We start from the raw sequence: 230,686 nt of genomic DNA, 5'->3' as shown, positions 1-230,686 counted from the left end.
GTGCACCGTCCGGGTCGACCTGCTTGATCAGCCGGGCATTCTCGTCATGCACATAGACTTGCTCGCTGCCATCGGCGTTGAGCACCGTGACGCCGCCCTTGTCGCCCCAGACATAGCGCGCTTCCATCTGCTGGAAATTGGCCCAGTGCCTCACGCAGCGAGCCTGTTTGCCTGCGCCTTGCCATTCCCAGTAGAAGGCCGCGCCGCCGGCCAACTGCCGCTCAAGGATGACGTTGTCTTCGTCGTAGCGATAGCACTCGGTCTCGCCGAGGGCATTGCTGGCTTCGAGTAATTGCCCTTGCGCGTTGTAGCGGTAGCGCACCAGGGTTTGTTCGGTCTGCCAGCTGTGCTCTTCGCTGTCCGCGGCGCGCTGAACCTGATAGTCCACCGCAACGATATGCTTGCCCTCGTAGCGCAACAGCAGGGAGCGGCCCGCCGTGTTGCTCAGGCGCTGAATGCGCCCCACCAGATCGCGGCCGAGGTTGATGCGGTTGCCGTAGGCATCGCTGATGGCAATCAGGTAACCGCCCTGGGCGTCGCGGCGGAAATGATAGAAGCGCGGCGTCTTGCCGGCCTGAGCGAGGATCAGCTCGGCGGGGTCATCGCCCAGATAGATGGCGGCGCGCGACAAGCGGTTGGTGATCGCCGGGCGCTGTTGGCTGGGTATTGGGAAGCGCGTGCGACGGTTCTCATGATCAGTCCAGACCAGCTCCTCGCCGTCAAGGTCCAGGCGGTGCGCCAGGCTGTGGCTCCAGCCATAGCCCAACCCGCAGTCGATCTCTGCGGCACTGGTGCGGTACAGGCGGCTCCAGGGAAAGCTCAGCAGGCCGTCCAGTTCGCCATCGGTAAGGGTCAGCAACTCCTCACCGGTCACCATCGACACCGGGCATTTGTCGGTGCAGGTCTTGTCGGCGCTGTCCGCCGCTTTATCGTTGGGGGTTGTCGCCGGTGTCGAGGCATCGTCCACCGCTTCCGCTTTCGTCACCCGGGTGTTTTGCGTCTTGCCGCGTTTCACGCTCAGGGTATCCGGCTCGGTCAGGTCGATACCCTGGGCCGGGCTCTTGACCTGCAGCGTGGTCTTTTGCGAACTATTGACCAGCACTTCGCCGCGCGCGGCCAGCGGCTTGACCGCCTCGGCATGGGGTTTGAGCGCATGGCTGGTGCTCACGTCGATCAGGGTCTGCACGGCTTTTTTCAGCTGCCCGGCGGCTCCGTTGCTGAGCCCCTTGGTCGCCTTGACCGAATAGCGCACAGCCAGCCCGGCACCGCCGGTCAGGACGATGCCCAGCAGAATATCCAGCAGCAGGCCGGTAAGGACTTGCCCAGTGAGCTCCGCCACGGTGGTAGGCGGCAGCAGTTGCACCCAGCACACCACTGCGGAGGCGTAGAGGAACATCAGCGGCTCGTCGCTGACGATCATCAGCAGGGTGTGCATCAAGTCCTTGGCCTGGGCCTTGAGCTTCTGGAAATCAGCTTCGGAGATAAACGTCAGCAGCTTGTCGTAGTACTTATCCAGATTGGTAAGGATCTCGAACAACATCTTGACGTCGTCCCAGAGCGCCATCAGGGCCTTACCCATGCCATCGACAAACGCCTTGCTGATCTGCGCCAGGCGTTTGGGGTCACCAACCGGTGCCAGCAGCTTCCACTGCGCGGCGATGCTGCCGCTCCATTCCGCCTGCAGCCAGTCGTGCAGCTTGCTGATAACGCCGTCATAGGAGGCGTAGAGGGTATCGACCTCGCGCTGGCTGACGTTGGGGTAGAAGCGGATGCGGTACTGGCTGTTGGGGATACAGCCGTTGATGCTGCCCATGCCGTTGGCATCGAGAGTACCGGTAATTTTCTGCGGGCTCTGGCCGCTGAAGATCGAGAGCTGCTGCACTGCCTCGAAGGGCGTATTGCCGATGGGCACGAAGTTGGCGGAATCGAACGCATGCAGCAGCTTGAGTTGCCCGTTGGCGGGGCAGGATGCATAGGCGCTGATCGCCCCGGTTTTATCTTTGTCGGCCTTGATCGGCTTGATCTCGTCGCCGATGCTGAACTTCTGCTGGGCATCGAGCGCCCAGCCGGTCAGCAGGCTGTCGGCCAGGTCCTTGTAGCGCTCCATGCTGTTGCGCTTGAAGTCGCCAATGATCTTGGCTGCGTCGGGTTCCTGCACCGTCAGGCCGTGGAGCATGAACGAGCCATAAAGGACGTTGCTGATCATCGAGTCAGTTCCTGTTCCAAATGGGCCTTGAAGCGCCCAGCTAAAGTGTCTTCCGTGTGCTGGCCGTGCCGAACGAAGTGCTCGGTCTTCAGCCGCAGGTTGGGCTCGGGAAAGGCGAAATACAGCTCGGCGTGATCCTCACGCAGCCACTGCATCAGGTTGTCGACTAGCGGGGTGCGGTCTTGCTCGTTCAGTTTGTCGAGCAAGTCCGCCGGTACTTGCCACCAGGGATAGGGCTTGGCCGGTGTCAGCGCTGGTAGAGTGACTTCCAGTGCCTGGCCGTTGATCAGGTAACGGTCGAATACCGGCAGCAGCTCGCCGGCCTTGGTGCCCAGCTGACTGAGGATCGGCAGCAGATGACGGCCATCCCAGAAGCGGAAGAACACCTCGCTGGCATCCGGCATGCGCACCTGGGTCAGGCCCTTGAGGTGGTCGAGCACGGTTTGTGCCGGGTAAGGCGAGCTGGCCAGCCAGCCCCAGTCTTCTTCGCCCGCCTGCTCGATCCAGTCGAGGAAAGGGCTGTCAGCTTGCAGCTCGCCAAGAAACGGCATCACCGCCTGCCAGTCCGCATAGGGCGTGCCGTCCCAGATGGGCAGCGGCGCAACGGCCAGTTCTTGCTGGTAATAGGCGTGCAGCGGGTTGACGTCACTGGCGCTGCTCATCACCACGTAGAGGTGGCTGTCGCCGTGGCGGGGTTGGCTATTCAGCCAGTCACGGGCACTCAGGCGCTTAGATGGCACAGGCACCGTCCTTGCACTTCTCGCACTCTTCACAGAACGGCGCGTTGCGCTTGAGCGTTTGAATCTGTGCAGGCGTTAACAGAGCACCTGCCTTGTCCGTATCCGCCGCTTTGACCTTGCCCGGCCGAATCGGCGCTGCGCCCGAGCCTTTGCCCGGTGCGCCGCCAGAGTTGAACTTAATGATCGGCCCGACCAGGGTGATGCCGCCGGCATCGAGTTTGATAAAGCTGCCGGCGGCTTTGAAGGTCAGTTCGCTGCCGGCTTCGAGCACGACTTTCTGGCCGCTGGAGAGGTGGATCTCGCTGCCGGCGTTGATAAATTGGCCGGTGCCGATCTTGATGTGCTGGTTGTTGCCGACGCTGAGGTGGTCGTTGGCTTTGACCTCGCTTTTGCGGTCGGCGTGGGTGGTGCGGTGTTCTTCGGCTTTGAATTCGCTGTAGCTGTTGGCCTCGACCGTGTCGTGGCGCTGGTTGCCGATGCGGATCTTCTGGTCGTGCTCGATGTTTTCGTCCCAGTCGCGCTCGGCGTGGATGTAGATCTGCTCCTCGCCCTTTTTGTCCTCGATGCGGATTTCGTTGTAGCCGCCACCGCCTGGGCTGCTCAGGGTCTTGAATACGCTGCGGGTCTTGTTCGCCGGCAGGTCGTAGGGGACGACGTGTTCCTTGTGGTACAGGCAGCCGGTGACCAGCGGCTGGTCGGGGTCGCCTTCGAGGAAGGTGACCAGCACTTCCATGCCAATACGTGGGATGGCGATGGCGCCGTAGCGGTCGCCGGCCCAGCTCGACGATACCCGTAGCCAGCAGCTGGTCTTGTCGTCGGCCTGGCCCTCGCGGTCCCAGAAGAACTGCACTTTGACCCGGCCGTATTCGTCGCAGTGGATTTCTTCGCCGGCAGGTCCCGTGACCACGGCGCTCTGGCTGCCGAGGATGCGCGGCTTGGGGTGGTCCAGGTTGGGGCGGTACGGCACCGTCCAGGGCGTGGCGGTGAAATGGTTGCGGTAGCCTTGGATGAAATCGTTGGTGCCTGTTTGCCCCTCACCCCAGCCCTCTCCCCCGAGGGGAGAGGGAGCGCTCGTGATGGACTCTTCCAGCACCTGCGGCTGTTTACCCTCGTGGTGGATTTCGCTGAGCAGCCAGAGGTCGTTCCAGCTGGGGCGTGGGTGGTCGGTGAAGGCGAGAAAATGCCCCGACACCAACAGCGTCTGATCGCTCTCGCCCTGGGCCTGTTCGAAGTCGTGGCGGTGGCGTTCGAGCGCGCGTTGGCTGAGGTGCTTGCCGCGCTCGCGTTCGACGAAGCGGCCGGGGTAGTCGTAGTCCTCGAGGTCCGGGGCGAACTCGCTCTTGGCCTCGGCCTCCATCAGCAACTTGGGCTTTTCGAAGTCGTAGTCGCGGCGGGTCACCCGGCTGGTACGGGTTTCCACGCGCACGCCGAAACGCTTGATCACCGGGTCGTCGGCGACCAGGCCGCTGTCCTGCTGGTAGGCGGTGGGTGCCAGTTTGGGAAAGACGGTTTGGTCGTCGCCAAAGGTCAGCACGTGGCCTTGGTCGCTGTGCTGAAAGTGGTAATGAATACCTTCTTCCTCGCACAAACGCTGAACGAAGTGCAGATCGCTTTCGTCGTACTGCACGCAGTACTCGCGCTCGGGGTAGATCGAGCCGAGTTGGAATTGGTAGGCGTTGGCCTGGATGCCGTGCTCTTCGAGCACTTGGCTGATGATCTTCTCCACCGTCAGGTGTTGGAAGATGCGTTGATTGCAGCGGTGCGCCAGGTAGGCCAGCTGCGGGCGCAGGGTCACGTGGTAGCGGGTCAGACGTTTGCCGGATTCGCCCTGGGCGACGCGGTAGATCTGCCCGTGGATGCCGTTGCCGGCTTGCGATAACGCCAGAAAAGCCGATTGGTGCAGCAGGCTTTCCAGGTCGAGGTCGGGACGTTCGCTGACCAGTTCCAGCTCGAACTCAAAGGGCTGGCTGATCGCCTCGCGGCCGCTGAATTCGAGCACCTGCAGATCGTGCGCGAGGCCTTCGATGCTCAGGCTGAAATGGGTCTGGTTGGCAGGGGCGAACATTCGTTGTTCCTCCGTTCCATGAGCCTGGGCTCTGGGAGTTATCGATCCATGAATAGGCCAGCCATTTTACGAGCGCATCGAACTGGCGGCTGGGCGCATTCGACGTTTCTGCATGGCCATCGCGCTGAAACGCAACGGCCAGGACGATGCCTGGCCGAAGCGGTTTTGACGCGAACTCAACCGAGAACCGGTCTACGATCTGCTGCGCGTCGGCTAAACGGCGTTGAAAACGGCCTCGGAATGCTCATTTACAGCTCGTAAACTCCGCTTCCTCGGCCGATTTCGCCACCGTTCGTCTCTAGCTCGCGAGATCGTAAACAGGTTCTTAGGCGGAGATCGGGGTACGCCAGTCGTCGGAGCCGGAAGTACCGGAGACTTCGTGGGTCCAGACGATTTTGCGGTAGGTGAAGTACACGTCTTCCAGGTGGGTGAAGTGCGACATGCCTGGGTCCTGGCAGTTCGGCATACGCGACTGCACGTCGACGATCACGGCATCTTCCAGCTCGATGGTGAAGTAGTGCTCTTGAGTACCGGTGGAGGACGTGCGGTACCACTCCAGACGGCACTTGTTCAGACGCTCACCGGAGGTCAGGGAGTTGAAGATCAGCGGCGAGGACTTGTCGAAGACCTTGGTGATCATCAGCGGCTTATGTACACGCTGACCAGTCGGCTGACCGGACTGCGGATCGCGCGGGATGATCACCTGGTGGTTGAAGGCTTGAACCAGGATCTGGTCTTCATGACCTTCCTGGAAGATGTTGCCGACCGAATCTTCGGTGAAGGTGCCAGCGGTGATCAGGCCTTGCTTGGTGCCTTCGAGGGACAGATACGCGGGAGTTGGCATGAGTGCTTTCCTTGCCTTGGGTCATGGATCTGTAGCGATCCGGGAGCCATACAGATAGCGATAACTGTGCCAAAATTAAAAACTCTATGTATTTCAAAGACATAGCATGACAAAAAATAAATATATGGTCATGAGGTGCGGTAAATCACTGAAAGCTGAGCAGCTTCTTGCGCAGCGCTGCGCAAGAAGCTGCCAACCTCGCCCCAGCCCAGTAACAGCGCCAGGTAGAGCAGGCTATACACAGACTTATCCACAGAGAGCTGTGCAACAAGTGGCGCAACGGCCTTGCGTACCGATCCCGGTGGCACAGGCCCACGCTTAGCGCGGCATCAGATGAATCGTCTCGCCGCGCAGGCGCACCTCAATCGCCTGCCCGGCCTCCAGGCCGTACCGCTGCGCCACATGGCGCGGCACGTTCATGCTCAGGCGCTCCGCGCCGGCCAGTAGGGTCACCCGGTATTGCTCGCCCAACGACAGCAGGCGTTCGATGCGTACCGCCACGCGGTTATCCAGAGGCGTGCCCGGCCGCTGGTTGAGCGGCATCAGCAGCACCCCCGAGGTCGGCATGACCCACGCCACCTGCTGCCCCACCGACAGATGCGGCTGGGCACGGACCTTGAGGCGGTACTCGCCCCAGGCCAGCAGGCTGTGATCGGCAGCATGCCCCAGCAGCCGGCCACTGGACAGGTTGCGCATGCCGAGCAAGCGCGCCACCTCGGCCGTGGCCGGTGCCTGCATCAGTCGGTCCGGGGTGTCTGCCTGCAGGGTCTGGCCGGCAGCCAGAATACACATGCGGTCGGCCAGCAGCGTGGCCTCGTCCAGGTCATGGGTAACCAGCACCACCGGCATGCGCAGCTCCTCGCGCAACTCCGCCAGCTCGCCGTACAGGGCCTCGCGGGTACTGCGGTCCACTGCGGAGAAGGGCTCGTCGAGCAGCAACACCTTGGGCTCGCGAGCCAGAGCCCGAGCCACCGCCACCCGCTGCTGCTGCCCACCGGACAACTGGTGGGGCAGGCGTTCGCCCAGGTCATGCAGGTGCACCCGTTCCAGCCAGGCCTGAGCCCTTGCCAGGCGCTCGGCCGGCGGATAATCCAGCAGCGCCTCGGCGACGTTGTGCCGGGCACTGAGATGGGGAAACAGGGCGAAATGCTGAAACACCATGCCGACCCGCCGGCGCATGGTCGGCACGGCGATGCCGCGCTCGCTGTCGAGCCAGGTTTCGCCGCCGCAACGGATGCAGCCGTTAGCCGGGCGATACAAGCCGGCAATGCTGCGCAGCAGGGTCGACTTGCCGCTACCCGAGGGGCCGACCAGGGCCAGCACTTCGCCGGGAGCACAGCTGATCTGGGCCGACAGCGGAATCGGGCTGCCCTGCTGCAGGTCGAGATGCAGGCCATCAGTCATGGCGCTGCCTCGCTGCCAGGCGCGAGGTGGCAAAGTAGGACAGGCCTATGGCGCACAGGGAAATCAGCAACAGCACCGCCGACATCAGCCCGGCACCCTGATCGTCGAAGGCTTGCACCCGGTCATAGATGGCGATGGCGATGGTGCGGGTCTCCCCCGGGATACTGCCACCGACCATCAGCACCACGCCGAACTCGCCCAGGGTGTGCGCGAAGGTCAGCACCAGGGCCGAGAGAATCCCCGGCCAGGCCAGCGGCAGCTCGATGCGCCGCAGCACCCGCCAGGGCGACAGGCCGCAGCAGCGCGCCGCCTCGCGTACATCGCGCGGGATGGCCTCGAAAGCACGCTGCATCGGCTGGATGGCGAAGGGCAGATTGAACAGTAGCGAGGCCACCAGCAGCCCGGCGAAGGAAAAGGTCAACTGGCTGCCGAACAGCGCCTGATAGGCCTGGCCGATGGGCGAACTGGCCCCCATGGCCACCAGCAGGTAAAAGCCCAGCACGGTCGGCGGCAACACCAGCGGCAACGCCAGCAGCGCCTCCACCAGGCTCTTGCCGCGAAACTGGCTCCAGGCCAGCTTGCGCCCGATCCAGATGCCCATGGGCAAGAGAATCAGCACGGTGCACAGGGCCAACTCCAGGGACAGCAGTAGCGCGGGCCAATCCATTGCGTCTTCCCCTACTCGGCCTCGGGCATGTCGAAGCCGTATTTAGCCATGATCGCCCGGGCGGCAGGTTGCTGCAGGTATTGGTAGAACGCCTGAGCGCTGGCGCTGGCCCCCTCGAGCAGAACCATGCGCTGACGCAGGGGCTGATGCCAGGCCGAAGGGATCAGGGCGAACTCGCCACGCTCGGCCACGCCCGGCGCAAGCGCCAGGGAATAGGCAACTATGCCGCCCTGGGCATTGCCCGAGGTGGCGAACTGCGCCGCCTGGGCGATGTTCTCGCCAAGCACCAGCTTTCCCTGCAGCGCCTGCCACAAATCGACATGGCGCAAGGCCTGTTCGGCCGCACGCCCATAGGGCGCATGCTCCGGGTTGGCGATGGCGAATTTCTTGATCTGCCCCGCCGCCAACGCGGCCTGCAAGCCCTGCAGCTCGCCACCGGCGGTTAACGACGAGCCCTTGGGAGCCATCAAAGCGATGCGTCCAAGACCGTAGAGCACACCCTCGTCGAGGGTTTTACCCGCGGCGACCAGTTGCTGCACATAGCTCTCATCGGCACTGAGGAATAACTGGAAAGGCGCGCCCTGACTGATCTGCCGGTAGAGATTGCCACTCGAGCCAAATACCAGGCGCAGCGAGTGGCCGCTGTCCTTCTGGTAACCCGCGGCGATCTCCTGCAAAGCGAACTGCATATTCGACGCTGCGGCGACGTTTACCGCTTCCGCCATCGACATGCTCGGGGCGAGGCTGCACAGCAACAGCAAAGCACGTAGCGGTTTACGTAGATCGAACATCATCAGGCGAGCTCCTTAGCAAGCGCTATATCCTTCCATATATAACGAAATGCCGTCCAGCAAAAACTGCCTATGCGCTGGAGGCCTTAAGGCGTCGGAGGGACGGGGTCGGCGAGCCAATCGCCGAGGTCGTCAAAGCCGTCTTGCACTGCGGCCAGCGCTTGCGCGCAGAGTTGCCGGTAACGCTGCAGCACCTGCTCGCCCAGGGCGGTCAGCTGGGTGCCGCCGCCGTGCTTGCCGCCGGCCAGGGTGGTAACCAGCGGCTCTCTGAAACTGCGGTTCATGGTCTCCACCAGCAGCCAGGCGCGCCGGTAGGACATGCCCAGGGCCCGGGCCGCGGCGCTGATCGAGCCGTGCTGGGCAATGGCCTCGAGCAGATCGGCCTTGCCCGGGCCCATGGCGATATCGCTGCCGTTATGCAGGCGAATTTTTACCTCGAGACGCCGCATCGTCTTGCCCCCTCCCCCGCCAGTCAAATCCGGGCTTACTCCAGCGCCGCATCGACCAGCTGCTGCGCTTCGCCGAAGATCCGTTGCAGGTGCGCCTCGTCACGGTAGCTCTCGGCGTAAATCTTGTAGATATCCTCGGTACCGGACGGCCGTGCGGCGAACCAGCCACCCTCGCTGACCACCTTGATGCCGCCGATGGCCGCGCCGTTGCCCGGGGCCTTGTCCAGCACCTGGGTAATGACATCGCCGGCCAGTTCACGGCTGTCGATCTGCGCGGGCGAGAGTTTGCCCAGGGCTTTCTTCTGCGCAGGTGTAGCCGGCGCGTCGACCCGGTCGGCATGGATCGCGCCGAATTCGTCGCTCAGGCCCTGGTACAACTCGCCAGGGTCGCGCCCACTGACCGCGGTCATTTCCGCGGCCAACAACGCCAGGGCGATGCCGTCCTTGTCGGTGGTCCAGACCCGGCCATCACGGCGCAGGAAGGTCGCCCCGGCGCTTTCCTCGCCGCCAAAGCCCAGGGAGCCGTCGAACAGGCCGTTGGCAAACCACTTGAAGCCCACCGGCACTTCCAGCAGCGGCCGGCCCAGGCGCGCACTGACCCGGTCGATCATGGCACTGCTGACCAGGGTCTTGCCCACCGCCGCCGTGGCGCTCCACTGCGGGCGATGCTGGAACAGGTAATCGATGGCCACGCTGAGGAAGTGGTTGGCCGGCAGCAGGCCGACACTGGGCGCGACGATACCGTGGCGGTCGTAATCGGTGTCGCAGGCGAAGGCGATGTCGTAGCCATTTTTCAGGCCGATCAGGCGCTGCATGGCGTGGCTGGAGGATGGGTCCATGCGGATCTGCCCATCCCAGTCCAGGCTCATAAAGGCAAACTGCGGGTCGATAATCTCGCTCACCACACTCAGATTGAGGCCGTACTGCTCGGCGATGCGTGCCCAGTAGTGCACCCCGGCGCCGCCCAGCGGATCGACGCCCAGACGCAGACCGGCGGCGCGGATCGGGGCGAAGTCGATGACGTTGCCCAGGTCATTCACATAGGCCGCCAGGTAATCGTATTGATGCACATTGGCCGCCTGCCGCGCCTGTTCCAGGGGCATGCGCTTGACCTCGCGCAGGCCGCCTTCGAGCAAGGCATTGGCGCGATTCTGCACCCAGCTGGTGATATCGCTGTCGGCCGGACCGCCGTTGCTTGGGTTGTACTTGAAGCCGCCGCTGTCCGGCGGGTTGTGCGAGGGGGTAATGACGATGCCATCGGCCAGGCCGCTGCTGCGGCCCTGGTTGTACACCAGGATGGCCTGGCTGATCGCGGGGGTCGGGGTGAATTCGCCGCCGGCCGAGATCATGGTCTGCACGCCATTGGCGGCCAGCACTTCCAAAGCACTGTCCAGCGCCGGCTGCGACAGCGCATGGGTATCGGCCCCGATAAACAGCGGACCGCTGATGCCCTGACTGCTGCGGTAATCACAGATCGCCTGGCTGATCGCCAGCACATGCCAGCGATTGAAGCTGCCGTGCAGTGAACAACCGCGATGCCCGGACGTGCCGAAGGCCACGCGCTGGGTGGCCTGGGCCGGATCGGGTTGCAGCTCGTCATAGGCTGCCAGCAGCCCGGCAATATCGGTCAACATCGAAGCGGGTGCCGGCTGACCGGCCAGAGGATGAATACGCGCGCTCACAAATAACTCCCTAAGTGATGGCAGCCGGTCGTCTTCAACAGCCTGCCGAGTCCGCAAAGTACGCAAGCTTAACAGGCCCTCGCGGCCAAGACGCACCCAGGCTATCCTTTGCAGCCCCTAACCCCAGCCAGGAATCACCGATGAAAGCCCAGCTCGAAGAACTGATCGGCAAAATAAGCTCGGGCTGCATGCTGGCGGAAGAGGTCGCGCGGATCGCCGATGAAGCGGCCCAGGCCTACGCCGACCCGCAGGCCTTCCTCGCCGCCAACCCGGATATCAACTACGACGACAGCTTCCCCATCCCCCTCGGCGAATGGGTGGTGGTTGGCAGCCTGCCGGAAACCGTGCTGTTCCAGGCCGACAGCTATGACGCGCTGTTTCAGCAGATCGTCGACTCCTTCGGCCCCGACGTCAGCTTCGTGCTCAAGCCCAAACAACTGGCCAAGACCGAGCCGCTCAAGGCGCTGAACCGCATCCAGGTGCAACTCGCCAGCCTGTCGCCGGAGACCAAAGGCTATGTGCTACTGGATTTCAGCGAACCGCTGGACGACGCATTGCAGGCCGTGCTGGTGTACAGCAGCGACCTGCCGCGGGTGATGGAACTGGCCGTGGCAGTCGGCATCTACGCCGCACCGGCCTATGAGAGCCTCAAGGCCGCTCAAGCCGAAGAGTAGGCGCAGGGCGGCTGAAACCCGCCATGACAACGACCGCCTTCAAGCCCGGCGGGTGCGCCCGCCCTACTCCGTCCCACCGATCGTTCCCGGCGGCAATTTAAGGGCAAATCGCCACCACCAAAGGAACTCATACCCGCTGGCCTGATCAAAGCTAGCGACCATGCGCGAGCAGTCGCCCACTTTGCGCAGCCAGGCGGGAGTGATCGGGTTGATAACCACTCACTAGCCATGCCGAATGGAGCTGGGCGCTGCAGGCAGTTTTCCTCAACTGCCCATACCGGTAGCCGCCACTGAAGTTTCTGGTCGTCGAATCTGAAGAACACCCCATACGTCAGTGTGCCGAGCCTGCTCGAACACGCTGCAACCTGCCCTGCTGGTTCGTTCGAGGATCGCATCTTGAAAACCACAAGCCTCACCTGCGCCGTTACCCTGGCCCTGTATAGCGCCACCAGCTCCTTCGCCTTCGCGACCGCCACGCCCCCTGCGGCCAGCGCCGCCGTGCTGCCACTCACGGCCGAGGTTGCCAATGACGCCAGCCTGCGCGGCGACGTCGGCCCCAAGCAACGCAATGCCGCGGTACTGCGCGTGCAGATCCTGCTCGATCGCGCGCGGTTCTTTCCCGGCGAGGTCGACGCCAGTTTCGGCTCCAATACCCGGGTCGCCATCAGCGGCTTCCAGAAACACAACGGCCTGACCGCCAGCGGTGCCATGGACGAGCCCACCTGGGCAGCGCTGAACAGCGATCCAGGACCAGTGCTGGTGACCTATACCGTCACCGAAGCCGATGCCGCCGGCCCCTTTGTCCAGATTCCCGCCGACATGATGGCCAAGGCCAAGCTTCCAGCCCTGGGCTACCGCGACCCGGTGGAAGCGCTCGGCGAGAAATTCCACGCCAGCCCCGCGCTGCTGGCCGAACTCAACCCGGGCAAGGATCTGGGCCGCGCAGGCGAAACGCTAGTGGTGCCCAACCTGGCATCGGCAGTCCCTCTGGCCAAGGCCGCGCGGGTGGTGGTGGACAAGTCCGACTCGACCGTCACCCTGTTCGATGCCACGGATGCCGTTATCGCGCAATTTCCCGCCTCCACCGGCAGCGGACGCGATCCGCTGCCGCTTGGCGAGTGGAAGATTCTCGGCGTGGCAAGAAACCCCGAGTTCAAATACAACCCCAAGCTGTTCTGGGACGCCAACCCCGCCCATGCCAAGGCCACCATCGCGCCTGGGCCGAATAACCCCGTAGGCATTGCCTGGGTCGCCCTGTCCAAGCCCCATTACGGCATCCACGGCACCCCCGAACCGTCGAAGATCGGTAAGACTCAATCCCATGGTTGTATCCGCCTGACCAACTGGAATGTCGAGGCCATGGGCCACTCGATCTCGCCTGGGCTACCCGCCCTTTTGCAAGAGTAGGCAGCGCATGAAAGGCATTCTGATATTCATGATCGGTGCTTTGGTTGGCGCTGCGGGCCTGTTCTATGCCCTGCACAGCGACCCGCTGACTACTCCTGTGGCGCTCGCCCCTGCCGCCCTCGAAATCTTGCCCTATGAGGCCGTGACTGTCGCAGTCACGACGCCGGAGCCGAGCGCGCAGACGGTAGAACGGCTTGTCAGTGCAGACGCGCCTCCAGGGGAAATTCGGGTCGAACACTCGACCACCCCTGAACCGCCCACTGCGCCCGGTGCGCTGGAGCAGAGCAACGCCCCCGACCCGTTCGCCGAAACCCTGCCGACGCATCCCGGCGGGCTGCTGATTCCCGTGGCCGGTATTACCCCGGCGCAACTGCAGGACACCTTCCACGACATGCGCGGCACCGAGCGCAGCCATGAGGCCATCGACATCATGGCCGCACTGAAGACGCCGGTGTTTGCGGTCGATGACGGCACCCTGGTGAAACTCTTCGACAGCAAACCCGGCGGCCTCACCCTCTATCAATATGATCCGAGCGCCACCTTCGCCTACTACTACGCACACCTGGACGGCTACGCCGCCGGTCTGGTGGAAGGCCAGACGATCAAGCGTGGCGACCTGCTCGGCTATGTCGGCGTCACCGGCAACGCCGACCCGCTGGCCCCGCACCTGCATTTTGCGGTGTTCGTCCTCGGCCCCGAAAAGCACTGGTGGAAAGGCACCGCGATAAACCCCTACCCCCTGTTCAAGCGCTGAGTAGGCGATGACGGCGGCAGAGTAGGTGCCGCCCTACAGCGTTCCGCGCAGCGCCTTCTCGAACAACTGGCTGTACTGCGCCGCGTTGAAGGCAATCGGATTGGTCCCCGCCGAAGGGTCGACCTCGGCCATCTGCCCGACCTGCTCGATACGTTTGTCGTCGATGCCTATCTCGCTGAGGCTATGGGGAATGCCGACCTCGTTGCGCAGGTGCAGGACCCAGTCCAGCACCCCGACAAAACCGGGTTTGGCCAGGTTCAGGTAGCGTGCGAGGCGCTCCATCTGCGGTTCTATTCCGGCCTGATTGGCCACCAGCACATAGGGCATCAGCACCGCATTGAGCAGGCCGTGGTGGGCGTCGTACAACGCGCCCAGCGGGTGGGCCAGGGCATGCATCGCCCCCAGGCCACGCTGAAAGGCGGTCGCGCCCATACTCGAGGCCACCAGCATCTGCAGGCGTGCCTCGACGTCGCTGCCTTTCGCCACCGCCCGCGGCAGGTAGCGCTGCACCAGGCGCATGCCTTCCAGGGCAATGCCTTCGGCCATGGGGTGGAACAGCGGCGAGCAGTAGGCCTCCAGGCTGTGCGACAAGGCATCCATGCCGGTGGCGGCGGTCACCTTGGGCGGCAGACCGAGGCACAGTTCGGGGTCGAGGATAACCAGGGCCGGGAGCATCCCGGGGTGGAAGATGATGCGTTTGATATGCGCCACATCGTCGGTGATCACCGAGGCGCGGCCGACTTCCGAGCCGGTGCCGGCGGTGGTCGGTACCGCCACCACCGGGGCCATCCCGGCGACGTTGACCCGGGCCGCGTTGTCGCCGATATCCTCGAAATCCCACAGCGGGCGCTTTTGCCCGACCATCAGGGCGATGGCTTTGCCGGCGTCCAGGGCCGAGCCGCCGCCGAAGGCGATCACCCCGTCATGCCCGCCCGCCTTGTACGCCGCCACCCCGTCCATCACGTTGGGCCCGGTGGGGTTACCCTTGATCGCGTGGAACAGGTCGGCATTGAGGCCGTCGTCGCGGCACTGCAGCAGCGCGCGGTCGATCATCGGCAAGGTAGCCAGGCCGGGGTCGGTAACCAGCAGCGGCGCGCGCATGCCCAGTTGCCGGCAGGCCTCGGGCAGCTCGCGGATGCGGCCGACGCCGACGCGCAGCGCAGTCGGGTAGTTCCAGTTCATGCGGTACTGATTGATATCCATGGCGGGCCTCATAACTGGGTCTTGAAGTGAAAGGATTTCGGCCGGGTCAACTGCTCGTAACCGACGTTGGACAGGGTGCAACCGCGCCCGGAGTGTTTAACCCCGGTCCAGGCCAGGGCCGGGTCCAGATAGTCGCAGCGGTTGAGAAACACCGTGCCGGCCTCGACCCGCTCGGCCAGGGCCATGGACGCCTCGGCATCGCCACTGAAGATCGCCGCGGTCAGGCCGAACTCGCTGTCGTTCATCAGCGCCAGCGCCTCTTCGTCGTCGCGCACCTTCTGGATGCCGACCACCGGGCCGAAGGATTCCTCGGTCATCACCCGCATGCCGTGATGCACGTCGGTCAGCACCTGGGGGGCCAGGTAAGGGCTGCCGGGCTTGTCCAGGGCGAAGTCGGCCGGCACCAGATGGGCCGTGGCCCCCTGTGCGATCGCCTCGTGGATCTGGCCGCGGACGAAATCCGCTGCCTCGGCGCGCACCAACGGCCCCAGGGTGGTCTCGGGATCGTCCGAGCGGCCCAGCCGGTACTGCTTGACCAGGGCCACCGCCTGTTCGACAAAGGCGGCGTACAGGGCTTCGTGCACATAGATGCGCTCGATACCGCAGCAGGACTGTCCGGAATTGAAGAAGGCACCGTCGATCGTGGTTTCCACCGCGTGGCCCAGATCGGCATCGGCCCGCACATAGGCCGGGTCCTTGCCGCCCAGTTCCAGACCGGTGCTGATAAAGCGCCCCGCCGCGGCCCGCTCGACCATGGCCCCACCGGCCACCGAACCGGTAAAGGCCACGTGGGCGATGGTCGGGGCACGAATCAATACCGCGGTCTCGGCATGGCTCAGGTGCAGGTACTGGAACACCCCTTCCGGCAAACCGGCCTTGGCAAACGCCTCGACCATGCGCTCGGCGCACAGCGGGGTTTGTGCCGAATGCTTGAGCAACACCGCATTGCCGGCCAGCAGCGCCGGCATCACCGCGTTGATGGCGGTCAGATAGGGGTAATTCCAGGGCGCGATAACCAAGACCACGCCGAGCGGCTCACGGCGGATAAAGCGGGTGAACCCGGCTTTATCCGGCAGCTGGATATCGGCCAGAGCGCTTTCGGCAATATCTGCCATATAGCCGGCGCGCTCGGCAAAGCCGCGAATCTCGCCGGCGGCATAGCGAATCGGCCGGCCCATCATCCAGCACAGCTCTTCGGCCAGTTGGCTCTCCTTGGCGCTGAAGGCGGCGATGGCCCTGCGCCCGATGGCCACGCGCTCGGCCAGCGGGGTATGTTTCCAGGCCTTCTGCGCCAGCTCGGCCTTGGCCAGGGCGGCCTGAATCTCGGGGTTGGAGGCCAGATGACGTTCGACATAGACCGAGCCATCGATGGGGGAAATACATTGCAGTTTGCTCATAACAGGCTCCGTAGGTGGAGTCGCAGCCACGCGGTAGATCGCGTGGCGCGCTCGGCACCCTCGCCCCTCGGGGGAGAGGGCTGGGGTGAGGGGCTTGATCAGATGATTTCGAAGTAACGATCCAGTTCCCAATCGCTGACATGCCGGCGGTACTCGCGTTCCTCCCATTCGCGGCTGGCGGCAAAATGCTCGACGAAGGCATCGCCGAACAGTTCCCGCGCCGCCGTGGAGCCCTTCAGGCGCTGCGCCGCGTCCCACAGGGTGCGCGGCAGGGCCAGGTGCTCCGGGTGTTTCTGCGCATAGGCATTGCCCACCACCGGATCGGTCGGTTCCCACTGCTGCATCACCCCGTACAGACCGCTACCCAGGGCCACCGAAAGGGCCAGATAAGGGTTGCCGTCGGCCGCGCCGAGGCGATACTCCTGGCGTTGCGACTTGTCCGTGCCGGGAATCACCCGCAGCGCCGCGGTGCGGTTCTCCACGCCCCAGGTGGCGTCGGTGGGAGCCCAGAAGCCCGGAATCATACGCCGGTAGCTGTTCAGGGTCGGCGCGACCATGCACAGAAACTCCGGCATCAGGCGCTGCTGGCCGGCGAGGAAATGGCGCTGCAGCTTGCTCATGTTGTGCGCCTGGCTCGGGTCGTAAAAAGCCGATTTGCCGCTGGCCAGGTCGCGCAGCGACACGTGGATATGCCCGCTCTGCCCCGGATACTTGCCCGACCACTTGGCCATAAAAGTGGCCATCAGGCCGTTGCGCTGGGCCAGTACCTTCATAAAGGTCTTGAACAGCGCACCCTTGTCCGCCGCCGCTTCGGCGCGGTCATAGGCGATGGCCGCCTCCAGCACGCCGGGGCCGGTTTCGGTGTGCAGCCCCTCGATGGGAAAGTCCATGGCTTCGGCCATGGCCAGGATCTCGTGGTACAGCTCGGCATGCACCGAGTTACGGATCATCGAGTAGCCGAACCAGTCCGGGGTAAACGGCTTGAGGTTGCGAAAGCCCTTCTCGCGGGCCGACTCCGGGGTCTCGTCGAACATAAAGAATTCATATTCGAGGGCGGCGAAGGCGTCGAAGCCCATGGCCTTGCAACGCTCCACCACACGCCGCAGGGTAGCGCGCGGGCAGACCTGCTCGGCGGCCTCGGCAAACTCGCAGATAAACAGCAGCATGCCGTTCTCGAACGGCAACTCTCGGCAGGTATGCGGCAACACCCGCACTGGGGCGTCCGGGTAGCCGGTGTGCCAGCCGGTGTACTGCGCGTTGTCGTAGAGCTGATCCTTGACATCCCAGCCCAGCACCACGTCGCAGAAGGCGAAACCGCTGTCCAGGGCGGAGAAGAACTTGCTGCGGCTCAGGTACTTGCCGCGCATCACCCCATCGTTATCAAACACTCCGACCTTGATATGGCTGAGCCCACGCTCCTCGACGATGCGCCTGGCATCCTCGCTGGTCTTTACATCCCGCGGATTGAGCATAAACACCCCTGTCTCTTGTTGTTATTTCGACTTCCGGTGTCGTTGCTCCAGGCGACCACTAAACTGCGCACCCCTGCCTGGCTAAACGCCCGGTGAAAACCCATTGAGTGTGGTACAGGATTGCCAACTTGGCGGATCGGGCAGGAAAAAAAACTGCCCCTGCAGGCCCAAGCGAGGACGCCCGCACCTTGCGGCGCGGGCGTCCTGTTCTGCCTGTTGGGTACCCCGCCAGATGACAACCCGGCGCACTTATCAACGGCCTGCTAGCCGCGATAGGGCGCGCCCGCCTTGGCCATCAGCGCGTTGTACTTCTTGAAGATGTCCACCACCTTGGCGCAGCGTGGGCTGGTCTTGGCGATTTCGTCCCAGAACTTCAGCGCCTCGGCTTCCACCGTGGCCCACTCCTCGGCCGGGATGGAGGTCAACTCCAGCTTGCCGCCCTCCACCCGCAGCTGCGCCTCGCCGCCCCAGTACCAGTGCTGACGGTAGTAGTTGGAGCTGTCCATGCACAGTTTGAACAGGGTTTGCAGGTGCTCGGGGACCTCCGCCCATTTATCCGAGTTGGCGAAGTAGGAGCCGCACCAGGCACCGGAAATATTGTTGGTGAGAAAGTATTTGGTGACGTTGGCCCAGCCCACGGTGTAGTCCTCGGTGATGCCGGACCAGGCGATGCCGTCCAGTTCGCCGGTCTGGATCGCCACCTCGATATCTTCCCAGGGCAGGGTCACCGGGATCACGCCGAAACGCGAGAGGAACTTGCCGGCGGTGGGAAAGGTGAAGATGCGCTTGCCCTTGAGGTGTTCGAGCTTGGTAATGGGTTCCACCGTGGCGAAGTGGCAGGGGTCCCAGGCCCCGGCACCGAGCCAGGTCACGCCCTTGACCTCGCCATAGGCTTCTGCCCAGATCTCGTTGAGGCCGTATTTCTCGAACAGCACCGGTACGTCGAGGCTGTAGCGGGTGGCAAAGGGGAAATAACCACCGAATACCGAAATATCCACCGGCGCGGCAATGGAGTCGTCGTCGCTCTGCACCGCATCGATGGTGCCGCGCTGCATGGCGCGGAACAGCTCGCCGGTGGGCACCAGCTGGTCGGCGTAATACAGCTGGATTTCCATCTGACCGTTGGCGGCCTTGTTGAAGGCGTCGATGGAAGGCTTGATCACATGCTCGCCCAGCGCCGGGCCGGCATAGGTCTGCAGGCGCCAGGTGATCTTCTTCGGTTCCTCGGCGTAGATATGCGCCGAGCCCAGCGCCGCGGTACCGGCGGCACCGGTGGCCACTGCGGCGGTTTTCAGAAAACTGCGTCTCGTACTCATGCTGTTATCTCCAGAAGTGTCGATTCAGATGGCATACAACCGCACTGCGCCGGCCAGACGGACCGTGCAGGTTTTCAGGTGGGCAACCGGTAAAACCGCCCGGGGATCCGCCGCGCTTGCGCCGAGGCGATCCCCACAGGCTGCTGTCGGTACGTCTGCGCTTACCTACTGCTCCTTAACGTTATAGCTCACCGCCCGTAGTGCCACTGCGGCAGCCACAGGGCGATCTGCGGGAAGAGCATGACCAGCACCAGGGCCAGGGCCATGATCAAGACGAATGGGGTGACCGAAACGTAGATGTCGCGCAGCGTTACCTCCGGCGGAGCCATGGCGCGCATCAGAAACAGGTTGTAGCCGAAGGGCGGGGTCATATAGGCGATCTGGCAGGTGATGGTGTAGAGCACGCCGTACCAGACCAGATCGAAGCCCAGGGCACCGACCAGGGGGATATACAGCGGCGCGACGATCACCAGCATGGCGGTGTCGTCGAGGAACATGCCCATCAGGATGAACGACAGCTGCATCATGATCAGCACCTGCCAGGGCCCCAGGCCGAGCTGTTCGAGAAAGAAATTCTCGATCGCCTTGACCGCACCCAGGCCGTCGAACACCGCACCGAAGCACAGGGCGGCGAGGATGATCCACATAAACATGCAGCTGATGCCCAGGGTCTTGCGCAGGGTTTCTTCCATCACATGGCGGGTCAGGCGGCGCTTGGCCAGGGCCGCCAGGGTCGCGGCCGTGGCCCCCACCGCCGAGCTTTCCACCAGGCTGGTGTAACCCATGAGGAACAGCCCGGTCATGCTGAAGAAGATAAACAGCGGTACCAGCCCGGCGCTGAGCAGGCGCAGTTTCTCGCCCCAGCTGATCTGCTCGCGCTCCTCGAGGCTGAGGGTCGGCCCCAGGTGCGGCTGCAGGCGGCAGCGGATGGCGATATAGAGGATAAACAGGCCGGCCATCATCAGCCCCGGGATGGCCCCGGCCAGCCACAGCTGGCCCACCGGCTGGCGGGCGATCATGCCGTAGAGCACCAGCACCACGCTGGGCGGGATCAGAATCCCCAGGGAGCTACCGGCCTGGATCACCCCGGTGATCATGATCTTGTCGTAGCCGCGGCGCAGCAGCTCCGGCAGGGCGATGCTCGCGCCGATGGCCATGCCGGCCACGCTCAGGCCGTTCATCGCCGAGATCGCCACCATCAGGGCGATGGTGCCGATCGCCAGGCCGCCGTGCAGCGGCCCCATCCACACATGGAACATGCGGTAGAGGTCTTCGGCGATCCCCGACTCGGAGAGCATATAGCCCATATAGACGAACAGCGGCAGGGTCAGAAGCGGGTACCACTTCATCAGTTTCATGGCCGCGCTGAAGGCCATTTCCGAGCCGCCATCGCCCCACAGCAACAGGGCCGAGACCACGGCGACGAAACCGATGGCCCCGAATACCCGCTTGCCGGTAAGCAGCAGCAACATCATCGAGGAGAACATCAGCAAGGCTATCAGCTCGTATTCCATTACAGCGTTTCCCCCCGAGCGGCGGCGATATCCTTGAACAGGGTGACGATGGCCTGCAGCAGCATCAGGACGATGCCGATGCACATGACGATCTTGATCGGGGCCATCGGCGGCGACCAGGCCGAGTAGCTGGTTTCCTTGTATTCCAGGGCGTACTGGGTCGAGGAGAGGCCGCCGTAGAGCAGAAACACCAGGTAGAAGATCAGGAAACCGATGGTAATGGCATCCATGATCGCCCGGGTACGGGGGGCCCAGCGGCTATAGAACAGGTCCATGCGCACATGGGCGTCGAGCTGCATGGAATAGGCTCCGCCCAGGAGGAAGTAGGCGACCATCAGAAACTGCGCCGACTCGAGGGTCCAGGCGGCCGGCTGGGCAAATGTCTTGGTGATGGAGGAGTACAGCAGCACCCCGAGGATGACGAAAATCAGGTACATGGCGAACCTGCCCACCCCCCGATTTATGCGTTCTACAGCCCATACGAATCGCTTGATGGCCCGAGGCATACCGCTACCTGCCGAATAATGGCTATTGCGTGAGCCTAGACCAAGATCGGATAAAACCAACTGCCGCCCTGTGCCGCGCGCGGCGCTCCTGCTCGCGCCCCAGCACCTGTTCAAGAGCTCGCAGGAGAACGGCCGAGAAACGTCGTGCAGTACTCAGCCAACGCCAATCCAGCTCTCCGGAGCCACTTCGAGGAAGTCCAGCTCGCGCGCCGAGCGGGCCACGGCGCAGGGCCAATAGGGCGAGTGCCGGCACAGACGTTACAGCGCCAGAGGAGAAAATCACGAAAAAATCGGCACCGACCAATACATATGCCGCAGTTTGGCCTAAGGCGAATTGGACTTAACCAGGCATTAGCGCAGCGACAGCAGCCCAAAGAACAATGAGGGGTCGGCCGCAGGCTGATCGGCTTCAGAGAGTGGCTCGGGGCACAGGTGCCAGTGGGCGTTCTACTGTTGTTGACGGCGCAGCTCGGCCAGGCGGGCAGCCAGGGCGTCCAGCTCCGCGTTCTGCCCGTGCGGCAGCTGACGCAGTACGCCCTGGCCAAGGCGCATCTGACGGATAAAACGCCGGCAGCGATAACACATGGCCAGGTGCAGGCGCACGCTCACTCGCTGGCGCAGGCTCAAACGGACATCAAGCAGATCGCTGGAAAGGGCTACCAGCTCCTTGCAACTCAGCATTGACCGGTCTCCTCGAAATGCTCAAGCGTGGCATACACCTTGAGGCGGGCACGGTGCAGCAGCACCCGTACATTGGAGGCAGAAACCTGCAGAAGGTTACAAATCTCCTCCAGTTCCAGACCTGCACGCTCACGCAGGTGCAGCACACTGCCTTGCTGTTCGGGCAGGCTGGCCAGGGTTTTCTCCAGGCACTGGCGCAGCTCATCCTCGGTCAGCAAAGCCTCCGGGCTGTCATGATGCCAGGCATGGGGGGCCAGCAACCAGTGGCCGCTCTCGCTGAAACGCTCGTCGCCAATGCTGCCATGGGGGGACGGCAGATCGTCGAGCAGCACTTCGCGGCGGTTGTGCTTGAGGCGGGTCTTGGCAGTGTTGGCGGTGATGGTCAGCAGCCAGGTTTTCAGGCTCGCTCGGCCCTGAAAACCGTCCAGGCTGCGCACCACGGCCAACCAGGCATCCTGCACCACCTCATCGGCATTGCGGCTGCCGACTATGGCATAGGCCACCGCGCGCATCGCCCCCTGATAGGTGGCGACCAGCTCGCGGAAAGCCTTCTGCTCACCGGCCAGAAGACGCTTTAGCAGATCGGCATCCGTCATGAAGCTCCCGTAGGGTGCGCCGTGCGCACCAGCGCCGCGTCAACAGGTGCGCACGCGCCGCCCCAGATCAATGTTTGCGCAGAATCACGCTACCAATCGAATACCCCGCGCCAAATGAGCTGAGCACCCCGAGGCTGCCGCTGGCCAGGTCGTCCTGGTGCTTGTGCAGGGCGATCACCGAGCCGGCCGAACTGGTGTTGGCGTAGGTGTCGAGGATCACCGGTGCCTCGCCCGGCTCGGCATCGCGGCCCAGCAGCTTGCGCGCGATCAGCAGGTTCATATTGAGGTTGGCCTGGTGCAGCCAGAAGCGCTTGACGTCGCCGACGTTCAGCTGGTTTTCCGCCAGGTGGGTGGCGATCAGCTCGGCCACCATCGGGCAGACGTCCTTGAACACCTTGCGGCCTTCCTGGACGAACAGCTTGTCGCGGCTACCGATGCCTTCTTCCGCACAGCGGTTGAGGAAGCCGAAGTTGTTGCGAATATTGTTGCTGAACTGGGTGATCAGCTTGGTGCCGACGATATCGAACTGATAGGCCGAGGTGGCCTGGTCGGCGCGCTCGATAATCACCGCGGTGGCGGCGTCGCCGAAGATAAAGTGGCTGTCGCGGTCACGGAAATTCAGGTGGCCGGTGCAGATTTCCGGGTTGACCATCAGGATCGCCCGCGCCTGGCCGAGCTGTACGCTGTTGGCCGCGGCCTGGATACCGAAGGTGGCCGAGGAGCAGGCCACGTTCATGTCATAGCCGAAGCCCCGAATGCCCAGCGCCGCCTGCACTTCGATGGCCACGGCCGGGTAGGCGCGCTGCAGGTTGGAGCAGGCGACTATCACCCCGTCGATATCGGCGGCGGTCTTGCCGGCGCGTTCCAGGGCGTCCTTGGCAGCGCCTACGGCCATCTCGCAGAGGATGCCCCACTCCTCGTTGCTGCGCTCGGGGATGCGTGGAGCCATGCGCTGGGGGTCGAGGATGCCGGCCTTGTCCATGACAAAGCGGCTCTTGATGCCCGAGGCCTTCTCGATAAAGCCGCTGCTCGACTCGCTCAGCGCTTCCACTTCGCCACGGGCGATGGCCGCTGCATTGTCGGCATTGAACAGCTGAACGTAGGCGTTGAATGACTCAACCAGCTCATCGTTGGAAATACTGTTCGCCGGGGTGTAGAGGCCGGTCCCACTGATCACGACGTTATGCACGGTCATTCCTCTTGGTTCTTTGCCGCCCAGGGCGGCCAGTTAGGCAGTCAGCCCAAGGCGCACTGGCCTTGGGCAAATATCCGGGCTTACAGGCACACTGAGTTCGCTCCATGAAACGTCCTGTTACTAGCCGCAGAGTTTGCCACAGCCCGAGGGGCTTCGTCCGCCCTGCCCACAGGCGCAAATGCAACAAAATGACGGCTATTGGGGCAAAACTGCGCATAACCCACAGCCCGGCGGGGTCGGCAGCGGCGCGGCCCGGTGCCTCACCCATCCGGGCGATTGCCGACTGTAGGACAATCTATAAGCTGCGCTCCACCTCCAACAACAAAAAAGGTTTCCCCCATGCGCAGGCTGCTCTTGTTGCTGCTGCTCGGTGTTTCGTCGCTGTCCCAGGCCGCCGTGGGCGTGTTCCCCGACAGTACCTTCCAGAGCCTCGATCACGGTCTGTACTGGTTCGGTTACGGCGACAGCTGGCAGAAGGCCGTGCCCGGTCAGAGCAATGCCTATTTCGGCACCGCTAAGCCGACCATCATCTATGTACACGGCTGGCAGAACGGCTCGACCCAGAAGAAGAACCGCGAGACCTTCAACCGCCAGGATGCCGGCGGCCCCAACCTGGACCTGGCCCACGCCTGGCTCGCGGCCGGTTATAACGTCGGCGTGCTGTACTGGAACCAGTTCGCCGACGAAGGCGAGGTAAAGGACGCCGAAGCCAAGATCTGGACCGCCAGTGGCCCGCGTGCCATGCGCTGGCGCAATAGCAGCGGGGCTTACAGCAACGGCCCCAGCCAGTCGGTCGGCGACCTGCTGTTCAACAGCTACAAGGCCAATATGGCCAGCTACAGCGGCAGCAATATCCGCATTCTCGGCCACTCCCTGGGCAACCAGATGGCTATCGTTCTGACCAAGAAGATCAGCGATGCGGTAAGCGCCGGCAGCCTCAACAACCGCCTGCTGCCCAAGCGCGTGGCCCTGCTCGACCCCTTCTACTCCAATTACGCCAAGAGCTACCTGGGCAACAAATGGGTCGGCGAAGTCTGCCGCACTTATGTCAGCGAGCTAAAGACCAAGGGCGTGATTTTCGAGACCTACCGCAGCTCCGGGGCCAGCAGTACCGGTTTTATCGGCGACAGCAACAGCGGTCTGATGAACATGACCGCCTTTACCGAACTCAAGCCCTGGTACTTCGGCTCCACTCAATTGACCGAGAAGCACAACGCGGCGGTCTGGCACTACCTCTGGTCGTTCAGCAGCAACCCGCCGCTGATCAGCGGCACCAGCAATCAGGCCGCGTCGGCCAGGACCAGCGACAGCCGCATCGCCGCCATCATGAATGGCAGCAAGAAGCTGGTGCACGACCAGGGGGCCTATACCAAGGAGCCCGCCGACGACAACTTCAAGGAAGCCAACCGCTAACGCACCTACGCCCGTCCCCGGACGGGCTTTTCTCCTCGCCGCGGCCCGCTCGGGCATGCGCACTTGACTATTCGGTCACCGCATGAAAAAAAGGCCCGCACGCGCCTCTAGTTTCTGCGGCGCATGCGCTCTATTCCGCAACCTGGATCCCTTCTCATGGCCCTGCATACCTGGCTGCTCTATCTCACAGCGGTGATCGGCCTGGCGCTGACCCCGGGGCCCAACGGCCTGCTCGCCCTCAGCCATGGTGTGCTCTATGGCCATCGCAAAACCCTGTTTACCGTCAGTGGTGGCGTGCTCGGCTTTACCCTGCTGATGGCCTTGTCGATGCTCGGTATCGGTACCCTGCTACAAGCCTCGGCGCAGGCCCTGATCCTGCTCAAATGGCTCGGCGGTGCCTATCTGATCTGGCTTGGCATTCAACTCTGGCGCGCCCCGCCCCTGCACCTCGCCATGGCCGAGAAAGCCACCGAGAGCAGCGGCGTCAGGTTGTTTCGCCAGGGTCTGCTGTCGGCGCTGTCCAACCCCAAGGTGATCCTGTTTTTCGGCGCGTTTCTACCGCAGTTTCTCAACCCGGAAGCGGATCTCTGGCTGCAATTCGCGATCATGGCCGCCACCTTCGCCCTGGTCGAAGGCGGCGTCGAATACCTGCTGGCACGCATGGCCCATCGCGTTCGCCCCTGGTTGCAGCGCAGCGGCAAGGGCTTCAACCGTTGCTGCGGCAGCCTGTTCGCCCTGATGGGGGCCGCCCTGCCGATGACCCGCTAGCCGGCACTCCCGTCCAGCTACACCCGCCCCATAACCCCGGTGCCTGACCCGCGCCCGCAAGGCCTGTCCATGACCCCAGCCACCGCAACTGCGGCCCCACGTCTGTCCGCCCGCGCCATCATCCTGATCGAGCTGGCCCTGGCCCTCGGCGGCTTTGCCATCGGTACCGGCGAATTCGCCATCATGGGGCTGATGCCCAATGTCGCCCAGGACCTGGGCATCAGCGAGCCCCAGGTCGGCCACGTGATCAGCAGCTATGCCCTGGGCGTGGTGGTCGGAGCCCCCCTGCTGGCGATCCTCGGCTCGCGCCTGTATCGCCGGCATCTGCTGCTTCTGCTGATGAGCTGCTTTGCCATCGGCAACTTCGCCAGCGCCCTGGCCCCCGACTACCAGGCGCTGATGCTCTACCGCTTTCTCGCCGGCTTGCCCCATGGGGCCTACTTTGGCGTGGCCATGCTGGTGGCCGCCGCCATGGCCGCCCCGCATAAACGCGCCAAGGCGGTCAGCCGGGTGCTGATGGGGCTGACCATCGCCATCCTGATCGGTAACCCGGTGGCCACCTGGCTCGGCCAGTGGTTGAGCTGGCGCTATGCCTTTGTCATGGTCGGGGCCATCGCCCTGCTCACCGTGGCGATGCTGGCGATCTTCCTGCCGCTGGACAAACAGCAGGCGCGCAGCAACCCCCTGGGCGAGCTGCGCGCTTTCAACCGCGCCCAGGTCTGGCTGGCCCTGGCGATCAGCTCGGTCGGCTTCGCCGGGATGTTCTGCGTGTTCAGCTATCTGGCCCCGACCCTGCTCGAGGTGACCCGCCTCGACGCCCGCTGGATCCCCCTCGCCCTGGCGGCGTTCGGTCTGGGCGGCATCCTCGGCAATATGTTCGGCGGCTGGCTGTTCGACCGGCTGCGCTTCCAGGCCGTGGCCTGGCTGCTGCTGTGGAGCGCCCTGGTACTGGTACTGTTTCCCCTGTCCGCGCAGTCGCCCTGGAGCCTGTTTCCCGCGGTATTCGCCGTGGGCACCATGGTCGCCCTGTCGCCGGCCCTGCAGACCCACCTGATGGATGTGGCCCACGGCGCGCAGACCCTGGCCGCCGCCTCCAACCATGCCGCCTTCAATATCGCCAACGCCCTCGGCCCCTGGCTCGGCGGCCTGGCGATCAGCGCCGGTTTTGCCTGGACCGTCACCGGCTATATCGGAGCCGCCACGGCCGTGGCCGGCCTGCTGGTGTTTTACTGGGCCTGGAAAATCCAGCCAGCCGCCAGCCCCGCGCCGGGCGAACAGCCGGGGATGGCTACAGCGCGGGCCGCCCCGTCCCCGCACCCAGCCCCCGGTCCCTGATGAAAGGTCTGCTGCTCCTGCTCGCCCTGGGGGCCTGCCCGTTGCTGGCAGCGGAACGCCCATTGCGCTTCTCGATCAACGACAGTTGGGCCATGCCCATGGTGCAGATCGAACGGGGCCAGGCCATCGGCGGCATTCTGGTCGACCTGCAGCGTCGCCTGGCGGCCAAGGTCGGGCGCAAGGCGCGCCTGCTGGTGATGCCGCGCCTGCGGGTGCAGCAGGCCCTGGAAAGCGGCGATATCGACGTGCGCTGCTATGTCAGCCCGAACTGGCTGCACAGCGGCCATCACCGCTATATCTGGAGCCTGCCCTTTATGACCCAGCGCGACGTGCTGGTGGGACGCATCCCGGGCCTGATGCAACCCGAAGATATCCAACGGCAACGCCTCGGTACCGTACTCGGCTTCACCTACCCACGCCTGCAGCCGTTGTTCGACAGCCGCCAGCTGCTGCGCGAAGACGCCCGCACCCAGCACCAGGTGCTGCTCAAACTGGAAGCCGCACGCTACAGCTACGCGATCAGCAACGAACTCAGCCTGCACTGGTTCAACCGCGCCCGACCGGCGCACCAACGCCTGCATATACTCGGCGAAATCGCCGCCGTCCCGATCGCCTGCATCGTCCGCGATGCCCCGGACATCCCGACCATGGCCCTGCTGCGCGCCATGGTGCAGATGAAGCAGGACGGTGAATTCGAGGCGATCCTGGCGCGTTATCGCTAGGTTTTCCCCCTCGGCAGGCTGGAGCGAATAACCGTACTGGATGGCCAAACGATTCTGCATAGGGCTGGTGCGCACGCCCCCCTAGAGCGGAGGGCCCTGTTCAGCGGTCTTTCAGCGGGTTTGCGCCTCGATATCGAAGCCCTTGCGGTTATCGCTGACGATGCGGAAGTTCTGCGTGCTACCGGGTTCGACCTTGACCGCCAGCTCGCGGCGCAAGCGCCCCTTGCCGCACAGGGTGTCGTCCATCTCGTCGATGCCGATGCCCAGCACCCGCGTGCCGGTCGGCACCTGGAAACGCGCCACCTCGCCCATGCCGATACGCGCCGCCACTGTGCGGTCCACCAGAATGGCCACATAACAGCCCGCGCCCATACCGCCGAAATCGCGGTTGACCACCAGCTGCCCGCCCCCGTCCAGCGACTCCTGATAGCCCAGCAGACGGTCCTCGGGTACCGCTTTGACGTTCTCCGGGTCGCCCCTGAAGGATGAGCAACCAGCCAACAGCAACAGGGGTAATACGGCACAAATCATTCGCATGGGAGCCCTCCATGGGCGCAAGGATGTAACAAGGAAAATAACGCAAAACGCCTCGAGTATCGGTCCAGGCGCGGCTGGCCTCAAGTGCAGGCGCGTCCGCCCACGCGACCAGGGCTCAGCGGCCCATGCGCCGCAGCAGACGCGCCTGCAACTGTTCCAGCTCGGCCGCCTCGGCCTTGACGCTGGCATGAATGCCCAGCTGCTCCCCGGCAAAGCGCGGCACGATATGCATATGCAGATGGAACACCGTCTGCCCGGCCGGAGCACCGTTGAACTGCGCCACCTGCACCCCGGCAGGTTCCAGCTCATCCACCAGCACCCGGGTCAGGCGCTGCACCACGGCCATCACCTTGGCCAGGCTGTCCAGGTCGACCTCCAGGATATTGCGCGCCGCCGACCGCTTGGGGATCACCAGGGTATGGCCGTAGGACTGCGGAAACACATCGAGGAAGGCCAGCACATCCTCGTCCTCGTACAGCTTGTAGCAAGGGGCTTCGCCGCGAATGATCTGGGCAAAGATATTCTGTGCATCGTAATCGCCGTGCAGGCTCATCTGGGTTCTCCGTTAACCAGGGCTTGAGGTGGGCTAAACCATACCCGCTTGCGAGCAAAACCGCATGCCAACAAGACACAGGATGCACCCGTCGTCGCCTACCGGTATCGTGCGCTGCTCCGCCGTTACCCAGGACCCGCCCCATGCGCCCACGTCTGCCGTTCACCGCCATGCTCTGCCTCGCGGCACTGTATGCGGCCACCGTATCGGCCAGGGTCGAGGTGGAGGCCGCGCAGCACCCAAGCCTGGGCCGGGTGCTGGCAGTCAAGGTCAGCGAAGAGATCGCCCCCGGCGACTACGAGACCCTGCTCAAGGGCATCCAGAGCAACCCCGGCCAGTTCAACCGCAAGATCGTGCTGCTGGACACTATCGGCGGCAGCGCCCCGGAAGCCATGCGCATGGGCCGCCTGTTGCGCGAAACCGGCTTCGACGCCCTGGTACCGGGCACCGGCATCTGCCAGGGCAGCTGCATTTACCTGCTGGCCGCCGGCCACAAGAAGACCGTCAGCGGCCATGTCGGCCTGCACCGTCCGCCCTTCAGCAGCGGCGACTCCGCCCAGGCCCAGGCCGCCCACCGCCACGAACGCTATAGCCCGGCGGCCTACTTCCGCGAAATGGAGGTGTCCGGCCGCCTGGCCGAGGACATGCAGCGCATCGTCCCGCAGCGGATGAAGCTGCTGTCGGCGCAGGAACTGGCAAGTTATGGACTCAATGAACTTAAGTGAGGGGGAAGGTCTACGCCATCCCCAAACAACCTGGATATCGCTACGCTCTATTTACCCTAAGCGGAGGCGCTTGTGCTTTTACGTGGCGAGCCGTCATCGTACAAACGGCAGCGATTTCCAGACCAGGTATAAACCGGCCGGCGTAACCGAAAGACCGCCACTCGCCGATAATCCCGCGCAGACGCCGGGCCAACTCGCCCCAGGAGCCGCCGACTTTGATCCAAGCCAGATCATTTCCCCATCTGCCCCTGGCGGTAAAAATACTCCTGCTGGCCCTGGCCTATATCCTCGCCGGCCGCCTGGCGCTGCTGCTGGCCATCCCCCCCGGCTTCGCCAGCGCCATCTTCCCGCCCGTGGGGATTGCCCTGGCGGCCGTATTGATCTGGGGTTACCCCATGCTCGTCGGGGTGTTCCTCGGCTCCACCCTGCTCAACCTCAGCATCGGCTTCAGCGGCTTCGAGGCGCTTGACCTCAGGGCGCTGCTGATCGCCACCGGGATTGCCCTGGGCACCACCTTGCAGAGCCTGTTCGGCAGCTGGCTGATTCGCCGCTATGTGGGTTTCCCCACCGCCCTCACCGATGAGCGCAGCATTTTCCTCCTGCTGTTGCTGGGCGGGCCGCTGGCCTGCCTGCTCAGCGCCAGCGGCGGTACCAGCGTGCTGTACTTCAGCCAGGTGATCGGAGCCGCCGAGTGGTCCTTCAGTTGGTGGACCTGGTGGGTGGGTGACAGTATCGGCGTACTGGTCGCCACCCCGCTGATGTTTATCGCCTTCGCCCAGCCGCGGGCCATCTGGCGCAGCCGTATGGGCAATGTGGGGCTGCCCTTGCTGATCAGTTGCGCGATCATGGTGCTGGTCTTTATCCGCTCCAGCGAAGCCGAACAGCACAACCTCAAGTTGCGCTTCCATGAGCAGGCCAAGCTGATGAGCGTCACGCTGCAATCGCGCTTCGAGCTGTACGCCAAGGCGACGCAGTCGATCGAACGCTTTTTCAGCGCCTCGCAGCAAGTGACGCGGGAAGAGTTCGCCCGTTTCGTCGCCGACCTGCCGAACACCTATCCGGGCGTTTCGGCGCTGGCCTGGGACCTCCAGGTGGGTGCAAGCGAACGGGAGGCCTACGAGGCCGCCCTGGTCGCCGAAGGCTTCCCGGATGGGCGTATCAGCCAGTACAACGACGCCGAAGCCCTGATACCGGCAGAGCGGCGCAATAGCTATGTGCCGATCACCTATGTCGAACCCCAGGACAGCAATGCCAAGGTGATCGGCTTCGATGTCGCCAGCAACCCGCTACGCCGCCAGGCGATGCTTCGCGCCCGCGACAGTGGCCAGGCGACCATGACGGCACCGATCAGCCTGGTCCAGGACGCCCAGGCGCAACCCAGCGTGCTGATCTTCCATCCGGTGTACCAGGGCGTCGCACCGCTCGACCTCGAACAGCGCAGAAGTGCCCTGTACGGCTACGCGGTGGCGGCCATTCGCATCAATGACCTGATCGACAACGCCCTCGGTGTCTATCCGGCAGACAGCTTCCAGTTGCAGTTGCTGGATGTCAGCGATGACGTAGCTCACCCGCTCTATGGTCAGGCCAGCAGCGACCTGCCCGCCTATGCCACAGCCCTGGTCTGGCAGGAGCGCTTCGAGGTGGCCGGGCGCAGCCTGCAGTTGACGATCGCCCCGAGCGCGGCCCTGTTGCAGCGTAACCACGGCCTGCAGTCTTGGGCGGTACTGACCGGTGGTTTGCTGCTGTGTAGCCTGCTCGGCGGTTTTCTACTGGCCATGACCGGACGAGCCGAGCAGATCAGTCAGCAAGTCGAACAGCGCACCCTGGAACTCAGCGCCATCCTCGAGAACGCCGCCGAAGGCATCCTCATCTTCGATGCCCAGGGCCGCATCGAGCGGGTCAACCCGGCCAGTACCCGCCTGCTCGGTTATAGCGCCGAGGCCCTGGGCCAACGCCGGATCGAGCAGCTGATTCCGGCCCTGACCCTGCAGAACGGCGAGGACCTGACGGGCAAACTGGGCAAACCGCTGGAGGTCGGTGGCATGCATGCCAACGCCCAGCAACTGGAGCTGGAAATCACCCTGAGCACCTATGAACTGCCCGGCCGCCGGCTGTATATCGGCATGCTTCGCGACATCAGCGCACGCAAGCAGGTCGAGCGCCTGAAAAGCGAATTTATCTCCACTGTCAGCCATGAACTGCGCACGCCCCTGACCTCGATCCAGGGCTCGCTCGGCCTGCTGGCAAGTAGCACATTCGGCGAGCTGCCAGCCGTGGTGCAGGAGCTGGTGCAGATCGCGAAGAGCAACTCGGAGCGCCTGATCAACCTGGTCAACGACATCCTCGATATCGAAAAGCTGGAATTCGGCCAGGTCGGCATCCACCTCAGCCGCATCGAGCTGCGCCCGCTGCTACACGAAGCGCTGGCGCACAATCGGGGCTATGCCGATAGCTTCGCCGTGGGCTTGCAGCTGGACGACAGCGGGCTGCCGGAGCAGACCCTGATCGCGGGCGACAGCCTGCGCCTGCAACAGGTGCTGAGCAACCTGATCTCCAATGCGGTGAAATTCTCCACCGCCCAGGACCGGGTCGAGATCAGCGCGGCGCTGGTCGACGGCCATGTGCGGGTACAGGTGCGCGACCACGGCCCGGGCATAAGCGAGGAATTCCGCACGCGCATCTTCCAGAAATTCGCCCAGGCCGACGGTTCCGACGGCCGTCGCCACGGCGGTACCGGGCTGGGCCTGAGCATCTGCAAGACCCTGATCGAGCGCATGCACGGGCAGATCGGCTACAGCAGCGTGGTCGGCCAAGGCAGCACCTTCTACTTCACCCTGCCAGTGCAGGAGGCATAGGGCTCGCCCGCGGCTATCCACGCCCCTCCCGTCGCTTTATTCGCCCAGCTGCCCGCCCTGCACCGGCACCTCGGCCTTGCGCCATAGCGACCAGCCCAGCGTCATGCCGGCCGCGGCGAGCAGGATGGCGGCGATGCCGACCAGTTGGCTCGGCTGCAGCTGGTGGTCGAAGGCCAGGTAGTCGACCAGGATCGCCACCACCGGGTAGATAAAGGAGAGTGCCCCGGTCAGGTGGGTCGGCAGTTTCTGGATCGCGCCGTACAGCAGGATGTACATCAGCCCGGTATGCACCACGCCGAGGGTTACCAGCGCCCCCCAGCTGGCCGCATCGGCGGGCAACTGGCTCAGGTTGGCGAAGGGCGCGAGCATCAGGATGCCGACGCAGACCTGGATCAGCGCGATCAGGTGTGGCGGCGTGCCCTTGAGCTTCTTCGCCACCAGCGCCGCCAGGGCATAGAAGAAGGCCGCGCCCAGGGCCAGGAGGATGCCGCCGAGGTAGTCGCTGCCAACATAGCCGGCATTGGGCTTGGCCTGCACGATCAGCAGCATGCCGGCGAAGGCCAGGCCGAGCCAGCTGAGCTTGGTCGCGGTCAGCCGCTCGCCGAGGAACAGCGCACCGAGTCCCACCAGGATAAACGGCTGGGTGTTGTACACCGCCGTGGCGATGGATATGGAGGCACGCGGGTAGGCGGCGAACAGCAGCAGCCAGTTGAGCACGATGGCCACCCCGCCCAGTGCGGCGAAGGCCAGCAGGCGCGGGGTCAGGCTGCCGCGCAGCAGGCCGAGGGCGGCACATACCGCCAGCAGCACCGGCGCGCCGATGACGCAACGCCAGAACACCACATCCAGTACCGGTTGCCCGGCGTACACGACGAACCAGCCGATGGTTCCGGAAATCATCATGGCTGCGGTCATCTCGAACGTGCCACGCGTCTTGCTGTTCATGGCTCACCTCCGTCATGGGTCTGGGACATAAAATATTATGTGGCGGCGGTTCTTTACATGGCCTAAAAAAGGCTAATGGCCAAATAAACCTAATTATCTAAGCCATACAGCCTGATTTCTGGAGAAACGAAAAATGATCGACGAAATCGACCAGAACATCCTCGAAATGCTCCTGCAGGACTCGCGGGTTTCCCTCAAGGAACTGGCGCGCCGGGTCGGCCTGTCCTCGCCCAGCGTCGCGGAGCGGGTGCGCCGCCTCGAGGAGCGCGGGGTGATCCGCGGCTTTACCATCGAAATCGACCCCGTGGCGCTCGGCTACCAGTTGCAGGCCATCGTCCGGGTCAAACCCCTGCCGGGCATGCTGCATCTGGTGCAGAAGCTGATCGAGGACACCGCCGAGTTCTGCGAATGCGACAAGGTCACCGGCGACGACTGCTTCGTGGTGCGCCTGCACGTGCGCTCGATCGACCAACTCGACCATATCCTCGACCGCATCGCCGACAAGGCGCAGACCAGTACGGCGATCGTCAAATCGCAACCGATCAAGCGCCGCCCGCCGGGTATTGGCCAGCGCAAAGCCACGCCGGGGCGCGTGTAGTGAATGGCTCGTCGGGGAGTGCTGCGCTCAACCACATCCCGCAGGCCGGGCGCGCTCAGGGGGCGAGGTAACGCTGCACGATGCGCGCGTAGCTGCCATCGTCCACCAGCGCTTCAAGGGTCGCGGCATAGGCGCTGACAAAGGCCGGAGTGAGCGCCCGCTTGCTGAAGGCCACCTCGGCCGCCTCGGTTGAAACCACCACGTCGCTGGGTTTGATCCGCTCGTCGAGGCCCAGGGCCCGGAGTTCGTACACCCCGCTGTGCTCGTCGGCGATGATGCCGTCGATCCGCCCCCTGTCGATCATCTGCCACAGACTTTCCCGGCTGGCCACCAGTGCGACCCGGGCGGCGAAGGCCTCGTGGTCCATCAACCGCTGGTAATCCGGGCCGTAGGACACATTGATCTGTGCACCCAGGCGAAATGGCGTGTCCTGCAAGTCGAGCAAGCGGTTGACCGGCCAGCGCTCCAGCGCGTCGACATGCATAAAGAGGATATTGCGTGAGGGCTGCGGCAACGCCCCGGAAAAATAGGCATAGGCCTCGCGCTCGGGCTTGCGAAAGGCTCCGGGGAGGATCTCCAGCCGCCCCAGCTCCAGCTCCTTGAGCGCCCGCCCCCAGGGCAGCTTGACCAGGCGGGCCTGACAGCCCAGACGCGCCAGAGCCTCGCGATTGAGGTCGACATCGATACCGCCGACACTGCCATCCGCCCGGCGCATGCTGAACGGCGGATCGTCGTCCCAGCGCAGGGATTTCTCGCAGGCCCAGGCGCTGCCCGGCAACAGGGCCGCCAGCGCCAGCAGGGCTAGCGGCGGGTTAAGGCCCAGGGTAGTGAGGAAACAGGCGGCGACTCTGCTCAAGGTCATTGCTCACTGCGTGCTCAAGGAGGTGCCCCGAGTCTAGCAGCGCGGTCGAGCTCGCGGCAGACCGCGCCGCTCGCACCGCGCCCAAGCGGCGATGCCGGGTTCAGGCCTCGACAGCGTGCCACTGCTTGCTCAGGCGCTTGTCCGAGACCGGCAGCTTGGTACCCAGCTGCTGGGCAAACAGCGATACCCGGTACTCCTCCAGCAGCCAGCGATACAGGCTGAGCTGGGCATCGCGTTTGCCTTCCTGGCCGTGTTTGCCCAGGCGCGCCTGGTACTGCTCCCAGTAGCCCGCCAGCTCGCCGCTCCACACCCGGTCGCGCTGCACCTGGCCGGCGATCTTGTCCAGACGCTGCTCGATGGCTTTCAGATAACGCGGCACTTCCTTCAGCCACTGCGCCGGGGTTTCGCGGACAAAACCGGGATACACCAGATTGCTCAGCTGCAGCTTGATGTCATTCAGCGCCATGGCCTGAGCCAGGTCGATCTTGCCCTTGAAGCGCTTCTGCAGGCCGTGCCACAGTTTGAGGATTTCCAGGCTGAGCCTGGCCAGGCGCTCGGCATCGCCGGTCCAGTCGCCACGTTTGCGCTCGGCCAGAGCGGCCAGGGCGGCACCGTCGCGCGGCAATGGCTCGCTGCCTTCGAGGATGCAGCCGTCGAGACTGGCCAGGAGAATGTCCTCGACCAGCGCATCGACCCGGCCCAATTCGCGGTACAGCAGCCCCAGCTCGGTCAACCCCGGCAACTTGCCGCGCAAGAACTTGGCCTGCTCAGCCAACTGCTGCAAGAGCAAACGCTGCAAGGCACGGCGGTGCTGGAACTCGGCTTCGGCCAGGGTCGGGAAGCGTCCTTCCTTGACCACGCCGGCCTCCTCCACCAGCGCCGGGTAAACGGTCATCGACAGGCCGGCGACCTGCTGCTGGGTCTTGGCGGCCACCTCACTAAAGGCCTTGGCCTCCACCGGCTGTTTGCTCTTGGCAGTTTTCGGCAGGGCCAGGCCGGCCTGGGTCGCCTCGCTAAAGCGCGCGGTCAGCTCACTCAGGTCGCGGCCTTCGCCCAGGGGTTTGCCCTGGTTGTCGACCACCTCGATATTCATCCGCAGATGGCCTTCCAGTTGCGCCGCGGACTCGACCCAGGCGTCCTCGCTGACCCGCGTGCCGGTCATGCGCGTCAGCTCGCGGCCGAGGGCCTCGGGCAGGCTGCCGTCGGCAAAGCTGATCTTGCCCAGGGCTGCGCCAACAAAATCCGGCACCGGTACAAAGTTCTTCCGCAGCGCCTTGGGCAGGCCGCGCACCAGGGCCATGCACTTGGCCTCCAGCAGGCCCGGCACCAGCCATTCCAGACGCCCGGGCGGCAGTTGCGGCAACAGCGGCGCAGGCACACGCAGGGTCACGCCGTCGCGCGGGTGATTGGGTTCGAAGTGATAACTCAGCGGCAGGGTCAGTTCGCCCAGGCGCAGGCTGTCTGGGTACTGGGCGGCGGTGATTTCCTTGGCGTCACGGGCCAGTACGTCCTCTTCGCGCATGATCAGCAACTGCGGGTTCTTCGCGCTCTCGCTCTTGTACCAACTGTCGAAGGTGGCGCTCTGGTAGATATCCGCCGGCAGGCGCGCCTCGTAATAAGCGAACAGGGTTTCATCGTCGGCGAGGATGTCGCGGCGGCGCGCCTTGGCTTCCAGTTCGTCGAGCTTTTCCAGCAGCTGGCGGTTGGCGGCCAGGCACTTGGCGCGCGAGTTGATCTCGCCAGCGACCAGGCCCTCGCGGATAAACAGTTCGCGGCAGACCACCGGCTCGACGGGGCCGAAATGCACCGGCCGGCGACCGACCACGATCAGGCCGTAGAGGCTGATCTGCTCGAAGGCCACCACCTGGCCGCGCTTCTTCTCCCAGTGCGGTTCCAGATGGTTTTTCTTGATCAGGTGGCCGGCCAGCGGCTCGATCCAGTCCGGCTCGATCTTGGCCACCATGCGCGCGAACAGCTTGGTGGTTTCCACCAGCTCACTGGCCATCAGCCAGCTGGGTTTCTTGCGACCGATCACCGAGGACGGGTGCACCCAGAAGCGCCGCTGGCGAGCGCCGAGGTAGTCGCCGTCTTCGGTCTTCTGGCCGATCTGACTGAGCAGGCCAGCGAGAATCGCCTTGTGCACGGCGGCATAGCCTTTGGCGCGTTGAGCGGCTTGGTCTTTCTCGGCCAGTTCCTTTTCCTTCTGGGCCGCCGCTAGCTGGCGATCCTGGGTAGTGGGTGCCTGAGCCTTAGCCCGTTGCTCGCTCCTACCCGGCTCGCTCGCGGGTTTGCCTAGCTGCAAATCACGGGTAATCAGCACCAGCTGGCGATGCGCGTCGCGCCATTCACGAAGACGTAAATAGTTGAGGAAATTCTTTCGGCACCAGCTGCGCAGTGCGCTGGAGCCCAGCGCCTGGCGCTGCTCCTCGAAGCCGCGCCAGAGGTTGATCAGCGCGGCGAAGTCGGAATCGACGTCCTTCCACTGCGCATGGGCCTGGTCGGCAGCCTGCTGGCGATCGGACGGGCGCTCGCGGACATCCTGCACCGACAGCGCACTGGCGATAATCAGGATTTCTTCCAGACTGCCCTGCTTGGCCCCTTCCAGCACCATACGGCCCAGGCGCGGGTCCACCGGCAGGCGCGCCAACTGGCGGCCCAACGGCGTCAGCTGGCCCTCGCGGCTGACCGCCGAGAGCTCCTGCAGCAGGTTGAAGCCGTCACTGATGGCCTTGCCATCCGGCGGTTCGATAAAGGGGAAGGCGTCGATCTCGCCGAGGCGCAGATGGAGCATCTGCAGGATCACCGCGGCCAGGTTGGTGCGCAGGATTTCCGGGTCGGTAAAGGCCGGGCGGCCGTTGAAGTCTTCCTCGCTGTACAGGCGGATACAGATGCCTGGTTCGACCCGCCCGCAACGGCCCTTGCGCTGGTTGGCGCTGGCCTGGGATACGGCCTCGATGGGCAGGCGCTGGACCTTGGCGCGGTAGCTGTAGCGGCTGATCCGCGCGGTGCCGCTGTCGATCACATAGCGAATACCCGGCACGGTCAGCGAGGTCTCGGCGACGTTGGTGGCCAGGACGATCTTGCGCGCGCCCATGGGCGCGAAAATCTTCTGCTGCTCGGCCGGGGTCAGCCGCGCATACAGCGGCAGCACTTCGGTCAGGCGCAGGTTGGCCTTGCGCAGCACCTCGGCGGCGTCGCGAATCTCGCGCTCGCCGGGCAGGAATACCAGCACATCGCCGGGGCGCTTGCCTTCGGCTTTCTCGAAGGCACTGATCTCATCCAGGCTGGCGAGCAGTGCCTGATCGACGGACAGGTCTTCCTCGACCCGGTTGCCGTCTTCGTCCTGCTCGGCCGTCAGCGGTCGGTACCAGGTGTCCACCGGGTAGGTACGGCCGGACACCTCGACAATCGGCGCGCCATCGAAATGCGCGGAGAAGCGCTGCAGGTCGATGGTCGCCGAGGTAATGATCAGCTTGAGATCGGGCCGGCGCACCAGCAGGGTCTTTAGAAACCCCAGCAGGAAGTCGATATTCAGGCTGCGTTCGTGGGCTTCGTCGACAATGATGGTGTCGTACTTTTCCAGGTAGCGATCATGCTGGGTTTCCGCCAGCAGGATGCCATCGGTCATCAGCTTGATCAGGGTGCTGTCTTTGCTCTGGTCCTCGAAGCGCACCTGATAGCCGACCAGCTCGCCCAGCGGCGTGCCAATCTCCTCAGCAACCCTAGTAGCCACGCTGCGCGCCGCCAGACGCCGCGGCTGGGTGTGGCCAATCAGGCCATGCACGCCACGGCCCAGCTCCAGGCAGATCTTCGGCAACTGGGTGGTCTTGCCGGAACCGGTCTCCCCGGCGATCACCACCACCTGGTGCGCAGCGATGGCCGCCTTGATCTCGTCGCGCTTGGCGGCAATCGGCAGCGCATCGTCGTAGCGCATGGCCGGCACGCTACGCCTGCGCGCCTCGACGCGGGCCGTGGATGCCTCGAAGCGCTGCAGCCACTGCGCCAGTTTGGCCTCGTCCACCGGCGTCTGCTTGCGCAGATCAAACAACTGGCGGCGCAGGCGATGACGGTCGCCCAGCAGGGCCTGGTCGAGGTTTTTCAGCAGTTGATCAAAGGCGGGGGCAGCGTCGGTCATCGGGCAATCGCGGGGTGGGGTCAAGGGGAAGGGCAAGAGGGAGGCGATTGTCGCAGATTTACCGGCAGGAAAACGACCGAGGGGACAGAAAGCAAAAAGCCCATCGGCGATGGGCTTTTGCATTAGGGCATGGGCTTAAACCGCAGACACATCGTCGGCCTGCAGCCCCTTCTGCCCCTGGGTTACCGCGAACTCGACCTTCTGCCCTTCGAGCAGGGTGCGATGGCCTTCGCCACGGATGGCGCGGAAATGTACGAATACGTCCGCGCCGCTCTCGCGCTGAATAAAGCCATAGCCCTTGGAATCATTGAACCACTTGACGGTGCCTGTCTCGCGCTCAGCCATTATCGGTGCCTCCAGCATGCAGTTTTTATTGTTTGGCGTAGCCTGCAGGCGCGTGCCCGGCCATCGCCGAAGGTCGAGTATAAAACAGCGTTTATGGCTGCAAAGCACTTTTTACATATAAGGCTGCAGGCCATATAGGACAGGCTATGCAGCGATATTCATGAGGCGCAAAGCTGACGTAGGATGGGTTAGCCGCGTAGCGGCGTAACCCATCACAAGGGCCCGAATGGCCTATTTAGTCGCGCTCGGACCAGAGCACGCCGCCGGTGGCCCAATCGCTTTTCTTCACCTCCTCGAAGATCACATCCACCGCGCCGGCATCGCAGCCAAGCACTCTAGTGGAGGCCTCGGTAAGGGCTTTGGCGTATTCGCGTTTGATCTCGGCGGAGCGACCTTCGAATATTTTGACCAGGATGGTGGGCATCTAATAATCCTCAAAACAGGGGAAACAGGACTGCTAGATCGGTCACGGCGATCGGCTTGGCGCAAATGCGCGGGGCATTATGACGTGGGTTATGGTTTTTGGCTGCAATGCTATGAAGCGCTGAAATACCTGTAGGAGCGGCCTTGGCCGCGATGCTTTATGACCTTGATCGCGGGCAAGCCCGCTCCTACAAGAGCATCACGCCCCCTGTGTCGATAAAAACAAAGGGCCGCTCTAAGCGGCCCTTTGAGGTGGTGGCAGATCAGCCGTGCTTGCGCCGACGCCATAACCACAGGGCCAGCACCCCGAGGGTCAAGAGTACCGGCACCAGGACGATATTGAGCAGTTTGAGGCTACGTCCCAGGGCTTCGATATCGGCATTGAGCTGGTAACGCACCTCGCGCAGCTCCTTGCGGATCGCCAGTTTCTGCTGCACGAAGCGCTGCACCGCCGCCTGCTGTTCGGGGGTCAGTTCGAGCATCTTGCTCGGGTCGTCGCTGCGCTGCAGGGCCGCCAGTTGCTGCTCGGTTTCCGCCAGGCGCGCCTGCAGGGTCTGCTCCTTCTCGCGGAACTGCACTTCGGCCTCGCGCTGAATCCGCTCCACCACCTCGAACGGACGGCTGAAGCGCCCCCGGGAACGCACGCTGATCAGCGCATCGCTGCCGGCCAGGTTGTCCAGGGTGTTGATGGCGAACGCGGCGTTGTCGGCCCAGGGCTGAGGGATGCGCTGGCCGAAGAACTCCTGCACCTGCACCCACATGCGGTCGGTAAGCATATCGGTGTCGGCCACAACTATGACGTTGATGGTGTCGGCTTGTTTGAGGCCATCCTTCTGCCCCTCGATGCCTTCCGGGTAGGCCGATTGCGCCGGACCGCTGATGCGCGCGGCCAGGGTGTAGCGCTCGCCGGTGGGTTCAAGCTCGCGGATCAGCTCCTCGGGGTTCTGCAGCATGCCGAAGCGCTTCACATCGAAGGGCATGGCGTACTGCGAGCTGCGGATCAGCGGGGTGAACTGGGTCTTGGCCCCTTCCAGCGGCTCCAGTATGCCGGCGCTGGCCACGGTGATGGTTTCCAGCGCGGCGCTGCTGATGTCGTCCTGATCCAGAGCATTTTTCGGCAGACTCAGCCAGGCGGCGTGACGCACCGGGCGCTGACCCTGGCCCATGCTCACTGACATGGCGTAGGAGCCGTCGCCGAGCACCTGCTCGGGCACCATGCGCAGCCCCCAGGCCTGGAACAGCCCGGGCAGGTCGGAGGCCTTGTCGAGGACCATTTCGCCGGGCATCTCGGCCTGGGTGTCGGCCTCGCTGAACGGGTCGACAAAGGCCAGCAACTTGCCGCCGCGCAGGACGAACTGATCAATCGCATACAGCGTCTGCTCGGGCAGCTGCTTGGGATGGATCAGCAGCAGTACCGACACCTGTTCGGGAATCAGATCGATATCGGCTTTCAGGCTCTCGATCTGGAACAGCTGGCGCACTTCCTCGATCAGCATCCAGGGCGGCGTCGGCTGGCGTGCGGCCATATCGAAGCCACCGTTAACCGGCAGCCCGGACAGCACCCCGACCACCGGCCGCTCGGGTTTGGCCAGGCTCTGCACCAGGCGGCTGAGCTCGTATTCGAGGAACTCTTCCTGATCCAGGGCGAAGAAGGGGATGACCTGGGTCAGGCCTTCGGCGTTCTTGCCGGCCAGGCCGAAATAGATCGAGTCGCCGCCCTGTTGCAGGGGAATGCCCTGCAGGCCGAGTTCGGCGGCCTTGTCTTCGTCCTCGGAAAACGGCGCGGGGTCGATGACCTTCAGCTTGAGCTTGCCGTTCGCCTCGCGCTGGTAGGCCTCGAGCATCTCCTCGACGCGCTTGGCGTAGGTGCGCAGCACCGGCAGTTCCTTGGTCGCGGCGTCGGAGTAGAAGAAGTTCAGCTCCAGCGGCTGGTCCAGCTCCCGCAGGATCTGCCGGCTGCCGTCGGTCAGGGTGTAGAGTTTCTGTTCGGTCAGGTCCAGGCGGGCATTGCTCAGGCCCAGGCCGGCGAACAGGTTGAAGGCGAGAAACGCCAGGGCAATGAGTACGAGCCCGGCGCTGGAAAGCATCAGCTTTTTCATGGGCGGCCTCAGTCAGCTTTCTTCAGGTCGATAACCACCGCGGTCGCGGCCAACCAGGCGGCGATCAGGGTGAGGAAAAACAGCAGGTCGCGCAGATCGATCACGCCCTTGCTGATCGCATCGAAGCGGGTCAGGAAGCTCAGCGAAGCCACCGCGTCCACCAGCCAGGGCGCGGCCCAGCCGCTGAAGCCGTCGAGCACCATGGGAAAGCCGCTGACGATAAACAAAAAGCACACGCTGACCGCCAGGATAAAGGCGATCACCTGGTTCTTCGCCAGCGCCGACATGCACGAACCGATGGCCAGGTAGGCCCCGCCCAGCAGCCAGCTGCCGATATAACCGGTAAGGATCGCGCCGTTGTCCGGCTCACCCAGGTAGTTGACGGTGATCACCATCGGGAAGGTCAGCAGCAGCGCCAGGCCGGCAAAGGCCCAGGCCGCGAGGAACTTGCCGGTGACCGCCTCGAAACGGGTGATCGGCAGGGTCATCAGCAGTTCGATGGTGCCGCTCTTGCGCTCCTCGGCCCACAGGCGCATGGCAATCGCCGGCACCAGAAACAGGTAGAGCCAGGGGTGGAAATTGAAGAACGCCGACAGGTTGGCCTGACCATTCTCGAAGAAGCCGCCGAGGTAGAAGGTGAACACCCCGGACAGCACCAGAAAGATCAGGATAAATACGTACGCTAACGGCGTCGCGAAATAGCTCGCCAGCTCGCGCTTGAAGATCACCGGTAGCTTGGTCATACGCTCTCCCCCCGGGTAAGGCTGCGGAACACTTCGTCCAGCCGCCCGCGTTCGACATTCAATTCACGCACCCGCCAGCCGCGCTCGGCGATCAGCCCATTGACCTGCGGGAAGATCACCTCGCCCGGCTTGGCCAGCACGCTCAGGCTGTGTTCCAGGGCGTTTTCCTCGACCCCGAGCACACCCGGCAGCGCCGCCAGCGCCGCTTGGTCCAGCGGTTCTTCGGCCACCAGGGTGACCGCCTGGTGGTAGCGCGAGCGACTTTCCAGCTCCAGCGGGGTGCCATCGGCCAGCAGCTTGCCGTGGGCGATGACCACGGCGCGGGTGCACAGCGCCGAGACTTCTTCGAGGATATGAGTGGAGATGATCACGATCTTGTCGTAGGCCAGGCCCTGGATCAGCTTGCGCACCTGATGCTTCTGATTCGGATCGAGGCCATCGGTTGGCTCATCGAGGATCAGCACCCTGGGGTCATGCAGAATCGCCTGGGCCAGGCCGACGCGGCGCTTAAAGCCCTTGGACAGGGTCTCGATGCTCTGCTCCAGCACCGCCTCCAGCTCCACCTGGGCGACCGCCTTGGCCACCCGTTCGCGCTTCTCGGCAGCCTTGAAGCCGCGCACCTCGGCGATAAATTCGAGGAAGCCGCGCACCGTCATGTCGCCGTAGCAGGGCGCGCCTTCTGGCAGGTAACCGATCAGGCGCTGGGCCTTGAGGCAGTCCTTCTGGATATCGAAACCAAGGATGCTGGCTGAGCCTGCGGTCGGCGCAAGAAAGCCGGTGAGCATCTTCATGGTGGTGGATTTGCCGGCACCGTTGGGGCCGAGAAAGCCCAGCACTTCGCCGGGTTGGACGCTAAAGGACAGATTGTCCACGACGGTATGCTGGGCAAAACGCTTGGTCAGGTTTCTTATTTCGATCATGGCCTCTCACCATTGCGGTAACAGGCCCTGCTCGCGACCCGTGCAGGTGCAAGCCGGGCGTTTAAATGCCGGCGGACTATAAGGAGTCGGCCAGGGCCAGTGCAAGCCGGGAACCCTGGGGTCATGCCGGGCTAGCGGCTAGCGCAGCCCCGTAGGATGGGTTAGCCGCCCAGGCGCTAGGTGGCAAGCGCGCATTCTAGGCGCTGCGTAACCCATCATTCGGCGTGCCTGCTGATGCCGCGTAAGCCAAGCTAGATTCAACGAATCAAGCAGTTACAAGATTTTGCCGCTAGGCCAGCGATCCGGCACACTACGCCCCCCCGAGCAAATGCTCGTTTTGCCAAGCCAGCAGACTCCGTATGACCCGATCCCCGTTCCGCCGCCTCGTTTTTGGCACCCTGCGCCGCGTGCTGTACCTCTGGGTGCGCTCGGAAACCATCAACCAGTCGGCCTTTACCCTCAAGCTCGACCGCAGCAAGCCGGTGTTCTACGTGCTGCAGCTGCCGTCGCTGAGCGACCTGGCGGTGGTCGACACGGAGTGCCGCAAGGCCGGTCTGCCGCGCCCGGTGCTGCCGGTGTCGGTGGGGGCGCTGGAGGAGCCGGCGGCGTTCTTCTACCTGACCCCGGAGCCGGACTGGCTCGGCCGCCAGGACAAGCGCGGCACCTCGCCGACCCTGCAACGCCTGGTCAGCGCGCTGAGTCAGCATGCCGTGGACGATGCGCAGATCGTTCCGGTCAGCGTGTTCTGGGGCCAGTCGCCGGACCGCGAAACCAGCCCCTGGAAGCTGCTGTTCGCCGACAGCTGGGCGGTGACCGGGCGTCTGCGCCGACTGGTGAGCATCCTGATCCTGGGGCGCAAGACCCGCGTGCAGTTCTCCACGCCGATCCATATGCGCGAGCTGGTGGAACAGGACAAGGGCCACGAGCGCACCCTGCGCATGGTCCAGCGCATCCTGCGGGTGCACTTCCGCAACCAGAAGGCTGCGGTCATCGGCCCGGACGTGTCGCACCGGCGCAACCTGGTCAAGGGCCTGGTGCACGGCCCGCAGGTGCGCCAGGCGATCCTCGACGAAGCCGAGCGCGAACACATCACCCTGGAAAAAGCCGAAAGCCAGGCCCTGCGCTACGGCAACGAGATCGCCTCGGACTACACCTACACCGCCATCCGCTTCCTCGAACTGGTGCTGAGCTGGTTCTGGAACAAAATCTACGACGGCATCAAGGTCAACCATATCGAAGGCGTGCAGGACGTCGCTCAGGGCCACGAGGTGATCTACGTGCCCTGCCACCGCAGCCATATCGACTACCTGCTGCTGTCCTACCTGCTGTTCCGCAACGGCCTGACGCCGCCGCATATCGCCGCCGGCATCAACCTCAACATGCCGGTGATCGGCGGCCTGCTACGCCGTGGTGGTGCCTTCTTTATGCGCCGCACCTTCAAGGGCAACCCGCTGTACACCGCGGTATTCAACGAGTACCTGCATACCCTGTTCAGCAAGGGCTTCCCGGTGGAGTACTTCGTCGAGGGCGGCCGTTCGCGCACCGGGCGTATGCTGCAGCCGAAAACCGGCATGCTGGCCATCACCATGCGCAGCTTTTTACGCAGCAACCGCCTGCCGGTGGTGTTCGTGCCGGTGTATATCGGCTATGAGCGGGTGCTGGAAGGCCGTACCTACCTGGGCGAGTTGCGTGGCGCGAGCAAGAAGAAGGAGTCGATCTTCGACATCTTCAAGGTCATCGGCGCGCTCAAGCAGCGCTTCGGCCAGGTCTGGGTCAACTTCGGCGAGCCGATCAAACTGGCCGAATTCCTCGACACCGAGCAGCCGGACTGGCGCAGCCAGGACTATGGCAGCCAGTTCCGCCCCGAGTGGCTGAACAGCGCCACCAATCGCCTCGGCGACAAGGTGGCCCAGCACCTCAACGAGGCGGCGGCGATCAACCCGGTCAACCTGGTGGCCCTGGCGCTGCTCTCCACCAGCAAGCTGGCCCTGGACGACCGCGCCCTGGCGCGGGTGCTCGACCTCTACCTGGCGCTGCTGCGCACGGTGCCCTATTCGCCGCACACCACCTTGCCGGAGGGCAACGGCCAGGCGCTGATCGAGTACGTGCAGAAGATGGATCTGCTCGCAGAACAGAGCGACGCCCTGGGCAAGATCCTCTACCTGAACGAGCACAACGCCGTTCTGATGACCTATTACCGCAACAACGTGCTGCATATCTTCGCCCTGCCGGCGCTGCTGGCGAGCTTCTTCCAGAGCAGCGCGCGGATGAGCCGCGAGCAGATCCTGCGCTTTACCCGCGCACTCTACCCCTACCTGCAATCGGAGCTGTTTATCCGCTGGGAGCTGGACGAGCTGGACGCAGTGGTCGATCAGTGGCTGGCCGCCTTCGTCGAACAGGGCCTGCTCAAGTTCGAAGGCGAAGTCTACGTACGCCCGGCCCCCAGCTCGCGCGAATTCGTCCTGCTGACCCTGCTGGCCCGCGCCATCGTGCAGACCCTGCAGCGCTTCTATATGGCCACCGCCCTGCTGCTCAACGCCGGGCAGAACGCCATCAGCGCCGAAGAACTGGAAGACCTCTGCACCGTGATGGCCCAGCGCCTGTCGATCCTGCATGGCCTGAATGCCCCGGAGTTCTTCGACAAGAGCCTGTTCCGCCACTTTATCCAGAGCCTGCTCGACGAAGGCGTGCTGCGCCAGGACGAAGCCGGCAAGCTCAGCCACCACCCGCTGCTGGCCGAACTGGCCGAAGGCGCGGCCAAGCGCGTACTGCCGGCGGAGATTCGCCTGTCGATCCGCCAGGTGGCCATGGACAGAAACGAGGACGTGGCCGAGCCGGTGTAAGTCGATGCTGGGCTTCATATGGCAGATAAGCGGAGGGTCTACAACAGCCCACGCATCCTGTAGGAGCCAGCTTGCTGGCGATGTTTTCACCTACAGCCGCAGGGTGGATGACGCTTTATCCATCCACCAAATCGCGGTGGTGGATGAGAAAGGCGTCATCCACCCTACGGGGCCACAGGCCTTGTAGACAACCCTAGGAACGACCACAACCGTCCGGCAGATCACCATGGCCCCAGGCAACGACAAACCCGCCAAACCTTCCCGCGCCGAATTCCACCAGGCCAACCAGGCCCGCGCCGAGGCCGAAGCCCAGCGCCTGCTGGCGACGCAAGCCGAACTCGGCCCACGCTGGCTAAGCTGGGTAGCCGCAGAGCTTTACGCCCTCAAACCCGCCGCCTATGCGCAGATGGTGCGCCGCGAACTGCAACGCCTGCGCGAGCGGCCATAGCCGCAGGCCCTCGCTAGTGGCCTGTACGGCGAGTTGGTTAACTCAAGTTCGGATGACTGAGGTTCTGAGACAAGGCGCAGCGACGAGTCATAGCGGCTATGGCGAGGAGCAGCAACGCAGTATCGGGACCTCAGGAGCCGAAATTGACTAATTGAACTCGCCACACAGGCCACTAGGCCGCGTTTGCCTATACCCGCGACTGGGTTAAGCTCGACTGACATTCACCCCCACAAGGATGCCCCCATGATCCGTCTGATTGCCCTCGGCACCGGCCTACTGCTGTCCGCCAACGCCTTCGCCCTGTCCATCGCCGACCTGAGCCAGACCGACGCCAGCGGCGGCCTCAAGGACGCCCTGATCCAGGGCGCGCAGGTGGCGGTCGAGCAACTGGGCGCGCCCGGCGGTTTCAGCAACAACCCGGACGTGCGCATCGAACTGCCGGGCAACCTCGGCAAGGCGGCGAAAACCATGAAGATGATGGGCATGGGTGCCCAGGTGACGCAGCTGGAAACCAGCATGAACCAGGCCGCCGAAGCCGCGGTGCCCCAGGCCCAGGCCCTGCTGGTCGACTCGGTCAAGAAAATGACCGTACAGGACGCCAAGAGCATTCTCGCCGGCCCGCAGGACTCGGCCACCCAGTACCTGAACAAGACCAGCCGCGAACAGATCCGCGCCAAGTTCCTGCCCATCGTCCAGCAAGCCACCAATCAGGTCGGCCTGGCCCAGCAGTACAACGCCTTTGCCGGCCAGGCGGCGAGCTTCGGGGTGATCGATGCGAAAAGCGCGAATATCGAAAGCTATGTCACCGAACAGGCGCTGGACGGCCTGTTCGAAATGATCGCCAAACAGGAAGCCAGCATCCGCCAGAACCCGGCTGGGGCGGCGACCAGTTTGGCGAAGAAGGTGTTTGGGGCGTTGTAGGAAGGGTTAGCCGTAATACTCATGAGTTCATCGCATACGAAGAAACAATTCGAGCGCTTCCTGCTGGAGCAATTCTTGGCGGCCGCACAGATTGAAGCCGAAATCGTTGATGCCAGCAATGAGGCACCCGACGCGATCATCCGCGTTGGTGAAGAGCTTGCTGGCGTCGAGATAACCGAGCTATTCAAGGACCAACCAGGAACTAGTGGTTCTCTTCAAGGCCAAGAGTCACTGGCGCAACGAATCGTCGCTAACGCGAGTCAGCTCTACCGCGAGTCTGGGGCTCAACATGCGCACGTATCTGTTCACTTCGCCCCTGGCAGAGACCTCCGAAAAGTAAACCGAGATGAAACAGCGTCAAGACTGGCAACGTTCGTTCAAACCCAGGCGCTTGTACCCGGACAACTAATTAAGTGGAGGCCGGACTACGTCACAGACACACTTCCAGATGTCATCAGCATGGTCAACATGCTGGGCGTCCCGGAAACCAGCATGGCGCACTGGTCTTCACCAAGCGCTGGGTGGGTCGCGCCGATGACCAATGAGATTCTTCAAACAAGAGTAGATGAGAAGGCTGCTCTTCTTCACAAGTACGTCCTGCGAGTCAAGAAGAACTGGTTGCTTCTAGTTTCTGACGGAACGAAACCATCGCAGTTATTCGAGTTGCCAACTAAAGAAGACGCCTTGGCAGTCGTGAGCTCATTTGATCGAACGTTCTACCTCAGTCGATTCAAAGGTGTAGTCCTTGAGCTCGGAACGCCCGGGAATGCCGCCGCCCCCTCAATCAAGAAGACGTCACCCAGCAAGCCGGACGCAGCATCTCATCTCAAACGTTAGGTAACTCGTAGGATGGGTTGAGCGCAGCGATACCCATCAAGTACCTAACGTCCGCCACATATGCATTGACTGTGAATCACCTTTTCGCCCTTACGCCGAGTTACTTTCTCTTTGCTTGTGCAAAGAGAAAGTAACCAAAGAGAAAGCACACCCGACATACGGGTCTGGCTGCGCCAGACTTCCCTCGCTCCGGTGCTATTCCGAGGGTCGTCACGGTGGGCCATCCCTGGCCCATCGTTCCTCGTTTGGCATCCATGCCAACCCCCCCTCTCCACAGCGCCTACGCTCGGCCTCCTGACGGGATTCGGGGACCGAGTTGTCTGGGCTATTTGTGGAAGGCAGAACGAAGGGCAAAAGCGGAGCAAAAGCAGAAGCATCGCGGCCAAGGCCGCTCCTACGGATTCGTAGGATGGGTTGAGCGCAGCGATACCCATCAAGCAGCAATCACCGCAACATGTTTTTTCTTTTCGACCCGCGATCAAACAGACGACGCCAAACGCCCCATCAGGAGGCCGAGTGGAATCGTTGTGGAAGGGAGCGAGCCGCATGGATGCGGCGAGAGGCGTAAAGGGCCAGGGACGGCCCTTGTACGCCGGCCCCTGGAGCAATGATGGAGCGAGGAAACGGAGCGAAGCGCAGTAACAGCCGAAGGCTGGCCCGCAGGGTGAGCGCAGCGAATCAAGTCGACGAAGTCGGGCCGGATGCAAGGGGCAAGACTTTTTGGTTACTTTTGGCGGGGCCGGCCACCCGGGCGTCTGTCCAGAAGTGACCCGCCGTAAGGACGAAGCGCAGTAACAGCCGAAGGCTGGCCCGCAGGGCGAGCGCAGCGAGTCAACCGATAGCCGGAACGCTGCACAAGCGGCGTAAGCAAACCGAATTCAGCGCTGGCGGCACCATCGCATCGCGGGCATGGCCCGCTCCTACAACTTGCTTATAAACGCCACAGCAGCCGGCTTAGCACCTATAGCTCGTCTCCTCGCCGCTGTCCGGGTCGGTGCAGGTAATCGTGGCGGTGCGGAAAATCAGGTCGACGAACAGGTGGCAACAATGCTCGCCGGCGCGCCAGCCCATGGAGACGCTGGACAGGTTCGACTGGTGCAACTCGAACTCGCCGGCGAAGGCCGGGTGGGTCGAGCGCAGTTCCATCAGGCTCAGCAGGCGCTGCACCACTGGGGCTTGCAAGGCCTGTTCGGCCTCGTCCAGTGAATAATGGTGACGGTTGATTTCCCGCGCCTCGCCGGTTTCCTCCATCAGCTCGGTGTCGTTATGGCCGGCCAGCAGGCCGACGTAGTAGACCTGTGGAATGCCGGGGGTGAAGAACTGGATCGCCCGCGCGGCGATATAGGCGTCCTCGTTGCCCTGCAGGGCATCGAAGAAGGTGCAGGTGAGCTGGTAGATCGCGCCGACGCTGTGCACGTTGGCGGCCGAGCGGCGCAGAATAGGGTCGGCGCTGCGCTCCGAGACGTTCTGGATCAGCGCCTCGATATGCTCACGCGGCAGGATCTCCTCCACATCCGGAATGCAGATGCCGTCGTGGGTGTCGAGCACGGTGATCTGGTTGTGCGGGCACATGCGCAGCCAGGACTTGAGGTACTGGCTGTTGGCGTCGAGCAGCGTGTACAGCAGCAGCGGCGGCAGGGCGAAGGCATAGGACCACATGCCGCGCGCCGAGATGGCGTACTGCCAACTCGGGTGGTCGTGCACCTCGGGCAGCAGTTCTATGCCGCTGGCCGCCGCCGTGGTCTTGAACCAGTCGAGGATCTGCCACACCTGCGGCTCGACCAGAAAGCAGCTGGTGCCGACCTTCTTGGTGGTATAGCCGAAGGCATCCAGGCGCAGCAGCTTGACCCCGCGCGCGGCGAGATAGGCGATGCTGTCGGCCATCATCCGGTAGGTCAGCGGCGAGTCGAAGTTGAGGTCGATCTGCCGTTCGCTGAAGGTGCACCAGACCCGTCCGCGGCTGCCGTCGGCGAAGGTGATGTCGCGGAACGGTTCCTTTTCCTTGCGGATGTGGATCTTGGCCAGATCGTCCGGGCTGATCTCGCCCAGGCTGTCGACGTCGATAAACAGCTCGGCCCACTGCGAGGCCTTGCCCTTCTCCAGGTAGTCCTGGAACTCCGGCGATTCGTCGGCCAGGTGATTGAGCACCAGGTCCAGACAGACATCGTAGTGCGCGCTCAGGCGCTCGATGTCTGCCCAGGTGCCGAAGCCCGGGTCGATACGCTTGTGCGTCAGCGGCGAGAAACCGCCGTCGGCATTGGAGACAAAAGGCGGCAGCACATGCACCCCGCCCACCGCGCGCCCGAGCTGGTGTTCGACGAAATTGGCCAGGTCGGCCAGGCCCGTACCGATACGGTTGGGGTAGGCGATCAAGTGGACGGTATTTTTCAGCGGCATGTGAAGTCTCCCCGAATTCATGGAATTTCAGCTGCCTGCTACAGCGAACGGCCCGGGCCAGCCCGCGCAGAAATCAGGCCTGCAGACAACGGCTAACGCGCAAAAGAGCCTGTCCGCCGGCCGTTGTCCGCCACAACCCTAACAGCTCGAGGCCGACAGATGGGCCGACAGCATCCAGCAACATCGGTTCGATGGCACCCAGAAGGGATCGAACAAGGGGCCATATCGCGGTTATCTGGCGTGCGCCGCAGCGTTTGAGTGGAAGCGGCCTCCCCCGTAGGGTGCGCCGTGCGCACCGAGAAACCATGGCTTAGGCGGGTGAGCATGGGGGTATGGCGAGACGCCAAACGCTTCGCGGGCATGGAACTAGGCGTCCCCACCGTTCCTACGATGTCCGGTGGTGGCCGTGGGTTTGGCGGTCCGATTGAAAACAAACCTGCATAAAAAAGCCAGACCCTGGGATCTGGCTTTTATTGGCTTCAACCGTCTGCTTACCCCGGCTGACGCTCCGTTTCCCTGACCCGGAACCAGGCGGCATAGAGCGCCGGCAGGAACAGCAGGGTCAGCGCCGTGGCGACGATCAGGCCGCCCATGATGGCCACTGCCATCGGCCCGAAGAACACGCTGCGCGACAGCGGGATCATCGCCAGCACGGCGGCCAGGGCGGTCAGCACGATGGGGCGGAAGCGCCGCACCGTGGCTTCGATAATGGCGTGCCAGCGGTCCATGCCGGCGGCGATATCCTGCTCGATCTGGTCGACCAGGATCACCGAGTTGCGCATGATCATCCCCGACAGGGCGATGGTGCCGAGCATGGCGACGAAGCCGAACGGCTGGCGGAAGATCAGCAGGAACAGGGTCACGCCGATCAGCCCCAGGGGCGCGGTGAGGAACACCATGGCCGAACGCGAGAAGCTTTTCAGCTGCAGCATCAGCAGGGTCAGCACCACCACGACAAACAGCGGAATACCGGCGTTGACCGACTTCTGCCCACGACTGGAGTCCTCCACACTGCCGCCGACTTCCAGCTGATAGCCGTCCGGGAGCACGGCGCGGATCGGCTCCAGGGTCGGCAGTATCTGCTTGACCAGGCTGGCCGGCTGTTCCTTGCCGTACACGTCGGCGCGCACGGTGACGGTGGGCAGACGGTTACGGTGCCAGATCACGCCTTCCTCGAAGCCGTACTCCAGGGTGGCGATCTGCGCCAGGGGCACACTGCGGCCGTTGTCGGTGGGCACCGCCAGGCTCGGCAGCAGGCCCAGTTCCTTACGTTCGCTGAGGGTGCCGCGCAGGAGTATCTCGATCAGCTCGTTGCCTTCGCGGTACTGACTGACCGGCGAGCCGGTCAGCGAACTCTGCAGGAAGCGCGACAGGTCGGCGGTGCTGACGCCCAGGGCACGGGCACGTTCCTGGTCGATATTCAGGCGCACCACCTTGCTCGGCTCCTCCCAATCCAGGTGCACATTGGCCACATGGGGGTTGTCGCGCACCTTGTCGGCGACCTGACGGCCCAAGGCGCGCACCTCGTCGATATGCTCGCCGGAGACGCGGAACTGCACCGGGTAACCCACAGGGGGGCCGTTTTCCAGGCGCGAGATACGGGTGCGCAGGGTGGGGAATTCGTCATGCAGCAGGTCGATCAGCCACAGGCGGATCTTCTCGCGCTCCTCGATGCTTTTCGCCAGCACCACGAACTGCGCCACGCTGGCGGCCGGCAGCTGCTGGTCCAGCGGCAGATAGAAGCGCGGCGAGCCGGTGCCGACATAGGCGACAAAGTTGTCGATGCCCTCATGGCCGCTGAGCAGTTGCTCCAGGCGCTTGGCCTGCTCTTCGGTGGCGGCCAGCGAGGCCCCCTCCTCCAGCTTCAGGTCGACCATCAGTTCCAGGCGGCCGGAAGCCGGGAAGAACTGCTGCGGAACAAAGCGGAACAGCAGGATCGAGCCGACGAACAGGCCAATGGTCAGCAGGATCACCGTCTTGCGCCGACGCACACACCACTCCACGGCCCCGCGCACGCGCTGATAGAACGGCGTCGAGTAGGGGTCATGGCCCGCGGCGCTGCCGCCATGCTTGGCCGCGTGCAGCTTGGCCAGATCCGGCAGCAGCTTGGCCCCCAGGTAGGGCACGAAGACCACGGCGGCGATCCACGACACCAGCAGGGCGATGGTCACCACCTGGAAGATCGAACGGGTGTATTCGCCGGTACCGGACATCGCGGTGGCGATCGGCAGAAAGCCGGCGGCGGTGATCAGGGTACCGGTGAGCATGGGGAAGGCGGTGCTGGTCCAGGCGTAACTGGCCGCTTTGACACGATCAAAGCCCTGCTCCATCTTGATCGCCATCATCTCCACGGCAATGATCGCGTCGTCGACCATCAGGCCCAGGGCCAGTACCAGCGCTCCGAGGGAGATCTTGTGCAGGCCGATGCCGAGGTAGTACATGGCGGCGAAGGTCATCGCCAGCACCAGGGGAATCGACAGCGCCACCACCAGGCCGGTACGCAGGCCGAGGGAGAAGAAGCTCACCAGCAGGACGATGATCACCGCCTCGGTCAACACGCGGACGAACTCGCCCACCCCGGTCTTTACCGCCGCCGGCTGGTCCGAGACCTTGCGCAGCTGCATGCCGGCCGGCAGGGTTTCCTGCAGGCGGGCGAATTCGCCCTCCAGCGCCTCGCCCAGCACCAGGATGTCGCCGCCGGCTTTCATCGATACCGCCAGGCCGATGGCATCCTCGCCCATAAAGCGCATGCGCGGTGCGGGTGGATCGTTGAAACCGCGCTTGACCTCGGCCACATCGGCGATGCGGAAGGTGCGCTCGGCCACGCGAATGGGGAAGTTGCGGATCTCCTCGACCGTCTCGAAACGCCCGGTGACGCGCAGCTGCACGCGGTCGCTGGTGGTTTCGAAGAAGCCGGCGGCGGCCACCGCGTTCTGTTCTTCCAGCGCCTGCTGCACCGCAGCCAGCGGCAGGCCGAGGGTGGCCAGCTTGGTGTTGGACAGCTCGATCCAGACCTTTTCGTCCTGCAGGCCGAGCAACTCGACCTTGCCCACGTCCTTGACCCGCTGCAACTGCAGCTGGATACGGTCGGCGTAGTCCTTGAGCACGGCGTAGTCGAAACCATCACCGGTCAGGGCGTAGATATTGCCGAAGGTGGTGCCGAATTCATCATTGAAGAACGGCCCCTGAACGCCCTGGGGCAAGGTGTGGCGAATGTCGCTGACCTTCTTGCGCACCTGGTAGAACAGCTCGGGAATATCCTTGGAGCGCATCGAGTCGCGGGCGATAAAGGTCACCTGGGACACGCCAGGGCGGGAGAAGGAGACGATCTTGTCGTAGTCGCCGGTCTCCATCAGCTTCTTTTCGATGCGTTCGGTGACCTGCCGCGCCACTTCCTCGGCGCTCGCCCCCGGCCAGTTGGTCTGCACCACCATGGCCTTGAAGGTAAAGGGCGGGTCTTCGCTCTGGCCCAGCTTGGTGTAGGAAATACCGCCGACCACGGCCAGCAACAGCATGATATAGAGCACGATCTGGCGGTTGCGCAGGGCCCAGGCGGAGAGGTTGAAATCCATCGGGATTACTCCTCGGCCAGCAGCTGAACGGTGCGATTATCCCGATTGACCGGGCGCACCTGCTGGCCCTCGCGCAGCACCTGCACGCCGGCGGCCACCACCCAGTCGCTGGCCTGCAGGCCTTCGAGCACCGGCACGGTTTTCTCGCCATAGGGGCCGATCTGCACGTTGGTGCGCTTGAGGGTGGAGGTCTTGGGGTCGACCACCCAGACATAGGGCTGGCCCTTCTCGGCGGTCAGCGCCGACAGCGGCACCGCCAGCGGCACTTCGCCGTTATGGGCGATAAACACCCGGGCGCTCTGGCCCAGTTCGGCCGGCACCTTGCCTTCGGTGAAGGCCACCCGGGCAGCAAAGGTACGCGACTGCGGGTCGGCCGACGGCGACATCTCGCGAATGCGCCCGGAGAAACGCTGATCCGGCTGCGACCACAGCTCGACGGCCACGTCCTGGCCGACCTTGAAGCGCTCGAAGGCCTGCTCCGGCAGACTGATCAGCACTTCGCGCTCGCCGTCGGCGGCCAGGGTAAAGACCGTCTGTCCGGCCGCCACCACCTGCCCCACTTCGACCATGCGCCGCGCCACCACGCCATCCTCGGAGGCGCGCAGCACCGCGTAACCGGCCTGGTTGTTGGCCACGTTGAATTCGGCCTTGACCTGCTTCAGCCGCGCGCTGCCTGCGCGATAGGTGTTCTCGGCATTGTCGTACTGCGAACGGCTGACCAGGTTGCGCCCCAGCAGGGTCTTGTAACGGTCACGCTCGGCGCGCACCAGCTGCAGATTGGCTTCGGCGGCGGCGACCTGGGCGCGCATGGCCTCAAGCTGCAGGCGCACGTCCTGGGGGTCGAGCTCGGCCAGGGGCTGGTCCTTCTTCACCCGCGCGCCCACCTCGACCAGGCGCTTGCTCACCTTGCCGCCGATGCGAAAGGCCAGCTCCGGCTCCAGGCGCGCGCGCACCTCACCGGGGTAGGCGTCCATCAGATCGCCCGATAGCTGCGGCTGCACCACCATGGCCGGGCGCACGGCGACCTCAACCGGCTCGCCATTGCCGCAGGCGGCGAGCAATGCAATTAAACTGGCAGGCAAGGCGACAGACAGGGCTTGGCGGAACATGATGGCTAACCTTTCAGGAGGCTATGGAATATTTAAACTGACGGGTATAGTAAAAATAGCAAACTCACTAGTCCAGTATTAAAAACGACCAATGCCAAACAAAGTGTTACCACCCAGCGGCCCCGGCCGCCCCAAAGACCTGGCCAAGCGCCAAGCCATTCTCGAAGCGGCGAAAGCCCTGTTCCTGAACAAGGGCTACGACGGCAGCAGCATGGACGCGATTGCCGCCGAAGCCGGGGTATCCAAGCTCACCGTGTACAGCCACTTCACCGACAAGGAGACCCTGTTCGCCGCCGCGGTGCAGTCCAAGTGCGAGGAGCAGCTGCCGGAACTGCTGTTCGAGCTGAGCGAAGACGCGCCGATCGAGCAGGTGCTGCTAAATATCGGCCGCGGCTTCCATGTCCTGATCAACAGCTGCGAATCGGTGGCGCTGCACCGCCTGATGGTCAGCCTGGCCGCGCAGGACTCGAAGCTGTCAAAGATGTTCTACGACGCCGGACCGCAACGAGTGCTGCATGGTTTGGAAGAGCTGCTGCGCCAGGCCGATCAGGCCGGCAAGCTGCGCATACCCGACCCGCTGAGCGCGGCGGATCAGTTCTTCTGCCTGATCAAGGGCGGAGCCAACTTCCGCCTGCTGATCGGCTGCGGCGAAGCCCAGCAGGGCGAGGCCGCCGAACAGCATGTGCGCGATGCGGTGGGGGTGTTTCTGCGCGCCTATCGGGCTTGAGCAAGACAAACTGCCGGCGGGCCATGCCGGCTGCGGCTTACGACAGTTTCTTCTTCGGATAGATGTCGTAACGGCTGGACTTGCCCTCCAGGGCATAGCCCGGCTTGGCTCCGTCGATCAGCGGGGCCTTGCGCGGACGCTTGACCACCACCCGATGGCTGGCCAGGTTCAGCGCCGCTTCGAGCAGGGCCGGCGCGTCCAGGTCATCGCCGACAAAGGGCCGGAACAGGCGCATCTCCTTCTTCACCAGGGCGCTCTTGTCGCGATGGGGGAACATCGGGTCGAGGTAGATCACCTGGGGCGGCTCGCCCTGCCAGGCGCGCATCAGCTCGATGGCATTGCCCGTCAGCAGGCGCATCTGCGCGGCAATCGGCGCGACATCGCGGTCCAGCGCGGCGCGGGCCAGGCCATCCTCGAGCAAGGCGGCGATCAGCGGCTGACGCTCGATCAGGGTCATGCTGCAACCCAGGCTGGCCAGCACGAAGGCATCGCGACCCAGGCCGGCGGTGGCATCCAGCACCCGCGGACGCACCCCGGCCTGCACCCCGACCGCCTTGGCGATCATCTGCCCGCTGCCGCCGCCAAACAGCCGGCGATGGGCCACCGCCCCCTCGACAAAGTCCACCCTGACCGGCCCGGGTGCCTGGGGGCCCAGCTCGACCAGCTGCAGACCGCCCTCGCCCAGTTGCAGGGCAAACTCGCTGTCGCCGTCCAGCGGCAGATCCAGGCGCGCGGCCCAGGTTTCGGCCGCGACCTGCAGATGAGGGGTCAGGGCCTGCATACGAATTCGGGCTGTTAGCCGCTTATCACTCATCAGAAAATCTGCTCAAAAATCACTCAATGGGCCGCCAGGGCAAGCGCTAACCCGCGTGGGCGGCATTTTGCCAGACCCGCCAGCATCCCGCCGCAGCGCGTTCGCCGACGGCCTGCCACGCAAGCGGTTAACGGCACATCCGCCACAGGCCCATATCCACATGGAAGTGATCGCGGTGAGCGGCGTTGTACTCCGGCCCCAGGGTGGTGTTGAAGCTGTTGCACGCCGCCTGCTGGACCTGGCGCAGGAACTGCGCATTCTCGCCCTGCTTGGGCCAGTCGTGCAGCACGCTGATGCGCCGGCCATCTGCCAGGCGAAAACCGACGATATCCAGCGCATTGGCCGAGGCATGCTGGCTGCGCCGCTGGCCACCGGCGATGCTGCGACAGGCAAAGCTGCCGACATGCTCGACCTGCACCACCGGCTGGCCGAACGCGGCCTGAGCCGCGGGCTGCAAGCCGTGCCGCTCGAACAGGGCAAAGGCCGCCGCCAGCGGACAACTGGCCAGAAAACTGCTGCTGAACTGCACGCCGGAGGCCTGCACCCGCAGGGCATTTTCCAGCGGACAGTCGGCCTCGGGATTGCCATCGCGCTGCAGGGTGTAGCGCATGGGCGAGGTGCTCAGGGCTTGCCGGCACAGCGCGGGGTTGTCCTGCAGCCGCCAGAGCTTGAAGCCGGTAAGCAGATTGGGCGTCTCGCGGATATCCAGCAGCGCCCAGGGGTTCCAGCGCGGCGGCACATCCAGCAGGCCACGCCAAACCGCCAGCAACAGGCCGGCGAGCACGACACAAAGGATAAGCAAGGCGCGAAACAAGGTCATGCCGCGCAGCCTATCAGAGCAGGCCCAGCTGCTCGACCTCGGCCTCGCTGTGCAACTCGGGCAGCGCCACCAACCCCGGCAGCCTGAGCATCAACTGCCGATGAAAACGCTCGGCCAGCTGCGGAGCCAGGCGGTTATCCGAGGTATGCAGGAAGACGTAAGGCGTGCGGCCCTCTTCGACCCAGCCCGCCACCTTGTCCAGCCAGGGCTGCATAAAGGAATCATTGGCCGTCAGCTCGGGATGACCGATAAAGCGCAGTTGCGGTGACTGGCTAAAGGCCGTCGGCCGCAGCGGCAGGCGTGGTTTCTTGGCCTGTGCGTGGAGCACCGCCGGCGCGCTGGACAGGCAACTGAACAAGGCCCGCGAATCCAGACAGATACGTTCGATGCCCCGCTCATGCAGCAGACGGTTGAGCGCCCGCTCTTCATCGCCCCTGGCGAAGAACGCCGGATGGCGCACCTCGACGGCCAGCTCGCCAGCCGCCCAGGGTTCGATAAACCCAGCCAGCTCAGGCAGACGCGCCGGGCCGAAACTGGCCGGCAACTGCAGCCAGTACGGCGCAACCCGCTGCCCCAGCGGGGCCAGCAGCCGACGAAAGTCCTCGGCCGCGCCCAGCCGCTCGCGCAGGTCGCCGCCATGGCTGACTTCCCGCGGCAGTTTCGCGCAGAAGCGCAGATGCGCCGGCATGCGCTCGGCCCAGCGCGCCACGGTCTCGACAGAAGGCGGTGCATAGAAGGTGGTATTGCCTTCCACGGCATTGAACACCCGGCCGTAGCGCGCCAGGAAATCTGCCGGATGGCAGCGCTGGGGATACAGCGAACCGCGCCAGGCCGGCTCGCTCCATGACGGGCAGCCAAGGTAATAGGGAAGCATCGGATTCAGTTCTGTCTGATCAGGCCCCTCACCCTTTCGGGGAGAGGGACACAGGCCAACGAAAGAGTCAGGCGTAGAGGTCGAGACCCATGACCTGCTGGGCATCCGCATCGACGGCGAAGCTGGCGGTGGCGTTGTAGCTGGCCAGGGCCTGGGCCGCACGGTTGTTCAAGGCAGGTTGATAGCGCTGATCCTGCAGGCGCGCCGGCAGGCTGTCGCTGCTGGCATTGCCGCCATCGACCTTGCGCACCTGGGGCGTCTGCTCCAGGCCCTGGCTGCTGGCGGGCGAAGCCGGCTGCTCGCGACGCGCCTCGATCTCGCGCTGGGCTTCGCGATACGGGGTAACCGCAGCGCCCGCGCGGGCACTGCGATCTGGCAAGTATGAGGGGGTAAAACCGTCGATTCGCATCAGTTACTGCTCGGCTGTTCAGCCAACGATGGATACAGGTTACGGCAATTTAGCCTTGCTGGCAGCGCTTGGCAATCAACCACTGCCGGCAGGCTCCTAGGTGCGACGGAAGGTGCCGAGGCCGGGCGGGCAAACGGGCTCAGGCCGGTGCCTTGGGCGTGGCGACCTTGTCGCGCAGGTATACCGGCTGGGCCTGGTCGGCGTCCACCGCTTCGCCGCGCTGCCAGGCGAAATGCGCCAGGCTCAGCAGGTCTTCGGCATGGGGCAGCATGGCCGCGTCCTGGCCCGTCACCGCCAGCGGAATCCGCGCGCCGAAGGTGCCCCAGCCGGTGCCCGCACCGAACCACTCGCCACTGGCGTCGCGGGGCAGGCTGGCCTGCTCCGGCGGCAACACCGCTTCGAGCCCCTGCAGGCGCATCTCGCCCTGCTCGGCGCGGTAGCAACCCCAGTAGATTTCGTCCATGCGGGCATCGATGGCCGCCGCCACCTGCTGCGCGCCGTGCTCGCGCAGGCTGCGCTGGGCCAGCACCGCCAGGTTGGACACCGGCAGCACCGGGCGCTCGAGGGCAAAAGCCAGGCCCTGGACCACGCCGATGGCGATGCGTACGCCGGTAAAGGCCCCGGGGCCGCGACCAAAGGCAATGGCGTCGAGCGCCGACAGCGGCACCCCGGCATCGGCCAGCAGCTGCTTGATCATCGGCAGCAGGCGCTGGGCATGCAGACGCGGGATCACTTCATAATGGCTGAGCACCTGGCCGTTATGCAGCAAGGCAACGGAGCAGGCTTCGGTGGCAGTATCCAGGGCCAGGAGAGTGGTCATTGCATTCGGACAGGTGACGAAATGGACCGGCATTAGAACGGCTTGAGGCTTTTTTTTCCAGCGCAATCACTGGCACGCTCACGGGCCCGCCGGGCAGCTGGCGGGCACCGGGCCCGAACAGACCCGGTGCGCACTCAGCCAACAGCGGCTTACCAGGCCTCGATCACGGTCTCGGCTTCCCAGGCTTTCAGGGGTGCCTTGGACCAGGTGCCATAGCCCGCATTGGGAAAGACGATCCACTCGGCCCCCCATTTGTCCGCTTCGGCGGCCACGGTGGCGCGCTGATCGACCAGCGGCGTCTTGCGGAAACGCCCATCGAAGTCGTGCAGCGTATCGCCCAGCAACAGCACGATCTGATGATCGTCGCTGACGATGGCGCGCCGCTCGACCTTGGGTGGGCCCAGCAGCAACACACTGTCTTCGGAGATCTGCGGCAGCCCCAGCTTGCTCAGGGTGGCCAGGGTGTGGGGCTTCTGCTCGTCGGCACGGTCCGAGATATAGCGAATGGTCACACCCAGGCTGTCGGCGTGCTCAAGGAATTTCTTCGCACCGGGAATCAGTGCCGGGGTGCCGTCGCGTTCCCAGGGCAGCCAGGTGTCCCAGGCGTCATAGGTGTGACAGTTGGCCAGATCCCGCGCCAACAGGGCGCTGTTATCGATGACGGTTTCATCCAGATCGGTCACGATGGCCAGCTTGGACGGATCTTTCGCGGCGGCCACTGCCGCATCCAGCTTCAGCGTCGCGATGTTATAGGCCTGCAGCTGCAGGGCCTGAACTTCCGCCGACTGTTGCTGGAAACGCAGGCCCATGGTGAACTCGGCAACAGTGCAGTCCGTCTTGGGCTTCGCCTGGGTATCGGCGAAGGCCGCAGGACTCCCCACCAGCACTAACGCAAGGCCCAACCAGATGGCACTCTTTGCTCTTTTCTCGGTCATTGAATGCGCTCTCTTCCTTAGTATGGGTTAAGGCATAAAGTCTACGACCCTCTCACCGTGGTATAGACCAGAACCGATGCTAGTCTAGGCGAGCAAGGTTACTGTTCTGTGAACGACGCTCAGCGAGTCCAGCGCGCCAACCGCAGAAACGCCAACGGCCCGCAAAAGCGAGCCGTTGGCTGACTGCCGGCAGCTGCTTAGCTGAGCGCGGCGAGTACCTTGGCGGTGATTTCGTCCACCGAACCGACGCCGGCGATGGCGCTGTACTTCGGCGTGCCGTCGGCGGCGGCGAGCTTCTGGTAGAAGTCCACCAGCGGCTTGGTCTGCGAGTGGTAGACCGACAGGCGGTGACGCACGGTTTCTTCCTTGTCGTCTTCGCGCTGGATCAGCTCTTCACCGGTTTCGTCGTCAATGCCGGCGACTTGCGGTGGATTGTGCTCGGTGTGGTAGACCCGACCCGAAGCCGGATGCACACGGCGACCGGCGATACGACCGACGATTTCCTCGTCGTCGACGGCGATTTCCACCACGTGATCGATCTTCACGCCAGCCTGCTTGAGGGCTTCGGCCTGGGGAATGGTGCGCGGGAAGCCATCGAAGAGGAAGCCATTGGCGCAATCGGCCTGGCTGATGCGCTCCTTGACCAGGTTGATGATCAGGTCATCGGAGACCAGACCGCCGCTGTCCATCACGCTCTTGGCGAGCAAACCGAGCTCGGTGCCAGCCTTGACGGCAGCACGCAGCATGTCGCCGGTGGAGATTTGCGGAATACCAAATTTCTTGGTGATGAAACCAGCTTGGGTACCCTTACCGGCACCTGGCGCCCCCAGCAAAATCACGCGCATTGATGTGCTCCTCAAGATTCAAATAAAAATCGTCGGACTCGCCTCGTGGGGCCAATCTCAGAATGGTTCAGGCAAGTGGTCCCGCAGGGGGCGGCCAGATTGCCAAAGGCCGATCAAGATACACAGCGCACCCCCAGCGCACAAGCCACCGAAAGTCGGATAGAACTACGACCAAGGCAGCGTCGGATCACGCCTTGACCCAAGGCCTGCGCGCATTCGGCAGCAGGCCAGGGGGCCACGTCCTCGACCCTCAACCGGTGTTGCGCAAACCCGCGGCAATGCCCGCCACACTGACCAGCAGGGCCTGTTCCAGAGGGCTGTCGGCCTGGTTCTCGCGCTGCCTGGCGCGGGCCAGCAGCTCGGCCTGAAGCAGATGCAGGGGGTCCAGGTAGGTATTGCGCACACTGATCGATGCCAGGGTCTCGGGGCTGTGTCCGAGCAACTGCGACTGCCCGGTCAACCCCAGCACTGCGGCCACCGCCTGCGACAATAAGCCGCGTAAATGTTCGCCCAGGGGCTGCAATTGCGGCTCGACCAGGCGCTCGTCATAGAGCCGGGCGATGGCCTCATCGGCCTTGGCCAGGACCATTTCCAGCATATCGATACGGGTGCGGAAGAACGGCCAGTGCTCACGCATCTGCGCCAGCAACTCGCCTTCGCCGCGTTTCAGGGCATTGCCCAGGGCGTATTCCCAGCCCAGCCAGGCTGGCAACATCAGCCGGGTCTGGGTCCAGGCGAAGATCCAGGGAATCGCGCGCAGGCTCTCCACCCCGCCCGCGCGGCGCTTGGCCGGGCGACTGCCCAGGGGCAGGCGGCCGAGTTCCTGTTCCGGGGTGGCCTGGCGAAAATACTCGACGAACTGCGGGTGCTCGCGCACCACGCCGCGGTAGGCGCTGACGCCATCGGCGGCCAGCTTGTCCATCAAGTCGCGCCAGCCCGGCTCCGGGCTGGGCGGCGGCAACAGGGTGGCTTCCAGCACGGCGGCCAGGTAGAGATTGAGGTTCTGCTCGGCAATATCCGGCAGGCCGAACTTGAAGCGGATCATCTCGCCCTGCTCGGTGGTGCGGAAGCGCCCCGCCACCGAACCCGGCGGCTGCGAGAGGATCGCCGCATGGGCCGGGCCGCCGCCGCGACCGACCGTACCGCCGCGACCGTGGAACAGCAGCAGCTCGACCTGGTTATCGCGGCACACCTGGACCAGGGTTTCCTGGGCGCGGTACTGGGCCCAGGCCGCGGCGGTGGTGCCGGCGTCCTTGGCCGAGTCGGAGTAGCCGATCATCACCTCCTGCGGGCCGTGCAGGCGCGCGCGGTAACCATGCAGGCCGAGCAGGCGGCTGATCACCGGGCCGGCGTTATCCAGATCGGCGAGGGTCTCGAACAGCGGTACCACGCGGATCGGCCGCTGCAAGCCAGCCTCCTTGAGCAGCAGCTGCACAGCCAGCACATCGGACGCCGCGCCGGCCATGGAGATCACGTAGGAACCCAGTGACGCCGCCGGGGCGTTGGCCACTTCGCGGCAGGTGGCCAGCACCTCTTCGGTTTCGCCGCTGGGCTTGAAATGCCCGGGCAGCAGCGGCCGGCGGTTTTCCAGCTCGGCCAGGAGAAAGGCCACCCGGGCCTCTTCGTCCCATTCGGCATAACGCCCCAGGCCCAGGTACTCGGTGATTTCGCTCATGGCCGCGGCATGCCGGCTGGCGTCCTGGCGCACATCCAGGCGCAGCAGGAACAGGCCGAAGGTGGCGGCGCGGCGCAGGCAGTCGAGCAGCGGGCCGTCGGCGATCACGCCCATGCCGCAGGCGTGCAGCGACTGGTAGCAGAGGGTCAGGGGCTCGAGCAGCTCGCGGTTGTCCTGCAAGACCGCCGCCGGAGCCTCCAGGCGCTCGGCCAGGGCCGCCTGAGCCCAGCTACGGGTGGCACGCAGACGCTCGCGCAACTGTTTGAGCAGACTGCGGTAGGGCTCGGCGCTGGCCCCAACCCGCGCCAGCAGCTCGGGACTGGCCTGCTGCATGGACAGCGAGGCGGCCAGTTGGTCGATATCGCGCAGGTACAGATCGGCAGCCATCCAGCGCGCCAGCAGCAACACTTCGCGGGTCACCGCGGCGGTGACATTGGGGTTGCCGTCACGGTCGCCGCCCATCCAGGAGGCGAAGCGGATCGGCGCGGCATCCAGCGGCAAATGGAAGCCGGTAGCCGCATGCAGGGCCTGGTCGGCCTTGCGCATCACGTTCGGCAGGGCATGCCAGAGCGAATGCTCGATCACCGCAAAGCCCCATTTGGCCTCGTCTACCGGGCTGGGCCGGCTGCGGCGGATTTCCTCGGTATGCCAGGCCTCGGCGATCAGTCGGTGCAGGCGCTGCCTGACCGCCTCGCGCTCGGCCAGCGACAGATCGCTGTGATCGCCGGCCGCCAGTTCTTCGGCGATGGCGTCGTATTTCTGGATCAGGGTACGCCGCGCCACTTCGGTGGGGTGGGCGGTCAGCACCAGTTCGATATCCAGGCGACCGAACTGCCGGGCCAGGGCCTCGCCGCCCTGACCATTGGCCAGCAGGCGCTGCAGCAGACCGGCCAGCACGCTGGCCTCGAAGGGTTCCGCCTCGTCGGGCCCGCGACGGCGCACCCGGTGATACTGCTCGGCGATATTGGCCAGGTTGAGAAACTGGTTGAAGGCGCGCGCCACCGGCAGCAATTCGTCATCGTCGAGCTGATTGAGGGTCGCACTGAGCTGTTCGGCCCCGGCCGCCGAGCCACGCCGTGCACCCTTGGCCCCCTTGCGGATGCGCTCGATCTTGTCGAGAAAGGCGGCACCGCGCTGGCTGCGGATGGTCTCCCCCAATAGCTCGCCGAGCTGATGCACCTCTTCACGCAAACGCGCGTCGATTTCTGCCATGACTGCTGCCTCACTGATCCCGGGAACCCAAGAGTGCCCAGCGCGGCAACTTCTTACAAGGGCGCGACTCCAACTGCATGAAGGCTTAACCGCGGTCTAGGCTTTGCTTGAGAGCACCCGGACGAACCATCGATCGCCCCTAGCGGCCTTGCACACAGGGGCCAAGGACTATCCAGCATGAAGATTCGCGAACTAGTGAGTACCTGGGAAGAACAGGCCACGGGCCGTCTGACGCCGACGACCTACCATATCCATCTCGATCTGGAGTCGGCGGCGCGCATTGCCGCCCTGTGCGAGATGTACCCCAAACGCGGCCCGCAGGAGCTGCTGGGCGAACTGATAGGCGCAGCCCTGGAGGAACTGGAAGCTAGCATGCCTTATGTGCAGGGCAGCCAGGTGGTGGCCACCGACGAGCAAGGCGACCCGCTCTACGAAGACATCGGCCCGACCCCGCGCTTTCTCGCCCTGGCGCGCAAATACCTGCACGAGCTCAACGACCAGCCGGACAGCAGCAGCCACTAAAGGGCGCTCGGACTCTTACAGGGGGCACCCGCCCTGCGGGATCGTGGCAATCGCAGCTAGCCTGACGCACTCAGCGGCTGCGGATTACTGACTGGCTGCGGCAGCCTGTTCGCCGGTGCAGCGCACGGCCTGCTTGCGCTGGTCGATCAGCACGCCGCTCAGCCCCTTCTGCTGCAGATCGAACAGCACCAGTACGCCATCGACGCACTGCGCCACCTGGCTGGCCGGCTTCAACGACACCTTGTAGTCCTCGCCGGGAATGGTCTTGAGCATGGTGAACTCGGACAGCAACAGCGCGTCTTCCGGCTCGGCGATATGCAGGTAGCCGTAGTAGCCGAGCGTCGCCACAGTGGCGCAGACGCTGGCAATGGCGGTAAGGATCAGGGGGATGGGATTCAGTTCGCTCATTACAGACTCTCAGGATTGAAAACGTCGGCTGGCACCGCGCCGCTCGCCCGCTACAGGGGGCGACACCGACAACCGCAGGCCGCGCAGCTTGATACAAAGCTCGGCGGCTTGCAAAGGCCTGCTACTCCTTGCCACCGGCGCGCACTTCCTCCCGAGCCTTGAAGGTGGCCTCGTAGACACGTTCGGCCAGGCGCGAAAACGGCAGGCTCTGCACCCAGACCGTGCCGCTGCCCTTGAGCGTCGCCAGGAAAATCCCCTCGCCGCCGAACAGCATGCTCTTCAGGCCGCCGGCCAGACCGATGTCGTAGTCAATGCCCTGGGTAAAGGCCACCAGACAGCCAGTGTCCAGACGCAGGGTTTCGTTGCGCAGCTCCTTGCGAATCACCGTGCCGCCGGCATGCACGAAGACCAGGCCGTCGCCCTCGAGCTTCTGCAGGATAAAGCCCTCGCCGCCAAAGAAGCCGGCCCCCAGACGCTTGTTGAAACTAATACCGACCGCAGTGCCATGGGCGGCGCAGAGAAAGGCGTCCTTCTGGCAGATCAGGCTGCCGCCGTGCTCGGCCAACCGGATCGGCACCACGGTGCCCGGATAAGGCGCGGCGAACGCCACCCGCGCCTGGCTTTTGCCGGCATTGGAGAAGTGCGTCATAAACAGCGATTCGCCGGTCAGCATGCGCTTGCCCATGCTCCACAGCTTGCCCAGCACGCCCGTGGCCGAGCCATCGCCCATGCGCGTTTCGAAACGCACGCCGTCGGTCATGTAGTTCATCGTCCCGGCCTCGGCGATCACCGTCTCGCCCGGGTCGAGGATGATCTCCACGCTCTGCGCCGAAGCACCGAGGATTTCGTAGTCGAGTTGATGGCTAGGCATGGGAAGCTCCTGGCAATGCGGGAAAATCGCCCCGGATTGCATCCGGGCTACGGTTCACCTATTGAAGGGCTAGGAACGTCACGAGCGAAGGTCAGGTCGTGCGCAACGCCGCATGACCGAGCGCAGTAGCTCCTAGAGGATATTGGCGTAGTCGGCTTCGATCCGGTCCAGACTCAAATGATTGAGGAAGTTGGAGAAGCACATCCAGGCCGACAGCGAGTTGAGGTCGCTGAATTGCGGCGGCAGGAATTTGGGCGGCGTCACCAGGCCCTCGTCCACCAGCTGGCGCAGGGTGCGCATGTCTTCCAGGGTGGTCTTGCCACAGAACAGCAGGGGAATCTGCTCCAGCTTGCCCTTGCGCACGGCCAGCTGGATGTAGTTGTAGACCATGATAAAACCCTTCAGGTAGGACAGATCCTTGGTGAAAGGCATGCCGTTGGGGGTCGAACCGCGGAACACCCGATTGGCGTTGCTGTAACTGTCTTCCTGACTAAAACCCTGTTCGCGGTAGAAGTCGAACACCTGGAGGAAATCCGCGCCCTCCTCGGCCATATGAATGGCGCGGGTGCGGTTGGTCAGTTTGCGCAGGCGGGTCGGGTAGGAGGCGAAGGCGATCACCTCCATCAGGATCGCCAGGCCTTCCTGGGTCACGGTGGAGGATGGCGGGCCCTTTGACAGAAAGGTGCAGACCGGCTGATTGAGGCCGTTGAGGGTGGTGGCCACATGCACCAGGCCTTCGTGGACTTCCAGGGCCTTGACGTCGCGCTCGTTGAAGGTGGCGTCGCTGCGGATTTTGATGTAGTCGGCACCGGCGGCGGCATCGGCGAGGATACCGTCGGATTCGAACACCCGGATGGTGCTCTCTTCCTCGCCGAACACCTTGTTCAGCCGCCGTTGCAGCATGTCCACGGCTTCCTTGGCATTCAGATTCTTGGGCTCGTCCTTGAGATCGCCGCGCTTGTCGATGTTATTGAGAAAGTCGGAGAACATCAGGCCCAGATCGGCCAGGGTCGGGTCACCGGCGTGGAAAGCATCCGAGGCCGCGCCGTAGAGCTCCTGGGAGATCAGGCCGAAGTCCTCGGTACCGCGGGCCTCGAGCATGCGGATAACCATGCGATATTCGCGGCACATGCGCCGCATGATCTGCCCGACCGGATTGAACTGGCCGAGCTGGCGGGTGACGTCGCGCTCGATATTCTGGAATTCCAGCTTCTTGGCCGCTGCATCGAAGGCCAGCGGGCGGTTCTGGTAATAGCCGCGGTCGACTGCCGGCAGCTGCCGGCCCTTGTGCTTGAGAAACTCGGCGCGCACGCTGTCGTCCCACTTCACCGCATCCAGCACGCGGATCGGCGTCTGCGCCTCGACAATCCGCTCGGACAATGCCCGTACGATCAACTGGTAGTCGTCCAACCCTGCCTGGCTATTCATGCTTGCCCCATATCCGTCCAGCGGGTCGCCGAAACACCACCCGTCAATCCTCTCAATCACCTACGCGCTGATAGCGCGCGACTTCGATAAACACGTCGGTATTGGCCTGGTCGTCGAGGTAGGCGAACACCAGGCTCAGCGGACTGGTGACCAGCACGCCATCGCCCTGACCGCTGTCGAACACCTCGCCCTCCAGGGTGCCGGCTTCCAGCTCCTGCATGATGCGGTCGACGTCCAGGTTGTAGAGCACCAACTCGCCGTCGCTGGTCAGCTCGAAACCGGCGATGGCGAAGTTCGCCCCCAGGCTTTTCGGCAAGCCCGCCGACAGGTACCAGCGGCGACCATGGTGAGCCACGGTAAAGCCGTATTCTTCCAGGCTGTCGAAGTTATCCGGACTGCCCACATAAGACTGCGCCTTGTACAGGTTGGAGCCGGCACGACTGATCTGCAGGTACAGCTGCTCGCCCCATTCGTTCTTGCGCGCCCACTCGCCCAGCAAGGGAATGGGGGCCGCCTCGTTGGCCGGGATCGGGTCTTTGAAGGTGACCAGACAGCCACTCAGCAACAGGAAAGACAGGGCAAACAACAGGTGCCAAGCCTTCATCAAACTCTCCTTGTGGATGCGCAAGCGCGGGGCTCAGAGCCCCAGCACCAGATGCATATAACGTTTAAGAATGGCCAACATATCCTCGCTGTCCAGATGTTCTACACCATCGAGCAGGCCCTGATACTCCATGCGCACAATAATCGCCGTCAATAGCGTGGCATCCTGCTCTGGCTGCTGCGAACCCAGCACCTGAAAAAAGTGCGTGACCCCCTGCTGCAGAATCTGCCGATGGGCCCGCACCAGCTCGTGCAGGCGCGGGTTGAGCAGGGCTTCCTGCTGAAAGGCCTGCTCGGCCAGCAGATGCTCGCGGCGGTTGAGCAACTGGTTGCGCACATACTCCACTGCCAGCCGGGCGATCTCGTTCGCCAGCCGCCGCCGCGCCTCGACGCTGCCATCGAGCTGGCTGACCTGTTGCTGCAACAGGCCCTGGGTGCTGTTCCAGAAGTGCGCCATATGGGCGGCGCTACGCTCGACGAACTGGGCGAAGGTATCGGTGATCAGGTCATCGATATCCTTGAAGTAATAGGTGGTGGCCGACAGCGGCACCGCTGCCTCGGCCGCCACCGCCCGGTGGCGCACGGCGCGCACGCCCTCGCGCACGATAAGGCGCATGGCCGCGTCGAGAATCGCCTGGCGTCGCTGCTCGCTGCCCTGGCGGCTGGCCTTGCGCCCCTGATACTGAACACTTTCGGCGACGGCGTTGGCCACATGGGTGGCGCTTTCCTGGGCAGTATTGGGCATCACGACTGGGCATTCCTCTCTGGCACGTGAAGGGGCTCTTCACTCTTTAGTCCGTTAACAGCCAAAAACAATCCTATTGCGAGCAATAAAAAGCCGCCCGTAGGCGGCTTCAAGGCGGTCAGGCCTGCGGGCGCATGTGCGGGAAGAGGATCACGTCGCGGATCGACGGGGCATTGGTCAGCAGCATCACCAGGCGGTCGATGCCGATGCCTTCGCCGGCAGTCGGCGGCATGCCGTATTCCAGGGCGCGAACGAAGTCGGCGTCGTAGTGCATGGCCTCATCGTCGCCGGCGTCCTTGTCGGCCACCTGGGCCATAAAGCGCTCGGCCTGGTCTTCCGCATCGTTCAGCTCGGAGTAGGCGTTGGCGATTTCACGGCCACCGATAAACAGCTCGAAGCGGTCGGTGACGCTTTGATCGTCGTCGCTGCGACGGGCCAGCGGCGAGACTTCGAACGGATAGCGGGTGATGAAGTGCGGCTGCTCCAGCTTGTGCTCGACCAGCTCTTCGAAAATCATCACCTGCAGCTTGCCCAGGCCTTCGAAGCCGAGCACCTTGGCCCCGGCCTTCTTGGCAATTTCGCGGGCCCGGTCTATATCGGTCAGGTCGGCGGCGGTCAGCTCGGGGTTGTACTTGAGGATCGAGTCGAACACCGACAGACGCACGAAGGGCTCGCCGAAGTGGAACACCTTGTCGCCGTAGGGCACGTCGGTCGTGCCCAGTACCAGCAGGGCCAGCTCGCGGAACAGCTCCTCGGTGAGGTCCATGTTGTCTTCGTAGTCGGCGTAGGCCTGGTAGAACTCGAGCATGGTGAACTCGGGGTTGTGCCGGGTCGAGACGCCTTCGTTACGGAAGTTGCGGTTGATCTCGAAGACCTTCTCGAAGCCGCCAACCACCAGGCGCTTGAGGTACAGCTCCGGGGCGATACGCAGGAACATCTGCATGTCCAGAGCGTTGTGGTGGGTCTCGAACGGCTTGGCCGCCGCGCCGCCGGGGATGGTCTGCAACATCGGTGTTTCCACTTCGAGGAAGTCGCGCTGCATCAGGAAGCTGCGGATATGGGCGATCACCTGGGAGCGCACGCGGAAGGTCTCGCGCACCTCCTCGTTGACCATCAGGTCGACGTAGCGCTGGCGGTAGCGCTGTTCGGTGTCGGTCAGGCCGTGGTGCTTGTCCGGCAGCGGACGCAGCGACTTGGTCAGCAGGCGTACCTCGGTCATTTCCACGTACAGGTCGCCCTTGCCGGAACGGGCCAGGGTACCGACGGCGGCGATGATGTCGCCCATGTCCCAGTGCTTGATCTCGGCGAGTTTTTCTTCCGCCAGGGTCTTGCGGTTGACGTAGACCTGGATGCGCCCGCTCATGTCCTGGATGACCATAAAGGAGCCGCGGTTGAGCATGATGCGACCGGCGACCTTGACCGGGATGGCGGCTTCGGCCAGCTCTTCCTTGGTCTTGTCGGCGTACTGTTTCTGCAAATCCGCGCAGTAGCTGTCGCGACGGAAATCGTTGGGGAAGGCGTTGCCCTGCTCACGCGCGGCGGCAAGCTTTTCCTTGCGCAGGGCAATCAGCTTGTTTTCTTCCTGCAGCAGTTCGTGGTGGTCGAGTTGTTGGTCGCTCATGGTCATCAAGTTCCGTCACTGATTCGTTCCCTCTGCCCGGCGGGAGAGGGAGTGAAATGTCTTACAGCCCCTGCTTCAGGCTGGCCACCAGGTACTCGTCGATATCGCCGTCGAGCACGTTGACGCAATCGCTACGTTCGACACTGGTGCGCAGATCCTTGATCCGCGACTGGTCGAGCACATAGGAGCGGATCTGGTGCCCCCAGCCGATATCCGACTTGGTGTCTTCCAGCGCTTGCGAGGCGGCGTTGCGCTTCTGCACTTCCTGCTCGTACAACCTGGCCCGCAGCATTTTCATGGCGGTGTCCTTGTTGGCGTGCTGGGAGCGCTCGTTCTGGCAGCTGACCACGGTGTTGGTCGGCACGTGGGTAATCCGCACCGCCGAGTCGGTGGTGTTGACGTGCTGACCACCGGCACCTGATGAACGATAGGTGTCGATGCGCAGATCGGCCGGGTTGATCTCGATCTCGATGTTGTCGTCGATTTCCGGCGAGACGAACACCGCGGTAAACGAGGTGTGGCGACGGTTGCCGGAGTCGAACGGGCTCTTGCGCACCAGGCGGTGCACGCCGATCTCGGTGCGCAGCCAGCCAAAGGCGTACTCGCCCTTGATATGCAGGGTCGCGCCCTTGATCCCGGCGACTTCGCCGGCGGACAGCTCCATGATGGTGGCATCGAAGCCGCGCTTGTCGGCCCAGCGCAGGTACATGCGCAGCAGCATATTGGCCCAGTCCTGGGCTTCGGTGCCGCCGGAGCCGGCCTGGATATCCAGGTAGGCGTTGTTGGCGTCCATCTCGCCGCTGAACATGCGGCGGAATTCCATCTTCTCGAGGATATCGCGCAGGCGCTCGACCTCGGCCGCGACATCGTCGACGGCCCCCTGGTCTTCTTCTTCGGCGGCCATCTGCAGCAGGTCGCGGGAATCGGCCAGGCTGCTATTGAGGTCGTCGAGGGTGTCGACGATCAGCGCCAGGGAGGCACGCTCACGCCCCAGATTCTGGGCGTATTCGGGGTTGTTCCAGACGTTCGGGTCTTCGAGCTCGCGGTTTACTTCGACCAGCCGATCATGTTTGTGATCGTAGTCAAAGATACCCCCGAATAGTCAGGGTGCGCTCGGACAGGTCCTTGATGCTGTTCAGGATCGGGTTGATTTCCATGGCTGGCGGCACTCGCAGGTCAAACTTTCGGAAAAGCCGGCGAGTATACCTCAGTCGAGCCCCCCTGGCAGCCCGTAATCGCCGTACGTCACACGGACAGGGACCGGCGCGCCCCTATAATTGGACATCTCGCTACAATGCCCACCCGCTCATAGGAACCTGGTGCCCATGCGTTCATCGCACAGTCTGCGCAGCCGTTTCGCCATCCTGATCGCCTTGCTGGTTTCGGCCCTGAGCTGGATGCTCGGCACCCTGATTGGCCAGGATTCCAGCCAGCGTATCCGCGAGGAAGTCGGCCGCGACCTGGCCGAAGTGTCCGTTATGATGGTCGACCGCCTGGATCGCGATATGCAGAGCCGCGCCGGCATGCTCCAGGTACTCGGTCAGCTGCGCGCCCTCAGCGCGGCCAACGACCTCGGCGAAGTGCGTCGCCTGCTCGACCGTCTGCAGGTGGAGTTCCCCAGCATTGCCTGGATTGGCTTCACCGACGCCGCGGGCAAGGTCCAGGCATCGAGCAACGGCATCCTCGAAGGCGTCAGCATTGCCCAGCGCCCGGTTTATCTGGAGGGCAAGCAGGGCCTGTTTATCGGCGATGTGCACGAAGCCGTGCTGCTCGCCAAGCTGCTGCCCAACCCGAGCGGCGAGGCGATGAAATTCGTCGATATCAGCCTGCCGGTTCATGGCCCGGCGGGCGACTTGGTCGGCGTGCTGGCATCGCACCTGTCCTGGGGCTGGGCCGACGAGGTGCGCCTATCGATCCTCGAGCCGATCCAGCAGCGGCGCAATGTCGAGTTTTTCGTCATAGGCGCAGACCGCACGGTGCTTTTGGCCCCCAAGGAGATGATCGGCCAGCGCCTACACCTGCCCGCCCTGAATGCGCTGCTCAACAATCAGGGCGACTGGGCTGTGCAGGAGTGGCCGGACGGCAAGCATTACCTCACCGGCCTGGCCACCAGCCAGGGCTACAAGGACTATCCCGGCCTGGGCTGGACCGTGATTGCACGCCAGTCGCTGGATGAAGCCTACGCCCCCGCCCGCGAGCTGACTTACCACATCCTGCTCTGGGGCAGTGGCCTGGCGCTGCTATTCGCATTCCTCGGCTGGCTGCTCGCAGGCTATTTCACCCGCCCGCTGAGCCAGATCGCGCAAGCGGCGGACCGCCTCAGCGCCGGCGAGATCAGCGAGATACCAGACCTGCAAGGCACCCGTGAAATCAAACTGCTCAGCCACTCGATTCGCCATCTGGTGGAAAGCCTGACCCACCAGCAGAACGCCCTGGGTGCCATGGAAACCCTGGCCCACCATGACCGCTTGACCGGTCTGCCGAACCGGGTCGCCCTGGAAAACTACCTGCCCCGCGCCCAGCAACGCTGCCGAGCCAACCATAGCTGCCTGGCACTGCTCTATTTGGACCTGGATGGTTTCAAGCCTATCAACGACCAGTTTGGCCACGCGACCGGCGATCAGCTCCTGCGCGAGGTTGCCATCCGCTTGCGCGACTGCCTGCGCGAGGGCGACTTGGTGGCCCGCCTGGGCGGCGACGAATTCCTGATGCTCCTGCAGGTGCCCGGCAGCGATGCCAAGGCCCAGACCCGACTGATTGCCCAACGCACCCTGGCTGCCCTGCAGGCACCGCTCACCCTCAACGGCCAACTGATGCAGATCGGCTGCAGCATTGGCGGCGCGCTCTGGCCACTGGACAGCGCACAGATTGAAACCGCCCTGGAGCTGGCCGACCAGGCGCTGTACCGGGCCAAGCATGCGGGCAAGAACTGCGCGGCCTTCCATGACCAGGCCGAGCCAACCCCGAGCGCGCCCCAAAACGACTAGTCACCTACACGACCAGTGCCTGGCGCTCCGCCCCGGCAACAGCCCTGGGCGCGAGGATCATTTCGGCGGCCTTCTCGGCAATCATCAGCACCGGCGAGCAGGTATTGCCCGAAACGATGTTCGGCATGATCGAGGCATCGGCGATGCGCAGCCCCGGCACGCCATGCACGCGCAGCTGCGCATCGACCACGGCATCGCGGCCCTGGCCCATCTTGCAGGTGCCCACCGGATGGAAAATCGTCGTACCGATTTCCCCCGCCGCCCGCTGCAGATCCGCCTCGCTCTGATAACTCGGCCCCGGCTTGTATTCCTCCGGTTTGAAGGCCGCCAGGGCCGGTGCCGCGACGATGCGCCGGGTCAGACGAATGGCATCGGCGGCCACCTGCAGGTCGCGAGGATCGCTCAGGTAATTGGGCTGGATCAGCGGCGCGGCGGCGACCTCCAGCGAGCGGATCTCGACCCTGCCGCGACTGTAGGGCCGCAGGTTGCACACCGAGGCGGTAAAGGCTGGGAAGCCATGCAGCGGCTCGCCGAAACGCTCCAGCGACAGCGGCTGCACGTGATATTGCAGGTTGGCCGAAGGTTGTTCGGCACTGGAGCGGGCAAACGCACCCAACTGGCTCGGTGCCATGGCCAACGGCCCGCTGCGCTTGAACAGGTACTCCAGGCCCATGCCCAGCTTGCCCCAGGGGCTGGCGACGAGCCGATTGAGGGTGGGCACTCCGCTGACCTTGTAGATCAGGCGCAGTTGCAGGTGATCCTGCAGATTCTCGCCGACCCCGGCCAGCTCATGCTGCACACCGACGCCCAGGCGCTGCAATAACGGTCGCGGGCCGATGCCCGAGCGCTGCAGCAGTGCCGGCGTACCTATAGAGCCGGCGCAGAGAATGATTTCACGGCGCGCCCCGATCTGCAGCTCACGGCCCCGCCACTGCAGCCTGAGGGCACTGGCGCGACCATCGGCCAGCACCACCCGCTGCACCACCGCATCGGTCAGCACGCGCAGATTGGGACGCTGGCGGATATCGCGAAGGAAGGCCTTGGAGGCATTCCAGCGCACGCCGCGGCGCTGATTGACCTGAAAGTAGCTGCAACCCTCGTTATCGCCGCCGTTGAAATCCTCGATGCTGGCGATGCCGCTCTGCTCGGCCGCCTGGCGAAAGGCTTCCAGCACCTGCCAGGACAGGCGCTGGCGCTCGACTCGCCACTCCCCCGCCGCACCGTGCAGCGCGCTGCCGCCGTCGTAGTGATTTTCCGTGCGTTTGAATAACGGCAGGACATCATCCCAGGCCCAACCGGGATTGCCGGCCGCCGCCCAAGCATCGTAGTCGCGGGCCTGGCCGCGCATATAGATCATGCCGTTGATCGAGGAGCTGCCGCCGAGCACCCGCCCCCGCGGGTACTTCAGTGCCCGTCCGTTCAGGCCGGGTTCGGCCGCGGTGTCATAGCACCAGTCGGTGCGCGGGTTGCCGATGCAATAGAGGTAGCCGACCGGAATATGAATCCACGGATAGTTGTCACGCCCGCCGGCCTCCAGCAGCAACACCCGCACCGCGGGGTCCGCCGACAGCCGATTGGCCAATAGACACCCGGCCGGACCGGCCCCCACGATCAGGTAGTCGTAGCTGTCCAGGGGATCCTGCATCGGCGACCTCACTGTCATCAGTACTGTGGAATGGACAACAGCCTAGCCGCTCAACTTCCCGAGCGGCATGATCTTTTGGTCTGAGATAGATGCGGTGAATGACAACACCCGATGCGCCACCGGAGGCTTTTGTAGCCTGGATGAAATCCAGGGCCCGCCTCTCCCGGATTGCATCCGGGCTACCGGGCGGCATCAGCCGGCGTTTAGCTCCACCCGTACCTGGGCCTCCAGCTCGCCCTTCAAGGCGGGGTCGAGCTTGAGCTGACGAGCCAGCTCCTCCAGGTAGGCACGCTCCATAAAGTGCTCCTCGTCGACCATCAGCACGCTGGCGATATACATCTCGGCGGCCATTTCCGGGGTACTGGCCGCGCGCGCCACTTCCGCCGGGTCGAGCGGCTTGTTCAACTCGGCCTCGAGCCAGTGCTGCAGTTCGGCATCCTGGGTCAGCTTGGCGAGTTCGCCTTCGATCAACTGGCGCTCCCGCGCATCGACGTGACCATCGGCCTTGGCGGCGGCCACCAGGGCCTTGAGAATTGCCTGGCTATGCTGCTCGACCTGGGCCGCCGGCAGGCGATCCAGGGTCTGCGGCTCGCCCTGCGGAGCGGCGGCCTGCTGCGCCTGCCAATTTCCATAGGCCTTGTACGCAATCACCCCCAGCGCGGCCAGACCGCCATAGGTCAGGGCCTTGCCGCCCAGTTTGCGTGCGCTCTTGTTGCCCAGCAGCAGGCCCATGGCCCCGGCCGCCAGCGCGCCCCCCGTCGCCCCGGACAACAGGCCGCCCAGGCCGCCGCCGCTACCCAGCAGGCCACCCAGGCCAGCCGGAGCCGAGCCTCGGGCCGAAGACTGGCCGCCCTGCTTTTGCAGCATGTCCTGACCGGATTTAAGTAACTGATCGAGCAATCCACGGGTATTCATGCAAGCGTTCTCCAGATAGGTAGGCACCTCAACAGACCGACTTTACAAGCAGTGGTTGCGGGCTTCAGCAAATCGAGTGCTGCACGATATTGCTGCGCCAGCGGCTGTTCGTCGGTTAACCGTCACAAAACATGTCAAATAGTGGACGCCATCACATATCCTCGGTGGCTGATCAGTATTTGACGCCGGTAGGATGGCGACACATAACAAATCTATGGCCAAAGGCTATCAAGTGCCTGAGCCGGGAATCCGCCCCCATGCTTCTATCGACCCTGCGCCTGTACCTCAAGCCCCTTGCCGGCCTGCTGCTGGGCGGCTGGCTGCTTGGCCCACTGGCCGCGGCGCAGGCCAGCTCCCAGGGCAGCGCACTAGCCGACGCCCAGAGCGCGACGCGCCTGGCCAGCTGGCAGCTGCTGCTGGAAAGTGCCAGGGGCGAGGATGATCGTGCCCTGCTGGAGCGGGTCAACCGCTTCGTCAACCGCTCGGTGAGCTTTGTCAGCGACCAGCAGACCTGGGGCCAGCAGGACTACTGGGCCACTCCGACGCAGACCCTGGAGCGGGGCCTTGGCGACTGCGAAGACTTCGCCATCGCCAAATATTTCAGCCTGGTGCGCATGGGCGTGCCAAGCGAGAAGTTGCGCCTGACCTTCGTCAAGGCGCTCAAGCAAAACCAGGCCCATATGGTGCTGGCCTACTACCCGAGCCCCAGCGCCCAGCCGCTGATTCTCGACAACCTCGAACCCGCTATCCGCCCCGCCAGCGAGCGCCGCGACCTGCTGCCGGTGTATTCCTTCAACGATCTGGGGGTGTTTCTGGCCAAGGCTCCGCAGCGCGTCAGCCAGCCGCCCCGGTTTCTCGCGCGCTGGAGCGAGCTGACCGAGCGGGCCATGGCCGATGGCTCGGTACCTACAACACCACGCGGCTAAATCCTTCCTAAAGCAGAACGTAGCCCGGATGAAATCCGGGAACTATTGTGCGGCCGGCACCGCGCCCCGGATTGTATCCGGGCTACAAAAGCACCTGCGAGCCATGGCTAACGCGGCTGAATATGGGCGATCAGCAGCTGCACCGTCTCCTGGCCGCGGTACTCGTTGACGTCGAGCTTGTAGGCCAGGTCGACCCAGCGCACCGTCGGGTTCGGCCACACTTCGCGGTCCACGCCAAAGGCGATGCCATCGAGCTGCACGCTGCCGCATTCGCTCTTGAGCACCACCTTGAGATGACGCTCGCCGACGATGCGCTGCTGCACCAGCTGAAACACACCATGGAACAGCGGCTCGGGAAAGTGCTGGCCCCAGGGCCCGGCATTGCGCAACTCCTTGGCCAGCGGCAGATGAAACTCTTCCACGGCCAGACTACCGTCCGAGAGCAGTCGCCCGGTCAGGTCGTCCGCGCCCAGCTGGCGACGCACCTCGGCATCGAAGGCGGCGGCAAAGGCAGCGAAATTCGCTTGCGGCAGCGACAGCCCCGCCGCCATGGCATGCCCGCCGAACTTGCTGATCAGCTCTGGGTGTTTGGCCGCCACCGCGTCCAGGGCATCGCGGATATGAAAACCCGGCACCGAACGCGCCGAGCCTTTCAGCACGCCGTCGCCGGCATCGGCAAAGGCGATGGTCGGGCGGTGATAACGCTCCTTCATCCGCGAGGCGAGGATACCTATCACCCCCTGATGCCAGTCCGCCTCGAACAGGCACAAACCGAAGGGCATGTCCTCCAGCGGCAGGTCCTTGAGCTGGGCCAGGGCCTCGCGCTGCATACCCTGCTCGATGGCCTTGCGGTCCTGGTTGAGCTGGTCCAGCTGCACGGCCATATCGCGTGCCAGGGCCTCGTCGTCGCAGAGCAGGCATTCGATGCCCAGGGCCATGTCGTCCAGCCGCCCGGCCGCATTCAGCCGTGGCCCGAGGATAAACCCCAGGTCGGTGGAGGTGATGCGCCGATGGTCGCGCCCGGCCACTTCGAGAATCGCGCGCAGTCCCGGGCGCGCCCGCCCGGCGCGAATCCGCGCCAGGCCCTGATGGACCAGGATGCGATTGTTGGCATCCAGCGGCACCACGTCGGCGACACTGCCCAGGGCCACCAGGTCGAGCAGCTCGGCCAGGTTCGGCTCCGGGCGCTGCGCGTTAAACCAGCCCGCCTCGCGCAGCCGCGCACGCAGGGCCAGCAGCACATAGAACATCACCCCGACCCCGGCCAGGGCCTTGCTGGGGAAATCGCAACCCGGCTGGTTGGGATTGACGATGGCGTCCGCCGCCGGCAACTCGGCCCCGGGCAAGTGGTGATCGGTGACCAGCACGGTCAAGCCGGCGGCCTTGGCCGCGGCGACACCCTCGACGCTGGAAATGCCGTTATCCACGGTGATCAGCAGCTGCGGCTGACGCTCGAGGGCCACCGCGACGATTTCCGGGGTCAGGCCGTAGCCGTATTCGAAACGGTTCGGCACCAGGTAATCGACATGGGCCGCGCCGAGCATACGCAGGCCCAACACGCCTACCGTGCTGGCAGTGGCCCCGTCGGCATCGAAGTCGCCGACGATCAGCATGCGCTGACCCTGCTCCAGGCCCTGCACCAGCAGCTCGACCGCGCTGTCCATGCCCTTCAGTTGCTGGTACGGGATCAGCCGCGCCAGGCCCTTGTCCAGCTCGGCCGCCGATTGCACGCCACGGGCGGCATACAGACGGGTCAACAACGGAGGCAGATTGCCCAGGTCGGGCAGAATGGCGGGTAACGGGCGGGCTTCGATACGCATGTTTATTCTTTTTTCGTGTAGGGCGGGTGCACCCGCCGGGTTCCTTGCTGGGCGGACTGCACTCGCCCTACGCTGCCGCTGTAGGAGCCAGCTTGCTGGCGATCATGGCTGACCACATCGCCAGCAAGAACCAGGCGTCCCCCTAGCGTCTGCAGGAAGGCTCAACGTTCGCCGATCAGCCACTCGATAGGCAGCTCGTGCTGGCCACGCTCGTCGGTGACAAACAGTTCGCCGTCGCTGATCATCACGCTCCAGTTCAGCGAGCGCGGCATATCCAGCGCCAGCTTGGCCAGGGCCTCCTGATCCAGGGCCACCACATTGATGTTCTTCAGGCTGCGCACCGGATCCAACTCCTTGGTCTGCCACACCCGCAGATTGCCATAGGCCACCAGGCTGAACTTCTCGGTACGCCGCGAGCACCAGGTCATGCGCTCGCTATCCGGCTGGCCGACCTCGATCCAGTGCAGCACGCGACCGTCCAGGCTCTTCTCCCACAGCGCCGGCTCATCCACATCCGACAGGCCACGGCCGAAGGCCAGCTGCTCGTGATAGAACAGCGCATAGCCGACCAGCCGCGCGGCCAGACGCTCTTCGGTCTCCGAGGGGTGCTTGGCCACGGTGAAACGCAGGCTCTCATAGACGCTGCGGTCCATGTCGGTGAGGTTCAGTTCGATTTTATAGGTGGTGGAAGGCAGGGCCATGGACGGGCTTCTTGACGGTTCGAATAAGCCCGCAAGTCTACCCGATGCAGCCTGGTCACGTTAGAGTCGCGGACAAACCCAGATGGATGGACGCCCCATGCAGCAGCCCAACAAACCCCTCGCCGGCCTGAAAGTGATCGAACTCGGCAGCCTGATCGCCGGCCCCTTCGCCGCGCGTATCTGCGCCGAGTTCGGGGCCGAGGTGATCAAGGTGGAGTCGCCCGACGGCGGCGACCCGCTGCGCAAATGGCGCAAGCTGTATGAGGGCACATCGCTGTGGTGGTTCGTGCAGGCGCGCAACAAGCAGTCGATCACCCTTAACCTCAAGCACCCGCAAGGGCTGGCAGTGCTGAAACAGCTGCTGGGCGAGGCCGATATCCTGATCGAGAACTTCCGCCCTGGGGTATTGGAAAAGCTCGGCCTGGGCTGGGAGGTATTGCACGCGCTCAACCCCAAGCTGGTGATGGTGCGCCTGTCCGGCTTCGGCCAGAGCGGGCCGATGAAGGATCAGCCGGGCTTCGGCGCGGTAGGCGAATCCATGGGCGGGCTGCGCTATATCACCGGCTTCGAGGACCGCCCGCCGGTGCGTACCGGCATCTCCATCGGCGACTCGATTGCCGCGCTGTGGGGCGTGATAGGCGCGCTGATGGCGCTGCGCCACTGCGAGGTCAACGGCGGCAGCGGCCAGGTGGTGGATGTGGCGCTGTACGAGGCAATCTTCGCCATGATGGAGTCCATGGTGCCGGAGTTCGACGTCTTCGGTTTTATCCGCGAACGCAGCGGCAATATCATGCCTGGCATCACGCCCTCCTCGATCCACACCAGCAGCGATGGCAAGCATATCCAGATCGGGGCCAACGGCGATGCCATCTTCAAACGCTTTATGCAGGCCATCGACCGCCAGGACCTCGCCGAAGACCAGAGCCTGGCCAGCAACGATGGCCGCGATGCGCGCCGCGACGAACTCTACGGGGTCATCGACCGCTGGGTCGGCTCGCTGCCGCTGGAGCAGGTGCTCGACACCCTGAACCGGGCCGAGGTGCCGGCCAGCCGCATCTTCAGCGCCGAGGACATGTTCCACGACCCGCAATTTCTCGCCCGGGAAATGCTGCTCAGCGCCAGGCTGCCGGACGGCAAGCCGTTCAAGATGCCCGGCATCGTGCCCAAGCTGTCGGACACCCCGGGCGGGGTCGAGTGGACCGGTCCGCAACTGGGCGAACACACCGGGTCGATCCTCACTGCGCTAGGCTATGACAGTGAGGCCATTGCCGAATTGCGCCGCAACGGTGCCATCTGAACCCAGGAGCAGAACCATGCCTGCCGATCGCCCCTCATTGCCCAAGGATGTGCTGCTGGTTTTGCAGCAGGACAGACGCGAGGACGCTATCGAGTTGTTGCAAGCACGCCAGGGGCTGAGCGCGCAGGAGGCCGAAGAGCGGATCAACCAGTATCTGGAGCACAACCCGCCGATCAACCTGCGCGGCCCTGGCGTAGTCGCCCGCAGCAAGCTCAACGCCCTGGTCTGGCTGGGCCTGATCCTGATAATGGCCCTGGTCTACCTGCTGCTTGCCTGAAGCACCCGGGTAGCCGCTCCGACTAAAACCCAAAAAAGCCGGCCCCTTACGGGTAACCGGCTTTCGACAGGCATCACATAGGCTTACAGCGGCTTACCACGATTGCCGTGGGCGGCCACAAATTGCTGCACGGTCTTCAGATCGTTGGCCAATACCGTACAGCGCTCCTCGCGCTCGAACAGATCGGCCAGATGCGCCGGCAATGCCGGGGCCTGACCAACGCCAGCCTGCTCCACCGCCTCGGGGAACTTGACTGGATGCGCGGTACCCAGAATCACCATGGGCACGGCCAGGCTACGCCGGCACTCGCGGGCGGCATGCACGCCGATGGCGGTGTGCGGATCGAGCAGCTCGCCGCACTCGGCGTACACCTGGGCAATGGTCTCGCAGGTCTGCGCATCGTCCACCGCCAGGGAGTCGAACAGTTTGCGCGCCTCGGTCCAGCGATCTTCCTCGACGCTGAAGCCACCGCCCTGCTTGAAGTTGCTCATAAGCTCGGCGATGGCCGCACCGTTGCGCCCATGCAGATCGAACAGCAAGCGCTCGAAGTTCGACGAGACCATGATATCCATGGACGGCGACAGGGTCGGGTGCAGATCGCCTTTAACGTACTGATTGCCGCTCATAAAGCGATGCAGAATGTCGTTGCGGTTGGTGGCGACGACCAGCTGACTGATCGGCAGGCCCATATTGCGCGCCAGATACCCGGCGAAGATGTCGCCGAAGTTGCCGGTCGGCACCGAGAAGGCCACGGAACGCGCCGGCCCGCCAAGCTGCAGGGACGCGTGGAAGTAGTAGACGATCTGGGCCATGATCCGCGCCCAGTTGATCGAGTTCACCGCCACCAGACGCGTGCCCTTGAGGAAACCCTGGTCGGCGAAGCTGTCCTTGACCATCTCCTGGCAGTCGTCGAAGTTGCCCTCGATGGCGATGTTGTGGATGTTGTCGCCGAAGATGGTGGTCATCTGCCGGCGCTGCACCTCGGACACCCGGTTGTGCGGGTGCATGATAAAGATGTCGACGTTGTCGCAGGCCTTGCAGCCCTCGATGGCGGCCGAGCCGGTGTCACCCGAAGTGGCCCCCATGATCACCACGCGCTCGTTGCGCTTGGCCAGCACGTAATCGAGCAGGCGGCCGAGCAACTGCAGGGCGAAGTCCTTGAAGGCCAGGGTCGGACCGTGGAACAGCTCCAGCACCCACTCGTTGCCGTTGAGCTGGCGCAGCGGCGCGACAGCGTTATGGGCGAACACGCCGTAGGTTTCTTCGAGAATCTTCTTGAAGTCGGTATCCGGGATGCTGCCGGTGACGAACGGGCGCATCACCCGGAACGCCAGCTCGTGGTACGGCAAGCCGGCCCAGGAGGCGATTTCTTCCTGGGTGAAGCGTGGCAGGTTTTCCGGCACATAGAGGCCGCCGTCGCTGGCCAGGCCAGCCAGCAGCACGTCTTCGAAATTCAGGGCCGGTGCCTGGCCGCGGGTACTGATATAGCGCATAGGGGCAAACCTTCGGTTTGAGCTTCAAGCTTCAAGCTTCAAGCCGCACGCGCCTGCTGCGCCTGCGGCCTGCTGCTGGTTAGTTCAACTGTTCGACGCGGATCCGCATGACCTTGCCAACGACGTCATCCAGGGCTTCCAGAGCATCCAGCGCCTCGTCGATGCGTGCTTCGACCACACGGTGGGTGACCAGGATCATCGGCACCAGGCCGTCGTGTTCTTCGACTTCCTTCTGCATGATCGATTCGATATTGATCCCGCGCTGCGACAGGATGCTCGCCACCTGGGCCAATACCCCGGGATGATCCTTGGCCTGAATACGCAGGTAATAGGCGCTCTCGCAGGCTGCGATGGGCAGAATCGGGTGATCGGACAGCGAATCCGGCTGGAAGGCCAGGTGCGGCACACGGTTGGTCGGGTCGGTGGTCAAGGCCCGGACCACATCCACCAGGTCGGCCACCACGGAAGACGCCGTCGGCTCCATGCCGGCACCGGCACCGTAATACAGGGTGCTGCCGGCGGCGTCGCCATTGACCATCACCGCGTTCATCACGCCATTGACGTTGGCGATCAGGCGATCGGCCGGGATCAGCGTCGGGTGCACGCGCAACTCGATACCGGCCTCGGTGCGGCGCGCCACGCCGAGGTGCTTGATGCGATAGCCCAGGGCTTCGGCGTAGCCCACGTCAGCGGTGGTCAGCTTGGTGATGCCCTCGGTGTAGGCCTTGTCGAACTGCAGGGGGATGCCGAAGGCAATCGAGGCGAGAATGGTCAGCTTGTGCGCGGCATCGATACCTTCGACGTCAAAGGTCGGGTCGGCTTCGGCATAGCCCAGGGCCTGAGCTTCTTTCAGCACGTCGTCGAAGGCTCGGCCCTTCTCGCGCATTTCGCTGAGAATGAAGTTGCCGGTGCCGTTGATGATCCCGGCCAGCCAGTTGATCCGGTTGGCGGCCAGGCCTTCGCGAATCGCCTTGATCACCGGGATACCACCGGCCACCGCCGCCTCGAAGGCAACGATCACGCCCTTCTCGCGGGCCTTGGCGAAGATCTCGTTGCCGTGCACGGCGATCAGCGCCTTGTTCGCGGTGACTACATGCTTGCCATTGTCGATGGCCTTGAGCACCAACTCCTTGGCCAGGGTGTAACCACCGATCAGCTCGATAACGATATCGATCTCGGGGTTATTGACCAGTTCGAAGGCATCCTGGGTCAGGCTGATGCCGGTCGTGTCGTACTGAGGCTTGGGCGAGCGAATGGCGATCTGGGCAATTTCAATACCGCGGCCGGCGCGCCGGGTAATTTCCTCGGCGTTACGCTTGAGTACATTCAAAGTACCGCCACCGACGGTACCCAGCCCACAGATGCCTACTTTGACCGGTTTCACACTGAACTCCCCATCTGCACTGCGTAAAACGGCCGGGGCAAGCCCCGGCCGTAGAAAAAGAGCCGCACCATACGAAGCGGCTGTTTATTAGTCAATCCGCCGCGAGGCTCGAACTACTTAGATTTCTGGGCGGCTTCCAGGGCGATTTTTGCCAGCTGTGGTGCCGGCTGGTAGCCCGGAATGATCTTGCCATTGGCCAGGACGATGGCCGGCGTACCCGTGACGCCGATCATCTGGCCCAGAGCGTACTGCTTGGCGATCGGATTGTCGCACTGGGCCTCAGGTACCGCCTGGCGGGTTTTCGCCAGATCCATGGCCTGCTGCCTGTCCTTGGCACACCAGACACTGGCCAGCTCCTTGGCTGCGGCGCTGCCCAGCCCCTGGCGCGGAAAGGCCAGGTAGCGCACCTCAACACCCAGGCGATTGAGTTCCGGCACCTCGCTGTGCAGCTTCTGGCAATAGCCGCAGTCGGTATCGGTAAAGACGGTGATATGAGTCTTGGACTCTTTACCGGCAAAAACCACCATTTCGGAAGCGGGAATCGCCCCGATGGTCTTGGCCACGCCCTGACTTTCCGCCTGCTCGGTCAGGTTGACGGCCTTGCCGTCCTTGACCTGAAACAGGTAACCCTGCAGGAGAAACTGACCGTCCTCGCTGGCGTAGAGCTGACGCCCGCCCTGCAACTGCACCTGATAAACCCCGGCCATGGGGCTTTCGGCAATGGCCTCGACCGGCAAATCCGGCTGGATGGCCTGCAAGGTCTTGCGGATGGCCTGATCGGCATCGTCGGCCATTGCCACGCTGCTGGCCAGCCCCAGAGTCAGAGCCGCGAAAGTGCGAGTAAAACGCATGAGTTCTCCTGTCATACGACATGCAAAGCGATGATCGACACAGCCTACCATAGAAGCCTGCAGAGGCCGACTACGGCAGGCTGGGCGGCGCTCTCAGCCTCGCGGATGGTGCTCGGCATGCAGTTCCTGCAGGCGCGCGCGAGCAATATGGGTGTAGATCTGCGTGGTCGACAGATCGCTATGCCCCAGCAGCATCTGCACCACGCGCAAATCGGCCCCGTGATTAAGCAGATGAGTGGCGAAGGCATGCCGCAGGGTATGCGGCGACAGACTCTTGGCAATCCCGGCTACACGGGCCTGGTGCTTGATGCGGTACCAGAAGGTCTGTCGGGTCATTTGCTCGCCGCGCAGGCTGGGAAACAGCACGTCGCTGGGCTTGCCATCCAGCAGAAAGGGCCGCGCCTCCTTGCTGTAGCGCTCGATCCAGGCAATCGCCTCCTCGCCCAGCGGCACCAGGCGCTCCTTGCTGCCCTTGCCGAACACCCGCAGCACGCCCTGACGCAGATTGACCTGCTCCAGGGTCAGGCTGATCAACTCGGTGACCCGCAAGCCGCAGGCATACAGCACTTCGAGCATGGCGCGATCACGCAGGCCTACGGGGTCATCCAGCTCGGGGGCGGCCAGTAACGCCTCGACATCCGCCTCGGACAGGGACTTGGGCAGCGGCCGGCCGAGCTGCGGTAAATCCACCTGCAGGGTCGGGTCGCCGGCAATCAGCCCCTCACGCAGCAGAAAGCGGTAGAACCCACGCATGCCGGAGAGCAGGCGCGCCGTCGAACGCGCCTTGTAGCCTTCATTCATGCGCCAGGCCAGGTGGTCGAGAATCAGTCCGCGCCCGACACTGGCCAACTCCAGGTCCCGCGCCTGCAGCCAGCCATTGAACAGCGCCAGATCGCTGCGATAGGCCGCACGGGTATGCGCGGACAAACCCTTCTCCAACCACAGGGTTTCAACAAAACGATCAATCAACGGATGGTCGATGGCAGGCATGCGGTGCTATGGCGGCAATTGAATGCAGGCTAGTCTTTCACAGCCTGGCCACAGAGGGCCAGTAACAGCGCACAAGGACTACCAATGAACGAACAGCAAATCCTCCTGGCTTTCGCCGCTATCGGCGCAAGCGCCCTCGCCTGCCAGTGGCTGGCATGGCGCCTGCGCCTGCCAGCCATTCTATTTCTGCTTATCGCCGGGATACTCGCCGGCCCTGTGCTGGGCTGGCTTGACCCACAGGCACTATTCGGCGATTTGCTGTTCCCCATGGTATCGATGGCCGTCGCACTGATTCTGTTCGAAGGCAGCCTAACCCTGCATCTATCGGAATGGCGAGAGATTGGCAGTGTCGTCAGGCGCATGGTGACGATCGGCGCACTCGCCACCTGGGCCGTGATTGCCATCAGCACGCACTACCTACTGGGCTTTAGCTGGGAGATGGCACTGCTGTTCGGCACCCTGACCCTGGTCACCGGACCGACCGTGATCGTGCCGATGCTGCGTGTTGTGCGCCCCAAGGCGTCGATTGCCAACATCCTGCGCTGGGAAGGCATTGTGATCGACCCGATTGGCGCATTACTCGCCGTTGTTGTGTACAGCTTTATCATTGCCAGCAGTGAGGGCAACGGCTGGCACAGCGGCCTGGGCACCTTCGCCGGGGTAATCGCTTGTGGCAGCCTGTTCGGGGTTGCCGGTGGTTGGTCACTAGGCCAGGTGCTAAGGCGTCAATGGCTCCCGGACTACCTGCATAACCTCGCCGTACTGGCCGCCGTGCTGGGTGCCTTCATTGCCTCAAACTCTGTGATGCATGAGTCCGGCCTGCTCGCGGTCACCTTGATGGGTATGTGGCTGGCAAATATGAAAGGCGTAGATGTTCGGCACATTCTGCACTTCAAAGAAAACCTCAGCGTCCTGCTGATTTCCGGACTGTTCATCCTGCTCGCCGCGCGCCTTGACCTCAGCGCCCTGCTCGCCCTCGGCCCGGCGGTATTGCTGCTACTGCTTATCATCCAGTTTGTTGCCCGCCCACTGAACGTCGCCCTGTCTACCTTTGGTTCCAGCCTCAACTGGCGCGAACGCGCACTACTGGCCTGGATATCGCCCCGCGGCATCGTTGCTGCAGCAGTTTCAGCTATTTTCGCCATCCGCCTCGATGAATTAGGCTACGAGGGGGCCCAGATATTGGTACCGCTCACCTTCGCCGTCATTATCGGCACAGTCGTTCTGCAAAGCGCCACCGCACGCCCCCTCGCAAAACTCCTGAAAGTGGCCGAGCCGGCCCCCAGCGGCTTCCTTATCGTCGGTGCCAACCCGGTGGCCCGTGCACTCGGCACAGCCCTGCAAGATCTCGGCAACCGTGTACTGCTGTGCGACTCCAGCTGGGAGAACATTAGCGCTGCGCGCATGAAAAAGCTGCCTACTTACTTCGGCAACCCCTCCTCACAGGATGCAGAAGCCCATCTGGACCTGGTCGGTCTCGGCCATCTACTGGCACTGTCGCCCTCAAGCGAACTGAATGCACTCGCCTGCATGCACTTTCGCCATGACTTTGCCGCGAGCCGCCGCTTCACCCTGCCCAGCGGCACCGAAAGCCGGCGCAGCGACAAACATCGCAGTCGCGACGCCGTACGTGGCCGCCCTCTGGGCAGCCGTGCACTGAGCTTCCCTCAGTTCGCCAGCCGACTCAGCAAAGGCGCGGAAATTCGTACCACAACCCTGACCAACACCTTTGACTGGGAGGCCTATCAAGCCCTGCATGGTGACAAAGCGGTTGTTTTGCTCGCATGCAACCCAAACGGCTGGATACATATCGCTACCCAGCCACTCGATATTCAGCCAGGCCCGGACTGGACGCTTATCGCGCTGATCGATGCAGAGCAAGAAGCGGCCCGATAGCAGCTGAATACGAGGGCCTACTGGCTCGTCACCCTATCTTTGGATGGGTGACAGATGCCAATTCGCGGCCCATGATTGCACCACGCCACTACAGCACAGCGGGTCCATCCGATGTCCAGCCAACAGCACTCACGTCTTGGTCAAATTCTGATCAACAAAGGCTTGATTAACCGCGGCCAGTTGGATACAGCCATTCAACTGCAACTCACCAACCAGAAACGCCTGGGCGAAACGCTTATCGAGCAAGGCTGGCTAACGGAACGCCAACTTAAAAAGGCTCTGACCAAGCAAAGCAACCTGCGCCTGGCCGCCACCCTGATCGCCGCCCTGCTCAGCCCCTTTCAGATCGCCAGTGCCGATACCCAGCGCAGCCAGCCCAGCGTCATCAGCCAACTGGAACGCCCCCAGAGCCTGCACCCACTGAGCGATACGGAAATGAGCAAGGTCAGCGCACAGGGGCTGGAGGAGTTGCTGCAAGGCTTGTTTCTGCAGGCAGGCAGTGACGACGGCCTGGGCACCATCGGCCAGCTAAGCAAGCTGGTGATGCCGGTACTCAGTAGCCTCGAGACGGAAACCACAATGACCGACGTGCAATACGACACCGGCCACATGAGTTCGGCGGTCAACGCCGACGGCTCGGTCAATGTACGCCTGCCCAGCAGCATCGGCGAACTGCGCTTCGACAATATCCGTGTCGCCAGCGCGCCCCAAGGGCAGAGCTTCGGCAGCCTCAGCCTGCACGATATCGACCTGTCCCAGGCCTCACTGAAAATCAGCCTGAACAAGTAGAGTCGCACACCGCCGGACTGGCCGAGCGGCACAGACAATCACCACCCCCTGAAACGCAAAAAGCAGCCCGAAGGCTGCTTTTTATTGGAAAGCTGAGGCTTAGCCCAGTTTTTCCTTGATGCGTGCTGCCTTACCGGACAGGTCACGGAGGTAGTAAAGCTTGGCTTTACGCACGTCACCACGACGCTTAACGGCCAGGCTGTCGACCAGCGGGCTGTAGGTCTGGAAAGTACGCTCTACGCCAACACCGTTGGAGATTTTACGCACGGTGAAGGCGCTGTTCAGGCCGCGGTTACGCTTGGCGATAACTACGCCTTCGAAAGCCTGCAGACGCTGACGGTCACCTTCCTTCACTTTAACCTGGACAACAACAGTGTCACCCGGTGCAAAGGTCGGGATCTCTTTGCCCATCTGCTCAGCTTCGATCTGCTGGATAATCTTGTTGGTCATGCTGCGCTCCTAAGACTGGCCTTGGCCGGTCATCGATACATTAACTATCGTCCCGCTGGCGGATGTATTCCTCCAGCAGCTTCTTCTCTTCTCCAGAAAGCGAGCGGCTTTCCAGAAGATCGGCACGTCGTTCGCAGGTCCGCCCAAGGGACTGCTGCAAACGCCAGCGCCGGATGTGTTCGTGGTTGCCGCTAAGCAACACTTCGGGAACACGTTTATCCGCATACACCTCCGGGCGGGTGTAGTGCGGGCAGTCGAGCAGGCCATCCGTAAAGGAGTCCTCCTCGGCCGAGGCTGCATGACCCAATGCACCAGGCAAAAGGCGCGTTACCGCATCGATCAGCACCATGGCCGGCAGCTCACCGCCGGACAGGACGTAGTCCCCAATCGACCATTCTTCATCGACATGCGCCTGGATAAAGCGCTCGTCAATGCCTTCGTAGCGGCCGGCAATCAGGATCAAAACCTCCTCATTAGCCAGTTCGCGTACTGCTGACTGTGTCAGCTGGCGACCTTGCGGCGAAAGATAAATCACCTTCGCTTTATCACCTGCGGCGTGCTTGGCATCGAGCAAAGCATCCTCAAGCGGCTTGATCTTCATCACCATGCCTGGGCCACCGCCAAAAGGCCGATCATCCACTGTGTGGTGACGGTCTGTGGTGTAGCTCCGCGGGTTCCAACAGGTCAGTTGCAACAAACCCTGTTTCACCGCGCGGCTGGTAATGCCGTAATCACTGATAGCGGTAAACATTTCCGGGAACAGCGTGATGACTTCAACGCGCAGATTTGGCATCAGGCTTAGAAGTCCGCATCCCAGTCGACCCGCATTTCGCCAGCACTCAGATCAATCGACAGCACACATTGCTCGGTATAGGGCAACAAGCGCTCGCGACCATCCAGGCTGTCGGTGCAGGGTTTGACCACCATCACATCGTTGGCACCGGTTTCTAACAAGTGATCAATCTTGCCGAGCAATTGCCCTGCCTGGTCGATAACCTTGAGACCCTCCAACTGGTACCAGTAGTACTCGCCGTCTGTTAATTCAGGAAACAGATTGCGTGGTACACAGATCTCATAACCGGCAAGAAGGCGTGCCTCTTCACGGTCATCAAGACCCTTAAGCTTCGCGACCAGGAATTTATCACTCCCACGTCCGCCGATCAGCTCTACCTGCTTGACACTGCCTTCACGCCTAAGCGTCCAGGACTTGTACTCCAGCAGATTTGCAACAGGATCAGTAAAGGAATAAACCTTCACCTCACCGCGAACGCCATGTACAGAGTAAATCTTGCCGATAACGATCAAATCATCGGTAGAGTCAGGCGTCGCGCTCATATTGCTCAGGCCGCAGCCTTAGCAGCGTCCTTCAACAACTGGGCAACACGATCAGACGGCTGTGCGCCAACGCTCAGCCAATGGGCCAGGCGATCCTGCTTCACGGACAGACGAACTTCCTGACCGCGAGCGACCGGGTTGAAGAAACCGATCTCTTCTTTGTGCGAACCGTCACGTGGGTTACGGCTGTCAGTCACGTTGATTTTGTAAAACGGGCGCTTTTTGGAGCCGCCAAGGGCAAGACGAATCGTTAGCATGTGAACATAGTTCCTGTAGTCGGTGCTGCAAATCTAAATGCACAGCGGGCATAGGTGCCCGAAAGGCCGCATATTCTAAGGAATATCCGGACTTTTGCAAATGGCTTTTTCGGGCGCATAAGACTGCGCAATCAAGATTTGCCAGAGGGCCGCGATACAAACCGGCCAATCAGCTCCCGCAAAAGGCGGGGTTACTGTGAATTCCCGCTTCCAGCGGGGGATTGCGCCGACATCGCTGCCGACGCGAATTCCTTACATCTTCGGCAGGCCGCCGGGCATCATCCCACCCATGCCACGCATCATCTTGGCCATACCGCCTTTGGCAGTGAATTTCTTCATCATCTTCTGCATCTGCTTGTGCTGCTTGATCAGACGACCAATGTCCTGCACCTGAGTGCCTGACCCCATGGCGATGCGGCGCTTGCGCGAGCCACTGATGACATCGGGATCGCGGCGTTCCTGCGGCGTCATCGAGTTGATGATCGCCTCCATCTGCTTGAACTGCTTCTCGGCCGCGCCCTGGGCGCTGCCCATCTGCGCCAGATTGACCCCACCCATCTGCGGCAGCTTGTCCATCAGGCCGCCAAGCCCCCCCATGTTCTTCATCTGCTGCAGCTGGTCGCGGAAGTCTTCGAGATCGAAGCCCTTGCCCTTCTTCAGCTTCTTGGTGAGCTTCTCGGCCTTTTCCTTGTCCAGGGTCTGCTCGGCCTGCTCGATCAGGCTGAGCACATCGCCCATACCGAGGATGCGCGAAGCGATACGCTCCGGATGGAAGGGCTCGAGCGCCTCGGTCTTCTCGCCCATGCCGATAAACTTGATCGGCTTGCCGGTGATATGCCGCACGGACAGCGCCGCACCGCCACGAGCATCACCATCGACCTTGGTCAGCACCACGCCGGTCAGCGGCAGCGCGTCATTGAAGGCCTTGGCGGTATTGGCGGCGTCCTGGCCAGTCATGGCGTCGACCACGAACAGGGTTTCCACCGGCTTGATTGCCGCGTGCAACGCCTGGATCTCGGCCATCATCTCGGCGTCGATGGCCAGGCGACCGGCGGTATCGACGATCACCACATCAATAAACTTGAGCTTGGCTTCCTTGATCGCCGCCTCGGCGATATCCACCGGCTTCTGACTGAGATCGGAAGGAAAGAAGGTCACCCCGATATCGCTGGCCAGGGTTTCCAGCTGCTTGATCGCCGCCGGGCGATAAACGTCGGCGGACACCACCAGCACAGTCTTCTTCTTGCGTTCCTTGAGGAAGCGCGCCAGCTTGCCGACCGTGGTGGTCTTGCCCGCACCCTGCAGGCCAGCCATCAGGATCACGGCCGGCGGCACGGCATTCAGCGCCAGGTCCTCGTTGGCCGCGCCCATCAGCTCTTCAAGCTCGGCGCGCACGACCTTCACAAAGGCCTGGCCTGGAGTCAGGCTTTTCGACACCTCGGTGCCGACCGCACGGTCCTTGACCTTATTGACGAAGTCCTTGACCACCGGCAAGGCAACGTCGGCCTCCAGCAAGGCCATGCGCACTTCACGCAGAGTGTCCTTGATGTTGTCTTCGCTCAGCTTGGCTTTGCCGGTGACATTTCGCAGGGTCTGCGAGAGGCGGTCTGTCAGATTTTCGAACATGCGCGTTCCTTTCAGGCTCTATCGAGCCGAGGGTGGGCTTGCAACAGGTGGCGGATTATAGCGGAGACGAGAGAGCACCGACACCGCCAGACGCTTTCGTGGCGCACGAGTTGTATGCCACACTGAGCCCCTTTCGGGTTTGCCTGACAAGGATTTATGCACCCTCTGCTACCCAGCCTCGCTGCCGCCGGTCTCTATGCCGCTGCCGCCTTCTATCAGGGCTTGCGCCTGCAACAGCGCAGCACCTCCAATAAACGCCTGCTGGTGCTGCTCGGCGTACTCGCCCTGATGTTCCATGGCGGCAGCCTGTTTATGCAAATGTTCGACGGCAGCGGTCTATTTCTCGACTTTTTCAAGGCCGCCAGCCTGATCGCCGCCGCCGTGATCCTGCTGACCCTGCTGGCCTGCTCGCGGATCCCGGTGGAAAACCTGCTGCTGCTGCTATTCCCCCTGGGTTTCCTGACCGTACTGCTCGCTCAATTTATGCCCAGCGGCACCACCCAGGCCATCGACGAGGCCCCCGGCATACTGGCGCATATCCTGCTGTCGATCACCGCCTACGGCATGCTCACCATTGCCGTATTTCAGTCGCTACTGGTGCTGCTGCAGGATCATCAGCTCAAGCACAAGCACCCCTCCGGACTGATCAAAAACTTCCCACCCCTGCAGACCATGGAGAGCCTGCTGTTCGGCTTCCTCTGGGCCGGCTGGCTGCTGCTGTCGCTGTCGCTACTCTCGGGGGCGCTGTTTATCAATGACCTGCTGGCCCAGCACCTGGTCCACAAGACCATCCTCTCGGGCTTTGCCTGGGTGGTGTTTGCCGTTCTGCTGTGGGGCCGCCACCAGCTTGGCTGGCGCGGACACAAAGCGATCCGCTGGACCCTGGCCGGCTTCTGTCTGCTGATGCTGGCCTACTTCGGCAGCAAGCTGGTCCGCGAATTCATCCTGCATATCTGAGACCCCTTTCGTGGACGACCTGCACTCAAGCTATCTGCTTGGCCTGTTGATATTTCTGATCCTCTGCTCGGCATTCTTCTCCAGCTCGGAGACCGGCATGCTCAGCCTCAATCGCTACCGCCTCAAGCATATGGCCAAGGAAGGGCACAAGGGCGCGACCCGCGTGACCCGCCTACTGAGCCGTCCGGACCGCCTACTGGGCACCATCCTGGTGGGCAACAACGTGGTCAATATTCTCGCCGCCTCCATCGCCACCGTACTGGCCGTGGATATCTGGGGCGAAGCCGGGATTGCCATCGCCACCGCCGGCCTGACCATAGTGGTACTGATTTTCGGCGAGATTACGCCCAAGACCCTGGCCGCCCTGCGCCCTGAGCTGGTGGCCTTCCCCGCCAGCCGCGTACTACTGCTACTGCAACGCCTGCTCTACCCGGTGGTCTGGGCAACCAGTTCGATCAGCAACATGCTGCTGCGCCTGCTCGGCGTCGACCCGTCGCAACGGGCCAGCGACAGCCTGTCCACCGAAGAACTGCGCAGCGTGGTACGCGAGTCCGGCCCCGGCATGCCGAAAAACCGCCAGAACATGCTGCTCGGCATCCTCGACCTGGAGCGGGTCACGGTGGATGACATCATGATCCCGCGCAACGAAGTGACCGGCATCAACCTGGACGACGACCTCGAGAACATCATCAATCTGCTGACCAACACCACCCACACCCGCCTGCCGGTATTTCGCACCGATATCAATCAGATCGAAGGCATCGTGCATATGCGCCAGATTGCCCGACTGCTGACCCACAACGAGCTGAGCAAAGAGGCACTACTGGCGGCCTGCAACGAGCCGTACTTCGTGCCCGAAGGCACCCCGCTGTCGACCCAGCTGATCAACTTCCAGAAACAGAAGCGGCGTATCGGCATCGTGGTCGACGAATATGGCGATGTAATCGGCATCGTCACCCTGGAAGACATCCTCGAAGAGATCGTCGGCGACTTCAGCAAGAAGGACAGCCTGCGCAGCCCGGATATCCACCCCCAGGAAGACGGCACCCAGGTGATCGACGGCGCGGCCTATATCCGCGAAGTGAACAAGGCCCTGGACTGGCACCTGCCCTGCGACGGCCCGAAGACCCTCAACGGCCTGATCACCGAAGCCCTGGAAAGCATTCCGGAAAGCGCGGTTTGCCTGAAAATCGGCCCCTATCGCCTGGAAATCCTGCAATCCTCGGAAAACCGGGTGAAAACCGTGCGTGCCTGGAAAGCCAGCACCAAGGTCACGACCGAGCAGGAGCAGGCGCAAGACTAGCCGCCAGACTGACCGCCAGCCCTTCAGCCCAGACGCGATAGCCAAGGGCCGAGGGATGATAACCGTCGCACGCCAGGTAATCGCCGGAAAATTCCAGCTCGACCCCATGGTGCCCTGCCCCCAGGCTACTCGCCAGGCGGCGCAGGTGCCGATCCAGCAATGCCCCGCGCATGCCAAGCAGTCGCCGCAACAGCCAGGGCAATGCGGTGAAATGCTCCAGCGGCGGCACACCGCTAAAGGCCACCTGGGCACCCCGCCCCTGCAGCGCACCGGCCATGCAGGCCAGTGCAGCCTGCCAGCGACGCAACGACGTCAGCCCAGTCGTGTCGTTAACCCCGAAGACCAGCAGCGCCAGATCGAAAGGCTGATCCAGCACCTGCGGCAACAAGCGCGCGCAGGCCTGTTCCGCGCTGATGCCATTTTCGCCGCAGGCGCGCCAGGCCACGGGCCGCCCGCAGCGGCGCGCCAGGGCCTCGGCCAGTTGCCCGACCAGGGCCGCCTGCAGACGACTGACCCCGACGCCCACCACGGTGGATTCGCCCAGCACCAGCAAGCGCAATGGCACGCCCGCCTGCTCGGCTGCAGCCAGCCCCTGCCGCGCCCCCTCGGCAGGCGGCAACCTGAGCGCCCGACGGCGGGTATAGAGTGCTTGCGGCACCACCAGTGGCGACAGCAGCGCCAGCCCCAGCCACCAGAGACCGGCGCGCAAACGGCTCACAACTCGACGCTGACCGCCTGCGCCGCCCGGCTCGCCTTGTCCCGCGCCGCCTGCAGCGACTCATCCCGCGCCAGGGCCACGCCCATACGCCGGTGGCCATTGACTTCCGGCTTGCCGAACAGACGCAGGGCGGTGTCGGGCTCAGCCAGCGCCGCCCCCAGATTGCCGAAACTGACTTGGCGCGACTCGCCCTCGACCAGAATCACCGCCGAGGCGGATGGCCCCAGCTGGCGAATCGCCGGAATCGGCAGGCCGAGAATGGCCCGAGCATGCAAGGCGAATTCCGACAGGTCCTGGGAAATCAGGGTAACCAGGCCGGTGTCGTGGGGCCGCGGCGAGATTTCGCAGAACCACACCTGATCGCCCTTGACGAACAGCTCGACGCCGAACAACCCGCGCCCACCCAGCGAACCTGTGACCGCCAAAGCAATGCGCTCGGCTTCGGCCCGGGCCTTGGCGCTCATCGGCTGCGGCTGCCAGGACTCCTGGTAGTCGCCCTTGACCTGGCGATGGCCAACCGGCGCGCAGAAGGTGGTGCCGCCGGCGTGGCGCACGGTGAGCAGGGCAATTTCATAATCGAAGTCGACAAAGCCTTCGACTATCACCCGGCCCTTACCGGCGCGGCCGCCCGCCTGGGCGTAATCCCAGGCGACTTGCAGATCATCCGCGCTCTTCAGCACGGACTGGCCTTTGCCCGAAGAGCTCATGATCGGCTTGATCAGGCAGGGAAAACCAATGCTCTCGACCGCGGCCCGGCACTGCTCGAAAGAATCGGCAAACCGATAAGGCGAAGTCGGCAAACCCAGCTCTTCAGCGGCCAGCCGGCGGATACCTTCGCGGTTCATGGTCAGCTGCGCGGCACGGGCGCTGGGGATCACGGTATAGCCTTCACTCTCCAGCTCGACCAGGGTCGCGGTGGCGATGGCCTCGATTTCCGGGACTATGTAGTGGGGCTTTTCCAGTTCGATCACCGCGCGCAGTGCGTCGCCGTCGAGCATATTGAGCACATGGCTGCGATGAGCCACCTGCATGGCCGGAGCATTGGCGTAGCGGTCCACGGCAATCACCTCGACGCCCAGGCGCTGCAGCTCGATCACCACTTCCTTGCCCAGCTCGCCAGAGCCACACAACAGCACACGGGTCGCGCTCGGCGACAAAGGGGTTCCGATACGGGGCATGGTGAATCCTCAAACTGATCACGAAAGTTACAGCAGAATGCCTTTGGCCGTGGCGCGCGCATGGCACAGCCCCAGCACCTGGCGGCGCTCGGCGTTGTCCATCAGGCTCCAGCGAGTGATTTCGGCGACATTACGCTGGCAACCGATGCAGATATCCTCATCATCGAGGGCGCAAACATGCACGCAGGGCGAAGCAACCGGGCGCTCCTGCCCGCTCACTCGTCCTGCTCCGCCAGCTCGCGGGCATAGCGCTGGGCGTTGTGCACATAGTGGGCGGCGCTGGCTTCGAGCATCTTCTTCTGCGCCTCGGTCAACTCGCGCACCACCTTGCCGGGCGAACCCATGACCAGGGAGCCATCGGGAATCTCCTTGCCTTCACCGATCAGGCTATTGGCCCCGATGATGCAGTACTTGCCGATCTTCGCCCCGTTGAGCACCACGGCATTGATACCGATCAGACTGTAGTCACCCACCGAACAGCCATGCAGCATGGCGTTGTGGCCGATGGTCACGCCCTTGCCGATATTCAGCGGGAAGCCCATATCGGTGTGCATCACGGTGCCGTCCTGCACATTGCTGTTCTCGCCGATATGGATCTGCTCGTTGTCGCCACGCAGCACGGCGTTGAACCAGACGCTCGCGCCGGGCTCCAGCTTGACCTTGCCCACCAGCACGGCATTGGGCGCGACCCAGCTGTCGGCATGGGCTTCGACACGGGATTGACCCAGGCGATAGTTCATCCAGATAGTCCTCGGCTCACCCTCAGGTGAGCTTGATAAAGTGCTCGGGAGGGCGATGCATGTCGATAGCGGCATCGTCGTAAATCAGGTTGACCAGTTCGACCAGCATGATCGCGGTCAGGCCCCAGATCTTGTATTCGCCATAGCGGTAACTCGGCACATACCAGCTGCGCCCGAGGTAATCGATGCGGTGGGTGGTCTCACGCGGGTCGTCGCGGAAAAACGCCAAGGGCACGCTAAACACCGCGGCGATTTCATCGTCGTTGGCTTGGTAGTCGACAAAGTCCGGCACCAGCCCGACATAGGGCGTGACCTGAATACCGTGGCGCGAAACCAGGGTGCTGAGCGGCCCGATCACCTCAACCAGGCCGGGCGGCAGGCCGATTTCCTCCTGCGCCTCACGCAGGGCGGTGCGAATCAGGTCGGCATCTTCGGGGTCGCGCCGGCCACCGGGAAAGGCCACCTCGCCGCCATGGGTGGACAGCCCGCTGGCGCGCAAGGTCAACACCACTTCGGGCTCGTCGCTGCGGGTAATGGGAACCAGCACCGCGGCCTGCGGATAGTCGTTGGTGGTCTGCAGCAGGTGCGGGCTATAGCCACGCATGCGATGGAGCAGCTCGTCCAGCATGGATATTCTCGATCTTTGTTCTGCCCCGATAATGGCACGAAAGCAACGCGCAGCCCAAGCCCCGAACCGACTGCGGCCACGCCTCGAGAGCAGGCCTCGCGCCCACGGCGCTTGCCGAGCATAGCGCCGCCGCGCCAAGATAGCCTTAACCACTCCCGAGTAGCCGGCATGAAGTTCTGTAGCAACTGCGGCAGCCCCGTCACCCTGCTCGTCCCCACGGGCGACAACCGCCTGCGGCATGTCTGCGGGCACTGCCAGGCCATCCACTACCAGAACCCGCGCATCATCGCCGGCTGCCTGCCGGTATGGCACGACCAGGTGCTGCTGTGTAGGCGCGCCATCGAGCCACGGCGCGGCTACTGGACCCTGCCCGCGGGCTTTATGGAGAACGGCGAGACCCTGGAACAGGCCGCCGCCCGCGAAACCCACGAAGAAGCCTGCGCCCGGGTACGCGACCTGAGCCTCTATACCCTGTTCGACCTGCCGCATATCAATCAGGTGTATATGCTGTTCCGTGCCGAACTGGTCGACCTCGACTTTGCCGCAGGCGAGGAAAGCCTCGAGGTGCAGCTGTTCCACGAACAGGACATCCCCTGGTCCGAGCTGGCTTTCCCGACCATCGGCCGTACCCTAGAATGCTACTTCGCTGACCGCCGCGAGCAACACTTCCCGGTCCGCAACGAGCCGCTCGAAGCCTTGCGCGCGCATTACAAGAAAGCTTTTTGATTGACGGAAACGATGATGCGCTGGTTGCTAGCCCTACTCTGCCTGACCTTTACCCTGACCACTCAGGCCACGACCACCGTCACCCTCGGCGGCAAGACCATCGACAAGGTGCTGGTGCTCAAATCCGAGCGCAAGCTGCACCTGCAGAGCCGCGGCGAAACCCTCAAATCCTACCGGATGTCCCTGGGCAAGCAGCCCGTGGGAGCCAAGCGCCGCGAAGGCGACCTGCGCACCCCAGAGGGCTTCTATTGGATCGACTGGCGCAAGAACAGCGATAAGTACCAGCTCTCCATGCATATTTCCTACCCCAATGCGCGGGACCAAGCCCAGGCACGCAAGCAAGGCGTGGCGGCCGGCGGCATGATCATGATTCACGGCACGCCACTGGACGAGGAATACCCCGAGTGGTTCTTCCACACACTGGACTGGACCGAAGGCTGTATTGCCCTGAAAAATGACGATATGCGCGAGGTCTGGGGACTGGTCAAAGACGGCACGCTGATTGAAATACGCCCCTGAGCACAGATGTAAAAACACAGTTTTCGGTTAATGCCGTGCATTTTTCTGGGCTAAAAACCGTAGGGTGCGCCGCGCGCACCAGCCTAGACAGAATCGCTCGGTGCGCACGGCGCACCCTACGACAATGAAGCCCACGACCTAGCGGCGACACACCCACAAAAAAGGCACCTTTGTGGTGCCTTCTCCCTGCAGAAACCTTAGAACTGGATATCCGAAAGCCGCCACACCTCAAAAGCCGGCGTTTCATAAGGGTGGCTGTGCTTCAACGCCTTGACCGCATCGTGGATCAGCTCGTCGGCCACCACCAGTTCGACCTTCCACTCGGCCACCTGCTTGATCGCCCCGATCTGCCCGACGAACGGCTGACTGCCTTCCAGCGGCCGAAACTGGCCCTGCCCCAGGGTCTGCCAGCAGCAACTGTCATACGCCCCTATACGGCCGCCACCGGCTGTAAAAATGGCTTTTTTCACCCCATCCAGGTGAGTTTCCGGCACATAAAAACACAGCTTGTACATCAAGGTCTCCAAGGGCACGACCGATCAAAAAAGCGCGCGAATGATGCCACACAATAATGGCACTTTGCCTTATTCACGGTTCGTGGTGCTCATCACAGTTGCCAGCTATGACCCGACAATTGCGCCGACGTTCAGTACCGCCATGCACCTTGAGCGTAGCTCGCCCACGCGCGCACCCCACGCCACTTGTCAGCTCGCCGCGCAGCATCCGCACGCTGCCCCACCGCCGCGCCTAGAGGCCACGCCAGAAACGTCGCCAGCGCTCGCGAAAACCCTGCACGGGCGGGTTATGGCTGCCATCGCAATAGGGCAGGTGCCGCGAACGGGCGCAACGGCACAGCAGCAGGAGTTGCTGTTGAACGGGTTGGAGACGAAGTCCATGGCTGCAGCCTGGGCTGCAATCGGGAAGCCGGGGCGAACGCCCGCAGCGGCACAGCAGCAAGGTCGCGCCAGGCTCGACCTGGCGCACCTCGGGCAGGATGGGCGCGGACTTATCCATCGGCCCGCGCCACCCCGATCAATCCACCCAGACCCGGGCGTTGCGGAACATACGCAGCCAGCCGGCGTCTTCCTGCCAGTCATCCGGCTTCCAGGAGTTCTGCACGGCGCGGAACACCCGCTCCGGGTGCGGCATCATGATGGTCACGCGGCCGTCGCGACTGGTCAGGCCGGTGATACCGCGTGGCGAACCGTTGGGGTTGGCCGGGTAGGTTTCGCTGACCTTGCCGTGGTTGTCGATAAAGCGCATGGCCACGCAACCGGACAGGTCGGCCTCGAGCAAGGCTTCCTCGCTCTCGAACTCGGCATGGCCTTCACCGTGGGCGATGGCGATTGGCATGCGCGAACCGGCCATCCCGCGCAGGAAGATCGAGGCCGACTCCTGCACCTGAACCATGGCCACCCGCGCCTCGAACTGCTCCGAGCGGTTGCGCACGAAGTGCGGCCAGAACTCGCTGCCGGGGATCAGCTCGTGCAGGTTGCTCATCATCTGGCAGCCGTTGCACACGCCCAGGGCGAAGCTGTCCTTGCGCTCGAAGAAGGCCTGGAAGCCATCACGGGCCCGGCTGTTGAACAGCACCGACTTGGCCCAGCCCTCACCTGCACCGAGCACGTCGCCGTAGGAGAAGCCGCCGCAGGCGACCAGGCCCTTGAACTCGTCCAGGCTGACTCGACCGCTGAGGATATCACTCATATGCACGTCGATTGCGTTGAAACCGGCGCGATCGAAGGCTGCGGCCATTTCCACCTGGCCGTTGACGCCCTGCTCGCGCAGCACGGCGATCTGCGGACGCACACCTTTGCGGATATAGGGGGCACTGATGTCTTCGTTGACATCGAAGCCGAGTTTGACCGACAGGCCCGGATTGTCTTCTTCCAGCAGCGCGTCGAATTCCTGATCGGCGCACTGGACGTTGTCGCGCAGACGCTGGATGCGGTAGCTGGTTTCGCTCCACTGGCGCTGCAGCAGGCGGCGCTGGCCGGCGAATACCGGCTGACCGTTGAAGCCGATTGCCACGGCATCGCTGTTGACCGGTTGGCCGATCACCGCCACGCAATCGCCCAGGCCGGCGGCACTGAACTGCGCCAGCACTTCCGGGGTGGCGTCCTGATGCACCTGGATCACCGCGCCCAGCTCTTCGTTGAACAGCACGGCGGCCAGCTCATTACTGTCGCCGGCCAGGGCATCGAGGAACAGATTCAGCCCGCAGTGACCGGCAAAGGCCATCTCCAGGGCGGTGACCAGCAGGCCACCGTCGGAGCGGTCGTGGTAGGCGAGGATATGACCATCGGCGTTGAGGCCCTGGATCACCGCGAAGAAGGCCTTGAGGTCTTCGGCGTCATCCACATCCGGGGCCTGGCTGCCGAGCTTGCCGTAGACCTGAGTGAGGATCGAGGCGCCCAGACGGTTCTGCCCACGGCCCAGATCGATCAGGATCAGGTCGGTTTCGCCCTTGTCCATGCGCAGTTGCGGGGTCAGGGTCTTGCGGATATCGCCGACCGGGGCGAAGCCGGTAACAACCAATGACAGCGGCGAGGTCACGCTCTTCTCCGCGCCGTCATCCTGCCAGCGGGTCTTCATCGACATCGAGTCCTTGCCCACCGGGATGGTGATACCCAGCTCGGGGCACAGCTGCATACCGACTGCTTGAACTGTGTCGTACAGACGGGCATCTTCGCCCGGGTGGCCGGCGGCGGCCATCCAGTTGGCGGACAGTTTGATATCGGAAATCTTCTCGATGCGCGAAGCGGCCAGGTTGGTCAGGGTTTCGCCAATCGCCATGCGCCCGGACGCCGCAGCATCGAGCAGCGCCAGCGGCGTGCGCTCGCCCATGGCCATGGCTTCACCGGTGTAGACGTCGAAGCTGGTGGCGGTGACCGCGCAATCGGCCACCGGCACCTGCCACGGGCCGACCATCTGATCGCGGGCCACCAGACCGGTAATGGTGCGGTCGCCGATGGTGATCAGGAAGCTCTTGCTGGCCACGGCCGGGTGATGCAGCACGCGGGTCACGGCTTCATCGATGGCCAGGGTGCTGGCATCGAAATCGTCACCCAGCTCGCTTTCCCGGGTGGCCGAGCGGTGCATGCGCGGGGCCTTGCCGAGCAGAACGTTGAGCGGCATATCCACGGCGTTGTTGCCGAAATGGCTGTCGGTCACGGTCAGGTGGGCTTCTTCGGTGGCCTCACCGACCACGGCAAACGGGCAACGCTCGCGTTCGCAGATCGCCTTGAAGCGCTCGAAGTCGGCGGCATCCACCGCCAGCACGTAACGCTCCTGGGATTCGTTGCTCCAGATTTCGTGCGGGGCCATGCCCGGCTCGTCATTGGGCACATTGCGCAGCTCGAAGCGCCCGCCGCGCCCGCCGTCGTTGACCAGTTCCGGGAAGGCGTTGGACAGACCGCCCGCGCCGACGTCGTGGATAAAGGCGATGGGGTTGTGCTCGCCCAGCTGCCAGCAACGGTCGATAACCTCCTGGCAGCGGCGCTCCATTTCCGGGTTCTCGCGCTGTACCGAGGCGAAATCCAGGTCGGCCGAACTGGCACCGGTGGCGACCGACGAAGCGGCACCGCCGCCCAGGCCGATCAGCATGGCCGGGCCGCCGAGCACGATAAGCTTGGCCCCTACAGTGATCTCGCCCTTCTGCACGTGATCTGCACGGATGTTGCCCATGCCGCCGGCCAGCATGATCGGCTTGTGGTAACCACGCACTTCTTCACCACGCGGGGTCTGGATCGCCTGCTCGAAGGTGCGGAAGTAGCCGGTCAGGGCCGGGCGGCCGAATTCGTTGTTGAACGCCGCGCCACCCAGCGGGCCTTCGATCATGATGTCCAGAGCGGTGACGATGCGCTCGGGCTTGCCATAAGGCACTTCCCAGGGCTGCTCGAAACCCGGGATCTGCAGGTTGGAGACGGTGAAACCGGTCAGACCCGCCTTGGGCTTGGCACCACGACCGGTCGCGCCTTCGTCGCGAATCTCGCCACCGGAACCAGTGGAGGCACCGGAGAACGGTGAGATGGCGGTCGGATGGTTGTGGGTTTCCACCTTCATCAGGATATGCACCGGCTCCTGGGTCGCGCCGTACTGGCGGGTTTGCGCGTCCGGGAAGAAGCGCCCGGCGGTGTGCCCGACTATCACCGAAGCGTTGTCCTTATAAGCAGACAGCACGCCTTCGTTGTGCATCTGATAGGTGTTCTTGATCATGCCGAACAGGGATTTTTCCTGGCTCTGGCCGTCGATATCCCAGCTGGCATTGAAGATCTTGTGCCGGCAATGCTCGGAGTTGGCCTGGGCGAACATCATCAGTTCGATGTCGTGGGGGTTGCGCCCCAGGTCATTGAAGCTGCTCACCAGGTAGTCGATTTCGTCCTCGGCCAGGGCCAGGCCCAGTTCGACGTTGGCCTGCTCCAGGGCGGCGCGGCCGCCACCCAGCACATCCACCGCGGTCAGCGGCCTGGGCTGGGCGTGGCTGAACAGCGCGCCGGCCCCTTCCAGGTTATCCAGCACCAGCTGGGTCATGCGGTCGTGCAGCAGCTCGGCGACCTGCTGCGCGTCGTTGGCGCTCAGCTCGCCAGTCACGTAATAGGCCAGGCCGCGCTCGATGCGCTGAATCTTCGCCAGGCCGCAGTTGCGGGCGATATCGCTGGCCTTGCTCGACCAGGGAGAGATAGTGCCGAAACGCGGAATGGTCAGAAACAGGCGGCCGCTGGGCTCCTGCACCGGCACACTCGGGCCGTATTTCAGCAAACGGGCCAGCACCTGCTCTTCATCGGCATTCAGAACGCCGCTAACTTCGGCAAAATGCGCGAACTCGGCATACAGCCCAGTGACAGCGGGTACCTTGCCGGTCAGTTGTTCGAGCAATTTACCGTGACGAAAAGCAGAAAGGGCGGGAGCGCCGCGCAGGATCAACATCGGGGACAGCCTCTGGGAAGGGGGTGTACTTTGAGGCCGTGCATTCTAGCCTAAAGCGTCGCCAACAGCACCCGCGGCAGCACGAATCGCGCTAGCAGAGAAGCGCTGCACTGTCGAGATATGGCGCGCCCCATGCTTTGCGTATACTGCGCCAATGTTTGCTCAATCTGCGTTCCGTCCGCGCTGTGCCCGCTGGCTGTCGGCGATCGGAATCCTCCTGCTGCTCGGCGGCTGCGCTGAAGAACCCAGCACACTCGAGCGCGTTCAGGCGGAGGGTGTACTGCGGGTGATCACCCGTAACAGCCCGGCCACCTATTTCCAGGACCGTAACGGCGAAACCGGCTTCGAATACGAGCTGGTCAAGCGCTTTGCCGACGACCTGGGCGTCGAGCTGAAAATCGAAACCGCCGACCACCTCGACGATCTGTTTACCAGCCTGGGCCAGCCCGGCGGCCCGGTGCTGGCCGCCGCCGGCCTGGTCGAAAGCGCCAGCCGGCGACAGAGCGCACGCTTCTCCCTGCCCTACCTGGAGGTCACCCCCCAGGTGATCTACCGCAACGGCCAGCAGCGCCCCACCCGCCCGGCCGACCTCGCGGGCAAGCGCATCCTGGTTCTCAAGGGCAGCAGCCACGCCGAACAACTGCAGGCATTGCAGGCGCAACTGCCCGAGCTGAGTGTCGAGGAGTCCGCCGCGGTGGAAGTGGTCGACCTGCTGCGCATGGTCGACGAGGGACAGATCGACCTGACCCTGGTCGACTCCAACGAACTGGCGATGAATCAGGTGTACTTCTCCAACGTACGGGTGGCCTTCGACCTGGGCGACTCGCAGAACCTGGCCTGGGCGGTCGCCCCCGGGGAAGACACCAGCCTGCTGGACGAAATCAACGCCTTTATCGAACGCGCGCACAAGAATGGCAGCCTGCAGCGCCTGAAGGATCGCTATTACGGTCACGTCGACGTACTCGGCTATGTCGGTGCCTACACCTTTGCCAAACACCTGCAGCAGCGCCTGCCGCGCTACGAACAGTTCTTCCGCCAGGCGGCGCAGAACAACCAGGTCGACTGGCGCCTGCTGGCTGCCATGGGCTATCAGGAATCACTCTGGCAACCGACCGCCACCTCGAAGACCGGCGTACGTGGCCTGATGATGCTGACCCTGCGCACCGCCCAGGCCATGGGCGTGTCCAACCGACTCGACCCCAAGCAGAGTATCGACGGCGGAGCCAAGTACATCGCCCACGTGAAAAAGCAGCTGCCGCAGAGCATCGAGGAACCGGATCGCACCTGGTTCGCCCTGGCCGCCTACAACGTCGGCGGCGGCCACCTGGAAGATGCGCGCAAGCTGACCCAGGCCGAAGGCCTGGACCCGAACAAGTGGCTGGATGTGCAGAAGATCCTGCCGCGCCTGGCGCAGAAGCAGTGGTACAGCAAGACCCGTTACGGCTACGCCCGCGGCGGCGAGCCGGTGCATTTCGTGCGCAACATCCGCCGCTATTACGACATCCTCACCTGGGTCACCCAGCCGCAGCTGGAAGGCACCCAGCTGGCCGACAGCAGCCTGCATGTGCCCGGGGTGAACAAGACGCCGCCGCCGGAAGAACTGCCGCCGCTGTAGTCCGGCACCTGCCCAGCCCCGGATTGCGCCTCGTGTTTCGCCTGCCGTTCTCCGCGGGAGGGCTGAAGCGCTGAGAACCTCTACCGCGTTGCACGGCGCATCTTGAAAAACTCGCTAAGCACCGCACCGCATTCCTCGGCCAGCACCCCGCCCTCGATCAACACCCGATGATTGAGAAATGCCTGATCGAAGAACTCACCGCGACTCACGGCCACCCCGGCCTTGGGCTCGGTTGCGCCATACACCACGCGCTGCACCCGCGCATGCACGATCAGCCCGGCGCACATGCTGCACGGTTCCAGAGTCACATACAGGGTGCTGCCCGGCAGGCGGTAGTTGTCCACGGCCCGGGCAGCGGCACGTATCGCCACCATCTCGGCATGGGCGCTGGGGTCATGACTGGAAATCGGGCAATTGAAACCGCGCCCGACAATCTCGCCGTCCTGCACCAGCACTGCACCGACCGGCACCTCGCCCAGGGTCGCCCCCTCAGCGGCCAGGGCCAGAGCCTCACGCATGAAATGCGCGTCGCGTGAGCGGTCGATGATTTGTACTCTTTTCATGGGTTGAATCCGTAGGATGGAAAACCGCGAAGCGTTTACCACCAAAAAAGCCGGTGGATGTAAAAAGCGACACCCACCCTACGCCACCTCAATCGAGGCCATCAGGCCGGTTTCCATATGGTCGATCACATGGCAGTGGAACATCCACACCCCGGGATTATCGGCGACCAGCGCCACCCGCGCACTTTCGTTCTTGCCCAGCAGGTAGGTGTCGGTGAAATACGGAATAACCGCCTTGCGATTGGACGCCAGCACCTTGAAGGTCATGCCATGCAGGTGGATCGGGTGCTGATACTGGCTGAGGTTGCGCAACTCGAAGATATAGCTTTTGCCCAACTGCAGGCTGGCAATCGGCCGATCGGCACAGGTCTTGTCATTGATATCCCAGGCCTGGCCATTGATCTGCCAGAAGCGGTGGGCCGCGCCCTGGGCCAGACCCACGGAAACGGCCCCGGCCCACTCGAAGTTGAACCGCAGGGTTTCGGCAGCAGCCAGATCCGGCTCGGCAACCGGGTTGGCCGGCAAGGCTGGCGGCCATTCGCCCGCCACCTCGGCACTGGGCTGCGCGCGCAGGGTCGCCAGACGCAATGGGCCGTTGCGCAGCGACAGCTCTACGCCGGCCGACGGCACCTTCAGCCCCAGTTCGAGACGCATGCCCGGCCCCAGCCAGTACTCCTTGCCCAGCGGTCGGGGCTCGACCGGATTGCCGTCCAGCGCATAGATGCGTGCATCCGCGCCGGGCAGGTTGAGGCGATAGGTCAGGGTGTTATCCAGATTGATCAGGCGCAGACGCACCACCTGCCCGGCCGGCAAATCCAGGGTGGGCGCGTGCACGCCATTGACCGTACTCAGCCGCCCCGGCGTGCCGCCACGCGCGGCCTCGCGCGGCACGCTGAAGGCAGTGAAGGCACCTCGCTCGTCGATATGCCAGCTTTTCAGGTTAAGCGTGTGGTCATGGCGAAAGCCCGTCGGCTCACGCTCATCGACAATCAAAGCGCCGACCAGGCCGCGACCCAGCTGCTCGCCGCTGGCGACATGGGGGTGATACCAGAAGCTGCCGGCATCGGGGGTGATGAAGTTGTAGTCGAAGTATTCACCCGGCAGCACCGGCAGCTGCGAAACATAGGGCACGCCGTCCATGGCCAGCGGCAGGCGAATGCCATGCCAGTGGATGGTGGTCGGCACCTCCAGCTTATTAATAAAGCGCACGCGCAAGCGCTCGCCCTGACGGCAGCGCAACTCCACACCAGGCGCCTGACCACCGTAGGCCCAGGCCGGTGTGGTATGCCCCGACACCAGCTCGATATCCAGCGGCGCGGCGATCAGTTCATAGTCATGGGTCGCCACATTTTCCGGACGGCCCAGCCAATAGCGCACGCCGCCAGCACCGAGGCCGACAACGCCAAGACCAGCCAGGCCGACCAGCATTTGTCTGCGGGTAAAGGACATAGGGATTCCCGTAGCCCGGATGCAATCCGGGAAGATATCAGCCCGGATTTAATCCGGACTACCAATTGCAATATCTTCTCATTTAAGCGGCGGGACTGACGACCCCGAAAAACGGACAGGATGCCGCAGCAGAAACGACAAGGGCAGCTTTCGCTGCCCTTGCCGGCTACATCACTCCCACTCGATGGTGGCAGGCGGCTTGCTCGACACGTCGTAGGTGACGCGGGAGATGCCCTCGATCTCGTTGATGATGCGGTTGCTGACTTTCTCCAGCAGCTCGTAGGGCAGGTGCGCCCAGCGGGCGGTCATGAAGTCGATGGTTTCCACCGCGCGCAGGGCCACGACCCAGGCGTAACGACGGCCGTCACCGACCACGCCGACCGACTTGACCGGCTGGAACACCACGAAGGCCTGACTGGTCTTGTGGTACCAGTCGAAGTTACGCAGCTCTTCGATAAAGATATGGTCGGCGCGACGCAGGATGTCGGCGTATTCCTTCTTCACTTCGCCGAGGATGCGCACGCCCAGACCCGGGCCCGGGAACGGATGGCGGTAGACCATGTCGTAGGGCAGGCCCAGCTCCAGGCCGATGCGCCGTACTTCATCCTTGAACAGCTCGCGCAACGGCTCCACCAGCTTGAGGTTCATCTCCTCCGGCAGGCCGCCGACGTTGTGGTGCGACTTGATCACGTGGGCCTTGCCGGTCTTGGCACCGGCCGACTCGATCACGTCCGGGTAGATGGTGCCCTGGGCGAGGAACTTGATGTTGTCCAGCTTGCTGGCTTCGGCATCGAATACGTCGATAAAGGTGCGACCGATGATCTTGCGCTTCTTCTCCGGGTCGGCTTCGCCGGCCAGGTTGCCGAGGAACTGCTCTTCGGCGTTGGCGCGGATCACCTTGACCCCCATGTTCTCGGCGAACATGGCCATCACCTGCTCGCCTTCATGCAGGCGCAGCAGGCCGTTGTCGACGAATACGCAGGTCAGCTGATCGCCGATGGCCTTGTGCAGCAGCGCCGCGACCACCGAGGAATCCACGCCGCCGGACAGGCCGAGCAGCACGTTGGCGCTGCCAACCTGGGCGCGCACCTGGGCGATGGCGTCTTCGACGATATTCGACGGCGTCCACAGCGCCTGGCAGCCGGCGATTTCCAGGACGAAGCGGGAAAGGATGCGCCCGCCCTGCTTGGTATGGGTCACTTCCGGGTGGAACTGCACGCCGTAGTAGCCGCGATGATCGTCGCACATGGCGGCAATCGGGCAGCTCGGGGTGCTGGCGAGAATATGGAAGCCTTCCGGCAGGGTGGTGACCTTGTCGCCATGGCTCATCCACACGTCCAGGCCGAACACGCCATCGTCGTCGATATGGTCTTCGATGCCGTCGAGTAGACGAGCCTTGCCGACCACGTCGACGCGGGCGTAACCGAACTCACGCAGATCCGACCCCTGGACCTTGCCGCCGAGCTGCTCGGCCATGGTCTGCATGCCGTAGCAGATACCCAGCACCGGTACGCCGAGATCGAACACCGCGTGCGGCGCGCGTGGGCTGTCGAGCTCATGCACCGACTCCGGGCCACCGGCGAGAATGATCCCGCGCGGGGCGAAGGCGCGGATGTCTTCGTCGCTCATATCGAAGGGGTGCAACTCGCAATACACGCCGATCTCACGCACGCGGCGGGCGATCAATTGGGTGTACTGGGAACCGAAATCCAGAATCAGGATGCGGTGGGCGTGAATGTCAGGATGGGACATGGCCGTCTCTCGTAGCGGAATTCGCAAATAACTCGGGGCTGCCCTGCAAAAACAGCGACAGCCCCGTGCTTCATATCAACTGATCAACAATCAGCCCACGCGATAGTTCGGGGCTTCTTTGGTGATCTGCACATCGTGCACATGGGACTCGGCCATGCCGGCACCGGTGATGCGCACGAACTCCGGCTTGCTGCGCATCTCTTCGACAGTCGCGCAACCGGTGTAGCCCATGGAGGCACGCAGGCCGCCCATCAGCTGGTGAACGATGGCGGCCATCGCGCCCTTGTAAGGAACACGACCTTCGATGCCCTCCGGCACCAGCTTCTCGGCACCGGCCGAGGAATCCTGGAAGTAACGATCCGAGGACCCCTGGGCCTGCGCCATCGCACCCAACGAACCCATACCGCGGTAGGCCTTGTAGGAGCGGCCCTGGAACAGCTCGACTTCGCCCGGGGCCTCTTCGGTACCGGCCAGCATCGAGCCGATCATCACGCAGGAGGCACCGGCGACGATGGCCTTGGACAGGTCACCGGAGAAGCGGATGCCGCCATCGGCGATCAGCGGAATACCGCTACCGGCCAGTGCAGCGGCGACATTGGCCACGGCGGAAATCTGCGGCACACCGACGCCTGCGACGATACGGGTGGTGCAGATCGAGCCCGGGCCGATGCCAACCTTGACCGCATCCGCGCCGGCTTCGGCCAGGGCCTTGGCCGCTGCGCCGGTGGCGATATTACCGCCGATCACCTGGACTTCCGGGAAGGTCTGTTTGACCCAGCGCACCCGGTCGATCACGCCCCTGGAGTGGCCGTGGGCGGTGTCGACGATGATCACGTCAACGCCGGCATGCACCAGCGCGGCAACGCGGTCTTCGGTATCGGCACCGGTGCCGACAGCTGCGCCGACGCGCAGACGCCCCTGGTCGTCCTTGCTGGCCAGCGGGTAGGCCTTGGCTTTTTCGATATCGTTGACGGTCATCATGCCCTTGAGGCGGAACTGCTCGTCGACGATCAGCACGCGCTCGATGCGGTGCTTGTGCAGCAACTTGCGCACCACCTGGGTGTCTTCGCCTTCCTTGACCGTGACCAGGCGCTCTTTGGGCGTCATCACGTCGCGCACCTTGGCCCCCATGTCGGTCTCGAAACGCACGTCACGGCTGGTGACGATGCCGACCAGGTCGCCATCGTGCAGCACCGGCACACCGGAGATGTTGTTCTGCCGGGTCAGCTCGAACAGGTCACCCACGGTGGCGTCGGCCTCGATGGTGATCGGGTCCTTGACCACACCGGACTCGTAACGCTTGACCTTGCGCACTTCGGCAGCCTGCTGCTCGGCGGTCATGTTCTTGTGGATGATGCCGATGCCGCCTTCCTGAGCCATGGCGATGGCCAGGCGGGCTTCGGTCACGGTATCCATGGCCGCAGAGAGCAACGGGATATTCAGCTCGATGCCACGGGTCAGGCGCGTTTTGAGGCTGACATCCTTCGGCAGAACTTCGGAATAACCTGGAATAAGTAGAACGTCGTCGAAGGTAAGAGCTTCTTGACTGATACGCAGCATGGCGGGGGCTCCCGGACGGGAAAATAGGAAGCGCGCCATTATACTCAGACGCCCCCCTGCACTCAATGCAAACAATCGGCTAGGCGTGCTGATTGTTGAGATGCGCGCCGACAACGTCGCCAATCTGACCTACAAGTCAACTCTTACTAGCGATAGCGGATAACCCAAACGCGCGGCGAAGTCGTCGAGAAAGCTCTGCTTGAAACCGGCATCCGCCCAGTTGTTGAAGATAAACCCCAGGTTGGAGAAGCCGCAGGGCTGCAGAAACATAAAGCCGTTGATATCGTCTTCATGGCCGCATAACGGACACCTGAAGTTGTCGGTGTGCGCCGGCATCCATTCCTCCAGGCTGTCGAACAACCTTCCCCCAACCTCCCGTCTGCACTCAGGACAGCCCGCCTCCTCGAGAAAGCCCGCCGTCGGGGTATAGATGCAGCGCTTGTAGATGATTTCCAGGCCATGCACCGCCTGCCCAAACGGCAGCAACTCGGGACGCTCGACCACCCGCCGCGCGCCCTCGGCAATGCCATACCCCATATGCTTGAAGGTACGCCCGCAGGTGCTCAGCTGCTCTTCGATGATGTTCTGCTTGACCAGCCAGCGCACGATCAATCGCGCCCGCGCCTCATGCCCGGGAAAGCTGGAAATCTGCGGCACGATAATGGCTTGCTGCTCACTCATAACGGGACTCGATTGGTACTCAAGGCGCGCAGCTTAATGGCCACACGACGCCGGTCAAGGCCGACATCCCTCATCCGGCGCTGCGCGCCACCTTCTCCCGGAGGGAGAAGGATATTAGGAAGGCGTCGCTGCGCAACTTCTAACCTCTATGGCCAGATCGGCAAAGCCTTTACTATGCCGACCATGATCAAAGATCCCTTCCAACGCCTGAACCTCGATCGCGAGGTGCTCAGCGTCAGCCAACTGAACAACCGCGCACGCCTGCTGCTGGAAGATGTATTCGGCGGCATCTGGGTCGAGGGGGAAATTTCCAACCTGGCCCGGCCGGCGTCCGGGCATATCTATTTCACCCTTAAAGATAGTCAGGCCCAGGTGCGCTGCGCGCTGTTCCGGCAGAACGCCGCCAAGGTGCGCCAGGCGCTGCGCGACGGCCTGGCGGTCAAGGTACGCGGCAAGGTCTCGCTGTTCGAAGGCCGCGGCGATTACCAACTGATTCTCGATACCGTGGAGCCCGCCGGCGATGGCGCGCTGCGCCTGGCCTTCGAGGCGCTGAAGGAAAAACTCGGTACCGAGGGGCTGTTCGCCGCCGAGGCCAAAGTCGCCCTGCCGGCCCACCCGAAACGCATCGGCATTATCAGCTCGCCGACCGGCGCGGTGATCCGCGACATCATCAGTGTATTCCGCCGCCGCGCGCCGCAGATCGAACTGTGCCTGATCCCCACCGCCGTGCAGGGCCGCGAAGCCACTGCGCAGATCGTCCGCGCCCTGGGCCTGGCCGACGCCCAGGGCTTCGATGCGCTGATCCTGGCCCGCGGCGGCGGCTCGCTGGAAGACCTCTGGTGCTTTAACGAAGAAGCTGTGGCCCGCGCCATTGCCGCCTGCCGCACGCCCATCGTCAGCGCCGTGGGCCATGAGACCGACGTATCCATCGCCGATTTCGTCGCCGACATCCGCGCACCGACGCCCTCGGCCGCCGCCGAACTGCTGGCCCCCGACAGTAGCGAACTGGTGCAGCGCCTGCACAACCTCAAGCGTCGCCTGCACCTGCGCATGCAGCACCGCCTGGAACGCGAACGCATGCGCCTGGACGGTCTGCAGCGGCGCTTGCGCCACCCCGGCGAGCGCCTGCGCCAACATGCACAACGCGTCGATGACCTGGATATGCGCCTGACCCGCGCCTTCACACGGCAACTGAATAATCGCCGCGAACGCCTGACTCACCTGCAGACCCGCCTACTGAGCCTGCACCCGGAGCGCAACCTCAAGCTGCTCGATCAGCGCCTGCAAGCCCTGGCCGAGCGCCTGCAACGCAGCATGCGCGAAGGCCTCAAGGCGCGCCGCCTGCAACTGCATAGCCAGGTGCAGACGCTGCACGCGGTCAGCCCGCTGGCGACCCTCGGCCGAGGCTACAGCATCCTCCTCGATGAGCGCGGCCGGGCCATCCGCAACGCCGCCGACACTCGTCCCGGCCAGCGCCTGAAGGCGCGCCTGGGCAACGGCGAGCTGGATGTGCGGGTCGAAGACAACCATCTACAGCCGGTTACCCTCTCGCTGCTCGATTGACCTTTTATACAGGTGGATAAGCTTCGCGTTATCCACCCTACGGATATTCAATGCGCCTATTTACTCTGCTCACCCTGTTCTGTCTCGCCCTACCCGTCCACGCCGAAGGCTTTATCAGTCGTCTACTGAACAAACCGGTGCCCGGCGGTGTGGCAGTAGTTGATCTGGGCACGGGAGAAACCGCGCCCAATGTGCGCTATCAGAACAAACCGGTATTGGTAATCAAAGAAGATCAGCAGCGCTGGATCGCCATCGTCGGCATCCCCCTGAGCGTGAAGCCCGGCACTCAGCAGATCAGCGTCAATGGCAGCCAGGCATTGAGCTTTCAGGTCGGCAGCAAGCATTACGTCGAGCAACGCATCGCCATCAAGAACCAACAGCAGGTCAATCCGAACGCCAAGAACCTTGCGCGCATCGAGCGCGAACTGGCCGAGCAGACCCGCGCCTACCAGCAGTTCAGCCCGCGCCAGCCGAGCAACCTGCTGTTCGACAAACCGGTGGGCGGGCCGTTGTCGAGCCCCTTCGGCCTGCGCCGCTTCTTCAACGGCGAGGAGCGCAATCCGCACTCCGGGCTGGACTTCGCAGCCAATAGCGGCACGCCGATCAAGGCTCCCGCCGCCGGCAAGGTGATCCTGATCGGCGACTACTTCTTCAACGGCAAGACGGTGTTCGTCGACCACGGCCAGGGCCTGATCAGCATGTTCTGCCACCTCTCGGCCATCGACGTAAAAGTCGGCGCGGAGATTCCCCGCGGCGGCGTACTCGGCAAGGTCGGCGCGACCGGTCGCGCAACCGGGCCGCACCTGCACTGGAACGTCAGCCTGAATGACGCCCGGGTCGATCCGGCGATCTTTATCGGGGCCTTCAAGCCCTGACGGGATTGCGCCTGGGTTGATCGCCACCGCTTTGTTATGGTCTGCCCCTCTACAATTGGCGAGCCCTGTGCTAGCCGCTCGCCTTTAATCGTCCGAACTAGGGAGCTTGATATGCCGCAAGCGCTTGCCGCATGGCTTGACTGGCTGCAACAACACGCCGAGATTTTCACCCTGATTAGCGCCAGCTTGCTCCTGCTGAGCGCCTGGCTAAGCAACTGGCTGGTCAAGCGGATCCTCGTCCGAGTCGTATGCCACCTGATCGACGCCACCGCTCTGGGGCGCAACGCTCAGAACCTGGATAACGAGCTGATCAAGCGCCTGGCCAACATTGTCCCGGCACTGCTGATCAGCGCGAGCATCGGACTGATCCCCGGTCTTCCGGAAGGCCTGGTCAGCGTGACACGCAATGTCTGCAGCGCTTTTATCGTGCTAACCGTTGCGCTGGCCTTGAGCCTCCTGCTGGATATCGCCAACACCCTCTACAACCTGCGCGATGACGCGCACCTGCGGCCGATCAAGGGCTACCTGCAGGTGCTGAAAATCGGCCTGTTCGCCGTCGCCGCGATCCTGATGATCGCCACCCTGATCGACCGCTCGCCGCTGATCCTGTTATCGGGCCTGGGGGCCATGGCCGCCGTACTGATGCTGATTTTCCAGGACACCCTGCTGTCGCTGGTGGCCAGCGTGCAGATTTCTTCCAGCGACATGGTGCGCGTGGGCGACTGGATCGAAATGCCGCAACTGAACGCCGATGGCGATGTGATCGATATCGCCCTGCACACCGTCAAGGTGCAGAACTGGGACAAGACCATCAGCACCATTCCAACCAAACGCTTTATCAGTGACCCATTCAAGAACTGGCGCGGCATGCAGGAGTCCGGTGGGCGGCGGATCAAGCGCAGCCTGCTGCTCGACCAAACCAGCATCAGCTTCCTCAGCCCGGAACAGATCGCCCGCCTGCAGCGCTTTCTGCTGCTCGGCCAGTACCTGAGCAGCAAACAGAGCGAGCTGCTCAGCTGGAACACCGAATTGGCCGAAGCCAGCCAGGAGCCGGCGAATACCCGCAGGGTCACCAACATCGGCACCTTCCGCGCCTATGTCGAGCACTACCTGCGTCGACATCCGGACATCCATCAGGAAATGACCCAGCTGGTCAGGCAGCTGCACCCGACCGCAGATGGCCTGCCGCTGGAGCTGTACTGCTTCACCAACACCATCGCCTGGGCACGCTACGAAGCCATCCAGTCGGATATCTTCGACCACCTGCTGGCGATTCTTCCCGAGTTCGGCCTGCGGGTTTTCCAGCACCCCAGCGGGGTCGATATGCGCGAACTGAAAAGCAGCCTGCTGTCTGCCGCCCAAGGCTAGCGAATGGCGGGTACGGCAGAAAGCGCCACCCGCAATCCGCACAAAGCACGGCGACATTTTTTGGCATTTAAATCACCAAAACCACCGCAAAGCGCTTATTAAAATCAATTTTTTGACATGGCTTGCCAGCTTTCACCTCAAGGATTAGGGTTGACGCCATGCACATCTCTCACACCCTAATTCTGCTGCGCCAACACGCCAATCTCTGTTTGGTCAGCCAGCGACTGCGTGGCTAATTCTTACGCCAACGCCCCGCCCTCTTTTCAGATTCAGCCCGGCCCGCCGCTTGCGAGCGCCGCGACAAGGAACTTCAAATGAGCATGCTTAAAGACCCGTCCAGCAAGTACCGCCCGTTTACCCAGATTGCCATCCCGGATCGCACCTGGCCGGACAAGATCATCGACCAGGCACCGATCTGGCTGTCCACCGATCTGCGCGACGGCAACCAGTCGCTGATCGAGCCGATGGACGCCGAGAAGAAGATGCGCTTCTTCAAGTGCCTGCTGGCCGTGGGGCTGAAGGAAATCGAAGTGGGCTTCCCGTCCGCCTCGCAAACCGATTTCGACTTCGTCCGCGAGCTGATCGAGGGCGGCCATATCCCGGATAACGTGACCATTCAGGTGCTGACCCAGGCCCGCGACGACCTTATCGAGCGCACCTTCGAGTCGCTCAAGGGGGCCAAGCGCGCCATCGTCCACTACTACAACGCCTGTGCGCCGAGCTTTCGCAAGATCGTCTTCAACCAGGACAAGGCCGGCGTCAAAGCCATCGCCGTGGCCGCCGGCAAAACCATCAAGCGCCTGGCCGACGCCGCACCCGAGACGCGCTGGGGCTTTGAGTATTCGCCGGAGGTGTTCAGCTCCACCGAAATCGACTTCGCCGTCGAGGTGTGCAACGCGGTGGTCGAGGTGTTCCAGCCGACTCAGGCGAACAAGCTGATCCTCAACCTGCCGGCGACCATCGAGTGCGCCACGCCGAACAACTACGCCGACCAGATCGAGTGGTTCGGCCGCCATATCGACAAGCGCGACAGCCTGCTGATCAGCGTGCACACCCACAACGACCGTGGCACTGGCGTGGCCGCTTCGGAACTGGCGGTGATGGCCGGCGCGGATCGCGTCGAAGGCTGCCTGTTCGGCAACGGCGAGCGCACCGGCAACGTCTGCCTGGTGACCCTGGCGCTGAACCTCTACACCCAGGGCGTCGACCCGCAACTGGACTTCTCCGATATTGACACCGTGCGCAAGGTGGTCGAGGACTGCAACCAGATTCCGGTGCACCCGCGCCATCCGTACGTCGGCGACCTGGTGCACACCGCTTTCTCCGGCTCGCACCAGGATGCGATCCGCAAGGGCTTCACCCAGCAGCAGGCCGATGCCGTCTGGGAAGTGCCCTACCTGCCGATCGACCCGGCCGACATCGGCCGCGATTACGAGGCAGTAATCCGCGTCAACAGCCAGTCCGGCAAGGGCGGCATCACCTTCCTGCTCGAGCAGGAGTACGGCATCAACCTGCCGCGGCGTATGCAGATCGAGTTCAGCCAGGTGGTGCAGAAGGAAACCGACCGCCTCGGCCTGGAAATGAGCGCCGCGCAGATCTACCAGCTGCTGGAGCGCGAGTACCTGCAAGCCACCACGCCTTACGCCCTGAAAGGCCATCGCCTGCAGGAAGAGAACGGTACCAGCGCGGTTGATGTCGAGATCGTCAATGCCGGCGAAACCCAGCACTGGCGCGGTATCGGCAAAGGCCCGCTGGAAGCCCTGGTGGCCGGTTTGCCGGTGGCCGTGGAGATCATGGATTACAGCGAGCACGCCATCGGTGCCGGCACCAACGCCAAGGCCGCCGCCTATATCGAGCTGCGCGTCAACGGCGGCCGCGCGCTGCACGGCATCGGCATCGATGAAAACCTCACCACCGCCAGCTTCCGTGCGCTGTTCAGCGCACTGAATCGGGCCATCGGCCAGGCCGCCGAACAGGCCGCCTGATCGTCGAGCGGGGCATCAGCTCTATGTGGCTGATGCCTCATTCGTCAGATAGCGCGCGGTGGCCTGCAAGGCCTGGTCGATATCCGGCCAGTGCAGTCGATGGCGCTGCGCCAGGGCCTGGGTCGCGGCAGTATCAAAACGCGTGGTCTGGATAAAGTCCAGCGACTCGGCATCGGTACGCAGCAACCGTGGCACCCCCGGAATTTTCAGCAGCGCCCGCAGCACAGGTATCGGCATATGCCGACTCGGTGCGCCGACGCCCAGCGTCTGCGCCAATTGCTGCAGCATGCCCTGCAGGTTCGGCGTAGCGGTATCCAGGGCGAGAATCTCCTGCCCTGCCTGCTGCTCATCGAAGGCTGCGGCCACTATCAGCTCGGCGAGAAAATCCACACTGACCAGCGGCAGCCAATGCGCTGTCGAACCCGGTATCGCCCCGAGCCGGCCGCCAGCCAGGTTGCCGATCAACCCGGCCAGCGGCTGCGCTGGCAGAATATGCCCGCTACGGCTATGGCCGCACACGGTGGCCGGGTGCACCACCGTCAGTGGTGCCTGCAGCTGCGCCATACGCCCACGCACGCGAAAATGCGCCTCCAGCTTACTGCCCTCATAGGCCCCGGTACGCCGATAGACCCTGTCCCAGTCAGTGCGCTCGGGGCGCTGCAGATCGATACCGATGCGCTGTAGATGCCCGTGATTGGCCAACATAAAGCCGCCTACCATCAGCAACCGACTGCCTTGCTGGGCCGCCAGCTCGGCCACCGCCAGCGCGCCCTCGACATTGACCTGACGCGCCTGCTCGGCAGCCAGCCCCCAGGCGAACTGCGCGCCCAAGTGGAACACCACGTCAGCCTGACGCACCGGCTCACGCGCGGCAGCATCCAGGCCCAGGCCAGCCCGCCCCAGGTCGCCGGCCACCGCCGTCAGCCGCTCACCCTGGCCGCCCAAGCGCTCGATCTGCGCACGCAGGGCCGGCAAGCTGTGCGGCTGGCGCATCAGCAGCGTCGCCGAGTATCCCTTACGGGTCAGCAGCGCCAGGAGGTGCTGGCCGATAAAGCCGCTACCGCCGGTTACCAGACAGTGTTTATTCATGATCATTCCACCCGAACCGTTAAAGACCCGAGCAGGCTAAACTGTCGAGCACACTCTATAGTCAAGCGGGATTTACATGCGTATTGGTGAACTGGAAAAACGCAGCGGTGCCAGCCGTCATACCCTGCGCTACTACGAGAGCCTGGGGCTGATCAGCGCCCTGCGGCGCGACAACAATTACCGTGAATACAGCCAGCAGACGCTCAACGACCTGGGTTTTATCCAGCAGGCGCAGGGCATGGGCTTTTCCCTGGGCGAGATCGGCGAAATCCTCCAGGCCCAGCGCGAGCAGCAGCTCGACTGCGCCCAGGGCGCAGCGCTGGTCGGGCGCAAGCTGGCCGAGGTGGAGCAGAAGATTGCCGATCTGCAGCAATTGCGCGAGTTTCTGCGCAGCGAGAAGCTGCGCCTGGAAGCCAGTGCCGCCGAACAGGCGGCTAGGTCAGGCTAAAGTCGTCGGCATCCAGATGGGCCGGAAAGCGCTGACGATAACTGGCCAGGGCGTCGGCCTTGAGGGTGACGCGAAAGACGCCATCCGCCGCGCCGGGTTCAAGCAGCGGCTCGCCCTGAAAGTCCAGCACCTGGCTGTCGCCGCTGTAGGCATAGCCCTTGCCGTCCTCGCCGACACGGTTAACCGCCGCCACATAACAGAGGTTCTCGATAGCCCGCGCCGGCAGCAGGCGGTTCCAGTGATTGCGCCGCGCCGCCGGCCAGTTGGCGGTGTAGAGCAGCAGGTCGGTGGCCTGCGGGTCTCGGCTCCACACCGGGAAACGCAAGTCGTAGCAGATCAGCGGCCGCACCTGCCAGCCGTTCACCTCCAGCAATACTTGCTGCTCACCCGCACTGTAGTGTTTGTGTTCACCGGCCATACGAAACAGATGGCGCTTATCGTAATGCGCCAACGTGCCATCCGGCCGCGCCCAGAGCAGGCGATTGCGGTAGCTGCCATCGGCGGCCTGGATAATCAGGCTGCCGGTGACCACCGCCTGCAGCGCCAGGGCCTGCTCACGCAGCCACTGGCTGGTAGGACCACCCTCGGGTTCGGCGAGGGCGGCGGAGTCCATGGAAAAACCGGTGCTGAACATCTCCGGCAGCACGACCAGATCGACACCGCAGGCCTGCTGCAGCAGGCTTGCGAAATGCCCACGATTGGCGGATGGATCCTGCCAGACCAGGGTGGTCTGGATCAGTGCCAATTCGAGGTCGGGTTTGTCATTCACGTCATTTCACTCGCCGTAGGGTGGATGTCGCTTTTCACATCCACCACGCTTTGGTGGATAACGCTTCGCGGTTATCCACCCTACACCGCGCATAGCTTTTCCGCCGCCTGGCGCAGGGTTTCTTCACGTTTGGCAAAGCAGAAGCGCACCAGACGCAAATCCTGCGGCGGGGCCTGGTAGAACACCGACACAGGAATGGCCGCCACGCCATGCTCGCGGGTCAGCCACTCGGCCATGGCGACATCATCCAGATCATGGCGAATGGCCGAGTAATCGACCAGCTGGAAGTAAGTGCCGGGCGTGCGGGTGAAACCAAAGCGCGAGCCGGTCAGCAGGTCGCAGAACAGGTCGCGCTTGGCCTGATAAAACCCAGGCAATTCGTCAACATGCTCGGGATGCTCGGCCATATAGTCGGCCAGCGCCCACTGCAGCGGTGTCACGCCGCAAAAGCTGACGTACTGATGGACCTTGCGCAGCTCCGCGCTCAAGGCCGGCGGCGCGACCACATAACCGGTTTTCCAGCCGGTGACGTGATAGGTCTTGCCGAACGAGCTGACCACGAAGGCGCGCTGATACAGCTCCTCATGGGCCAGCACGCTGGCGTGCTTGGTGCCATCGAACACCAGGTGCTCGTAGACCTCATCGCTGACCAGGTAGATATCGCGACCACGAATCAGCGCCGCCAGTTGATCCAGCTCGGCCGCCGAGATCAGCGCCCCGCTGGGATTATGCGGACTGTTGAGGATAATCAGGCGGGTCTTGTCGCTCAGCGCATCCTGCAGGCGCTGCCAGTCGATGGCGAAACCCGACAGGCTCAGCGGCACATGCACACACCGCCCACCGGCCAGCGCCACCGAGGGCTCGTAGCTGTCGTAGCTGGGGTCGAAGACGATGACCTCATCGCCCGGCTGGACCAGCGCCTGCACCGCACAGAAGATCGCCTGGGTCGCCCCTGGGGTGATGGTGACCTCACTGTCGGCGCTGACCGTGCGGCCATAGCAGCGCGCGATCTTCGCCGCCACCTGCTCACGCAGGGCCGGCAAGCCGGTCATCGGCGCGTACTGGTTATGCCCGGCAGCAATATGCCGGCCAACCGCATCGCACAGGGCTTGCGGGCCATCGAAATCCGGAAAGCCCTGGGACAGATTGAGCGCACCGGTTTCCACCGCGAGCTGCGACATGCGAGTAAAGATGGTGGTGCCGACATTCGGCAGCTTGCTGATTAGCATCGAGGCAATATCCCTGGAGCAAGCGCCGGGCTTGAGCGCTATTGATGACGCAGGATAGCCGATCGCCCAGAGACGCAAAAGGCACCCGAAGGTGCCTTTATAGAGCGTTTGAGTCCAAGCTTAGCGCTTGTCCTTGCGCTTCTTCTCGGCCTTCTTGTGGTGACTCATCAGGCGGCGCTTCTTGTTCACCTGACGATCGGTGAGGGTGTTCTTGTTGCCCTCATAAGGGTTCTCGCCGCCCTTGAACTCGATGCGGATCGGCGTACCGACCAGCTTGAGTACGCGGCGATAGGTGTTCTCCAGGTAACGGATATAGGACTTGGGCACCGCATCGACCTGGTTGCCGTGAATCACGATCAGCGGTGGATTGGCACCACCCAGGTGGGCATAGCGCAGCTTGATCCGGCGGTTTTGCACCATGGGTGGCGCATGATCGCTCACCGCGTCTTCGAGAATCTGGGTCAGGCGGTTGGTCGGCCAGCGGGTGATCGCCGACTTGAACGAAGCCTGCACCGACTTGTACAGATTGCCCACACCAGTGCCGTGCAGCGCCGAGATAAAGTGGATGTCGGCAAAGTCGACGAAGAACAGCCGGCGCTGCAGTTCGACCTTCACATAATCGCGCTCGCTGGGCTCCATGCCGTCCCACTTGTTCAGCGCGATCACCAGCGCACGGCCACTTTCCAGGACGAAGCCGAGCAGGTTGAGATCATGGTCGACCACACCTTCGCGGGCATCCATGACGAACACCACGACGTTGGAATCCTGAATCGCTTGCAGGGTTTTCACTACCGAGAACTTTTCCACCGCCTCGAAGATCTTGCCGCGGCGGCGCACGCCGGCGGTGTCGATCAGGGTGTACTTCTCGTCGTCGCGCTCAAACGGGATGTAGATGCTGTCGCGGGTGGTACCGGCCTGGTCATAGACGATGACCCGCTCTTCGCCGAGCATGCGGTTGACCAGGGTCGACTTGCCGACGTTGGGCCGGCCGATGATCGCCAGCTTGATCCCGTCCTTCTCGCTCGGACCGGGAATGCGCTTGGCTTCCTGACCTTCGAGAACGATTTCCTCTTCCTCGCCTTCTTCCGGCTCGGTGACATCCTTGGGGAAAGAGCCCAGCACGGCTTCGAGCATTTGAGTAATGCCGCGACCATGGGCACCGGCAATCGGCAGGGACTCGCCCATGCCCATGCTGGCGAACTCGGCACGGGCCAGGTCGGTGTCGATGTTGTCGACCTTGTTGATCACCAGAAAGCTGCGCTTGTTACGCCGCCGCAGGTGCTCGCCGATCATCTGATCGGAAGCGGACAATCCGGCGCGGGCGTCCACCAGGAACAGTACCGCATCGGCCTCTTCGATGGCCTGCAGCGACTGCTCGGCCATCTTCGCGTCGATGCCTTCCTCGTCACCGGAAATGCCGCCGGTGTCGATCACGATATAGGTGCGCCCCTGCCACTTGGCCTCGCCGTACTGGCGATCTCGGGTCAGACCAGACAGGTCGCCGACAATCGCGTCACGGGACTTGGTCAAGCGGTTAAACAGGGTGGACTTGCCGACGTTCGGGCGGCCCACCAGGGCAATTACGGGAACCATCAGGCTCTCCACTTGGTTATTTCAGAAAATACAAAAGCCGCTGCATGGGCAGCGGCCGGAATTATTGCGCCGGCTATGCTGCACAGCACGGGTGCTGTGCAGCATAGCCAAAGCCTTAGCAGATGGTCACTTGATGGTCAGTGCGACCAGCTTGCCGCCATTGCCGAAGGCATACAGCCAGTCGCCCACCACCAGCGGACGGGTTCGCAGGCCGTCGCTGTCGATACGCTCACGACCGACAAAACGACCATCCACCTGGCTGATCAGGTGCAGGTAACCTTCCAGATCGCCGAAGGCCACGTAGCTGGAAAACACTTCCGGGGCCGACAGCTGACGACGGGCCAGGGCATCGTTGCTCCACAGTGCCGAAGCCGAACGCTCGTCGATACCTTCCACGGTGCCGCTGGCCAGACTGACGTAAACGTTGCCGAAACCCTGGGCCACGCCGACCGAGCTGGACGCTTCGCGCTGCCAGAGGATGCGTCCACTGTCCAGCTCAAGCGCGGCAACACGCCCCTGATAGCTGACGGCATACAGGGTACCCGCGGACAGCAGCAAGCCACCGTCGATATCCACTACGCGCTCCAGTTCGGAACGCCCCTGGGGAATCGCCACGCGCTGCTCCCAGACCGGAATACCGCGTTGCGCATCCAGCGCGATCACCTTGCCGCTGGACAAGCCGGCAACCGCCAGACGGTTGGTCAGCACCGGGCTGCCGGTGCCGCGCAGGGTCAGTACGGCCGGGGTGTTTTCGAAGATCCAGCGCTGGCTACCGGTGTCCATATCCAGGGCGATCAGACGGTCGTCCTGGGTCTGTACCAGCACCACGTCGCCGTTGAGGGCAGGAGCGGCCAGCACTTCGCTGGTGACCCGGGCGCGCCACTTCTCTTCGCCGCTGTCGGTATCGAGGGCGATAATCTCGCCTTTCAAGGTACCGAGCACCACCAGACCATAGCCGGCGGCTACGGCACCGGAAACCGGCAGTTCCAGATCGGTCTTCCAGAGCACCTTGCCGTTCATGCGATCCAGCGCCATGACCAGGCCTTCGACGTCGGCCGCATAAATGCGCTCGCCGTCGATGGCCGGCACCAGCATATTGAAGGTTTCGCCCTGGCCTGCGCCGATCGAACGACTCCATTCCTTCTGCAGCTGAACTTCGCGTTCGAACTTGGGCAGATCGGCCGGTGGCAGTTCCTTCTTGCTATTGCTGCTGCAACCAACGGCCAGAACGGCCAGGGCCAGCAGTGCGGCATTCTTCCAGCGCATCACGTCACGCATCCCCTTTTGCCAGATCATCCAGCTTCATTTGCAGGCCACCGACAGCGGCATCTTCAGAGAGTGCGGCCTTGGCTTTTTCGTAGGCGGCGTGCGCATCGTCGGCACGGCCGAGTTGCACCAGCAGGTCACCCTTGAGTTCTTCGCGGCTGGCCGCAAAAGCCGGCTCGACCTTGCCATCGAGCAGCTTGAGCGCGGCGTCGGCCTTATCCTGAGCTGCCAGTACACGGGCCAGACGCTGACGGGCCAACTCGGCCAGACTGTCATCGGCAGGCTGATCGACAATCGACTGCAGTTCGGCCGCGGCGTCATCCAGCTTGCCGGCCTCGACCGCCACCTTGGCAACGAACAGGCTGCCGTACTGGGCGTAGTGGGAGCCGGCAAAGTCGTTCTTCAATGTATTGGCCAGTTCGCTCACCTTGCCCACATCCGGCTGACCGCTTGGCTCCAGCGCCGCCTCAAGCAGCTGCTGATAGACCAGCGAAGCGCCATGGGACTGATTGGCCTGGTACTTCTGCCAGCCCTGCCAGCCGAAGACGGCGACCAGGGCCAATGCGACGCCCGTGAGCAAAGGCATGCCATTGCGCTGCCACCACTCCTTGATTACCGCCAGCTCTTCATCATCGGTACGCGAAACCACCCCAATACTCCTATTCGCTAAATCACTTAACAGGCGCTCAGGCCTGATTGGCGCAGGTCGCCAGATGGTCGGCCAATGCCGACCACGCAATACTTTGTTGCTCGCCCTGACCGCGCAGCGGCTTGCAACCTACCACTTGCTGGGCCAGTTCGTCTTCACCCAAGATCAAGGCGTACAGCGCGCCACTCTTGTCGGCCTTCTTGAACTGGCTCTTGAAGCTGCCGGCCCCGGCATTGACCTGCAGACGCAGGCTCGGCAGCTCGTCGCGCAAGCGTTCGCTCAAGGCCAGAGCGGCCAATTCGGCGGGATCACCGAAGGCGCACAGATAAACATCGACCGTGCGGGCGATTTCAGCCGGTACTTTACCTAGAGTTTCGAGCAACAGCACCAAGCGTTCGATGCCCATGGCAAAACCCACGCCCGGGGTCGGCTTGCCACCCATCTGCTCGACCAGACCGTCGTAACGACCGCCAGCACAGACCGTACCCTGGGAGCCGAGCTGGTCGGTGACCCACTCGAACACCGTCTTGCTGTAGTAATCCAGGCCGCGGACCAGCTTTGGGTTGATCACATAGGGCACACCAGCCGCATCCAGGCGCGCCTTCAGGCCCTCGAAGTGGCTACGCGATTCGTCATCCAGGTAGTCGGCCATCTTCGGCGCATCGGCCAACAAGGCCTGGGTTTCCACGGCCTTGCTGTCCAGTACGCGCAGCGGGTTGCTCGTCATGCGCCGACGGCTGTCTTCATCCAGCTGGTCGGCATGAGCAGTCAGAAACTCGACCAGGGCCTCGCGGTACACCGCACGCGAGGCGCTGGTGCCCAGGCTATTGAGCTCAAGCTTGACCGCTTCGCGAATGCCCAGCAGGCCCCACAGGCGCCAGGTCAGGATGATCAGTTCGGCATCGATATCCGGGCCATCGATATTGAAGACTTCCACGCCAATCTGGTGGAACTGGCGGTAGCGGCCTTTCTGCGGGCGCTCGTGGCGGAACATCGGACCGATATACCAGAGTTTCTGGGTCTGCCCGCCGCCAGCCAGGCCGTGCTCGAGCACCGCACGCACGCAGGCCGCGGTGCCTTCCGGACGCAGGGTCAGGGAGTCGCCATTGCGGTCATCGAAGGTGTACATCTCTTTTTCGACGATGTCGGTCACTTCGCCGATGGAGCGCTTGAACAGCTCGGTGAACTCGACGATGGGCATGCGCATCTGCCGGTAGCCGTAGCCATCCAGCAGGTTGGCCACGGTGCCTTCGAAGTAACGCCAGAGCGGGGTCTGTTCGGGGAGGATATCGTTCATGCCACGGATGGCTTGCAGGGACTTGCTCACTTCAATTCCTTAAGAGTGTCAGCTGCGCGCGATAAGCGCGGCGTCAGCAGCGACCTTGTCGGCCGCTTTCTGACGGATCAGCTTTTCCAGCTCATCCACCAGGTTGTCATTACCGAGCTTGTGCGCGGGCTTGCCATCGATATAGATCAGGTTGGGCGAGCCGCCGGTCAGGCCGATATGGGCCTCCTTGGCTTCGCCCGGCCCGTTGACCACGCAGCCGATCACCGCCACATCCAGCGGCACCAGCAGGTCTTCGACGCGCTGTTCCAGCTCGTTCATGGTCTTGACCACATCGAAGTTCTGCCGCGAGCAGCTTGGGCAGGCGATAAAGTTGATACCCCGCGAGCGCAAGCGCAACGACTTGAGGATATCGAAACCGACCTTGATCTCTTCCACCGGGTCGGCGGCCAGGGAGATGCGGATGGTATCGCCAATACCCTCGGCCAGCAGCATACCCAGCCCCACCGCGGACTTGACCGTACCGGAGCGCAGACCACCGGCCTCGGTAATCCCCAGGTGCAGGGGTTGCTCGATCTGTTTGGACAACAGCCGATAGGCCTCCACCGCCATAAACACATCGGAGGCTTTGACGCTGACCTTGAAGTCGGGGAAATTCAGCCGGTCCAGATGCTCGACATGACGCAGCGCCGACTCGACCAGGGCAGCGGGCGTCGGCTCGCCGTACTTCTTCTGCAGGTCTTTTTCCAGGGAGCCAGCATTGACGCCGATACGGATCGGGATGCCGCGGTCACGAGCGGCTTCCACCACGGCGCGCACACGGTCCTCGCGGCCGATATTGCCCGGGTTGATGCGCAGGCAATCGACCCCGAGCTCGGCCACACGCAGGGCGATCTGGTAGTCGAAGTGGATATCGGCCACCAGCGGCACGCGCACCTGCTGCTTGATCCTGCCGAAGGCTTCGGCGGCGTCCATGTCCGGTACCGAGACGCGCACGATGTCGGCACCGGCATCCTCCAAACGACGAATCTGCGCCACGGTGGCCGCCACATCGTTGGTGTCGCTGTTGGTCATGCTCTGCACGGCAATCGGCGCATCGCCGCCCACCGGCACCGAGCCCACCCATATTTTACGCGTCAGGCGACGCTTGATCGGCGACTCACAGTGCATATCAGAGCCCACCCAACTTGAGGCGCGCCGTTTCGCCCGAGACGAATGGCGCTACATCGACCGCCTTGCCGTTGTAGCTCACCTGGGCACCGCGGGCGAACCCCAGGCGCAGCTCGAATGGCGGTTTGCCAGCCAGCTCGAGGGTTTCCCCCTTGCGCTTCAAGGCACTGAACAGCACCTTGCCATTGGCATCGGTCAGCTGAGTCCAGCAATCGGCGACATAGGTCACGCTGACCAGGGCCTCGCCGGCAGCGACCGCTGGAGTGGTGGCCGGGGTTTGTAGCGGTGCACTGGCAGCAGGTTCTGCCGGGGCGGCAGTAGATTCTGCGGGGGCGGCAATGGGCGCGGCGGCCGCCGGCAGCGGACTTTCGGGGGCACCTTGCTCAGCCGGCACTACAGCTGCAGGTTGCTCCTCGGCGGGTTCGGCGAGCAGCGGCAGGCTGACTTCGCCGTCCGCCTGGGCGGCCAGCACGGCCTGGTCTTCCGGCTCGTCGAACTGGTGGATCTGGGTGGTACCGTCGGCACCTTCCACTTCGATCTGCTCGAGGCCGACCACGGCCAGGTCATCGATTTTTGACTGCCCCTGCTCCTGCCACCAGTAAAAGCCCAGACCGGCCAGCCCCAACAGCAACACGAAACTGACGGTACGCAGGATGTGCTGCGAATAGCTGACGGGGTCTTCGATATGGCCCAGGCTGTGCACGCTGCTGCCGGCCGCGTCGCTACCGGTGAACTGATCGAACTCCAGCACCAGACGGCTTTGATCGATCTCAAGCAATTTCGCGTAGGCGCGCACGTAACCGCGGGCAAAGGTATGCCCCGGCAACTGGTCGAAGGCACCCTGCTCTATCTGCGTCAGCCGCTGCGGAGTCAAGTTAAGCTGGGCAGCCACCTCAGAAACCGTCCAGCCATGATCCTCGCGAGCCTTGCGCAAGGACTCGCCCGGGTTGGTACGGGGAACTGCTAGCACTTCTGGATGCACCGCTTTCATCATTGCTCCGACAGGTATTGCTGATATTCCGGCGTACCGGGATAAAGACGTCTCAACTGCAGCCCCAGGCTGGCGGCATTGTCACGGTCGTCGAAGATCTTCGCCAGACGCGTGCCCAGCAGTAGGCTACGTGCATTCTGCTCTGTCAGCTGGCTGTAGCTGTCATAGTAACGACGGGCCGGCACATACTGCTTGTCTTCGTAAGAAATCATCGCCATTTCGAACAAGGCGCGGGGCTGCCGGCTATTGAGGCGCAGCGAACGCTCGAAATAGGCCTTGGCCTGCTCACGCTGCTTGAGCATCAGCGCGGTCAAACCGAGATTTTCGAAAACCCGCGAGCGCTCGGGGTAGAGAGTGTCCTGGGCAGCCTGCTGATAGCGCTCGAAGGCCTCCTGATAGCGCTTCTGCTCGAACAGGAAACTGCCGTAATTATTCAACAAACGCGCATCATCGGGTCGTTGTGACAGCGATTTGCGAAAGTGTTCGTCCGCCAGCTTGGGCTCCATCTCGATCTGGAACACCAGCGCCAATACGGCATGGGCATCGGCACTGGAGGGGTCGAGTTCCAGGGCTTTTTTCAGCGGCACCTTGGCGCGCTCCGTTGCCCCTTCCTGGAGATAGCCTATGCCCAGCTGGGTGTAGGCATCGCGGGCCTCGTCGCGGCCTTTGTCGGTTTTCATCGGGTCGACATTGCCCGTCGACACACAGCCAGCCACAAGGCTGGCGATTAACAGCAACAGCGCAGGGCGCAAGGTCATGGATTTCCTCCCCTCAAGTTCGATTGGCGGCGGAACTCGGCGTTTCGGCCTCGCTACTCAATTCACGCACGGCGATATAACGCTCACTCCGGCGGGTACGGTCCATGACCTGACCGACCAGCTGGCCACAAGCGGCATCGATGTCCTCACCACGGGTGGTGCGCACGGTGACGTTGTGTCCGGCTTTGTGCAGCAGGTCCTGGAAACGGCGAATGGCATTGTTGCTCGGCCGCTCGTAACCCGAGTGAGGGAAGGGATTAAACGGAATCAGGTTGATCTTGCAAGGCATGTCCGCCAGAAGTGCGATCATTTCCTCAGCATGCTCGGTCTTATCGTTGACATCCTTGAGCAGGGTGTACTCGATTGTAAGCACACGTTTCTCGCCGAGGCGCGAGACATAGCGTTTGCACGCCGCCAGCAACATCGCCAGCGGATACTTCTTGTTGATCGGCACCAACTGGTTGCGCAGTTCATCGTTGGGCGCGTGCAGCGACAGCGCCAGGGACACATCGATGACCTCGCCGAGCTTGTCGATCATCGGCACCACGCCCGAGGTGGACAGGGTCACCTTGCGCTTGGAGATGCCGTAGCCGAGGTCGTCCATCATGATTTTCATGGCGGCGACGACGTTGTCGAAGTTCAGCAGCGGTTCGCCCATGCCCATCATCACCACGTTGGTGATGGCGCGGTCGATCTTCGCCGGCACGCTGCCGAACGACTTGTTGGCGATCCACACCTGACCGATCACTTCGGCGGCGGAGAGATCGCTGTTGAAGCCTTGCTTGCCAGTCGAGCAGAAACTGCAATCCAGCGCACAGCCGGCCTGCGACGAGACACACAGCGTGCCGCGCGAGCCCTGGGGGATATACACGGTTTCCACACAACTGCCCGACGCCACGCGCACTACCCACTTGCGCGTGCCATCGGTGGAAATATCTTCGCTGACCACTTCCGGGCCGCGGATTTCAGCACAGGCCTTGAGCTTTTCGCGCAAGACCTTGCTGACGTTGCTCATGGCATCGAAATCATCGACGCCAAAGTGGTGAATCCATTTCATCATCTGACCGGCACGGAAACGCTTTTCCCCGATGCTTTCGAAGAATTGTTCCATCTCTGCCTGGGTCAGACCCAGCAGATTGATTTTACCGGCAGCGTTAGTCATGGCTTCACCCTCACTCGATTCGCTTAGCGAATGCGCGCGCAAACTTCGGTGGCAGCGAAGAAGTAAGCGATTTCACGAGCGGCGGAGGCTTCGGAATCGGAACCGTGTACGGCGTTTTCGTCGATGGAAACGGCGAAATCGGCGCGGATGGTGCCGGCAGCCGCTTCTTTCGGGTTGGTTGCGCCCATCAGCTCGCGGTTTTTCAGGACGGCGTCTTCACCTTCCAGAACCTGAACGATAACCGGACCGGAAGTCATGAAAGCAACCAGATCCTTGAAGAAGCCACGCTCGCTGTGCTCGGCGTAGAAACCAGCCGCTTCGCGCTCGGACAGCTGAACCATCTTCGAAGCAACGACGCGCAGGCCGGCTTTTTCGAAACGGGTGGTGATCTCGCCAACAACGTTTTTAGCAACGGCATCGGGCTTGATGATGGAGAAAGTGCGTTGAACAGCCATGTGAAACTCCAGAAACAATGATTAAAGCGAAAAATTAAACCCGCGAATTATACGCGGGTTCCGGTTAAATGCGTAGGGCAGGCCAAGTGGCCGACTAATCCGCCTCTTCGATCCAGGCCGTCTGAATGGCCTCAAGTACCTTCTCGCCGCCGCGCTGCGGGTCATCGGAAAAATCCGCCAATTCCAGCACCCAGCGGTGCAGATCGACGAAGTTCACGTAACGTGGATCCACATCCGGTTTGGCTTCAGCCAACTGGATCGCAATTTCCAGCACATCAACCCATTTCAGGCTCATGACAACCTCTCGAATCAGTGTGGCGCTTCAGCAGCGTGGTTAAGCGAGTATTTGGGAATCTCGACGGTCAGATCCGTCTCGCCAACAATCGCCTGGCAGGACAAGCGCGATTGCGCCTCCAGCCCCCAGGCCTTGTCCAACAGGTCTTCCTCCAGCTCATCCGCTTCGTTCAGCGAGTCGAAACCCTCACGAATGATGCAGTGGCAGGTGGTGCAGGCGCAGACGCCGCCGCAGGCACTCTCGATCTCGATATGGTGCTCATGGGCCACATCGAGGATCGAGGTACCAGGCTCGGCCTCCACGACCAGCCCATCCGGGCAGAATACGGCGTGGGGCAGAAAGATGATCTGCGGCATGCTTATTCCTCAATCTCGTTAAGACTACGGCCAGCCAGGGCGGCTTTGACCGTGGCATCCAGACGACGCGCCGCAAAGGCATCGGTCACCTGGGTCAGGCGTTTGGTCTGCTGCTCAATGGCCAGGCCATCGCTGCCGGCCATCAGCTCGCGCAACTGCTGCATCTGCGCCTCGATGGCCAGACGCTCATCGGCTTCCAGCAGGCGCTCGCCATCGGCCTGCAAAGCCGCCTCGACCGCCTCCAGCAGACGCTTGGCATCCACCTGCTGCTCGCGCAGCACGCGGGCCACCTTGTCGTCGCCGGCATTCTTGAAGGAGTCCTGCAGCATGCGGGCAATTTCACCATCGGTCAGGCCATAGGACGGCTTGACCTGAATGCTCGCCTCCACCCCGGAAACCAGTTCGCGGGCGGCCACATTGAGCAAGCCATCGGCATCCACCTGGAAGGTCACGCGAATCTTCGCCGCGCCGGCAACCATCGGCGGAATGCCACGCAACTCGAAACGCGCCAGAGAACGGCAGTCGCTGATCAGCTCGCGCTCGCCCTGCAACACATGGATCAGCATGGCCGTCTGGCCATCCTTGTAGGTAGTGAAGTCCTGAGCCCGCGCCACCGGAATCGTGGTGTTGCGCGGAATCACCTTCTCCATCAGCCCACCCATGGTTTCCAGGCCGAGGGACAGCGGAATCACATCCAGCAGCAACAGCTCTTCGCCCTCGCCACGCGCGTTGCCGGCCAGGGCATCGGCCTGAATCGCCGCGCCGATGGCCACCACCTGATCGGGGTCGATATCGGTCAGTGGCTCGCGTCCAAACAGCTCGGCCACCGCTTCGCGCACTCGCGGCACCCGGGTCGAACCGCCGACCATGACCACCGCCTTGATCTCTTCCAGCTCGATCAGCGCATCGCGAACGGCGCGACGGCAGGCCTTGAGGCTGCGCGCGAGCATGGGCTCGATCAGACTATCGAACTGCTCGCGACTCAGGCGGCCCTGCCAGTCGCCATAGGTCAGGGCCGCCTCGGTACTGCCGGTCAACGCTTCTTTCGCGGCGCAAGCGGCCTCCAGCAACAGACGCTGCTGCGCAGGATCGAGATCCGAGGAAACCCCGGCCTGCTCGACTATCCAGCCGGCAATCGCATGATCGAAGTCATCGCCACCCAGGGCGCTATCGCCGCCGGTAGCCAGCACCTCGAACACGCCGCCGGTCAGGCGCAAAATGGAAATATCGAAGGTACCGCCGCCCAGGTCGTAGATCGCCACCAGGCCTTCGGCATGCTGATCCAGGCCATAAGCCACCGCGGCAGCGGTCGGCTCGTTGAGCAGGCGCAGCACACTCAAGCCGGCCAGACGCGCAGCATCCTTGGTGGCCTGACGCTGGGCATCATCGAAATAGGCCGGCACCGTGATCACCGCGCCCACCAGCTCGCCACCCAGGGTCGCTTCGGCGCGCTGGCGCAGCACCTTGAGAATATCGGCCGACACCTCGACCGGGCTTTTCGGCCCCTGCACAGTGTCGATAAAGGGCATATGCGACTGGCCATCGACAAAGCGATAGGGCAATTGCTCGCCCAGCTGCTTGACGTCGGCCAGGCCACGCCCCATCAGTCGCTTGACCGACAGCACGGTATTGAGCGGATCACTCGAGGCGGCCGCCTTGGCGGCTTCACCCACCTCGACACGCTCCGCGTGATAGCGCACGGCGGACGGCAGGATGACCTGCCCGGCAGTATCCGCCAGCGGTTCGGAGAGGCCACTGCGCACGGCAGCGACCAACGAATTGGTGGTACCCAGATCAATCCCCACCGCCAGGCGACGCTGGTGTGGCTGGGGGCTTTGTCCGGGCTCAGCGATCTGCAGTAGGGCCATGATTAATCAATGCTTATCTAGACTCGGGCACGCCTCTTGGGCGCACGAGCGTTAATCGTCGAGGCGCTCTTCCAGCTGGCGAACCTCGTGGGAAAGCTTGTCGAGAAACTGCATGCGGCGCATCAGGCGCTCGGCCTGCTCGCGCTGCGCAGCATCATCCCAACAAACCGCAAAGCTTTCGTTGAGCTCATCCTGAGCCAGCTTCAGACGTCGCTTGAACGCGGCGACACCGGCCAGATCCGCACTGTCCTGCAAATCCTCCAGCTCTTCGCGCAGCTGCATCTGCTGCAGGAGGAAATCCGGATCCTGCACCGTCACTTCCAGAGGCAGCTCGGGCCCGCGCAACGCCAGCAAATAGCGCGCACGCTGCGGCGCGCTCTTGAGCGTGCTGTAGGCCTCATTGAGACTGGCGGACTGCTCGAGGGCCAGGCGCTGCTCACGCTCGGAAGCATCGGCAAACCGGTCCGGATGAACATTGCGCGCCAGCTCGCGATAACGCACGGCGAGCTCGTCAAGGTCCAGACGGAAGCTTGGCTGCAGGTCAAATAAAGCAAAGTGACAAGGACTACCCACACGCGCCTCAGATATTGAAGCTTTCGCCGCAGCCACATTCGCCGCGCACGTTGGGGTTATTGAACTTGAACCCCTCGTTCAAGCCCTCCTTGACGAAGTCCAGCTCGGTGCCATCGAGGTACACCAGGCTCTTGGGATCGATGATCACCTTGACCCCGTGACTCTCGAACACCTGATCCTCGGCGGCGGCCTCATCGACAAACTCCAGCACATAAGCCAGGCCGGAACAGCCGGTGGTGCGAACACCCAGGCGGATACCGTCGCCCTTGCCGCGCCCGTCGAGGGAGCGGCGCACGTGCTGAGCGGCAGCTTCGGTCATGCTGATAGCCATCGACAAACCTCCTTAGAGCAAACCTTTCTTCTGCTTGTAGTCGCGCACGGCCGCCTTGATGGCGTCCTCGGCGAGCACCGAGCAGTGGATCTTGACCGGCGGCAGAGCAAGCTCTTCGGCCAACTGGGTGTTCTTGATGGTCTCCGCCTCATCCAGCGTCTTGCCCTTCATCCACTCGGTGGCGAGGGAGCTGGAAGCAATCGCGGAGCCGCAGCCGTAAGTCTTGAACTTGGCGTCTTCGATAACGCCCAGGTCGTTGACCTTGATCTGCAAACGCATCACGTCGCCGCAAGCCGGCGCACCGACCATGCCAGTGCCGACGTCCGGATCTTCCGCGTCCATCTTGCCGACGTTGCGCGGGTTTTCGTAATGGTCGATAACCTTTTCACTGTAAGCCATGCTGGTATTCCTTCCTCATCAGAGAGCCGCTCTTGCCGGCGACTACTTAGTGCGCCGCCCACTCGATCTTGGAGATGTCGACGCCGTCTTTGTACATATCCCACAGCGGCGACAACTCGCGCAGCTTGGTAACCGCCTCGCGAACCTTGTCCGCGGCGTAGTCGGCTTCTTCGTCAGTGGTAAAACGGCCGAAGCTGAAACGAATCGAGCTGTGTGCCAGCTCGTCATTGCGGCCCAGGGCACGCAATACGTAGGACGGCTCCAGGGAGGCCGAGGTACAGGCCGAGCCAGAGGAAACCGCCAAATCCTTGAGCGCCATGATCAGCGACTCGCCTTCGACATAGTTGAAGCTCAGATTGAGGTTGTGCGGTACGCGGGCAGCCATGCTGCCGTTGACATACAACTCTTCCATGCCCTCGAGCCGAGCGAAGAAACGGTCGCGCAGGGCCAGAACACGCTGGTTCTCCTGAGCCATCTCTTCCTTGGCAATACGGAAGGCCTCCCCCATGCCCACGCACTGGTGAGTCGCCAGGGTGCCGGAACGCATCCCGCGCTCATGACCGCCACCGTGGGTCTGGGCTTCCAGACGCACCCGCGGCTTGCGGCGCACGAACAGCGCACCGACGCCCTTGGGGCCATAGGTCTTGTGCGCCGAGAAGGACATCAGATCGACCTTGAGCTTTTCCAGGTCGATGGCCACCTTGCCGGTGGACTGGGCCGCGTCGACATGGAAAAACACGCCGCGCGAGCGGGTCAGCTCACCGATAGCAGCGATGTCGTTGATGGTGCCGATCTCATTGTTCACATGCATGATCGACACCAGAATGGTGTCATCACGCAGCACCGCCTCGATCATGGCCGGCGTGATCAGGCCATCTTCGCCCGGCTCGATATAGGTGACTTCGAAGCCTTCACGCTCGAGCTGACGCATGGTATCCAGCACCGCCTTGTGCTCGATCTTCGAGGTGATCAGGTGCTTGCCTTTACTCTTGTAGAAGTCGGCAATGCCCTTGATCGCCAGGTTGTCGGACTCGGTGGCACCGCTGGTCCAGACAATCTCGCGCGGGTCGGCATTGACCAGCTCGGCGACCTGGCGACGCGCATTCTCGACCGCTTCTTCGGCTTTCCAGCCGAAGACGTGAGAACGCGAAGCCGGGTTACCGAAGTTGCCATCGACCAGCAGGCATTCGCTCATTTTTTGCGCAACACGCGGATCGACCGGCGTGGTGGCGGAGTAATCGAGGTAAATCGGCAATTTCATTGACTCTCTCCTAATCAGGTATCAGGCCTGCTGGCCGGCGTCGCGCGCTTATTCGACGGCAGACGCTTCGATCTTATCCGGATGCGCCGCCCTGCCATTGCAGCGGCGCTGATCCTGGCGCTGGGCAACTTCCTGCACTTCTCGACGGGTCACCAGATCAGCCAGACTGATGCCGCTGAGGAATTCGTGTATCTGCTGACTGAGGTCGCACCACAGATGGTGGGTCAGACAGGTATCGCCGGCATGGCAATCGCCCTGTCCCTGGCAACGGGTGGCATCCACCGACTCGTTGACCGCATCGATCACCTCGGCGACCTGAATGCCACCCATATCCCGCGACAGCTGATAGCCGCCACCCGGACCGCGTACACTGGAAACCAGATTGCCACGGCGCAGCTTGGCGAACAGCTGCTCCAGGTAGGAAAGGGAAATACCCTGCCGCTCGGAAATATCGGCCAGAGACACCGGCCCACGCTGCGCGTGCAACGCCAGATCGAGCATGGCAGTGACGGCGTAACGACCTTTGGTGGTCAGTCGCATAAGGAATTACCGCGTGATCACAATATGCCGCGAGTATGCAATTCCCGAGTATTTAAGTCAACTATAAGACCTATAGTTTTAGTCGGGATTAGCCAGCCTTGGAGGGCGCGCAGCATAGCAAAATGCGCGCGCCCGCACCATCAGGCCGCGGGCTTGTCGCCAGACTCCTTGACCACCCCGGCGAAGTCCTCGTCACGCAACTCGGGCAGGTCCTTGGCGCAGTAATCGCTGCCCAGGGACTTGAGCGCACCGCACATGCCTTCCAGTCGCCCGTCCACGGCATGCAGGTGATCGAGCAACTGACCGATGGCGCGCGCTATCGGGTCTGGCATGTCCTGGCTGACGCCATAGGCGTCGAAACCGAGCTTCTCGGCGATGGCCTGACGCTTGGCCTCCTGCTCGTCATCCGGCTTGAGGATGATCCGCCCCGGAATCCCCACCGCGGTCGCACCGGCCGGCACCGCCTTGGTCACCACCGCATTGGAACCGATCTTGGCCCCGGCACCGACAGTGAAAGGCCCGAGCACCTTGGCCCCAGCCCCCACCACCACCCCGTCTTCCAGAGTGGGGTGACGCTTGCCCTTGTTCCAGCTGGTGCCGCCAAGGGTGACGCCCTGATAGAGCGTGACATCGTTGCCGATCTCGGCCGTCTCGCCGATGACGATGCCCATGCCGTGATCGATAAAGAAACGCCGACCTATCCGAGCCCCCGGATGGATCTCGATACCGGTCAACCAGCGACCGAAATTCGACACCACCCGCGCCAGCCACTTCCAGCCATTGACCCACAACGCATGCGCCACGCGATGCAACCAGACCGCATGCAAGCCGGGATAGCAAGTCACCACCTCGAAGGCGTTGCGCGCCGCCGGATCACGATGGAATACGCTCTGGATATCCTCTTGCATGCGCTCAAACATCTGACTTCCCCTGCTTATGGTGCTCGCCACGCGCGGCCTTGACCGTTTCCGTCAAAATGCCGCGCAAGATATTCATTTCCAGTTTGCTCACTGCGCTACGGCCGTACAAGCGACGCAAGCGACTCATCAAGTGCCTGGGCTTGGCCGGGTCGAGAAAACCGATCTCGACCAGGGCCTGCTGCAGATGCACATAAAAGGACTCCAGCTCATCGGCGGTCACCGGCTGCGAGCTCTGAATCGCCGTGGTTTCCAGCTTGAGTATTTTGGTCGGCTGATTCTGCGCCGCCAACCAAGCCATGCGCACCTCGTAAGCCAGCACCTGGACCGCCGCCGCCAGGTTCAGCGAACTGAACTGCGGGTCGGAGGGAATGTGCACATGGAAATGGCAGCGTTGCAACTCCTCGTTGGTCAGGCCGGCATACTCGCGCCCGAACACCAGCGCCACCTCTCCACCCTGGGCCGCCTGCTCGCAAGCGGCCACCCCACACTCACGGGGATCCAGCAACGGCCAGGGTATGCGCCGATCGCGGGCACTGGTGCCGAGCACCAGGCTGCAGCCGACCAGCGCCTCCTCCAGGGTGCCAACCACCTGTGCGGCATCGAGGATATCGGTAGCCCCGGAAGCCCGCGCCACCGCATCGCCACTGGGAAAGTCCTGCGGATCGACCAGCACCAGGCGCGACAACCCCATATTTTTCATGGCCCGCGCAGCCCCGCCGATATTGCCCGGATGACTGGTATTGACCAAGACGACGCGAATATTTTCCAGCAACGCAAGCGCTCACACAGTGGAGATAAGGCAGCAAATCTTACAGAAGCAACCCCGCTTGCGCCACGCAAGACACAGGTTGCACTTCAACCTCCGCACTTTTCTGCTAGAATGGCCGGCTTTCTTTAACGACCCAGGTGAACATCCATGCAGCCCATGCTGAATATCGCGCTGCGCGCAGCCCGTAGCGCCGGCGAAATGATTTTCCGCTCGACCGAACGCTTGGACGTCATCTCGGTCGACGAGAAAGAAGCCAAGGACTACGTGACCGAGATCGACCGCTCCGCCGAGCAACTGATCATCCAGGCACTGCGCAAAGCCTTCCCCAACCACGGCGTGCTTGGCGAAGAAAGCGGCCTGAGTGCCGGCAGCGGCGACGGTGCCGACTACCTGTGGATCATCGATCCCCTGGACGGTACCACCAACTTTATCCGCGGCATCCCCCACTACGCCGTCAGCATTGCCTGCAAATACCGCGGCCGCCTGGAACACGCCGTGATCATCGACCCGGTGCGCCAGGAAGAATTTACCGCCAGCCGCGGCCGCGGTGCCGCCCTTAACGGTCGCCGCCTGCGCGTGAGCAGCCGCAAGAGCCTGGAAGGTGCCCTGCTCGGCACCGGCTTCCCGTTCCGCGACAGCCAGATGGACAACCTGGAAAACTACCTGGGCATGTTCCGCAGCCTGGTCGGCCAGACCGCCGGCGTACGCCGCGCCGGTGCCGCCAGCCTGGACCTGGCCTATGTCGCCGCCGGCCGCTTCGACGCGTTCTGGGAATTCGGCCTGTCGGAATGGGACATGGCCGCAGGCGCACTGCTGATCCAGGAAGCAGGCGGCCTGATCAGCGACTTCAGCGGCGGCCACGAATTCCTCGAGAAGGGCCAGATCGTTGCCGGCAACACCAAGTGCTTCAAGGCCGTGCTGACGGCTATTCAGCCGCACCTGTCGGCTTCGCTGAAGCGCTGATCGCCAGGCAATAAAAAAGCGCCTGCGGGCGCTTTTTTATTGCCTGCCATCCTTGGCGGCAACCCATCTGGCCGTCGCTGCGCGACGTTGAAAATGGCTCCAGGCCATTTTCTTATTGCCTGTATTTTTACTGCTCGCTGGCAGACAGCACCAACTGACCATCCTTGACCGGAATGCGACTGCCCGGGTCACTAGCCATGCGCACCTGCCCCTCCTTGCCATCGAGCAGATACTTGACGTCATAGCCGACCAGCTTCTTGCTGACATCGGTGACGGTATCGCAACGTGTTTCGGTGGTGGTGTAGGTGTCGCCAGCCTGCATATTTTCCTGCACTTTGTTACCGGCGTAACCACCACCGACAGCGCCTGCAACCGTGGCAATCTTCTTGCCCGTACCGCCACCGACCTGATTACCCAGCAAGCCACCTACCACCGCACCGATGGCCGTACCGGCGATCTGATGCTGGTCCTTTACCGGCTTCTGCCGGGTTACCGTTACATCCTCACAAACCTGCCGCGGCGTCTTGATGGTCTCATTGACCGGCTTCACCGCCAGCACCTCGGCATACTCCGGACCACCGATCAAACTGTATGTGGCAACAGCGCCACCCGCGGTTACGCCAACTGCGCCCAGCACCGCGCCCACCAGCATTGACTTGTTCATAACAACCTCCCGGATTCACTTAAGCGGCGTACAGGCACGCCATTCCTGATGCCTTGGAACACAAAAAAGCCGGGCAAGTTCAACAACTGCCCGGCTTCGTCATTGCTGCCAACCCTTAACAAGCAAACCTAAGGGCGATCATCCACCTCTTCGGCCACCACCGGCGGGATCAGGTCCTCGACCGTCAGATCCAGCCAGACCAGCACTACGTTGGCGATATACACCGACGAATAGGTACCGGCCGTAACCCCGACAAACAGAGCCACGGAGAAGGCGAACAGGTTATCACCGGCGAACACCAGCAACGCAGAGATGGCCAACAGGGTGGAAATCGAGGTCGCCATGGTCCGCAGCAGCGTCTGGGTGGTGGAGATATTGATATTGTCGATCAGGCTGGTATTGCGCAGCACACGGAAGTTTTCCCGCACCCGGTCGAACACCACGATGGTGTCATTGAGCGAGTAACCGATAATCGCCAGCAACGCCGCCAGCACGGTGAGGTCGAAGGTGATCTGGAAGAACGACAGAATCCCCAGGGTCACGATCACGTCGTGAATCAGGGAAATAATCGCCCCAAGACCGAACTTCCACTGAAAGCGGAAGGCCAGGTAGAGCATCACCCCACCCAACGCCAGCAGCAGGCCGAGACCACCCTGATCACGCAGCTCTTCACCGACCTGCGGCCCGACGAACTCGACCTTCTTGACCTCAAGCTGGTCGCCCGCCTGGCGTAGCGCCACGGCCACCTTGGCCCCCAGGTCGGCATCGTTGCCCTGCATGCGCACCACCACGTCGGTGGTCGCACCGAAGCTCTGCACCACGGCATCGGCATAACCCGCGCCCGCCAACTGCTGGCGAATCTTGCCAAGCTCGGCCGGCTGCTCGTAGCTCAGCTCGATCTGGGTACCGCCGGTAAAGTCCAGACCCAGATTGAGCCCTTTGAACATCAGACTGCCCAACGCCAGGAGCGTCAGAAACAGGGTGCAGGCGAACGCAATATTGCGTGCCCCCATGAAGTTGATCGTACGCATCGCTACAGCCCCTTAAATCCACAACTTCTTGAAGTCACGCCCACCGCAGGTCAGGTTGACCATGCACCGCGTCACCAGAATCGCGGTGAACATCGAAGTGAGAATGCCCAGCGACAGGGTCACCGCAAAGCCCTTGACCGGCCCGGTGCCCATGGCGAACAGGATGCCGCCGACCAACAGCGTGGTCAGGTTGGCATCGACGATGGCCGAGTAGGCGCGATCGAAGCCTTCGTGAATGGCCCGCTGGATCGACATGCCATTGGCGATTTCCTCACGAATACGCGAGAAGATCAGCACGTTGGCATCCACCGCCATACCCATGGTCAGCACGATACCGGCAATACCCGGCAGGGTCAGGGTGGCGCTGAGCAGCGACATCAGCGCCAGCAACAGCACCATGTTCAGACCCAGAGCGACGGTCGCAATCACACCGAAGAAACGGTAGATGATCACGATAAACAGCGACACGAACAGCATCGCCCACAACGAGGCCTCGACCCCCTTGGCGATGTTGTCGGCCCCCAGGCTCGGACCAATGGTGCGCTCTTCGGCGAAGTACATGGGTGCCGCCAGCCCACCTGCACGCAGCAGCAACGCCAGTTCGGACGACTCACCCTGACCATCGAGGCCGGTGATGCGGAACTGGCTGCCCAGCGGCGACTGGATGGTCGCCAGACTGATGATCTTCTTCTCTTCGATAAAGGTCTGGACCTCGACCTCCTTCTCGACGCCATCGACCAGCTGACGCATATAGCGCACCACCGGCTTCTGCTCGATAAAGATCACCGCCATGCTGCGCCCGACATTATTGCGGGTGGCACGGTTCATCAGATCGCCGCCACGGCCATCCAGGCGGATATTGACCTGCGGACTGCCATTCTCGTCGAAGCTGGCCTGGGCATCAGTGACCTGGTCGCCGGTGATGATCAGGTCACGCTCCAGCTGCGCCGGGGGACGGCCTTCCTGACGAAACTCGAAGCTTTCGGTGGCTGCCTTGGTCGCATCCGGCTCGGCCGCCAGACGAAACTCCAGGTTGGCGGTCTTGCCGAGAATCCGCTTGGCTTCTGCGGTGTCCTGCACGCCCGGTAGCTCGACCACGATACGATTGGCACCCTGACGCTGCACCAGCGGCTCGGCCACGCCCAGCTCGTTGACCCGGTTACGCACCGTGGTCAGGTTCTGCTTGATCGAGTATTCGCGAATCTCCACCAACTTGGCCTGGGTCAGCGCCAGGCGCAAAACCTGCTGGCCGCTGCGCTCCACGCTGCTCAGGTCGAAGTCGTTGAAATCCTTGCGGATCAGGCGCTGGGCCTTCTCCAGAGTAGCTTCATCGGCGAAGCCGAGCTGAATAACGCCATTGAGCTCGGGCAGGCTGCGGTAGCGCACGCGCTCCTTGCGCAGCAGGCTCTTGACCTCACCCTCGTAGACCTTGCGCCGTGCATCCAGCGCCTTTTCCATATCCACTTCCATCAGGAAGTGCACGCCACCGGAGAGGTCCAGGCCCAGCTTCATCGGGCTGCCACCCAGGTTGCGCAACCAGTCCGGCGTGGTTTGCGCCAGGTTCAAGGCCACCACGAACTCATCGCTCAGGGCCTTGCGCACCAGGTCCTTGGCCGGCAACTGGTCTTCCGCATCGTTCAGCCGCAGCAGACCGGCACGCCCCTGATTGGCCAGGCTGACCGCCTTGACACTGATACCCGCGGCTTCCAGCGCACGACTGGCGCGGTCCAGGTCGGCCTGCTCGACCCGCATGGCCGAACTGCTGCCGCTGATCTGGATAGCCGGATCGTCCGGGTAGAGATTGGGTGCGGAATAGAGAAAGCCGATTGCCAGTACAGCCAGGATCAGCAGGTACTTCCAGAGGGGAAATTTGTTGAGCATGACGCCGCCCGTTATGACGCGGGGCGCATTAAGCGCCCCGTCGAATGGTGATGGTGTGTTGCTTAGATCGCTTTCAGTGTGCCCTTGGGCAGCGTGGCGGCGATGGCCACTTTCTGGATTTTCAGTTCCACGGTATCGGACACTTCGATAACCACGAAGTCATCGCTGACCTTGTTGACCTTGCCGGCTATGCCGCCGCTGGTGACCACTTCGTCACCCTTCTGCAGGTTGCCGAGCAGGTTCTTGTGCTCTTTTGCACGCTTGGCCTGTGGGCGCCAGATCATCAGGTAGAAGATAACCAGGAAGCCGACCAGAAACACCCATTCAAAACCGCTACCGGCAGGGCCGGCAGCCGGCGCGCCGGCATCGGCGAAAGCAGCGGGGATCAAAAAGCTCATGTAACACTCCTGTTGCAAGGGTCTTTAAAGGTTGAATATCAGTCCAGAGGCGGCGTTGGCAGCCCGCGCTTGGCATAGAAGGCATCGACAAAGGCGGCCAATGTACCCTGTTGAATAGCCTCGCGCAAACCAGCCATCAAGCGCTGATAGTGGCGCAAGTTGTGGATTGTATTGAGCATGCTACCCAGCATTTCGCCGCACTTATCCAAATGGTGCAGGTAGCCGCGGGAGAAATGTTTGCAGGTGTAACAGTCGCACGTCGGATCGAGCGGCGAGTCGTCCTGCTTGTGGAAGGCATTGCGGATTTTCAGCACGCCGGTGTCGACAAACAGGTGGCCGTTGCGCGCATTGCGGGTCGGCATTACGCAATCGAACATATCCACGCCACGGCGCACGCCTTCGACCAGATCCTCCGGCTTGCCCACGCCCATCAGGTAGCGCGGTTTGTCGGCCGGCAACAGCGCCGGCAGATAATCCAGCACCTTGATCATCTCGTTTTTCGGCTCACCGACTGACAGACCGCCAATGGCATAACCGTCAAAGCCGATCTGTTCCAGCCCATCCAGGGAGACCTTACGCAATTCTTCATACATGCCACCCTGGACGATCCCGAACAGCGCCGCACTGTTCTCGCCGTGGGCCTCTTTCGAGCGCTTGGCCCAGCGCAGCGACAGCTCCATGGAACGCTTGGCCACGTCGAACTCGGCCGGATACGGCGTGCACTCGTCGAAGATCATCACGATGTCCGAACCCAGGTCGCGCTGCACCTGCATCGACTCTTCCGGCCCCATAAACACCTTGGCACCGTCCACCGGCGAGGCGAAATACACCCCCTCCTCCTTGATCTTGCGCATCGCCCCCAGGCTGAACACCTGGAAACCGCCGGAATCGGTGAGAATCGGCCCCTGCCACTGCATAAAGTCGTGCAGATCGCCATGCTTCTTGATCACTTCGGTGCCTGGTCGCAGCCACAGGTGGAAGGTGTTGCCGAGGATGATCTGCGCCCCTGTTGCCTCGATATCGCGCGGCAACATGCCTTTGACCGTGCCGTAGGTGCCCACCGGCATAAAGGCCGGGGTTTCCACCACACCACGGGGGAACGTCAGCCGACCGCGACGCGCCTTGCCATCGGTGGCAAGCAATTCGTAAGACATCCGGCAGGTGCGCGTCATAGCTGTTCCTCTGGCCCGCGCGGCGCGGGGTTACGGGTAATAAACATGGCATCGCCATAACTGAAGAAGCGGTACTGCCCCGCCACCGCCGCCTGATAGGCCGCCATGGTTTCCGGATACCCGGCGAAGGCCGACACCAGCATCAGCAGGGTCGACTCCGGCAGATGGAAATTGGTCACCAGGGCATCGACCACATGCAGCGGCCGCCCCGGGTAGATAAAGATCGTGGTGTCGCCGCTGAACGCCTTGAGCACACCATCGCGCGCCGCGCTTTCTAACGAGCGCACGCTGGTGGTGCCGACAGCGATCACCCGACCGCCCCGGGCGCGGCAGGCGGCCACGGCGTCGACCACATCCTGGCCGACCTCCAGCCACTCGCTGTGCATGGGATGGTCCTCGATACGCTCGACCCGCACCGGCTGAAAGGTCCCGGCCCCCACATGCAGGGTCACGAACGCGCTCTCAACACCCTTCTCGGCAATCGCCGCAAGCAGCGCCTGGTCGAAATGCAGCCCGGCGGTAGGCGCGGCCACGGCACCGGCCCGCGCGGCATACACCGTCTGGTAGCGCTCGCGGTCGGCCTCGTCGTCCGGGCGGTCTATATAAGGAGGCAACGGCATATGGCCGACCCGCTCGAGCAGCGGCAACACTTCCTCGGCAAAGCGCAACTCGAACAGGGCATCGTGGCGCGCCAGCATTTCGGCCTCGCCGCCGCCCTCGAACAGGATCATCGAACCCGGTTTGGGCGATTTGCTCGCACGCACATGGGCCAGTACGCGATGACTGTCCAGCACCCGCTCGACCAGGATTTCCAGCTTGCCGCCGCTGGCCTTCTGGCCGAACAGCCGCGCCGGAATCACCCGGGTATTGTTGAACACCATCAGGTCGCCAGGACGCAGATAGTCCAGCAGGTCACTGAACTGTTTATGAGCCAGCACCCCGGTCGGCCCGTCCAGCACCAGCAAACGGCTGGCACGGCGCTCGGCGAGGGGATGACGGGCAATAAGAGCGTCAGGCAGCTCGAAATGAAAGTCGGCAACACGCATGGTCGGAGGCGGGGTCATTTAGCAGGGCGGCAAAGCTTACCGGAAATAGTCCAGACTGACCACGCAAGTGGATTGACCAAGCCCAAAGGCATCCCTATACTGCGCCGCCATTGTGCCCCGGTGGCGGAACCGGTAGACGCGGCGGATTCAAAATCCGTTTTCGAAAGAAGTGGGAGTTCGAGTCTCCCCCGGGGCACCATCAAACTCGAAGAAAGGCCTTGAATTTCAAGGCCTTTTTTATTGCCTGTAGAAAGCTGCGCACGCTGGCACAGCGATCCGATATCGCCACCCCGCACAGGCGCAAAACGCATCATTTATGGCCTGCACAAAGCACCTCCAGCCCAACAACCGCATGCCCTGGCGGGGGTTGGCATTTGCCTGGGAGTTAGCGTAGAGTTTCCCCCACTGTGTTTGCATGGGTCGCCGAAAATCGTGACCTGGTGCAGTAGATCATCTAGATCCGCTACATCCCGCTCGACGTCGCACACCTCCTTGCAACCAGTATCAGCCCCTCATATCGAGTAGCGGCTGTCCTCAACTCAAGTTTCAAGGAAATACAACATGTCGAATCGTCAGAACGGTACCGTCAAGTGGTTTAACGACGAGAAAGGTTTTGGTTTTATCACTCCAGAAAGCGGCCCGGATCTGTTCGTGCACTTCCGCGCGATCCAAGGCAACGGCTTCAAGAGCCTGAAAGAAGGCCAGAAAGTCAGCTTTATCGCTGTTCAAGGTCAAAAAGGCATGCAGGCCGACGAAGTTCAAATTCAGGAATAATCCTGCCGCTTTGCAAAACCCCTGATGGCGACATCAGGGGTTTTTTTATGCTCGTTAAGGCAAGATTGCACCCGCACACACCCATTGCACAAAGAGCCGACTATGCCGAAACACCTGCTGCGCCCGCAGGGGGACTTCCCCAGCGCCGGACTGATCCGCCGCCTGGCCGCCCTGTTCTATGACTTTCTGCTGTGCATCGCCCTGCTGATCGTCGTGACCTTTATCTACAAGCTGATCCTGATGGGCTTCTACGGCGAGGCGCAGCTTAAGCAGATGTCCGACGCCGGCGCACTGGACGGCGACCCGCTGTTGTCCACCCTGCTGTTTTTCAGCCTGTTCGGCTTCTTCGCCAAGTTCTGGACCCACAATGGTCAAACCCTGGGCATGCAGGTCTGGGGCCTGCGCATCCAGAACGCCGACGGCACAGCCATCAGCCTGTGGCAGGCGATGCTGCGCTTTCTGGTCGCTATCGGTTCCTGGCTGCCGCTCGGCCTGGGCTATCTCTGGGTGCTGTGGGACAAGCAAAAGCGCAGCTGGCATGACATCTATTCGGACAGCCGAGTGGTGCAGCTGCCGAAGAACATCCACAAGAAATAATTCGACACTCATCAGAAGGTGCCGGGAGCAGTGTTCAATCTCGCCCGGCGGCGACCCGAAGACGGGCGAGCATACATCGCGTGTCATAGAAAAGCCGGCTGCGCATCACCTGCGCAGCCGGCTTTTTTTTGCAGCGGCTTAACCGGCGCGGCGCAGCAACCAGACACCGGCCAGGGCACAGATACCCGCTGGGGTTAGCACCGCCAGCAACGGCGAGAAGCCGAATACCAGACTGGAGGGCCCGAGCAGATCCTGGGCGATGCGGAACGTGAAGCCCACCAGTACCCCGGTGAACACGCGCTGACCCAGGGTCACCGAGCGCAACGGGCCGAAGATAAAGGAAATCGCCATCAGCACCAGGGCCGCGGTCACCAGCGGCTGCAGTACCTTGGTCCAGAACGATAGCCAGTACTGGCCATTATTCAGCCCCTGCTCTGCCAGGTAGTGAATATAACGCCACAAACCGCTCATCGACAGCGCATCCGGGGCCAGCACCACGGTGCCGAGCAACTGCGGGGTCAGCTCGACATCCCAGCGCTCGCTGGCCTGCTCGACCACTTCGCTGCGGCGCTCACGGAAATGCGTGGTCGCCACGTCCTCCAGCTGCCAGTGATCCCCCTGGTACTGGGCGCGCCGGGCGAAGCTGGCCGACTGCATGCGGCGCTCGTCATCGAAGCGGTAACGGGTCACGCCGAACAGCACGCCATTGGGCTGTACCGCGTTGATATGCACGTACTCCTGACCCTGGCGGTGCCACAGGCCACGCTTGGCGCTCTGCGCATCGCCGCTGCCCTGGGCCATGGCGCGCCCGGCCTGAGCCTTGTTCTCGCTGTAGGGGGCCAGGTACTCGCCAATCAGCACGCCGACCAGCATCAGCACCAGCATCGGCTTCATCACGGCCCAGACGATGCGCCCGATGGACACCCCGGCCGCGCGCATGATGGTCAGCTCGCTGTTGCTGGCCAGGGAGCCGAGGCCGATCAGGCAACCGATCAGCGCCGCCATCGGCAGCATCTCGTAGATGCGCCGCGGCGCGGTCAGGAGCACATAGCCGGACGCATCGAGCAGGCCGTAATTACCTTCAATATCGCCCAGCTCATCGATAAAGGCGAACAGCAGGGCCAGGCCGACGATGATCCCGAGCACCCCGAGAATGGCGACGAATACCTGAACACCGATGTATCTATCCAACTTAACCACGGGCCACCTCCTGCGCCACGCCACGGGCCGCCCACTTCAAGCGCAACGGTTCCCAGTACAGCAGGAGCAAGCCAACCAGAGCGAACACCCCATGCACCCACCACAACCCCAGGGCCGGCGGGATCTTGCCTTTTTCCACCGCGCCCCGCGCCGCGATCAGCACGGCCAGGTAGGCCATATACAGCAGGATGGCCGGCAGCAACTTGAGAAAGCGCCCCTGGCGCGGATTGACCCGCGACAGCGGCACCGCCAGCAAGGCGACCACGAACACCAGCACAGGGATCGACAGACGCCACTGCAATTCGGACTGCAGACGCCCGTCCTTGCTGCCCAGCAGCTGACGGGTCGCGATACCCTCGCGGTCCGTTACCTCGGCGGCCACCTCGGGCTTGGGCAGCAGCACCCCATAGGTATCGTACTGGATGGCGCGATAATCGGCCTCGCCCGGGTTGCCGTCATAGCGGTAGCCATTTTCCAGGATCAGGTAACGGCTGCCATCGGCCTGCAGCTCCTGACGCCCGGTTTCGGCGACCAGCACGGAAATGCCGCGTTCCTTGTCGCCCGCCGTGGAGAAGCGCTTCTCGGAAATGAACACCCCGGCCAATTCGCCGCGATCATCGGACAATTCCTCGGAATAGGTCACCCGCGAGCCGTTCTTCATCGCCTGAAAACGCCCCGGCACCAGGGTATCCAGCTCGGTCATGGCGCTCTGCTGATTGAGAATCCGCGCCACCTGCTCGACCCCCTGGGGAGCCAGGCCCAGGCTCAACCAGCCCGCCAGCAACGCCACCAGCGTGGCCGGGGCCAGGGTGTAGACGAACAGACGCTGCTGGCTCATGCCCGTGGCGGAGAGCACGGTCATTTCGCTTTCCAGGTACAGACGCCCATAGGCCAGGAGAATGCCGAGGAACAGCCCCAGCGGCAGGATCAGCTGCAGAAAGCCGGGAATCCGGTAGGCCATGATCAGCAGCAGCACCCCGGGATCGAGCAGGCCCTGGGCCGCCTGGGCCAGATAGCGGATAAAGCGGCCACTCATAATGATCACCAACAGCACGGCACTCACCGCACTCAAGGTCACCAGCACTTCTCGGGACAGATAACGGAAGACAATCAAACCAGACGCTCCAGGGTTGTCAGGCTCAGGCGGCTACGAGCAAACTAGCCGCACTGCTTGCCGGCTCACCTGAAAGATGAACCATCGGAAAAATAGCCGGCATTATCCTGCAATACCGACTCGTTGTCTTGGGGACACCACCTAATGGAATTTATTGTTAAAAGCGTTCGCCCGGAAACACTAAAAACCGCCACCCTGGTACTCCCGGTTGGCGAGGGTCGTCGCCTGGGCGAAATCGGCAAAGCCGTCGACGCAGCCTGCGCCGGTGCCATCAGCGCCCTGCTCAAGCGCGGCGACTTGGCCGGCAAACTCGGCCAGACCCTGCTGGCCCATAACCTGGCGGGGCTCAAAGCCGAGCGGATTCTACTGGTCGGCAGCGGTAAGGACAGCGAATTGTCTGACCGCCAACTGCGCAAACTGCTCGCGGCCACCTATGCCGTGCTGAAAACCCTGGGCGGCAGCGACGCTGCCCTGGCCCTGCAGGACCTTCAGGTAAAAGGCCGCGACACCTATGGCAAGGCCCGCCTGACGGTGGAAACCCTGGCCGATGGCGGCTATCAGTTCGACCGATTCAAGAGCCAGAAGGCCGACGCCAGCGCCCTGAAAAAACTCACCCTGCTCGGCGACAAGGCCGACCAGGCCGATGTCGAGCGCGCCAGCAGCCAGGCCCAGGCGATTGCCGCCGGCATGGCCCTGACCCGCGACCTCGGCAACCTGCCGCCGAACCTGTGCCACCCCAGCTACCTGGCCGAAGAGGCCAAGGCCCTGGGCAAGGCCTACAAGAATCTCAAGGTCGAAATCCTGGACGAAAAGAAACTCAAGGAACTGGGCATGGGGGCCTTCCTCGCCGTCGCCCAGGGCAGCGACCAGCCGCCACGGCTGATCGTGCTCAACTACCAGGGTGGCAAGAAAACCGAGAAGCCCTACGCCCTGGTCGGCAAGGGCATCACCTTCGATACCGGCGGCATCAGCATCAAGCCCTCCGCCGGCATGGATGAAATGAAGTACGACATGTGCGGTGCCGCCAGCGTGTTCGGCACCTTGAAAGCCGTGCTGGAAATGCAGCTGCCGATCAACCTGGTGTGCCTGCTGGCCTGCGCCGAGAACATGCCCAGCGGCGGTGCCACCCGTCCCGGCGATATCGTCAGCACCATGAGCGGACAGACCGTGGAAATCCTCAACACCGACGCCGAAGGCCGTCTGGTGCTGTGCGACACCCTGACCTATGCGGAGCGCTTCAAACCCCAGGCGGTGATCGACATCGCCACCCTCACCGGTGCCTGCATCGTCGCCCTGGGCAGCAATGTTTCCGGCCTGATGGGCAACAACGACGAGCTGGTGCAGCAGATTCTCGCTGCCGGCCTCAGCGCCGACGACCGCGCCTGGCAACTGCCGCTGTATGACGAATACCAGGAGCAGCTCGACAGCCCCTTCGCCGACATCGCCAATATCGGTGGGCCAAAAGCCGGCACCATTACGGCGGGCTGTTTCTTGTCGCGCTTCGCCAAGGCTTATAACTGGGCCCATCTGGATATCGCCGGCACCGCCTGGATCAGCGGCGGAAAGGAAAAAGGCGCAACCGGCCGGCCGGTGCCGATGCTGACTCAGTACCTGTTGGATCGCAGCGCCAAGGTGGCCGGCTAACACGGCATGCGTCAGGGCCGCGGCCCTGGCTCACTCCTACACAACCTGGAGACCAATGGTGCGCATCGAGTTTTACGTCCTTTCCACTGCGCTGCCGGGTGATCGCCTGCGCGCGGCCTGCCAGCTGGCAATGAAGGCCTGGCGCGCCGGGCTGCCGGTGTTTGTCCGCGGCAGCGATGCGCAGCAATGCGCCGAGCTGGATGAACTGCTGTGGCGTTTCAAGGCCGAAAGCTTTGTGCCGCACAACCTTTACCAGGACGATCCGCAGGCCCCGGTGGCGATTGGCCTGGACGAAGAGCCGGCGAGCGCCCAGGGCGTGTTGATCAACCTGGGCAGCACGCTTTCACCGCAAGTGGAGCGCTTTAGCCGGGTGATCGAAATCGTCAATCAGGAGCCCGACCTGCTGGCCGCCTGCCGGGAGAATTTCCGCAGCTACCGCCAGCGCGGGTATGATCCCAAACGAGTCGAACTCTAGTTGCACACCATGGACAGCCCAAAACCGCCGCAAAAACCCGCTCAGCTGCTGAACGACCTGGAGTCGATCCGCCAACTGCTGGGCGACGAAGGCCTCGAACCGCCGCTGCTGACCGAGTCGATCGACCCGGACAGCATCCCCCTGCTCTCGGATATCGTCACCCCGCCGCCCTTGCCGGCGACCCATACTGCGCTGTCCAGTGCGGCACCTGCACCCAGCCTGCGCGACACGGTTGCGCAAAGCATCAGCCGCGACAGCGAACTGAACCGCCTGGACAGCGAACTGCGCGCCGCCGCCGAGCTGATCCTGCAGGATGTGATCGACGACTTCGTGCCGCAGATCGAAGCCGAACTGAAACGCCGCCTGCAGGCGCGCCTAAGCCGCCTGCTGCCGCAGCGCAAATAGCCGCGCACTGCTGCCGGATGCAATCAGGGCTACGCACCTCGCCATACCCGCCCGACACAGCCGCCACCTCCGCCAGTCAGCCACGCCACGCTCGGCCTTACGTCGCTAGGGCCATCCCCGTTATACTTGTCGGCTTTTCCGACCAGCCGTCATAAGGGTCCCGCCGCGCATGGACAAGACCTACCAGCCGCACGCCATTGAAACCACCCTGTACCAGAACTGGGAGGCGAACAATTATTTCGCCCCGCAAGGTGCAGGCGAGCCCTATACCATCATGATCCCGCCGCCGAACGTCACCGGCAGCCTGCATATGGGCCATGGTTTCAACAACTCGATCATGGATGCGCTGATCCGTTTCCGCCGCATGCAGGGCCGCAACACCCTGTGGCAGCCGGGCACCGACCACGCCGGCATCGCCACCCAGATGGTGGTGGAGCGTCAGCTGGCCGCCGACGGCATCGGCCGGCATGACCTGGGCCGCGAGAAATTCCTGGAAAAGGTCTGGGAATGGAAAGAACAGTCCGGCGGCACCATCACCCGGCAGATTCGCCGTTTGGGCAGCTCGGTGGACTGGTCGCGCGAGCGCTTCACCATGGACGACGGCCTGTCCGAGTCGGTCAAGGAAGCCTTCGTGCGCCTGCACAAGGACGGCCTGATCTACCGCGGCAAGCGCCTGGTCAACTGGGACACCAAGTTCCACACTGCGATCTCCGACCTCGAAGTGGAAAACCACGATGAGAAAGGCAGCCTGTGGAACCTGCGCTACCCGCTGGCCGACGGCAACAAAACCGCCGATGGCAAGGATTACCTTATCGTCGCCACCACTCGCCCGGAAACCATGCTCGGCGACAGCGCCGTTGCGGTAAACCCGAGTGATGAACGCTACCAGGCGCTGATCGGCACCTTCGTTGAGCTGCCACTGGTCGGTCGTCGTATCCCGATCATCGCCGACGACTACTGCGACCCCGAATTCGGCACCGGCTGCGTAAAAATCACCCCGGCCCACGACTTCAACGACTACGAAGTCGGCAAGCGCCACAATCTGCCGCTGATCAACATTTTCGATGCCGACGCTGCAGTGCTGGCCCGCGCCCAGGTGTTCAATGTCGATGGCAGCGTCAATAGCGAGATCGACGCCAGCCTGCCGGCCGAATACGCCGGTCTGGATCGCTTCGAGGCACGCAAACAGATAGTCGCCGCCTTCGAGGCCGCCGGCCTACTGGAAAGCATCGACGCCCACGCCCTGAAAGTGCCGAAAGGCGATCGCTCCGGCACCATCATCGAGCCGTGGCTGACCGACCAGTGGTACGTCAGCACCAAGCCGCTGGCCGAGAAAGCCATCGCCGTGGTGGAAAGTGGCGAGATCCAGTTCGTGCCCAAGCAGTACGAAAATATGTATTTTTCCTGGATGCGTGATATCCAGGACTGGTGCATCAGCCGTCAGCTCTGGTGGGGCCACCGTATCCCAGCCTGGTACGACGATGCCGGCAACGTCTATGTCGGTCGCGACGAGGCGGAAGTGCGCGCTGAACACAACCTCGGTGACGCCAACCTGCGCCAGGATGAAGACGTACTCGACACCTGGTTCAGCTCGGGCCTGTGGACCTTCTCCACCCTCGGCTGGCCGCAGCAGACTGATTACCTGAAAACCTTCCACCCCACCGACGTGCTGGTGACCGGTTTTGACATCATCTTCTTCTGGGTCGCGCGGATGATCATGCTGTCCACCCACCTGACCGGGCAGATTCCATTCAAGACCGTGTACGTGCACGGCCTGGTGCGCGACGGCCAGGGCCAGAAGATGTCCAAATCCAAGGGCAACGTGCTCGACCCGCTGGACATCGTCGACGGCATCACCCTCGACGCCCTGCTGGAGAAGCGCACAACCGGTTTGATGCAGCCTAAGCTCGCCGAGAAAATCGCCAAGCAGACCAAAGCGGAGTTCCCAGAAGGTATCGCGGCCTACGGCACCGATGCCCTGCGCTTCACCAATCTGGCACTGGCGTCCACTGGTCGCGACATCAAGTTCGACATGGGCCGGGTCGAGGGTTACCGCAACTTCTGCAACAAGATCTGGAACGCCGCCAACTTCGTGCTGGAAAACACCGACGGCCAGGACACTGGCGTTAACGGTGAGGAAGCGGCCGGCGCTCCGGTCGAGCTGTCCTCGGTGGACCGTTGGATCATCTCTGCCCTGCAGCGCACCGAAGCCGAAGTGACCCGTCAGCTTGATGCCTTCCGCTTCGACCTGGCCGCGCACGCACTCTACGAGTTCATCTGGGACGAGTACTGCGCCTGGTACCTGGAGCTGGTCAAGCCAGTGCTGTGGGACGAGAACGCGCCAATCGAACGCCAGCGCGGCACCCGCCGCACCCTGATTCGCGTGCTGGAAGTGGCGCTGCGTCTGGCGCATCCGTTTATGCCGTTTATCACCGAAGAAATCTGGCAGCGCATCAAGACCCAGGCTGGTGTCAGTGGCGACACCATCATGCTGCAGGCCTGGCCGGTGGCCAATGAAAGCCGCATCGACGCCGCCGCCGAAGGCGATATCGAATGGGTCAAGCAGCTGATGCTCGGCCTGCGCCAGATCCGTGGCGAGATGAAAATTTCCATGGCCAAGCGCATCGATATCATCCTGCAGAACGCCAACGCGGAAGACCTGCGCCGTCTGGCCGACAACGCGCCGCTGCTGAACAAGCTGGCCAAGCTGGAATCGGTCCGCGTACTAGAGGCCGGCGAAGAAGCACCCATGTCCGCCACCGCTCTGGTTGGCGACATGCAGGTGCTGGTGCCAATGGCCGGGCTGATCGACAAGGACGCCGAACTGGCGCGCCTGGACAAGGAAATCGCCCGCCTGGACGGCGAGGTCAAGCGCGTCGGCGGCAAGCTCGCCAACGAAGGCTTCGTCGCCAAGGCCCCGGCCGAGGTGCTCGACAAGGAGCGCGCCAAGCTGGCCGAGGCCGAACAGGCCCTAGGCAAGATGGTCGAGCAGCGCGGCAAGATCGCCGCACTCTGATTGCCAGGCTGCACCCGCAAGCCCGCGCCCTTATCGGCGCGGGTTTCTTTTTTATGGGAGGGGCTTTCGGCTCTGGCATCCTGCTTCGCTCTACCTTCTGCATCCATGCAGTCGTAGCCGCGACTGTCGCCGCTGAAGCGCCTCCTACGGTTCATGTGATTTACCGGTACTGCCATGACTGCCTCTCGCTCCCCTTCCCTGCTCGACGCCCTGTTGCCGATTGGCGTGCTGGTGCTGCTGCTGAGCCTGTCCGTGTATCTCTACGGCGACAGTTCCTCCAGCGGGCCGAACCAGATCGCCCTGATGAGCGCGGCCCTGGTTGCCGGCCTGGTCGGGCTGAAGAACGGCCTGAAATGGGCCGAAATCGAGGACGGCATCCTCGCCGGCATCCATATGGCGATGAAGGCCAACCTGATCCTGCTGGCGGTCGGCGCACTGATCGGCACCTGGATTCTCGCCGGCACCGTGCCGACCATGATCTGGCTGGGCCTCAAACTGATTTCGGCCGAATACTTCTATGTCACCAGCTGCCTGATCTGCGCCCTGACCGCGCTGTCCATCGGCAGCTCCTGGACGGTGGCCGGTACCCTGGGCATCGGCCTGATGGGGGTGGCGGCAGGCCTGGGCCTGGACCCGGCGATCAGTGCCGGGGCGATCATTTCCGGTGCCTATTTCGGCGACAAGCTGTCGCCCCTGTCGGACACCACCAACCTGGCACCGGCGGCGGCCGGAGCCGACCTGTTCGCCCATATCCGCCATATGGCACGCACCACCACCCCGGCGCTGCTGATCGCCCTAGGGATTTTCTTCGTCCTGGGCCAACAAGCGGACAGCAGCCACGACACCGGCCGTATCGCCGAGGTGCTGACGGCCCTGGAGAGCCAGTTCAGCCTGGGCTGGCACCTGCTGCTGCCGGTGGCCTTCCTGCTCCTGCTCGCCGTGCGCCAGTGGCCGGCCTTCCCGGCGATCTTTCTCGCCGCCCTGCTCGGCGGGGTGTTCGCCCTGCTGTTCCAGCCGGACGTTATCGCGCGGCTGGCAGACCCGGCGGTCGGAGCCCTGGCCCCGCTGAAAACCCTGTGGACCGCGCTGTTCGCCGGCTATGAGTCGAGCAGCGGCAACCCGGCGCTGGACGGTTTGCTATCCAAGGGCGGCATGGCCAGCATGCTCACCACGGTATGGCTGATCATCTGCGCCATGTGTTTTGGCGGCGTGCTGGAAAAACTCGGCCTGCTGCAGCGGCTGCTGCAAAGTACCCTGCACCTGGCGAAAAGCACCAGCAGCCTGATCGCCAGCACCATCGCCACCACCATCGGTACCAATATCATCACCGCCGACCAGTACATAGCCCTGGTGCTGCCGGGCCGCATGTACCGCAGCGAGTACGAAAAGCGCGGCCTGGCACCGGTCAGCCTGTCCCGCGCCCTGGAAGACGGCGGCACCCTGACCTCGGTGCTGATCCCCTGGAATACCTGCGGGGCCTATATGGCCGCGACTCTGGGCGTGTCCACCCTGAGTTATCTGCCCTACTGTTTTTTCAACCTGATCATGCCGCTGCTGGCCATTACCCTGGCATTCGCCGCACCGCCCCGGCCACAGGCATCTACAGGCATGGAGCACGCCTGAACATGGGATACCGCTTAAGTAGTAGTACTAATTAGGGGTCGCATGCACGGAGGAAGGCCCTGCCAATTTGGGTGAAAATCAGGCATCTTTGCGTAATCGTAAAAATTTATGACCTTCCTTTTCTAACCCTCCCAAACTGGACCCTCAACCATGTATGCGTTAATGGCGTTAATTTTCGTCCTTGGCTACCTGTGTATAGCCCTGGAACATCCGCTCAAGATAGACAAGGCCGCCTCGGCCCTGCTCACCGCCGTATTGGCCTGGACAGTGCTGGTGCTGGGCGCTAACAGCATCACCCCGCTGATCGCAGCCGCCCTGGAGCACGGCAGCAGCGACACCACCCACTTCGTGGTCACCGAACTGCGCCACCACCTGGGCGAGATATCGGAAATCCTGTTCTTCCTGATGGGTGCCATGACCATCGTCGAGCTGATCGACGCCCATGAAGGCTTCAAGGTCATCACCGACCGCATCCGCACCAACAAGCGCGTGCACCTGCTGTGGCTGGTGGGACTGATCACCTTCTTCCTCTCCGCCGCCCTGGATAATCTGGCCACCACCATCGTGATGATCTCGTTGCTGCGCAAGCTGATCGACGATCAGAAGGAGCGCTGGTTCTACGCCGGCATCGTGGTCATCGCCGCCAACGCCGGCGGTGCCTGGTCGCCGATTGGCGACGTCACCACCACCATGCTGTGGATCGGCAATCAGATCACCGCCAGCGGCATCGTGGTCAAGCTGATCGTGCCGAGCCTGATCTGCCTGCTGGTACCGCTGACCATCATGAGTTTCGTGCTCAAGGGCGATATCAAGCCGCCCAAACTCAAGGAAAGCCTCGAGAGCCGCCGCGACCCGACCACCCCATTCGAACGCAATCTGGTATTCGTGCTGGGCCTGGGCGCGCTGATCTTCGTCCCGGTGTTCAAGACCATCACCCACCTGCCTCCCTATATGGGCATCCTGTTCGGCCTGGGCGTCCTCTGGGTCACCACCGAGATCATCCACCGCAGCAAGAACAGCGAAGACAAGGACCCCCTCTCGGTGGTCGGCGTACTGCGCCGCATCGACGTCACCAGCGTACTGTTCTTCCTTGGCATTCTGCTGGCGGTTTCCAGCCTGTCCACCGCAGGCCACCTGATCGATGTCGCCACCTACCTGAAAGACAGCCTGGGCAACATCTACACCATCGCCATCTCCATCGGCCTGCTCTCCGCCGTGGTGGATAACGTGCCTATGGTGGCCGGTGCCATGAAGATGTACCCGCTGGTCAGCCCCGAAGCCCTGGCCAGCAGCGCCGCCAGCGAACTGCCTTGGCTAAAAAACTTCGTGGTCAATGGCCACTTCTGGGAAATGCTCGCCTACTGCGCCGGCACTGGCGGCAGCTGCCTGATCATCGGCTCGGCGGCCGGTGTAGCGGCCATGGGCATGGAGAAGATCAACTTTATCTGGTACGTGAAGTACATCAGCGGCCTGGCCTTTGTCGGCTATATCGCCGGCGCACTGAGCTATATCGCCATCTTCGCCCTGTAATCGGCACTGCAGACGGACGCCCCGGTGGCGTCCGCTTCTTTATGCAAGGAGCGCCCATGGAAATCAGCAAAACCAGAACCAGCTTCTACCGCCGGCTCTACGTGGCCTGGCTGATCGACAGCGGCACGGCCACCAGCGTGCCCGCGCTGATGACCGCCACCGGCATGCCCCGGCGCACCGCCCAGGATACCCTGAGCGCCCTGGTCGAGCTGGACATCGACTGTGCCTTCCAGCAGGAAGACGGCGAGCGCAATAATGCCGGTCACTATGCCATTCGCAACTGGGGGCCGATCGACCCGCAGTGGATTGCCGTCAACCTGGCGCAGATCAAGAGCGTGCTGGGTTATCCCTAACCGCCGAGACCGCCATGCGCAGCTCCCGCCGCCTGTTACTGGTCATCCTGTTCCTGCTCGGACTATTCGCATTGTTCGAGGCCCTGGGACTGCGGACGCACTTTAATCTGCATACCCTGCAAGCCATGCTGTTGATGCATCCGGTGCTTGGCCTGCTGGCGTTTATCCTGCTATTCGCCCTGGGCAACCTGATTCAGATTCCCGGCTGGATCTTCCTCGCCGCCGCGGTGTTGGCACTGGGGCGGGTCTACGGCGGCATCGCCACCTTCCTCGCGGCCAGCGTTTCCTGCGTGTTCACTTACTTCACCATCCGCTACCTGGGCGGCGACGCCCTGCGCGGGCTGGACAATCGCCTGGCGCAGCGCCTGCTCGCTGGCCTGGATCGTCATCCCCTGACCAGCATCATCGCCCTGCGCATGCTGTTTCAGACCGTGCCGGCGCTGAACTACGCCCTGGCGCTTTCCGGCGTGCGCTTTCGCACCTACCTGCTTGGCACCCTGCTCGGCCTGCCGCTGCCGATCGCGCTTTACTGTCTGTTCTTCGATTACCTGGCGATGTGGCTGAATATTGTCTAGCGACGAGCAAGCCGCGCCCAGCTGTGGGAAAATCCCGCGCCCCAAGCCTTAGATCCCCTGCCATGTCCCTGCCGCCGAAACGCCCCAGCCGTAAACCCAGCGCACCGCGCCCTGCCCCTAGCAAACCTGCTGCAGGCAAGCCCGATGCGGCCAAGGGCCAGTTGCACCCGCGCAATCGGCACCAGGGCCGTTATGACTTTCCTGCCCTGATCAAGGCCAGCCCCGAGTTGGCGGCCTTTGTGATCATCAATCCCTACGGCAATGAGAGCATCGACTTCGCCAACCCGGCAGCGGTCAAGGTGTTCAACCGGGCGCTGCTCAAGCAGTTCTATGGCATCAGTCATTGGGACATTCCGGCGGACTACCTGTGCCCGCCGATCCCCGGCCGCGCCGACTACCTGCATTACCTGGCCGACCTGCTGGCCGCCAGCAATGGGGGTGAGATACCACGCGGGGCCAGGGTACGGGCGCTGGATATTGGCGTGGGGGCCAACTGCATCTACCCGCTGCTGGGTAACCGCGAATATGCCTGGCAGTTTCTCGGCTCGGATATTGCCGCCAGCGCCATCGCTTCGGCCAAGGCCATCGTGCAATCCAACCCGGGCCTCGGCGAGGCCATCGAACTGCGCCAGCAGAGCGACAGCACGCATATCTTCCAGGATTTGCTGCATGCCGATGAGCGTTTCGACCTGACCCTGTGCAACCCCCCCTTCCACGCCAGCGCGGAGGAAGCGGCCAGCGGCAGCAAACGCAAATGGCGCAACCTTGGCAAGCTCGATCCCAAGCGCAAACTGCCGGTGTTGAATTTCGGCGGCCAGGCGGCGGAATTGTGGTGCAAGGGCGGCGAGGCGGCGTTTGTCAGCCGCCTGATCGAGGAAAGCGCCGGGGTCGGCCAGCAGGTGCTGTGGTTCAGCAGCCTGATTTCCAAGGTTGGCAACCTGCCCGGCGTCTACAGCGCCCTGAAACAGGCCGGGGCGCTGCAGGTGCGCACCGTGGAAATGGCTCAGGGCCAGAAACAGAGCCGCTTCGTCGCCTGGACCTTCCAGACGCCCGAGCAGCAGCAGAACTGGCGGAAAACCCGCTGGTCGTAGGCTGGGTCAAGCACAGCGAGACCCTGGCTGTCCACGGCACCGCGTGAAGGGTGACGCTGCGGCGATATAAGCGCATGACTCCGGCGGTACACAGCGGCGAACCCAGCCTGCCCGCGTCCCGGAAGCTACCAGGGTAGCGCAGCCATCCCATTGCATACGCAGGAATGCGCTGCTGCACTCCGATGGGGCCAGCATTGGCCGGGACCTGACGGCAAAGAAAAATCTGCAACCGCCGACTGGTCGAGAGAGGCCTCAAGCAATAGGCAGGGTGCGCGCGTGGCGCACCCTAGGGGCTAGCCAGTTTGCCGGGTCGCCAACGGCAGCACCGTCACCTGCACCTCGGGGTCATGGCTGCCGCCGCCGAGAATCACCCCACGCAGCGGCGAGACATCGGCAAAATCGCGGCCCCAGGCCAGGGTGATATGTTCCAGGGCCGGGCGGATATTGTTGGTCGGGTCGAAATCCACCCAGCCCTGCTGCGGACAGAACACCGAGACCCAGGCATGTGAGGCATCGGCACCGATCAGCCGCGGTTGGCCGGGCGGCGGCTGGGTCAGCAGGTAGCCGCTGACATAGCGCGCCGACAGGCCCATGGAGCGCAGGCAGGCGAGCATCAGGTGGGCGAAGTCCTGACACACGCCGCGGCGCTCTTCCAGCACCTGCAGCAAAGGCGTGGCCACTTGGGTGGCGGCGGCGTCGAAGCTGAATTCGGCAAAGATCTTCTGCATCAACCCATCCACCGCCGCCAGCAGGGGGCGGCCGGGGCTGAAACACTCGGCGGCGTAGTCGACGAAGGCCTGCTTGAGACGCACATAGGGCGACTCGAAGCGAAAACGCGCCGCCTGCAGCAGTTCCGCCCCCATTGCCTGACCGCTGTAGCTGAGGGCCGCACGGGCCTGCTCCCAGGCGGGCGAGGCCTGCAGATCCAGCGCCGGCCGCGCCAGCACCTCGACCCGCAGACGGGCTCCGACCTTGAGTTCGTTATGCGGCCGCTCGAACACCAGGCGAGTCAGCGGGTTGCCGAACACGTCCAGGCCGTCCAGGCGCTGGCAGGGCTGCGGGCTGACCAGCAGCTGCTGCTCATGGTTGCGCTGCCAGGGGCAGGCCCGTGGCCACAGATGGGCCAGCTGCTGGGCCAGAGACACCGGGCTGGCGTAGCGGTAATGGGTGTCATGGAGTATCTGATAGCGGGCGCTGCTCATGAGGACTGGGTCCGCTGGCTGGCATCGACGTGCACGAAAAAGCGCAGGCCGAGGCGGTCGGAGACATCGCCCGTGGCCTGGCTGATGCTCGCCAGCAGGTCGGCCAGGCCCGCCAGTACCTCCTGCACACTGGCCGCGCCGAACAACGGGTTTTCCAGGCTGGCCAGGCTAAAGCGCGCCAGTTGCCCCTGCAGATGCTGCAGGCGGCGCTCGGCCGGCAGTTCGAAGCGCTCGCCCAGGCGCTCCAGGGAACGCAGCAGGGTGCGCACCTGGAACAGCACGGCGTGGGGGTTCTGCTCATCCAGCAGTAACAGGTCGAGTACCGGGATCAGCTGCGCCGAGGCCAGGTAACGGGTGCGATAAGTGATACTGCTGTTGCCCAGTTCCAGCAGCCATTCCAGCGCGGACTGGTCATGCGCCGCGCCGCTGCGGAGGAAGTTCGCCAGGCTGTCGCAGAGAAACTGCAGGCGCTCGATGCAGCGCCCGATCATCAGAAAGCGCCAGCCGTCGTCGCGCGTCATGTCGTCCAGGGCGAAGCCCGACAGCGCCGCCAGCGACATCAGCAGGCGCTCGAGAAAGTCCAGCAGCTCGCCGAAGTCGGCCTGTTCGGCGTTCAGCCCCTGGGCCTCGCGCTGCAGTTCGAGCAGGGCCTGCCAGTTGGCCTGGGACAGCTTGCCACGCACGCTGCCGGCCACCCACTGCAGGCGCTGCAAATTGGCGCGCAGGCTGTCCGGCCAGTCTTCGCCGAGCAGCGCCTCGAGCAGGCGCTGCTGCAGTTCGCCGCTGTCGGCATCCGGCAGCAGGCCCAGGCTCTCGCCCAGGCCCAGGGCGGTCTGCAACGCCAGGGGGTCATCGTCGTCGTCGACATAGCGCGCCAGCATGATGCGCAGCAGCCGCGCACTGTCTTCGCAGCGTTCGCTGTAGCGGCCGAACCAGAACAGGTTTTCCACCACCCGCGACGGCAGATAGGGATCGCTGCGCACCAGATCGGCCACCCCCAGCGGGCGCAGCCATTGCCAGGGCTCGCCGCCACCGTGGCGCTCGCCGAGCACCCAAGTGTCCTTGCTCGCGCCGCCGCGCTGCATCGACACCACTTCGGCATCGGCCTCGCCGGCCACCCGGGTCAGGCCGCCGGGCATCACCCGGTAGCCGCCGTCGGCGCTGGCCACGGCGAACACCCGCATGCCGATGGCGCGCGGGGCCAGCTGGCCTGCTTCGGGCTGCCAGACCGGTGCCTGCGACAGCTGCGCCAGGGCCTGGGCGACATAGGCGTAGGGCCGCGCCTTGAGCCGTTCGGCCAGGGCGGCGCGCTGTTCTTCGTCCAGTTCGCGGCCGAATACCGGGGCAAAACTCTGCGAGGGAAAGCTGGCGCGCACCAGCAGCTCGTCGAGCTTGTCCAGGGCCTCGTCCAACACCGGCGGCTCGCCGCACCACCAGCTGGCGATGCTCGGCAGCAGCAGCTCCTCGCCCAGCAGCTTCTCGGCGATGGCCGGGAGAAAGCCCGGCAGGCCCGGGGATTCCAGGACGCCGCTGCCCAGGGCGTTGGCCACCAGCACATTGCCCTGGCGCACCGCTTCGAGCAGGCCGGGCACGCCGAGGGCCGAGTCGGTACGCAGCTCCAGCGGGTCGCAGAAGTCGTCATCCAGACGACGCAGCAGCGCATGCACGCGGCGCAGACCGGCCAGAGTCTTGAGGTAGACCTTGGCGTCGCGCACGGTCAGGTCGCTGCCTTCCACCAGCGGATAACCGAGCTGGCGCGCCAGGTACAGGTGCTCGAAATAGCTCTCGTTGAAACGCCCCGGGGTGAGCAGCACCACCAGCGGCGTCTCGCCGCCGGCCGGTGCCTGGCGCGCCAGGGTGTCCTGCAGGGTGCGGAAGAAACCGGCCAGGTACTGCACGCGCAGGTCGCGATACAGCTCGGGAAAGGCGCGGGAGACGATCTGCCGATTTTCCAGGGCATAGCCGGCACCTGAGGGGGCCTGGGTGCGGTCGGCGGTGACCCACCAGCGGCCATCCGGGGCGCGGGCCAGGTCCACCGCGTACAGGTGCAGATAGGTACCGCCGGGGGGCTGCACGCCCTGGCAGGGCCACAGGTAGTTGTTGTGGCCAAACACCAGTTCGGCCGGCAGCAGGCCCTCGGCCAGCAGCTGCTGCGGGCCATACAGGTCGGCCAGCACGGCATTCAATAGGCCGGCACGTTGGGCCACGCCGGCGGCGATCTGCTGCCACTCTTCGGCCGGAATCAGGTTGGGCAGCAGGTCCAGCTCCCAGGGTCGGTCGGCACCGTCGGGGTCGGCATAGACGTTGTAGGTCACACCGTTTTCCTGAATCTGCCGCGCCAGCAAGGCCTGGCGCTGGGCTAGTTGCGCCGGGCTGCTGCGCTGCAGACGCTCCAGCAACAGCCGCCAGTGCGGGCGCACCTGACCGGCGGCGTCGAGCAGTTCGTGATAGGCCCCGGCAGTCAGGGGGTAGTCGGCAAGCAGGTCGGGCATGGCAGGCTCGATAAATGGCAGCGCTCCCATCGCCGCTTTATGGAGAGCGCGTGATGATCCTCTCCCCATGAAGCGGCGATGGTATTAAACGAGGCGCAGATCCAGGGTCATGGGCATTTCATTATTATTGATCGGGGCCAGTGCCGGGCGCTTGCCCGGGCTGTGGCCCAGGCGGAAGAAGCGCGCCAGTCGCCGGCTCTCGGCTTCAAAGGCGTTTACCGGCAGGCTGTCGTAATTGCGTCCGCCCGGATGGGCGACATGATACTGGCAACCGCCGAGCGAGCGCTGCATCCAGCTGTCCACCAGGTCGAACACCAGCGGCGCGTGCACTTCGATGGTCGGGTGCAGGCAGTTGGCCGGCTGCCATGCGCGGAAACGCACGCCGCCGACAAATTCGCCGACCTTGCCGGTGGGCCGCAGCGGCACCGGCACACCGTTGCAGGTCAGCACATAACGATCGCTCGGCAGGCCGCCGAGCTTGACCTGCATGCGCTCCAGCGAGGAATCGACATAGCGCACCGTGCCGCCGCCCCCGCCCTCCTCGCCCAACACATGCCAGGGCTCCAGGGCCTGGCGCAGCTCCAGCTCGATGCCCTTGACGTTGAAGTCGCCGGACTTGGGAAAGCGGAACTCGAAGTGCGGGGCAAACCATTCGCCGTGCAGGCGATAGCCGCAACCGTCCAGCTCCTGCAGCACGTCGGCGAAATCCTGCTCGATAAAGTGCGGCAGCAGGTAGCGGTCATGCAGCTCGGTGCCCCAGCGCACCAGTCGCGCAGGCGCATAGGGCTCGCGCCAGAAACGCGCGATCAGGGCGCGGATCAGCAGTTGCTGGGCCAGGCTCATCTGCGCATGCGGCGGCATCTCGAAGGCGCGCAGCTCGAGCAGGCCGAGGCGACCGGAGGCGGAGTCCGGCGAATACAGCTTGTCGATGCAGAACTCGGCGCGGTGGGTGTTGCCGCTGACGTCCACCAGCAGGTTGCGCAGCAGGCGATCGACCAGCCAGGGCGGGCAATCGCGACCCACTTCGGGCATCTGCGCGAAGGCGATTTCCAGCTCGTACAGGGCATCGTTACGCGCCTCGTCGATGCGCGGTGCCTGGGAGGTGGGGCCGATAAACAGGCCGCTGAACAGGTAGGACAGCGACGGATGGTTGTGCCAGTAGCTGATCAGGCTGCGCAGCAGATCGGGCCGACGCAGAAAGGGCGAGTCCGCCGGGGTCGCGCCGCCGAGGACGAAGTGGTTGCCGCCACCGGTGCCGGTGTGGCGGCCGTCGATCATAAACTTCTCGCTACTCAGGCGGCACTCGCGGGCCTGCTGGTAGAGAAACTCGGTGCGCTCGACCAGCTCAGCCCAGCTGGCGGCCGGGTGGATATTCACCTCGATCACGCCGGGGTCCGGGGTCACCCGGAAGAACTGCAGGCGCGGGTCCAGCGGCGGCTCGTAGCCTTCCAGCAGCACCGGGCAGTTCAGCTCGGCGGCAGTGGCCTCGATGGCGGCGACCAGCTCCAGATAATCCTCCAGGCGCACCAGCGGCGGCATAAACAGGTAGAGTTTGCCGTCCCGCGGTTCGGCACACAGCGCCGTGCGCACCACGGCGGCGGCCGACTGGCCGAGCAGCGGGCGCTTGCCCGCGCCGTTCTGGCTGCCCGGCCAGACGCCGCGCAGCTGCGGCTTGATCTGCGCCGCAGCCGGTAGCGGAGCGAATACCTGGCTGGGGTCTTCCGGAGTCACATAGGGGTAATCGGCCTCGCTGACCCAGGGCTGGGAATCCAGCGGCAGGCGATAGCCCATCGCCGAATCGCCCGGTATCAGCCGGCAATGCTGATCACGCAGGAACCAGCTGCCGCTCTGCCAGCCCAGTTGCTTGGCCTGCCTGGCCAGCGGCAGGATATGCCCGACCACCTTGTCCAGCCCCTGTTCGAACACCTTGCGCAGGCGCTCGCGCTCCAGCGGGGCGGCCAGACGCGGGTCTTCGGCGCTGACATTGATCGGCAGCTTGCGCTCGCGCCACAGGTAGTAGAAACGGTCCTCGTAGGCCGGCACACAGTATTGGCCATCCACCCCCAGACGTTCGGCCAGCAGGCTGAGAAAGTCGGCGGCCTTGGCCGCATCGACGCCATAGTCCTGCTGCTCGTCGGCATACAGCGCCGGGTTCTGCCACAGCGGCTCGCCGTCGCGCCGCCAGTAGGCATTCAGCGACCAGCGCGGCAGCTGTTCGCCGGGGTACCACTTGCCCTGGCCGAAATGCACCAGCGCCTGCGGCGCATAGTGCTCGCGCAGGCGCTGGAACAGATCGCTGGCCAGGCGGCGCTTGTTCGGCCCCAGGGCGGCGGTGTTCCATTCCGCATCGTCGGGGTAATCGAGGGCAACAAAGGTCGGCTCGCCGCCCATGGTCAGGCGTACGTCCTGCTCTTGCAGGTCCTCGTCGATCTTCTCCCCGAGGCCGACAATCGCCTGCCACTGCGCCTCGCTGTAGGGCTTGCTGACGCGCGGCGCTTCCCAGATGCGCTCGACCCACATCTCATGGCTGAACTCGCACTCGCATTCATCCACGCCGCCGCTGATCGGCGCGGCCGAGGACGGCTCCGGGCTGCAGGCCAGCGGAATATGACCCTCACCGGCGAACAGGCCACTGGTGGGGTCCAGGCCGATCCAGCCGGCACCGGGCAGATAGACCTCGCACCAGGCATGCAGGTCGGTGAAATCCACCTCGGTACCGGATGGGCCGTCGAGGGATTCCATATCGGCTTTCAACTGGATCAGGTAACCGGAGACAAAGCGCGCCGCCAGGCCCAGGTGGCGAAACAGCTGCACCAGCAGCCAGGCCGAGTCGCGGCAGGAGCCGGAGCCTTTCTGCAGGCTTTCTTCCGGGGTCTGCACGCCCGGTTCCAGGCGGATCAGGTAGCCGATATCGGTGGCCAGGCGCTGATTGAGCGCCACCAGAAAGTCCACGCTGGGCAGTGGCGTGCGCTCGATGCCGGCCAGATAGTCCGCGAAAAGAGGCGTGAGCGGCAGCTTGACCAGATAGGGAGCCAGCTCCAGCTGTTCGCCCGCGGTATAGGCGAAGGGGATTTGCTCGGCGTAGGGTTCGAGGAAGAAGTCGAAGGGATTGAACACCGCCATTTCGGCGACCAGATCGACCTCGATCTTCAACTCGCGGGTCATCGAAGGGAACACCAGACGCGCCAGGTAATTGCCCTGAGGGTCCTGCTGCCAGTTGATAAAGTGCTCGCCCGGCTCGACCTTCAAGGCGTAGGACAGCACCCGGGTACGGCTGTGCGGTGCAGGACGCAGGCGTACGACCTGGGGGCCGAGGTTGACCGCACGGTCGTAGCGGTAGTGGCTGACATGGTGCAAGGCGATATGGATCGACACAGCGGGCCTCCTGCAAACCTGGGCGATAAGCCTGGCAGCGCAAGACTTATGCCAGTGGCCCGGGCCCCATGGACCGGGGCTTGCAGCCTGGCCAGCGGGGTACAACGCACCACAACAGGGCCAGCCATGCCCCACGCCTGCCGCGGCGCACGAAAACAGGTCGCGTGCCCTTTGACAGGCTGTACCCATTAAATGGCCCACCAGGCGTTTCTAAGGAGGCCTTGGAAAATCAGTAACGGGTAGGGTGCGCCGTGCGCACCAGCGTGATCCATAAGGGCTTGGTGCGCACAGCGCACCCTACAACGTCAGGCCATCACCGACGCCTGGCGCAGCACAATGCTGAAACATGGCTCTTAACAATCCCCTTGCAGGCTGGCAACCCAGCGCTGCAGCACCTCGACGCCTTCGGCATGCACGGTGGAGCGCCCCAGCTCCGGCATCATGATGCTCGGATCCACGCTCTCCATTCGAAACAGCAACACCGACTTATCCGGCTGGCCGGGGTGAATGTCCACCAGGCGGTTACCCGAACCTTTACCCGCGGCTACCGGCTGCTTGCACAGGCCATAGCTGATGCCGATGGCGGTGGCCGGATCGAGCAGCAGCCCCGAGGTACGCCCCGGCCCCCTGGGGTTATGACAGTGGCTGCAGTTGGCATCCAGGTAGCTGCGCGCCTGCTGCTGCAGGCTTTCGTCTGGCCGCGGGATCGGCCATAGGGCGTTCTGCGGCACGCCCTGCAACCCAGCCGGCAGCGCCCGCAGACGGCCCTGCTGCTGCCAGTGCTGCAACTGGTTGCGGGAGCCATCGGCGTAGGCAAAATCCTTGTTCAGGTGCCGCGCCTTCGGGCCCAGCGGGTTGTTGCCCTGGCCGGCGCGCTCCTCATGACAGCCGGCGCACTGGTTGGCATCCGGCACCTGATAGGCCACAGGGTGAGTCTTGCCGTCGGCATCCAGCAGGCTCAGCTCGCGGCTGTCGCCGGCCCACTGCAGATAGGCCTCCTGCTGTTGTTCGCCCCACACATAGGGCAACGCCACCCAGCCGTCCTGCTGCTTGAGCAGGATGCGCGTCTCGATCAACTGCACCCGCGCAAGCTGCAGGCCACGCTGCGGGTCGCGATCATCCTGCTCATTGAGCAGCAAGCGGCCCTGGGCATCCTTTGGGTAGTAGAAGGTCTTGCTCAGCACCGTGCCGACCGGGTAGTCGAAGTGCGCCTTGCCGTAGGTCGCCGCCGTGCCGGCGGGCATCCAGACGGAGCGCAGCTTGTGCGCATAGTCGGTGAAAAGCGGGGTATTCAGGTCATAGGGCAGCGCCTCGGCAATCGGCGCGATAAAACCATCGGCGCGCGGCAGCATGCCCCACTCGCTGAGCGTTTGCGGGTAGTTGTCGCCTTGCGGCAGGTACAACGGAGCCGGCTGCTGCTCGCAGCCGGCCAGGAGCAGCAGCGCCCCCAGCAGCAGCCTGCGCATCAGGCCTCCTCGGGCGTATCGGCAGCAGCCAGCTTGACCGCCGGCAGTGCTGGCAGGCTGCAACGGTAGTCGGCCATCTCGGTGCTGATGTTCTTGTAGTTGTTCGGCCCGTCGACGTTGATCATCGCGGCCGCGCCATTATCGATGCAGATCGCCCGCTCGGCCGGCAGCTTGCCGTCGACCAGGATGTCCTGGTTGACGTAACCGTCCCAGAGAATATCCGGCAGCCGCCCACTGAGACCGAACTGGCTGACCTTAAGCGCCTTCAGCTCCAGATGATCCGGGCTGTCGCCAGCGGGGCCGAAGCGGTTGCCGTGGATATGGATGCCTTCCGGATAGGGGTCGAAGTTCTCGGCGGTGGAGAGGTCGCTGTAGCCGGTGCTGAAGTAGCTGCTGATGATCACGTTGGCGGTCTTGTGCTCGCCGATATCGTTGTCGAACACCTCGACATCATCATTGGAGTTGATCACCACCCCGGAGCCGGCCGGTACGCTGGCCACGGGCGTGCCCTTGTGGCCGAAGTTCCTGTGGTTGTTGCCTTCGATCCTGTTGCGGAACACCCGCGTGACCCGCCCGGCCTGGGGCAGGTTGGGCATGTTGAACACCAGGATGCCGCCAGTGTTACCAGTGGCGACATTGTCATACACATCGGCGTCGAGGGTGTTTTCGATCTCGATACCGGCGACGTTGCGCTCGGCGCGACTGTTGCGCACCACCACATTGCGCGACTGGCCGACATAGATGCCGGCGTCCGATGCGCCGATGGCCACCACGCCGTCGATCAGGGTGTTCTCGGTCTGCACCGGATAGATGCCATAGGCACCGTTCTCGGTAGCCGGACCGTTGGTCCATTCGGTGCGCACGCGGCGGATGATGATGTTCTTGCCACCCACCACTTTCAGCGCATCACCTTTGCTGTCCTCCAGGGCGATGTCCTCGATGGTGAAGTCCGAGGCGTCTACCAACAGGCCTTCGGCACCGGACTTCTGCCCCTTGAAGCTCAGAATGGTCTTGTCCATGCCCGCGCCCCTGATGGTCACACCGTTGACCTTGAGGCTCAGGCTGCGATCGAGTTGGTAGGTGCCGGCGGGGATTTCGATCAGGCTGCCGGACTTGGCCCGGATCAGCTGGGTCTGTAGCGCTTTCTGGAAATCCAGGTCGGCCAGCGGGGCCGGCTGTTCGCTGCAGGCGGCGAGCAGCAACGGCAGAACAAGGACTGCAAGCGAGGCAAGGCGCATGGGGGTGCTCCGGTTTTTTCTTATTAAAGTGGAACCATAGTACCAATTAGATATGAAAAACCAAACCTCGCCTGCCGCCGAACCATCGGCCGCCTACGCAGAGCCGCGCGCATCCGTTACCATCGGCGCACTTCCGAGACGAGATGCAGCATGTATATCTACCGATTGGTGCTGATCCTGGTGGTGGGGATCTACCTGTTTTCCCCGGCCATCATGGACTGGTGGATCGACCCCAATGGAGCCTGGTACCGGCCCTATCTGCTGTGGCTGATTCTGATAGTCGTGACCTTTATTCTGCAGAGCCAACGCGATGCCGATGAACTCTGAGCTGCTGCGGCGCAACATGCGTGACCGCCCTTTACCTTTAAGCCGCAGAGCCAGCACGATGCCGATGAACTCTGAGCCGCTGCGGCGCAACCTGCGTGACCGCCCTTTACCTTTAAGCCGCAGAGCCAACGCGATGCCGATGAACTCTGAGCCGCTGCGGCGCAACCTGCGTGACCGCCTTTCACCTTTATTCGCAGAGCCAACCCGATGCTGACGAGCTTTAGCCTGAGCCAGCTGATCCTGATCAGCGCCGCCTATCTGCTGGTCCTGTTCGGCGTGGCCTGGGTCAGCGAGCACGGCCTGATCCCGCGCTGGATCATCCGCCACCCGCTGACCTATATCCTCTCCCTCGGCGTCTATGCCAGCGCCTGGGCCTTCTATGGCACGGTAGGTCTGGCCTACCAGTACGGCTACGGTTTTCTCGCCAGTTATCTGGGGGTGTCCGGGGCCTTTCTGCTGGCCCCGGTGCTGCTCTATCCGATTCTGCGCATCACCCGCACCTACCAGCTGTCATCATTGGCCGACCTGTTCGCCTTCCGCTTTCGCAGCACCTGGGCCGGGGCCCTGACCACGGTATTTATGCTGATCGGCGTACTGCCGCTGCTGGCCCTGCAGATCCAGGCGGTGGCCGATTCCATCGGCATCCTCACCCGCGAGCCGGTGCAGGAACGCGTGGCCATGGCCTATTGCGGCCTGATCATCCTGTTCACCATCCTGTTCGGCGCACGGCATATCGCCACCCGCGAGAAACACGAAGGCCTGGTGTTCGCCATCGCCTTCGAGTCGGTGGTCAAGCTCACCGCCATCAGCATCATCGGCCTGTATGCCCTGTATGGTGTCTTCGACGGCCCGCAGGACCTGCAGTCCTGGCTGGTGCAGAACCAGGCCTCGCTGACCAGCCTGCATACCCCCTTGCAGGAAGGCCCCTGGCGCACCCTGTTGCTGGTGTTCTTCGCCTCGGCCATCGTCATGCCGCACATGTACCACATGACCTTTACCGAGAACCTCAACCCACGCGCCATGGTCAGCGCCAGCTGGGGCCTGCCGCTGTTCCTGCTGCTGATGAGCCTGGCGGTGCCGCTGATTCTCTGGGCCGGACTCAAGCTGGGAGCCACCACCAACCCGGAATACTTCACCCTGGGCGTGGGCATCGCGGTCAATAGCCAGACCCTGGCGCTGATCGCCTATGTCGGCGGCCTGTCGGCCTCCAGCGGGCTGATCATCGTCACCACCCTGGCGCTCTCGGGCATGGTCCTCAACCACGTGGTGCTGCCGCTGTATCAGCCGCCGGCCGAAGGCAATATCTACCGCTGGTTGAAGTGGACCCGCCGCGCGCTGATCCTGATGATCATCATGGCTGGCTACGGCTTCTATGTATTGCTCGGGGCCGAACAGGATCTGGCCAACCTGGGCATCGTCGCCTTCGTCGCCACCCTGCAGTTCCTTCCCGGCGTGCTCTCGGTGCTGTACTGGCCCACCGCCAACCGCCGCGGCTTTATCGCCGGGCTGCTGGCCGGCATCGGCGTGTGGGTGGTGAGCATGCTGTTGCCGATGCTCGGCAACCTGCAGGGTTTCTACCTGCCCTGGTTCAACGTCATCTATGTGCTGGACGACAGCAGCTGGCACCTGGCGGCCATCGCCTCGCTGGCCGCCAACGTGCTGGTGTTCACCCTGGTGTCGTTGTTCAGCGAAGCCAGCGACGAGGAAAAGAGCGCCGCCGAAGCCTGCGCGGTGGACAACGTGCGCCGCCCGCAACGGCGTGAACTGCTGGCCGCCTCGCCCCAGGAATTCGCCGCCCAGCTGGCCAAGCCCCTGGGGGCCAAGACCGCCCAGCGCGAAGTGGAACAGGCCCTGCGCGACCTGCATCTGCCCTTCGATGAAGGCCGCCCCTATGCCCTGCGCCGCCTGCGCGACCGCCTCGAGGCCAACCTGTCCGGGCTGATGGGTCCCAGTGTGGCCCAGGACATAGTCGAAACCTTCCTGCCTTATAAGGCGGGCAGCGAAACCTATGTCACCGAGGACATCCATTTTATCGAGAGCCGCCTGGAGGATTACCACTCGCGCCTCACGGGCCTCGCCGCCGAACTCGACACCCTGCGCCGCTACCACCGCCAGACCCTGCAGGAACTGCCCATGGGCGTCTGCTCCCTGGCCAAGGACCAGGAGATCCTGATGTGGAACAAGGCCATGGAAGAACTCACCGAAATCCCCGCCCAGCGCGTGGTCGGCTCGCGCCTGAGCACCCTGGGCGAGCCCTGGCGCGAGCTGCTGCAGAGCTTTATCGAACTGCCGGACGAGCACCTGCACAAACAGCGCCTGGCCCTCGATGGCCAGACCCGCTGGCTCAACCTGCACAAGGCGGCCATCGCCGAACCCCTGGCCCCGGGTAACAGCGGCCTGGTGCTGCTGGTCGAGGACCTCACCGAAACCCAGCTGTTGGAAGACAAGCTGGTGCACTCCGAGCGCCTGGCCAGTATCGGTCGCCTGGCCGCCGGGGTGGCCCACGAAATCGGCAACCCGATCACCGGCATCGCCTGCCTGGCGCAGAACCTGCGCGAGGAACGCGAGGGCGACGGTGAACTGACCGAGATCAGCCAGCAGATCATCGAACAGACCAAGCGCGTGTCGCGCATCGTCCAGTCGCTGATGAGCTTCGCCCACTCCGGCAGCCACCAGAACAGCGAAGAGCCGGTGTGCCTGGCCGACGTGGCGCGCGACGCCATTGCCCTGCTGTCGCTGAACAAGCGCAGCATCGAGGTGCAGTTCTTCAACCTCTGCGACCCCGACCACTGGGCCTGCGGCGACTCCCAGCGCCTGGCCCAGGTGCTGATCAACCTGCTGTCCAACGCCCGCGACGCCTCGCCGCCCGGCGGCGCTATCCGCGTACGCAGCGAGGCCCTCGAACACAGCGTCGAGCTGATCGTCGAGGACGAAGGCAGCGGCATTCCCAAGGCCATCATCGACCGCCTGTTCGAACCCTTCTTCACCACCAAGGACCCGGGCGAAGGCACGGGCCTGGGCCTTGCACTGGTCTATTCGATCGTGGAAGAGCATTATGGACAAATAACAATCGACAGCCCGGCCGACCCCGAGCAGCAACGCGGAACCCGTATCCGGGTCAGCCTGCCGCGGCATGTCGAGACGACGTCCATAGCGACTTAAACCAGCTACTAGAGAACCCCCCGGCGAGGTCGAAAGACCCCGTGAGGGTTTCCGAGACCGTCGAGAGACCGAATTGATGCCTCATATTTTGATCGTCGAAGACGAAACCATTATCCGCTCTGCCTTGCGTCGCCTGCTGGAACGCAACCAATACCAGGTCAGCGAAGCCGGTTCGGTGCAAGAGGCGCAGGAACGCTTCAGCATTCCCGGCTTCGACCTGATCGTCAGCGACCTGCGCCTACCCGGCGCGCCCGGCACCGAGCTGATCAAGCTCAGCCAGGGCACCCCGGTGCTGATCATGACCAGCTACGCCAGCCTGCGTTCGGCGGTCGACTCGATGAAGATGGGCGCGGTGGACTATATCGCCAAGCCCTTCGACCACGACGAAATGCTCCAGGCCGTGGCGCGCATCCTGCGCGATCACCAGCAGGCCAAGCAGGTCCCCAGCGCCCCCGCCGCCAGCCCGCGGGCCAACGCCGACAAAGCGGTGGACAACAGCAACGGCGAAATCGGCATTATCGGCTCCTGCCCGGCCATGCAGGAGATGTACAGCAAGATTCGCAAGGTCGCGCCGACCGACTCCAACGTGCTGATCCAGGGCGAGTCCGGCACCGGCAAGGAGCTGGTGGCCCGCGCCCTGCACAACCTCTCGCGGCGCGCCAAGGCCCCGCTGATCTCGGTGAACTGCGCCGCCATCCCGGAAACCCTGATCGAATCCGAACTGTTCGGCCATGAGAAAGGGGCCTTTACCGGGGCCAGCGCCGGCCGTGCCGGCCTGGTGGAAGCCGCCGACGGCGGCACCCTGTTCCTCGACGAAATCGGCGAACTGCCCCTGGAAGCCCAGGCCCGTCTGCTGCGCGTGTTGCAGGAAGGCGAGATCCGCCGGGTCGGCTCGGTGCAGTCGCAGAAGGTCGACGTGCGCCTGATCGCCGCCACCCACCGCGACCTCAAGAGCCTGGCCAAGATCGGCCAGTTCCGCGAAGACCTGTATTACCGCCTGCACGTGATCGCCCTCAAGCTGCCGCCCCTGCGCGAACGCGGGGCCGACGTGATCGAGATCGCCCGCGCCTTCCTGATCCGCCAGTGCAACCGCCAGGGCCGTAACGACCTGAGCTTTGCCAACGATGCCGAACAGGCGATCCGCCACTACCCCTGGCCGGGTAACGTGCGCGAACTGGAAAATGCCATCGAGCGCGCGGTGATTCTCTGCGAGGGCACCAGTATTTCCGCAGAGCTGCTGGGCATCGACATCGAGCTGGACGACTTGGAGGATGACTATAGCGGCCTGTCCGGCCAGGCCAGTGGCCTGGGTCACGAGCCCAGCGAGCCGACCGAAGACCTGTCACTGGAAGACTACTTCCAGCACTTCGTCCTCGAACACCAGGACCATATGACCGAGACCGAGTTGGCGCGCAAGCTCGGCATCAGCCGCAAGTGCCTGTGGGAACGCCGCCAGCGCCTGGGCATCCCCCGGCGTAAATCCTCGGGGGCCGCGACAGGCTAGTGGGCGCGCACGGTGACAAATCATCGTGCCCAAGGTTCCGCAGCCTGTTACCTCTTCAACACCTAGTAACAAAAGCCGGGTCTTACGGTAACGAGAACCCGGCTTTTTTAGCCCTACCCATCGCAGGCAAAAAACGCAAAGCCTTGTTTTTAAAGGGTTTTCAAAAACTGGCACGGGTTCTGCTTTATTGCTGGTACAACAACAATAACAAGCACGCACCAACCTAATAAAAATAAGACATACCGACTCCAGCACAATAAGTACAACAACGCGGAGGCGCAGCTAACTGATTCTTTTGGAAAGGAATTGCCTTTGGGGCTTGCCCCATAACCAGGCCGAGAACAATAAAACTGCCACAAGGCAGTGCCTGAACTGGTTAGGTCACTTGGTGATCAGGGTAGCGTCAGCATCCAAAGAAATCCGTTTGCTCTTAACTCCCAGCCTGGGAGGTTTTCCAAAAGTCTTTGACTGGATGGAACGGGTAAATCAACAAAAACAACTAGCCCGCCATAATAATAAAAATAGAGCACGCACCAATTTGGGGGGGAGCTTCGGCTCCCCCAGTAGCTTCCGCGTTTTGCTAAGCTCACCGCCTTTCCTGCAGCAATCCCTCGACTCTCCTACACCCTCCCCCGACTCAATGCTAGAATCCGCGCCATTCCTGCGGCCGGCATATACTCTGGCCAGTCATTTAGTCAAACAGTGCCTCCCATGCTGAAAAAGCTGTTCAAGTCCTTTCGTTCCCCTCTGCGCCGCGGCAAACACTCGCACAGCACCCCCGAAGTGCTAAGCAGCAGCCAGCACCCCATCGAGCGCCGGGAAATCAGTCGCTATGCCACCAGCGTGGTCGAGCGCCTGCAACATGCCGGCTACCAGGCCTATCTGGTCGGTGGCTGCGTGCGTGACCTGCTGCTGGATATCGACCCCAAGGATTTCGACGTCGCCACCAGCGCCACGCCCGAACAGGTACGCGCCGAGTTCCGCAATGCGCGGGTGATCGGCCGGCGGTTCAAGCTGGTACACGTGCACTTCGGCCGCGAAATCATCGAAGTGGCCACCTTCCGCGCCAATCACCCCGAAGGCGATGAGGAAGAGAACAGCAACCTGTCTTCACGCAACGAAAGCGGGCGCATCCTGCGCGACAATATTTACGGCAGCCTGGAAGACGACGCCCAGCGCCGCGACTTCACCATCAATGCGCTGTATTACGACCCCGGCACCGAGCGTATCCTCGACTACGCCAATGGCGTGCACGACATCCGCAACCACCTGGTCCGCCTGATCGGCGATCCGACCAAGCGCTACCAGGAAGACCCGGTGCGCATGCTGCGGGCGGTGCGCTTCGCCGCCAAGCTGGATTTCGACATCGAGAAACACAGCGCCGCCCCCATCTACAAGCTGGCCCCGATGCTGCGGGAAATCCCCGCCGCCCGCCTGTTCGAGGAAGTGCTCAAGCTGTTCCTCGCCGGTTACGCGGTCTACACCTATGAACTGCTGGTGGACTACGGCCTGTTTGGCGAGCTGTTCCCGGCCAGTGCCGCGGCACTCAAGAACAACCCGGATTACACCGACCAGCTGATCCGCAACGCCCTGGGTAACACCGACCTGCGTATCCAGCAAGGCAAGACCGTCACCCCGGCTTTCCTCTTCGCCGCCCTGCTCTGGCCGGCGCTGCCGGCACGGGTGATCAAGCTGCAGGAGCGCGGCATGCCGCCGATCCCGGCCATGCAGGAAGCCGCCCACGAACTGATCAGCGAACAGTGCCTGCGCATCGCCGTGCCCAAGCGCTTTACCCTGCCGATCCGCGAGATCTGGGATATGCAGGAGCGCCTGCCACGGCGCAGCGGCAAGCGCGCCGACCTGCTCCTGGAGAACCCGCGCTTCCGCGCCGGCTACGATTTCCTCCTGCTGCGCGAAAGCGCCGGCGAGCAGACCGATGGCCTGGGCGACTGGTGGACCCTCTACCAGGACGCCAGCGACAGCGAGCGTCGCGGCATGATCCGCGACCTCAGCAGCAAGGACGACGGCCCAGGCGCGCCGCGCAAGCGCAAGCGCAGTAGCAGCAAGCGCAAACGCAGCCCGGCCGCGGACGGCAGCAGCCCCAGCGCTGGCGAATGATGGAACGGGTCTATATCGGCCTGGGCAGTAACCTGGCCGATCCGCTCGAACAACTGCGCAGCGCCCTGGCGGCGCTGGCGGCCCTGCCGCAGACGAGCCTGACGGCGCAGTCCTCCTTCTATATCAGCGACCCGCTCGGCCCGGCTGACCAGCCGCGCTACGTCAATGCCGTGGCCGCACTGGACACCGAACTCCCCCCCCTGGAACTGCTCGACGCCCTGCAGGCCATCGAGCAGGAGCAGGGCCGCATGCGCAAGGCCGAACGCTGGGGCCCACGCACCCTCGACCTGGATATCCTGCTGTTCGGTGAACGCCAGCTGGATGAACCGCGCCTGACCGTGCCGCACTACCATATGCACGCCCGCGCCTTCGTCCTCTACCCCCTGGCGGAAATCGCCCCGCAGCTGTATCTGCCGGACGGCCGCGCCCTCAGCGCACTGCTCGCCGCCTGCCCCTTCGCAGGTCTGGAGCGCATAGACGAATCACGTTGAACCTGCTTTTCATGGCGCATAACCGAGCGCAGCAGGTTTTATTGGCGGTAACGCCAGTAACAGGCCGGTAACACCTGCAATTGACTTCCAGCCGCCCCATCAGGACTATAGGCGTCCCGTTGCCCCGCACCGGTGCAATTCGAGGCCAATGCAGGCCAACTTGAGGCAGCGCGACTGCCGACTGAATGCCTGAGTGAGGACAGTTTTCATGCCTGATGTAACCCTGACCACCCTGCACAGCCTCAAGCAGAGCGGCGAGAAGATCGCCATGCTGACCTGCTATGACGCCACCTTCGCCCAGGCCGCCTGCGAGGCCGGGGTTGATGTACTGCTGGTGGGCGACTCCCTGGGTATGGTTCTGCAGGGCCATGACAGCACCCTGCCGGTCAGCGTGAGCGATATGGCCTACCACACCGCCTGCGTCAAACGCGGCAACCGGGGCGCATTGATCCTCGCCGACCTGCCCTTTATGGCCTACGCCACCCTCGAACAGACCCTGAACAACTGCGCCGCACTGATGCAGGCCGGTGCCCATATGGTCAAACTGGAAGGCGCGGCCTGGCTGGCCGAGCCGATTCGCCAGCTGGCCGAGCGCGGTGTGCCGGTATGCGCGCACCTGGGGCTGACGCCGCAGGCGGTGAATATCCTCGGCGGCTACAAGGTTCAAGGACGTCAGGAAGCCCAGGCGCGGCAGATGCGTGCCGACGCCATGGCCCTGGAGCAGGCCGGCGCGGCCATGCTGCTGCTCGAGTGCGTGCCCAGCGAACTGGCCGCGGAAATCAGCCAGGCGGTGAAGATTCCGGTGATCGGCATCGGCGCGGGCGGCGCAACCGACGGCCAGGTGCTGGTACTGCACGATATGCTCGGGCTGTCCCTGAGCGGCCGCACGCCCAAGTTCGTGAAGAACTTCATGACCGGCCAGAGCAGCATCCAGCACGCCCTCAGCGCCTATGTCAAAGCGGTCAAGGACCAGAGCTTCCCAGCAGCCGAACACGGGTTTTCTGCATGAACACAGTTAAAAGCGTGCGCGAATTGCGCGCCGCCATTGCCCAGGCCCGCAGCGAGGGCAAACAGATCGGTTTCGTACCGACCATGGGCAACCTGCATGCCGGCCATGCCGCCCTGGTGGCCAAAGCCGCCCAGCGCGCCGATTTCGTGGTGGCCAGCATCTTCGTCAACCCCCTGCAGTTCGGCCCCAGCGAAGACCTGGACACCTACCCGCGGACCCTGGTCGCCGATCAGGAGAAGCTCTTCGAAGCCGGCTGCAACCTGCTGTTTACCCCGGATGTCGAGGAGATGTATCCCCACGGCCTGGCCGGTCAGACCCGGGTCAGCGTTGCCGGCGTCTCCGAAGGCCTGTGCGGGGCCAGCCGCCCTGGGCATTTCGAAGGCGTGGCCACGGTGGTGACCAAGCTATTCAATATGGTCCAGCCGGATCTGGCGGTGTTCGGCCAGAAGGACTACCAGCAACTGGCGGTGATCCGCACCCTGGTGCGCGACCTGAACATGCCGATCCAGATCATCGGCGAGCCCACCGTACGCGCCGAGGATGGTCTGGCGCTGTCGTCGCGCAACGGTTACCTCGACGCCGAACAGCGCGCCGCGGCCCCTGCCCTGTATCGCAGCCTGGAACAGATCGCCAGCGCCATCCGGGCCGGCGAACGCGACTACCCCGGACTGATCGCCCAGGCTCAGCAACTGCAGAGCGCGGCCGGTTTCCAGCCCGACTACCTGGAGATCCGCGAAGCGAACAGCCTGCGCCCGGCCAGCGCCGAGGACCGCCAGCTGGTGATTCTGGTCGCGGCCTTTATCGGCAGCACCCGCTTGATCGACAACCTGGTTCTGGAGCTGGACGCCTGAGCCCGGCCGGGTAATCCGCGCACCCGACGGTTGCCTGCCCCCCGCCCCTGCCAGTTACACTCGAGGCCCGGATTGTTCCGGGCCTTTTGCTTTTCGCCACCGACCACGACAAGGAATCCACCGCCAATGGCCTATTACCAGCAACCGCATGACGTCACTCAGCTGCCCGCCTGGCAGGCACTGCGCCAGCACCGCGAACAGATGAACGACTTCAGCATGCGCGAGGCCTTTGCCGGCGACCCACAGCGCTTTGACCGCTTCTCCCTGAGCAGCTGTGGCCTGCTGCTGGATTACTCGAAGAACCTGATCAGCGAAAAAACCCTGACGCTGCTGGTGCAACTGGCCGAGCAGGCCGGCCTGGGCGAATCGATCGAGGCCCAGTTCAATGGCGAGCGGGTCAATGCCTCGGAAGGCCGTGCGGCGCTGCACACGGCCCTGCGCAGCCCGATCGGCAAGCGCCTGGAGCTGGACGGGGTCGACCTGATCCCGCAGGTGCACCGGGTCCTCAACCAGATGACCGAGCTGGTCAGCCGCATCCACAGTGGCCTGTGGCGCGGTTACAGCGAAAAGCCCATCACCGAGGTGGTGAATATCGGTATCGGCGGCTCCTTCCTCGGCCCGCAGCTGGTTTCCGAAGCGCTGCGGCCCTTTACTCAGCGCGGCGTACGCTGCCATTACCTGGCCAATATCGACGGCAGCGAGTTCCGCGACCTGACCGCCCGGCTGAACCCGGAAACCACCCTGTTTATCGTTTCGTCCAAGTCCTTCGGCACCCTGGAAACCCTGAAGAACACCCTGGCCGCGCGCGACTGGTACCTGGCCATGGGCGGCCCGGAAGCCGAGCTGCACAAACACTTTATTGCGGTCACCAGCAACCAGCAGGCCGCCATCGAGTTCGGCATCAAGGCCGAGAACATCTTCCCGATGTGGGACTGGGTGGGCGGCCGCTACTCCCTGTGGTCGGCCATCGGCCTGCCCATCGCCCTGGCCATCGGCATTTCCAACTTCAAGGAACTGCTGGCCGGGGCCTACGCCATGGATCAGCATTTCGCCCAGGCCCCGCTGGCGCAGAACATGCCGGTGCTGATGGCCCTGCTGGGCATCTGGTACGGCAATTTCTGGGACGCCACCAGCCAGGCCATCCTGCCCTACGACCACTACCTGCGTAACTTCACCAAGCACCTGCAGCAACTGGACATGGAGTCCAACGGCAAGTCGGTGCGCCAGGACGGCAGCCCAGTGGACTTCAGCACCGGGCCGGTGATCTGGGGCGGGGTCGGCTGCAACGGCCAGCACGCCTACCACCAGCTGCTGCACCAGGGCACCCAACTGATCCCGGCCGACTTTATCGTCCCGGTGAACAGCTTCAGCCCCCTGGCCGACCACCACCAGTGGCTGTTCGCCAACTGCCTGTCCCAGGCCCAGGCCCTGATGCACGGCAAGACCCGCGCCGAGGCCGAGGCCGAGCTGCGCGCCCAGGGCCTGGACGAGGCCGAGGTGCAGCGCCTGGCTCCACACAAGGAAATTCCCGGCAACCGCCCGAGCAATATCCTCGTACTGACCCGCGTGGCCCCCTACAACCTGGGGGCGCTGATCGCCCTGTACGAGCACAAGGTCTTCGTGCAGAGCGCCATCTGGGGCATCAACGCCTTCGACCAGTGGGGTGTCGAACTGGGCAAGGAGCTGGGCAAGGGCGTCTACCAGCGCCTCACCGGGCAGCTCGACGAAGCGGCCAGCGATGCCTCGACCCAGGGCCTGATCCGCCACTTCCGCGAGCGTCATCGCGGCTGACGGGCGCGCGCCGCTGCCGGGCCATGGCGGGGCTCGGCAGCGACACTTGAACCGAGCCCCCGCTTGGGTGCACCCTTGGGGGTATCGCGGAACACAACAACAAGGACCCGCCATGTTCGAGATCACCCGCCATCCCGTCACTGCTGCCATGCGCCAGCGCGCCCATATCAACGACGACGATTACCAGCGTCTGTACCGCCAGTCGGTCGAACAACCGGACATCTTCTGGGCCGAGCAGGCGAAAAGCTTCCTCGACTGGTTCAAGCCCTGGGACAGCATCCAGCAAGGCGATCTGCTCAGTGGCCAGGGCAGCTGGTTCAAGGGCGGGCAGCTGAATGTCAGCTACAACTGCATCGACCGTCATCTGGCCACCCGGGGCGAGCAGATCGCCCTGATCTGGGAAGGCGACAACCCCAGCGAATCGGCCAACATCACCTACAACAAGCTGCACAGCCACGTCTGCCGCCTGGCCAACGTGCTGAAAAGCCGTGGGGTGAAGAAAGGCGACCGGGTGTGCATCTATATGCCGATGATCCCCGAAGCCACCTACGCCATGCTCGCCTGCACCCGTATCGGCGCGGTGCATTCGGTGGTGTTCGGCGGCTTCTCCCCGGACGCGCTGCGCGACCGCATCCTCGATGCAGACTGCCGCACCGTGATCACCGCCGACGAGGGCGTACGCGGCGGCAAGTACGTGGCGCTCAAGGCCAACGTCGACAAGGCGTTGCAGAGCTGCCCGGCGGTGTCCAGCGTGGTGGTGGTCGAGCGCACCCAGGGTGAGATCGACTGGGTGGAAGGCCGCGACATCTGGTACCACAAGGCCCTGCACGAGGCCTCCAGCGACTGCCCAGCGGAGCCGATGGACGCCGAGGACCCGCTGTTTATCCTCTATACCTCGGGATCGACGGGCAAGCCGAAGGGCGTGCTGCACAGCACCGGCGGCTATCTGCTGATGGCCGCCATGACCCACAAGTACGTGTTCGACTACCACGAAGGCGATATCTACTGGTGCACCGCCGACGTCGGCTGGGTCACCGGACACAGCTATATCGTCTACGGCCCCCTGGCCAACGGGGCCACCAGTCTGGTGTTCGAAGGCGTGCCGAACTACCCGGACGCCTCGCGCTTCTGGCAGGTGATCGACAAGCATCAGGTGAATATCTTCTACACCGCCCCGACCGCCCTGCGCGCACTGATGCGCGAGGGCGAGGCCCCGGTCAAGGCCACCTCGCGGGCCAGCTTGCGCCTGCTCGGGTCGGTGGGCGAACCGATCAACCCGGAAGCCTGGGAGTGGTATTTCAACGTGGTCGGCGAGCGCCGCTGCCCCATCGTCGACACCTGGTGGCAGACCGAAACCGGGGCCATCCTGATCACCCCACTGCCCGGTGCCACCGACCTCAAACCTGGCTCGGCGACCCGGCCGTTCTTCGGCGTGCAGCCGGTGCTGCTGGATGAACAGGGCAAGGAAATCGACGGCCCAGGCTCAGGCGTGCTGGCGATCAAGGACAGCTGGCCGAGCCAGATCCGCAGCGTCTACGGCGATCACCAGCGCATGATCGACACCTACCTCAAGCCCTACCCCGGCTACTACTTCAGCGGCGACGGCGCGCGCCGCGACGAGGACGGCTACTACTGGATCACCGGACGGGTCGACGACGTGATCAACGTCTCCGGCCACCGCATCGGCACCGCCGAGGTGGAAAGCGCCCTGGTCCTGCATGACGCGGTCGCCGAGGCGGCGGTGGTCGGCTACCCCCACGACCTCAAGGGCCAGGGAATCTATGCCTTCGTCACCCCGATGAACGGCGTGGAGGTCAGCGAAGAATTGAAGAAAGAGCTGCTGGCCCTGGTCGGCAAGGAGATCGGCGGCTTCGCCAGACCGGAGCTGATCCAGTGGGCACCGGGCCTGCCCAAGACCCGCTCGGGCAAGATCATGCGGCGCATCCTGCGCAAGATCGCCTGCAACGAGCTGGAAAACATGGGCGACACCTCGACCCTGGCCGACCCCAGCGTGGTGGACAGCCTGATCGAACAGCGCCTGAACCGATAAAGCGGTGCTCACGTAGGAGCTAGCTTGCTGGCGATCCGCACCTGATCGTCAGCAATAACTAGGCGTCCCCCTGGCTCCTACAACCCCTCACTCGAGCCATAGCGCGTCATGGAATTTCTTCGCCGCCGGATCGAAAGCCAGGTACTCAGCCTCAGCGGCATCGCCCTCGGCCAGATCGACTTCGAGAAGCCCAAGGGTGACCCCGGCCTGTTCGGCCCGGACTCGGTGAGCTGGCAGGTGCATGGCGACTTCACCAGCATGCTGATCGGCGGCATCAGCGCCCTGCTCCTGCAAGCGCTGCACCCGCTGGCCCTGGCCGGGGTGTGGGACCATTCCAACTTTCGCGACGACCTGCTCGGCCGCCTGCGCCGCACCGGGCAATTTATTTCCGGCACCACCTACGGTTGCCGCGCCGATGCCGACTGGCTGATCGAGCGGGTCAGGACCATCCACCTCAAGGTCAGCGGCACCGCGCCGGATGGCCGCGCCTATGCCGCCAGCGACCCGGCGCTACTGACCTGGGTGCATGTGGCCGAGGTGCACAGCTTCCTCCAGGCCCATCTGCGCTACCGCAACCCACTGCTGTCCGGCGCGGATCAGGACCGCTACTACGGGGAAATCGCCCTGATCGCCGAACGCCTGGGGGCCACCGGGGTGCCGCGCTCACGGGCCGAGGTCGCCGCCTATCTCGCTGCCATACGTCCCGAACTGCGCTGCGATCAGCGCTCCCTGGAGATTCTGCGCATCCTGCGGGGTGCCCCGGCCCCCAGCACCCTCGCCGCACCTGCGGCCCGGTTGTTGCTGCAGGCCGGCATCGACCTGCTGCCGATCTGGGCCCAGGACATGCTCGGCCAGCGGATCAGGCCGCTGCGCAGTCGCCTGATTCGGAGCGGTGTCCACAGCCTGGCCCCGCTGCTGCGCTGGGCCGTGCGCAGCGGTGCCATCCATCGCGCGCGCAAGCGCCTGCAGCTGCCGCCAGGCGGCTGAGCGGACGGCTGACCGGGCGGTTCGCGTGCTGGCCGCAGGCAAAGCCTCTGTGCCAACATAGCGGCCTTTCGCGGCCTGCCGCGCCCCCCAGATGAGGATCGCCCTATGCAAGACGTCGTCATAGTCGCCGCCACCCGTACCGCCACCGGCAGCTTCCAGGGTTCGCTGGCCAGCATTCCCGCCCCCGAGCTGGGCGCGGCCGTGATCCGCCAGCTGCTGGCGCAAACCGGCCTGGACGGCGCGCAAGTCGACGAAGTGATACTCGGCCAGGTGCTGACAGCCGGTAGCGGACAGAACCCGGCGCGCCAGGCCGCCATCCTCGCCGGCCTGCCCCACGCGGTGCCGGCCCTGACCCTGAACAAGGTCTGCGGTTCGGGCCTCAAGGCCCTGCATCTGGCCGCCCAGGCGATCCGCTGCGGCGATGCCGAGGTGATGATCGCCGGCGGCATGGAGAATATGAGCCTGTCGCCCTACGTGCTGCCCAAGGCCCGCACCGGCCTGCGCATGGGCCATGCGCAGATGCTCGACACGATGATCGTCGACGGCCTGTGGGACGCCTTCAACGACTACCATATGGGCATCACCGCCGAGAACCTGGTCGAGAAATACGACATATCCCGCGAAGCACAGGACGCCTTCGCCGCGGCCTCGCAGCAGAAGGCCTGCGCCGCCATCGAGGCCGGGCGCTTCGTTGCTGAAATCACCCCGATACTGATCCCCCAGCGCAAGGGCGACCCCATCGCCTTCGCCACCGACGAACAACCCCGCGCCGGCACCACGGCCGAGTCGCTGGGCAAGTTGAAAGCCGCGTTCAAGAAGGACGGTAGCGTCACCGCCGGCAACGCCTCCAGCCTCAACGACGGGGCCGCCGCGGTGCTGCTGATGAGCGCCGCCAAAGCCCAGGCCCTCGGCCTGCCGGTATTGGCGAAGATAGCCGCTTACGCCAACGCCGGCGTCGACCCGGCAATCATGGGCATCGGCCCGGTCAGCGCCACCCAGCGCTGCCTGGCCAAGGCCGGCTGGCAGCTCGACGAGCTGGACCTGATCGAAGCCAACGAGGCCTTCGCCGCCCAGGCCCTGGCCGTCGGCCAGGAACTGGGCTGGGACGCCAGCAAGGTCAACGTCAACGGCGGGGCCATCGCCCTCGGCCATCCTATCGGCGGCTCCGGCTGCCGGATTCTGGTGACCCTGCTGCACGAGATGATCAAGCGCGATGCCAAGAAGGGCCTGGCCACCCTGTGCATCGGCGGCGGTCAGGGCGTGGCGCTGGCCATCGAACGCTAGGCTTCCCCGTAGGGTGCGCCGTGCGCACCAGGTGTTTATGGCCTGGACTGGTGCGCACAGCGCACCCTACTCATTGCTAGCCGTCGGTGCGCCCAACTGCTCCTTGCAGAACTCGACAAACAGCTGCGCCGGCTTGGTCAGCTGCGCGCGTTTCAGCCAGGCGGCGGCCAATCCCGAGCTGGTCACCGGTTCGGCAATATCCACCATCACCACCTTCTTGCCGTCGTAGGTGCACTCCGAATGCGGCCGGGTCACCAGCAGGGAGAAGCCGAAGCCCTGACCGACCATGCCGCGGACCATCTCGATCGACGGCGAGCTGAAGACGATATTGGGCGTCAGGCCCAGCTCCTCGAACAGGCTGACGAAGTAGGTGCGGCTCGGCTGCACGTCGAGCAGGATCATCGGCTCCAGGCACAGGTCGCGCAGCGACACCTGGGCCTGGCCGGTAAAGCGGTGGCCTTCGGGCAATAGCGCATAGGGCTTCTGCGCCGGCATCAGCGCCTCGCTGGCGATGGTCGCATCGAGATCGTGGTCATAGAGGATCGCCAGATCGAAACGCCCGGCGGTCAGGCCCTGCACCAGCTCCTGCTGTTCGCCGTCGCGGATGCGGATTTCCACGCCCGGGTAGAGCGCATTGAAGCCGGCGATCAGGCGCGGCAGGTAGAGCGGCGCGACGGTCTCGAAGCAGCCGATATCGATCTGCCCGGCGACCACGTCATTGTCGGCCAGGGCGTTCTGTTCGAACTCGCGGGCCATGCGCAGCAGCTCCCCGGCCTTCTTGTAGAAGCGCGCACCGCCTGGGGTCAGCGACACGCCCTGGGCGTGGTGGCGGATAAACAACTGCTGGCCGAAGCTCTCCTCCAGGCCTTTGATCGCCGTGGAGATCGACGGCTGGGCGATATACAGCTTGCGCGAGGCCTCAGCCACGCTGCCGCACTCAACTGTAGTGACGAAATACTTGAGCTGGCGCAGGGTGTAGGCGGCCATGGATACCTCCTCGATAGCGGCCTGCTGGCCGTCTTGTGCTGACTATATGCAGCCAACATACCCCAGGCCCGCCACTGGGGCTGCCCAGTTTTTTAATGGCCTGCGAGCATATATTTACTAATTTTCCTCAAAGCCGACCTGGGCCACCATCGACCTCGACAACCACAAGAAGCCGCTTACGGCACCCGACAAGCCGTTTACGGCCCCGGTATGAGGATAGAGGCGATGTTGCAGTACAGCGATTGGCAAAAGCGCGCCGCCGCGCAAGGCTTTATCACCCAGGCCCTGATCGACGGCCAGTTGCGCCCGGCGCAGAGCGGCGCAACCTTCGCCTCGGTCAACCCGGCCAACAATCAACTGCTGGCCGAAGTCGCCGCCTGCGCCGCGGCCGATGTCGACGCGGCCGTGACCAGCGCCCGCCAGGCCTTCGAGCAAGGCCCCTGGGCGCGCATGGCACCGCGTGAGCGCAAGCAGGTGCTGCTGCGCCTGGCCGAGCTGATCATGGCCAACCGCGAAGAACTGGCGTTGCTCGACTCGCTGAACATGGGCAAGCCGGTAATGGATGCCTACAACATCGACGTGCCCGGCGCGGCGCAGGTCTTCAGCTGGTACGCCGAGGCCCTGGACAAGCGCTACGACGAGGTCGCCCCGACCGCCAGCGACGCCCTGGCCACCATCACCCGCGAGCCCCTGGGGGTGATCGGCGCGGTGGTACCGTGGAACTTCCCCCTGGATCTGGCCGCCTGGAAGCTGGCTCCGGCCCTGGCCGCCGGCAACTCGGTGGTCTTGAAGCCCGCCGAGCAGTCGCCCTTCTCCGCCCTGCGCCTGGGCCAGCTGGCTCTGGAAGCCGGCTTGCCGGCCGGGGTACTGAACGTGCTGCCGGGCCTGGGCGAAAGCGCCGGCAAGGCCCTGGGCCTGCATATGGACGTGGACTGCCTGGCCTTCACCGGCTCCACCGAGGTGGGCAAGTACTTTATGGCCTACGCGGCGCAGTCCAACCTCAAGCAGGTGTGGCTGGAGTGCGGCGGCAAGAGCGCCAACCTGGTGTTCGCCGACTGCCAGGACCTCGACCTGGCCGCGGAAAAGGCCGCCTTCGCGATCTTCTTCAACCAGGGCGAAGTCTGCTCGGCCAACTCGCGCCTGCTGGTCGAGCGCTCAATTCACGATGAGTTCGTCCAGCGCCTGATCGCCAAGGCGCAGCAGTGGCAACCGGGCGATCCGCTAAACCCGGCCAGCCGTGCCGGGGCCATAGTCGACTCGCGCCAGGCCGAGCGCATCATGGCTTTTATCGACCGCGCGCAGAGCCAGGGCGCGACTCTGGCCTGCGGTGGTCAGCGCCTGACGTGTAACGGTTCGGACAACTTTATCCAGCCGACCATCTTCACCGGCGTGACCGCGGACATGCAGCTGGCCCAGGAGGAAGTGTTCGGCCCGGTGCTGGCGATAATGCCCTTCGACAGTGAAGAGCAGGCCGTGCGCCTGGCCAACAGCAGCCAGTACGGCCTGGCCGCCTCGCTGTGGACCGACGACCTCAACCGCGCCCACCGCGTGGCCAAACGTCTACGTGCCGGCACCGTGTCGGTGAACACCGTGGACGCCCTCGACGTCTGCGTACCGTTCGGCGGCTGCAAGCAATCGGGCTTCGGCCGCGACCTGTCGCTGCATGCCTTCGACAAATACAGCCTGATGAAGACCACCTGGTTCCAGCTGCGCCCCTGAGCGCCGGCTGACGCCCTGCTGCGTTAACCCAGGCCCTTGCCCACACGGGCCTGAACAGACGCCAAACGCTACCCACAACTGCGCCTCCAAGAGTGCAGCAGACAACTGCGCTCTCAAGAGCTCGGAGATACCTGCGTTCTCAGAGCGCGGCGATAACTGCGTGCTCAGAACGCGGCGATAACTGCGGCCACTGCCGCGTGTGATTCACCTGACACAACAACAAGATTGCAGGAGAACTCCCATGCATGATCCCGATATCAGCCTTGCTTCCCCCCTTGGCCTGGCTCAGGCAAGCGCAGCCGCGCGCAAACGCAAACCCAGCCTGGGCCTGACCGCTCTGCTGGCCGTGGCCATCGGCCTGGTGGTTTCCCAGGGTGTGATGGTGCTGATGCTGCAAGGTGCTGGCATCGCCGGCCTGGGCTTTCTGATCCCCCTGGCCCTGGCCTTCGTCCTCGCCCTGACCTATGTGCTGTCGTTCGCCGAACTGGCGCTGATGATCCCCCGCGCCGGCAGCCTGAGCAGTTACACCGAGGTGGCCCTGGGGCATTTTCCGGCCATCCTGGCGACCTTCTCCGGCTATGTGGTGGTGGCGATGTTCGCCCTCTCGGCGGAATTGCTGCTGCTCGACCTGATCATCAATGAGGTGTATCCGGGTGCCTTCCCCAGCATGCTGATCGCCTATGGGGTGCTGGTGGCGTTTACCCTGCTCAACCTGCTCGGCATCGACATCTTCGCCCGCCTGCAGTCGGCCCTGGCGCTGATCATGGTCGTCGTGCTGCTGGCCCTGGGCCTGGCGGCGGTGACCGGCAGCGGCAGCGAGCCGGCGCTGAGCACCGCCATCAGCAGCGACTGGAACCCCATGGGAGCCAGCGTGATGACCCTGGTGGCGCTGGCCATCTGGGGCTTCGTCGGGGCCGAGTTCGTCTGCCCGCTGGTGGAAGAATCCCGTCGCCCGCAGCGCAATATTCCCTGGTCGATGATCCTCGGGGTGACGGTGATCTTTATCACCATCGCCCTCTACTGCGTCGGCGCGCTGCTCTATGTGCCCCAGGATGAACTGGCCGGCTCGGCCCTGCCGCACTACCTGTTCGCCACCGCCCTGTTCGGCGAAGGCGGCAAGATTTTCCTGGTAGTGGCCGCCATCACCGCCACCTGCAGCACGGTCAACACCTCGCTGGCGGCCATCCCGCGCATGCTCTACGGCATGGCGGTCAACGGCCAGGCCTTCCCGCAGTTCAAGCTGCTGAGCAAGAAGCACCAGGCTCCCTGGGTCGCCGTGCTGTTCGTCGCCCTGATCACCGGCCTGCCGGTGGTGTTTATGGGCGACGACCCGGCCGCGATCGGCCTGTTGCTGCTGGCCGCGGCTGTGGCCTGGCTGCTGGCCTATATCATCTGCCACCTGGATGTGATCGCCCTGCGCCGCCGCTACCCGGATCTGCCACGGCCGTTCAAGACGCCCTTCTACCCGCTGCCGCAGATCCTTGGCATCGCCGGCATGCTGGTGTCGATCTACTACGTGTCGCCCGCCCCGGAGATGACCGCGTCGATCTTCTACAGTGCAGGTGCGGTACTCGGCCTGGTATCGATCATCGCCGTGCTGTGGATCAAGCTGGTGATGCGCAAGCCCCTGTTTACCCCCGAGCCCATCGACAAGGTGCTGGCCCGTCAATGAAGTCCCGCCGGGGGCTCGCCCCCGACTTACTCGAACACCACAGCTAATCACCGAGGTTGTTGAAAATGACAGTCCCCCATACCCCCAACCGCCAGACCCAGGACTACCAGGCGCTGGATGCCGCCCACCATATCCATGCCTTTGTCGACCAGAAGGCGCTCAACGCCGAAGGACCCCGCGTGATGGTGCGCGGCGAGGGCCTGTACCTCTGGGACAACGACGGCAAGCGCTATCTGGACGGCATGTCCGGCCTGTGGTGCACCAACCTCGGCTACGGCCGCCAGGACCTGGTTCAGGCCGCGACCAAGCAGATGGAGCAGCTGTCGTACTACAACATGTTCTTCCACACCACTCACCCGGCGGTGGTCGAGCTGTCGGAAACCCTGTTCAGCCTGCTGCCGAGCCACTACAGCCACGCCATCTACACCAACTCCGGCTCCGAAGCCAACGAGGTGCTGATCCGCACCGTGCGCCGCTACTGGCAGATTCTCGGCAGGCCTGAGAAGAAGGTGATGATCGGCCGCTGGAACGGCTACCACGGCTCCACCCTGGCCGCCACGGCCCTGGGCGGGATGAAATTCATGCACGAGATGGGCGGCATGCTGCCGGATATCGCCCATATCGACGAGCCCTACTGGTACGCCAATGGCGCTGAGCTGACCCCGGCCGAATTCGGCCGCCGCTGCGCCCTGCAACTGGAGGAGAAGATTCTCGAACTGGGCGCGGAAAACGTCGCCGGCTTTATCGCCGAGCCCTTCCAGGGTGCCGGCGGCATGATCTTCCCGCCAGAAAGCTACTGGCCGGAGATCCAGCGCATCTGCCGCCAGTACGACGTGCTGCTGTGCGCCGACGAAGTGATCGGCGGTTTCGGCCGTACCGGCGAATGGTTCGCCCACCAGCACTTCGACTTCCAGCCGGATACCCTGTCCATCGCCAAGGGCCTGACCTCGGGCTATGTGCCCATGGGCGGCCTGGTACTGAGCAAGCGCATCGCCGAAGCACTGGTGGAACAAGGCGGGGTATTCGCCCACGGCCTGACCTATTCCGGCCACCCGGTGGCGGCCGCCGTGGCCCTGGCCAATATCAAGGCGCTGCGCGATGAAGGCGTGGTCAGCCAGGTCAAGGACGACACCGGCCCCTACCTGCAGCAGTGCCTGCGTCAGGTGTTCGGCGATCACCCGCTGGTCGGCGATATTCAGGGCACCGGCCTGGTCGCCGCCCTGCAGTTCGCCGAGGACAAGGCCAGCCGCAAGCGCTTCGCCAACGAGAACGATATCGCCTGGCGCTGCCGCACCATCGGCTTCGAGGAAGGCCTGATCATCCGTTCCACCCTGGGCCGCATGATCATGGCCCCGGCCCTGGTGGCCGGGCGCACCGAGCTGGACGAGCTGGTGGAAAAGACCAAACGGGCGGTGGATCGCACCGCCATGGAGCTGGGCCTGCTGTAAGCCGCACCTGCACCCCATGCCGGTGCGCAGCGCCCCTACACGACCAGGCCCGCCGCAGCGATGCAGCGGGCCTGGTCGTATGCGACGCGGGTCGCATCGCCTTGGCGACAAAAGCCCTGTAACTTAGGGCCCAGTGATGCCACCCCGACATCACCACTGAGTGGACGGAGCGCATAGGTTGCATATCGGCGGTATCGACTGGCAGACCCTGACTCAGCGGCAATGGCACCCCGTGCAGCTGGAACACAACCTGCACCGCCTGAAGCTGGCCGCGCCCCTGGCACCGCCGGTCAACCTGCTGCATATCTGGATGTTCTGGGGTCGCCCGGCGCAGTCGGCCAACGAGGCACTGTGGCTGCAGGGCATTATCCTGGCCCATGCCGGCATGCTGCTGTTCTTCGGCCTGCTGGCCCTGGCCGCCTGGTGGCTCGACCGTCGCCCACAGCGACTGCGGCTGCGCCAGGCATGTATCACAGTCGGCATTCTCGGCACCCTGGGCTTTGCCGCGCTGATCAGCAGCGTCGACCAGCTGGTGACCAGCAATATCACCCCACTGCTGGTCGGTTGCACCCTGGTGGCACTGGTGTTTCTGCATCGCCCGCTCGCCGCCCTGCTGCTGTTTGCCACGACCCTGGGGCTGTTTATCTGGGCCATCGGCCAAACCCAGAGCGACCCAGCCCTGCTACTCAGCAACCGGGTCAACGGCCTGTCCATCTGTGCCATTGCCATGGCCCTGGCTTGGTCGCAGTGGCACCACTTCGTCAAGATTCAGAGCCAACAACAACGCCTGGAGACCCAACAAGCGCTGCTTGAGCAGCAGAACGCCCGCCTCAGTTACCTGGCCGAACACGATCCGCTGAGCGGCCTGCTTAACCGCCGCGCCTTCGGCGAGATCGTCACCCACGAACTGCTGCGCGCCGAGCGCAACCAGCAGCCGTTGTGCCTGCTGATGCTCGACCTCGATCATTTCAAGCAGATCAACGACCAGTACGGTCACCCGCTGGGCGACCGGGTGATCCGCCAGACCGCCGCCCTGCTGGCCAGCCTGGTGCGGGCCAGCGACAGCCTGGCGCGTATTGGCGGTGAGGAGTTCGTTCTGCTGCTGCCCGATTGCGATCTGCAGCAGGGTCGGCAGGTCGCCGAGTTGCTGCGCCAGAACGTGGAGCAGCAATTACGTCGGGTCGACGGCCTGGAGCTGGCGCTGACCGTCAGCATCGGCCTGGTGGCCATTGCTGCCGGGCAGGCGTGCAGCTATGAGCGACTGTACGCCGCCAGCGACCGGGCGCTGTACCAGGCCAAGCACAGTGGCCGCAACCGGGTGGCAGGGGTGCCGCTGAACTAGTCGACCCACCGCCGCGCCACACGGGCTCAGTCGCCCGCCGGCTCGTCCAGGTACTCGGCGAAGAAGCGGTCCAGTTCGCCGTCGTAGCGGTCGAGGCTGTACAGGGTGTCGGCGGCCAGCAGGTCGAGCAGGATCAGGCCATTGATACTGGAATCCTCCTCGGCGGCGCAGCGCAGACGCTGAGCCATGCCCAGGTTGACCTGGCGCAGGTTGCGGTACACCGTGCGCAGCCCTTCCAGGTCCCAGTCCGCAGACAGGCCATGCTGCGTGCGCAGGTACTGGCCCAGCAGGTAGCTGCCCAACACCCGGAACAGTGTCTCGTCACTGCCGCTGAATGGCTGATGGAACCAGGCCATGGCCTTGAGCAGCCGGGTATGCGGGCAACCGCTGGCCGCGCCAATGGCCCCCAGCAACGAGCCGGCGGCACGCTGCAAGGTGGTGCGCTGGCGGATTTCCCGGTCACGCCAGCGCACCAGCACCTCCACCGGCTCGAACGAGGCATGGCTGGCCAGCATGCTGACCGGCTGCTGCAGGGCCGCCGCGAAGGGACAGAGCGCACTGTCCGCGACCGCCAAGGGGCAGTGCGGGCACTGCTGAAAATCCAGGCGAGCCCAGGCCGCCGCCTCGACCGGAGCGGCCGGCCCCTGCAGATCAACGCCGTGTTCCAACGTTTGCCCGTCGGCGAAGGTGAAGCGGTAGGCAATCAGTCTGTCACTCTCGGCATGGAGCATGGTCTAACCTGACTTATTGGCTAAACAACACAGGCAGTAGCACTTCGCCATGAACGGCATATTTATGGCGTCTGAATTCTGGCTACCCTGGGTGATTCGACTAATACTCTAGCCTAAGAGTCCAGTCTTGCTGCTAAGAAGGAACTTGCAATGGAAGGATTCACGGCTCAACTGCTCGGTGCCTTGATCGGCAATATCCACCTCGGAATCATAGTGCTGGATGCGCAGATGCGGATTCAGTACTGGAACCGCTTTGTCGCCGAGCGCTGCGCCACGCCCCTCGAACTGGCCGGCGGGCAGCTGCTGACCGAGGTCTTTCCGGAAGCCAGTTCGGCCGATTTCAGCCGCAGCATCGAACTGGCCCGCGAGCACAACCAGCATGTCTACAACCACTGGCTGGAAATGCCGCCGCTGCAGCTGCAGACCGCGGGCAGCGAGCCCAACCTGCTGGCCTTGCAGAGCACCCTGCTGTTTCCCTTCGCCACCCCGGACGGAACCGCGCATTTTGGCCTGGTGGTGTACGACACCAGCGCCGTGGCCCAGGGCAACGAGCAGCTGCGGGCCGCGCTCAAGGCCCTGGGCAGCAAGCAGGCCGAGCAGGACCAGCTGCTGCGCAAGCTGGAAACCGCCAACAGCCAACTGCTGCAATCGGAGAAGATGGCCGCCATCGGCCAGTTGGCCGCCGGGGTCGCCCATGAGATCAACAACCCCATCGGCTATGTGTTTTCCAACCTCAAGACCCTCGACGGCTATGTCCGCGACCTGCTGAAGATCGCCGATGCGGTGGATGCGGCCGGCGACCTCGATGAACTGCGCCAGCTCAAGCGCCAGCTGGAATACGACTATATCCGCGGCGATGTGGCGGCCTTGATCAGCGAATCGGAAGACGGCATCGACCGGGTCACCCGGATCATCAGCGCACTCAAGGACTTCTCCCATATCGAGGAGGACGAATTCCGCCCGGCCGACCTGCACCGCGGCCTGGACACCACCCTCAACGTGGTCAACAACGAGCTCAAGTACAAGGCCGAGGTGATCAAGGAATACGGCGAACTGCCCGAGGTCGAGTGCATCCTGTCGCAGATCAACCAGGTGGCGATGAACCTGCTGGTCAACGCCGCCCACGCCATCGAGCAGTTCGGCCGCATCACCCTGCGCACCGGCTGCGATAACGACTGGGCCTGGATCGAGGTCGAAGACAACGGCAAGGGCATCGACCCCAAACTGCTCAATCGCATCTTCGAACCCTTCTTCACCACCAAGCCGGTGGGCAAAGGCACGGGCCTGGGCCTGGCGCTGTCCTACAACATCGTGCAGAAACACAACGGCCGCATCGAGGTACACAGTGAGCCGGATGTCGGCACACGCTTTCGCATTACCCTGCCGATACGCCAGGTCAATGCCAGGCCACAAGCGGACGGCCCGCGCCCATGAATGCAGCCGAAACTCCGCCGCTCGCCACCCTGCTGCTGGTCGACGACGAGGAAAACATCCTCAACAGCCTGCGCCGGGTGCTGCGCAACGAACCCTACCGGCTCCTGACGTGCAACAGCGGCGAAGCGGCCCTGCAGCTGTTCGCCGAACAGCCCATCGACCTAGTGATTTCCGATGCGCGCATGCCCGGCATGGACGGTGCGGCGCTGCTGGCCCAGGTGCAGCAGCGCTGGCCGCACTGCCTGCGCATCCTGCTGACCGGCTATGCCGACCTGACCACCACGGTCAAGGCGATCAACCAGGGGCAGATCTACCGCTATATCAGCAAACCCTGGGATGACCACGAGCTGCGCCTGATCATCGGCCAGGCCCTGGCCTTCCAGCACTCCGAACGCGAGCGCATGCGCCTGGAAACCCTGGCCCGCGAGCAGAACCAGCGCCTGCAGGAGCTCAACGCAACGCTGGAGCAACGCGTGCGCGACCGCACCGCCGAACTTGAGCAGACCGCCGACATGCTCGACCTGGCCTACGCCGAGCTGCGCAGGAGCTATGTCACCGCCACCGAGGTGTTCGCCAACCTGGTCGGCCAGCGCCTGAGCAAGGAACAGCAGACCAACACCCAGGTGATCGCCCTGGTCAAGGCCTATGCCGACTTCCGCCAACTCGACGACTCCAGCAGCAACGACCTGGCGATGGCGGCGGCCATGTACAACATCGGCAAACTGACCTGGGATGACCACCTGCTGCAGCGCCCCGCCGACCTGCTGTACAAGGAAGAGCGGGCGCGCTACCGGCACTACCCGGTGGTCGGCGAAAGCCTGCTGATGACCCTGGAGCCGCTGCACGATGCCGGACGCCTGATCCGCCATCATCAGGAGCGCTGGGATGGCCAGGGCTATCCCGACCACCTGGCCGGCACGGCCATCCCCCTCGGCTCGCGCATCCTCAAGCTGGCGGTGGACTTTATCGAACTGCAGCGCGGCCTGATTCTGGAACGTCGGCTGAACCGCGACGAAGCCCTGCTGCTGATGCAGAAATACGCCGGGCGGCTGTACGACCCGCAGCTGTGCGAACACTTTATCGCCCTGTGCACCACCCTGGCCCCCGACCTGGCCCTGGCCGACGCCAGCATTCTCGCCCTGGATAGCCGCCGCCTGGAGCCAGGCATGGTGCTGGCGCGCAACCTCCACGCGGAAAACGGCATGCTCCTGCTCAACCAGGGCAAACCCCTGACCCGCGTACTGATCGACAAGCTGATCGCCTTCGAGACCTCCGAGGGGGGGCACTACACCCTGTTCGTGCGCAAGCCCGAAGACGCCGCGGCGCCCCCCGACGGAGAGCCATGATGATCAAGATCCAACTGCTTGATGACGACCCGCATATCCTCAGCGCCCTGCAGCGGGTGCTGCGTCCGCATCGCTGGGAGGTGCACAGTTTCAGCGATGGCCAGGCGGCGCTGGAGGCCCTCAGCGAACATGAGTTCGCGGTGATCATTTCCGACTACCAGATGCCCAGCCTCGACGGCATCACCTACCTGCAGTTCGCCAAGCAGCGCCAGCCCCATGCCATCCGCATGATGCTCAGCGCCCACGGCGATCGCCAGTCGATGATGCAGGCGATCAACCGGGCGGAGATCTACCGCTTCCTTTCCAAGCCCTGGGACGACTACGAACTAGAGGCGGCGATCGAGTCGGCCGTCGACCTCTACCTGCTGCGCTTCGAAAACCAGCGCCTGCTGGCCCAGGTGCGCAGCCAGCAATCGGCCATCGACCGCCAGGAACAGGAGTTGCAGCGCCTGGAGGACGAACACCCGGGCATCACCCGGGTCAGGCGCGACGCCCAGGGCGTGGTCCTGCTCGACCTCGACGAGGCGGATGAAAGCGAGCCCAACGGCTAGCGGAGGCGCGTATAGCACCTGCAGATACAGCTCAGCGCACGGGCCCAAGCGGGCTTGCCCGGGACTGAAGGAGTAGCCATGCACACCCGCCCCCTGATCGTCGCCGCCTATCTGCACGTGCTGGCATTCGCCATGCTCGGCATGGGCGCGATCAGCCTGATCGGTTACCTGCTGCTCGAGCAGCCGACCCGTCACAGCGTGGTGCTGCTGCCCGACAGCGCCCTGATGTCGGTGCTGATGGGCGGTCTGATTCTCGCTGCGGCCCGGCAAGCCATGGCGGCGCGCAACCTGCTGGTTGCCCTGCTTGTCGCGCTGACCCTCTACAGCCTGCTGCACAACCTGCTGGCGGGCGGCGCGGATAGCGGCCAGTCCTGGCTCAGCGGCTTTCTGCGCATGCGCAGCGGCCTGGCCCTGAGCATGCTGCTGGCGACCCTGGCGCTGTACCTGAGCGGCGGCGCACGCACCGCCAGACGCTGCGCGCTGCTGATTGGCGGTGCGCTGATGATCCTGGCCATGCTCTCGCAAATGGCCGACAGCTGGCCGACGCTCAAGGTTCTGCGCCTGGGCTTCAAGTACGACTCGACCCATGTGGCCAACCTGTTCGCCCTGTGCCTGGGCCTGAGCATCATTCTGCTGAGCCTGCGCCCGCACGCAGAACACGGCCTGCTCGACCCGCGCACCCTGACCGCCGGCGTCCTCGGCACCCTGCTCGCCTGCAGCAGCTGGTACCTGCTGAGCATGCAGGCGGTCAACACCATCAACCGCGAAGGCGACCTGCTGCTATCGAAGCTGGAAAGCGCCACCGCGCAAAACCTGCAGAGCCACCTGGCGCAGATCCAGCGCATGGCCGAGCGCTGGCTGGTAATCGGACACATTCCGCCCCCCCGCTTTTGGCAGCTGGAAGCGCACAGTTACCTGCGCGACTTCCCCCACCTGGAACTGCTGGCACTGCTCGACCATGAGCTTGAGCCGCGCCTGCTCGAGGCCCGCAACCCGGGCCAGGCCACCTGGCTGCGGCAGTTGCTCGCCGATGCCGAACAGCGCAGCTGGCTGCAACAGGTAAGCGAGGGTAACCACGCGCAACTAGGTCCGACCCGCGACTACGGCAATGCAGCAGTGCGCAATGCGCTGCTCGCCAGCCCTCTACAGCTGCCCGGTCAGCCTCCGCTCCTGCTGGTTGCCAGCCTCAACGTCAGCGCCGAGCTGGACAACCTGCTGGGCAGCGACCTGAATGGTTTTGTCGTGCACGCCAGCGAGGGCGGTCGGCTGCTGTACCAGTCGAGCGAGGGTCCCACCCTCTATGCCACCCCGGTCAGCCAGCGCAGCCCGCTGCTGCCCCACGGGCAGACCTGGCAGCTGAGCGCCTATGTGCACAGCCCCCAGGCGCTGAATGCCGCCACCCACCTGGCCACCCTGACCCTGCTGTTCGGCCTGGCCCTGAGCTTCTTTCTGCTGCTCAGCCAGCGCCTGGCCTGGCTGGCCACCGAGCATTCGCAGCAGCTGCAGAACGCCAACCATGAGCTGCAGCAGAGCCTGGCCCTGCAGCTGCGCACCCAGAGCCTGAACCAACGAATCATGCAATTCACCCTCGACGTGCTGTGTTCGATCGACCGCCAGGGACGCTTCCACGAACTCAGCCCGTCCTGCGAGAAGCTCTTCGGCTACCCGGCTGAGGATCTGATCGGCCAACCCTTTATCGACCTGGTGCTGGGCGAAGACCGCCAGCAGACCTGGGAGGAAACGGTCGCCAGCATGCACGCCCGCGCCAGCCACACCCTGCGCAACCGCTGCCGCCATCGGGACGGGCGCATCCTGCATATCCTCTGGACGGTCGACTGGTCCGAGCAGGAGCAGACCCTGTTCGCCGTCGCCCATGACATCACCCCCCTGGTCGCGAACGAGGCCTACGCCGAAAGCCAGCGGGAGATCCTCAGCATGATTTCCAACGACCGGCCACTGGGCGAGACCCTCGAAGCCCTCTGCCTGATGATCGAGACCCAGCAACCCGGGGCGCTGTGCTCGGTGCTGCTGCTCGACGCCAGCGGGCGGCACCTGCACACCGGAGCGGCACCGAACCTGCCAGCGGCCTATAGCCAGGCCATCGATGGCCTGGCCATAGGCCCCGGCGTCGGCAGCTGCGGCACGGCGGCCTTCCTGCTGAAGCTGGTGATCAGCGCGGAGATCCGCAGCGACCCGCTCTGGCAGGACCATCGCGACCTGGCCCTGGCCCACGGCCTCGAGGCCTGCTGGTCGTTCCCGCTGATTTCCCACGACGGCAAGGGCCTGGGCAGCTTCGGCGTCTATTACCGCCAGCCCCGGGTACCGGACGACGAACAGGTCCAGCACCTGGCCACCGCCGCCCAACTGGCGGCCATCGGCATCGCCCGGGCGGCCGACCGTCGCCATCTGCAGGAGAGCCAGCAACGCTTCCGCTCCTTGTTCGCCTTCAACCCGGACCCGGTGTTCTCCTTCGACCTGCACGGCCATTTCCTCAGCATCAACGATGCCGGCCAGCAGCTGCTGGGGCTCAGCGAAGCCAAAATCATCGGCCAGCACTTCACCGCGCTGATCGCCAACGACCAGCAGGCGCAGATCCGCGGGCACCTCCAGGCGGCGAGCGCAGGCACCCCCCAGCACTATGAAACGCGCCTGCAGGACCGCCAGCACAAGGTCCTGACCCTGGACGTGACCAACCTGCCGATCATGGTCGATGCGCAGATAGTCGGCGTATTCGGCATCGCCAAGGACATCAGCGAGCGCCAGCAGACCCAGCAGGCACTGCAGGCGACCCTGCTCGAACTGGAGCGCAGCAACAAGGAGCTGCAGGAGTTCGCCTTCGTCGCCTCCCACGACCTGCAGGAGCCGCTGCGCAAGATCCAGGCCTTCTCCGAACGCCTGGCCAGCCGCAGCACGGCGCTGGACGACGAATGCCGCGACTACCTGCAGCGCATGACCTCGGCCGCGGCGCGCATGCAGGCGCTGATTATCGACCTGCTCAACTACTCGCGGGTCAACACCCGCGGCCAGCCCCTGCAGCCTCTGGACCTCAACCTGCTGCTCGACGAGGTGCTCGGCGACATGGAAACCGCCATCGAACAGAGCCAGGCGCGCATCGATTACCCGCGACTACCGGCGGTGCTGGGCGACCCCAGCCAGTTGCGCCAGCTGCTGCAGAACCTGTTGAGCAATGCCCTGAAATTCCAGCCCCCCGGCAACCGCCCGCTGATCCGCCTGTATGTGGAAACGCAGAACGCCGCGCACTGGACCCTGTGCATCGCCGACAACGGCATCGGCTTCGAGGAGAAATACCTCGACCGCATCTTCAACCCCTTCCAGCGCCTGCACGGACGCGAGGCCTACGCCGGCACCGGGATCGGCCTGGCCATCGTCAAGAAGATCGCCGAGCGCCACGGCGCGCGCATCACGGCCAGCAGCGTCCCCGGCCAGGGCAGCATCTTCCGTATCACCTTTCCCACTCTAGACAGGGCCCGCCAATGACCACCGCCCAACTGGTGCAGATCCTGATTGCCGACGATGACCCGGACGACTGCCTGATGACCCGCGAGGCCTTCAGGGAATGCCGCATCCACAACCCCCTGCACTTCGTCCATGACGGCGAAGAGCTGATGAACTACCTCAAGCGCCGCCCCCCCTACGAGGACGAGGCACGCTACCCGATGCCGGGGCTGATCCTGCTCGACCTCAACATGCCGCGCATGGACGGCCGCGAAGCCCTGCTGGCGATCAAGAGCGACAGCCTGCTGCGCAGCATCCCCGTGGTGATCCTCAGCACCTCCTCGGCCGACGAAGATATCCTGCGCAGCTACGCTATAGGTGCGAACTCCTTTATCACCAAGCCGGTCAGCTTCAGCGGCCTGCTTGAGGTGGTGCGCAACCTTGGTCGTTACTGGCTGGAGATCGTCGAGCTGCCCATGGACGGAACCCGCAATGATTAGAACTGCTCCCGGCTGGAAACTGCTGCTGATCGATGACGATGAGGACGACTTCATCATCACCCGTGACCTGCTGCGGCAGAATCCGGACATCCCGATCAGGCTGGAGTGGTGCAACAACTTCCAGCAGGGCCTGGAGCTGGTGCTGCGCCAGGAGCACGACCTCTACCTGGTGGACTACCGCCTGGGCGCGGACTCAGGCCTGGAGCTGATCGACAACGCCCTGCAGCACGGCGTGGTCAAACCCATCATCCTGTTGACCGGCCAGGGCGACTCACACCTGGATGCCAGCGCCATCGAACTGGGCGCAGCCGATTACCTGGTCAAGGGCCAGTTCGACAGCCGGCAACTGCTGCGCAGCATCCGCTACGCCATCGACCGCAGCCTGGCCAGTGCCGAACTGGCCGACAGCGAACACCGCTACCGCCTGCTGTTCGAGGCCAACCCGGAAGCCATGTGGGTGTTCGACAAGCAGACCCTGCGTTTCCAGGCCAGCAACCTCGCCGCCAGCCGCCTGCTCGGCTATTCCCAGGCCGAACTCAGGAACATGAGCGTGCTGGATATCCGCAGCCAGGACGAGCAGCAGCGCTTTCTCGTCTATTACCACGCCATGCTGCGCGACACCCCGGTTGCCGATCCCCAGGCCGGGGTCTGGACCTACCTGCACAAGGACGGCCACGAGCTGTACGCCGATGTCCTGATACATGACGTCGAGTTCGACAAGCAGTCCTGCTGCCTGGTGCTTGCCATCGATGTCACGGAGAAGCACAAGGCCCATCAACAGGCTGCCCGCCGCGAACAGTCGTTCCGCAAGCTGCTCGACGACACCCGCGACGCCCTGCTGGTGGTCGATGAACAGGGTCGCCTGTGTTACGCCAACCCGGCGGCCGAGCAGCTGTTCAAGGCCGACCAGGCGCAGTTGCAAGCCCAGGTCTTCGACCTGCCCCCGAGCGCCGGCGAACTCTTCGAGTGGCACCTGCCCACCCCGGCCGGCGATACCCTTGAGGTGGAAATCCACCTCGCCGAGACCGACTGGGAGGGTCGCCAGGTGCACTTGCTGTCGCTGCGCGATATCAGCGAACGCAAGGAGGCGGAAAAACAGCTGCGCCTGCTCAAGCGCGGCCTGGAATCCAGCTTCAACGGCGTGGTCATCACCGATGCCAGGGCCGAGGACCAGCCGATCATCTACGTCAACCCGGCCTTCGAGCGCATCACCGGCTACAGCGAAGCCGAAGTGCTGGGGCGCAACTGCCGCTTCCTGCAGGACGAAGAGCGCGACCAGCCGGCACTCGCCCTGATCCGCCACCACCTGCAGCAACAGCTGGAAGTGCATGTGGTACTGCGCAACTACCGCAAGGACGGTATCCCGTTCTGGAACGACCTGTATATCTCGCCGGTGCTCGACGAGCACGGCCAGGTCAGCCACTTTATCGGCGTGCAGAACGACATCAGCGAAGAACGGCGCTACCAGGCCGAGCTGAGCTTCAACGCCAACCATGACGTGCTCACCGGCCTGCCCAATCGCGCCCTGCTGGAAGACCGACTGCGCCAGGGCTGCCAGATATCCCAGCGCTACCGACGCAGCCTGGCGGTGATGTTTATCGACCTGGATGGCTTCAAGCCGATCAACGACTCGATCGGCCACCATTCCGGCGATCAGATCCTTATCGAAGTGGCCCGGCGCATGTGCGCCCAGGTGCGCCCAGGCGATACCGTGGCGCGCATGGGCGGCGACGAATTCCTGGTGCTGCTCCCGGACCTGGCCCGGCAAGAAGACGTGCTGCTGGTGGCCGAGCGCCTGCTCAGCGACATCGCCCGCCCCTATCCGGTGGACGGCGTCGACCTGCACGTCACCGCCAGTATCGGCATCACCCTCAGCGACGGCCTGCTGGCGCAGCCGGCGCAGTTGATCCAGCAGGCCGACCTGGCCATGTACAAGGCCAAGCAGGAGGGCCGCAACAATTACCAGTGGTACACCAACGACCTCAACCAGCGGGTCGGCGAACGGGTGACCCTGCGCAACGAACTGCAGAAGGCCCTGGACGGCCAGGCCTTCGACCTCTATTACCAGCCACAGATCGACGGCCGCAGCGGCCGCGTGGTCGGGGTCGAGGCCCTGTTGCGCTGGAACCACCCCGAGAAAGGCTTTATTCCACCGGCCCTGTTTATTCCCGTGGCCGAAGACACCGGGCAGATCATCCCCCTCAGCGTCTGGGTGCTGGACACCGCCTGCCGGCAGATGCGCCAGCTCTGCGAGCAGGGCATGAGCGGGCCGACGGTGGCGGTGAATATCTCCTCGATCCACTTCCAGCGCAGCAACTTCGTCGAGAGCATCCAGGCGGTGCTGCACAAGCATCAGCTCAGCGCCGAACTGCTGGAGCTGGAGATCACCGAGGGGGTGCTGCTCAACCATGCCGAGCAGGCGATCAGCACCCTGCACCAGTTGAAGGGTCTCGGGGTGAAGATCGCCATCGACGACTTCGGCACCGGCTTCTCCAGCCTCAACTACCTCAAGCGCCTGCCCATCGACAAGGTCAAGATCGACCGCTCCTTCGTCGAGGAAATCGTCAGCGACCAGCACGACGCCGCCATCACCCAGGGCATCATTTCCATGGCCCACCACCTGCGCCTCAAGGTAATCGCCGAGGGCGTGGAAACCGAGCCGCAGTTCGCCTTTCTGAAGAAGAGCCACTGCGACCTGTTCCAGGGCTATTACTTCGCCAAGCCCATGCCCTTCGCCGAGCTCGAGGCGTTTCTCCGCGAACGCATGCTGACCCAGAACCCGAGCCTGCCGCAGCTAAGCGGCAGCGAACCGGCGCAGACCCTGCTGCTGCTCGATGACGAGGAGAATATCCTGCGCGCCCTGGCCCGCCTGCTGCGCCGCGATGGCTACAAGATCCTGATGACGACCCGCGCCCAGGATGCCTTCGAACTGCTGGCCAAGCACGAGGTGCAGGTGATCCTCTCCGACCAGCGCATGCCGGAAATGAGCGGCACCGAGTTCTTCAGCCGGGTCAAGGACCTGCACCCCGACACCATACGCATCGTGCTCTCGGGTTATACCGACCTGAAATCGGTCACCGACGCGATCAACCAGGGGGCCATCTACCGCTTCCTGACCAAGCCCTGGGACGACGAACAGCTGCGCCAGATCATTGCCCAGGCCTTTCGCGAGTACCGTCAGAGCAAGGACAAGGCACGCGGCAGCCGGGCACCCAGGTTGCCCTCACTCTGAGGCTTTCCAGCGCTCGGCCGCCGCCTGGTCGCTGCAGCGCCCTTCGACCCAGCGCGGGCCTTCTGCGGTGTCTTCCTTCTTCCAGAACGGTGCGCGGGTTTTCAGGTAATCCATGACGAAGTTGCAGGCATCGAAGGCCGCCTGGCGGTGCGCGCTGGTGGTACCGACGAAGACGATCGGCTCGCCCGGCTCCAGGCGGCCAATGCGGTGGATGATCTCGATGCCCAGCAGCGGCCAGCGCTGCCCGGCCTCCTCGGCGATCTTGCCCAGGGCCTTCTCGGTCATACCGGGGAAATGTTCGAGGAACATGCCGCCCACTTCGCGGCCCTCGTTGAAATCGCGCACATAGCCAACAAAGCTGACCACCGCGCCGATGCCCAGGTTGGCGGCGTGCAGGGCATTGAGTTCATTGCCCGGATCGAAGGGTTGTGACTGGACGCGAATACTCATGCAGATGCTCCTGTGGGAGGGGCGTAGGGTGGGCAGGGCAAAGCCAGGCTGGCGAACCACCGCGCAATCCGTGCGCCGCGTAACCCGGCATGGATTTAACTGGCGGCCTGGGTATCGCATCCTGCCCACTGTGGGAGGGGCTTCAGCCGCGACGACAACAGGCTCAGCCGCCGGTCACAGTGGGAAAGAACGCCACTTCATCGCCCGCCGCCAGCGGCTCGTCCAGGCTGCAGAGCTCCTGGTTGCGTGCGCACATCAGGTTCTGCTCGGCCAGCACTTCCCACACCCCGCCACGGCTCAGCAGGTGCTGGCGCAGCTGATTGAGGCTGGCAAACTCGCCACTTAATTGTTCGCCGTCCAGGCCCAGGGCCTCGCGGTAACGGGCGAAATACTGCACGCGGATCATGCCTGGTCCTCCAGCTTGTAGTGGCCGCTCTTGCCGCCGAGTTTCTCCAGCAGGCGCACCTGCTCGATCACCATGCCGCGGTCCACCGCCTTGCACATATCGTAGATGGTCAGGGCGGCGACGCTGGCGGCGGTCAGGGCTTCCATCTCCACCCCGGTCTGGCCGGCCAGCTTGCAGGTGGCGCGAATATGCACGGCATCCTCGCCTTCGGCCGTCACCTCGACCTTGACCCCGGTCAACATCAACGGATGGCAGAGCGGAATCAGATCGCTGGTTTTCTTCGCCGCCTGGATGCCGGCAATCCGCGCCACGGCGAATACATCGCCCTTGGGATGCTCGCCCTGGACGATCATCTGCAGGGTCTGCGGACGCATGCGCACCCGCGCTTCGGCGCTGGCCTCGCGGAAGGTATTGGCCTTGTCGGTAACATCGACCATATGGGCATGGCCCTGGGCATCGAGATGGGTAAGCACGGGCGAACTCCAGAAAGGGATGGCCCGATTGTAAACCCGCCGGTCAATTTCTAGCACCTGCAATGACCGTCGGCCAGGGTAAAACGACTACGCCGCCCGAGAGGGCGGCGTAGTCAGGACGCAGGCTAGGATGGCTACATATGGGTTTCCGCGTACTCGGCGAGGATCGAGCGTGGTACACCCTGCAGGGTGATATGCACGCCATGTTCGAAGTCCTTGAAGCGCTCCGTCAGGTAGGTCAGGCCCGAACTGGGGGCCGACAGGTAGGGGGTATCGATCTGCGCCAGGTTACCCAGGCAGACCACCTTGGAACCGCTGCCGGCACGGGTGATGATGGTTTTCATCTGGTGCGGGGTGAGGTTCTGGCACTCGTCGATCAGGATCAGGCTCTGCTGGAAGCTGCGCCCGCGGATGTAGTTGAGGGATTTGAACTGCAGCGGCACCTTTTGCAGGATGTAGTCGACGCTGCCGTGGGTGTTCTCGTCGTCCATATGCAGGGCTTCGAGGTTGTCGGTGATCGCGCCGAGCCAGGGTTCCATCTTCTCCGCCTCGGTGCCGGGCAGAAAGCCGATTTCCTGATCCAGCCCCTGCACGCTGCGGGTGGCGATGATGCGCCGATAACGCTTGCTGACCATGGTCTGTTCGATGGCCGCCGCCAGGGCCAGGATGGTCTTGCCCGAACCGGCCGCGCCGGACAGGTTGACCAGATGAATATCCGGATCGAGCAGGGCATACAGCGCCAGCGACTGATACACATCGCGCGGGCGCAGGCCCCAGGCCTCCTGGTGCATCAGCGGTTCCTGGTGCAGATCAAGGATCAGCAGCTCGCCTTCCTTGATGCCCTTGATCCAGCCGACAAAGCCCTGCTCGTCGATGATGAACTCGTTGACGTGCACCGCCGGCAGGTTGTCGATCAGTTGTACGCGGTGCCAGGTGCGGCCGTGGTCCTGGCGGGTTTCCACGGTGCTCACGCGGTCCCAGAAGGAACCGTCCATGTTGTGATAACCCTGCGACAGCAGCGACACATCGTCGACCAACTGGTCGGTGTGGTAGTCCTCCGAGTCGATGCCACAGGCCCGCGCCTTCAGGCGCATATTGATGTCCTTGGTCACCAGTACCACGTTGAGCCCCGGACGGCGCGCCTTCAGTTCCACCAGCTGGTTGATGATCTTGTTGTCGTTGAGGTCTTCCGGTAGCCAGGTGATGGGCGAGGCACTCTTGCTCATCAGAATCGACAGGTAACCGCAGGGCCCGCTCTTGTCGCGCTGGATCGGCACCCCCAGTTCCACTTCTTCCGGGCTCGCCACGCCGAGGATCTTGTCGATCAGACGGATGGCCTGGCGACATTCGGCGGCGACCCCCTGTTTCCCGGTCTTCAGCTTGTCCAGCTCCTCCAGTACGGTCATCGGAATGGCGACATGGTGCTCCTGAAAATTCAGCAGCGCGTTGGGGTCGTGGATCAGCACGTTGGTGTCGAGGGCGTACAGGGTTGGGGCGGTGGGTTTGGAGCGTCCGTGGTCATCCATACTCGGTCACCTTCTTGTAGTAGCCAAGCAACGCAGGGGCGAAACTGCGCCGCGGAGGGGCCGTCGACTCCTCAGTGCCGGGGCTGAGAAGGCTGCAAAAAGGTGAGGGCCAATGGCCGCCACCTGTCTGCAGGGTTCGGCGGTCTTGCTTTTTAATTACTCCAAAACAGGTGACAGAAAAACGTTTTTTTCAGCATTTACAGGTTTATTTGTCGGCGCGACAAATAGCGCTTGGCGACCCGCCCGGCCGCCGTTAAAGTCGGAAGTCCGATCGCCGCCAGCGCCGTCGGGAATTTTTCTTCAACCCTCCCTGGCAGCCGCCCCAGTGCTGCAGCAGTTGACCTCCACGGTCACATGCACCAGTTCGTCGATCCCCGCCAGCCGCGCCTTGTAGCGATCCGCCGTGGCCGAACCATGGGTCACCACGCTGACGATGCAGGCGAATTGCCCCCGACCGACGCGCCATAGATGCAGATCCGCCAGTTCGGTGTCGGCTTCCTGCGCCAAGGCAGTGCGTACCCGCTCGACAACGGGGCTGTCCATCTCGCGGTCGAGCAGCACCTTGGCGGTTTCCAGCAGCAGCCCCTTGGCCCACACCGCGATGATCAGCGCACCGATCACGCCCATCAGCGGGTCGAGCCAGCTCCAGCCGAACAACAGCCCGCCAAGCAGCGCGACGATGGCGGCCACCGAGGTCAGGGCATCGGCCAGCACATGGACAAAGGCGGCATGGCGATTAAGGTCCTTGCCGGCCGCCGGAGCCGCATGAGCGTGCGCATGAGCGCCATGGGCATGCGCATGGCCGTGACTGTGCTGATGCGGGTCGCGCAGCATCCAGGCCGACAGCAGATTGACCAGCAGGCCGACCACCGCCACCCACAGGGCCATGTCGAAGGCGACCGCCTGGGGCTGCCACAAGCGCCACAGCGACTCGAACGCCAGCATGGCCACCACCACCAGCAGCAACAGCGAACTGGCGAAGCCGGCCAGCACCTCGACCTTCCAGGTGCCGAAGGCGAAGCGCGGATCATCGGCATAACGCCGCGCCAGCAGATAGGCCAGGGCGGTCAGGCCGATGGCGAGCATATGCGAGGCCATATGCCAGCCATCGGCGAGCAGGGCCATGGAGTTGAAGGCATAGCCGGCGACAATCTCCACCAGCATGGTCGCCCCGGTCAGCGCAGCCACCCGCCAGGCCTGGCGCTCGGCCGTGGTTTCCAGCGGACGGTAGTCGTGGGAGGGTTCCCAGCGCGAATGGTTACAGGCGGTCATGGTAGCTCCTTGAGGGGTTTGACCTGGGCAAACTACAACCCCGGTGCCGCCCCTGGGTCAAGCGCGTCAATCGACCCGCAATGACGCTCTATCGATAATCACGACAGTCCATCCAGCGCACGGGCGCGCCCTGACTCGCTTGCAGCACCCAAGGCAAAGCACCCGCAGCCTTGCTGTGAACATCGTGAAACAGCAGCACGCCACGACGCCACAGCAGCATCAGGGTCAGCACACGCTGGCCGGCTGCCGCGGCACTGACCTTGCTGCTCCAGTCCTGGGAGTCGATCTGCCACAGCGCCACCTGCTGGCCCTGGTCAGCGAAGAATGCCTGACTGTCGGCCTGGCGCTGGCCATAGGGCGGACGGAACAGCGGCACATAGCGGTGCGGCAGTTCGCGTTGCAGCAGCTCACGGGTCCGCATCACCGAGCCCTGCCAGTCACCCCAGCGGGTGTGGGACTTGTGTTCCCAGCCGTGGGACGCCACACACTGGCCATCGTACAGCTGGTTCAGAGCGGTAGCCGAAGTCTTTTGCAGACGCTGCTGCAGGTTGCTGCCCAGCACATAGAAGGTGCCGTTGAGGCCCTGCTGCCGCAGCCAGGCCGCCAGCTTGTCGCTATTGCCGCCGAGCGCTGTGGGGCCATCATCGAAGGTCAGGAGGAACTGCATATCGGCCAGTTCGTCGCCGTTGCGCTCCTGGCTGGAGAACAGCGCGATCTCGCTGCTGACCCGCGGAAATAACGCAGCCAGGCGCATTTGCTCGTTGAGGTAACCCAGGTGGAAACGCTGGCTGGCCTCGGCCCAGGCGAAGTATCGCGAGCTGGGGGCTGTCACCAGCTGCCGGGCCTGCTCGCGCAGGCTGGCGACATCCTCGATCAACGGGCAAAAGTCGCTGGCGGGCACGCAGCTCTGCCGGGCAAAACGATAGTTCTCCAGCAGGCGCTGCCAGAAGCGCTCGCGCACCTCGGCGATGGATTGCAGATTGGCCGATTTCAACCCCAGACGGGCCTTCCAGCCTGCTTCGTCGAGCTCTTCGCTAGCCAGCAGGGCCTGGGCGAAAGTGAGGATTTCCGCGCGCGAAGCGGTATCGAAAGTTGCCTGGCTGTTCAGCGGTTCGGGCCAACTAGCGCGGTCGAGGGTCGCAAAGGTCGCGGGGCCGGCGGCCTGGGCGCTAGCGGCCAACAGGCCGAAGCCGAGCAACAGGGTTCTGATCAGCATAAATATCCGTCCTTGAATGAAAACGCGCCCCAGAGGAGCGCGTTGTTTGCAGCTGCAACAGATCAGTGGCGATCCTGCACACGCAGGATCGCCTTGTCGTACACAGGGTTGGCCCTCTGTTCCTTGGCCAGGTGGTAGTGGCGCAAGGCGTCGTCGAACTGCTCGGCAGTCTCATAGATGCGCGCAATGTTGTAGTAGGAGCCGGCGCGCACAGTGGCCGCGCTGGCACCACTGGCCAAGGCGATGGCCTTGCGGTTGGCCCAAATAGCCTCGGCGGTGCGCCCAGCCTTCTGGTAGGCCAGGCCGAGATTGCCGTAGGCCTGGCCGTAGTTGGCGTCCAGCTCGATAGCCTGGCGATAGAAGTCGATGGCCAGGTCCAGCTGGCCGGCATGGTAGGCCGCCTCGCCCTGGCGGTTGAACGCTTTGGCATCGCCCTGGGCGGCTTGTGTAGCGGTCAGGCTGGCGATGCTCTGGCCTTCGCTCTGCAGCGGCTGAAGAATGCCGCCGATAGCGTCGCTTCCACCACTGATGCCCTGCACCTGGTTTATGTCCTGGAAATCACCGTTACCGGTGATGCGGAACACCGTCCACAGGTTGCCACGCTGGCCCTGTGGCATGTAGTAGGTACGCACCAGCGACTGGCCGACATAGACAAAGACCTTGGCCTGGCTTGAGCTCAAGGCATTGGTCGATGGATTACCGCTGTGGCTAAAGTCATGGACTGCATACACGTAGGTATCGCCGAAGCGCTTCTTCTGCAGCGTGATAGTTTCCGGCCCGTAACTGTCGGTGTCGTCAACATCCAGATGGGCGTCTTCGCCCTGCTTTTCCGAGAAGTAAATGTGGTTGCCTGGATAGACAATATGCGAGTCGAGATCCGCTGGCTGACGTCCCCAGCTGAGTACCACGCGCATACCGTCGAGGCTCTGCATCACCGGGCTGATGGCATAGGTCATGCCTTTGCACGGGCACTTGGCGACCAGGTTGGAATAGCCGGATTTCTTGATGATCAGCAGGCTGGCGGGGTCATCGTCGAAATCAGTGGTCAGGCTCACCTGCCCCTGACTATTGGTTCGGCCAACCACAGTCTGGGCACCGTTCTTCTGTACCAGCACTTCGGCATCGGCGATGCGCTGATCCTTGACCACGGCACTCAATACCTCGATGGGTAGTTGTTCGGCCTGGACCAGGGCAGCGGTGGAAACCAGCAGTAGGGATGCAATGGCGCGCGGGAGAAAACTCACTGCGACCTCCTTGTCATGACAGTTGAGAAAGGCACGCTCGACTGAGCGTACGGACGCGCACTATAACCACAACTCACATAACAGTCTGTGATCCACACCAATCGACCTTATAGGTAGTCTCAAGCGCCGCCAGCTTCTAGAATCGCGCCCAGACTTTCAGGAGCAGACCCTATGTTGATGGTGATTTCGCCGGCCAAGACCCTCGATTACAGCACCCCACCGGCGACCCCGCGCTTTACCCAGCCTGAACACCTCGACCACGCCCAGGACCTGATCAACCAGTTGCGTGACTTCAGCCCGGCGCAGATCGCCGAGCTGATGCATCTGTCGGACAAGCTCGCCGGCCTCAACGCCGCACGCTTCGGCAGCTGGGAGCGGCCGTTCAACCCGTCCAACGCCAAGCAGGCGCTGCTGGCGTTCAAGGGCGACGTCTACACCGGGCTGCATGCCGAGGATTTCAGCGAAGCCGACTTCGACTTCGCCCAGGATCACCTGCGCATGCTCTCCGGCCTCTACGGCGTGCTGCGCCCCCTCGACCTGATGCAGCCCTACCGCCTGGAGATGGGCACCAAGCTGGCCAACCCGCGCGGCAACAACCTCTACGATTTCTGGGGCGAACGCATCAGCGGCTGGCTCAACCAAGCCCTGGCCGCCCAGGGCGATCAGGTGCTGCTCAACCTGGCCTCCACCGAATACTTCGGCGCGGTCAAGCGCAAGGCGTTGAACGCGCGAATTATCGACACCGAATTCAAGGACCTGAAAAACGGCCAGTACAAGATCATCAGCTTCTACGCCAAGAAAGCCCGTGGTCTGATGGCCCGCTATGTGATCAAGGAACGCCTGAACAGCGCCGAAGGCCTCAAGGATTTCGCCTACCAGGGTTACCGCTACTCGGCCGAACACTCGCAAGCCGACAAACTGGTATTCCTGCGCGACCACCCGCAAGACTGATTCCGCCCTCTCCCTCCTCGCCAGCGGGTCGCCCTCCGACCCGCGAGCCCCCACCGCACCGCGCACCTCTAAACCCCCACGCACCAACGGCACTAACCATCCTGCGTTAATAAAACTGAACTTTTCGCCCGCGTTACACACCGCGCAAGCTATTCAACAACACGATTTTAAATTGATTATAAATTGCTATCAGTTTGCAATCGGCGGCCATCATTTCAACAGTACAGACAAATTACAAAAGGGGACGAACGGTAGGAACTATAGGAAAAATCACACACTCTTACCCAGCGCAATATAATTCTTCATGTAACTTTCTGCATGAACCAAAACTGCCCTTAATAGCCGGACCCATGTCCGTTGGATAGTTACAGCCGAAGAAAAGTTGCCGAGAGATTACGGGAGAACTTGCACCAACCAGATGATCCACTCGAAGCCATGAGCCAGAGCCTTATAGGCCAGCAGCTCAACCGCTAATCAGGGCACGCTTTATATTACAAGCCCCACTCAGGCAGCCGTTGCGACTGTCGAAAACTTCTTATGCCTAAATTAATTCAACGCGATGAATCGGCTGAATTAAACGAACCACTTTGGCAAAAGCCATTCTTCAACTACGCAATAAATGGACGAGGTAATACGATGCGAATCAGTATCTTTGGTTTGGGTTATGTAGGTGCCGTGTGTGCCGGTTGTTTATCGGCCCGCGGCCATGACGTGGTGGGCGTGGATATATCCGCCCATAAAATCGACCTAATCAACAGTGGCAAATCGCCAATAGTCGAACCCGGCCTGGAAGTATTACTGCAACAGGGCCTGAACTCCGGTCACCTGCGTGGCACCACCGATGTCGCCGACGCGATCCGCGACACCGAGGTCTCGTTTATCTGCGTCGGTACGCCGAGCAAGAAGAACGGCGACCTGGAACTGGACTACATCGAAGGGGTGTGCCGCGAAATCGGCTTCGCCATGCGCAACAAGCCCGAACGGCATACCGTGGTGGTGCGCAGCACCGTGCTGCCGGGCACCGTGAAGAACGTGGTGATCCCGCTCCTCGAAGACTGCTCGGGGAAGAAGGCCGGGGTCGATTTCGGCGTGGCGGTGAACCCCGAGTTCCTCCGCGAAAGCACCGCGATCAAGGACTACGACTTCCCGCCGATGACCGTGATCGGCGAACTGGACCAGGCCTCCGGCGACCTGCTGGAAAGCATCTACCGCGAACTCGACGCACCGATCATCCGCAAGGGCATCGATGTCGCCGAGATGATCAAGTACACCTGCAACGTCTGGCATGCGGCCAAGGTCACCTTCGCCAACGAGATCGGCAATATCGCCAAGGCGGTCGGGGTCGACGGCCGCGAAGTGATGGAAGTGATCTGCCAGGACCACAAGCTCAACCTGTCCAAGTACTACATGAAGCCCGGCTTCGCCTTCGGCGGCTCCTGCCTGCCGAAAGACGTGCGCGCCCTGTCCTACCGCGCCGGCAGCCTGGATGTCGATGCGCCGCTGATCGGTTCGCTGATGCGCAGCAACGGGGTCCAGGTGCAGAACGCCTACGACATCATCGCCAGCTACGACAAGCGCAAGGTCGCCCTGCTCGGCCTGAGCTTCAAGGCCGGCACCGACGACCTGCGCGAGAGCCCGCTGGTGGAACTGGCCGAGATGCTGATCGGCAAGGGCTATGACCTCAGCATCTACGACAGCAACGTCGAATATGCCCGGGTCTACGGGGCCAACAAGGACTACATCGAGTCGAAGATTCCGCATGTGTCCTCGCTGCTCAACAGCGACTTCGATGCGGTGGTCGATAACGCCGACATCATCGTTCTCGGCAATGCCGACGAGCGCTTCGCGCCCCTGGCGCAGCAGGCCCTCAGCGGCAAGCACGTGGTCGACCTGATCGGCTTTATGCCGACGGCCTCGCGTGCGGGTTCCGAAGGTATCTGCTGGTAAACCTCGCCGGCGACCGGCCGCTCGACGGCCGGTCAGCCAGTGAGGCCGAACCCTGGGCGCACGAGCAGCTCCGCCCAGGATTCTTCCAGTGCACATGATGGATACGCCTATGCAACACACCAACACGCTAAAGACCGTCCTCCTCGAAGCCGCAGGCTGGATGTTCTACCTATCCCTGCTGATGCTGCTCGCGCTGGCGCTGCCCAGGAGCGTGTTCGACCCCGAGTCGCGCGACTACCTGCTGCTGATCGGCGCTGTGGGCATCTGGCGTTATTCCATGGGTGCGGTGCACTTCGTGCGCGGCACCCTGTTTCTCTATGTGGTGTACCCCTATTACCGGCGCAAGGTGAAAAAGCTCGGCAAGGACGCCGACCCTTCCCAGGTGTTTCTGCTGGTCACCAGCTTCCGCATCGACGCCTTGACCACCGCCCAGGTGTACCGCTCGGTGATTCGCGAGGCGATCGACTGCGGTTACCCGACCACGGTGGTGTGTTCCATCGTCGAGCTGTCCGATGAACTGCTGGTGAAAAACCTCTGGACCCGGATGAACCCGCCGGAACAGGTCAAGCTGGACTTCGTGCGCATCCCCGGCACCGGCAAACGCGACGGCCTGGCCTACGGCTTTCGCGCCATCTCCCGGCAGATGCCTGACCAGAACGCGGTGGTCGCGGTGATCGATGGCGACACCGTGCTCGGCGAGGGCGTGGTGCGCAAGACCGTGCCCTGGTTCAAGCTGTTCCCGAATGTCGGCGGCCTGACCACCAACGAGTTCTGCGAGGTACGCGGCGGCTACATCATGAGCGAGTGGCACAAGCTGCGCTTCGCCCAGCGTCACCTCAACATGTGCTCGATGGCGCTGAGCAAGCGGGTGCTGACCATGACCGGACGCATGTCGGTATTTCGCGCCGAGGTGGTCACCAACCCCGCGTTCATCGCCGATGTGGAAAGCGATCACCTCGAGCACTGGCGCCTGGGCCGCTTCCAGTTCCTCACCGGCGACGACAAGTCGAGCTGGTACAGCCTGATGAGCCTGGGTTACGACACCTTCTACGTGCCGGATGCGGCGATCAACACGGTCGAGCATCCGCCGGAGAAGAGCTTCATCAAGGCCAGCCGCAAGCTGATGTTCCGCTGGTACGGCAACAACCTGCGGCAGAACGCCCGCGCCCTGCGCCTGGGGATGAAGCGTCTGGGCGGGTTCACCAGCGTGGTGCTGTTCGACCAGCGCGTGTCGATGTGGACCAGCCTGCTCGGCCTCAGCGTGGCGATCATCGCCAGCCTCAAGTACGGCCCCGGCATCTTTATCGCCTACCTGCTGTGGATCGGCCTGACCCGCCTGGCGCTGACCCTGCTGCTCAGCGTCAGCGGCCACCGCATCGGCCCGGCCTACCCGGTGATCCTCTATTACAACCAGATCGTCGGCGCGATGGTGAAGATCTACGTGTTCTTCCGCCTCGACCAGCAGTCCTGGACCCGCCAGCCGACCAAGCTCGACCGCGGCCTGCTGAGCTTCCAGCGCTGGTTCAACACCTGGTCCTCGCGCTCCATGACTTTTGCTGCTGCCAGCCTCTTTATCGCCACGCTTCTGGCGTTGGTATGAGCGGAACCCGGCCGGAACCCTTTTCGAACAGGAATTTGCAACCATGAATACAGCCGTCAACGTCAATCTGGTCCACGAATCGGAAGCTCAGCGCCAGCACGCCCGGGTCAAGATCCCGGCCGTGCTGCACTACCTGAACAAGAACCGCGAACGTATCGAGCAACCGCTCGGCGATATCTCGGCCGGCGGCTTCAGCTTCGGCAATAGCAAGCGGCCGATTCAGGTCGGCGATTTTCACAAGGGTCGCCTGCAGTTCAAGCTGGACAGCCTCAACCTGGGCATCGATATCGAGTTCCAGGTGCGCTCGGTGGATGCCGACAGCGCCCGCGTCGGCTGTCAGTTCCATAACCTCAAGCCACGCGAGCAGGCCACCCTGCGCTACCTGATCAGCGCCTACCTGGGCGGCGAGCTGGTCAGCGCCGGCGACCTGCTGAGCACCCTGCAGCGGGAGAATTTCACCAAGGCACGCAAGAACGGTGCGGGCGGCTCCGGCATGGGCCTGTTCGGCCGGTTCAAGGCCGTGACCTTCAGCCTGGCGATCTTCCTGGTCGGCCTGGCCGCCTTCGGTTTTATCTTCAAGTCGCTCTACGGCATTTACTTCGTCACCCATGCCCAGTCGGCCCAGGTCAACATACCCAGCCTGCAGGTGACCATGCCGCGCGAAGGCATGGTGCAGAGCCTGCTCGGCCCGGACGCCATGGTCGAGAAAGGCGCGCCCATCGCCTCCTTCTCCGCCAGCATGCTGGAGATGCTCAAGGGCCACCTGAGCGACGAGCAGCTGTCGCCGGAGAATGTCGAAACCCTGTTCGGCAAGCAGATGAAGGGCACCCTGACCAGCCCGTGCGACTGCAAGGTGGCCCGCCAGCTGGTGGCCGACGGCCAGTTCGCCAACAAGGGCGACGTGATCTTCGAACTGGTGCCGCAGAACACCAAGGCCACGATACAGGCCAGCTTCCCCTACCGCGACTTCTCCCGCGCCCGCCCAGGCAGCCGCGCCAGCTTCTGGGTGGCCGGCGAAGACAGCCCGCGCTACGGCAAGATCGTCAGCAGCAGCCTGCATCAAGGTGGCCTGTCGGCAGACATCCGCGTGCAGATCGAACCGGAACAGAGCCTCGACAGCAGCCTCGCCGGCCAGCCGGTCGAAGTCATCCTCGATCGCGGCCCATCGTTCGACTGGGTGATCGACAAAGCCCTGGCGGCAGGTCTCTAAGGAGGACTCGACTATGCCGACTCTCGCCTCCCGCCCCATGCATGCCACGCCCCTGCTGGCGCTCGCCCTGGCCGTAAGCCTGGCCGGTTGCGCCGGGCTGCCGGACGAGCGCCTGGCCGCCGAAGCGCTGAAGCGTGGCGACACCGGCACCGCCGAGCGCAACTACCGCCAACTGGCGGAGTTGGGCTACACCGATGCGCAGGTCGGCCTGGCCGATCTGCACATGGCCGGCGGCACGCCGCAAGACCTGGAAAAGGCCGAACACACCTACCGCCTGGCCCTGGACGAGTCGCCGCGGGCCAAGGCGCGCCTGGGCAAGTTACTCGCACGCAAGGTCAATCCCAGCCAGGCCGAGCGCCTGGAAGCGGCCGAACTGCTGAATGACGCATTCACCGCGGGTGAGCAAAGCAGCCTGTTGCCGCTGGTCATGCTCTACCTGCAATACCCACAGGATTTCCCCGGTATGAACGTTCAACAACGCATCTCCACCTGGCGTCAGCAAGGCCATACCCAGGCCGACCTGGCACAAATCCTCCTCTATCGCAGCCAGGGCAGCTACGACCAGCACCTGGGTGAAATCGAACAGATCTGCCAAGGCCTGATCGCCGAGGCCGAGGTCTGCTACGTCGAACTGGCCACCGTGTACCAGAAGCAGGGCCAGGCCGCCAAACAGAAGGCCCTGCTGCAGCGCCTGATGGCGGGCTACCGCAGCGCTGTGGTGAGCCCGCAGCGGGTGGATGCCGTCGCCCAGGTGCTGGCCGACGCCGAACTGGGCACACCGGACGAAGGCAAGGCCCAGGAACTGCTCGAGGCCATCGCCCCGGACTACCCGGCCGCCTGGGTCAGCCTGGCGCGCCTGCTCTATGACTACCCGGCCCTGGGCGACATCGAGACCCTGCTGGGCTACCTCGACAACGGCCGCGCCGCGGCGCTGCCGCGGGCCGAACTGCTGCTCGGCCGCCTGTACTACGAAGGCAAGCTGGTGCCGCAGGACCCGCACAAGGCCGAACAGCACCTGCGCAAGGCCGCGCCCAGCGAGCCCAGCGCCAACTACTTCCTCGGCCAACTCTACCTGCGCGGCTACCTCGGCGAGGTCTATCCACAGAAGGCCCTCGACCATCTGCTCAGCGCCGCCCGTAACGGCCAGATCAACGCCGACTTCGCCCTGGCGCAGATGTACTCGCAGGGCAAAGGCATACGTCCGGACCCGGTCAACGCCTTCGTCTTCAGCCAACTGGCGCTGCCCAAGAACACCCCACAAGCCAGCGAGCTGGCGCGGCAGATCGCGCAACAACTGCAGCCTGGCCAGCGCAGCCAGGCCGAACAACTGCTGCGCGATGAACGTCAGGCCCGCGGCAACGCCCGGCAAGCACCAAGCGCCCTGCAGGCGCATAACCAATGAACAAGGACTACGCGATGAAACTCAACAGGATCACCGCAGGCCTGGGCCTGAGCGCCTCATTACTCTCCGCCAGCTCGGTATGGGCGGTGCAGATGAGCGACGACAACTTCGGCGTCGACGTCAAGATCACCCTGCAATCGGAAGATGACCGCGACCTCGGCACTCGCGACGGTGGCGACGTCAATGGTATCGGTGTCGACCTGCGCCCCTGGCTGTATGGCCAACGCGGCCAATGGAGCGCCTTCGCCATGGGCCAGGCGGTGGCCGCCAGCGACGTTATCGAGACCGACACCCTGGAGTCTTCCGACCCCGAGCTGGCCGGCGACACCCAGGCCGATGGCCGCGAACGGGAGAAGAACTACCTGGCCCTGCGCGAATTCTGGGTCGACTACGCCGGCCTCACCGACTACCCCGGCGAACACCTGCGCCTGGGCCGCCAGCGCCTGCGCAACGATGACAGTCAATGGCGCGATACCCATATCGAGGCGCTGAACTGGAGCTTCGACACCACCCTGCTGCGCGCCAGCCTCGGTGCCGCGCAACGTTTCAGCGAGTACCGCAGCGACCTCGACGAACTGGCCCCGGAAGACGAGGACCGTCTGCACCTGTTCGGCGACATCGCGACCCAGTGGCACCCCGGCCACTGGCTCGGCCTCAGCGCCCATCACTCACGCGATGACGGCAAGCTGGCCAGCCCTGGCGAAACCGTCGATACCCTGGACAAACGCGCCACCGGCGAGCTGACCTGGCTTGGCGTGCAGGCCCATAGCGATGCCTACAACTTCCGCAACCAGAAACCGGTCAATTACTGGGCCAGCCTCACCTCGCTGACCGGCGACCGCGAAGACCTGACCCGCGAACTGGTCAACGGCCAGGAAGTCGCCACCGGCAAGAACAGCGACAGCGTCAGCGCCTGGGCCGCCGACCTGGGTCTGCGCTTTCGCCTGGATCCCAACTGGCAAGTCGGCGCGGCCTACGCCCGGGGCAGCGGCAGCGGCGATGCAGACGGCAACGGCACAGGCAACTATCGCCAGACCGGCCTGCAAAGCAACCGTTCCGCCTTCACCGGTACGCGTTCGCGGGTCCATCGCTACGGCGAGGCCTTTCGCGGTGAGCTGAGCAACCTGCAGTCGGCCACCCTGTTCGGCTCCTGGCAGCTGGCCGAGGACTATGACGCCAGCCTGGTCTACCACCAGTTCTGGCGGGTCGATGACCGCCAGCAGATCGGCCGCAGCGGGATCAATGCGCGTTTCGACGACCCGCTCTCGGACGACGTCCCGGCTCCCCAGATCGACCTGGTGGATGGCGAGAAAGACCTCGGCCAGGAGCTGGATCTGGTGGTCACCAAGTACTTCAAGCAGGGCCTGCTGCCCGCGTCGATGAGCGAGGCGATCGACGAACCATCGGCGCTGGTGCGTTTTCGCGGCGGCGTGTTCAAACCCGGCGATGCCTATGGCAGCGACACCGACTCGCTGATGCATCGCGCCTTCGTCGACGTTATCTGGAAATTCTGAGGACAACGCCATGACGCAACGACCAGGCAAACTCAAACGATGCTGCGCAGCGGGCCTGCTGTGCGGCGGCATACTGCTTGGCGCGCTGCAGCTGGCAGCCCCCTGGGTGCAAGCGGCACCGCTGCTCGACAGCGGCAAAACGGCAACCCGGGCGCTGAAGGAAACCAGCAACTACACGGTGACCAGCGCCCCCGTCGAGCAACTGCAGCTGGATAAGCCCAGCCTGCCCGATCTCGATGGCTACACCGCGGCGGCCGTGGAGGCCAAGATCCAGCGCAGCCCCGGCGGCAAGGTGGTGGTGCGGCGCATGCTGCAGCAGGACGCGCTGAAGGACTTTATCGGCGGCAACGAGCGCCTGCGCGAATGGGTCAAGCGGCAGAACGGCATGCCCCACGCGATCTTTATCGAGGGCGGCTACGTCACCCCGCAGGACATCGCCAAGGCCCTGCCGGACAGCCAGTTCGGCGAGGTCGAGCCAGGCGTCTACCTGGCGCGCCTGCCCATCGTGGTGGCCCAGGGCGCGACCCTGCACGTGGGCAAGGACATCAAGGACCTGCGCCTGTCCCAGGAACGCGGCAGTTTCCTGGTCAACGACGGTCAGCTGTTCTTCACCGACACCAAGCTCACCGCTTGGCGCGAGGCGGACGACGGCCCGGCCAGCTTTCGCAGTGGCAGCGAGTTCCGCCCGTTTCTGGTGTCCTGGGGTGGCAGCGAGCTGTATGTCTCGGGCAGCGTCTTCACCAGCCTGGGCTACGACAACAGCAAGTCCTACGGCGTCTCCATCACCCAGTACACCCCAGGTATGCAGGCCCGCCTCAAGCGTGCGGAACCGACCGGCTGGCTGATTGATTCGGAGTTCGTCGACCACTGGTACGGTTTCTACTGCTATGAAGCCGAGAACGTGGTGATCAAGGGCAATACCTACCGCGACAACATCGTCTACGGCATCGACCCGCACGACCGTTCCCACGGCCTGATCATCGCCGAGAACCGCGTGTACGGGACCAAGAAGAAGCACGGCATCATCATTTCCCGCGAGGTCGACGACAGCTGGATCATCAACAACAAGAGCTACGCCAACAAGCTCTCGGGCATCGTCCTCGACCGTAACAGCGTGCGCAATCTGGTGGCCTACAACGAGGTGTACCAGAACCAGTCCGACGGCATCACCATCTACGAGAGTTCGAACAACCTGCTGTGGGGCAACCGGGTGCTGAACAACGCCCGCCACGGCATCCGCCTGCGCAACAGCACCAACATTCGCCTGTACGAGAACCTCTCGGCGGCCAACGGCCTGACCGGCGTATACGGCCATATCAAGGACCTCTCCGACACCGACCGCAATATCGAACTCGACCCCTTCGACACCGAGGTGTCGCTGATCCTGGTCGGCGGCAAGCTCGCCGGCAACGGCTCCAGCCCACTGTCCATCGACTCGCCGCTGTCGGTCGAGTTGTACCGCGTGGAGATGCTCGCGCCGAGCAAGAGCAGCGGCATCAGCTTCTCCGGAATCCTCGGCGAAAAGCAGGACGAGATTCTCGACCTGATGGTGCGACGCAAGCTGGCCGTGCTGATCGACCCGGTCGAAAACCAGGCCGACCTGCACCACTAATTTGAGGCTGTTTTTATGAAAGTGCGTGATAGCAAATGGATTGGCCTCTGCCCGCTGGCGGCGGCGATCTGCCTGGCCGCCGCAGGGCTGCAGGCCGAAGAACAAGCCAAGGCACCGGTATACCAGGTGCAGGACTGCTGCTCCCTGTGCCCGGCGGCCCATGACGCCAGCCAGTACACCACCAACTACATGAAGAACTTCACCACCCTGATCGATGCGCAGGACGCCTGGCTGTTCCGCACCCAGGAAGACCTGCGCACCGAGTTCGGCACCAGCGCCGCGGGCTACCGCATGCTCAAGGAGCTGCGCGAGGCCTTCAACAGCCGCGGCGTGGAACTGGTGGTGGTCTATCAACCGACCCGTGGCCTGGTCAACCGCAGCAAGCTCAAGCCCGCAGACCAGGCCCGCTTCGACTACGACCTGGCGCTGCGCAACTATCGCCAGGCCCTGACCCGCTTCGAGGAAGTCGGCCTCAGGGTGCCCGACCTCTCGCCGCTGACCGACGAGCAGCAAGAGCAGCCCTTCTATTTCCGCCGCGACCAGCACTGGACGCCCTACGGGGCCGAGCGCACGGCGCGCCTGGTGGCCGAGACGGTCAAGCGCATCCCCGCTTTCGAGGGGATCCCGCAGAAGGAATTCGTCAGCCAGCGCATCGGCCTGATGGGCAAGACCGGTACCATGCAGAAGGTCGCCAGCCAGCTCTGCGGCACCGTCTATGCCCCCCAGTACATCGACCAGTTCGCCACCGAGCCCAAGGCCGAGAGCGGCAGCGACGAGCTGTTCGGCGACAGCACGCCGCCGCAGATCACCCTGGTCGGCACCAGCCACAGCGGCCCGAACTACAACTTCGGCGGCTTCCTCGAACAGCACATCGGTGCCGACGTGCTCAACGTCGCCTTTCCCGGCGGCGGCCTGGAAGGCTCGATGCTGGAATACCTGGGCAGCGAGGAGTTCCAGAGCAACCCGCCGAAGATCCTGATCTGGGAGTTCTCGCCGCTCTACGACCTGGCCTCGGCCAAGGTCCACCGGCAGATGATGGCCATGCTGGACAACGGTTGCGAGGGCAAGGACGCCCTGCTCTCGAGCAAGACCACGCTGCGCCCGGGGGCCAACGAGGTGCTGGTCAACGGCAAGGGGCAACTGCTGGACCTGCCGAGCAAGCGCCACCAGGTGGATATCCGCTTCAGCGACCCCTCGGTGAAAACCCTCGAGGCGACCCTCTGGTACCTCAGCGGCCGCCGCGAAAAGGTCAAGCTGGAGAAGCCCAATACCACCGACACCGACGGCCGTTTTGCCTTTGAACTGCGCGACGAAAGCGACTGGGCCGAGCTGAACTTCTTCGCCCTGGAAATCATCGGCCCCGAGGCTAGCAGCGAACCGCTCGAGGTAGAGGCGCGGGTGTGCCGCCGCAACGATTTCTCCAGCCCGGCGAAACTCGCCGCGCACAGCGCAGGCGACTCCTGAGGTGCCTATGCCGATGCGCACACTGACCCTGTCCTGCCTGCTCGGGGCCACGCTGCTGGCCTCCGCCAGCCAGGCCGCCCTGCGCCCGCCGCTGGGCTATTACGCGCCGGTGGAAACCCGCAAGGGCGCGCCGCAGCAGGCCTGCCCCGGCGTCCCCACGCCCTACACCGGCACGCTGCAATTCACCAGCAAATACCAGGGTTCGGACAAGGCCCGGGCGACCCTGAACCACAAGGCAGAAAAGGCCTTTCGCCAGCAGACCGCCAGCATCACCCGCCTGGAAAAGGACTTCAACAAGCTGGTCATGCACTACCTGCGCGACGGCCAGCCGCAGCAGCTGGCGTGTGCCATGGAGTGGCTGAGCCGCTGGGCCGAAGCCGGTGCCCTGCTCTCCAGCGACTACAACCATACCGGCAAGTCGATGCGCAAATGGGCGCTGGGCAGCCTGGCCGGTGCCTACCTGCAGCTGAAATTCTCCCAATCCCAGCCGCTGGCCGCCTACCCGCAGCAAGTCCGAACGATCGAGTCCTGGTTCGCCAAGCTGGCCGAGCAGGCGGTGAAAGACTGGAGCGACCTGCCACTGAAAAAGATCAACAACCACTCCTACTGGACCGCCTGGTCGGTGATGGCCGCCGCCGTGGCGCTCGACCGCCGCGACCTGTTCGACTGGTCTGTCGCGCAGTTCCGCGTGGCCGCGGGCCAGGTCGATGATCAGGGTTTTCTGCCCAACGAAATCAAGCGCGAGCAACGGGCTCTGGCCTACCACAACTACGCCCTGCCGCCGCTGGCGATGGTCGCCAGCTTCGCCCAGGCCAACGCCGTCGATCTGCGTGCGGAAAACCAGGGCGCGCTCAAGCGCCTGGCCGAACGGGTACTGGACGGGGTGAATGACCAAAACGACTTCGCCAGCAAATCCGGCAAAAAACAGGACATGGAAGACCTGAGGAAGGACAACAAGTACTCCTGGCTGGCGCCCTACTGCACGCTTTATGCCTGCTCGGCCGACACCGAGAAACTCAAGCAGGAGATGGGCCCGTTCAAGACCTTCCGCCTCGGCGGCAACGTGACCCGGGTGTTCGAGCCGCAGAAGCAGGGCGATAGCTGAGTCGCCGCCCTGTTGGTGAAACAGCTTAGGTAGGAGCCAGGGGGACGCCCAGTCCCTGCTGGCGATCCAGGTCTGCGGTGGCTGCACGCAATGCAGCCCACGGACGATGAAACAGCCTCCCGCGCGCGGGGGGAAAGGGGGGCTTGCGAGCCTCTGAAGAGTGGTTATTCAACGGAGATCTACGGATGGTCTTTTCATCCAACGTATTCCTGTTCCTGTTTTTGCCGATCTTTCTCGGCCTGTATTACCTGAGCAGTAATCGCTATCGCAACCTGCTGATCCTGATCGGCAGCTACGCCTTCTACGCCTGGTGGCGAGTGGATTTTCTCCTGCTGTTCGTCGCGGTCACCCTGTGGAACTACGGCTTCGGCCTGCGCATCCATGCGGCCGGCGTGCGCAGCAAGGCGGCGCAACGCTGGGTGATCTGGGGCGTGGCCGGCAACTTGGCGACCCTGGGTTACTTCAAGTACGCCAACTTCGGCATGGCCAACCTCAACAAGGTGATGGAGGCGGCCGGCCTGGAGCCCTTCCTGCTGACCCAGGTGATCCTGCCGATCGGCATTTCCTTCTATATCTTCCAGTCGCTCAGCTACCTGATCGACGTCTACCGCGGCGACACCAAACCGACGGAAAACCTGATCAACTTCGCCGCCTTTATCGCCCTGTTCCCGCAACTGATTGCCGGACCGGTGCTGCGCTACAAGGACCTGGCCGACCAGTTCACCGAGCGTAGCCACAGCCTCGACAAGTTCAGCGAAGGGGCGACGCGCTTTATGCAGGGCTTCGTCAAGAAGGTGTTTATCGCCGACAGCCTGGCCCCGCTGGTCGACCATATGTTCGCCCTGCAAGACCCCAGTACGGGCGATGCCTGGCTGGGCATGCTGGCCTACACCGCGCAGCTGTACTTCGACTTCTCCGGCTACAGCGACATGGCCATCGGCCTGGGCCTGATGATGGGCTTCCGCTTTATGGAGAACTTCAACCAACCCTATATCAGCCAGTCGATCACCGAGTTCTGGCGGCGCTGGCATATCAGCCTGTCGACCTGGCTGCGCGACTACCTCTACGTACCCCTGGGCGGTAACCGCGGCGGCACCTTCAATACCTACCGCAACCTGTTTCTGACCATGCTCCTGGGCGGCCTGTGGCACGGGGCCAACTGGACCTTTCTGCTCTGGGGGGCCTGGCACGGCACCTGGCTGGCGATCGAGCGGGCCCTGGGGGTGAACGCCGCACCGAACGCGATCAACCCACTGAAGTGGGCCCTGACCTTCTTCCTGGTGATGCTCGGCTGGGTGATTTTCCGCGCCGAGAACCTCGACGTGGCCTGGCGCATGTATGCCGCGCTGTTCGCCTTCAACGGCTGGCAGCTCAGCGAACTAGGACGCGCCAATGTCGGCGACCTGCAAATCGCCACCCTGCTGCTGGCTTATGCGCTGATGGCCTTTTTCGGCCTGCGCCAGTTCCAGCGCCAGCGCCAGGCGGATGCGCCGACAGGGCTGCTGATGCCCGACGGCACGCTGCTGCAGCAGGCCGGATGGAGCCTCGCCGTGCCGCGCTACCTGGTGCGCGGCGCGCTGCTGCTGCTGTTCTGCGCCTCGCTGCTGAAGCTCTCGGCACAAAGCTATTCACCCTTTCTCTACTTCCAGTTCTGAGCGAGGCCCGAGATGACCCGTCCACTGCACAAACTCTACGTCGCCCTGTTTATCGGCGTGCTGAGCCTGCTCTCGCTCGGTTCCCTGACCGGGGTGCTGAACTACCAGTTGCCCAGGCAGTTCAGCCTGCTCGACGGCGGCCTGGCGAAGACCTTCGAGAGCCATTACGACCAGCACTTCCCGCTCAAGACGGTCGGCACCAACGTCTGGGCCGCCCTGGATTATCTGCTGTTCAACGCCGGCCGCCCCGGTGTGCTGATCGGTGAGCGCGACTGGCTGTACTCCGATGAAGAGTTCAAGCCAGTGGCTGACGGCCAGCAGCAGTTGCACGACAACCTGGCACTGATCCGCGGCGTGCAAGCGCACCTGGCGCAACGCGATGTGCTGCTGGTACTGGCCGTGGTGCCGGCCAAGGCGCGCCTGTATCCGGAAAATATCGGCGAGCACCCGATCAGCCCGCTGCGCCAGGACCTCTACCAGCGCTTCCACCGCGCGCTGCGCCGCGCCGACATCGCCGCGCCGGACCTGCTGCAGCCGCTGCAGGCGGGCAAAGCGCGCGGCCAGCTGTTCCTGCGTACCGATACCCACTGGACCCCGCTGGGGGCCGAGATTGCCGCCCAGCACCTGAGCCAGGGCGTGCAGGCGGCCGTGAAGCTGGATGGCGAGCCGCAGCTTTTCGTCACCGAAGCCACCGGCCAGACGGCCTACCAGGGTGACCTGAGCCGCTTTCTGCCCCTCGACCCGCTGTTCAGCCAGCTGCTGCCCGACGCCGACCAGTTGCAGCAACGGGAAACCCATGCCGCACAGCCGCAGGACAACGCCGCGGCGCTGCTCGGCGAGGTCGAGCTGCCGGTGGCCCTGGTCGGCACCAGCTACAGCGCCAATCCGGCGTGGAACTTCGCCGGAGCGCTGCGCCAGCACCTGCAACGGGACCTGAGCAACCACGCCGAGGACGGCCAGGGGCCGATCGTGCCGATGCTCAAGTACCTGCAGAGCGAGGAGTTCAAGAACAGCCCGCCGCAGCTGGTGATCTGGGAATTCCCCGAGCGCTATCTGCCGATGGCCAACAACCTCGACGACTTCGACCCGGCCTGGCTCGCCACGTTGAAAAGCCCCAACGGCCAACAACGCCTGGCCAGCAGCAACAGCCACTGAACCGGCCCGCCCTGGAGCGGCTTCACCACGCACCCGATCGACAGATCATTTTTGTTCAATCACATGGAGCACTACCCATGAACAGCCCCACCCAATACCGCTGGATAGCCTATGCCTGCGCCCTCGCCCTGAGCCTCGCCAGCCTCCAGGCCCAGGCCGGCGACGGCGCGCTCTACGCCCCCAGCGCGCCCAAGGGCTCGGCCTTCGTACGCGCCTATAACGCCGGCAACAACGAGGTCAGCGTCAGCGTCGGCAACACCGACCTGCGCGATGTCCCGCCCCTGGGCTCCAGCGACTTCAGCTTCCTGCCGCCAGGCAGCTACAGCGCCCAGGTCGGCGGCAGCGCCCTGCCGGTGAAACTGGACGCCGAGCGCTTCTACACCCTGGTCAACCAGCCGGGCAGCACACCCAGGCTGGTGGAGGAAGCCCCCTTCACCAACAAGCACAAGGCCCTGCTGCGGGTGCAGAACCTGTCCGATCGCAGCCTCAGCCTGAAAACCGCCGACGGCAAGGCCGCGGTAGTCGAGGCGGTCGGCCCCGACGCTAACGGCCAGCGCGAAGTCAACCCGGTCAAGGTCAGCCTGGCGTTGTTCGACGGCGACCAGAAGATCAGCGACCTCAAGCCCGTCAGCCTGGCCCGCGGCGAGGTGGTCTGCCTGTACATCACCGGCACGGGCGAGAAGCTATCCCCGGTCTGGGTCAAGCGCCCGGCCCGCAACGACTGACGCCTACAGACAAGACTAAAGATCGGCAATAGACCGATAGGTAAATAGCGCCTTGAGCAGCGAGAAGGCGCTCTGGAGTGGTCCCCCAGGATTGTTTTCAGCCTGGGCAAGCGGGCCGTCCCGCCAGCGTGCAGGACAGGCCCAACCCAATGCATAGATGCTTAGGAGTAACAGAGATGATTCCAGTAATTCTTTCCGGTGGTAGCGGCTCGCGTCTCTGGCCGCTGTCGCGCAAGCAGTTCCCCAAGCAGTTCCTCGCCCTCACCGGCGAAGACACCCTGTTCCAGCAGACCATCAAGCGCCTGCGCCTGCCCGGCATGCAGCCGCCGCTGCTGGTGTGCAACCAGGAACACCGCTTTATCGTCCAGGAGCAACTCAAGGAGCAGCAGCTGGAAACCCAGGCGACCCTGCTCGAGCCGTTTGGCCGCAATACCGCGCCGGCGGTGGCCATCGCCGCCATGAAGCTGCTCGCCGAAGGCCGCGACGAGCTGCTGCTGATTCTCCCCGCAGACCATGTACTGGACGACCAGCCGGCCTTCGAAGCGGCCCTGCAATTGGCCGGCAAGGCCGCCGAGCGCGGCGAGATGGTGCTGTTCGGCATTCCCGCCAGCCGCCCGGAAACCGGCTACGGCTATATCCGCTCCATGCCCGACGACAGCCTGCCGCGAGGCGTGGTACGGGTGCAGAGCTTCGTCGAGAAACCCGACGAGACCCGCGCCCGCGCCTTCGTCGAGTCCGGCGATTACTTCTGGAACAGCGGCATGTTCCTGTTCCGTGCCAGCCGCTACCTGGAGGAGCTCAAGCAGTACGACGCCGATATCTACGACACCTGCCTGCTGGCCCTGGAGCGCAGCAGAGTGGAAGACGACCTGGTGCTGATCGATGCCGCCACCTTCGAGTGCTGCCCGGACAACTCCATCGACTACGCGGTGATGGAAAAGACCCGCCGCGCCTGCCTGGTACCGCTCGATGCAGGCTGGAACGATGTCGGCAGCTGGTCGTCGATCTGGGACGTGCACGCCAAGGATGGCAACGGCAATGTCACCAAGGGCGATGTCATGGTGCACAACAGCCGCAACTGCCTGGTACACGGCAACGGCAAGCTGGTCTCGGTGATCGGCCTGGACGATATCGTGGTGGTGGAAACCAAGGACGCCATGATGATCGCCCACCGCGACCATGTGCAGGACGTCAAGACCGTGGTCAACCAACTCGATGCCCAGGGCCGCAGCGAAACCCAGAACCACTGCGAGGTGTACCGGCCCTGGGGCTCCTACGACTCGGTGGACATGGGTGGACGTTTCCAGGTCAAACATATCTCGGTCAAACCTGGGGCCACCCTGTCCCTGCAGATGCACCACCACCGCGCCGAGCACTGGATAGTGGTGTCCGGCACCGCCGAGGTGACCTGCGACGACAAGGTGTTCCTGCTCACGGAAAACCAGTCCACCTATATCCCCATGACCTCGGTGCATCGCCTGAGCAATCCCGGCAAGATTCCCCTGGAAATCATCGAGGTGCAGTCCGGCAGTTACCTTGGCGAAGACGACATCGAACGTCTCGAGGATATCTACGGCCGCAGCCAAGCCACAGCGCTGAGCGTCGTCGCCAGCTAAGACGAGGTTAAACCCGCAGCAAACAGACGCCGGCCCTTGCCACTGCAAGGGCCGGCGTTGCCGTTTCCGGCAGATGCCGGCACGGCGCATATCGCGGCAACCTTGTGTAGGATAAAGCCCTGTTCGTTCACCAAGGCTGCAACCATGCTGATTGGCGCAATACTGGTTCTGAGCTGGCTGATCCTGCTGATTCGCTACCCGAGCAAAGCCCTGCCTATCTCCCTCGCCGCACTGCTCGGCCTGGGCCTGGTGGCCAGCTGGGTGCTCTGGCAGGAAAGCCGCGAAACCCGTCACCTGGCCCACCTGGAATTACGCCTCGACTACGCCCCGGAGCACTGCCCGGCGGACCGCCCGCTGGCCCTGAACCTGAAGAACGGCAGCGAGGCCGCTCTGCTCGAGCTGCATTGGCAGATCGCCGCCTACCGCCCCGGCGACAGCGTCAACCTGGCCGAGCGCCTGTATGAAACCCCGCGCTACAGCGGCCCCGGCGAACTGCTGCCCGGTGCCGAGTGGCAAAGCTGCCTGCCCCTGCCAACCCTGCGCAGCGGCTACCGCGCCAGTACCCTGGAGTTTCGCGCCGAGCGCCTGCACGGCAGCTTTAGTCACTGATATTCAACTCCCACAACAGAACAAGGATGCCTGCATGAGCCAGCCCGTCGCCCTGATCACCGGATGTTCCAGCGGCATTGGTCGCGCCTTGGCCGAGGTATTCCAGCAGGCCGGGTATCAGGTCTGGGCCACGGCGCGCCAAACCGAGGACCTGACCGCCCTGAGCGCCGCCGGCTTTCACGCCGTGCAGCTGGACGTCAACGATGGCCTGGCCCTGGGCCAGCTGGCCGAACGCCTGAAGACTGAAATCGGCGGCCTCGACGTGCTGATCAACAACGCCGGCTACGGGGCCATGGGCCCGCTGCTCGATGGCGGCGTCGAGGCCATGCGCAAACAGTTCGAGACCAACGTGTTCTCGCTGATCGGCGTGACCCGCGCGCTGTTCCCCCTGCTGCGCCGGAACAAGGGCCTGGTGGTGAATATCGGCAGCGTATCCGGCGTGCTGGTGACCCCCTTCGCCGGGGCCTACTGCGCCTCCAAGGCCGCGGTGCATGCCCTCTCCGATGCCCTGCGCCTGGAGCTGGCCCCCTTTTCTATCGAGGTGATGGAGGTGCAGCCCGGGGCGATCGCCTCCAGCTTCGGGGCCAATGCCAGCCAGCAGGCCGAACAGCTGATCGATCAAGCCTCGCCCTGGTGGCCGATCCGCGACGGCATCCGCGCCCGCGCCAATGCCTCGCAGGACAACCCCACCCCCACCAGCCACTTCGCCCGCAACCTGCTGGCCGCGGTGCAGCAGAAGAACCGCCCGCGCCTGCTGCGCCTGGGCAATGGCAGCCGCAGCATGCCGCTGCTGGCCGCCCTGCTACCCAAGGCGCTGCTGGAGAAGGTGCTGAAAAAACGCTTCGGCTTGAATACCAGCCTGTAGGAGCGCCCTTATGAGCGAGCCCAGCGCCCACACCAGCGTCCCCATGACCCACCTGGCCCTGAGCGGCGTGGCGGCCGCAATAGCGCTCAACCTGCTGTTGCGTACCTTCGTCAGACTCGGCGGCGTGGCCAGCACCCTAGTGGTGGCCATCGCCGTTGCCGGCGGCATGTACCTGTGGTTCGCCTGGCGCAACCGCCGCCCACCCCAGCGCGGAGAAAGACGCCGCCTGCTGTGGCTCTACGGCGGCATCCTGGCACTGCTCTACCTCGGCCTGCTCGGTCTGATGTGGCTCAAAGACGAACCCGGCCCCATGGGCCTGCTGATCTTCGCCCTGCACTACGTCTGCTACCCGTTCTTCGCCTGGCTGTTTTTCGCCAGGGGTTTTGGCAAGCGCAATGACTAACGGCATCGCCCGAGCGAAGCGTGAACGCCCCCCGTACACGGCCCCAGGAAACCCCATGTCATCCACCCGTCTTGTCGGCATGACGGCGCTCGCCTTGCTCGCCTTCGCCGCCAACTCCCTGCTGTGCCGGGCAGCGCTCGCCGACGGCAGCATCGATGCCGCCAGCTTTACCAGCATTCGTCTGATCGCCGGGGCCGCGGTGCTCTGGCTGATCGTGCGCCTGCGCGCCGGCAGCGCGATTGGCAAGGGCAACTGGCTATCGGCACTGGCCCTGTTTGTCTACGCCGCCGGGTTTTCCTTCGCCTACCTCGAACTGTCGACGGCCACCGGCGCCCTGCTGCTGTTCGGCGCGGTGCAGAGCACGATGATCGGTTACGGCCTGTACCGCGGCGAACGCCTGCGGCTGCCCCAGCTCGGCGGTTTGGTGCTGGCCATTGGCGGGCTGGTCGGCCTGCTTCTGCCGGGCCTCTCCGCCCCGCCGCCACTGGCCTCGGCGCTGATGCTGGGCGCGGGAGCGGCCTGGGGGATCTACTCGCTACGCGGCAAAGGCGCAGGCGATCCGCTGCAGGTCACCGCCGGCAATTTCCTCCGGGCGGTGCCCATTGCCCTGCTCCTGAGCGCCGCGCTGCTCGGCGATATTTCCCTGCAGAGCTCTGCCGGAATTGGCTACGCCATGGCCTCGGGCGCGCTGGCCTCCGGGCTGGGTTATGCCGTCTGGTACAGCGCCTTGCCGGCCTTGAAAGCCAGCACGGCCGCCAGCGTGCAACTCAGCGTACCGGTGATTGCCGCCCTCGGCGGCGTGGTCCTGCTTGCCGAGCCCCTCAGCCTGCGCCTGCTTCTGGCCTCCCTGGCCATACTCGGCGGCATCGCCCTGGTGATTCTGACGGGACATCGGAGCCGGTAGGATTACCAATCAGCCCTAGCGCTTGATGGTCTTGAGCAGATCGTCCGGGGAGATATAGCCCACCGCGCCGCCCTGACTCTGGGCGCTACCCGGCTGCGGCTGATGGAGGATATGGCCCTTCATC

199 protein-coding genes and 1 tRNA gene (2 of these 200 running past the window's edge) are annotated in these 230,686 nt (G+C 63.7%); 83 read left to right on the top strand and 117 right to left on the bottom strand.

The genetic code is table 11. The annotated features are described in order from the left end of the window. The 9 genes from AACY13_RS05480 to pgm all read right to left on the bottom strand — a co-directional run. On the bottom strand, window positions 1–2,206 hold the beginning of the coding sequence (locus AACY13_RS05480) for an RHS repeat-associated core domain-containing protein (RefSeq protein ID WP_339459849.1). It extends 2,675 nt beyond the left edge of the window; only the first 2,206 of its 4,881 coding nucleotides appear in the window; its start codon is at window positions 2,204–2,206; its stop codon lies off the left edge, out of view. Then, complete coding sequence (locus AACY13_RS05475) at window positions 2,203–2,946, bottom strand: DUF4123 domain-containing protein (RefSeq protein ID WP_339459847.1); 744 nt, start codon at window positions 2,944–2,946, stop codon at window positions 2,203–2,205. Before AACY13_RS05475 ends, AACY13_RS05480 begins: the two co-directional genes overlap by 4 nt. After that, window positions 2,936–5,011, bottom strand: a complete 2,076-nt coding sequence (gene tssI / locus AACY13_RS05470) for a type VI secretion system Vgr family protein (protein WP_339459845.1) — start codon at window positions 5,009–5,011, stop codon at window positions 2,936–2,938. Before tssI ends, AACY13_RS05475 begins: the two co-directional genes overlap by 11 nt. Before the next feature lie 325 nt (window positions 5,012–5,336). Beyond that, window positions 5,337–5,855, bottom strand: coding sequence for an Hcp family type VI secretion system effector (locus AACY13_RS05465; RefSeq protein WP_298136559.1), 519 nt, complete (start codon window positions 5,853–5,855; stop codon window positions 5,337–5,339). Between the two features lie 318 nt (window positions 5,856–6,173). Beyond that, window positions 6,174–7,259, bottom strand: coding sequence for an ABC transporter ATP-binding protein (locus AACY13_RS05460; protein WP_339459838.1), 1,086 nt, complete (start codon window positions 7,257–7,259; stop codon window positions 6,174–6,176). Then, window positions 7,252–7,926: a molybdate ABC transporter permease subunit gene (modB, locus tag AACY13_RS05455; RefSeq protein ID WP_339459837.1), complete on the bottom strand. Its 675-nt coding sequence runs from the start codon at window positions 7,924–7,926 to the stop codon at window positions 7,252–7,254. Before modB ends, AACY13_RS05460 begins: the two co-directional genes overlap by 8 nt. Before the next feature lie 11 nt (window positions 7,927–7,937). Continuing rightward, the gene (gene modA, locus AACY13_RS05450) at window positions 7,938–8,720 is read right to left on the bottom strand and encodes a molybdate ABC transporter substrate-binding protein (protein WP_339459836.1); all 783 of its coding nucleotides are present in this window, start codon (window positions 8,718–8,720) and stop codon (window positions 7,938–7,940) included. A gap of 83 nt (window positions 8,721–8,803) precedes the next feature. Continuing rightward, complete coding sequence (locus AACY13_RS05445; protein WP_339459835.1) at window positions 8,804–9,166, bottom strand: winged helix-turn-helix domain-containing protein; 363 nt, start codon at window positions 9,164–9,166, stop codon at window positions 8,804–8,806. A gap of 35 nt (window positions 9,167–9,201) precedes the next feature. Further along, the gene (pgm, locus tag AACY13_RS05440; RefSeq protein ID WP_339459834.1) at window positions 9,202–10,848 is read right to left on the bottom strand and encodes a phosphoglucomutase (alpha-D-glucose-1,6-bisphosphate-dependent); all 1,647 of its coding nucleotides are present in this window, start codon (window positions 10,846–10,848) and stop codon (window positions 9,202–9,204) included. A 140-nt stretch (window positions 10,849–10,988) separates the two neighbouring features. Between pgm and AACY13_RS05435 the strand changes: the two genes are divergently transcribed. The 3 genes from AACY13_RS05435 to AACY13_RS05425 all read left to right on the top strand — a co-directional run bounded on the left by AACY13_RS05435 (window position 10,989) and on the right by AACY13_RS05425 (window position 13,683). Beyond that, window positions 10,989–11,522, top strand: a complete 534-nt coding sequence (locus AACY13_RS05435; RefSeq protein WP_339459833.1) for a hypothetical protein — start codon at window positions 10,989–10,991, stop codon at window positions 11,520–11,522. A gap of 396 nt (window positions 11,523–11,918) precedes the next feature. Next, complete coding sequence (locus AACY13_RS05430) at window positions 11,919–12,929, top strand: L,D-transpeptidase family protein (RefSeq protein WP_339459831.1); 1,011 nt, start codon at window positions 11,919–11,921, stop codon at window positions 12,927–12,929. A 7-nt stretch (window positions 12,930–12,936) separates the two neighbouring features. Next, a complete protein-coding gene (locus AACY13_RS05425; RefSeq protein ID WP_339459829.1) occupies window positions 12,937–13,683 on the top strand; it encodes a M23 family metallopeptidase in 747 nt (248 codons plus the stop codon). 33 nt (window positions 13,684–13,716) lie between these two features. Here the strand turns inward: AACY13_RS05425 and AACY13_RS05420 are convergent, their stop codons facing one another. The 9 genes from AACY13_RS05420 to AACY13_RS05380 all read right to left on the bottom strand — a co-directional run bounded on the left by AACY13_RS05420 (window position 13,717) and on the right by AACY13_RS05380 (window position 23,557). Then, complete coding sequence (locus AACY13_RS05420; protein WP_339459827.1) at window positions 13,717–14,886, bottom strand: iron-containing alcohol dehydrogenase; 1,170 nt, start codon at window positions 14,884–14,886, stop codon at window positions 13,717–13,719. Between the two features lie 8 nt (window positions 14,887–14,894). After that, window positions 14,895–16,283 carry an aldehyde dehydrogenase family protein gene (locus AACY13_RS05415; RefSeq protein ID WP_339459825.1) on the bottom strand — a complete coding sequence of 463 codons (1,389 nt, stop codon included), beginning with the start codon at window positions 16,281–16,283 and terminating at the stop codon, window positions 14,895–14,897. A 98-nt stretch (window positions 16,284–16,381) separates the two neighbouring features. Further along, window positions 16,382–17,755: a glutamine synthetase family protein gene (locus AACY13_RS05410; RefSeq protein WP_339459824.1), complete on the bottom strand. Its 1,374-nt coding sequence runs from the start codon at window positions 17,753–17,755 to the stop codon at window positions 16,382–16,384. A 263-nt stretch (window positions 17,756–18,018) separates the two neighbouring features. Further along, entirely contained in the window at window positions 18,019–19,071 is a 1,053-nt protein-coding gene (locus AACY13_RS05405; protein WP_339459823.1) for a TRAP transporter substrate-binding protein, read from the bottom strand. A gap of 188 nt (window positions 19,072–19,259) precedes the next feature. Then, window positions 19,260–20,585 (bottom strand): TRAP transporter large permease, encoded by a 1,326-nt coding sequence (locus AACY13_RS05400; protein WP_339459822.1) that lies wholly within the window; start codon window positions 20,583–20,585, stop codon window positions 19,260–19,262. Continuing rightward, a complete protein-coding gene (locus AACY13_RS05395; RefSeq protein ID WP_445262526.1) occupies window positions 20,585–21,022 on the bottom strand; it encodes a TRAP transporter small permease subunit in 438 nt (145 codons plus the stop codon). Before AACY13_RS05395 ends, AACY13_RS05400 begins: the two co-directional genes overlap by 1 nt. A gap of 516 nt (window positions 21,023–21,538) precedes the next feature. Then, the gene (locus AACY13_RS05390) at window positions 21,539–21,772 is read right to left on the bottom strand and encodes a zf-HC2 domain-containing protein (protein ID WP_339459819.1); all 234 of its coding nucleotides are present in this window, start codon (window positions 21,770–21,772) and stop codon (window positions 21,539–21,541) included. Then, entirely contained in the window at window positions 21,766–22,368 is a 603-nt protein-coding gene (locus tag AACY13_RS05385) for an RNA polymerase sigma factor (protein ID WP_339459818.1), read from the bottom strand. The genes AACY13_RS05390 and AACY13_RS05385 overlap by 7 nt, the downstream gene beginning before the upstream one ends. Window positions 22,369–22,435: 67 nt before the next feature. After that, window positions 22,436–23,557 carry a beta-ketoacyl-ACP synthase III gene (locus AACY13_RS05380; protein ID WP_339460026.1) on the bottom strand — a complete coding sequence of 374 codons (1,122 nt, stop codon included), beginning with the start codon at window positions 23,555–23,557 and terminating at the stop codon, window positions 22,436–22,438. Between the two features lie 345 nt (window positions 23,558–23,902). Here AACY13_RS05380 and AACY13_RS05375 point away from each other — a divergent pair, with 345 nt between their 5' ends. The 4 genes from AACY13_RS05375 to AACY13_RS05360 all read left to right on the top strand — a co-directional run bounded on the left by AACY13_RS05375 (window position 23,903) and on the right by AACY13_RS05360 (window position 27,801). Next, window positions 23,903–24,976 carry a hypothetical protein gene (locus AACY13_RS05375; protein WP_339459816.1) on the top strand — a complete coding sequence of 358 codons (1,074 nt, stop codon included), beginning with the start codon at window positions 23,903–23,905 and terminating at the stop codon, window positions 24,974–24,976. A gap of 156 nt (window positions 24,977–25,132) precedes the next feature. Further along, window positions 25,133–25,744 (top strand): LysE family translocator, encoded by a 612-nt coding sequence (locus tag AACY13_RS05370; protein ID WP_339459814.1) that lies wholly within the window; start codon window positions 25,133–25,135, stop codon window positions 25,742–25,744. A gap of 69 nt (window positions 25,745–25,813) precedes the next feature. Continuing rightward, complete coding sequence (locus tag AACY13_RS05365; protein WP_339459813.1) at window positions 25,814–27,079, top strand: MFS transporter; 1,266 nt, start codon at window positions 25,814–25,816, stop codon at window positions 27,077–27,079. After that, a complete protein-coding gene (locus AACY13_RS05360) occupies window positions 27,079–27,801 on the top strand; it encodes a substrate-binding periplasmic protein (protein ID WP_339459811.1) in 723 nt (240 codons plus the stop codon). Before AACY13_RS05365 ends, AACY13_RS05360 begins: the two co-directional genes overlap by 1 nt. A 111-nt stretch (window positions 27,802–27,912) precedes the next feature. Here AACY13_RS05360 and AACY13_RS05355 read toward each other — a convergent pair whose 3' ends face one another. Both AACY13_RS05355 and AACY13_RS05350 read right to left on the bottom strand, forming a co-directional pair. Beyond that, window positions 27,913–28,338, bottom strand: coding sequence for a 3-isopropylmalate dehydratase (locus AACY13_RS05355; RefSeq protein ID WP_339459809.1), 426 nt, complete (start codon window positions 28,336–28,338; stop codon window positions 27,913–27,915). Window positions 28,339–28,453: 115 nt separating this feature from the next. After that, the gene (locus AACY13_RS05350) at window positions 28,454–28,891 is read right to left on the bottom strand and encodes an HIT family protein (protein ID WP_339459807.1); all 438 of its coding nucleotides are present in this window, start codon (window positions 28,889–28,891) and stop codon (window positions 28,454–28,456) included. Between the two features lie 143 nt (window positions 28,892–29,034). Here AACY13_RS05350 and AACY13_RS05345 point away from each other — a divergent pair, with 143 nt between their 5' ends. Beyond that, window positions 29,035–29,616 carry a hypothetical protein gene (locus tag AACY13_RS05345; protein ID WP_445262525.1) on the top strand — a complete coding sequence of 194 codons (582 nt, stop codon included), beginning with the start codon at window positions 29,035–29,037 and terminating at the stop codon, window positions 29,614–29,616. Window positions 29,617–29,831: 215 nt separating this feature from the next. Next, on the top strand, window positions 29,832–32,471 hold the full coding sequence (locus tag AACY13_RS05340; RefSeq protein WP_339459806.1) for a CHASE domain-containing protein: 2,640 nt from the start codon (window positions 29,832–29,834) through the stop codon (window positions 32,469–32,471). Between the two features lie 36 nt (window positions 32,472–32,507). Here AACY13_RS05340 and AACY13_RS05335 read toward each other — a convergent pair whose 3' ends face one another. Further along, window positions 32,508–33,416, bottom strand: a complete 909-nt coding sequence (locus tag AACY13_RS05335) for a DMT family transporter (RefSeq protein ID WP_339459805.1) — start codon at window positions 33,414–33,416, stop codon at window positions 32,508–32,510. Between the two features lie 133 nt (window positions 33,417–33,549). Here AACY13_RS05335 and AACY13_RS05330 point away from each other — a divergent pair, with 133 nt between their 5' ends. Continuing rightward, window positions 33,550–34,014 (top strand): Lrp/AsnC family transcriptional regulator, encoded by a 465-nt coding sequence (locus AACY13_RS05330; RefSeq protein WP_339459803.1) that lies wholly within the window; start codon window positions 33,550–33,552, stop codon window positions 34,012–34,014. 55 nt (window positions 34,015–34,069) lie between these two features. On the opposite strand, the gene AACY13_RS05325 is transcribed toward AACY13_RS05330, so the two are convergent. The 7 genes from AACY13_RS05325 to AACY13_RS05295 form a co-directional block, all read right to left on the bottom strand. Next, on the bottom strand, window positions 34,070–34,876 hold the full coding sequence (locus AACY13_RS05325) for a substrate-binding periplasmic protein (RefSeq protein ID WP_339459802.1): 807 nt from the start codon (window positions 34,874–34,876) through the stop codon (window positions 34,070–34,072). A gap of 100 nt (window positions 34,877–34,976) precedes the next feature. After that, entirely contained in the window at window positions 34,977–39,011 is a 4,035-nt protein-coding gene (hrpA, locus tag AACY13_RS05320; RefSeq protein WP_339459801.1) for an ATP-dependent RNA helicase HrpA, read from the bottom strand. Window positions 39,012–39,146: 135 nt separating this feature from the next. Beyond that, on the bottom strand, window positions 39,147–39,356 hold the full coding sequence (locus tag AACY13_RS05315) for a cold-shock protein (protein WP_090251540.1): 210 nt from the start codon (window positions 39,354–39,356) through the stop codon (window positions 39,147–39,149). Window positions 39,357–39,591: 235 nt separating this feature from the next. Next, the gene (locus AACY13_RS05310; protein ID WP_339459798.1) at window positions 39,592–39,780 is read right to left on the bottom strand and encodes a 4-oxalocrotonate tautomerase; all 189 of its coding nucleotides are present in this window, start codon (window positions 39,778–39,780) and stop codon (window positions 39,592–39,594) included. 262 nt (window positions 39,781–40,042) lie between these two features. Next, window positions 40,043–41,878 (bottom strand): GldG family protein, encoded by a 1,836-nt coding sequence (locus tag AACY13_RS05305; protein WP_339459797.1) that lies wholly within the window; start codon window positions 41,876–41,878, stop codon window positions 40,043–40,045. Window positions 41,879–41,886: 8 nt separating this feature from the next. Beyond that, a complete protein-coding gene (locus AACY13_RS05300) occupies window positions 41,887–42,621 on the bottom strand; it encodes an ABC transporter permease subunit (RefSeq protein WP_339459795.1) in 735 nt (244 codons plus the stop codon). Further along, the gene (locus tag AACY13_RS05295) at window positions 42,618–43,541 is read right to left on the bottom strand and encodes an ABC transporter ATP-binding protein (RefSeq protein ID WP_339459793.1); all 924 of its coding nucleotides are present in this window, start codon (window positions 43,539–43,541) and stop codon (window positions 42,618–42,620) included. Before AACY13_RS05295 ends, AACY13_RS05300 begins: the two co-directional genes overlap by 4 nt. A 359-nt stretch (window positions 43,542–43,900) precedes the next feature. Between AACY13_RS05295 and plsB the strand changes: the two genes are divergently transcribed. The 4 genes from plsB to AACY13_RS05275 all read left to right on the top strand — a co-directional run bounded on the left by plsB (window position 43,901) and on the right by AACY13_RS05275 (window position 48,590). Beyond that, complete coding sequence (gene plsB / locus AACY13_RS05290) at window positions 43,901–46,384, top strand: glycerol-3-phosphate 1-O-acyltransferase PlsB (protein ID WP_339459792.1); 2,484 nt, start codon at window positions 43,901–43,903, stop codon at window positions 46,382–46,384. A gap of 226 nt (window positions 46,385–46,610) precedes the next feature. Further along, window positions 46,611–46,832: a hypothetical protein gene (locus AACY13_RS05285; protein ID WP_339459791.1), complete on the top strand. Its 222-nt coding sequence runs from the start codon at window positions 46,611–46,613 to the stop codon at window positions 46,830–46,832. A gap of 243 nt (window positions 46,833–47,075) precedes the next feature. After that, window positions 47,076–47,753, top strand: coding sequence for a DUF4197 domain-containing protein (locus AACY13_RS05280; RefSeq protein WP_339459790.1), 678 nt, complete (start codon window positions 47,076–47,078; stop codon window positions 47,751–47,753). Between the two features lie 21 nt (window positions 47,754–47,774). After that, window positions 47,775–48,590 carry a hypothetical protein gene (locus AACY13_RS05275; protein ID WP_339459789.1) on the top strand — a complete coding sequence of 272 codons (816 nt, stop codon included), beginning with the start codon at window positions 47,775–47,777 and terminating at the stop codon, window positions 48,588–48,590. 954 nt (window positions 48,591–49,544) lie between these two features. Here AACY13_RS05275 and gtfA read toward each other — a convergent pair. The 3 genes from gtfA to AACY13_RS05260 form a co-directional block, all read right to left on the bottom strand. Continuing rightward, window positions 49,545–50,987 carry a sucrose phosphorylase gene (gtfA, locus tag AACY13_RS05270; protein WP_339459788.1) on the bottom strand — a complete coding sequence of 481 codons (1,443 nt, stop codon included), beginning with the start codon at window positions 50,985–50,987 and terminating at the stop codon, window positions 49,545–49,547. Window positions 50,988–51,478: 491 nt separating this feature from the next. Beyond that, complete coding sequence (locus tag AACY13_RS05265; protein WP_339459787.1) at window positions 51,479–54,559, bottom strand: efflux RND transporter permease subunit; 3,081 nt, start codon at window positions 54,557–54,559, stop codon at window positions 51,479–51,481. A 5-nt stretch (window positions 54,560–54,564) separates the two neighbouring features. Continuing rightward, window positions 54,565–55,668, bottom strand: a complete 1,104-nt coding sequence (locus tag AACY13_RS05260; RefSeq protein WP_339459785.1) for an efflux RND transporter periplasmic adaptor subunit — start codon at window positions 55,666–55,668, stop codon at window positions 54,565–54,567. Window positions 55,669–55,759: 91 nt separating this feature from the next. Between AACY13_RS05260 and AACY13_RS05255 the strand changes: the two genes are divergently transcribed. Continuing rightward, window positions 55,760–56,395 (top strand): TetR/AcrR family transcriptional regulator, encoded by a 636-nt coding sequence (locus AACY13_RS05255; RefSeq protein ID WP_339459783.1) that lies wholly within the window; start codon window positions 55,760–55,762, stop codon window positions 56,393–56,395. Between the two features lie 37 nt (window positions 56,396–56,432). Here AACY13_RS05255 and AACY13_RS05250 read toward each other — a convergent pair whose 3' ends face one another. From AACY13_RS05250 to ppc, 8 genes are all read right to left on the bottom strand, one after another. Further along, window positions 56,433–57,209 carry a class I SAM-dependent methyltransferase gene (locus tag AACY13_RS05250; RefSeq protein ID WP_339459782.1) on the bottom strand — a complete coding sequence of 259 codons (777 nt, stop codon included), beginning with the start codon at window positions 57,207–57,209 and terminating at the stop codon, window positions 56,433–56,435. Between the two features lie 127 nt (window positions 57,210–57,336). After that, window positions 57,337–58,029 (bottom strand): extensin-like domain-containing protein, encoded by a 693-nt coding sequence (locus tag AACY13_RS05245; protein ID WP_339459780.1) that lies wholly within the window; start codon window positions 58,027–58,029, stop codon window positions 57,337–57,339. Between the two features lie 13 nt (window positions 58,030–58,042). Then, window positions 58,043–58,903: a DUF72 domain-containing protein gene (locus AACY13_RS05240; RefSeq protein ID WP_339459778.1), complete on the bottom strand. Its 861-nt coding sequence runs from the start codon at window positions 58,901–58,903 to the stop codon at window positions 58,043–58,045. A gap of 67 nt (window positions 58,904–58,970) precedes the next feature. After that, window positions 58,971–59,312, bottom strand: coding sequence for a hypothetical protein (locus AACY13_RS05235; RefSeq protein WP_339459777.1), 342 nt, complete (start codon window positions 59,310–59,312; stop codon window positions 58,971–58,973). A gap of 139 nt (window positions 59,313–59,451) precedes the next feature. After that, a complete protein-coding gene (gene tsaB, locus AACY13_RS05230) occupies window positions 59,452–60,132 on the bottom strand; it encodes a tRNA (adenosine(37)-N6)-threonylcarbamoyltransferase complex dimerization subunit type 1 TsaB (protein ID WP_339459776.1) in 681 nt (226 codons plus the stop codon). Between the two features lie 149 nt (window positions 60,133–60,281). Continuing rightward, window positions 60,282–61,067 (bottom strand): 5'-nucleotidase, lipoprotein e(P4) family, encoded by a 786-nt coding sequence (locus AACY13_RS05225; RefSeq protein ID WP_339459775.1) that lies wholly within the window; start codon window positions 61,065–61,067, stop codon window positions 60,282–60,284. 197 nt (window positions 61,068–61,264) lie between these two features. Continuing rightward, complete coding sequence (adk, locus tag AACY13_RS05220; RefSeq protein ID WP_339459773.1) at window positions 61,265–61,912, bottom strand: adenylate kinase; 648 nt, start codon at window positions 61,910–61,912, stop codon at window positions 61,265–61,267. Window positions 61,913–62,162: 250 nt separating this feature from the next. Next, window positions 62,163–64,799 carry a phosphoenolpyruvate carboxylase gene (gene ppc / locus AACY13_RS05215; protein WP_339459771.1) on the bottom strand — a complete coding sequence of 879 codons (2,637 nt, stop codon included), beginning with the start codon at window positions 64,797–64,799 and terminating at the stop codon, window positions 62,163–62,165. Window positions 64,800–64,976: 177 nt separating this feature from the next. Between ppc and AACY13_RS05210 the strand changes: the two genes are divergently transcribed. Next, window positions 64,977–65,321: a pilin assembly protein gene (locus tag AACY13_RS05210; RefSeq protein ID WP_339459770.1), complete on the top strand. Its 345-nt coding sequence runs from the start codon at window positions 64,977–64,979 to the stop codon at window positions 65,319–65,321. Between the two features lie 84 nt (window positions 65,322–65,405). On the opposite strand, the gene AACY13_RS05205 is transcribed toward AACY13_RS05210, so the two are convergent. From AACY13_RS05205 to prfB, 7 genes are all read right to left on the bottom strand, one after another. After that, window positions 65,406–65,729: a hypothetical protein gene (locus AACY13_RS05205; RefSeq protein ID WP_339459768.1), complete on the bottom strand. Its 324-nt coding sequence runs from the start codon at window positions 65,727–65,729 to the stop codon at window positions 65,406–65,408. Window positions 65,730–65,850: 121 nt separating this feature from the next. Continuing rightward, window positions 65,851–66,600: a TIGR00266 family protein gene (locus tag AACY13_RS05200; protein ID WP_339459767.1), complete on the bottom strand. Its 750-nt coding sequence runs from the start codon at window positions 66,598–66,600 to the stop codon at window positions 65,851–65,853. Between the two features lie 132 nt (window positions 66,601–66,732). Continuing rightward, on the bottom strand, window positions 66,733–68,028 hold the full coding sequence (locus tag AACY13_RS05195; protein ID WP_339459766.1) for a flavohemoglobin expression-modulating QEGLA motif protein: 1,296 nt from the start codon (window positions 68,026–68,028) through the stop codon (window positions 66,733–66,735). A 52-nt stretch (window positions 68,029–68,080) separates the two neighbouring features. Then, window positions 68,081–68,632: a hypothetical protein gene (locus tag AACY13_RS05190; RefSeq protein WP_339459764.1), complete on the bottom strand. Its 552-nt coding sequence runs from the start codon at window positions 68,630–68,632 to the stop codon at window positions 68,081–68,083. Between the two features lie 33 nt (window positions 68,633–68,665). Further along, a complete protein-coding gene (locus AACY13_RS05185; protein ID WP_339460024.1) occupies window positions 68,666–69,376 on the bottom strand; it encodes a TetR/AcrR family transcriptional regulator in 711 nt (236 codons plus the stop codon). Window positions 69,377–69,494: 118 nt separating this feature from the next. After that, window positions 69,495–70,997 (bottom strand): lysine--tRNA ligase, encoded by a 1,503-nt coding sequence (lysS, locus tag AACY13_RS05180; RefSeq protein WP_339459762.1) that lies wholly within the window; start codon window positions 70,995–70,997, stop codon window positions 69,495–69,497. A 61-nt stretch (window positions 70,998–71,058) separates the two neighbouring features. Further along, window positions 71,059–72,154, bottom strand: a protein-coding gene (gene prfB, locus AACY13_RS05175) for a peptide chain release factor 2 (protein ID WP_339459761.1) whose coding sequence is annotated in 2 segments (ribosomal slippage) — window positions 71,059–72,081 and window positions 72,083–72,154 — 1,095 coding nt in all. Because the reading frame shifts where the segments join, the coding sequence is not laid out codon by codon here. 168 nt (window positions 72,155–72,322) lie between these two features. Between prfB and AACY13_RS05170 the strand changes: the two genes are divergently transcribed. Beyond that, the gene (locus AACY13_RS05170) at window positions 72,323–73,984 is read left to right on the top strand and encodes a GGDEF domain-containing protein (protein ID WP_339459759.1); all 1,662 of its coding nucleotides are present in this window, start codon (window positions 72,323–72,325) and stop codon (window positions 73,982–73,984) included. 4 nt (window positions 73,985–73,988) lie between these two features. On the opposite strand, the gene AACY13_RS05165 is transcribed toward AACY13_RS05170, so the two are convergent. Further along, window positions 73,989–75,629 carry a GMC family oxidoreductase gene (locus AACY13_RS05165; RefSeq protein WP_339459758.1) on the bottom strand — a complete coding sequence of 547 codons (1,641 nt, stop codon included), beginning with the start codon at window positions 75,627–75,629 and terminating at the stop codon, window positions 73,989–73,991. A 192-nt stretch (window positions 75,630–75,821) separates the two neighbouring features. Continuing rightward, window positions 75,822–76,544 carry a tellurite resistance TerB family protein gene (locus AACY13_RS05160; RefSeq protein WP_339459757.1) on the bottom strand — a complete coding sequence of 241 codons (723 nt, stop codon included), beginning with the start codon at window positions 76,542–76,544 and terminating at the stop codon, window positions 75,822–75,824. A gap of 257 nt (window positions 76,545–76,801) precedes the next feature. On the opposite strand from AACY13_RS05160, the gene AACY13_RS05155 reads away from it, so the two are divergent. Beyond that, on the top strand, window positions 76,802–77,470 hold the full coding sequence (locus AACY13_RS05155) for a transglutaminase-like cysteine peptidase (protein ID WP_339459755.1): 669 nt from the start codon (window positions 76,802–76,804) through the stop codon (window positions 77,468–77,470). A gap of 107 nt (window positions 77,471–77,577) precedes the next feature. On the opposite strand, the gene recJ is transcribed toward AACY13_RS05155, so the two are convergent. Both recJ and AACY13_RS05145 read right to left on the bottom strand, forming a co-directional pair. After that, window positions 77,578–79,290: a single-stranded-DNA-specific exonuclease RecJ gene (gene recJ, locus AACY13_RS05150; protein WP_339459753.1), complete on the bottom strand. Its 1,713-nt coding sequence runs from the start codon at window positions 79,288–79,290 to the stop codon at window positions 77,578–77,580. A 161-nt stretch (window positions 79,291–79,451) separates the two neighbouring features. Beyond that, window positions 79,452–79,991: a YaeQ family protein gene (locus AACY13_RS05145; RefSeq protein ID WP_339459751.1), complete on the bottom strand. Its 540-nt coding sequence runs from the start codon at window positions 79,989–79,991 to the stop codon at window positions 79,452–79,454. A 97-nt stretch (window positions 79,992–80,088) separates the two neighbouring features. Here AACY13_RS05145 and AACY13_RS05140 point away from each other — a divergent pair, with 97 nt between their 5' ends. Both AACY13_RS05140 and AACY13_RS05135 read left to right on the top strand, forming a co-directional pair. Beyond that, window positions 80,089–81,288 (top strand): CaiB/BaiF CoA transferase family protein, encoded by a 1,200-nt coding sequence (locus tag AACY13_RS05140; protein ID WP_339459749.1) that lies wholly within the window; start codon window positions 80,089–80,091, stop codon window positions 81,286–81,288. Window positions 81,289–81,304: 16 nt separating this feature from the next. After that, window positions 81,305–81,565: a hypothetical protein gene (locus AACY13_RS05135; RefSeq protein WP_339459748.1), complete on the top strand. Its 261-nt coding sequence runs from the start codon at window positions 81,305–81,307 to the stop codon at window positions 81,563–81,565. 83 nt (window positions 81,566–81,648) lie between these two features. On the opposite strand, the gene thrC is transcribed toward AACY13_RS05135, so the two are convergent. From thrC to xerD, 4 genes are all read right to left on the bottom strand, one after another. Further along, entirely contained in the window at window positions 81,649–83,058 is a 1,410-nt protein-coding gene (thrC, locus tag AACY13_RS05130) for a threonine synthase (RefSeq protein WP_339459747.1), read from the bottom strand. 79 nt (window positions 83,059–83,137) lie between these two features. After that, window positions 83,138–84,442 (bottom strand): homoserine dehydrogenase, encoded by a 1,305-nt coding sequence (locus tag AACY13_RS05125; RefSeq protein ID WP_339459745.1) that lies wholly within the window; start codon window positions 84,440–84,442, stop codon window positions 83,138–83,140. 113 nt (window positions 84,443–84,555) lie between these two features. Beyond that, window positions 84,556–85,293: a bifunctional protein-disulfide isomerase/oxidoreductase DsbC gene (dsbC, locus tag AACY13_RS05120; protein WP_339459743.1), complete on the bottom strand. Its 738-nt coding sequence runs from the start codon at window positions 85,291–85,293 to the stop codon at window positions 84,556–84,558. Between the two features lie 93 nt (window positions 85,294–85,386). Then, window positions 85,387–86,283, bottom strand: a complete 897-nt coding sequence (gene xerD, locus AACY13_RS05115; RefSeq protein ID WP_339459742.1) for a site-specific tyrosine recombinase XerD — start codon at window positions 86,281–86,283, stop codon at window positions 85,387–85,389. Window positions 86,284–86,367: 84 nt separating this feature from the next. On the opposite strand from xerD, the gene AACY13_RS05110 reads away from it, so the two are divergent. Together AACY13_RS05110 and AACY13_RS05105 are read left to right on the top strand one after the other, a co-directional pair. Then, on the top strand, window positions 86,368–88,179 hold the full coding sequence (locus tag AACY13_RS05110) for a cation:proton antiporter (RefSeq protein ID WP_339459741.1): 1,812 nt from the start codon (window positions 86,368–86,370) through the stop codon (window positions 88,177–88,179). 111 nt (window positions 88,180–88,290) lie between these two features. Beyond that, window positions 88,291–88,968 (top strand): hypothetical protein, encoded by a 678-nt coding sequence (locus AACY13_RS05105; protein ID WP_339459740.1) that lies wholly within the window; start codon window positions 88,291–88,293, stop codon window positions 88,966–88,968. Window positions 88,969–89,067: 99 nt separating this feature from the next. Here AACY13_RS05105 and rplS read toward each other — a convergent pair whose 3' ends face one another. The 5 genes from rplS to ffh all read right to left on the bottom strand — a co-directional run bounded on the left by rplS (window position 89,068) and on the right by ffh (window position 92,636). Then, entirely contained in the window at window positions 89,068–89,418 is a 351-nt protein-coding gene (rplS, locus tag AACY13_RS05100) for a 50S ribosomal protein L19 (protein WP_325507925.1), read from the bottom strand. A gap of 40 nt (window positions 89,419–89,458) precedes the next feature. Then, complete coding sequence (trmD, locus tag AACY13_RS05095) at window positions 89,459–90,211, bottom strand: tRNA (guanosine(37)-N1)-methyltransferase TrmD (protein ID WP_339459738.1); 753 nt, start codon at window positions 90,209–90,211, stop codon at window positions 89,459–89,461. A 5-nt stretch (window positions 90,212–90,216) separates the two neighbouring features. Further along, entirely contained in the window at window positions 90,217–90,753 is a 537-nt protein-coding gene (gene rimM / locus AACY13_RS05090) for a ribosome maturation factor RimM (protein ID WP_339459736.1), read from the bottom strand. Between the two features lie 5 nt (window positions 90,754–90,758). Next, the gene (gene rpsP, locus AACY13_RS05085; RefSeq protein WP_339459735.1) at window positions 90,759–91,010 is read right to left on the bottom strand and encodes a 30S ribosomal protein S16; all 252 of its coding nucleotides are present in this window, start codon (window positions 91,008–91,010) and stop codon (window positions 90,759–90,761) included. A 252-nt stretch (window positions 91,011–91,262) separates the two neighbouring features. Continuing rightward, window positions 91,263–92,636 carry a signal recognition particle protein gene (gene ffh, locus AACY13_RS05080; RefSeq protein WP_339459733.1) on the bottom strand — a complete coding sequence of 458 codons (1,374 nt, stop codon included), beginning with the start codon at window positions 92,634–92,636 and terminating at the stop codon, window positions 91,263–91,265. A gap of 156 nt (window positions 92,637–92,792) precedes the next feature. Here ffh and AACY13_RS05075 point away from each other — a divergent pair, with 156 nt between their 5' ends. Further along, complete coding sequence (locus tag AACY13_RS05075; protein WP_339459731.1) at window positions 92,793–93,593, top strand: cytochrome C assembly family protein; 801 nt, start codon at window positions 92,793–92,795, stop codon at window positions 93,591–93,593. 10 nt (window positions 93,594–93,603) lie between these two features. Then, on the top strand, window positions 93,604–94,896 hold the full coding sequence (locus AACY13_RS05070) for an HlyC/CorC family transporter (protein WP_339459730.1): 1,293 nt from the start codon (window positions 93,604–93,606) through the stop codon (window positions 94,894–94,896). On the opposite strand, the gene AACY13_RS05065 is transcribed toward AACY13_RS05070, so the two are convergent. From AACY13_RS05065 to AACY13_RS05045, 5 genes are read right to left on the bottom strand one after another with little or no spacing between them, the layout of a single operon-like run. After that, window positions 94,865–95,614 (bottom strand): SGNH/GDSL hydrolase family protein, encoded by a 750-nt coding sequence (locus AACY13_RS05065; RefSeq protein WP_339459728.1) that lies wholly within the window; start codon window positions 95,612–95,614, stop codon window positions 94,865–94,867. The two genes, AACY13_RS05070 and AACY13_RS05065, sit on opposite strands and share 32 nt — an antisense overlap. Continuing rightward, on the bottom strand, window positions 95,611–96,792 hold the full coding sequence (purT, locus tag AACY13_RS05060) for a formate-dependent phosphoribosylglycinamide formyltransferase (RefSeq protein ID WP_339459727.1): 1,182 nt from the start codon (window positions 96,790–96,792) through the stop codon (window positions 95,611–95,613). The genes AACY13_RS05065 and purT overlap by 4 nt, the downstream gene beginning before the upstream one ends. A 27-nt stretch (window positions 96,793–96,819) precedes the next feature. Then, window positions 96,820–97,011, bottom strand: coding sequence for a DUF1289 domain-containing protein (locus AACY13_RS05055; RefSeq protein WP_339459725.1), 192 nt, complete (start codon window positions 97,009–97,011; stop codon window positions 96,820–96,822). Further along, entirely contained in the window at window positions 97,008–97,532 is a 525-nt protein-coding gene (locus tag AACY13_RS05050) for a gamma carbonic anhydrase family protein (protein WP_339459724.1), read from the bottom strand. Before AACY13_RS05050 ends, AACY13_RS05055 begins: the two co-directional genes overlap by 4 nt. Before the next feature lie 22 nt (window positions 97,533–97,554). Next, window positions 97,555–98,160, bottom strand: coding sequence for a CoA pyrophosphatase (locus AACY13_RS05045; RefSeq protein ID WP_339459722.1), 606 nt, complete (start codon window positions 98,158–98,160; stop codon window positions 97,555–97,557). A gap of 168 nt (window positions 98,161–98,328) precedes the next feature. On the opposite strand from AACY13_RS05045, the gene AACY13_RS05040 reads away from it, so the two are divergent. Together AACY13_RS05040 and AACY13_RS05035 are read left to right on the top strand one after the other, a co-directional pair. Next, complete coding sequence (locus AACY13_RS05040; RefSeq protein ID WP_339459720.1) at window positions 98,329–98,886, top strand: NUDIX hydrolase; 558 nt, start codon at window positions 98,329–98,331, stop codon at window positions 98,884–98,886. Window positions 98,887–98,901: 15 nt separating this feature from the next. Next, window positions 98,902–99,405 carry a L,D-transpeptidase family protein gene (locus AACY13_RS05035; RefSeq protein ID WP_339459719.1) on the top strand — a complete coding sequence of 168 codons (504 nt, stop codon included), beginning with the start codon at window positions 98,902–98,904 and terminating at the stop codon, window positions 99,403–99,405. A 197-nt stretch (window positions 99,406–99,602) separates the two neighbouring features. On the opposite strand, the gene AACY13_RS05030 is transcribed toward AACY13_RS05035, so the two are convergent. The 3 genes from AACY13_RS05030 to purL all read right to left on the bottom strand — a co-directional run bounded on the left by AACY13_RS05030 (window position 99,603) and on the right by purL (window position 104,334). Continuing rightward, window positions 99,603–99,920, bottom strand: coding sequence for a YqfO family protein (locus AACY13_RS05030; protein ID WP_339459717.1), 318 nt, complete (start codon window positions 99,918–99,920; stop codon window positions 99,603–99,605). Window positions 99,921–100,152: 232 nt separating this feature from the next. Further along, the gene (locus AACY13_RS05025; RefSeq protein WP_339459716.1) at window positions 100,153–100,419 is read right to left on the bottom strand and encodes a CDGSH iron-sulfur domain-containing protein; all 267 of its coding nucleotides are present in this window, start codon (window positions 100,417–100,419) and stop codon (window positions 100,153–100,155) included. An 18-nt stretch (window positions 100,420–100,437) separates the two neighbouring features. After that, on the bottom strand, window positions 100,438–104,334 hold the full coding sequence (purL, locus tag AACY13_RS05020; protein WP_339459715.1) for a phosphoribosylformylglycinamidine synthase: 3,897 nt from the start codon (window positions 104,332–104,334) through the stop codon (window positions 100,438–100,440). 154 nt (window positions 104,335–104,488) lie between these two features. Between purL and mltF the strand changes: the two genes are divergently transcribed. Continuing rightward, window positions 104,489–105,949 (top strand): membrane-bound lytic murein transglycosylase MltF, encoded by a 1,461-nt coding sequence (mltF, locus tag AACY13_RS05015; RefSeq protein ID WP_339459714.1) that lies wholly within the window; start codon window positions 104,489–104,491, stop codon window positions 105,947–105,949. An 80-nt stretch (window positions 105,950–106,029) separates the two neighbouring features. Here the strand turns inward: mltF and tadA are convergent, their stop codons facing one another. The 5 genes from tadA to AACY13_RS04990 all read right to left on the bottom strand — a co-directional run bounded on the left by tadA (window position 106,030) and on the right by AACY13_RS04990 (window position 111,954). Then, window positions 106,030–106,512 carry a tRNA adenosine(34) deaminase TadA gene (gene tadA / locus AACY13_RS05010; protein ID WP_339459713.1) on the bottom strand — a complete coding sequence of 161 codons (483 nt, stop codon included), beginning with the start codon at window positions 106,510–106,512 and terminating at the stop codon, window positions 106,030–106,032. 78 nt (window positions 106,513–106,590) lie between these two features. After that, window positions 106,591–107,961, bottom strand: a complete 1,371-nt coding sequence (locus tag AACY13_RS05005) for a multicopper oxidase family protein (protein ID WP_339459712.1) — start codon at window positions 107,959–107,961, stop codon at window positions 106,591–106,593. Window positions 107,962–108,132: 171 nt separating this feature from the next. After that, a complete protein-coding gene (gene guaA, locus AACY13_RS05000) occupies window positions 108,133–109,713 on the bottom strand; it encodes a glutamine-hydrolyzing GMP synthase (protein WP_339459711.1) in 1,581 nt (526 codons plus the stop codon). Between the two features lie 90 nt (window positions 109,714–109,803). Next, window positions 109,804–111,273 carry an IMP dehydrogenase gene (guaB, locus tag AACY13_RS04995; RefSeq protein WP_339459709.1) on the bottom strand — a complete coding sequence of 490 codons (1,470 nt, stop codon included), beginning with the start codon at window positions 111,271–111,273 and terminating at the stop codon, window positions 109,804–109,806. Between the two features lie 129 nt (window positions 111,274–111,402). Then, window positions 111,403–111,954, bottom strand: coding sequence for a sugar ABC transporter ATPase (locus AACY13_RS04990; protein WP_339459707.1), 552 nt, complete (start codon window positions 111,952–111,954; stop codon window positions 111,403–111,405). Window positions 111,955–112,137: 183 nt separating this feature from the next. Between AACY13_RS04990 and xseA the strand changes: the two genes are divergently transcribed. From xseA to leuA, 4 genes are all read left to right on the top strand, one after another. Next, a complete protein-coding gene (gene xseA / locus AACY13_RS04985; protein ID WP_339459706.1) occupies window positions 112,138–113,517 on the top strand; it encodes an exodeoxyribonuclease VII large subunit in 1,380 nt (459 codons plus the stop codon). 50 nt (window positions 113,518–113,567) lie between these two features. Beyond that, window positions 113,568–114,392: a peptidoglycan DD-metalloendopeptidase family protein gene (locus AACY13_RS04980; protein WP_339459705.1), complete on the top strand. Its 825-nt coding sequence runs from the start codon at window positions 113,568–113,570 to the stop codon at window positions 114,390–114,392. A gap of 111 nt (window positions 114,393–114,503) precedes the next feature. Then, window positions 114,504–115,760, top strand: coding sequence for a mechanosensitive ion channel family protein (locus tag AACY13_RS04975; RefSeq protein WP_339459704.1), 1,257 nt, complete (start codon window positions 114,504–114,506; stop codon window positions 115,758–115,760). 314 nt (window positions 115,761–116,074) lie between these two features. Then, window positions 116,075–117,745, top strand: coding sequence for a 2-isopropylmalate synthase (gene leuA / locus AACY13_RS04970; protein WP_339459702.1), 1,671 nt, complete (start codon window positions 116,075–116,077; stop codon window positions 117,743–117,745). Between the two features lie 21 nt (window positions 117,746–117,766). Here leuA and AACY13_RS04965 read toward each other — a convergent pair whose 3' ends face one another. Then, window positions 117,767–118,834 carry an SDR family oxidoreductase gene (locus tag AACY13_RS04965; RefSeq protein WP_339459701.1) on the bottom strand — a complete coding sequence of 356 codons (1,068 nt, stop codon included), beginning with the start codon at window positions 118,832–118,834 and terminating at the stop codon, window positions 117,767–117,769. A 76-nt stretch (window positions 118,835–118,910) separates the two neighbouring features. On the opposite strand from AACY13_RS04965, the gene AACY13_RS04960 reads away from it, so the two are divergent. Then, window positions 118,911–119,282 (top strand): MerR family transcriptional regulator, encoded by a 372-nt coding sequence (locus AACY13_RS04960; RefSeq protein WP_339459700.1) that lies wholly within the window; start codon window positions 118,911–118,913, stop codon window positions 119,280–119,282. Here AACY13_RS04960 and AACY13_RS04955 read toward each other — a convergent pair. From AACY13_RS04955 to trmJ, 21 genes are all read right to left on the bottom strand, one after another. Further along, on the bottom strand, window positions 119,269–120,051 hold the full coding sequence (locus tag AACY13_RS04955; protein ID WP_339459698.1) for an amidohydrolase: 783 nt from the start codon (window positions 120,049–120,051) through the stop codon (window positions 119,269–119,271). The two genes, AACY13_RS04960 and AACY13_RS04955, sit on opposite strands and share 14 nt — an antisense overlap. 80 nt (window positions 120,052–120,131) lie before the next feature. Further along, a complete protein-coding gene (locus tag AACY13_RS04950; protein WP_339459697.1) occupies window positions 120,132–121,280 on the bottom strand; it encodes a pyridoxal phosphate-dependent aminotransferase in 1,149 nt (382 codons plus the stop codon). A 120-nt stretch (window positions 121,281–121,400) separates the two neighbouring features. Next, window positions 121,401–122,873, bottom strand: a complete 1,473-nt coding sequence (gene der / locus AACY13_RS04945; RefSeq protein WP_339459695.1) for a ribosome biogenesis GTPase Der — start codon at window positions 122,871–122,873, stop codon at window positions 121,401–121,403. 126 nt (window positions 122,874–122,999) lie between these two features. Continuing rightward, complete coding sequence (bamB, locus tag AACY13_RS04940) at window positions 123,000–124,151, bottom strand: outer membrane protein assembly factor BamB (RefSeq protein WP_339460022.1); 1,152 nt, start codon at window positions 124,149–124,151, stop codon at window positions 123,000–123,002. Beyond that, window positions 124,144–124,725, bottom strand: coding sequence for a tetratricopeptide repeat protein (locus AACY13_RS04935; protein WP_339460020.1), 582 nt, complete (start codon window positions 124,723–124,725; stop codon window positions 124,144–124,146). The genes bamB and AACY13_RS04935 overlap by 8 nt, the downstream gene beginning before the upstream one ends. A gap of 100 nt (window positions 124,726–124,825) precedes the next feature. Further along, on the bottom strand, window positions 124,826–126,115 hold the full coding sequence (hisS, locus tag AACY13_RS04930) for a histidine--tRNA ligase (protein ID WP_339459693.1): 1,290 nt from the start codon (window positions 126,113–126,115) through the stop codon (window positions 124,826–124,828). 18 nt (window positions 126,116–126,133) lie between these two features. Beyond that, entirely contained in the window at window positions 126,134–127,243 is a 1,110-nt protein-coding gene (ispG, locus tag AACY13_RS04925) for a flavodoxin-dependent (E)-4-hydroxy-3-methylbut-2-enyl-diphosphate synthase (RefSeq protein WP_339459691.1), read from the bottom strand. Window position 127,244: 1 nt separating this feature from the next. Then, window positions 127,245–128,234: a RodZ family helix-turn-helix domain-containing protein gene (locus AACY13_RS04920; protein ID WP_339459690.1), complete on the bottom strand. Its 990-nt coding sequence runs from the start codon at window positions 128,232–128,234 to the stop codon at window positions 127,245–127,247. Continuing rightward, a complete protein-coding gene (gene pilW, locus AACY13_RS04915) occupies window positions 128,234–128,992 on the bottom strand; it encodes a type IV pilus biogenesis/stability protein PilW (RefSeq protein WP_339459688.1) in 759 nt (252 codons plus the stop codon). The genes AACY13_RS04920 and pilW overlap by 1 nt, the downstream gene beginning before the upstream one ends. Before the next feature lie 13 nt (window positions 128,993–129,005). Further along, window positions 129,006–130,154: a 23S rRNA (adenine(2503)-C(2))-methyltransferase RlmN gene (gene rlmN / locus AACY13_RS04910; protein ID WP_339459687.1), complete on the bottom strand. Its 1,149-nt coding sequence runs from the start codon at window positions 130,152–130,154 to the stop codon at window positions 129,006–129,008. A gap of 23 nt (window positions 130,155–130,177) precedes the next feature. Further along, entirely contained in the window at window positions 130,178–130,609 is a 432-nt protein-coding gene (ndk, locus tag AACY13_RS04905) for a nucleoside-diphosphate kinase (protein WP_182831880.1), read from the bottom strand. A gap of 94 nt (window positions 130,610–130,703) precedes the next feature. After that, on the bottom strand, window positions 130,704–130,904 hold the full coding sequence (gene iscX, locus AACY13_RS04900; RefSeq protein ID WP_339459682.1) for a Fe-S cluster assembly protein IscX: 201 nt from the start codon (window positions 130,902–130,904) through the stop codon (window positions 130,704–130,706). Between the two features lie 14 nt (window positions 130,905–130,918). After that, window positions 130,919–131,260: an ISC system 2Fe-2S type ferredoxin gene (gene fdx / locus AACY13_RS04895; RefSeq protein WP_339459680.1), complete on the bottom strand. Its 342-nt coding sequence runs from the start codon at window positions 131,258–131,260 to the stop codon at window positions 130,919–130,921. 2 nt (window positions 131,261–131,262) lie between these two features. Continuing rightward, entirely contained in the window at window positions 131,263–133,128 is a 1,866-nt protein-coding gene (gene hscA, locus AACY13_RS04890; RefSeq protein WP_339459679.1) for a Fe-S protein assembly chaperone HscA, read from the bottom strand. Window positions 133,129–133,179: 51 nt separating this feature from the next. Continuing rightward, window positions 133,180–133,701 (bottom strand): co-chaperone HscB, encoded by a 522-nt coding sequence (gene hscB / locus AACY13_RS04885; protein ID WP_339459677.1) that lies wholly within the window; start codon window positions 133,699–133,701, stop codon window positions 133,180–133,182. A 7-nt stretch (window positions 133,702–133,708) separates the two neighbouring features. Beyond that, entirely contained in the window at window positions 133,709–134,032 is a 324-nt protein-coding gene (gene iscA, locus AACY13_RS04880) for an iron-sulfur cluster assembly protein IscA (protein WP_339459676.1), read from the bottom strand. Between the two features lie 12 nt (window positions 134,033–134,044). After that, on the bottom strand, window positions 134,045–134,431 hold the full coding sequence (gene iscU, locus AACY13_RS04875) for a Fe-S cluster assembly scaffold IscU (RefSeq protein WP_339459674.1): 387 nt from the start codon (window positions 134,429–134,431) through the stop codon (window positions 134,045–134,047). 46 nt (window positions 134,432–134,477) lie between these two features. Next, the gene (locus tag AACY13_RS04870) at window positions 134,478–135,692 is read right to left on the bottom strand and encodes an IscS subfamily cysteine desulfurase (RefSeq protein ID WP_339459673.1); all 1,215 of its coding nucleotides are present in this window, start codon (window positions 135,690–135,692) and stop codon (window positions 134,478–134,480) included. A 48-nt stretch (window positions 135,693–135,740) separates the two neighbouring features. Next, window positions 135,741–136,232, bottom strand: a complete 492-nt coding sequence (gene iscR / locus AACY13_RS04865; RefSeq protein WP_339459672.1) for a Fe-S cluster assembly transcriptional regulator IscR — start codon at window positions 136,230–136,232, stop codon at window positions 135,741–135,743. Between the two features lie 140 nt (window positions 136,233–136,372). After that, entirely contained in the window at window positions 136,373–137,152 is a 780-nt protein-coding gene (cysE, locus tag AACY13_RS04860; protein WP_339459670.1) for a serine O-acetyltransferase, read from the bottom strand. After that, window positions 137,145–137,924 carry a tRNA (cytosine(32)/uridine(32)-2'-O)-methyltransferase TrmJ gene (gene trmJ / locus AACY13_RS04855; RefSeq protein WP_339459668.1) on the bottom strand — a complete coding sequence of 260 codons (780 nt, stop codon included), beginning with the start codon at window positions 137,922–137,924 and terminating at the stop codon, window positions 137,145–137,147. Before trmJ ends, cysE begins: the two co-directional genes overlap by 8 nt. Before the next feature lie 144 nt (window positions 137,925–138,068). On the opposite strand from trmJ, the gene suhB reads away from it, so the two are divergent. Beyond that, on the top strand, window positions 138,069–138,884 hold the full coding sequence (gene suhB, locus AACY13_RS04850) for a type III secretion system regulator SuhB (RefSeq protein WP_339459667.1): 816 nt from the start codon (window positions 138,069–138,071) through the stop codon (window positions 138,882–138,884). 127 nt (window positions 138,885–139,011) lie between these two features. On the opposite strand, the gene AACY13_RS04845 is transcribed toward suhB, so the two are convergent. The 6 genes from AACY13_RS04845 to queA form a co-directional block, all read right to left on the bottom strand. After that, window positions 139,012–139,548 carry a glycine zipper 2TM domain-containing protein gene (locus tag AACY13_RS04845; RefSeq protein WP_339459665.1) on the bottom strand — a complete coding sequence of 179 codons (537 nt, stop codon included), beginning with the start codon at window positions 139,546–139,548 and terminating at the stop codon, window positions 139,012–139,014. A 128-nt stretch (window positions 139,549–139,676) separates the two neighbouring features. Next, complete coding sequence (secF, locus tag AACY13_RS04840) at window positions 139,677–140,579, bottom strand: protein translocase subunit SecF (RefSeq protein ID WP_339459664.1); 903 nt, start codon at window positions 140,577–140,579, stop codon at window positions 139,677–139,679. Between the two features lie 12 nt (window positions 140,580–140,591). After that, entirely contained in the window at window positions 140,592–142,460 is a 1,869-nt protein-coding gene (gene secD / locus AACY13_RS04835) for a protein translocase subunit SecD (RefSeq protein WP_339459663.1), read from the bottom strand. Window positions 142,461–142,522: 62 nt separating this feature from the next. Beyond that, window positions 142,523–142,858 (bottom strand): preprotein translocase subunit YajC, encoded by a 336-nt coding sequence (gene yajC, locus AACY13_RS04830; RefSeq protein WP_339459661.1) that lies wholly within the window; start codon window positions 142,856–142,858, stop codon window positions 142,523–142,525. Between the two features lie 38 nt (window positions 142,859–142,896). Further along, the gene (tgt, locus tag AACY13_RS04825) at window positions 142,897–144,012 is read right to left on the bottom strand and encodes a tRNA guanosine(34) transglycosylase Tgt (RefSeq protein ID WP_339460018.1); all 1,116 of its coding nucleotides are present in this window, start codon (window positions 144,010–144,012) and stop codon (window positions 142,897–142,899) included. A gap of 14 nt (window positions 144,013–144,026) precedes the next feature. Then, the gene (gene queA, locus AACY13_RS04820; protein ID WP_339459659.1) at window positions 144,027–145,076 is read right to left on the bottom strand and encodes a tRNA preQ1(34) S-adenosylmethionine ribosyltransferase-isomerase QueA; all 1,050 of its coding nucleotides are present in this window, start codon (window positions 145,074–145,076) and stop codon (window positions 144,027–144,029) included. A gap of 114 nt (window positions 145,077–145,190) precedes the next feature. On the opposite strand from queA, the gene AACY13_RS04815 reads away from it, so the two are divergent. From AACY13_RS04815 to AACY13_RS04805, 3 genes are all read left to right on the top strand, one after another. Beyond that, window positions 145,191–145,275: transfer RNA gene (locus AACY13_RS04815), tRNA-Leu, on the top strand. 362 nt (window positions 145,276–145,637) lie between these two features. Then, complete coding sequence (locus AACY13_RS04810) at window positions 145,638–145,850, top strand: cold-shock protein (protein ID WP_090248782.1); 213 nt, start codon at window positions 145,638–145,640, stop codon at window positions 145,848–145,850. Between the two features lie 102 nt (window positions 145,851–145,952). Continuing rightward, window positions 145,953–146,447 (top strand): RDD family protein, encoded by a 495-nt coding sequence (locus AACY13_RS04805; protein WP_339459658.1) that lies wholly within the window; start codon window positions 145,953–145,955, stop codon window positions 146,445–146,447. A 138-nt stretch (window positions 146,448–146,585) separates the two neighbouring features. On the opposite strand, the gene lptG is transcribed toward AACY13_RS04805, so the two are convergent. Next, entirely contained in the window at window positions 146,586–147,647 is a 1,062-nt protein-coding gene (gene lptG / locus AACY13_RS04800) for an LPS export ABC transporter permease LptG (RefSeq protein ID WP_339459657.1), read from the bottom strand. After that, complete coding sequence (gene lptF, locus AACY13_RS04795) at window positions 147,640–148,761, bottom strand: LPS export ABC transporter permease LptF (RefSeq protein WP_339459656.1); 1,122 nt, start codon at window positions 148,759–148,761, stop codon at window positions 147,640–147,642. The genes lptG and lptF overlap by 8 nt, the downstream gene beginning before the upstream one ends. A 144-nt stretch (window positions 148,762–148,905) precedes the next feature. On the opposite strand from lptF, the gene AACY13_RS04790 reads away from it, so the two are divergent. The 9 genes from AACY13_RS04790 to rlmF all read left to right on the top strand — a co-directional run bounded on the left by AACY13_RS04790 (window position 148,906) and on the right by rlmF (window position 159,473). Then, window positions 148,906–150,405, top strand: a complete 1,500-nt coding sequence (locus AACY13_RS04790; RefSeq protein WP_339459655.1) for a leucyl aminopeptidase — start codon at window positions 148,906–148,908, stop codon at window positions 150,403–150,405. Between the two features lie 55 nt (window positions 150,406–150,460). Next, window positions 150,461–150,880 carry a DNA polymerase III subunit chi gene (locus AACY13_RS04785; protein WP_339459653.1) on the top strand — a complete coding sequence of 140 codons (420 nt, stop codon included), beginning with the start codon at window positions 150,461–150,463 and terminating at the stop codon, window positions 150,878–150,880. 9 nt (window positions 150,881–150,889) lie between these two features. Beyond that, complete coding sequence (locus AACY13_RS04780; protein ID WP_339459652.1) at window positions 150,890–151,285, top strand: DNA polymerase III subunit chi; 396 nt, start codon at window positions 150,890–150,892, stop codon at window positions 151,283–151,285. A gap of 169 nt (window positions 151,286–151,454) precedes the next feature. Then, window positions 151,455–154,301, top strand: coding sequence for a valine--tRNA ligase (locus AACY13_RS04775; RefSeq protein WP_339459651.1), 2,847 nt, complete (start codon window positions 151,455–151,457; stop codon window positions 154,299–154,301). Between the two features lie 174 nt (window positions 154,302–154,475). Continuing rightward, window positions 154,476–155,924 (top strand): Na+/H+ antiporter NhaC, encoded by a 1,449-nt coding sequence (gene nhaC, locus AACY13_RS04770; RefSeq protein WP_339459650.1) that lies wholly within the window; start codon window positions 154,476–154,478, stop codon window positions 155,922–155,924. A gap of 150 nt (window positions 155,925–156,074) precedes the next feature. Continuing rightward, entirely contained in the window at window positions 156,075–157,454 is a 1,380-nt protein-coding gene (nhaD, locus tag AACY13_RS04765) for a sodium:proton antiporter NhaD (RefSeq protein ID WP_339459649.1), read from the top strand. 56 nt (window positions 157,455–157,510) lie between these two features. Beyond that, on the top strand, window positions 157,511–157,807 hold the full coding sequence (locus AACY13_RS04760) for a winged helix-turn-helix domain-containing protein (protein WP_339459647.1): 297 nt from the start codon (window positions 157,511–157,513) through the stop codon (window positions 157,805–157,807). 14 nt (window positions 157,808–157,821) lie between these two features. Continuing rightward, window positions 157,822–158,382: a VTT domain-containing protein gene (locus tag AACY13_RS04755; protein WP_339459646.1), complete on the top strand. Its 561-nt coding sequence runs from the start codon at window positions 157,822–157,824 to the stop codon at window positions 158,380–158,382. Window positions 158,383–158,444: 62 nt separating this feature from the next. Then, window positions 158,445–159,473, top strand: coding sequence for a 23S rRNA (adenine(1618)-N(6))-methyltransferase RlmF (rlmF, locus tag AACY13_RS04750; RefSeq protein ID WP_339459644.1), 1,029 nt, complete (start codon window positions 158,445–158,447; stop codon window positions 159,471–159,473). Window positions 159,474–159,766: 293 nt separating this feature from the next. Here rlmF and AACY13_RS04745 read toward each other — a convergent pair whose 3' ends face one another. The 5 genes from AACY13_RS04745 to AACY13_RS04725 all read right to left on the bottom strand — a co-directional run bounded on the left by AACY13_RS04745 (window position 159,767) and on the right by AACY13_RS04725 (window position 169,246). After that, window positions 159,767–160,675, bottom strand: coding sequence for a transglutaminase family protein (locus AACY13_RS04745; RefSeq protein ID WP_339459643.1), 909 nt, complete (start codon window positions 160,673–160,675; stop codon window positions 159,767–159,769). Beyond that, a complete protein-coding gene (locus AACY13_RS04740; RefSeq protein WP_339459641.1) occupies window positions 160,672–163,167 on the bottom strand; it encodes a circularly permuted type 2 ATP-grasp protein in 2,496 nt (831 codons plus the stop codon). Before AACY13_RS04740 ends, AACY13_RS04745 begins: the two co-directional genes overlap by 4 nt. A gap of 84 nt (window positions 163,168–163,251) precedes the next feature. Continuing rightward, a complete protein-coding gene (locus AACY13_RS04735) occupies window positions 163,252–166,542 on the bottom strand; it encodes a transglutaminase family protein (protein ID WP_339459640.1) in 3,291 nt (1,096 codons plus the stop codon). A gap of 353 nt (window positions 166,543–166,895) precedes the next feature. Then, the gene (locus AACY13_RS04730) at window positions 166,896–168,008 is read right to left on the bottom strand and encodes an SO2930 family diheme c-type cytochrome (RefSeq protein WP_339459639.1); all 1,113 of its coding nucleotides are present in this window, start codon (window positions 168,006–168,008) and stop codon (window positions 166,896–166,898) included. Continuing rightward, on the bottom strand, window positions 168,008–169,246 hold the full coding sequence (locus tag AACY13_RS04725; RefSeq protein ID WP_339459638.1) for a parallel beta-helix domain-containing protein: 1,239 nt from the start codon (window positions 169,244–169,246) through the stop codon (window positions 168,008–168,010). Before AACY13_RS04725 ends, AACY13_RS04730 begins: the two co-directional genes overlap by 1 nt. A 150-nt stretch (window positions 169,247–169,396) precedes the next feature. Between AACY13_RS04725 and AACY13_RS04720 the strand changes: the two genes are divergently transcribed. From AACY13_RS04720 to AACY13_RS04670, 11 genes are all read left to right on the top strand, one after another. After that, window positions 169,397–169,573, top strand: coding sequence for a hypothetical protein (locus AACY13_RS04720; RefSeq protein ID WP_003244646.1), 177 nt, complete (start codon window positions 169,397–169,399; stop codon window positions 169,571–169,573). A gap of 207 nt (window positions 169,574–169,780) precedes the next feature. Next, window positions 169,781–172,735: a sensor histidine kinase gene (locus AACY13_RS04715; protein WP_339459637.1), complete on the top strand. Its 2,955-nt coding sequence runs from the start codon at window positions 169,781–169,783 to the stop codon at window positions 172,733–172,735. 76 nt (window positions 172,736–172,811) lie between these two features. Then, entirely contained in the window at window positions 172,812–174,239 is a 1,428-nt protein-coding gene (locus AACY13_RS04710; protein ID WP_339459636.1) for a sigma-54-dependent transcriptional regulator, read from the top strand. A 711-nt stretch (window positions 174,240–174,950) separates the two neighbouring features. Beyond that, window positions 174,951–176,357 carry a polynucleotide adenylyltransferase PcnB gene (locus tag AACY13_RS04705; protein WP_339459635.1) on the top strand — a complete coding sequence of 469 codons (1,407 nt, stop codon included), beginning with the start codon at window positions 174,951–174,953 and terminating at the stop codon, window positions 176,355–176,357. Then, the gene (folK, locus tag AACY13_RS04700) at window positions 176,354–176,848 is read left to right on the top strand and encodes a 2-amino-4-hydroxy-6-hydroxymethyldihydropteridine diphosphokinase (RefSeq protein WP_445262524.1); all 495 of its coding nucleotides are present in this window, start codon (window positions 176,354–176,356) and stop codon (window positions 176,846–176,848) included. The genes AACY13_RS04705 and folK overlap by 4 nt, the downstream gene beginning before the upstream one ends. 208 nt (window positions 176,849–177,056) lie before the next feature. After that, complete coding sequence (gene panB / locus AACY13_RS04695; protein WP_339459632.1) at window positions 177,057–177,857, top strand: 3-methyl-2-oxobutanoate hydroxymethyltransferase; 801 nt, start codon at window positions 177,057–177,059, stop codon at window positions 177,855–177,857. Further along, complete coding sequence (gene panC, locus AACY13_RS04690) at window positions 177,854–178,708, top strand: pantoate--beta-alanine ligase (protein WP_339459631.1); 855 nt, start codon at window positions 177,854–177,856, stop codon at window positions 178,706–178,708. The genes panB and panC overlap by 4 nt, the downstream gene beginning before the upstream one ends. 126 nt (window positions 178,709–178,834) lie before the next feature. Further along, on the top strand, window positions 178,835–180,499 hold the full coding sequence (pgi, locus tag AACY13_RS04685) for a glucose-6-phosphate isomerase (RefSeq protein ID WP_339459630.1): 1,665 nt from the start codon (window positions 178,835–178,837) through the stop codon (window positions 180,497–180,499). A gap of 112 nt (window positions 180,500–180,611) precedes the next feature. Next, window positions 180,612–182,549, top strand: coding sequence for an acetate--CoA ligase (gene acs / locus AACY13_RS04680; RefSeq protein ID WP_339459629.1), 1,938 nt, complete (start codon window positions 180,612–180,614; stop codon window positions 182,547–182,549). Between the two features lie 108 nt (window positions 182,550–182,657). Further along, window positions 182,658–183,536, top strand: a complete 879-nt coding sequence (locus tag AACY13_RS04675) for an oxygenase MpaB family protein (RefSeq protein WP_339459628.1) — start codon at window positions 182,658–182,660, stop codon at window positions 183,534–183,536. A 105-nt stretch (window positions 183,537–183,641) separates the two neighbouring features. Next, window positions 183,642–184,820, top strand: coding sequence for an acetyl-CoA C-acetyltransferase (locus tag AACY13_RS04670; protein ID WP_339459626.1), 1,179 nt, complete (start codon window positions 183,642–183,644; stop codon window positions 184,818–184,820). A 66-nt stretch (window positions 184,821–184,886) separates the two neighbouring features. On the opposite strand, the gene AACY13_RS04665 is transcribed toward AACY13_RS04670, so the two are convergent. Continuing rightward, window positions 184,887–185,807: a LysR family transcriptional regulator gene (locus tag AACY13_RS04665; RefSeq protein ID WP_339459624.1), complete on the bottom strand. Its 921-nt coding sequence runs from the start codon at window positions 185,805–185,807 to the stop codon at window positions 184,887–184,889. 225 nt (window positions 185,808–186,032) lie between these two features. Between AACY13_RS04665 and AACY13_RS04660 the strand changes: the two genes are divergently transcribed. From AACY13_RS04660 to AACY13_RS04645, 4 genes are all read left to right on the top strand, one after another. After that, on the top strand, window positions 186,033–187,526 hold the full coding sequence (locus AACY13_RS04660) for an aldehyde dehydrogenase (RefSeq protein ID WP_339459623.1): 1,494 nt from the start codon (window positions 186,033–186,035) through the stop codon (window positions 187,524–187,526). A 241-nt stretch (window positions 187,527–187,767) separates the two neighbouring features. Next, complete coding sequence (locus AACY13_RS04655) at window positions 187,768–189,198, top strand: APC family permease (RefSeq protein WP_339459622.1); 1,431 nt, start codon at window positions 187,768–187,770, stop codon at window positions 189,196–189,198. Window positions 189,199–189,263: 65 nt separating this feature from the next. After that, window positions 189,264–190,646, top strand: a complete 1,383-nt coding sequence (locus AACY13_RS04650; protein WP_339459621.1) for an aspartate aminotransferase family protein — start codon at window positions 189,264–189,266, stop codon at window positions 190,644–190,646. A 178-nt stretch (window positions 190,647–190,824) separates the two neighbouring features. Beyond that, complete coding sequence (locus tag AACY13_RS04645; protein WP_339459620.1) at window positions 190,825–191,988, top strand: GGDEF domain-containing protein; 1,164 nt, start codon at window positions 190,825–190,827, stop codon at window positions 191,986–191,988. A gap of 26 nt (window positions 191,989–192,014) precedes the next feature. Here AACY13_RS04645 and AACY13_RS04640 read toward each other — a convergent pair whose 3' ends face one another. Next, a complete protein-coding gene (locus AACY13_RS04640) occupies window positions 192,015–192,719 on the bottom strand; it encodes a DUF6901 family protein (protein ID WP_339459618.1) in 705 nt (234 codons plus the stop codon). A 150-nt stretch (window positions 192,720–192,869) separates the two neighbouring features. Between AACY13_RS04640 and AACY13_RS04635 the strand changes: the two genes are divergently transcribed. The 6 genes from AACY13_RS04635 (at window position 192,870) to AACY13_RS04610 (ending at window position 203,238) form a co-directional block, all read left to right on the top strand. After that, window positions 192,870–194,153: an ATP-binding protein gene (locus tag AACY13_RS04635; RefSeq protein ID WP_339459617.1), complete on the top strand. Its 1,284-nt coding sequence runs from the start codon at window positions 192,870–192,872 to the stop codon at window positions 194,151–194,153. After that, window positions 194,150–195,499 (top strand): HD domain-containing phosphohydrolase, encoded by a 1,350-nt coding sequence (locus AACY13_RS04630; protein ID WP_339459616.1) that lies wholly within the window; start codon window positions 194,150–194,152, stop codon window positions 195,497–195,499. Before AACY13_RS04635 ends, AACY13_RS04630 begins: the two co-directional genes overlap by 4 nt. After that, complete coding sequence (locus tag AACY13_RS04625) at window positions 195,499–196,050, top strand: response regulator (RefSeq protein WP_339459615.1); 552 nt, start codon at window positions 195,499–195,501, stop codon at window positions 196,048–196,050. Before AACY13_RS04630 ends, AACY13_RS04625 begins: the two co-directional genes overlap by 1 nt. 78 nt (window positions 196,051–196,128) lie before the next feature. After that, window positions 196,129–199,548 (top strand): PAS domain S-box protein, encoded by a 3,420-nt coding sequence (locus AACY13_RS04620; protein WP_339459614.1) that lies wholly within the window; start codon window positions 196,129–196,131, stop codon window positions 199,546–199,548. Next, window positions 199,545–200,006 (top strand): response regulator, encoded by a 462-nt coding sequence (locus AACY13_RS04615; RefSeq protein ID WP_339459612.1) that lies wholly within the window; start codon window positions 199,545–199,547, stop codon window positions 200,004–200,006. Before AACY13_RS04620 ends, AACY13_RS04615 begins: the two co-directional genes overlap by 4 nt. Beyond that, on the top strand, window positions 199,999–203,238 hold the full coding sequence (locus AACY13_RS04610; protein WP_339459611.1) for an EAL domain-containing protein: 3,240 nt from the start codon (window positions 199,999–200,001) through the stop codon (window positions 203,236–203,238). Before AACY13_RS04615 ends, AACY13_RS04610 begins: the two co-directional genes overlap by 8 nt. Here AACY13_RS04610 and moaE read toward each other — a convergent pair. The 7 genes from moaE to AACY13_RS04575 all read right to left on the bottom strand — a co-directional run bounded on the left by moaE (window position 203,230) and on the right by AACY13_RS04575 (window position 209,825). Continuing rightward, window positions 203,230–203,688 carry a molybdopterin synthase catalytic subunit MoaE gene (gene moaE / locus AACY13_RS04605; protein WP_339459610.1) on the bottom strand — a complete coding sequence of 153 codons (459 nt, stop codon included), beginning with the start codon at window positions 203,686–203,688 and terminating at the stop codon, window positions 203,230–203,232. The two genes, AACY13_RS04610 and moaE, sit on opposite strands and share 9 nt — an antisense overlap. Window positions 203,689–203,851: 163 nt before the next feature. Continuing rightward, entirely contained in the window at window positions 203,852–204,094 is a 243-nt protein-coding gene (locus AACY13_RS04600; protein WP_339459608.1) for a MoaD/ThiS family protein, read from the bottom strand. Next, window positions 204,091–204,567: a cyclic pyranopterin monophosphate synthase MoaC gene (moaC, locus tag AACY13_RS04595; RefSeq protein ID WP_339459607.1), complete on the bottom strand. Its 477-nt coding sequence runs from the start codon at window positions 204,565–204,567 to the stop codon at window positions 204,091–204,093. Before moaC ends, AACY13_RS04600 begins: the two co-directional genes overlap by 4 nt. Window positions 204,568–204,701: 134 nt before the next feature. Next, window positions 204,702–206,093, bottom strand: coding sequence for a PhoH family protein (locus AACY13_RS04590; protein ID WP_339459606.1), 1,392 nt, complete (start codon window positions 206,091–206,093; stop codon window positions 204,702–204,704). 300 nt (window positions 206,094–206,393) lie between these two features. Continuing rightward, on the bottom strand, window positions 206,394–207,365 hold the full coding sequence (gene dmeF / locus AACY13_RS04585) for a CDF family Co(II)/Ni(II) efflux transporter DmeF (RefSeq protein WP_339459605.1): 972 nt from the start codon (window positions 207,363–207,365) through the stop codon (window positions 206,394–206,396). 88 nt (window positions 207,366–207,453) lie between these two features. Further along, window positions 207,454–208,581 carry a polysaccharide deacetylase family protein gene (locus AACY13_RS04580; RefSeq protein ID WP_339459603.1) on the bottom strand — a complete coding sequence of 376 codons (1,128 nt, stop codon included), beginning with the start codon at window positions 208,579–208,581 and terminating at the stop codon, window positions 207,454–207,456. 62 nt (window positions 208,582–208,643) lie between these two features. Then, complete coding sequence (locus AACY13_RS04575; RefSeq protein ID WP_445262523.1) at window positions 208,644–209,825, bottom strand: tetratricopeptide repeat protein; 1,182 nt, start codon at window positions 209,823–209,825, stop codon at window positions 208,644–208,646. 171 nt (window positions 209,826–209,996) lie between these two features. Here AACY13_RS04575 and yaaA point away from each other — a divergent pair, with 171 nt between their 5' ends. The 17 genes from yaaA (at window position 209,997) to AACY13_RS04490 (ending at window position 230,562) form a co-directional block, all read left to right on the top strand. Beyond that, window positions 209,997–210,776 (top strand): peroxide stress protein YaaA, encoded by a 780-nt coding sequence (gene yaaA / locus AACY13_RS04570; RefSeq protein WP_339459602.1) that lies wholly within the window; start codon window positions 209,997–209,999, stop codon window positions 210,774–210,776. A 636-nt stretch (window positions 210,777–211,412) separates the two neighbouring features. Next, entirely contained in the window at window positions 211,413–212,723 is a 1,311-nt protein-coding gene (gene algD, locus AACY13_RS04565) for a GDP-mannose 6-dehydrogenase (RefSeq protein WP_339459600.1), read from the top strand. Window positions 212,724–212,832: 109 nt separating this feature from the next. Then, on the top strand, window positions 212,833–214,323 hold the full coding sequence (gene alg8 / locus AACY13_RS04560) for a mannuronan synthase (RefSeq protein ID WP_339459598.1): 1,491 nt from the start codon (window positions 212,833–212,835) through the stop codon (window positions 214,321–214,323). A 43-nt stretch (window positions 214,324–214,366) separates the two neighbouring features. After that, a complete protein-coding gene (locus AACY13_RS04555; protein ID WP_339459596.1) occupies window positions 214,367–215,533 on the top strand; it encodes an alginate biosynthesis protein Alg44 in 1,167 nt (388 codons plus the stop codon). A 13-nt stretch (window positions 215,534–215,546) separates the two neighbouring features. After that, window positions 215,547–216,935: an alginate biosynthesis TPR repeat lipoprotein AlgK gene (algK, locus tag AACY13_RS04550; protein WP_339459594.1), complete on the top strand. Its 1,389-nt coding sequence runs from the start codon at window positions 215,547–215,549 to the stop codon at window positions 216,933–216,935. A gap of 14 nt (window positions 216,936–216,949) precedes the next feature. After that, window positions 216,950–218,449: an alginate export family protein gene (locus AACY13_RS04545; protein WP_339460016.1), complete on the top strand. Its 1,500-nt coding sequence runs from the start codon at window positions 216,950–216,952 to the stop codon at window positions 218,447–218,449. A gap of 10 nt (window positions 218,450–218,459) precedes the next feature. Beyond that, a complete protein-coding gene (gene algG / locus AACY13_RS04540; protein ID WP_339459592.1) occupies window positions 218,460–220,061 on the top strand; it encodes a mannuronan 5-epimerase AlgG in 1,602 nt (533 codons plus the stop codon). Between the two features lie 15 nt (window positions 220,062–220,076). Next, window positions 220,077–221,525, top strand: coding sequence for an alginate O-acetyltransferase (locus AACY13_RS04535; RefSeq protein WP_339459591.1), 1,449 nt, complete (start codon window positions 220,077–220,079; stop codon window positions 221,523–221,525). A gap of 7 nt (window positions 221,526–221,532) precedes the next feature. Beyond that, window positions 221,533–222,630 carry a mannuronate-specific alginate lyase gene (locus AACY13_RS04530; protein ID WP_339459589.1) on the top strand — a complete coding sequence of 366 codons (1,098 nt, stop codon included), beginning with the start codon at window positions 221,533–221,535 and terminating at the stop codon, window positions 222,628–222,630. A gap of 185 nt (window positions 222,631–222,815) precedes the next feature. After that, window positions 222,816–224,285 carry an MBOAT family O-acyltransferase gene (locus tag AACY13_RS04525; protein ID WP_339459587.1) on the top strand — a complete coding sequence of 490 codons (1,470 nt, stop codon included), beginning with the start codon at window positions 222,816–222,818 and terminating at the stop codon, window positions 224,283–224,285. A gap of 12 nt (window positions 224,286–224,297) precedes the next feature. Next, window positions 224,298–225,440, top strand: a complete 1,143-nt coding sequence (locus AACY13_RS04520) for an alginate O-acetyltransferase (RefSeq protein WP_339459586.1) — start codon at window positions 224,298–224,300, stop codon at window positions 225,438–225,440. 77 nt (window positions 225,441–225,517) lie between these two features. After that, window positions 225,518–226,165, top strand: a complete 648-nt coding sequence (locus tag AACY13_RS04515) for an alginate O-acetyltransferase AlgF (RefSeq protein ID WP_339459585.1) — start codon at window positions 225,518–225,520, stop codon at window positions 226,163–226,165. 176 nt (window positions 226,166–226,341) lie between these two features. Next, the gene (locus AACY13_RS04510; RefSeq protein WP_339459584.1) at window positions 226,342–227,781 is read left to right on the top strand and encodes a mannose-1-phosphate guanylyltransferase/mannose-6-phosphate isomerase; all 1,440 of its coding nucleotides are present in this window, start codon (window positions 226,342–226,344) and stop codon (window positions 227,779–227,781) included. Between the two features lie 144 nt (window positions 227,782–227,925). Further along, a complete protein-coding gene (locus AACY13_RS04505) occupies window positions 227,926–228,390 on the top strand; it encodes a multidrug transporter (protein WP_339459583.1) in 465 nt (154 codons plus the stop codon). 34 nt (window positions 228,391–228,424) lie between these two features. Beyond that, complete coding sequence (locus AACY13_RS04500) at window positions 228,425–229,255, top strand: SDR family oxidoreductase (protein ID WP_339459581.1); 831 nt, start codon at window positions 228,425–228,427, stop codon at window positions 229,253–229,255. 10 nt (window positions 229,256–229,265) lie between these two features. Further along, on the top strand, window positions 229,266–229,658 hold the full coding sequence (locus AACY13_RS04495) for a hypothetical protein (RefSeq protein WP_339459579.1): 393 nt from the start codon (window positions 229,266–229,268) through the stop codon (window positions 229,656–229,658). A gap of 55 nt (window positions 229,659–229,713) precedes the next feature. Then, window positions 229,714–230,562 (top strand): DMT family transporter, encoded by an 849-nt coding sequence (locus AACY13_RS04490; protein ID WP_339459578.1) that lies wholly within the window; start codon window positions 229,714–229,716, stop codon window positions 230,560–230,562. 15 nt (window positions 230,563–230,577) lie between these two features. Here AACY13_RS04490 and AACY13_RS04485 read toward each other — a convergent pair whose 3' ends face one another. Further along, window positions 230,578–230,686: the final stretch of a peptidase U32 family protein gene (locus AACY13_RS04485; protein WP_339459576.1), read on the bottom strand. The gene runs 1,889 nt beyond the window's last position; only the last 109 of its 1,998 coding nucleotides appear in the window; its start codon lies beyond the right edge, outside the window; the stop codon is at window positions 230,578–230,580.

Origin of the sequence: Pseudomonas sp. EA_105y_Pfl2_R69, assembly GCF_963970915.1 — a bacterium.
In the GTDB taxonomy this organism is placed as follows: domain Bacteria; phylum Pseudomonadota; class Gammaproteobacteria; order Pseudomonadales; family Pseudomonadaceae; genus Aquipseudomonas.
Note: the sequence above shows the minus strand (reverse complement) of the source record. Positions and strands in the feature narration are given on the sequence as shown.

Bases quoted from the DNA above. Each gene is read 5' to 3' on its own strand.
- panC (WP_339459631.1), top strand. From the start codon at position 177,854: ATGAACACAGTTAAAAGCGTGCGCGAATTGCGCGCCGCCATTGCCCAG.
- xerD (WP_339459742.1), bottom strand. From the start codon at position 86,283: ATGCCTGCCATCGACCATCCGTTGATTGATCGTTTTGTTGAAACCCTG.
- AACY13_RS04495 (WP_339459579.1), top strand. From the start codon at position 229,266: ATGAGCGAGCCCAGCGCCCACACCAGCGTCCCCATGACCCACCTGGCC.
- dmeF (WP_339459605.1), bottom strand. From the start codon at position 207,365: ATGACCGCCTGTAACCATTCGCGCTGGGAACCCTCCCACGACTACCGT.
- AACY13_RS05205 (WP_339459768.1), bottom strand. From the start codon at position 65,729: ATGAGCGAACTGAATCCCATCCCCCTGATCCTTACCGCCATTGCCAGC.
- AACY13_RS05305 (WP_339459797.1), bottom strand. From the start codon at position 41,878: ATGAAAAAGCTGATGCTTTCCAGCGCCGGGCTCGTACTCATTGCCCTG.
- nhaD (WP_339459649.1), top strand. From the start codon at position 156,075: ATGTATGCGTTAATGGCGTTAATTTTCGTCCTTGGCTACCTGTGTATA.
- iscR (WP_339459672.1), bottom strand. From the start codon at position 136,232: ATGCGACTGACCACCAAAGGTCGTTACGCCGTCACTGCCATGCTCGAT.
- AACY13_RS04555 (WP_339459596.1), top strand. From the start codon at position 214,367: ATGAATACAGCCGTCAACGTCAATCTGGTCCACGAATCGGAAGCTCAG.
- AACY13_RS04935 (WP_339460020.1), bottom strand. From the start codon at position 124,725: ATGCCTTTGCTCACGGGCGTCGCATTGGCCCTGGTCGCCGTCTTCGGC.
- modA (WP_339459836.1), bottom strand. From the start codon at position 8,720: ATGATGTTCGATCTACGTAAACCGCTACGTGCTTTGCTGTTGCTGTGC.
- AACY13_RS04785 (WP_339459653.1), top strand. From the start codon at position 150,461: ATGGTGCGCATCGAGTTTTACGTCCTTTCCACTGCGCTGCCGGGTGAT.
- iscU (WP_339459674.1), bottom strand. From the start codon at position 134,431: ATGGCTTACAGTGAAAAGGTTATCGACCATTACGAAAACCCGCGCAAC.
- AACY13_RS04740 (WP_339459641.1), bottom strand. From the start codon at position 163,167: ATGCCCGACCTGCTTGCCGACTACCCCCTGACTGCCGGGGCCTATCAC.
- tssI (WP_339459845.1), bottom strand. From the start codon at position 5,011: ATGTTCGCCCCTGCCAACCAGACCCATTTCAGCCTGAGCATCGAAGGC.
- AACY13_RS04525 (WP_339459587.1), top strand. From the start codon at position 222,816: ATGGTCTTTTCATCCAACGTATTCCTGTTCCTGTTTTTGCCGATCTTT.
- AACY13_RS05170 (WP_339459759.1), top strand. From the start codon at position 72,323: ATGCGTTCATCGCACAGTCTGCGCAGCCGTTTCGCCATCCTGATCGCC.
- AACY13_RS05140 (WP_339459749.1), top strand. From the start codon at position 80,089: ATGCAGCAGCCCAACAAACCCCTCGCCGGCCTGAAAGTGATCGAACTC.
- AACY13_RS05355 (WP_339459809.1), bottom strand. From the start codon at position 28,338: ATGCGAATGATTTGTGCCGTATTACCCCTGTTGCTGTTGGCTGGTTGC.
- leuA (WP_339459702.1), top strand. From the start codon at position 116,075: ATGAGCATGCTTAAAGACCCGTCCAGCAAGTACCGCCCGTTTACCCAG.
- AACY13_RS05335 (WP_339459805.1), bottom strand. From the start codon at position 33,416: ATGAACAGCAAGACGCGTGGCACGTTCGAGATGACCGCAGCCATGATG.
- iscX (WP_339459682.1), bottom strand. From the start codon at position 130,904: ATGAGCCTGAAATGGGTTGATGTGCTGGAAATTGCGATCCAGTTGGCT.
- AACY13_RS05075 (WP_339459731.1), top strand. From the start codon at position 92,793: ATGCACCCTCTGCTACCCAGCCTCGCTGCCGCCGGTCTCTATGCCGCT.
- AACY13_RS05160 (WP_339459757.1), bottom strand. From the start codon at position 76,544: ATGAATACCCGTGGATTGCTCGATCAGTTACTTAAATCCGGTCAGGAC.
- AACY13_RS04745 (WP_339459643.1), bottom strand. From the start codon at position 160,675: ATGAGCAGCGCCCGCTATCAGATACTCCATGACACCCATTACCGCTAC.
- der (WP_339459695.1), bottom strand. From the start codon at position 122,873: ATGGTTCCCGTAATTGCCCTGGTGGGCCGCCCGAACGTCGGCAAGTCC.
- cysE (WP_339459670.1), bottom strand. From the start codon at position 137,152: ATGTTTGAGCGCATGCAAGAGGATATCCAGAGCGTATTCCATCGTGAT.
- AACY13_RS04530 (WP_339459589.1), top strand. From the start codon at position 221,533: ATGCCGATGCGCACACTGACCCTGTCCTGCCTGCTCGGGGCCACGCTG.
- AACY13_RS05105 (WP_339459740.1), top strand. From the start codon at position 88,291: ATGTCCAGCCAACAGCACTCACGTCTTGGTCAAATTCTGATCAACAAA.
- AACY13_RS04500 (WP_339459581.1), top strand. From the start codon at position 228,425: ATGAGCCAGCCCGTCGCCCTGATCACCGGATGTTCCAGCGGCATTGGT.
- AACY13_RS04510 (WP_339459584.1), top strand. From the start codon at position 226,342: ATGATTCCAGTAATTCTTTCCGGTGGTAGCGGCTCGCGTCTCTGGCCG.
- AACY13_RS05235 (WP_339459777.1), bottom strand. From the start codon at position 59,312: ATGCGAATCGACGGTTTTACCCCCTCATACTTGCCAGATCGCAGTGCC.
- AACY13_RS05145 (WP_339459751.1), bottom strand. From the start codon at position 79,991: ATGGCCCTGCCTTCCACCACCTATAAAATCGAACTGAACCTCACCGAC.
- AACY13_RS05190 (WP_339459764.1), bottom strand. From the start codon at position 68,632: ATGAAGGCTTGGCACCTGTTGTTTGCCCTGTCTTTCCTGTTGCTGAGT.
- AACY13_RS05135 (WP_339459748.1), top strand. From the start codon at position 81,305: ATGCCTGCCGATCGCCCCTCATTGCCCAAGGATGTGCTGCTGGTTTTG.
- yajC (WP_339459661.1), bottom strand. From the start codon at position 142,858: ATGAGCTTTTTGATCCCCGCTGCTTTCGCCGATGCCGGCGCGCCGGCT.
- AACY13_RS04515 (WP_339459585.1), top strand. From the start codon at position 225,518: ATGAACAGCCCCACCCAATACCGCTGGATAGCCTATGCCTGCGCCCTC.
- AACY13_RS05285 (WP_339459791.1), top strand. From the start codon at position 46,611: ATGGCCCCAGGCAACGACAAACCCGCCAAACCTTCCCGCGCCGAATTC.
- AACY13_RS05435 (WP_339459833.1), top strand. From the start codon at position 10,989: ATGAAAGCCCAGCTCGAAGAACTGATCGGCAAAATAAGCTCGGGCTGC.
- AACY13_RS04655 (WP_339459622.1), top strand. From the start codon at position 187,768: ATGCATGATCCCGATATCAGCCTTGCTTCCCCCCTTGGCCTGGCTCAG.
- algG (WP_339459592.1), top strand. From the start codon at position 218,460: ATGACGCAACGACCAGGCAAACTCAAACGATGCTGCGCAGCGGGCCTG.
- AACY13_RS05050 (WP_339459724.1), bottom strand. From the start codon at position 97,532: ATGAACTATCGCCTGGGTCAATCCCGTGTCGAAGCCCATGCCGACAGC.
- pilW (WP_339459688.1), bottom strand. From the start codon at position 128,992: ATGACCTTGCGCCCTGCGCTGTTGCTGTTAATCGCCAGCCTTGTGGCT.
- AACY13_RS04590 (WP_339459606.1), bottom strand. From the start codon at position 206,093: ATGGATGACCACGGACGCTCCAAACCCACCGCCCCAACCCTGTACGCC.
- gtfA (WP_339459788.1), bottom strand. From the start codon at position 50,987: ATGCCGCTGAAAAATACCGTCCACTTGATCGCCTACCCCAACCGTATC.
- AACY13_RS05030 (WP_339459717.1), bottom strand. From the start codon at position 99,920: ATGTACAAGCTGTGTTTTTATGTGCCGGAAACTCACCTGGATGGGGTG.
- moaE (WP_339459610.1), bottom strand. From the start codon at position 203,688: ATGAGTATTCGCGTCCAGTCACAACCCTTCGATCCGGGCAATGAACTC.
- AACY13_RS04505 (WP_339459583.1), top strand. From the start codon at position 227,926: ATGCTGATTGGCGCAATACTGGTTCTGAGCTGGCTGATCCTGCTGATT.
- AACY13_RS04715 (WP_339459637.1), top strand. From the start codon at position 169,781: ATGCTGACGAGCTTTAGCCTGAGCCAGCTGATCCTGATCAGCGCCGCC.
- yaaA (WP_339459602.1), top strand. From the start codon at position 209,997: ATGTTGATGGTGATTTCGCCGGCCAAGACCCTCGATTACAGCACCCCA.
- AACY13_RS05370 (WP_339459814.1), top strand. From the start codon at position 25,133: ATGGCCCTGCATACCTGGCTGCTCTATCTCACAGCGGTGATCGGCCTG.
- AACY13_RS04520 (WP_339459586.1), top strand. From the start codon at position 224,298: ATGACCCGTCCACTGCACAAACTCTACGTCGCCCTGTTTATCGGCGTG.
- secF (WP_339459664.1), bottom strand. From the start codon at position 140,579: ATGCGTACGATCAACTTCATGGGGGCACGCAATATTGCGTTCGCCTGC.
- AACY13_RS05035 (WP_339459719.1), top strand. From the start codon at position 98,902: ATGCGCTGGTTGCTAGCCCTACTCTGCCTGACCTTTACCCTGACCACT.
- AACY13_RS04490 (WP_339459578.1), top strand. From the start codon at position 229,714: ATGTCATCCACCCGTCTTGTCGGCATGACGGCGCTCGCCTTGCTCGCC.
- tadA (WP_339459713.1), bottom strand. From the start codon at position 106,512: ATGAAAAGAGTACAAATCATCGACCGCTCACGCGACGCGCATTTCATG.
- lysS (WP_339459762.1), bottom strand. From the start codon at position 70,997: ATGAGCGACCAACAACTCGACCACCACGAACTGCTGCAGGAAGAAAAC.
- AACY13_RS04650 (WP_339459621.1), top strand. From the start codon at position 189,264: ATGACAGTCCCCCATACCCCCAACCGCCAGACCCAGGACTACCAGGCG.
- AACY13_RS04730 (WP_339459639.1), bottom strand. From the start codon at position 168,008: ATGCGCAGGCTGCTGCTGGGGGCGCTGCTGCTCCTGGCCGGCTGCGAG.
- AACY13_RS04535 (WP_339459591.1), top strand. From the start codon at position 220,077: ATGAAAGTGCGTGATAGCAAATGGATTGGCCTCTGCCCGCTGGCGGCG.
- AACY13_RS05345 (WP_445262525.1), top strand. From the start codon at position 29,035: ATGCGCCCACGTCTGCCGTTCACCGCCATGCTCTGCCTCGCGGCACTG.
- adk (WP_339459773.1), bottom strand. From the start codon at position 61,912: ATGCGCGTGATTTTGCTGGGGGCGCCAGGTGCCGGTAAGGGTACCCAA.
- AACY13_RS04950 (WP_339459697.1), bottom strand. From the start codon at position 121,280: ATGCTAATCAGCAAGCTGCCGAATGTCGGCACCACCATCTTTACTCGC.
- AACY13_RS04620 (WP_339459614.1), top strand. From the start codon at position 196,129: ATGCACACCCGCCCCCTGATCGTCGCCGCCTATCTGCACGTGCTGGCA.
- AACY13_RS05310 (WP_339459798.1), bottom strand. From the start codon at position 39,780: ATGCCCACCATCCTGGTCAAAATATTCGAAGGTCGCTCCGCCGAGATC.
- modB (WP_339459837.1), bottom strand. From the start codon at position 7,926: ATGGATTGGCCCGCGCTACTGCTGTCCCTGGAGTTGGCCCTGTGCACC.
- AACY13_RS05425 (WP_339459829.1), top strand. From the start codon at position 12,937: ATGAAAGGCATTCTGATATTCATGATCGGTGCTTTGGTTGGCGCTGCG.
- hscA (WP_339459679.1), bottom strand. From the start codon at position 133,128: ATGGCCCTACTGCAGATCGCTGAGCCCGGACAAAGCCCCCAGCCACAC.
- AACY13_RS04845 (WP_339459665.1), bottom strand. From the start codon at position 139,548: ATGAACAAGTCAATGCTGGTGGGCGCGGTGCTGGGCGCAGTTGGCGTA.
- thrC (WP_339459747.1), bottom strand. From the start codon at position 83,058: ATGCGCTATATCAGTACCCGCGGCCAGGCACCGGCCCTGAATTTCGAA.
- AACY13_RS04760 (WP_339459647.1), top strand. From the start codon at position 157,511: ATGGAAATCAGCAAAACCAGAACCAGCTTCTACCGCCGGCTCTACGTG.
- AACY13_RS05260 (WP_339459785.1), bottom strand. From the start codon at position 55,668: ATGTTCCGCCAAGCCCTGTCTGTCGCCTTGCCTGCCAGTTTAATTGCA.
- algD (WP_339459600.1), top strand. From the start codon at position 211,413: ATGCGAATCAGTATCTTTGGTTTGGGTTATGTAGGTGCCGTGTGTGCC.
- trmD (WP_339459738.1), bottom strand. From the start codon at position 90,211: ATGCCAAATCTGCGCGTTGAAGTCATCACGCTGTTCCCGGAAATGTTT.
- panB (WP_339459632.1), top strand. From the start codon at position 177,057: ATGCCTGATGTAACCCTGACCACCCTGCACAGCCTCAAGCAGAGCGGC.
- AACY13_RS04805 (WP_339459658.1), top strand. From the start codon at position 145,953: ATGCCGAAACACCTGCTGCGCCCGCAGGGGGACTTCCCCAGCGCCGGA.
- AACY13_RS05300 (WP_339459795.1), bottom strand. From the start codon at position 42,621: ATGACCAAGCTACCGGTGATCTTCAAGCGCGAGCTGGCGAGCTATTTC.
- AACY13_RS04790 (WP_339459655.1), top strand. From the start codon at position 148,906: ATGGAATTTATTGTTAAAAGCGTTCGCCCGGAAACACTAAAAACCGCC.
- AACY13_RS04600 (WP_339459608.1), bottom strand. From the start codon at position 204,094: ATGATCCGCGTGCAGTATTTCGCCCGTTACCGCGAGGCCCTGGGCCTG.
- AACY13_RS04810 (WP_090248782.1), top strand. From the start codon at position 145,638: ATGTCGAATCGTCAGAACGGTACCGTCAAGTGGTTTAACGACGAGAAA.
- AACY13_RS04725 (WP_339459638.1), bottom strand. From the start codon at position 169,246: ATGCGCCTTGCCTCGCTTGCAGTCCTTGTTCTGCCGTTGCTGCTCGCC.
- AACY13_RS05390 (WP_339459819.1), bottom strand. From the start codon at position 21,772: ATGCTGAGTTGCAAGGAGCTGGTAGCCCTTTCCAGCGATCTGCTTGAT.
- queA (WP_339459659.1), bottom strand. From the start codon at position 145,076: ATGCGTGTTGCCGACTTTCATTTCGAGCTGCCTGACGCTCTTATTGCC.
- rplS (WP_325507925.1), bottom strand. From the start codon at position 89,418: ATGACCAACAAGATTATCCAGCAGATCGAAGCTGAGCAGATGGGCAAA.
- acs (WP_339459629.1), top strand. From the start codon at position 180,612: ATGTTCGAGATCACCCGCCATCCCGTCACTGCTGCCATGCGCCAGCGC.
- tsaB (WP_339459776.1), bottom strand. From the start codon at position 60,132: ATGACCACTCTCCTGGCCCTGGATACTGCCACCGAAGCCTGCTCCGTT.
- AACY13_RS04545 (WP_339460016.1), top strand. From the start codon at position 216,950: ATGAAACTCAACAGGATCACCGCAGGCCTGGGCCTGAGCGCCTCATTA.
- xseA (WP_339459706.1), top strand. From the start codon at position 112,138: ATGATCAAAGATCCCTTCCAACGCCTGAACCTCGATCGCGAGGTGCTC.
- AACY13_RS04775 (WP_339459651.1), top strand. From the start codon at position 151,455: ATGGACAAGACCTACCAGCCGCACGCCATTGAAACCACCCTGTACCAG.
- iscA (WP_339459676.1), bottom strand. From the start codon at position 134,032: ATGGCTATCAGCATGACCGAAGCTGCCGCTCAGCACGTGCGCCGCTCC.
- AACY13_RS05255 (WP_339459783.1), top strand. From the start codon at position 55,760: ATGCCAAACAAAGTGTTACCACCCAGCGGCCCCGGCCGCCCCAAAGAC.
- recJ (WP_339459753.1), bottom strand. From the start codon at position 79,290: ATGCGTATCGAAGCCCGCCCGTTACCCGCCATTCTGCCCGACCTGGGC.
- AACY13_RS04990 (WP_339459707.1), bottom strand. From the start codon at position 111,954: ATGAGTGAGCAGCAAGCCATTATCGTGCCGCAGATTTCCAGCTTTCCC.
- rlmN (WP_339459687.1), bottom strand. From the start codon at position 130,154: ATGACTAACGCTGCCGGTAAAATCAATCTGCTGGGTCTGACCCAGGCA.
- rlmF (WP_339459644.1), top strand. From the start codon at position 158,445: ATGTCCCTGCCGCCGAAACGCCCCAGCCGTAAACCCAGCGCACCGCGC.
- guaB (WP_339459709.1), bottom strand. From the start codon at position 111,273: ATGCTGCGTATCAGTCAAGAAGCTCTTACCTTCGACGACGTTCTACTT.
- AACY13_RS05295 (WP_339459793.1), bottom strand. From the start codon at position 43,541: ATGATCGAAATAAGAAACCTGACCAAGCGTTTTGCCCAGCATACCGTC.
- fdx (WP_339459680.1), bottom strand. From the start codon at position 131,260: ATGCCGCAGATCATCTTTCTGCCCCACGCCGTATTCTGCCCGGATGGG.
- AACY13_RS05195 (WP_339459766.1), bottom strand. From the start codon at position 68,028: ATGAATAGCCAGGCAGGGTTGGACGACTACCAGTTGATCGTACGGGCA.
- plsB (WP_339459792.1), top strand. From the start codon at position 43,901: ATGACCCGATCCCCGTTCCGCCGCCTCGTTTTTGGCACCCTGCGCCGC.
- AACY13_RS04960 (WP_339459700.1), top strand. From the start codon at position 118,911: ATGCGTATTGGTGAACTGGAAAAACGCAGCGGTGCCAGCCGTCATACC.
- AACY13_RS05405 (WP_339459823.1), bottom strand. From the start codon at position 19,071: ATGAGTACGAGACGCAGTTTTCTGAAAACCGCCGCAGTGGCCACCGGT.
- AACY13_RS05045 (WP_339459722.1), bottom strand. From the start codon at position 98,160: ATGCTGGACGAGCTGCTCCATCGCATGCGTGGCTATAGCCCGCACCTG.
- AACY13_RS04625 (WP_339459615.1), top strand. From the start codon at position 195,499: ATGATCAAGATCCAACTGCTTGATGACGACCCGCATATCCTCAGCGCC.
- suhB (WP_339459667.1), top strand. From the start codon at position 138,069: ATGCAGCCCATGCTGAATATCGCGCTGCGCGCAGCCCGTAGCGCCGGC.
- AACY13_RS04640 (WP_339459618.1), bottom strand. From the start codon at position 192,719: ATGCTCCATGCCGAGAGTGACAGACTGATTGCCTACCGCTTCACCTTC.
- ispG (WP_339459691.1), bottom strand. From the start codon at position 127,243: ATGCACTGTGAGTCGCCGATCAAGCGTCGCCTGACGCGTAAAATATGG.
- AACY13_RS05395 (WP_445262526.1), bottom strand. From the start codon at position 21,022: ATGTACCTGATTTTCGTCATCCTCGGGGTGCTGCTGTACTCCTCCATC.
- AACY13_RS04965 (WP_339459701.1), bottom strand. From the start codon at position 118,834: ATGAATAAACACTGTCTGGTAACCGGCGGTAGCGGCTTTATCGGCCAG.
- AACY13_RS04580 (WP_339459603.1), bottom strand. From the start codon at position 208,581: ATGCTGATCAGAACCCTGTTGCTCGGCTTCGGCCTGTTGGCCGCTAGC.
- folK (WP_445262524.1), top strand. From the start codon at position 176,354: ATGATGGAACGGGTCTATATCGGCCTGGGCAGTAACCTGGCCGATCCG.
- AACY13_RS05265 (WP_339459787.1), bottom strand. From the start codon at position 54,559: ATGGATTTCAACCTCTCCGCCTGGGCCCTGCGCAACCGCCAGATCGTG.
- AACY13_RS05385 (WP_339459818.1), bottom strand. From the start codon at position 22,368: ATGACGGATGCCGATCTGCTAAAGCGTCTTCTGGCCGGTGAGCAGAAG.
- secD (WP_339459663.1), bottom strand. From the start codon at position 142,460: ATGCTCAACAAATTTCCCCTCTGGAAGTACCTGCTGATCCTGGCTGTA.
- AACY13_RS05210 (WP_339459770.1), top strand. From the start codon at position 64,977: ATGAAGATTCGCGAACTAGTGAGTACCTGGGAAGAACAGGCCACGGGC.
- AACY13_RS05445 (WP_339459835.1), bottom strand. From the start codon at position 9,166: ATGCGGCGTCTCGAGGTAAAAATTCGCCTGCATAACGGCAGCGATATC.
- AACY13_RS05415 (WP_339459825.1), bottom strand. From the start codon at position 16,283: ATGAGCAAACTGCAATGTATTTCCCCCATCGATGGCTCGGTCTATGTC.
- AACY13_RS04755 (WP_339459646.1), top strand. From the start codon at position 157,822: ATGCGCAGCTCCCGCCGCCTGTTACTGGTCATCCTGTTCCTGCTCGGA.
- guaA (WP_339459711.1), bottom strand. From the start codon at position 109,713: ATGTCCCATCCTGACATTCACGCCCACCGCATCCTGATTCTGGATTTC.
- AACY13_RS05420 (WP_339459827.1), bottom strand. From the start codon at position 14,886: ATGGATATCAATCAGTACCGCATGAACTGGAACTACCCGACTGCGCTG.
- AACY13_RS04615 (WP_339459612.1), top strand. From the start codon at position 199,545: ATGACCACCGCCCAACTGGTGCAGATCCTGATTGCCGACGATGACCCG.
- AACY13_RS04630 (WP_339459616.1), top strand. From the start codon at position 194,150: ATGAATGCAGCCGAAACTCCGCCGCTCGCCACCCTGCTGCTGGTCGAC.
- AACY13_RS04670 (WP_339459626.1), top strand. From the start codon at position 183,642: ATGCAAGACGTCGTCATAGTCGCCGCCACCCGTACCGCCACCGGCAGC.
- AACY13_RS05240 (WP_339459778.1), bottom strand. From the start codon at position 58,903: ATGCTTCCCTATTACCTTGGCTGCCCGTCATGGAGCGAGCCGGCCTGG.
- AACY13_RS04610 (WP_339459611.1), top strand. From the start codon at position 199,999: ATGATTAGAACTGCTCCCGGCTGGAAACTGCTGCTGATCGATGACGAT.
- AACY13_RS04980 (WP_339459705.1), top strand. From the start codon at position 113,568: ATGCGCCTATTTACTCTGCTCACCCTGTTCTGTCTCGCCCTACCCGTC.
- AACY13_RS04635 (WP_339459617.1), top strand. From the start codon at position 192,870: ATGGAAGGATTCACGGCTCAACTGCTCGGTGCCTTGATCGGCAATATC.
- AACY13_RS05200 (WP_339459767.1), bottom strand. From the start codon at position 66,600: ATGCCTAGCCATCAACTCGACTACGAAATCCTCGGTGCTTCGGCGCAG.
- AACY13_RS04660 (WP_339459623.1), top strand. From the start codon at position 186,033: ATGTTGCAGTACAGCGATTGGCAAAAGCGCGCCGCCGCGCAAGGCTTT.
- rpsP (WP_339459735.1), bottom strand. From the start codon at position 91,010: ATGCTAACGATTCGTCTTGCCCTTGGCGGCTCCAAAAAGCGCCCGTTT.
- AACY13_RS05365 (WP_339459813.1), top strand. From the start codon at position 25,814: ATGACCCCAGCCACCGCAACTGCGGCCCCACGTCTGTCCGCCCGCGCC.
- AACY13_RS04710 (WP_339459636.1), top strand. From the start codon at position 172,812: ATGCCTCATATTTTGATCGTCGAAGACGAAACCATTATCCGCTCTGCC.
- AACY13_RS04665 (WP_339459624.1), bottom strand. From the start codon at position 185,807: ATGGCCGCCTACACCCTGCGCCAGCTCAAGTATTTCGTCACTACAGTT.
- AACY13_RS04870 (WP_339459673.1), bottom strand. From the start codon at position 135,692: ATGAAATTGCCGATTTACCTCGATTACTCCGCCACCACGCCGGTCGAT.
- nhaC (WP_339459650.1), top strand. From the start codon at position 154,476: ATGACTGCCTCTCGCTCCCCTTCCCTGCTCGACGCCCTGTTGCCGATT.
- AACY13_RS05465 (WP_298136559.1), bottom strand. From the start codon at position 5,855: ATGCCAACTCCCGCGTATCTGTCCCTCGAAGGCACCAAGCAAGGCCTG.
- ppc (WP_339459771.1), bottom strand. From the start codon at position 64,799: ATGGCAGAAATCGACGCGCGTTTGCGTGAAGAGGTGCATCAGCTCGGC.
- rimM (WP_339459736.1), bottom strand. From the start codon at position 90,753: ATGAGCGCGACGCCTGACTCTACCGATGATTTGATCGTTATCGGCAAG.
- AACY13_RS05040 (WP_339459720.1), top strand. From the start codon at position 98,329: ATGAAGTTCTGTAGCAACTGCGGCAGCCCCGTCACCCTGCTCGTCCCC.
- alg8 (WP_339459598.1), top strand. From the start codon at position 212,833: ATGCAACACACCAACACGCTAAAGACCGTCCTCCTCGAAGCCGCAGGC.
- AACY13_RS05025 (WP_339459716.1), bottom strand. From the start codon at position 100,419: ATGGATAAGTCCGCGCCCATCCTGCCCGAGGTGCGCCAGGTCGAGCCT.
- AACY13_RS05250 (WP_339459782.1), bottom strand. From the start codon at position 57,209: ATGAGTGATAAGCGGCTAACAGCCCGAATTCGTATGCAGGCCCTGACC.
- AACY13_RS05315 (WP_090251540.1), bottom strand. From the start codon at position 39,356: ATGGCTGAGCGCGAGACAGGCACCGTCAAGTGGTTCAATGATTCCAAG.
- AACY13_RS05330 (WP_339459803.1), top strand. From the start codon at position 33,550: ATGATCGACGAAATCGACCAGAACATCCTCGAAATGCTCCTGCAGGAC.
- AACY13_RS04720 (WP_003244646.1), top strand. From the start codon at position 169,397: ATGTATATCTACCGATTGGTGCTGATCCTGGTGGTGGGGATCTACCTG.
- AACY13_RS05410 (WP_339459824.1), bottom strand. From the start codon at position 17,755: ATGCTCAATCCGCGGGATGTAAAGACCAGCGAGGATGCCAGGCGCATC.
- AACY13_RS05155 (WP_339459755.1), top strand. From the start codon at position 76,802: ATGCTTCTATCGACCCTGCGCCTGTACCTCAAGCCCCTTGCCGGCCTG.
- AACY13_RS05375 (WP_339459816.1), top strand. From the start codon at position 23,903: ATGCGCAGGCTGCTCTTGTTGCTGCTGCTCGGTGTTTCGTCGCTGTCC.
- pgi (WP_339459630.1), top strand. From the start codon at position 178,835: ATGGCCTATTACCAGCAACCGCATGACGTCACTCAGCTGCCCGCCTGG.
- AACY13_RS04780 (WP_339459652.1), top strand. From the start codon at position 150,890: ATGGACAGCCCAAAACCGCCGCAAAAACCCGCTCAGCTGCTGAACGAC.
- purT (WP_339459727.1), bottom strand. From the start codon at position 96,792: ATGCCCCGTATCGGAACCCCTTTGTCGCCGAGCGCGACCCGTGTGCTG.
- bamB (WP_339460022.1), bottom strand. From the start codon at position 124,151: ATGCGTGACGTGATGCGCTGGAAGAATGCCGCACTGCTGGCCCTGGCC.
- algK (WP_339459594.1), top strand. From the start codon at position 215,547: ATGCCGACTCTCGCCTCCCGCCCCATGCATGCCACGCCCCTGCTGGCG.
- AACY13_RS05400 (WP_339459822.1), bottom strand. From the start codon at position 20,585: ATGGAATACGAGCTGATAGCCTTGCTGATGTTCTCCTCGATGATGTTG.
- AACY13_RS05185 (WP_339460024.1), bottom strand. From the start codon at position 69,376: ATGCCCAATACTGCCCAGGAAAGCGCCACCCATGTGGCCAACGCCGTC.
- AACY13_RS05225 (WP_339459775.1), bottom strand. From the start codon at position 61,067: ATGACCGAGAAAAGAGCAAAGAGTGCCATCTGGTTGGGCCTTGCGTTA.
- hrpA (WP_339459801.1), bottom strand. From the start codon at position 39,011: ATGACCGACGCTGCCCCCGCCTTTGATCAACTGCTGAAAAACCTCGAC.
- AACY13_RS05280 (WP_339459790.1), top strand. From the start codon at position 47,076: ATGATCCGTCTGATTGCCCTCGGCACCGGCCTACTGCTGTCCGCCAAC.
- ffh (WP_339459733.1), bottom strand. From the start codon at position 92,636: ATGTTCGAAAATCTGACAGACCGCCTCTCGCAGACCCTGCGAAATGTC.
- AACY13_RS05165 (WP_339459758.1), bottom strand. From the start codon at position 75,629: ATGCAGGATCCCCTGGACAGCTACGACTACCTGATCGTGGGGGCCGGT.
- AACY13_RS04675 (WP_339459628.1), top strand. From the start codon at position 182,658: ATGGAATTTCTTCGCCGCCGGATCGAAAGCCAGGTACTCAGCCTCAGC.
- AACY13_RS04920 (WP_339459690.1), bottom strand. From the start codon at position 128,234: ATGAAAGCGGTGCATCCAGAAGTGCTAGCAGTTCCCCGTACCAACCCG.
- AACY13_RS05005 (WP_339459712.1), bottom strand. From the start codon at position 107,961: ATGTCCTTTACCCGCAGACAAATGCTGGTCGGCCTGGCTGGTCTTGGC.
- AACY13_RS05350 (WP_339459807.1), bottom strand. From the start codon at position 28,891: ATGAGCCTGCACGGCGATTACGATGCACAGAATATCTTTGCCCAGATC.
- purL (WP_339459715.1), bottom strand. From the start codon at position 104,334: ATGTTGATCCTGCGCGGCGCTCCCGCCCTTTCTGCTTTTCGTCACGGT.
- AACY13_RS05460 (WP_339459838.1), bottom strand. From the start codon at position 7,259: ATGACTGATGGCCTGCATCTCGACCTGCAGCAGGGCAGCCCGATTCCG.
- AACY13_RS05275 (WP_339459789.1), top strand. From the start codon at position 47,775: ATGAGTTCATCGCATACGAAGAAACAATTCGAGCGCTTCCTGCTGGAG.
- AACY13_RS05325 (WP_339459802.1), bottom strand. From the start codon at position 34,876: ATGACCTTGAGCAGAGTCGCCGCCTGTTTCCTCACTACCCTGGGCCTT.
- AACY13_RS05360 (WP_339459811.1), top strand. From the start codon at position 27,079: ATGAAAGGTCTGCTGCTCCTGCTCGCCCTGGGGGCCTGCCCGTTGCTG.
- AACY13_RS05110 (WP_339459741.1), top strand. From the start codon at position 86,368: ATGAACGAACAGCAAATCCTCCTGGCTTTCGCCGCTATCGGCGCAAGC.
- AACY13_RS04975 (WP_339459704.1), top strand. From the start codon at position 114,504: ATGCCGCAAGCGCTTGCCGCATGGCTTGACTGGCTGCAACAACACGCC.
- ndk (WP_182831880.1), bottom strand. From the start codon at position 130,609: ATGGCTGTTCAACGCACTTTCTCCATCATCAAGCCCGATGCCGTTGCT.
- dsbC (WP_339459743.1), bottom strand. From the start codon at position 85,293: ATGCGTTTTACTCGCACTTTCGCGGCTCTGACTCTGGGGCTGGCCAGC.
- AACY13_RS05245 (WP_339459780.1), bottom strand. From the start codon at position 58,029: ATGACCTTGTTTCGCGCCTTGCTTATCCTTTGTGTCGTGCTCGCCGGC.
- AACY13_RS04705 (WP_339459635.1), top strand. From the start codon at position 174,951: ATGCTGAAAAAGCTGTTCAAGTCCTTTCGTTCCCCTCTGCGCCGCGGC.
- tgt (WP_339460018.1), bottom strand. From the start codon at position 144,012: ATGTCTTACGAATTGCTTGCCACCGATGGCAAGGCGCGTCGCGGTCGG.
- mltF (WP_339459714.1), top strand. From the start codon at position 104,489: ATGTTTGCTCAATCTGCGTTCCGTCCGCGCTGTGCCCGCTGGCTGTCG.